The sequence below is a fragment of the Pandoraea nosoerga genome (genome assembly GCF_902459585.1).
In the GTDB taxonomy this organism is placed as follows: domain Bacteria; phylum Pseudomonadota; class Gammaproteobacteria; order Burkholderiales; family Burkholderiaceae; genus Pandoraea; species Pandoraea nosoerga.
The window spans coordinates 1-165,021 of sequence record NZ_CABPSC010000014.1 but is presented as its reverse complement, the minus strand read 5'-3'; the positions used below and the strand labels follow the sequence as shown (position 1 = coordinate 165,021).

Below are 165,021 nucleotides of genomic sequence, written 5' to 3'. Positions count from 1 at the left end.
CGCGCAGCGTGCGCTCGGCGTCGACGCGGCGCTGGCCGCGCGGCGAACGCGGCGCCGGTGTCCGGGTCTCATCGATATGCGCGCCCCCGCAGTCGCCATAGACGCCGCTGGTGCTGGCATACACGAGGATTCGACGGACCGCACGGGGCAGGCGTGACAGGGCTTGGCGCCCCCCCTCGGGTACAATCACGGGTTCGGGCGCTCGCCCCAGCGCGGCGCGCAAGCGGCGCGTGCGCAGATCCCGCGAACCGTTGCCGGCGACTGCGGCGGGCGGCGCGAGATGCAGCACGCGAGGGGCCAGACGGCCGATGCGGCGCAGGCTGGCGGCATCATCGAGATTGGCGATGACCGGAATCGCGCCGGCCGCGCGCAAGGCCGCGTGCCGGGCGTCGCTCGACGTCACGGCAAAGACGCGAAAGCGCGGGATGAGGGCCGGCAACGCACGCATGCCGACGTCGCCACAGCCCACGACCAGCAGGCGCGGACGACCGAAGGATTTCGACGAATTTTTCATTTTTCGGATTGTAGTATGGCTTACAACGTTACCCTCGTGCCGAGCGGGCGCGAGTTTCAGGTCGAAGACGGCGAGGCCGTGCTTTCTGCCGCGTTGCGTCAGGGCATCGGCCTGCCTTACGGGTGCAAGAACGGCGGCTGCGGCTCGTGCAAGGCCAGGCTCGTCGAGGGCAGCGTCGAGCACGGCGCGCATTCCAGTTCCGCGCTCACCAAGGACGAGCAAACGCGAGGCTTTGCGCTGCTGTGCTGCGCGCACGCGAGCGGCGATCTCGTCGTGGAATCGCGCGAGGTCAAGGGCATCGGCGACATTCCGGTCAAGCGCCTGCCCTGTCGCGTGAACGCGCTCGAGCGCCGCGCGGACGACGTGATCGTGATGCGTCTGCAGTTGCCCGCCAACGAACGCTTCCAGTACCTCGCCGGCCAGTACATCGAATTCATCCTGAAGGACGGCAAGCGCCGCAGCTATTCGATGGCGACCGCGCCGCACGAGGAAGGCTTCCTGGAGCTGCATCTGCGGCACATGCCCGGCGGCGCGTTCACCGACCACGTCTTCCTCAACATGAAGGAGCGCGAGATCCTGCGCTTCGAAGGCCCGCTGGGCACGTTTTTCCTGCGCGAGGACTCCGACCGGCCGATCGTGCTGCTCGCCTCGGGCACGGGCTTCGCGCCGATCAAGGCCATCGTCGAGCATGCCGTACACAAGGGACTGGCACGCCCGATGACGCTGTACTGGGGCGCACGCCAGCTCAAGGACATCTACATGCGCGAACTGGCCGAACAGTGGGCGCGCGACATTCCGGGCTTCACGTTCGTGCCGGTGCTCTCCGAGGCCGCGCCCGAAGACCGGTGGCAGGGCCGCACGGGCTTCGTTCACCGGGCCGTGGTGGAAGACCTGCCCGACCTGTCGGGCCACGAAGTCTACGCGTGCGGTGCGCCGGTGATGGTCGAGTCGGCGCGGCGCGACTTCACCACGCACCACGGCCTGCCGGAGGATGCGTTCTTCGCCGACGCGTTCACCACCGAGGCCGACAACCCCGGCGGCGGCCACTGACGGGCGGACCGTGCGCCGCGCGCCGGGCGGCGATCCTGAACCTCGCAAAGATGCGCGCACGCCACAGTGCGCGCTTACCCTTTGACAAGCGCCGCGTCACCCCCTTATGCTTGCCGACATGAACCTGATTGCCATCGCCTCGATCCGACGTCGCCGCACGCTGCCCCAACCGGGATGCCGCGCGGCACGCTATCGACTGCGATAACACGCAAGTTCTCAAGCACAGCGAAGCCACGGGCAGTCCCCGTGGCTTTTTTTATTCCCTCGTCTCTTTCACCCTTGTCCTTCGGAGACCGTCATGTCGCTTGCCAACTCGCCCGCCGTTCCGCCCTCCAATGCGCCCGGAGCCGCGCGTAACGCCAGGTTCGCCGAGTTCCCCACCGGGGCGCTGTTGCCTATCACCACGCGCCCCGAGCTCGTCTTCACGCACGGCAAGGGCGGCTGGCTGTACGACCACGAGGGCAAGCGATATCTCGACTTCATCCAGGGCTGGGCGGTCAACAGCCTCGGCCACTGCCATCCGGTGATGCGCGACGCGCTCGCCACGCAAGGCGCGCTGCTGCTCAATCCGAGCCCCGCGTTCTACAACGGCCCGATGATCGAGCTGGCCGACCTGCTCGCGACGCTCTCCGGCCTCGGCAAGGTCTTCTTCGCGAACAGCGGCGCGGAGGCCAACGAGAGCGCCATCAAACTCGCCCGCAAGTGGGGGCAGTTGCACCCGAACGCCTCGGGCGGTGCGCGCTACGAGATCATCACGTTCCGGAACGGCTTCCATGGCCGTACTCTCGCAACGATGTCCGCGAGCGGCAAGCCGGGTTGGGACACGATCTTCGCCCCGCAGGTGCCGGGCTTTCCGAAGGCGGAGCTCAACGACCTGGCATCGGTCGAAGCGCTGATCGGCCCCGACACGGTGGCCGTGATGCTCGAGCCGATTCAGGGCGAGGCCGGCGTCGTGCCGGCGACGACGACCTTCCTCAAGGAACTGCGCGCGCTCACGCAGGCGCGCGGGCTGCTGCTGATCGTCGACGAGGTGCAGACCGGTTGCGGACGCACCGGCACGCTCTTCGCGCATCAGCAGGCCGGCATCGTGCCCGACATCATGACGCTCGGCAAAGGCATCGGCGGCGGCGTGCCGCTCGCGGCGATGTTGTGCGCCGACGAGCTCGCCGTGTTCCAGCCCGGCGATCAGGGCGGCACGTACAACGGCAATCCGCTCATGTGCGCCGTGGGTCTCGCGGTCATGCGCACGGTGAGCGCGCCCGGTTTTCTCGAATTCGTGCGTGCGCAGGCCGATTATCTGAGCGCCGGGCTGCAGCATCTGTCGTCGAAGTACGGCGGCGAGGGCGAGCGCGGCGCGGGCCTGCTGCGCGCGCTGCTGCTCGGGCGCGACATCGGCCCGCAACTGGTCGAAGCGGCGCGCGACATGGCGCCGGACGGCTTGCTGCTCAATTCGGCGCGTCCGAACCTGCTGCGCTTCATGCCCGCACTGAACGTGAGCCGCGAGGAAATCGACCAGATGCTCTCGATGCTCGACACGCTGCTCGCCAAGCACGTCTGAAAACCTTGCGGGGTCAGCCCGCCCGTCCGGCCCTCGCGCCGGGCGCGGCGCGCGCCCTGTCCACTCCTGGGAGCACCCGTCAATGAACGACATGAGTCATGCCCATGCGACGCCGCCCGCGGACGCCATCGTCGAGATTTCGTCCGATCCGGCCCGGCTCGACATCGGCTTCATTCACCACGCGCTGTCCACGCAGACGCACTGGGCGAAGGACATTCCGCGCGAGACGCTCATGCGCGCCATTTCGCACTCGCTGTGTTTCGGCGCGTATGCCACCGAGGTCGAAGGGGGCCCCGTGCGCCAGGTGGGGTTCGCGCGTGTGATCACCGATCGTGCGACGTTCGCCTATCTGGCCGACGTATTCGTCGATCCCCCGATGCGCGGGCTGGGCATCGGCAAGCGTCTGTGCGAGAACGTGCTGGCGCACCCGGCGCTGCAGGGACTGCGGCGCTTCCTGCTGGCGACGACCGATGCGGCGGGTTTGTACGCGCGCTACGGTTTCGAGCCGCTCGGCCCGGTCAACAAGATGATGCAGATTCATCGGCCCGACGTGTACACCGGCAAGCGGGAGGCGCCATGACGAGCGCGCCGGTGGATATTCGCATTCGCCCGTTCGACGAGGCGGACACGGAGGCGGTGCTCGCGTTGTGGCGCGACGCGTTTCCCGAGTACAACGCGCCGGACAAGCCGCATCGCGAACCGCGCCGGTCGATCGCGAACAAGGCGGCGATGCGTGACGGCCTGTTCTTCGTTGCGGTCCGCGAGCGCAAGATTGCGGGCACGGTGATGGCGGGCTATGACGGGCATCGCGGGTGGGTGTACTCGCTGGCGGTGGCGCGCGCGCTGCGGCGCCGCGGCGTGGCGAGCGCCCTGCTGCGCCACGCGGAAAGCGCGCTCGCGCAGCGCGGATGTCTCAAGCTGAATCTGCAGGTGCTGACCGGCTCGCGCGAAGCGCTGGCGTTCTACAGCGCCCACGGCTACGCCGCCGACGACGTCGTGAGCCTCGGCAAGCGGCTGCCGGCGGCCCCGGGAAGCGGGATGGGCGCCTGGTGACGGGCTCGCCGGAGAAAACGAAGAAGGGCGCCGGATGCGGACCACCGGGCGCCCTTCCTGTTTCGTCAGCCGGACTTGCCGGCTGACGTTTCCCGCCCCTACTCGCCGAGATACGCCGCGCGCACCTTCGGGTCGTCGAGCATGTCTTTCGCATCGCCGGTCATCGTGACGAGGCCGCTGTCCATCACGTAGCCGCGGTGCGCCGCCTGCAGCGCAAGACGCGCGTTCTGCTCCACGAGCAGCACCGTCACGCCCTCGGCCGAAACCGTGCGCACCACTTCGAAGATCTTCTCCACCATGATCGGCGAGAGTCCCATCGACGGCTCGTCGAGCAGCAACAGTTTCGGCTGGCTCATGAGCGCGCGCGCCATTGCCAGCATCTGCTGTTCCCCTCCCGAGAGCGTGCCCGCGAGTTGGTCCTTGCGCTCCTTCAGGCGCGGGAAGATGCCGAACATCCGATCGACGTCCTGCTTGATGCCCGCGGTGTCGTTGCGCAGGTACGCCCCCATCTGCATGTTCTCGAGGATGGTCATGCGCGTGAAGATGCCGCGACCCTCCGGGACCATCGCCAGCCCCTGCTTGAGCAAATCGAACGCCTTCACCCCGCGAATCGACTTGCCCAGATACTCGATGTCGCCCTCGGCCCATGGCAACAGGCCGGTGATCGCCTTCATCGTGGTCGTCTTGCCCGCCCCGTTCGCACCGATGAGCGTGACCAGCTCGCCCGGCTGGATATTCAGGTCGATGCCCTTGACCGCCTTGATACCGCCGTAAGCGACTTTCAGGCCCTTGATCGTCAACATTGCGCTCATCAATGGCCTCCTGCACCGAGATACGCTTCAATCACCGCAGGATTGTTCTGCACGTCCTGCGGCAAACCTTCGGCAATCACCTTGCCGTAATCGAGCACCGTCATGCGGTTGCACAGCCCCATCACCAGCTTCACGTCGTGCTCGATGAGCAGGATCGTCTTGCCGTCGCTGCGGATCTTGTCGAGCAGGCCGCGCAGCTCGACCTTCTCGGTCGCGTTCATGCCGGCTGCGGGCTCGTCCAGCGCGAGCAGCTTCGGATCGGTCGCCAGCGCGCGCGCGATCTCCAGACGGCGCTGGTGGCCGTAAGAGAGATTCGCCGCCGTGTAGTTGGCGTACTTGGCCACGCCCACGTATTCGAGCAGTTCCATCGCACGATCGCGAATGGCGCGCTCCTCGGCCTTGGCCCCCGGGTGGCGCAGGATTGCGCCGACCACGCCCATCTTCGTGCGCACGTGGCGCCCGACCATCACGTTCTCGATCACCGTCATGCCGCCGAACAGGCGAATGTTCTGGAACGTGCGCGCAATGCCGGCCTTCGCCACCTCGTGCACGGCACTCGGCTTGTACGACTCGCCGGCCAGACGGAATTCGCCCGAATCGGGCGTGTACAGGCCCGTGATCACGTTGAAGAACGTGGTCTTGCCCGCGCCGTTGGGGCCGATCAGGCCATAGATCTGCCCCGGCCTGATCTCCAGCCCCACGTCGGTGAGAGCCTGCAGACCGCCGAAGCGCTTGTTCACGCCCTTGACGGACAGAAGAATTTGTTCGCTCATCTTGAATTCGTCTCCCTCGGCTTACAGAGTCCGCTCTTCCGGACGCGGCGACGGCCACAGGCCGGCCGGACGGTAGAGCATGATCAGGATCATGGCCAGACCGTACAGCAACTGCCGGATCACTTCGGGATCGACGATGACGCTGCCGAACAACTTCATCTGCAACGGGCCCATGGTCGAGCGCAGAATCTCGGGGAACGCCGAGAGCAGCACGCCGCCCAGAATCACGCCCGGAATGTGGCCCATGCCGCCGAGCACCACCATCGAGAGCACGACGATCGACTCCCAGAAAGTGAACGACTCCGGCGAGACGAAGCCCTGGAACGCCGAGAACATGCCGCCGGCCACGCCGCCGAACGACGCCCCCATGGCAAACGCGAGCAACTTGATGTTGCGCGTGTTGATACCCATCGCCTTCGCGGCGATTTCGTCTTCACGAATCGCCACCCAGGCGCGCCCGATGCGCGAGTGCTGCAAGCGCACGCAAATGAACGCAATGAGCAGCGCGAGGAACACGAACAGGTAGTAGTACATGTACACCGAGCTCACCTGGAACCCGAAGAAGTTGTGCGCCTTCGAGAAATCGAAGCCGAACAGCGACGCGGGCTGGATGCCGGTGATCCCCTTCGGGCCGTTGGTGATGTTCACCGGCCGGTCGAGGTTGTTCATGAAGATGCGGATGATCTCGCCGAAGCCCAGCGTCACGATGGCCAGGTAGTCGCCGCGCAGGCGCAGGGTCGGGGCACCGAGCAGAATGCCGAACACCGCCGCGACCGCCGCCCCGATCGGGATCGTGAACCACACCGGCACGTGCAGCCCGGCGGGGAACATGTGCGCGATCCACTCGAATTGCGTGGTCAGGTGAGGCGAGCTGAGGAATGCCGTGACATACGCGCCGACCGCATAGAACGCGATGTAGCCCAGGTCGAGCAGGCCGGCGAAGCCCACGACGATGTTCAGGCCCAGCGCGAGCATGATGTAGAGCAGCGCGAAGTCGAGCACGCGCACCCAGTAGTTGCCGCCGGCATAACCGACGAGCACGGGCGCGAAGATTGCCGCCACGAGAAACAGCGCGAGGCCGCGGTAGGCCTTGCGCGTGGCCGCCGCCGCAGAGATCTGCGTGGCCGGCCCGGAGGACGTTTGCACGGGTTGATTCATGATGTCGGTCCTCCCCGCTTATGCACGATCGGCCACGCGTTCGCCAAGCAGACCGCTCGGACGGAACACCAGCACGACGATCAGGACGATGAACGCGAACACGTCCTGATAGTTACTTCCGAATACCCCACCGGTGAGATCACCGATGTAGCCTGCCCCGAGCGCTTCGATCAGGCCGAGCAGCACGCCGCCGACCATCGCCCCCTGCAGGTTGCCGATACCGCCGAGCACCGCCGCGGTGAACGCCTTCATGCCGGGGATGAAGCCCATGTAAAAGTGGGCGTTGCCGTAGTTCGACGCCATCATCACGCCCGCGAGCGCCGCCAGGGCGCCGCCCAGCGCGAACGTCGCGGAGATCACGAAGTTGGGGTTCACGCCCATGAGACCAGCCACGTTGCGGTTTTCCGCCGTCGCACGCATGGCGCGTCCGAGCTTGGTCCGGTTCACGAGCTGCGTCAGGCCGAACATCACCAGGAACGCGACGACGACGATCACGATACCGGTGCCGTTGGTCACCGCGCCCGGATGATCGCCGCGCTGCGGGATGATCGTGAGCGCATCGGTCGGCAGCAGTTGCGGAAACGAGAGCGGGTTGCGCGACCAGATCAGCATGGCGATGGTCTGCAACAGCAGCGACACGCCAATGGCCGTGATCAGCGGCGCAAGACGCGGCGCGTTGCGCAACGGCCGGTAGGCCACGCGCTCGATCACGAAGTTGGTCAGGGCACACACGGGCATACACACGAGCGTGGCAATGGCCAGCATGAGCGCCGGGTTCATGTCCGGCGCGACCTTCAACAACAGGTTGATGGTGGACAGCGCGACCATGGCGCCGATCATCATCACGTCGGCGTGGGCGAAGTTGATGATGCCCAGAATGCCGTAGACCATCGTATAGCCGAGTGCAATGATCGCGTAGACGCTGCCAAGCACGAGGCCGTTCAAGATTTGTTGGATAAGAATATCCATGAAGCTAACTCCTTGTCCCCGAAAACGGGCTCCCGGCACGCTTGCCCGATAGGACGTGCGACGAAACCGGGAGAACTGCGGGTAATGAGGCGTAATCCTGTGTGAGGAGGAGGGCCGCGCCCGTCATGCAGGCACGGCATCGATCCGCAGATGAGGAAACGGCACCGAACGGGTAGGCGACGGTGCCGTTTCATGGCGCGAGCGCCCGGGAGTTACATCTTCACCACGTCGAGCACGCTCTTCTTCTTGTCCTTGTAGTTGTAGAGCGTGATCACCGGCTCCTTCATGTCGCCCTTGCTGTCGAAAGCGATGTGACCGATGACACCCTTGTAGTCCGTGGCCGGCATGGCGGCCAGGATCTTCGCCGGATCGGCCGAGTTGGCGCGCTTCATGGCGTCGACGATCACGTTGATGGCGTCATACGTGAACGGGGCGTAGATCTGGATCGGCTGCTTGAAGCGCTCTTCGTAACGCTTCGAGAAGTCTGCACCGCCCTCCATCTTCGACAGCGCCATGCCCGCTTCCGAGCACACGATGTTGTCGATGGCGTCGCCGGCCAGTTCGGCCACCTTGTCGGTACACACGCCGTCGCCGGCGAGCACCTTGGCGCCGATGCCGAGCTCCTTCGACTGCTTGGCGAACGGGCCGCCGGTGGCGTCCATGCCGCCGTACATGATGATGTCCGGACGCTCACCCTTGATCTTCGTCAGAATCGCGCGGAAGTCCGTGGCCTTGTCGTTGGTCGCGTCGTGCGAGAGCACCTTCAGGCCGTTGGCCTTGGCGGTTTTCTCGAACTCGTCGGCCAGCCCCTTGCCGTAAGCCGTTGCGTCATCGACGATGGCCACCGACTTGGCGCCAAGCGACTTGCTCGCGTAGTTGGCGAGTGCCGGACCCTGCTGGGCGTCCGTGGCGACGACGCGATAGGTCGTCTTGAAACCCTGCTGCGTATAGGCCGGGTTGGTTGCCGACGGGGAGATCTGAACGATGCCGGCGTCGCTGTAGATCTTCGAGGCCGGGATCGTCGTGCCCGAATTCAGGTGCCCCACGACGGCGACCACCTTCTCGTCGACGAGCTTCTGGGCAACCTGCGTTGCGGTCTTCGGATCGGCGGCGTCGTCTTCGGCCACGAGTTCGAGCTTGACCGGCTTGCCGTCGAGCGTCAGGCCGGCCTTGTTGGCTTCCTCGATGGCGAGGCGTGCACCGTTTTCGTTATCTTTGCCCAAGTGGGCAATCTGGCCCGTCAATGGTGCAACGTGACCAATTTTGACTACAACCGCATCGCCGCCCCCGCTAGCGGCAGTCGTCGCGGCAGGTGCAGAAGCGGCACCCGAATCGGCCTGCTTTTCTTCCTTCTGACCGCATGCCGCCAACAGCGTCACTGCGGCGACTACGGGCAGTACCTTCGCGAACTTGAGTTGCATGTGATTATCTCCTGATTGTCGGCGCTTTAATAACGCCAATGACGCCAATTCAATGTTTCGTATGCGAAACGCGCGCATTGTAACTCCATTCTTTGCGGCTGCGACGCTCGCCGTCACAGGGTTTTCCATAATGGAGGCCTAAGGTTTATACCAGCTTGTGCAACCCTAATTTTTCAAAAGCGCAACCCCGGAATCGTTAAACGTTTTATTCACCCGCGTGCTCGCACCCGGGCGGCTTCATGGTGCATGCACTGCACCATCTATGGGCCTGTACAGCGCACCAATCTAATAAGCAATTCCCGTGCCCGTGCGATTTTGAGGGTTTCGTCTAATTAAGGAAGTGTATAAATAACCGGATTTACCAAAACCGAATATCAGTTACGGGTTTGAATTCTGTAATTGTTGAATAAATAATTAGGGCGCCCAGTTTCACCAGACAACACACGGAAATGCACGGATTCGGACATGCGGCGACCTCGCAAATCACGGGAGCCGCATGCGTGAATTGCGCAGCGAGGTTTTGCGGAGGTTTTGCGGGTTTTGTGAGGTTTCGCGGGGCATCAGGCGGGTTCGCCTGCGCCCCTGCCTGTTCGCTTCCCATCCCGTTCCCCCGATTGGGTTGGAAAAGCGGCGCGCCAGCACAGGCGGCGCAGGCGGCACAGGCGGCACAGGCGGCACAGGTAGCACGGCGACACACGCGACACGACGCGCCCCAAGCAAGCGCGGGCGGCGGAACGCGAAGGGCAATAAAAAAACCGGAGGTCGCCCGATGCGACGCTCCGGTTTGCTGGCGATGCGGCGTGTGCGCTGCGCCTGTGCGGCGTTACCGCGAACGGCCGCCGCTTTTCACGAGGTCGGCGCTCAGTCGGCGGCCACCTGCGTGAGGCCCTTGGGCAGCGGAAACGCGATGTTCTCTTCAACGCCCTCGAGCACCTTGACCTGGTTCACGCCCAGCTCACGCAGACGCGACACGATCGACTGCGCCAGCACTTCGGGCGCCGACGCACCTGCCGTCACGCCAATGCGACGCTTGCCGTCGAACCACTCGGGCTTGAGCTGGTCGGGCGAATCGACCATGTAGGCCGGCACGCCCATCTTCTCGGCCACTTCGCGCAGGCGGTTCGAGTTCGAACTGTTCGGGCTGCCCACGACCACCACGACGTCGCATTGCGGCGCCATGAATTTCACGGCGTCCTGACGATTCTGCGTGGCATAGCAGATGTCCTGCTTCTTCGGCTCGACGATCGCCGGGAAACGCTTCTTGAGCGCATTGATGACTTCGGCGGCGTCGTCCACGGAGAGCGTCGTCTGCGTGACGTAGGCCAGCTTGCTCTCGTCGGCCACCTGCAGATTCAGCACGTCTTCGATCGTCTCGACGAGGAACATGCCCTCGCCCGACTGCCCCATCGTGCCCTCAACTTCGGGGTGGCCCTTGTGGCCGATCATGATGATCTCGAGCCCCTGGCCGCGCATCTTCGCGACCTCGACGTGGACCTTCGTGACGAGGGGGCACGTGGCGTCGAAAATGCGGAGCCCGCGCGCCTGCGCTTCAGCACGGACGGCTTGCGATACGCCGTGGGCGCTGAAGATCAGCGTGTTGCCCGGCGGCACGTCGGCGAGTTCCTCGACGAAGATCGCGCCCTTCTTGCGCAGATTCTCGACGACGTAAGCGTTGTGCACGATCTCGTGGCGCACGTAGATCGGCGCGCCGTACATGGCCAGCGCGCGCTCGACGATCTCGATCGCACGATCGACGCCGGCGCAAAAGCCGCGCGGCTGGGCCAGCAGGATTTCCGCATCCGACAGCGTCGGTGCTACGAATTGGGTGGCGCTCATCTCGATTCCTACAGAATGCCGATAATCTGGGCTTCGAACACGATCGGCTGTCCGGCCAGCGGGTGGTTGAAGTCGAACAATGCCCAGCCGTCGCCCAGCTCGCGCAGGATGCCCGCGTAGCGGCCACCGCTCGGCGCGTTGAACTCGACCAGATCGCCGACGCTATATTCTTCGCCGAAGTTGCTGTTCTCCTGCAACGTCTTCATCGAAACGCGCTGCAGCAGCTCGGGATTGCGTGGGCCGAATGCCTGCTCGGGCGCCAGTTCGATGCGGCGCCGCTCCCCCACCGTCATTCCCAGCAACGCCTGCTCCAGCGTGGGCACCATCTGGCCGCCGCCGAGCTGCAGCGTCGCAGGGGTGCCTTCGAAAGTGTTGACGATGTCCGCACCATCGGGCGCGGCAATCCGGTAGTGGAGCGTCAGATAGGAATCGTCTTGAACCACGGGGGTTGCGACAGAACTCATGGGGGTCTCACAGCAGGGTCAAGCTATTATTGTAAACGACGACGCGTTGCGCGTCCGGCTCCCCATCAACGCTGTTCCCGATTTTTTCCATCGGCGGCAGCCTCGTTCGTCAGAGACGCCCCGGCATCATGCGGCCGGGCGCATCCGCCTCCGGAGTCGTCATGTCCATCGCCCAATGGCCGCTCACCGAGCGCCCTCGTGAAAAAATGCTCTCCCGCGGCCCCGGCGCCCTCTCCGACGCCGAGTTGCTCGCCATCTTGCTGCGCACCGGCTCGCACGGGCGCAACGCCGTCGATCTCGCCCGGGACCTGCTCGCCCGCAGCGGCTCGCTCGCCCGGCTTCTGGCCATGCCGTTCGAGACGCTGCGGCAGGTGCCCGGGCTCGGCCAGACCAAATGTCTTCAGTTCCAGGCCGCGCTCGAAGTCGCGCGCCGCATGCTCGGCGAAGGCATGCAGGCCGGCAGCCTGCTCGATTCGCCCGAGCGCGTTCGCGATTACCTGCGGCTAACGCTGCAGGACCCCTCCCGCGAACGCTTCGCCTGCCTGTTTCTGGACGCCGCTCACCGGCTCGTGAGCACGCGGGTGATGTTCGAAGGCACGCTCACCCAGACTTGCGCCTACCCGCGCGAGATCGTCCGGGCGGCCCTCGAGACCCATGCTGCGGCGGTCATCGTCGCCCATAATCATCCGTCCGGCGTTGCGCGCCCGAGCACGGCCGACCTGGCGCTCACCCGCCAGCTGGGCGAAGCACTGGCGCTGCTGGAGATCCGCCTGCTCGATCATTTCATCGTGGCAGGCAGCAGTGTGTACTCGCTCGCGGAGCACGGCGAGGTGTGATTTCCCGCAACATTTGCACAAGAATTCGGCAGGCATGTCGCGCTCGGGGGCGGCTTGCGCTATAATCCGTCCCTTCCCCGAATCTCCGACAGACGTTTCCCGCCAGGGACTCGCATCCTACATCGACTAAAGCGATTGATTTGTCTGGGATTTTTGTGGTATCATCGCGGTCTGTCTTTTCGACTCACCATTTTTTTACACAGAATTCTGGGTTAGGAGTGCTTCATGGCACGCGTATGTCAAGTGACCGGGAAAGCGCCGATGGTCGGCAACAACGTTTCCCACGCCAACAACAAAACCAAGCGCCGTTTTCTCCCGAACTTGCAAAATCGCCGGTTCTGGGTTGAGAGCGAAAACCGTTGGGTGCGCCTGCGCATTTCGAATGCCGGCCTGCGCCTGATCGACAAGAACGGCATCGACGCCGTTCTGGCCGACCTGCGTTCGCGCAACGCCATCTAAGTTTTAGGAGCTCATCATGGCAAAAGGCGCTCGCGACAAGATCAAGCTGGAATCGACCGCTGGCACGGGTCATTTCTACACGACCACCAAGAACAAGCGTACCCATCCGGAAAAGATGGAAATCAGCAAGTTCGATCCGGTGGCTCGTAAGCACGTGCCCTACAAGGAAACCAAGATCAAATAAGATCAACAGGTTTTCTCGCAACGGTTCGCCGTTGCGTTCGATACCCCGCCCCCGGCGGGGTTTTTCGTTCTATCCCGCCCCTGGCGGGGTTTTTCGTTTCCGGGCGTCCCGAAATTCGCTGCGCTACGCGCTGCGTAGTCGCGCGCGACACTATTTCGCCAAGGTGCGCATAGTGGCTCGTGCCACACGCGTATTGACTCGCTATACTGGCTCATTTTCCATCACGAGGCGCGCACCACCGCCGTGGCGACGACTCCGGAGACAGCCCGTATCATGAATTTCGATGTCGTCATCGTCGGCAGTGGACTCGCCGGCCAGTCCGTCGCCCTGCATCTGGCCGACACCTGCCGCGTCGCGCTGGTCGCCAAGCGCCCGATGCCCGAAGGGGCCAGCGACTGGGCGCAAGGCGGCATCGCCGCGGTGCTCGATTCGACCGACAGCGTCGACGAGCATGTGGCCGATACCCTGGTCGCCGGCGCCGGACTCTGTGACGAAGGCGCCACGCGCTTCATCGTCGAGCACAGCCGCGAGGCGATCGAGTGGCTCATCGCCCAGGGCGTGCCCTTCACCCGCGACGAGGCCGCCGAACTCGGCTTCCACCTCACGCGCGAGGGCGGCCACAGCCATCGCCGCATCATCCATGCGGCCGACGCCACCGGGCACGCAGTGATCGCCACGCTCACGGAGCGCGTGCGGCGCCATCCGAACATCACGCTTTTCGAGAACCACTTCGCAATCGACCTGATCACGTCGGACCGCCTCGACGCTGCACCGACCGCCGGACGCCACTGCCAGGGTCTGTACGTGCAGGATCTGGGCACCGGCGAAGTGCTCGCCATGACGGCGCGCCACACGGTGCTGGCGACCGGCGGTGCAGGCAAGGTCTATCTCTATACGACGAACCCGGACACCGCGACCGGCGATGGCATCGCAATGGCCTGGCGCGCCGGCTGCCGGATCGCGAACATGGAGTTCATCCAGTTCCATCCGACGTGCCTCTATCACCCTTACGCCAAGTCGTTTCTGATCACCGAAGCGGTGCGCGGCGAAGGCGGACGACTGGTGCTGCCCGACGGCACCCGCTTCATGCCTCAGCACGACCCGCGCGCCGAGTTGGCGCCGCGCGACATCGTGGCGCGCGCCATCGACTTCGAGATGAAGAAGCACGGGCTCGACTGCGTCTATCTCGACATCAGCCATCAGAGTCCGGAATTCCTTCGCGAGCATTTTCCGACGATTCTCGCGCGCTGCGCCCAACTCGGCATCGACATCACCACGCAACCGATTCCTGTCGTGCCCGCCGCGCATTACACGTGCGGCGGCATCGTCACCGACATGCACGGCCGCACGGATTTGCCGGGACTGCACGCGGTCGGAGAAGCCACCTACACGGGGCTGCATGGCGCCAACCGGCTGGCGAGCAACTCGCTGCTCGAATGCATCGTGCTTGGCAAGGCCGCGGCGGAGGACATTCAACGCGGCGAGTTCACACATCCGGCCGTGGCCGACGTGCCGCCCTGGGACGAGAGCCGCGTCTCGGATGCCGATGAGGAGGTCGTCGTCGCCCATAACTGGGACGAGCTGCGCCGCATGATGTGGAACTACGTCGGCATCGTGCGCACGACCAAGCGTCTGGAGCGCGCGCAGCATCGCATCGCCCTGCTACGCGAGGAAATCACCGAGTATTACGCCAATTTCCGTGTGAGCCGGGATCTGCTCGAGCTACGCAACCTGGTGGACGTCGCGTCGCTCATCGTGGACAGCGCGCTATCGCGCCACGAGAGCCGCGGCCTGCACTTCTCGCGCGACTTCCCCGATACGCTGCCCAAGGCGCTGCCGACCGTCCTGTCGCCCAACCTGGCGCGCCGCAAGCACTGACGTGGCGTTTTTCCATCCATCAAAAAAAGCCGCAGAATCGACGCTGCGGCTTTCTTGATTCGATGCGGCGTGATCGGCGTCGGTGATGCCGCCCTGACGTGCGTCTGGCGCGGCCTGGCGCCAGACGATGGGAATCGCCCGAGGGCTTAACCGACCGTCTCCAGAATTCGCATCGAGAAGTCTGCGGCGCGCACGTCCTTGGTCAGCCCCCCGACCGAAATCCGGTCGACGCCCGTCTCGGCAATCGCGCGCAACGTCTCGAGGTTGATGCCGCCCGAGGCTTCGAGTACCGCACGTCCATCCGTCACGCGCGCGGCCTCGCGCATCATTTCCAGCGAGAAATTGTCGAGCAGGATCGACTTGGCGCCACACTCGAGCGCCGTTTCGAGCTCTTCGAGCGACTCCACTTCGATCTGCACCGGCACCCCGTCGGCCAGACGATCGGCGTTGGCGAGCACCTGCCGAATACCGCCTGCGGCCGCGATGTGATTCTCCTTGATGAGAATGCCGTCGTAGAGCGCGAGACGTTGATTGGCGCCGCCGCCGACACGCACGGCAAACTTCTGCGCGAGGCGCAGGCCCGGCAGCGTCTTGCGCGTGTCGAGCACCCGGGCTTTCGTACCCTCGACGATATCGGCGTATCGGCGCACCGCAGTCGCAACACCGGAGAGCATCTGCAGGAAGTTCATCGACGTGCGCTCACCGGTGAGCAACGCGCGCGCGGGGCCGTAGATGTCACAAACCGACGAATCGGGCGTCATGCGATCGCCTTCGCGGTAATGCCATTGCACACGCACGGAGGCGTCCACGCCCTTCATGCAGCGCTCGAACCAGCGCACGCCGCACAGCACCGCCGACTCGCGCACGATGATGCGCGCGTGCGCCATTTCGTCGGCGGGTACGAGCAGACCGGTCAGATCGCCGGCGCCGATGTCTTCTTCGAGCGCGTCGCGAACATTGCGCGACAGGGCAGCTTCGAGCGGTTCGCCGAAGCTGGCGAATTCGGGAGAGAGCGCCTCGTCGGTGCTCAGGAGTCGGGATTGCGTCGTCATGCGGGGCCTACACCGGCAAACAGCGCGCCGTCGCGCGCGAAATCGCCGCTGGCGCGCACATTCTGCTTACGCGCCTCGGCGAACGTCAACATGCGGTCGATACAGGTATGGGCGCGCTGCCCGATGTCCGGATCGACGTGGATCTCGTTTCGTCCCGACTCCAGCACGTCAGCCAGATTCTGCAGACTGTTCATGGCCATCCACGGGCAGTGCGCACAGCTCTTGCACGTGGCGCTGTTGCCCGCCGTCGGCGCTTCGATGAAACGTTTGCCCGGCGCCGCGGCCCGCATCTTGTGCAGGATGCCGTTGTCGGTCGCGACGATGAACTCGGTCGCGTCCATGGTCTGCGCGGCGGCAATCATCTGCGAGGTGGAGCCGACCACGTCGGCCTGCTCGACGACCGACGCCGGCGACTCCGGATGCACCAGCACCTTGGCGTTCGGAAATTCGCGGCGCAGCAGCTCCAGCTCCGTCCCCTTGAATTCGTCGTGCACGAGACACGCGCCCTGCCACAGCAACATGTCGGCGCCCGTCTGCTTCTGGACGTAGCTGCCCAGGTGGCGGTCCGGCGCCCACAGGATCTTCTTGCCCTGCGCGTGCAGATGCGCAACGATCTCCAGCCCGATGGAGGAGGTCACCATCCAGTCGGCCCGCGCCTTCACCGCCGCACTGGTATTCGCGTACACCACGACCGTGCGGTCGGGGTGCGCATCGCAGAAAGCGGCGAACTCGTCGGCGGGGCAGCCCAGATCGAGCGAGCAGGTCGCCTCCAGATCCGGCATCAGAATGCGTTTTTCGGGACTGAGAATCTTGGAGGTTTCGCCCATGAAGCGGACGCCGGCCACCACGAGCGTCTTGGCGGGATGGTTGCGGCCGAAACGCGCCATTTCGAGCGAATCGGCCACGCAGCCGCCGGTCTCCTCGGCGAGATCCTGCAAGTCCGAATCGACGTAGTAGTGGGCCACCAGCACGGCATCGCGCTCGACGAGCAGGCGCTTGATACGGGCCTTGAGCGCGGTGCGCTCCTCCTGCGACGGTGTCTCCGGGACGCGCGCCCACGCCTGGGCAACGCACGTGGCGCCGCTCGGTGCGGGGCGCTCGAATTCTACGGATTTGAGTGAGGCGTTCATGTTCACGTGGTCCGTGGGGACCGGGAATGACAAAAACCCCGCCGTAGCGGGGTTTCGATTATGCGTCAAAAACGCAATTCTGGCTGAGACCGTTCACGCGTAGCGGCGCAGGCGCGAAGCAAATTCCTGCAGCGCGTGAATACCACTTTGCTCCGCGCGATGGCACCAGTTCTGCAACTGGCTCAGCAGTTGCTCGCGCGAGGCGTTGGAACGCTCCCAGATGCCGGCCAGCTCGCGGCGCAGTTCGTAGTATGTCTTCACCGCATTGCTGTGCGCGAAGATCTCGCCCAGTTGCTGCTTCTGCGGCTCCTGCAGCGACGCTTCGTCGTGATGCAGCCACTTGCGCGCACCGCGCAGCAGCTGATACTCGCCATGCAGACGCTTTTCCTTGAAGCGCGCCAGTTCCTCGCCATAGGCGCGCTTGAAGGTCTTGGCATAGCGCGCCATCACTTCGTAGCGGTTCGAGAGCACGGCCTGCAGCGTATCGTCGTCGCAGGCAGCCTTGTTCTTCGCGAGCTTGGGCGTCGGCGCGATCTTCTTCACCTTGGCGAGTCCCACGGCCGAGAGCATGCGGATGTACATCCAGCCGATATCGAACTCGTACCACTTGTTCGACAGCTTGGCCGACGTGGCATACGTGTGATGGTTGTTGTGCAATTCTTCGCCGCCGATGATGATGCCCCACGGCAGCAGGTTCGTCGACGCGTCCGCGCAGTTGAAATTGCGGTAGCCCCAGTAGTGGCCCAGACCGTTGACCACCCCGGCCGCCCAGAACGGAATCCACACCATCTGCACGGCCCACACGGTCAGACCGATGGCGCCGAACAGCGCGATGTCGATGATCATCATGAGACTCACGCCGAGGATCGGATAGCGCTTGTAGACATGATTTTCGATCCAGTCATTCGGCGTGCCGTGGCTGAACTTGCGCAGCGTCTCTTCGTTCTTCGCCTCGGCGCGATAGAGCTCGGCCCCTTCGGCGAGCACCTTCCACAGCCCGCGCGTCTGCGGGCTGTGCGGGTCTTCCGGCGTTTCGCACTTGGCGTGGTGCTTGCGATGGATGGCGGCCCATTCGCTGGTGACCATGCCGGTCGTCATCCACAGCCAGAAACGGAAGAAGTGCGAGACGATCGGATGCACGTCCAGCGCGCGGTGCGCCTGGCAGCGGTGCAGATAGATCGTGACGGCCGCGATGGTCACATGGGTGAGCCCCAGCGTGAACAACGTGATCTTCCAGCCGCTCCAGTGGAGCAGGCCGGTCGAGAGAAATCCAAGGAGACTGTCCAGCAAAATATCACTCCAAACTAATCAATACAGTAACAATCACGGCAAGCCGCCGTGCCTTGTCTTGTCGGGTCCGGGCGGCTTGCACCGCCACCGCGTCAGGTCTCGTTCTTACGCTCGCTTGACGCTTGGATTCGCTGGAGGTCGGCAAGTTGCTGAAGCCGGGGCGAGATGGGCGGAAAACGTGCCGGTGAACGTCGGTTGTTATGGTTTGGGGGCATTTTACCCGACGGACTGTTGCCCGTGTGTAGCCTGCCCGCCACGCATTTTGTCGCAGGTCAACCCGCCGCCGTAGGCGAGTGCGTCTACGGCGCCGTCTTTACGCCGTCATCCGCCTGCGGGGGCGTCTGCGCGGCGCCGGGCAGCGCTTGCGGGTTTGCCGCCCCCGAGGCCGGCGGTAAACCCGCCTGAGCGGCGAACGCGCCCGGCACGCCCTCTGCCCAGTCATTCAGAATGCGTATTTCGCGCTGTGCATACGGAATTTCAATGCCATGCTCGCGAAATGTGCGCCAAATCCGCATATTGATCTCGGAGCGGATAGCTCCGCTGCCCTGTGCCGGGTCCTGTATCCAAAACCCCATTTCAAGATCCATCCCATCGGCGCCGAAGTTGAGCAGCAATGCCAAAGGGGGCGGATCGCTCAGCACGCGGGGGATCCCCTCGGCGGCCTTGAGCATCAGTTGCATCGCCAGTTCGACATCGGCGCTGTACGCGACCTGCACGTTCACCTTGGCGCGGCCGCGCGTCTCGGTAAAAGAGTGGTTCTGCACGACGTTCGTCACGAGTTGCTCGTTGGGCACGAGCGCTTCCACGCCGTCGAGCCCGCGCACCACCGTGTAACGCGTATTGATCTGCGAGACCGTGCCGTGGTACGGGCTGATCGTGATGAGATCGCCGATGCGCACCGACCGGTCGAGCAGGATGATGAAGCCCGACACGAGGTTCGACGCGATCTTCTGCAGGCCGAAACCGAGCCCCACGCCGAGCGCGCCGCCGAACACGCCGAGCACCGTGATGTCGATGCCGACGAACGACAGCGTGGCGAGCACGGCGATGAGGGTGAGTACCCCCTTCACCAGCCGTGAGAGCACCACTTTGAGGTTGCCGTCGAGCGTGCTGGTGCGCACGATCCGGTCTTCGATCAGTGAGCCGACCCACATGGCCAGCACCAGCGTCACGCCGATCCAGAGCAGTCCCGACAGGATGGAGAGGAGCGTCAGATGGCTCGCGCCGACGGCGAATCGCACGCTGCCCAGCCATGTGAGGATGTCGTCGTGCACGCCCAGCACGTAGGCAAGCATCGACAGCCAGGCGAACAGCGTGAATACGCGCTCGAAGATCTTGAGCAGCCCGTAAGCGTGCGGCGACGAGGCGAACAGGCGCCGCGCGAAGTAGAACGCCAGGTAGATGAGTGCCGTGCCGAACAGCGGCACCTCCGCGAGCCGCAGCAGCGACACGCGCATATATTCCTGCAGCACCACGCGTGTGAGCGCCACGCACATCCAGCCGAACATCGGGAAGAACGAGCGGCGCAGGCTCGACGAACCCGCCCGCCGCGCGGGCGCCACGCGCTCGAAATGGCGTTCGAGCCGACCGATCATCCAGCGTCGCACCATGAACGCGACGGTGAGCGCCCCGACGAGCGCCACGATCTGCCAGACGATCTGCGGGTCGCCGAAATCACGAACGACGTCCCGCACCAATTTCGCGAAAGCCGGACTTTCCTGCATTGCGATCTCTCTTGTTATAGGCCGGCGGCCGCCGCCTCCGGCCTCAGGCCGGACGGCGCTCGAACACGGCGGCAAAGAAGCCGTCGGTCGCGTGGCGGTGCGGCAGCAGTTCGAGATACTTGCCCGTGTCCAGACCGCGATCGGCCCCGCTACCCGCCCCGCTACCGCCCCCGCTACCGAGGCCGATCTTCTGCGAGGCGAGCAGCTCGTTGGCCGGCACCAGCACGAACTCCGGATGCGCCGCGGCAAACGCCTCGGCAATCTCGCCATTTTCCTCCGTCAGCAAACTGCACGTAGCGTACACGAGACGGCCGCCCGGTTTGACCAGACGCGCGGCGCTCGCGAGGATAGACGCCTGCTTGTGCGTGAGCTCCTCGACCGACTGCGGCGACTGGCGCCATTTCAGATCGGGATTGCGACGCAGCGTGCCGAGCCCGCTGCACGGCGCGTCGACGAGCACGCGATCGATCTTGCCCGCCAGACGCTTGATCTTGCTGTCGTTCTCGCTGTCGATCATGACCGGATAGACGTTCGACAACCCGCTGCGCGCCAGACGCGGCTTGAGCTTGGCGAGGCGCTTTTCCGACACGTCGAACGCATACAGACGGCCCGTCGAGCGCATCTGCGCGCCAATGGCGAGCGTCTTGCCCCCCGCGCCGGCGCAGAAATCGACGATCATCTCGCCGCGACGCGGCGCCACGAGCTGGCACAACAACTGGCTGCCCTCGTCCTGCACTTCGATCGCCCCCGACATGAAAAGCGGATGCTTCTGCAGCGCCGGCTTGCCCGCCAGACGAATGCCGTTCGGCGCGAAAGGCGTCGGCTCGGCAGAGAAACCGTCGGCGCGCAGCTGGGCGAGCACGTCGTCGCGGCTCGCCTTGACCACGTTCACGCGGCAGTCGAGCGGCGCGGGCTGGTTGAGCGCGGCGGCCAGCGCTTCGAGTTCCTGCGCGTCGAAGCGCCTGGCCAGACGTTCGTAGAGCCACTCCGGCAGGTTGGTGCGCACCCGCGCGGCGAGGCTCGCCGGATCGATCTGACCGACGTGCTCGAGCCACGCGGCCTCCTCCGGCGTGGCCACGAGTTCCACCGAGGCGATGCCGCGCGTGAACGCCAGTCCGAGCAGCGCCAGACGGCGCTCCAGCGGCCCCGTGCCGCTCGTGGCGTGCTGGCCGAACTCGAGCTTGCGGCGCAGGATGGCGAAGACCGTCTCGGCAAGCACGCCGCGCTCGCGGTGGCCCAGCTTGGCGTTCGCGCGGAAGTACGTGCTCACGAGGGTGTCGGCCGGACCGGTGAACTTGAGCACGCTGCCGAGCAGCATCTGCGTGTGCTCGAACAGCGCCGGCGAGAGTCGCTCGCCGCGCATGCGCGCGCTCTCGGCCGGCGGCGCTTCGGGCGCCCCGTGGCGACGTTCGGCGCCGGGACGGCCGCCCCGGCTGCCCTTGGCCGCGTTGCGCGAATCGAATGACTTGCCGCCGTGGCGGCTGCCGGTGTGTGCGCCATCGCGGCGCTGGGTCGGGCGTGTGCTCATGCGTCCTCACCAAAGAGCCATTGCGGTTCAGGCGTGCCGTCGGCGGCGGGTTTGACCGTCACGCGGCCATCGGCCACGATCAGACGATCTTCCACGAACCAGCGCACGGCGCGCGGATAAATGATGTGTTCGAGCGGCAGGATGCGCGCCGCGAGCGTCTGCGGCGTGTCGCCGGCGCGCACGGGCACCGCCGCCTGCAGCACGAAGGGGCCGTGATCGAGATCGGCCGTGACGAAATGCACGGTCGCGCCGACGATCTTGCAGCCGGCCTCGAGCGCGCGGGCGTGCGTCTGCAGGCCCGTGAACGCGGGCAGCAAAGACGGATGGATGTTGACGAGCCGGCCCGCGTAGCGCTCGGTGAATTCCGGTGTGAGAATGCGCATGAAACCGGCGAGCACGACCAGATCCGGCCGATGGCGGTCGATTTCGGCGGCCAGTTCGGCGTCGAACGCCTCGCGGGTCTTGCCGCGGCTCGGCACGACAGCCGTGGCGATGCCGTGTTGCTGCGCGAACGCCAGGCCTTCGGCCTCGGCGCGATTGGCGATGACGGCGGCCACGCGGGCCGGCCAGCCTTCGGCGGTACAGGCGCGGACGATGGCCTGCATATTGCTGCCTCGTCCGGAAATCAGGATCACAATGTTCTTCATCGGCGGATTTTATCATTGGCGCGTCGCACCAGACAGCCGATCCGCGCCGCGAAGGCCCCGAAGCGTTTATAATTCAACGTTCTGCGGCGCCGCAATGTCGGATCGGCCGTCCTGCGCCACCGGGCCCGTCCCGCCGCCGCAGGCCGCCGGCCCCTCGCTGCCCGCCGCCCGGTTCCACCAACGCTCACTCAACGTCCTGTACTGACGCTTCCTTTATCGTGCGAGTCTTCCGGGGTCTACCCAACGCGCAAAGCAAAGCGCCCTGCGTGCTGACGATCGGCAATTTCGACGGCGTGCACCTGGGCCATCAGGCGCTGCTCGCGCGCGTGCGCGCCGCAGGGGCCGCGCGCGGCCTGCCGGTGTGCGTGATGACGTTCGAGCCGCATCCGCGCGAGTACTTCACGCCCGACAAGGCACCCGCGCGCATCTCGAACCTGCGTGACAAATTCGAGGCGCTGCGCGCGCACGGCGTCGACCGGCTGGTAGTGGAGCACTTCAACGCCCATTTCGCCGGCCAATCGCCCGAAGACTTCGTGCGCAACATCATCGTCGACGGCCTGCACACGCGCTGGCTGCTCGTGGGCGACGACTTCCGCTTCGGCGCCAAGCGCGCAGGCGACATCGAGTACCTGCGCGACGCGGGCCGGCGCTTCGACTTCGTCGTCGAGCAGATGCCGACCATCGCGCACGACGGCGTGCGCATCTCCAGCTCGGAAGTGCGCGCGGCGCTGGCCGACGGCAACTTCGAGCGCGCCCACGCGCTGCTGGGCCGCCCTTACGCCATCACGGGCCACGTGGTGCACGGCATGAAGCTGGGCCGCAAGCTCGGCTTCCCCACGCTGAACCTGCGCATCGCGCACAAGCACCCGGCCCTCTCGGGCATTTTCGTGGTGCAGGTGCACGGCCTGGCCGAGCGGGCGCTGCCGGCCGTGGCCAGCATGGGACTGCGCCCCACCGTGGACGACTCCGGGCGCGTGCTGCTCGAAGTGCATCTGCTCGATTTCGTCGGCGATTGCTACGGCAAGCTGGTGCGCGTGGAATTCCTGCAGAAACTGCGCGACGAAGCGAAATTCGACGGCCTGGCCGAACTCGAAGCCGCCATCGCGCAGGACACGCGCGAGGCGCGCGCCTACTTCGCCCATGCGCTCGACGCCAACGGTCCGAGCGCACGACGCGACTTCGCCACCTCGGCCACCGACCGAATTAGTTGATCTTCGCCCGCGTGCGCCGGCGCCCCGCGCCACGCGCGCGACCCGCCGCCTTCGGCCCTGGCCGCGGGCGCCGCACAAGAGCGCACGGCGAGACGGCCGGCGCGAGCGCCCCACACCCGATATTCCAAAATTCGTAGCGAAGCACCATGAGCGAAAAGAAAGCACCGAGCAAATATCCCGTCAACTTGCTGGACACGCCGTTCCCGATGCGCGGCGACCTGCCCAAGCGCGAGCCGCTGTGGGTCAAGCAATGGCAGGAAAAAAAGATCTACGACAAGATCCGCCGCGCGAGCAAGGGCCGCCCGAAGTTCATCCTGCACGACGGCCCGCCGTATGCGAACGGTGACATCCACATCGGCCACGCGGTCAACAAGATCCTCAAGGACATGATCGTCAAGGCGCGCAGCCTCGCGGGGTTCGACGCCGCTTACGTGCCGGGCTGGGACTGCCACGGCATGCCCATCGAAATCCAGATCGAGAAGCAGTTCGGCAAGCACCTGCCTGTGCGTGAAGTGCAGGAGAAGGCGCGCGCCTACGCGGCCGTGCAGATCGAGCGGCAGAAGGCGGACTTCCAGCGTCTGGGCGTGCTCGGTGACTGGGACAATCCGTACAAGACCATGAACTTCTCGAACGAAGCCGACGAGCTTCGTGCGCTCGCCAGGATCATGGAGAACGGCTATGTGTACCGCGGCCTGAAGCCGGTGAACTGGTGTTTCGACTGTGGCTCGGCACTGGCCGAAGCAGAGGTCGAATACAAGGACAAGACCGATCTGGCGATCGACGTGGGCTTCGCCTTCGCCGAGCCGGAGAAAGTGGCCGCGGCATTCGGTCTGTCCAGGCTCCCGCGCGAAGACGGCTACATCGTCATCTGGACGACCACGCCGTGGACCATCCCGTCCAACCAGGCGCTCAACGTCCATCCGGAAGTCGAATACGCGCTGGTCTCGACCGAGCGCGGCTTGCTGATCCTCGCGACCGAGCGTGTCGAAGCGTGCCTGAAGACCTACGGCCTGCATGGCGAGATCATCGCGCGCACGAAGGGCGAAGCACTCTCGCTCATCCGCTTTCGTCATCCGCTCGCCAAGGCCGACGCCGGCTACGATCGCACCTCGCCGATCTATCTGGGCGACTACGTGACAACCGATACCGGCACGGGCATCGTCCACTCGGCGCCGGCCTACGGCGTGGAAGACTTCCTGTCATGCAAGGCGCACGACATGCCTGACTCGGAGATCCGCATGCCCGTGCTCGGCGACGGCCGCTACCAGGACAGCCTGCCGCTGTTCGGCGGCCAGTCGATCTGGGACGCCAATCCGCACATCGTCGAAGCGCTGCGCGAAGCCGGCTCGCTGTTCCACTCGTTCAAGTACACGCACAGTTACATGCACTGCTGGCGCCACAAGACGCCGATCATCTATCGCGCGACGAACCAGTGGTTCGCGGGCATGGACGTGGCGCCGGCCGCCGGTGCGCCGGGTGGCGGCAAGACGCTGCGCGAGATCGCGCTGGCCGCCATCGAGGCGACCGAGTTCTTCCCGTCCTGGGGCAAGCAGCGCCTGCACAACATGATCGCGCACCGCCCGGACTGGACGCTCTCCCGCCAGCGCCAGTGGGGCGTGCCGATGGCGTTGTTCGTGCACAAGGAAACCGGCGCGCTGCATCCGCGCACGCCGGAGCTGCTCGAAGCCGTGGCCAAGCGCGTGGAAACCGAAGGCATCGAGGCCTGGCAGACGCTCGATCCGGTCGAACTGCTGGGCGATGAGGCCAGGGACTACGTGAAGAACCGCGACACGCTCGATGTTTGGTTCGACTCGGGCACGACGCACTGGCACGTGCTGCGCGGCTCGCACGCGCACGAGCTGGGCTTTCCCGCCGACCTGTACCTGGAAGGCTCGGACCAGCACCGCGGCTGGTTCCACTCGTCGCTGCTCACCGCCTCGATGCTCGACGGCCGCGCGCCGTACAAGGCGCTGCTCACGCACGGCTTTACCGTCGACGGCCAGGGCCGCAAGATGTCGAAGTCGGTCGGCAACACGATCGTGCCGCAGGAAGTCGCGGGCAAGCTCGGCGCCGAGATCATTCGCCTGTGGGTGGCATCGACCGACTACTCGGGCGAGCTGTCGATCTCCGACGAAATTCTCAAGCGCGTGGTCGAGAGCTATCGCCGCATCCGCAACACGCTGCGCTTTTTGCTCGCGAACCTGGCCGACTACGACCACGCGAAGCACGCGCTGGCGCAGGACCAATGGCTGGAAATCGATCGCTACGCGGTGGCGCTGGCGCAGTCGCTGCAGACTGAAGTGCTGAGCCACTACGACCGCTACGAATTCCACCCGGTCGTGGCCAAGCTGCAGACATTCTGCTCGGAGGATCTCGGCGGCTTCTATCTCGACATCCTCAAGGACCGGCTGTACACGAGCGCACCAGACGCGCCGGCACGCCGCGCCGCACAGAACGCGCTGTATCACATCACGCACGGGCTGCTCAAGCTGATGTCGCCGTTCCTGTCGTTCACGGCGGAAGAAGCGTGGCAGGTGTTCCAGCCGGGCAACGACACGATCTTCACCGAGACGTTCTACACCTATCCGGAAGTCGCCGAAGGCACGCGTCTGCTCGAGAAGTGGCACCTGCTGCGCACGGTGCGCGGCGACGTGACCAAGGCGTTGGAAGAAGCGCGCGCCGCCGAGCAGATCGGCTCGTCGCTGCAGGCCGAGGTGGAGGTGCGCGTATCGGGTCGCAAGTTCGACGTGCTCGCCAGCCTCGGAGATGACCTGCGCTTCGTGCTGATCACGTCGGCCGCTTCGGTCACGCAGGTCGCGACCGAAGCCGACGAAGGCGTGGTGGTCACGCCGTCGTCGCACCAGAAGTGCGAGCGCTGCTGGCACTACCGTGAAGACGTGGGCGCAGACGCCGCGCATCCGACCCTGTGCGGGCGCTGCGTGTCGAACCTGTTCGGCAGCGGCGAACACCGGAGCGCGGCATAATGGCGGGCAAAGCAGGCGCTCGTGCGGGCGCAAGGCGTAACGGCGGAAATGGCAGCGGGGCCCGCGGCAGCGCAGGCTTCGGTCTGGCGCCGTGGCTTGGCATTGCGGTCATTGCGATTCTGCTCGACCAGGTCACCAAGCTCACCATCCTGAAAACGTTTCAGTACGGCGAATTCCGTCCGCTGACGTCGTTCTTCAATCTGGTGCTGGTGTACAACAAGGGCGCGGCCTTCAGCTTCCTGGCCGCGGCCGGCGGCTGGCAGCGCTGGTTCTTCACGCTGCTGGGCGTGGTGGCGGCCGCGGTGATCATCTGGCTGCTCAAGCGTCACCATGGTCAGAAAATGTTCTGCCTGTCGCTCTCGCTGATTCTCGGCGGCGCGCTGGGCAACGTGATCGATCGCGTGATCTACGGACATGTGGTCGACTTTCTCGACTTTCACGTCGGCGGCTGGCACTGGCCGGCGTTCAACGTGGCCGACTCGGCCATTTGCGTGGGCGCGGTGCTGCTGGTGATCGACGAGTTGCGACGCGTGCGGCGCGGCAAATAGCGCCGCCGCGGCAGGACTTGCGGCGCGCCGCGTGCGCGGTGCCACGGCACCGCACACGCGGCGATGCGCACACCGTCGCGGCGCCCCGGAGGCGCCGCGCGGCACTTTGGAGGAGCATTTTCCTATGGATCGCGGTGAACTTGCGGGCAAGACCATCGTTCTCGGCCTGACGGGCGGCATCGCCTGCTACAAGTCGGCAGAACTCACGCGTTTGCTCATCAAGGCCGGCGCGGCGGTACAGGTCGTCATGACCGATGCCGCCACGCAATTCATCACGCCGCTCACGATGCAGGCGCTCTCGGGCCGGCCCGTCTTCACCAGCCAGTGGGACAGCCGCATCGACAACAACATGGCGCACATCGATCTCTCGCGCGAGGCCGACGCCATCCTCATCGCCCCCGCCTCGACCGACTTTCTCGCCAAGCTCGCGCACGGCATGGCCGACGATCTGCTCTGCACGCTGTGCGTGGCGCGCGATTGCCCCTTGCTCGTCGCCCCGGCGATGAACCGTCAGATGTGGGCCAATCCGGCAACGCAACGCAACGCGGCCACGCTGCGCGGCGACGGCGTCACCCTCCTGGGCCCGGACAGCGGCGATCAGGCGTGCGGCGAAGTCGGCGACGGGCGCATGCTCGAACCCGAAGCGCTCTGCGAGGCGATGATCAGCTTCTTCCAGCCCAAGCGGCTGGCCGGCCGCCGCGTACTGATCACTGCCGGCCCGACGTTCGAGCCGATCGACCCGGTGCGCGGCCTGACCAACCTTTCGAGCGGCAAGATGGGCTTCGCCCTCGCGCGCGCGGCCGCACAGGCCGGCGCCGACGTGCATCTGGTGGCCGGGCCGACGTCGCTCGCCACGCCGTGGGGTGTGACGCGCAGCAACGTGCAGACCGCCCGGCAGATGTACGACGCCGTGATGGCCGACGCCGCACGCAACGACATCTTCATTGCCGTGGCCGCCGTTGCCGACTGGCGCGTGCGCGACGTGGCGCGCGAGAAGATCAAGAAGACCGGCGAGACCGACGTGCCGACCCTCGAGTTCGTGCAGAACCCCGATATCCTCGCGGCCGTGGCGCGGTTGCCAAAGCCGCCGTATTGCGTGGGTTTTGCGGCCGAATCGGGCGATCTGGAGAAGCACGGCGCGCAAAAGCGCGCCCGCAAGCAAATCCCGCTGCTCGTCGGCAACCTCGGACCGGCCACGTTCGGCCAGGACGACAACGAGGTCATCCTGTTCGACGACGCCGGCCAGAAACGCCTGCCGCGCGCCGACAAGCATGCGCTCGCGCGAAGCCTGATCATCGAGATCGCCGCCCGTCTTCCCTCGCGTGCGCCCCGCTGATCGACGCCTTCGGGCCGTCGCACACGATAACCATCACAACATGACGCAACCCTCCTCGCCCGTGCGGCCCGCCGTCAGTGTCTACGGGACACTGAGCATGCTCGCCGCGATCATGTTCTTCGGCTTCATGACGATCGGCATGCCCCTGCCCGTGCTGCCGGTGTACGTTCACGAGACGCTCGGCTACGGCTCGTTCGTGGTCGGCGTCACCATCGGTATCCAGTCGGTCGTCACGCTCGTCCTGCGCTCCTACGCCGGGCGTACCGTGGACACGCGCGGCCCGCGTCGCGCGGTGCTCACCGGCCTGTGCGGCTGCGGCGCGGCCGGTGTGCTCTATCTCGTGGCGTCGATCGTGCCGCAACCTGCGCTCGCGCTCAGCGTGCTCATCGCCGGGCGCGTGGTGCTCGGTTTCGGCGAAAGCCTCATCCTCACCGGCGGGATGTCCTGGGGCATTGGCCTCTTGGGCGCCGCGCACGCAAGCAAGGCGATTTCGTGGCAAGGCGTATCGATGTACACCGCGCTGGCCACCGGCGCGCCGTTGGGCGCGTATCTGCTGCAAGCGGCGGGCTTCACCGTGGTGTCGCTCGTCAACATCGTCCTGCCCGCCATTGCGTTCGCCATCGCGCTGCGCCTGCCGGCCGCGGCCCCCGTGGGCGGCAATCGCCTGCCGTTTTTCCGGGTGGTGGGCCTCGTATGGCGCCCGGGACTGGCGATGACGCTCGGGAGCATCGGCTACGCGGTCATTGCCGCGTTCATCACGCTGTACTACGCGAGCCATGGCTGGTCGGGCGCGGCATACGCACTCACGCTCTACAGCGCCTGCTTCATCGGCATGCGCATCCTGCTCGCCCATGCGGTCGATCGCTTCGGCGGGCGCCGCGTCGCCATGTTCTCGCTCGTCTTCAGTGCGATCGGCCAGTTCCTGCTGTGGGGCGCCGTCAACCCGCACATGGCGCTCGCCGGCGCCGGCCTGACCGGCATCGGCTTCTCGCTGGTGTTCCCGGCGCTTGGCGTGGAGGCGCTGCGCTCGGTGCCGCCGCAGAACCGCGGGGCCGCACTGGCCGCCTATTCGGCGTTTTTCGATCTCGCGCTGGGCTTGATCGGCCCGATGGCCGGGCTGGTGGCAAATTACTTCGGCTACGCCTCGATCTTCCTGTGTGGTGCGCTCGGCGGCATCGTGGCGATCCTGATGATTGCGCGCCTGCCGCACGCAGCCCCCGGCAGCGGCCACTGACATTGACGCAACCCTGGGCCCGCGCCAACGCCGGCCGCCCGGAACCGACCTCATGGACCATCCCCGCGCCCCCATCAAGCTCTCGATCCTCGATCAGACGCCGGTAATCCACGGCCACAGCGTGGCCGACGCCATCGCCGCGACCGTCGAGCTCGCCCAGGCCGCCGACGACCTCGGCTATACGCGCTACTGGTGCGCCGAGCACCACGGGCTGCGCGGCGTGGCCAACCCGGCGCCCGAAGTGATGATCGCGCGTCTGGCGAGCGCGACGAAACGGCTGCGCGTGGGCTCGGGCGGCGTCATGCTGCCGTACTACAGCCCCTTCAAACTGGCCGAGCAGTTCCTGATGCTCGAGGCGCTGTTTCCGAACCGGATCGACCTCGGCGTGGGTCGCGCGCCCGGCGGCGACATGCGCACCGCACGCGCGGTCGCCAAGGGCCCTTACGACGCCGGCGAGCATTTCCCCCAGCAGGTCGCCGAGCTGGCCGGCCTCTTTGGCGATACGCTCGCCGACGATCATCCCTATCGGGGCGTACTGCTGCAACCTGCCGTCGACACGCGCCCCGAGCTGTGGGTGCTCGGCTCGAGCGAGTTCGGCGGCCTGCTCGCCGCGCAACTCGGACTGCGCTACTGCTTCGCGCACTTCATCAACGCCCATTACGGCCATCGCGTCGCGCAGGCCTATCGCGAACGCTTCGTGCCGGGTCAACTCGCCCGGCCCTATTGCGCCGTTGCGCTCTTCGTCATTTGCGCCGACACCGAGGCCGAAGCCGAGGCGCTCGAAGCCGGCGTCGACCTGCGTCGCGTGCAGATGGCATACGGCATGAACGAGCCGATTCCGAGCCTGGCCCAGGCAGCGCAGGCCAGGTCGCAGTACGGCGAGCGCGAGCGGTCCGTCATTGCCCGCGAGAAAGCCCGTAGTATCATCGGCACCCCGGAACGCGTGACCGAGCGCGTGCTGGAATTGCAGGCGCAGTTCGAGGCGGACGAGATCGTCGTGCTGACGGTGGCGGGCAGCTACCGTGCGCGCCTGCGTTCGCATGAACTGCTCGCGCAGGCGTTCTCGCTGCGCGCCGCCGACTGACCTTTTGATTGCATCGACCCAAGCCAACGCCATGAAACTCGACGTCAAGATTCTCGACGAACGCCTGCGCTCGCAGTTGCCCGCTTACGCCACGCCGGGCAGTGCCGGGCTGGACCTGCGCGCTTGCCTCGACGCCCCGCTGACCATCGAGGCGGGCCAGACCGTGCTCGTACCCACGGGGCTGGCCATTCACCTGGCCGACCCGGGCTACGCCGCGCTGATCCTGCCGCGCTCGGGCCTCGGGCACAAGCATGGCATCGTGCTGGGCAACCTCGTCGGGCTCATCGACTCGGACTACCAGGGGCAGCTGATGGTCTCGACATGGAACCGCGGCAACGAGCCGTTCGTGCTCAATCCGTTCGAGCGCCTCGCGCAACTCGTGATCGTGCCGGTCGTGCAGGCGACACTGAACATCGTCGACGAATTCCCCGAGAGCGATCGGGGCGCGGGCGGCTTCGGCAGCACGGGCAAGCACTGACGGCTGCTCCATGCGGCGGCGCCGGCTGTCGCGAGCGTGCAAAAGAAAAGCGCCGCATGAAGCGGCGCTTTTTTCTTTCCGGCCCGACCCGGACGACTACTCGACTTCGGCGGCTTCCGGTTCGGCACGGGTATTGCCGTCCTCGGGGAAGGACAACTGCACCTGGTCGTGCTCGTCGAGATCGACCGTCACGCGACCGCCCGTGGTCAGCCGGCCAAACAGCAACTCGTCGGCCAGGGCGCGACGAATCGTGTCCTGGATGAGACGCTGCATCGGACGCGCGCCCATCAGCGGATCGAAGCCCTTCTTCGCGAGGAACGCGCGCAGCTTGTCGCTGAACACGACTTCGACCTTCTTCTCATGGAGCTGGTCTTCGAGCTGGATGAGGAACTTGTCGACCACGCGCAGGATGATCTGCTCGTCGAGCGGCTTGAAGCTGATGATCGCGTCCAGGCGGTTGCGGAACTCCGGCGTGAACATGCGCTTGATGTCGGCCATTTCGTCGCCGGCCTGGCGCTCGTTCGTGAACCCGATGCTCGCACGGTTGATCGTCTCGGCGCCCGCGTTCGTCGTCATGATGATGATGACGTTGCGGAAGTCCGCCTTGCGACCGTTGTTGTCCGTGAGCGTGCCGTGGTCCATGACCTGCAGCAGCACGTTGAAGATATCCGGGTGCGCCTTCTCGATTTCGTCGAGCAGCAGCACGCAGTGCGGCTTCTTCGTGATGGCTTCGGTGAGCAGGCCGCCCTGGTCGAAACCGACATATCCCGGCGGCGCGCCGATCAACCGGCTTACCGCGTGACGCTCCATGTACTCCGACATGTCGAAGCGGATCAGCTCGATGCCGAGCGTGAACGCGAGCTGCTTGGCAACCTCGGTCTTGCCCACGCCCGTCGGGCCCGAGAACAGGAACGCGCCGATCGGCTTGTCCGTCTTGCCCAGTCCCGCGCGCGACATCTTGATCGCGGCGGCCAGCGCGTCGATGGCAGGGTCCTGCCCGAACACCACGCTCTTGAGGTCGCGATCGAGTGTCTGCAGCTTGCCGCGGTCGTCCGCCGACACGCTCTGCGCCGGAATGCGCGCGATCTTCGAGACGATCTCCTCGATCTCGCCCTTGCCGATCGTCTTCTTCTGCTTGGACTTCGGCAGGATTCGCTGCGCCGCGCCCGCCTCGTCGATCACGTCGATGGCCTTGTCAGGCAGATGGCGATCGGTGATGAACTTGGCGGACAGCTCGGCCGCGGCAGAGAGCGCGCTCGACGAGTACTTCACGCCGTGGTGCTCTTCGAAACGCGACTTCAGGCCGCGCAGGATCTGCACCGTCTGCTCGACGCTGGGCTCGTTCACGTCGATCTTCTGGAAGCGCCGCGACAGGGCTGCGTCCTTCTCGAAGATGCCGCGATACTCGGTAAAGGTCGTCGCGCCGATGCACTTGAGCTGGCCCGAGGAGAGCGCCGGCTTGAGCAGGTTCGAGGCGTCGAGCGTGCCGCCCGATGCGGCGCCCGCGCCGATCAGCGTATGAATCTCGTCGATGAACAGGATTGCGTTGCTGCGCTCCTTGAGCTCCTTGAGCACCGCCTTGAGGCGCTGCTCGAAATCGCCGCGATATTTGGTGCCGGCCAGCAGCGCGCCCATGTCCAGCGAGTAGACGGTGGCGTCCTGCAGGATCTCCGGCACTTCGCCGCGCGTCACGCGCCAGGCCAGGCCCTCGGCGATGGCCGTCTTGCCCACGCCGGCCTCGCCGACGAGCAGCGGGTTGTTCTTGCGGCGGCGGCACAGCACCTGCACCACGCGCTCGACCTCCGCCTCACGCCCGATGAGCGGATCGATCTTGCCGTCGCGCGCCATCTGATTGAGGTTCTGGGTGTACTGCGCGAGCGGGCTTTCCTTGGTGTTGGCGCCCTCTTCGCCCTCGGCGCTGCCCTCGCCGGCCTTGGCCGACTCGCCGGACGCACCGGTCTTGGTAATGCCGTGGGAGATGAAGTTGACGACGTCCAGCCGCGTCACGCCCTGCTGCTGCAGGTAGTAGACGGCGTGCGAATCCTTCTCGCCGAAGATGGCGACGAGCACGTTGGCGCCGGTCACTTCCTTCTTGCCGTTGGACGTGGACTGGACGTGCATGATCGCGCGCTGGATCACGCGCTGGAAGCCGAGCGTGGGCTGGGTGTCGACTTCGTCGCTGCCCGGCACGGTCGGCGTATTGTCCGCGATGAAGTTGCGCAGGTTCTGCCGCAAATCGTCGAGATTGGCCGCGCAGGCGCGCAGCACTTCCGCTGCAGTGGGGTTATCCAAGAGGGCGAGCAACAGGTGCTCGACCGTAATGAATTCATGTCGGGCCTGGCGCGCTTCCATAAACGCCATATGCAGGCTGACTTCCAATTCCTGGGCAATCATGCTTCCTCCATCACGCACTGCAGCGGGTGCCCGGACTGCCTTGCATGGCTAACAACTTGCTCAACTTTGGTCGCCGCGACGTCGCGCGTAAAGACCCCACAAACTCCCCTGCCCTCGCGGTGGACCTTGAGCATGATCTGCGTGGCAGATTCCCGGTCCTTATTGAAATATTCCTGAATGATCATCACCACGAATTCCATCGGGGTGAAATCGTCGTTCAACAGTACCACCTTGTACATCGATGGCGGCTTGAGCTGCTGCTCCTGCCGCTCCTGTACGGTGTCGTCATGCGTTGTCGGTAAGGTTGCCATACGTGGATTCTAAACAACTCCCCGGGTGCAGGAAGCAATCGGAGCTTCATTGCCGCCTGCCGGCCGGTTCTCCACCGGTCAAGCCAACACTCGTCGATCTCCGCACAATATTGCCAGCATGGCGCTGCAGCCCCGGGCGCCGGGGTGCCACACCCATATGAGTCAGCTTAACCCAAATTTCAAGGGCGTGTCGCGGCACGCCTTATGCCTTCCGACATATAAGGGTAATACCTGATCGAACGCCACTTCTATCGTTCAAAAAGGGCTTGACACTATTGGCAGTTAGCGAAAACAATCATCGTGGCGCTTTTCCTCTATAAGCGTTTTAAAAGAAAAGATGCCTGGGTGAGCCTAAGAAGCCGCCGCCAGCCGGCGGGTTTTTCAGATGTGCTCGTTGTTGCGGTGATATGTAGTAGTCGTAATTGTTTAGGGGAAGTTTGTATGGCAACCGGTACGGTCAAATGGTTTAACGATGCCAAGGGTTTTGGTTTCATCACGCCGGATGAGGGTGGCGAGGATCTGTTCGCTCACTTCTCGGCGATCCAGATGAACGGCTTCAAGACCCTGAAGGAAGGTCAGAAGGTGACGTTCGACGTCGTCCAGGGCCCGAAGGGCAAGCAGGCGTCGAATATTCAGTCGCCGAGCTGACGTGACACGCTTCTGACGCATTGGAGACCCGGCCTCGGCCGGGTTTTTTATTGCATCGCAACAAACGTCTCGGCGGCGAGGATTTTTTGGATCCGGTTTTGAATGCAAAAATGGCGCAACTTTCCGCTCTGGACCGGAAAATTTTCCGAATTCAATTGCATTAAATCCCTTATAAAATTCGATTCAACGCAATATTCCACTCCGTTATTAAAATAACGGTGTTCAATCCCGTGTTGCGGAAATCAATTACGCAATTACCCGAACCGCCTCGGTATTTCTACGCAGCGGGTCGACCGGTCGACACCAATACCTTCGCGCGTTAAACCCCGGAAAAGGAAAGACTTTTTATTGGTCCGGCGCGCCGCCGGCGCCCGCCCGCTCGCGGGTCGGAAGAATCGCATGATTCATTCTCGCAGCAAATGAACCGAATGATTCATCGCACAACGGGAGCCGGCGCGGCGAGCGGCGCCGGCGCATCGTGTCGTACAAATGCGACGGGCCGCCCTGCCTCTCACGCCAGGTCCACGTACACCTTGCCGCCCTCGATGCGGATCGGGTAAGCCCGCACCGGCTCCGTCAACGGCGCGCACAGGGCTGCCCCCGTGCGCACGTCGAACTTGCCCTGATGCAGCGGGCACTCGATCTCGTGCCCGTCGAGAAAGCCGTCGCACAGCCGGGCATTGCCGTGCGTACAGACGTTGTCGGTCGCAAAAATCTCGCCTTGCACGCCATACAGGGCGATGTCCCGGCCGCCCACGCTCACGCCGATCACGTCGTCCTCGGGGATGGCGTCGCGCGACGCCGCCTCAATCCAGTTGCCGCTCATGGTGTCCTCTCGTCGAATCGATCGGGGGCCGATCAGATGGGGTAGATCAGCGAGTTGGGGATCATCTCGCTGTCGAAGATGCACAGGCGCGAGGCGAACTTCAGCCCGTCGCCGGTGCGCTTGACGACGTCCAGGTAGCGCCCCACGGACAGAATGTCGGTGAGTTGATCGGGCTTCGTGCGAAATACGGCATAGTTCGCCTCTACATCCAGCGTGTCGCCGTCGACTTCCCGAACGGCGGGCAGCCCGATCACATGGCGCTGATAGTACGGGTCGTGAAACAGCGTGTCCCGGATCCCGCAGATGCGATCGCGCAGCATGCCCTTGCTCTCGAAAGACAGCGTGGCGAGCGGCAGGCCCATCTCGTGGTTCTCGCGCGGCTGAATACGGTAGACGCACTCGTCGAGGAAGAACTCGGGCCAGGCATCCCACTGTTGTGCGTCGAGCGCCGCCGCATAGGCGGCATTGAGTTCGACCACGGCCTGAAACGTTGCAAAATCGACCATCTCGCGAGCCTCCTCAAACACCCATGACGCGGCGCCAGTAGGCGTACATGCCGCGAATCAGGGTTTCCGTGACCATGTGGTCCGTGTTCTCCACGCCCGTGCCGCCCAGCTCCGCAATCACGCGATGCCAGGGCTTTTGCTCGAAACCTTCCTGGGAGCATTCGATCGCCTCGCCGTCGTCGGCCGAAACGAAGCCCGCGGGGCCGAACAGGTTCGCCTGACGGAGGCGGCGCCGGGTCATTTCGTCGGTGTCGTCCTCGAATCCGAAATGCGTCCACACGAAGTCGAACGAGTCGTGGCCGCGTGGTTGAATGTGACGCGTGGACACGGAGTTGACCTGCTGCTGGAGGATCACACTGGGGAAAAGCGTCATGAGCACGGCCGTCGGTCCCTGCCACCAGTCTTCCTGCACGATGTCGAGAAAGCGCGTGTCGTTGAGCGACATCGACGCCCTGAAGCTCGACACGCCCGAGGTCACTTCGCCGCCGCCCCCCTGGCCGCGCGTGGAGATCATGGCGGCGTGGCGGCCATGCTCGTCCATCACGAGCCGAGACTTGTTGTCGGCGCGCCAGAGCCCGAAGGTGACGAACCAGGTGTGCAGCAGCCCCGGATGGTACGGGTCCTTGATGTTCTCCTGCATCAGCTTCCAGTTACCGGGAATGCGCTGCTTGTTGTAGCCGAGCAGCCGCAGCTTGCGGCCATTGAACAGCCGGTCGAAGTAGCCGCAGATCTCCGGGCCGAGGAACGCTTCGAGAGACTCCACGTCGTGATCGAAGGAGGCGAAGATCACGCCGCCGCGCGTGGCCACCTTCAGCTTCGTGAGCCCGTGATCTTCCGGGCGGAAGTCCTTGGGCATGCCGCCGTTGACCTTGCCGTCCTGCTTGACGCCGCGCCGGAACGGCACGCCCTGCAGGTTGCCCTTGAGGTCGTAGTTCCATTGGTGATACGGGCAGTGAAAGTCGGTGCGATTGCCGCGCTTCTCGCGACAGAACTTCATGCCGCGATGCGCGCAGACGTTCTCGATCACGTTGATCTCGCCGCTCGCATCGCGGGTGACGATCACCGAGCGCTCGCCGATCACCGTGCGCTTGAAGTCGCCGGGATTCGGCACTTCGGCCTCCAGCCCCACGTAGTTCCAGTGCTTGCGATAGAAGCACCGTTCCAGCTCGCGGCGGTACAGCTGCTCGTCGGTGTAGACGCGAAACGGAATGCGGCTCGAGCCGTCGGACGGCCAGATCGGCGGGGTCGGCTCGCCTCCGCCGTGCGACGGATCGACCGCGGCGTGCGGTGTAGTGCTCATGGTTGTCTCCTGAGGGAAATGCTGGGGGACGCGGGCGGCGTCACGCGGCTTTCGCGTAAAACGCGTCGGCGTATATGTGCGACGCTCCGATGCCGCGCGCGCGCAGCAGCCGGGCGGCGGCATCGACCATGGGCGGCGCGCCGCACAGGTAGGCGCGCCAGCCGCGCAGCGCATCGGCATGGGAAAAGTCGGTGGCGAGCACGTCGGTGACGTGGCCGATGCGCGAGCCGGCGAGCGCGGCCTCCCGCGCACCCGGCGCACCCGGCGCACCCGTCGCATCGGGCACACCCGGCGCCCCCATCGTCGTCACGACGTGCAAACGAATGCCCTCGTGGCGCGATGCGAGTTCACGCAGCCACCCAAGCCCGTAGACGTCGGCCGGCGAGCGTGCCCCAACGTAGACTTCGATGGGATTGGTCATGCCCCGCGCGAGCGCGCCGCGCACGATCGACAGCACGGGCGCGAGACCCGTGCCGCCCGCCACGCAGAGCATCGGACCGTCGTGACGCGTGCGCAGATACGACGTCCCGAGCGGCCCCGACACCCGCACGACGTCGCCAACCTTGAGCCGTTCGTCGACATACCCGGTGACGGCGCCGCCCGCTACACGGCGGATATGGAACTCCAGCGTATCGTCGTCGGCGAGCCCGGCCATCGAGTACGGACGGATGTGCTCGGGTGTGAATTGCAGCGTGGCGTACTGACCGGGCGAGAAGCTGAGCGGCTTGGCCGGCTTGAGGACGAGGCGCTTGATATCGTGCGTGAGCGGCTCGATGGCAAGCACCGTCGCCTTCAGGATCTTCGCGGGGTGGACCACGACCTCGTCGAGTTCCGGCAGCTCGATTTCGCAGTCGCCATGCACGCTCGACTGACACGCGAGGACGTGGCGCTCGCCGCGTGCGGCATCGGCTTCGTGATGGCGGTATTCGACATGCTCGGCCTGCCGGACGTCGCCCGATACGACGCGGCACCGACAGGTGCCGCAGCGTCCGGCAAGACAGCTATGGGAGATGGGAATCTGCCGGTCCGTCAGGACCTTCAGGAGGTTGTCGCCGGCGGCGACTTCGATGCGCTCGCCGAGCGGTCGCACGTGAACTTGCATGGGGATTCGTCTCCGTTCTCGCGGCGCCCGCGGGGCGCCGTCGGTGGCGTTCCGACGCCGTTTGCAAGTAGCATCGCGCAACACGTTATATAAACCAATAGAATCTCGTTTATATAATTCATAAATTTCAGTGATTTCACTGAGCCATCGCCGAGGGGCCTGGCGCCCACGGGGCAAACTCCATGGACCTGCATTCCGTCGACCTGAATCTGCTGGTGGTCTTCCAGCATCTGTACAACGCGCGACGCGTCTCACGCGTGGCCGAAGCGCTCGGTGTCACGCAGCCGGCCGTGAGCAACTCGCTCGCGCGCCTGCGCAAGCTGTTCAACGACGAACTGTTCATCCGGACGTCGCGCGGCATGCTGCCCACGCCGCTCGCCATCGAGCTGGCCGAGCCCGTGGCCGCCGCGCTCGACGCGCTGCACGGCGTGTTCAACCGGCAGCTCGCGTTCGATCCGGCCACCAGCCAGCGAGCGTTTCGGATCGCCATGACGGACATCGGTGAAGTCCATTTCCTGCCGAAGCTCATGCATGCACTGGGCGCGCGGGCGCCCGGGATTACGGTCAGCACGGTGCGCAACACGGCGATCAACCTGCACGAGGAGATGGCGGCCGGTCAGGTGGATCTCGCGGTGGGGCACTTGCCGGACCTCACGGCGGCGTTCTTTCAGCGCCGGCTCTTTCGCCAGCGATATGTGTGCATGTTCCGGCCCGGACACCCGCTCGACCGGCCCGGACGCCGCCGCATGACGCGCGAGGATTTCGAGCGGGCCGAACAGGTGATGGTGGTCGCGGCGGGCACCGGCCACGGGCAGGTCGACGACCTGATGGCACGCGCGCACGTGCAGCGCAATATCCGGCTGCGTGTGCCGCACTTTGTGGCGCTGGCCGACATCCTGCACGCCACTGACCTTATCGCCACGGTGACGGAGAAGTTCGCGCAACGCAGCGCACAGCACTTCGGCCTGCGCTACGTCGACCATCCGCTCGAACTGCCCGACGTGCAGATCAACCTCTTCTGGCATGCGCGCTACCACCGCGAGCCGGCCAGCCAGTGGATGCGCGCGCTGCTGTTCGATCTGTTCTCGGAGTGAGACGCCCGGCCGCCCGCGGCCGCCCTGCACCACGCGTCACACCGGGGCGAATCACGCGCTGTAGCCGCCGTCGATGGTGAGGCTCGCTCCGGTCACAAAGCCGGCTTCTTCGCTGGCGACGTATGCGACCATTGCTGCGATCTCTTCCGGCCGGGCATGGCGCTTGAGCGCCATGAGCTCGTGCATGCCGCCGGCGAACTCGCCTGTCGCCGGATTCATGTCGGTGTTGGTCGGCCCCGGCTGCACGTTGTTGACGGTGATGCCCCGCGGACCAAGGTCGCGCGCCATGCCCTTCACGAGCCCCACGAGCGCCGCCTTGCTCATCGAATACGTGGCACCGCCCACGAAGGCCATGCGATCCGCATTGCACGAACCGATGTTGATGATGCGGCCGCCCTCGCCCATGTGCGCGAGCGCCGCCTTCGACGCGACGAACACCGAGCGCACGTTCACATCCACCATCCGGTCGAATTCCTCGAGCGCGAGATCGGCGATCGGCGCCATGGAAAACACGCCGGCGTTATTGACCAGAATGTCGATGCGCCCGAACCGATGCGCGGCGTCGTCGACCGCACGAGCGAGCGCTGCGGCGTCGGCAGCGTCGGCCGGCAAAGCGAGCGCGCGGCCGCCCGCTTGCTCGATGCGCGCGGCCAGGGTCTCGGCCGCGGCCTTCGAGCCCTTGTACGTGAAGGCGACGGCAGCGCCCTCGTGCGCGAAACGCTGAACGATCGCAGCGCCGATGCCGCGCGAACCGCCCGTCACGAAAACCACCTTGTCCCGGAAATTCGTTGCCATGGTTGACTCCATTTCGGTTGAAAGTAGCGTCAGTATGGTCGCCCGATTACATCGCAACTAGGCGATAATAAAGATCATCAGTTTCAACCATCAGGAATAGATAAACGATGGATGCCATGCACCTGATCGAATCGTTCGTGCTGAGCGCGCGTGCCGGAAGTTTCTCCGCGGCCGCACGTCGGCTGGGCATGACGCCCGCGGCGGTGAGCAAGAACGTGGCACGACTCGAGGCGAGGCTGGGCTTGCGGCTGTTTCATCGCAGCACGCGCAGTCTTACGTTGACGGCCGGCGGGGAGCGTTTCCTGCTCGACGTGGACGCACCGTTCGCCGCGCTCGCCGACGCCTTCTCGCGTGCGGCCGAGCGCGAGAGCGCGCCGTCCGGCGTGCTCAAGGTGAGCGTTGCGCACTCGTTCGGCCGGCAGTACCTGGTGCCGCTGCTTGGGGATTTCCTTGCGCGCTATCCCGACATCGTGCCCGACTGGCGCTTCGAGAACCGTAGCGTGGATGTGGTCGCCGAAGGATTTGACGCGGCCATCGGCGGCGGCATCGAACTGACGCCCGGTGTGATCGCCCGTCGTCTCGCACCGACTTATGCCGTGATCTGTGCCGCGCCGGCGTACATGGCGGGCCGTGCGGCGCCCACGCATCCGTCGGAGCTCGTCGCGTTCGACGCCATCCTCCGCCGCTCGGGCACCAGCGGACGGCTGCGTGCGTGGGAGTTGAGAAACGCCATCGGCGAGCGCGCAAACGTCGAGGCGCGCACGCGCATGATCTTCGACGACCCCGAAGCGATGGCCCATGCCGTGGCGCTCGGCTACGGTGTGGCGCTGCTGCCGATGCCGCACGCAGCCCCCCTGCTGGCCGACGGCCGCCTCCGGCGTCTGCTGCCCGGCTGGTACGAAGAGTACGGTGGTGTGTTCATCTACTACTCGAACAAGAAGCAATTGCCGCTTCGCACGCGAGTATTCGTGGACCACGTGGCGCAGGCGTTCGAGCAACAGCGGCTTGCGGCCTGTTTCGATGGACGTTGATGAACGGCCGCCGGCGCGGCACGACGCCCGCGTGCGATGTCGCCTTGCCATGCACGCGCTCGTGCACTGTAATGAAAGCGTCTGACCGACGCGTTGCCTGGACGCGAGAACGCCGCAGCGTCGGCCTTAAAGGGGGGGGGGCGGGAGATCCGTCATGGACGCCATACGAACGGTGTTGCGCGTCATGGTTGTCGTCGCCTGCATGTCAGGCGCGTGTGCGGTGCGGGCGCAGTCGGCGTATCCGCCGCGGACCCTCGAAGTGAGCGTGGCCGTTGGCCAGAAGGTCGCGATCTGGGTGCAGTCGAATTACAGTGTGCTGTGCCGCTCGCTCGGGCAGCCGACCTTCGAGCTGGACTCGACACCGGCGCTCGGCGAGGTCATGGCCGAATGGATCGAGTACACGGTGCCGGACGGCCAGCGCTGCGAGACGATGCGCTTTCCCGGCATGGTCGTCTGGTATCAGGCCGGACAGGTTGCGGGCACCGACGTGGTGGTGTGGACGGTCGGCTTCCCGCGGGAGTTCACCAGCCGCGTTCCCGGCAGCGGCGAGCATCGGGTCACCACCACCGTCGTCGTGCAATAGCGCCCCCCATGCAGCGCCCGTGACGAGCGCCTTCCCGCTTTTCCGAAACCTGTCGCGGCACGCCGATGACGCTTACATGTTCTCGATCATCACGTCGCCGAAGCCGGAGCACGACACTTGCGTCGCACCTTCCATCAGACGCGCGAAATCGTAGGTCACCTTCTTCGAGAGAATCGACTTTTCCATCGACGCGATGATGAGATCGGCGGCCTGCGTCCACCCCAGATGACGCAGCATCATCTCGGCCGAAAGAATTTCCGAACCCGGATTCACGTAGTCCTTGCCCGCGTACTTCGGTGCCGTGCCATGCGTCGCTTCGAACATCGCCACGGAATCGGACAGGTTCGCGCCCGGGGCGATACCGATGCCGCCGACTTGCGCCGCGAGCGCGTCCGAGATGTAGTCGCCGTTCAGGTTCAGCGTGGCGATCACGTCGTATTCGGCCGGGCGAAGCAGGATTTGCTGCAGGAAGGCGTCGGCAATCGAGTCCTTGATCACGATGTCCTTGCCCGTCTTCGGATTCTTCACCTTGCACCACGGACCGCCGTCGATCTCCGTGGCGCCGAACTCCTTCCTGGCGAGCGCGTAGCCCCAATCGCGGAACGCCCCCTCGGTGAATTTCATGATGTTGCCCTTGTGGACCAGCGTGACCGAATCGCGATCGTTGTCGATGGCGTACTGAATCGCCTTGCGCACCAGCCGGTCCGTGCCCTCGCGCGACACCGGCTTTACGCCGATGCCCGAGGTCTGCGGGAAGCGGATCTTGCTCACGCCCATTTCGTCGCGCAGGAAGGCGATGAGCTTCTTCGCGCCCGCCGACTCGGCCTCCCATTCGATGCCTGCGTAGATGTCCTCCGAGTTCTCGCGGAAGATCACCATGTTGATCTTCTCCGGCTGGCGCACCGGCGAGGGCACGCCCTTGAAGTACTGCACCGGACGCAGACACACGTACAGATCGAGTTGCTGGCGCAGCGCGACGTTCAGCGAACGAATGCCGCCGCCGACGGGCGTCGTGAGCGGCCCCTTGATCGAGACGACGTAATCGCGCACGACTTCGAGCGTCTCGTCGGGCAACCACACGTCCGGCCCATACACGCGCGTCGACTTCTCGCCCGCGTAGATCTCCATCCAGCTGATCCTGCGCTTGCCGCCATAGGCTTTGTGCACGGCGGCATCGACCACCTTGAGCATCACCGGCGTAATATCCACGCCCGTGCCGTCGCCTTCGATGTACGGGATGATCGGATTGTCCGGCACGTTGAGGGAAAAATCCTTGTTGACGGTAATCTTCTCGCCGGCCGGTACCTTGATGTGCTGATACGACATGGTGGGGCTCCAATGAAAGATCGAACTGAGTGCCCGGCACGAGCGACATGGGGGGACTCGCCGGCACATTTCCGTCCTATTGTAGTCACTGCGCTCATCCGCGCGTATGACAAGACCTGAGTCTTATATAAGACATAAGACTCAGGTCACCGATTATGCATTAACATGGCCAGGCTGACCAGAGGCCAGCCCTGGCATTGGCAGCTCCGACTCTCGTTTCACCGTATGACACTTCTCGCGCTCAACAAACCGTTCGGCACCATCTGTCAGTTCTCGCCGCACCCGACGCGACCCACGCTCGCCGAGTGGGTGCAACGTCCCGGCGTGTATCCCGCAGGCCGACTCGACGCCGACAGCGAAGGCCTGCTGCTGCTCACCGACGACGGTCGGCTGCAGGCGCGCATTGCCGAGCCCGAACGCAAGCTGCCCAAGACCTATTGGGCGCAGGTCGAAGGCGCCTGCGACGAGGCCGCGCTCGAGCGCCTGCGTAGGGGGCTGGACCTGGGCGACTTCGTCACGTTGCCCTGCGAGGCCCGGCAAATCGCCGAGCCGGACGGTCTCTGGCTGCGCGACCCGCCTATCCGCTACCGGGCCAGTATCCCAACGCACTGGCTCGAAATCAAACTCGTCGAAGGCAAGAACCGGCAGGTGCGCCGCATGACCGCCGCCGTGGGCAAGCCGACCCTGCGCCTGGTGCGCGTGGCGATCGGGCCGGTCGACGTGTTCTCCCTGAAACTCGCACCGGGTCAATGGTGCGAGCTGCCGCAACAAATACTTACACTTTCCGGTCAACGCGGCACACGCGCCTCTCGTTGAGGGAGCAGGTGCGCAACATACGCACCACCAACCGAAACGAGGAAACCCAGTCATGAACAAACTGCTGCTCGCATTGACCGCCGGCCTGATGGTGTCCGGCGCCGCGATGGCCCAACAATCGGCGCCGGCCACGGCGCCTGTCGCACCGGCTGCGCCTGCAGCAGCAGGTCCGGCAGCGCAGGCGCCGGCCTCGGCCGATCACGCTGCGCCGGCGAAGAAGACTGCCAAGCACAAGAAGCATCACCACAACAAGTCTGGCAAGAAGGGTCCGGCGACCCAGCCGGCCACCGGTAACAAGCCGTAATACTTGCCGCGCGAAAAATCCGCGAACCGGTTGTCAACCGATGTCCTGAACGGACGTTATAGGAGATGACTCACTTCGCGGGTCAACGAGTACATCACCCAAACATCGAGCTCCAAAGAGGAATCTCATGAAAAAACTGATCGCTGCCCTGGTCGCTGGCCTGTTCGCAACTGGCGTGTTCGCCCAAGCTTCGGCTCCGGCCGCTGACGCGGGTGCTGCTCCGGCCGCCGCAAGCAAGCCGGCCGCAAAGAAGAAGTCGTCGCACAAGAAGTCGCACAAGAAGTCGGCCAAGAAGGCCTCGGCTGCCGAAGCTCCGGCCGCTGCCAGCAAGTAAGTACCACGTCGCGCAGCCCGGCTGCGCAACGGACGGTAATCAGCAGGTTGCTCGTGCAACCTGCTTTTTTTTCGTCCGGCGGCTACAATGACCCGCCACTCATCTGACGTTCCCCCGATCTTCCCAGGAGTCGTTGTGATCCGGATTTCACGTCAGCTGGCCGCGCTCGCCGCCAGCGCCACGTTCAGCACCGTCGCCGCCGTCATGGCGCTCGTCCCGGCCGCCGCCGACGCCCAGATCAAGCAGCCCGGACAGTTCCCCACGGTCCAGCTCTCCGCCGGCATGTTCCTCATCAAGGCCGAAGTGGCCGCCAATGAAGCCGATCGCGAGCAGGGTCTGATGTACCGCACGAGCATGCCCGCCAACGCCGGCATGCTGTTCGTCTTCGAGCAGCGCGCCGGACACTGCTTCTGGATGAAGAACACGAACCTGCCGCTGTCGATCGCGTTTCTCGCTGACGACGGGACCATCGTCAACATCGAGGACATGGCTCCGCAGACCGAAGACAACCACTGCCCGCGTGCTGCCGTGCGCTATGCGCTCGAGATGAATCAGGGCTGGTTCAAGAGCAAGGGCATCGGCCCCGGCGCGAAGATCTCCGGGCTGCCGCGCTGATCCCTTCGCGTTTCGTCCGGGCGCCTCATTCGCCGCCGGCGGGGCTGCGCGCTATCGGTGCGTCGTTAGCGCGCGCCGCTCGAGATTTGCAGGGCCGCGCCCAGTGAGCGCTCCAGAAAACGATCGAGCAACCACGGGTCGAAGTGTCGACCGCGCTCGGCGAGCATGGCGCCGACGATCTTCGCCGGACTCCATGCGGTGCGATACGGACGGTGGCTCGCGAGGGCGTCGAACACGTCCACCAGGGCAACGATGCGCCCGGCCAGCGGAATCCGGTTGCCCGACAGTCCATAGGGGTACCCCCTGCCGTCGTAGCGCTCGTGATGCGAGCGCGCCACCGTTGACGCCAACTCGCACGCCGCACCGCCGATCGCGCTGAGGACATCGGCGCCCAGTTGCGGATGCGCGCGCATCACGCGCATTTCTTCCGCGGTGAGTCTGCCCGGCTTCTCGAGGATGGCGTTCGGGATGCAAAGCTTGCCCGTATCGTGCAATGCGGCGGCCAGTCCGAGCGCCTGCGCCCTGATCGCCGGCATGCCGAGCGACTGCGCGAAGCGCCACGTGAGCGCACCGACGCGCCACATGTGGGCGGCCGTGCCGCCGCGCTTGTACTCGGCAAGGCGAAAGAGTGTCCAGGCCGCGGGCGGCAGGCTTCGCATGAGGCTCGCGTCGGCGAGCCAGTATCGCGGCGCGTCGTCGTGCCGCGGGCCGCCGCGGGCGAGGTCGTCAGGCGTGAAGGAGAAGCGCGTGGATGTTGCGGAATGCGCGCCGTTCGCTGGCGCAGGGTCTTCTGGCATATGTCCCGCCGTCGAGTTTGAAGCTCACACTCTAGCGACGCGAGCTTGCATGAGCGTTGATCGCGATCAACGTCGCTGCGGATGACACGGCCCCGGCAACCGCTGAAAACAAAAAAGCCCACTGCATGCAGTGGGCTTCTTGCTTCGCCGCGAACGCCGGACGCTCGGGTCGGGCGCCAGACGCTTTACCGGCGAAATCCGGGCATTCGCGATTATGCGAAGTTCTTCGCGGCGAAGTCCCAGTTGACGAGATTCCAGAATGCCTCGACGAACTTCGGACGGGCATTGCGGTAATCGATGTAGTAAGCGTGCTCCCACACGTCGATCGTGATCAGCGGCTTGTCCGAGCCGGTGATCGGCGTCGCGGCGTTGCTGGTGTTGACGATGTCGACCGAACCGTCGGTCTTTTTCACGAGCCACGTCCAGCCCGAACCGAAGTTGCCCACAGCCGACTTGGTGAAGGCTTCCTTGAAGGCGTCGAACGAGCCGAACTTCGCGTCGATGGCCTTGGCCAGATCGCCGCTCGGCGCACCGCCGCCCTTAGGCGACAGCGTGTTCCAGAAGAAGGTGTGGTTCCACACCTGTGCAGCGTTGTTGAACACGCCGCCCGACGACTTCTTGATGATGTCCTCGAGGCTGGCGTTTTCGAATTCGGTGCCCTTGATCAGGTTGTTCAAGTTGGTCACATAGGCTTGGTGATGCTTGCCGTAGTGATACTCCATCGTTTCCTTGGAGATGGTCGGCGCCAGCGCATCGATGGCGTACGGCAGTTCAGGGAGCTTGTGTTCCATGGCGATTGTCCTTTGTGCTCTGAGGGGAACCCGATTTGCATTATCCGGAGCCATCGATTCTAGGGCAGATGCAAAAACCCCGCAAACCGCACGGTTACCGGCTTTACCGCACAGTGCGCCGCGCATGTGACGATTGTTTGTCGATCCCCGCCGATCGATGCACGATGCGTGCAGTTTGCCGGGATAGCCGAAGCGGGCCGCGCTAAAAAGTATCGTCTAGCCTGACCTGGACGTCACCAATGCCCACGTCGGCGGCGCCCTCGGCCAGATGCATCGTCACCGATTGGCCGCGCTGCAGCCTGCGCGGGTCGCGCACCGGGTGGCCGCGGCTGTCGAGCACGGCGGCATAGCCCCGTTGCAGCGTGCGACGCGGATTGAGCAGCTCGAGCTGCGCCGCGGCATCGGCGAGCCGTTGCGCGGAACGCTCCGCGCGGCGCGACATGGCGCTCGAGAGCCGCTGCGAGAGCAGTGCCACGCGCTCATGCTGCGACGCGACATCGGGCACCGCACGTGCCAGGCGCAGACGCAGCATGTCGAACCGGTTGCGCCGCTGTGCGAGCGGGCGTTCGAGCGCGTGACGCATGCGGTCGCCCAGATGCGCCAGTTCCCCGCGCTGCCGGGCCAGACGCTCGCGCGGCGAGACGAGACCGCGCGAGAGGCTGTCGAGCTGCTGCGCGCGCTGTTCGAGCATGCGCCACATGGCCCGCGTGAGGCGCTGGCGTTGCCGGTCGACCTCACGCAGACACTCGTCGCGCGCGGCGCTGATCAGCTCGGCGGCGGCGGTGGGCGTCGGCGCTCTCACATCCGCGACGAAATCCGCAATGGTGAAGTCGGTCTCATGCCCCACGCCCGAAACCACAGGCAGTTCGCTGCGCGCGATCGCGTGGGCCAGCACTTCCTCGTTGAACGCCCACAGGTCCTCGATGGAGCCGCCGCCGCGGCACAGCAGGATCGCGTCCACTTCCCGACGGGCGTTGGCCATGTCGAGGGCGGCCGCCAGGCGCGACGCCGCATCGGCGCCCTGCACCGGCGCCGGGTAGATCACCACGCTCACATGCGGGGCGCGCCGCGCCAGTGTCGTGAGGACGTCGCGCAATGCCGCGGCCTGCAACGACGTGACGACGCCCACCCGGCGGGCATATCGGGGCAACGCGCGCTTGCGTTGCGCGTCGAACAACCCGGCTGCGGCGAGCTTCTCCTTGAGCCGCAGGAACGCTTCGTACAGATTGCCCTGCCCCGCGCGGCGGATCGCCTCGACGTTGAGTTGCACCTCGCCGCGCGGCACGTACATCGAGAGCTGCGCGCGCACCTCCACGCGATCGCCCTCCTTCGGCGAGAAATCGGCGTACTGCGCGCGACCGCGGAACATCACGCAGCGCATCTGCGCCTGCGCGTCCTTGATCGAGAAATACCAGTGGCCGCTGGCCGCGCGCGTGAAGTTCGAGATTTCGCCGCCGACCCACGCCAGCGGGAAAGTCCGCTCCAGCATGCCGGCGACAGCCTTGTTCAGATCTGAAACGCTCAGCACGCGGTCTGCACCACGATCGTGCCGAATGTCGTCCAAAGATGAGTTCATGCGTGTGCGCTGACGAATAACTGTCCACAGGCCCGCTAATTTACGGGTTTTCTCGGCCGGGCGCCGCATATTTCCTTGGCGCCGGCGCCAAGCCCTTGATTTATCGGGCTCTACGCTTCGATTCGCAGCCAACGGGCGAAGCGAATTCGAGCGCGGCGGGAAGATATATTATCCACAGCCGACATGTACACACAGTTATCCACAGGCTGTGCGCGGAGCATTGGGAAAGCTGAGCTTGCGGCGGTGTTCATTTCTGAAACGATGCGCTGCCCATTTTTTCATCACGAAGTGAAAAGTCCCGCCGCGTCAACGGGTTGTCTGACGTATCCAAAGGTTGTCCACATCCTTGTGCTCGTCCGGTGTGGAAAACGGTGCTTGCCCATCCCCCCCCTGCACGCTACAGTGCGGACTCGTTTGCCTATCCCCGCCACAAGCAAGAGGTCGTCTTTGTTCGCCGTCATCCAGGCCGCCGGCTGGCCCATCTGGCCACTTCTCATCGCCTCCGTCATCGCACTCGCCCTGATCGTCGAGCGCGCCCTTTCGTTGCGCCGCGCCCGCGTGCTGCCGGGCGGCGTGCTCGAGAACGCCATCACGCTGGCCCGTCGCGGCAATGCGAAGCAGGAGGCCACCGACGCGCTCGCGCAAGGCTCGATGCTCGGCCGTGTGCTCGCCACGGGCGTGCGTTACGTCTCGCGCAATCCGCACGGTGCGCGAGACGGCGCGAAGGAAGCGCTGGAGGAAACCGGGCGCGCAGTCGCGCACGAGCTCGAGCGGTTTCTGCCCGCGCTGGGCACCATCGCGTCGGTGGCACCGCTCATGGGGCTGTTCGGCACCGTCATCGGCATGATCGAGATCTTTGGCTCGCAGGACGCAACCGGCACCGATCCGGCGCAACTCGCGCACGGCATCTCGGTAGCGCTCTACAACACGGGCTTCGGCCTGATGATCGCAATTCCCGCGATGATCTTCTATCGCTATTACCGAACGCGCGTCGATGCCTTCCTCGTGGAACTCGAGACGCAGGCGGTTCACTTCCTCGATGCCACGCTGCCGCGGCACTGAGGCGAGAGACGCGCGATGAATTTCCGTCGAGGCCTCTCCACGCGCGACGAGCCGGAGATCAATCTGATTCCGCTCATCGACGTGCTGCTCGTGATCCTGATCTTCCTGATGGTGACGACGACCTACACACGCTATACCGCGCTCAAGGTGAACCTGCCGACCGCCGACGCCGAAAAGGCGCTCGTGCCGCCGCGGCAGATCGTGGTGTCGGTCGGCGCGGACGGCAGCTACGCCATCGACCGCCACGCCCTCGCACAGCGCGATGTCGCGAGCCTGGCCGCCGCACTGCGCCAGGCCGCCGGTGCGGCGAACGACGGCGCCGAAGCGCCGGTCGTCATCGTCAACGCCGACGCCAAGAGCGCCCATCAGTCAGTCATCAACGTCATGGAAGCGGCGCGCGAAGCCGGGTTGACGCGGCTGACGTTCTCGGCCCGTTCGACAGCGGCACAAGGCGCCGCGAAGTCCCCGTCCCGATGACCACGCCAGGCACGCCGGACGCTCCCCATGCCCACCACGCCCCACGTGCGCGCTCGCGCGCCGTGGTGCCGCGCCTGTCCGGCGCGCTCGCGCATTGGGTGACGGCGCAGTGGCAGCGCCGCGGGCTCCTCGCCTGGCTGCTGTGGCCGCTGTCCTGGATCTTCGGGGCCGTCGCGGCATGGCGCCGCGTGTGTTTCCGCCGGGGCTGGAAGACGTCCACCCGTCTGCCGGTGCCGGTCGTCGTCGTGGGCAATCTCACCGTCGGCGGCACGGGCAAGACGCCAACGGTCATCGCGCTCGTCGCCGCGCTGCGCGCCCAGGGCTATACGCCTGGCGTGCTCTCACGCGGTTACGGGGCCGCGCTATCCCGGCCGACGGAAGTCGGCGCCGACGCAACGCCTGAAGCGGTGGGCGACGAGCCGTTGCTGATCGCGCGGCGCACCGGTGCTCCTGTGTGGGTATGGCCTTCACGCGTCGAAGGTGGGCGGGCGCTGCTCGCGGCGCGGCCCGAGTGCGACGTCATCGTGTGCGACGACGGCCTTCAGCACTACGCGCTCGAGCGCGACGTCGAGATCGCCGTGTTCGACCATCGCCTGGGCGGCAACGGCTTCCTGCTGCCGGCCGGTCCCCTGCGCGAGCCGCTGTCGCGCCGGCGTGATGCCAGTCTCATCAACGATCCCTACGGCAAGACGCTTCCGGCATGGCCGAACACCTGGCGACTGTCGCTCACGCTCGGCCACGCGTGGTGTGTGAGCCAGCCGTCGCTCACGCGAGCCCTCGCCCACTTCGCCGGACGACGCGTGCTGGCCGCGGCCGGCATCGGTGCGCCGGAACGGTTCTTCGCGGCGCTGCGCGGCGCGGGACTGCAGATCGAGACGCTGGCGCTGCCCGATCACTACGACTTCGCGGCAAATCCGTTTGACGGCGTGGCGGCCGAGGCCATCCTGATTACCGAAAAGGATGCAGTAAAATGCCTGACCTGGTCGGACCCGCGTGTGTGGGCCGTGCCTGCCGAGGCGGCGCTCGACGCGCGCCTCGTATCACTGGTAGTGGAGAAATTGCGTGGATACCCGACTGTTTGAGATTCTCGTCTGCCCGCTGTGCAAGGGGCCCCTGGAATACGACAAGAAAGCCCAGGAACTGATTTGCCACGCCGACAAGCTCGCGTATCCGATCCGTGACGGCATTCCCGTCATGCTCGCCGACGAAGCGCGCCAGTCTGTCGAAGGCACGCCGGTCCCGCTCGACGACGACAAGTGAGCATCGTGAGCGAGCCAGTCCACACCGTCGATTTCGTCGCCGTCGTGCCTGCGCGTCTGGCGTCGACGCGTCTGCCGAACAAGCCGCTCGCCGACATCGGCGGCAAGCCGATGGTGGTTCGCGTAGCGGAACGCGCGCGCGAGTCGGGGGCCCGCCAGGTCGTGGTCGCCACGGACGCGCAGGGCGTCGTGGACGCCGTCTGCGCGCACGGGTTCGACGTCGCGCTCACACGGGCCGACCACCCCACCGGCACCGACCGCCTGGCCGAAGTGGCCGTGCAGCAAGGCTGGCCCGACGACACCATCGTGGTCAACGTTCAGGGCGACGAGCCGCTCATCGATCCGCGTCTGGTGCGCGCCGTGGCGGCGCATCTGGCCGAGCATCCGGAATGCGCCCTGTCGACGGCCGCGCACCCGATCACCGACCACGCCGAGATCTTCTCGCCGAACGTCGTGAAGGTCGTGCTCGACGCCCACAGCCGCGCCCTGTATTTTTCGCGCGCGCCCATCCCCTGGTCGCGCGATGCCTGGTCCGCCGGCCTGGCCAGCATGGCGACGCTGCCCGCGAGCGCAGCGCCCATCTTCCGGCATATCGGGCTTTACGCGTACCGCGCCAAATTCCTGCGTCACTACCCGTCCCTGCCGCAGGCGCCGATCGAGACGGCCGAGTCGCTCGAGCAACTGCGCGCCATGTGGCACGGCGAGCGCATCGCCGTGCTCGTGACCGACGACGCCCCGTTGCCCGGCGTCGACACGGCCGAAGACCTCGAGCGCGTGCGGGCGCTGCTACGCGGCTGAGTCCGCAGCGCCCCCACGCCATATCGCCATATCGTCATATCGCCGCGAGTCCTCCCTTTCCATGCGTCCCGGAAATCGTGCCGGGTGAACGGGACGGCGTCGGCAAAACGCCGTCGGGCCGGTGCGTCGTGGCATAATCGCTCTGATTCTCGCGAGCAGACCCCGGTCGCGCGCGATGCGCCCCTGCCGAGCGCGTCGTGCGCGCGAAGCGTGGTTGGGCCGGCCACGCAGGCCGAAACCGCTGCCGACATCCGGAGACGCACCTGCCTGCCGCACGCACAGCATTCACAAATCACAAACTTTCAGGAGTCATCGATGCGTCTGATTTTGTTGGGGGCACCCGGGGCCGGCAAGGGCACCCAAGCCACTTTCATCAAAGAAAAATTCGGCATCCCGCAAATCTCGACCGGCGATATGCTGCGCGCCGCGATCAAGGAAGGCACCCAGCTCGGCCTCGAAGCCAAGCGCTTCATGGACGCGGGCGACCTCGTTCCGGACGAAGTGATCATCGGCATGGTGCGTGAGCGCCTGAGCGCCGACGACTGCAAGAACGGCTACCTCTTCGACGGCTTCCCGCGCACCATCGCGCAGGCCGAAGCCATGAAGGACGCCGGCGTCGCCATCGACTTCGTGCTCGAGATCGACGTGCCGTTCGACGAAATCATCACGCGCATGAGCGGGCGTCGCACCCACCCGGCGTCGGGCCGCACCTACCACATCAAGTTCAACCCGCCCAAAGTGGAAGGCAAGGACGATGTGACGGGCGAGCCGCTCGTGCAGCGCGACGACGACAAGGAGGAGACGGTCAAGAAGCGTCTGGCCGTGTACGAATCGCAGACCAAGCCGCTCGTCGCCTACTATTCGGATTGGGCCAAGCACGGCAGCGAAGGCGCGATCGTCGCAGCACCGAAGTACCGCAAGATTTCGGGCCAGGGCAGCGTGGAAGACATCCGCGCGCGCGTGTTCGAAGCGCTGAAGTAAGCCGTTGCCGCGGCCCGTGCCCTGGCGCTGTACACAACGCCAGTGGTTCGGCCGACGTCGATGACGCCATGAAGAAGGCGGCCAGTTCCCACTGCGCCGCCTTTTTTGCCAGAGGAGGATGACGCATGGAAATTCAGGGCAATGTGTTTCTGATCACCGGTGGCGCCTCGGGGCTCGGCGCTGCGGCCGCGCGCTGGCTTGCCGGACTGGGCGCGCATGTCGTGCTCGCCGACGTCAACGTCGCCGAAGGTGAAGCGCTCGCCGAAAAGCTCGGCGGGAAATTCGTCAGATGCGACGTCACGCGTGAAGACGACGGCAACGCCGCCGTGGCCGCCGCCCAATCGCTGGGCGCGCTGCGCGGGCTCGTCAACTGTGCCGGCATCGCCATCGGCAGCAAGACCGTCGGCCGCGACGGCCCGCACCCTCTGGATGCATTCGCGCGCGTCATCCAGATCAACCTCATCGGCACGTTCAACATGATCCGGCTCGCCGCTGCCGCGATGAGCCGGGAGGAGCCCAACGGCGAAGGCGAGCGCGGCGTGATCGTCAACACGGCTTCGGTCGCGGCATATGACGGGCAGATGGGCCAGGCCGCCTACGCGGCGTCCAAAGGCGGTGTGGCCAGCCTGACGCTGCCCGTCGCGCGCGACCTGTCACGCAGCGGCATCCGCGTCATGACAGTCGCGCCCGGCATTTTCGAGACGCCGATGATGCTCGCCATGCCCGCCGAAGTGCAGGCTTCGCTCGGCCAGATGGTGCCGTTTCCACCGCGGCTGGGCAAACCTTCGGAATATGCCATGCTCGTCGAGCAGATCGTGCGCAATCCCATGCTCAACGGCGAAGTCATCCGGCTCGACGGCGCCATCCGCATGCAACCCAAATAGACTTCGTGCGCGGGCTCCCCTGCAAGGCTTGCCCGCTTTCCGCCGGGCTCGCGTCACGTTGACGCACCGCAACAAAATGTCGTCGGATCTGTGACTACAATGGAATGCCGGTCGTGTCGCGCGACCGGACGGCCGCCGGCGTCGACGCCGGCATCCCCCCATACTCTGCGCCCCTGCGGCAGGAGGCTGGCATGAAATCTCTGGCGCAACAGATGTCGTTCTACCAGCGCTATCACCGCAGCCCCAAGAATCGTCTGACCCATTTTTTCGGCGTTCCCATGATCATCCTGGCGGTGATGCAGGCGTTCTCCTGGGTGCCGCTCGGCCCCAGCGGCCTGAATGCCACGCATGTGATCGTGCTGGTCCTGCTGATGTATTACTTCCTGCTCGACGTCCCGCTCGCACTGGCCATGACCGCCTTCTTTGCGGTGCTGCTCGCGGTGACGCAACATCTCGCGAAGCTGCCGTGGCCCTGGGCGCTGACGGTCTTCGGCGTGCTCTTCGTCGGCGGCTGGATCATCCAGTTGGTCGGCCATCATTTCGAGGGACGCAAGCCCGCGCTGCTCGACAACTTCTTCCAGATCTTCATTGCGCCGATGTTCCTGATGGCGGAGATCTTCTTTCACTTCGGCTACAAGCCCGGCCTGCAACGCCGCGTGCAGGAGCTGGCCGCGCAGTCGGCCTGACGAGCCGACCGGCAGGCGCGCCGGCGAACGCGCGGCGTTGGCGGCGCCGACAGCATCCCGATTGCCGACGTCCGGCGTCAGCCGTGGCTGCCGGGACGACGGCTCAGGTCGTCGAGCACCTGCCGGATCGCATCCGCGTCTTCGGCCTCGGGCCGCTTGCTCAGGTACAGCTCGAGATCGTCCTGCGCCGGACGCACCAGTCCGAGCCGCGCATACGCGAGCCCGCGGTCCCGCCTCTCGATCGGTTGATCGGGCAGCACGAGCACCATGCGCTCCTGCACGGCGAGCAGCCGTTCCCAGCGCTCGCTTTGGGTATAGATGGCGCGCAGGTTGCGCAGCATCCGCGCAAGAATCTCGCGCGGCGTCGCAGGCTCCAGGAACGGATGCAGCAGCGCCCACAGCGCCAGCTCCTGGATCGGCTCGGCGCTCTCGTCGCGGTAGTGCTTCAGGTACGGCTCGACCATCTCGAGAAGCCGTTGCGGCGAGAGCGAATGCCCGGAGATCGGGTCGATGACGACGTCGCCTGCCGGCACGGCAAGACGCAGCAGAAAGTGCCCCGGAAACGACAGACCGCGCAACGGCAGGCCGATCTGGTGACCGATTTCCATGCATAGCACGGCCAGCGAGATCGGAATGCCGCGGCGCCGGTCCAGCACCACGTGCAGGTGGCTGTTGTCCGGGTCGTAGTAGTCGTTCTGGTTGACGGTGAAGCCGAGCTCGCGGAAGAAGAAGTGATCGAGCAGTTGCAGCTTCTGCAGCGGCCCGGCATCGGGCGGCAGACGTCTGGCCAGTCGCGCCGCCAGCATGTCGATCTGGGTGAGCGTGTCCTGTACGTCGAGGTCGGGATAGACGTCCTGCGCGATGGCTATCGCGGCTTCGGTGAGCGGCAGCCCCTCGTCGGAGGCCACCAGCGCGGCAAAGTACTCGAGAATTCGGTTCGCCATGCGGTATCCGTGGTGTATTCCGTGGGTGTATTCCGCGGCGTGCTTCGCCTTGGCGGCTTACGAATGCGTGCGCCGGCGGAAGAACGAGAAGTTGAAACCCATAAGGAATAATGCCCCGAAATACACTACCGCGCATAGGACCAGACTCGCGCCGAGCAGTGCGATGCGCGAGAGCGGTCGGGCGCCGAGCGCCACCCAGTCGAAGCTCTGCGTGAACCACAGCAGCACGCCGGCCAGGATCAGGCAGGCCGCGAGCAGTTGCACGAAGAACAGCCCCCAGCCCGGCGCCGGGCGGTAAATCCCGCGCCGGTACAGTCCCGCGAAGAGCAACGCCGCGTTCATGCAGGCGCCCACGCCGATCGACAGCGAGAGTCCCGCATGCGCGAACCAGCGCACGAACAGCAGGTTGGAGAGCTGCGTGGCGACGAGCACGACCACGGCAATCTTCACCGGCGTCTTGATGTCCTGCTTGGCATAGAAGCCCGGCGCCAGAATCTTGATGAGGATGAGGCCAACGAGTCCTACGCCGTAGGCTGTCAGTGCGTGCGCCGTCATTGCCACGTCGGTCGCGTCGAAGCGTCCGTACTGATAAAGCGTGGCCGTGAGCGGCTCGGCGTAGACGAACAGGCCCACGGCACTCGGCATGGCCAGCAAGAACGTGAGGCGCAGCCCCCAGTCCAGCAGTGCCGAGTACTCGGCGGCGTCGCCATCGGCATGTGCCCGCGACAGGCTCGGCAGCAAAATGGTGCCCAGTGCCACGCCCAGCAATGCCGTCGGAAACTCCATCAGACGGTCGGCGTAGGCGAGCCACGACACGCTGCCCTGCGCCAGACGGGACGCAATGTTGGTATTGATGATCAAGCTGACCTGCGCGACCGAGACGGCCAGCGTGGCGGGTACCATCTTCGCAAGCACGCGCTTGACCCCGGCGTTGCGCAGGGCGGCAAGCACGTTCAGGCGGATACGCGGCAGCATGCCGATGCGCGCCAGCGCCGGGAGCTGAATGACGAGCTGCAGCACGCCACCGACGATCACGGCATACGCGAGCGCGTACACCGGCGTGGTGTCCAGGTGCGGCGCGACCCACAGCGACGCGACGATCGAACTGACGTTGAGCAGCACGGGCGCGAACGCCGGCATCGAGAACTGGCGCCAGGTATTGAGCACGCCGGCAGCGAGCGTCGTGATCGAGATCAGGGTAATGTAGGGAAACATCACCCGCGTCATGAAGACGGCCGCGTCGAACGTACCGTTCTCGCGCGAGAGCCCCGTCGCCACGGCATAGACCACCGCCGACGCGCCCAGCACCCCGGCGACGGTAATCGAGAGCAACGTCCAGAACAACACGGTCGTCACGGAATCGACCAGAGTCCTGGTCTCCTCCGGGCTGCGCTGGGACTTGAATTCGGCCAGAATCGGAACGAATGCCTGCGAAAACGCCCCTTCGGCGGACAGGCGGCGCAGCAGGTTGGGAATGCGGAACGCGACGTTGTAGGCGTCGGTCATGGGACCCGCGCCAAACATGCGCGCGATGAGGATTTCACGGACCAGACCGGTGATGCGCGAAAGCATCGTGAAACCGCTGACCGTAGCGAGGGCTTTGAGCAAATTCATGTTGCGCGTATTATACGCACAGCCCTGCAGCAAAGAAGTTGCAAATTCCGTTGGTCTTCGGCTATAATCGTCGGTTTCGAAGTCAATGGATTGCTTCCTGGCCACCGTGTCTCCCAGGGAGCCGAGCCAAACTGCATAGAAGCCGCATCAGGCGGAGCAATTCAAGGAATTCACCGAACATGGCAAATACCGCACAAGCACGCAAGCGCGCGCGTCAAACCGTCAAGATCAACGCCCACAATTCGGCGCTGCGTTCGCGCCTGCGCACGGCTGTGAAGGCCGTTCGCAAGGCCATCGCCGCTGGCGATCAGGCTGCCGCCAAGGAAGTGCTGCGCGCTTCGGCCAAGACGATCGACATCATCGCTGACAAGAAGATCGTCCACAAGAACACCGCGGCTCGCCAGAAGAGCCGTCTGTCGGCCGCCATCAAGGCGATGTCGGCGGCTGCCTGAGACAGCGTCAGCTGCAAAGCAGAATCAGTTGCTTGCCGGTTCCGACTCCGGTCGGAACACTAAAAAGCCCGCTCCCACGCGGGCTTTTTTCTTTTCCGCGATCTCTTTTTACCCCTTCCCCGCCCGGCCGGCGCGGCGCGAATCGATGGCAAAACGAAAAAGCGGAGAAAGATCGGGACGGCAGGAGAGCGACGAACGACGAACGGGGGAACGGGGGAACGGGGGAACGGGGGAACGGGGCAGACGACGGTGAGCCGGGGCCGGAGGCCCGGTACTCACGTCTGGCCGGAAGCCGGCCGGGAGGATCTACTTGATGTCGGGGACGATACAGGCTTCGGTCAATTGCAGATCGTTGTCACGCGCAAAGTTCATCACGAAATCGAAGGCCCTCGGCTCGATCTCGCGCAGCCGCTCGTCGACCACGACACACTTGACGTCACCCACCATAATCGGGCGCACATAGGGGGAATACTGCATGTATGCGTTCGGACCGATATTGCTTCGGCCACAGAACGACACAGCGCCGCACAGGCGTTCCGCCCAGTCACTCGGCCGGAACTTCTTGCCACCCCGGGTGATGCCCTGGATGAAATACTCGCGCGCGGAAACCTGGTCGGTCATATCGCTCAATCACCTAAAAAAACATCTGGCCGACCATACGCGGGTAACGTTGCCGGCAGAGACAGTATTATATCTTATATAAGACTCGAACCTGTCCCCCACCCATGCTGCAGATGTTTTTTTCGGACTTGCCAGCGCTTTTCGGCTGTGCAGCAACGGCCTCGATCATACGCTTTTCGTGTGACGACAAAACGATTTGGTAGACTAGGGGCTGTTCCCCTGACGCCAGCAACCGGTAGAACACCTTCACGAGCCTGACCGGGGGACAGGCCTCAAGGCTTGTTCGTCGTGCCGCGGGCGGATGAGTTCCCGTCGGGCTCCCGCCACCGGCCTCCAGCAGAACATCCAAATGACCACCGCCAAACCCATCAAGCATTACCTTCAGTTTTCGGACCTGACGCTCGACGAGTATGACTACGTGCTCGAGCGCACCCGCATTCTCAAGAAGAAGTTCAAGAACTACGAGACCTATCACCCGCTGCACGACCGCACGCTCGCGATGATTTTCGAGAAAAGCTCGACCCGCACGCGCCTGTCGTTCGAAGCCGGCATTCACCAACTGGGCGGCCACGCGGTGTTCCTGAACACGCGCGACACGCAACTCGGCCGTGGCGAGCCGATCGAAGATGCCGCGCAGGTCATCTCGCGCATGACCGACATCATCATGATCCGCACCTTTGGTCAGGAAATCATCGAACGCTTCGCACTGCACTCGCGCGTGCCGGTCATCAATGGCCTGACCAACGAGTACCACCCTTGCCAGGTGCTCGCGGACATCTTCACGTACTACGAGCACCGCGGTCCCATCAAGGGCAAGACGGTCACGTGGATCGGCGACGCGAACAACATGTCGTACACGTGGATCCAGGCCGCCGAAATTTTCGGCTTTCAGTTCAACATCTCCACGCCGCCGGGCTATCGCCTCGATCAGGCGATGGTGGCCGAGTCGAGCCGCCCGTTCGTGCGCGAGTTCGACGACCCGCGCGAGGCCTGCGAGGGCGCGGACCTCGTGTCGACCGACGTATGGACCAGCATGGGCTTCGAAGCGGAGAACGAGGCACGCAAGGCCGCCTTCGCGCAATGGTGCGTGAATGCCGATCTCATGAAGCGCGCCAAACCCGATGCGCTCTTCATGCATTGCCTGCCCGCCCACCGCGGCGAGGAGGTCTCGGCCGATGTAATCGACGGCCCGCAGAGCGTGGTCTGGGATGAAGCCGAGAACCGTCTGCACGTGCAGAAGGCTCTCATGGAATTCCTGATGCTCGGCCGCGTATAACTCGCCCGTCGACGTCCATCGAGACGCGAATCGTCAGCCCGGACCGGTGCGAGCCGTCCGGGCTCTTGTTTTCCTGCATCGCCGCCCCCGCCTGCGTCCCTCAGGCGCCTTTCTCAAGTCCCCGCCGCGACCTGCGTTCCGCTATCATCGCTGACGCGCTGCCGTCACGCATCGGCACGCGCTTCATGTCGGCGCGCCACAGTCGGACGCCGCCGTCAGAACATTTCGCAATTTGCACCATCACAGTGCAAATTCGTTGTGCATCGCACAAATGCCTGGCGAGTCGACGTTCGAAACGTGCTAGCATGAATTCACGCCGGCCCACGCCAGGGCCGGCTTACCGAGCCATTCGCACGGCTCCTCATCGCGATTTCCCTCGCACTCGACACCGCAATCGGTCATGACGCAAAACGCTACACAGTTCGACAACGTTTCCGTAATCAAGCGCGCCAACACCTATTTCGACGGCAAGTGTGTCTCGCACACCGTGCTGTTCCCGGACGGCACGCGCAAGACGCTGGGCGTGATCTTCCCCGCCACGCTCCAGTTCGGTACCGATGCCCCTGAAATCATGGAAGTCACGGGCGGCCGCTGCCGCATTCGCCTGGCCGGCCAGACCGAGTGGCAGGAGTACGCCGCCGGTCAGCAGTTCTCCGTGCCCGGCAACAGCAAGTTCGATATCGAGGTCGTCGAGACGCTCGATTACGTCTGCCACTACGGCTAACCGACGGCCACAGCCATCGCGCGGGATCGACGTCTCGCGCGTTGCCCTCTCGGCCGGTTCAGCGCGGCCCGGCGCCGCTACTCACTATGTCGCGTCTGCCCCCGGAATCCGCCGACGATGCTGCCGGCGACCTGACCTCCCCGACACCGGCTCCGGCGACTGCGCCATCCGCCGGCACTTCCTACACTGCCGACACTTCCGACGCCTCCCGCGCCGCTGACGACGCCCGCGCAGAACGCGCACCATCCCACGGTGCGGGCGCCGATCTCGAGCCGAGCGACGTCCCGCTGCTTCCGCCGGACGGCCGCACCCGGTCGGGCAAGACGCCCGCGCCGCGCGCCCGCAAGCGCCCCGCCCCGGCGGATGGCGACGGCGACGGCGGCAACCCCCAAGCTAGGGGCGGCACCGACGCGCCGGCCGGCACCGGCGGCAACGCGCGCGCGCGCAGCCCCAGCACGAACCCGGCCAAACCGTCCCGCGGCCGACGCGTCAGCCCCCGACGCAAAGGCATCGATCTGGGCCTGCAAGGCGGCGGCGCGCACGGCGCGTATGCATGGGGCGTGCTCGACAAGTTGCTCGAAGACGGGCGTCTCGAATTCGAAGGCATCAGCGGCGCGTCGGCCGGCACGATGAACGCCGTGGTGCTCGCGCACGGCCTGCTCGACCGTCCCGGTGTGGATCCACGGGAGAAAGCACGCGAGGCGCTGCACAGCTTCTGGCTTGGCGTGTCGCAAGCGGGATCGTCGGCGACGGCGTGGGCGCAGACCGTCTTCAGTTGGCTCAACGGGCGACCCACCGAATATCCGGTCTGGCATGACTGGATGCAGAGCATGCAGCAGTGGATGATGCCGTTCTCGCAGCCCACGACCGAAATCAATCCGCTGCGCACGGTGCTCGAAGCGCAGGTCGACTTCGAGCGGCTTCGCGAGAGTACGGCAACGCATCTGTTCGTGTCGGCAACCAACATCCGCACGGGCAACATCCGCATCTTCCGCACGCACGAGATCACGCTGGACGTGGCGATGGCATCGGCGTGCCTGCCGTGGCTGTTCAAGCCGGTGAAGATCGACGAGGACTATTACTGGGATGGCGGTTACCTGGGCAATCCGGCGCTTTACCCGTTCTATTACGAGACCGTCACGAGCGATATCCTGATCGTTCACATCAACCCGATCGAGCGCAAGGAAAAGCCGGTATTGCCGGGACAGATCATGAACCGCGTGAACGAGATCACGTTCAATGCCTCGCTGCAGCGCGAATTCCGCGCTATCTCGTTCGTCCACAAGCTGATCGACGAAGGCTGGCTGAAGCCGGAATTCCGCAAACGCCTGAAATACCCGCTGATTCACTCGATCCGCGCCGACAAGGCGCTCTACGACCTGTCGTCGTCGACGAAATTCGTGACCGACTGGCACTTCCTGACGACCCTGCGCGACCGCGGCCGCGAAGCCGCGAGCCGCTGGCTCGATGCGCACTACGCCGACGTGGGCGTGCGCTCGTCGGTCGATCTGCGGCGCGACTACCTGCAGCGCCTGCCCGACGCCACGGCGATCAAGGCGTGAGGGATCGAGCCTCCCGCGCGCCGCCCGGCAGCGTCAGAGCACGAGCGGCTCGGGTTCGAGCGTAATGCCGAAGCGCTCGTGCACGCTGGCCTGTATGGCGCGTGCGAGCGCGACGATATCCGCGCCGCTCGCACCGCCCCGGTTGACGAGTACCAGCGCCTGACGCTCATGCACGCCGGCCTTGCCGAGCGACTTGCCGCGCCAGCCGCACTGGTCGATGAGCCAGCCGGCGGCCACCTTGGAAGTGCCATCCGGCTGTGCGTAGCCCACGGCTTGCGGAAAACGCTCACGCAGCGCGGCGAATGTGGCTGCGTCGACGACAGGGTTCTTGAAGAAGCTGCCCGCATTGCCAAGTTCCATCGGATCGGGCAATTTGCGGCGGCGAATGTCGGCGACCGCGTTGAAGATCTGACGCGCGTGCGGCGCATCGATGCCCGCCTCGGCGAGCGTGCGCGAGACGTCGGCGTAACCCGTGACCGCCTGCCACGGCTGCGGCAGCCGCAGCGTGACGGCGACAATGATGTAGCGGCCCGGCTCGCGCTTGAACAACGAGTCGCGATAGCCGAACGCACACGTCTCGCGCGTGAGCGTGACGAATTCGCCGGTCGTCGTATCGAGCGCGCGCAGCTCGGCGAAACGTTCGGCCAACTCAAGCCCGTAGGCGCCGATGTTCTGGATGGGTGCCGCGCCCAGCGTGCCCGGAATCAGCGCGAGGTTCTCGAGACCCGGGCAGTCCTGCGAGAGCGTCCAGTCGACGAAGTCGTGCCAGACTTCCCCCGCGCCGCCGCGCACGTAGCGGGCGTGGGCATCATCGGCGAGGCGTTCGCGAGCGCGAATGGCCATGCGCAGCACCACGCCGTCGAAGTCGCGCGTGAGCACCACGTTGCTGCCGCCGCCGAGCACCAGCCGGGGCAGGCCGCGCAGCTCGGGCATGGCAAGGGCCTCCAGCAGCGCCGCCTCGCTGTCGATCGTCGCGACATAGCGGGCGGTGGCGGGCAAACCGAAGGTGTTGAATTCGCGCAGACTGACGTCGCGTTGCAACTGGAGCATGAAGTAAGAAGACACCATTGGGCGCGGGCCGCGCCGGCCATCGCCGGTCATCGCCGGAAGGGGACGCGGAACCGACGGCTGAATTACAATGTCGGGCGAGAAGCATTTGCGCGCGGGCTTGCACACGAATTTCCGCACGAACCCGTGCACGGGCGTGCACGGGTTTTCGCATTATACCGGCGCCGTCGCCGCCGTTCGGAACGCCGCACCGGCATGCGACGCGTGCCGATACTGTTGCCGGGCGCGGCCGCCATTTCACGAACCCTTTGTATTTCAGGAGAGCCAGATGCCGTCGTTTGACGTGGTTAGCGAAGCCAACATGGTGGAGGTCAAGAACGCCGTCGAGCAGGCCAACAAGGAGATCTCGACGCGATTCGACTTCAAGGGATCGGACTCGCGCATCGAGCACAAGGAGCTGGAGCTCACGCTGTACGCGGACGACAACTTCAAGCTCGATCAGGTCACGCAGGTGCTCGTGAGCAAGATGGCCAAGCGCAACGTGGACGTGCGCTTCCTCGACTACGGCAAGATCGAGAAGATCAGCGGCGACAAGGTCAAGCAGGTGGTCAAGGTCAAGAAGGGCGTCGAAGGTGACCTGGCCAAGAAGATCGTGCGCCTGATCAAGGACAGCAAGATGAAGGTGCAGGCGAGCATCCAGGGCGACACGGTGCGCGTCTCGGGCGCCAAGCGCGACGATCTGCAAAGCGCCATCGCGCTGCTGCGCAAGGACGTGACCGACACGCCGCTCGACTTCAACAACTTCCGCGACTGAGCACGGGCGCGCATCGTGCGCTTGCGGCGCTCTCGGGCGCCGTCAGGCACAAAAAAAACCCGCAGCGCCTGCGGGTTTTTTCATTGCGGAAAAGCCCCCCGGTGTCACTTCTTCTGACCGATGCGGCTTTCCTTGCCGGCGATGAGCTTGCCGATGTTCGAGCGATGCCGGTAGACGAGCAGGATCGCCATCACGATCACCGCCGGCGCATACGGGCCGAGCCCGAACATGAACACGTAGTAGAGCGGCGCGAACACGGCCGCCACGAGCGCGGCCAGCGAGGAATAGCGGAAGAACACCGCAATGATCAGCCAGGTGGCAATGACCGCCAGACCGAGGATCGGATCGATGGCGAGCAGCACACCGGCGGCCGTCGCCACGCCCTTGCCGCCCGCGAAGCGCAGGAACACCGGGTACAGATGGCCGATGAATACCGCCAGCGCCACGGCAGCCAGCCCGAACTCGCCCACGCCCCACTCACCGGCGAAGCGCTCGGCGAGATATACCGCGAGCCAGCCCTTGAAGGCGTCGCCGATGAGCGTGAGCACGGCCGCTTTCTTGTTGCCCGAGCGCAGCACGTTCGTGGCGCCGGGGTTGCCCGAGCCGTAGCTGCGCGGGTCGGCCAGCCCCATGGTGCGGCTGACGATCACCGCAAACGGCACCGAGCCGATCAGATACGCGAGAACGATAAAAACCAGTGTGGCCATGAACTTCGTGCGTGATGAGTTTTTGTGATGGGCGCCATTCTACTTGAGCCGCCCCGCCGCCCCATTCTGGCAAACACGGGGTTGCGCCGCGCGGCCGTCCCGCGCGTGGACGGCGGCGCGCGGCGCCTCACTCGTCGAGCGCGCAGGCGACCGGCTTGGCAGCCAGCGTGTTGAGAAGCACTTGCGGGGCGATGCCGACGAGATAGCCGCGGCGCCCGCCGTTGATATAGATCTGCGGAAGATCGAGAATCGACGACTCCACGTAGACGACCATGGCCTTCTTGGTGCCGAACGGCGACGTGCCCCCCACCATGTAGCCCGAATGCCGTTGCGCGACTTCGGGCTTGCACGGCTCCACGCGCTTGGCGCCGATCTGGCGCGCCAGATTCTTCGTCGACACGGTGCGATCGCCGTGCATGAGCACGATCAGCGGACGCGCCTTTTCGTCTTCCATGACGAGCGTCTTGACGACGCAATGTTCATCCACGCCCAACTGGCGCGCCGACTCGCCGGTGCCGCCATGATCGACGTACTCGTAGACGTGTTCCGTAAAGGCCACCTTCTTCTGCTTCAGAAACTGCGTGGCCGGCGTTTCCGAGACGTGTCTGGTCTTGCTCATGGGCGCCTATTGTAATGAAACAGGGGGCGCCGCGCCTGTTCTGCCGCGTGCCGGCGCCCGCATTACAATGCCAGCCATGTCCGCGCCCCCCGATACCTCGCGAGAAGACGCGTTCGCCGCCTCGCTGCTGGCGAACCTGCCGGCACGCATCGATACCCTGCCTGCGCGCATTGCCGCGCACGCGCCTGCTCGCACCGCCCTGATCGACGACTTCGGTCGCGTGACCTATGGCGAACTCGCGCGCGCCGTCTCGGCCTGCGCCACACGCCTTCGCGGGCACGGCGTGCGCGGCGGCGATCGCGTGATGATCGTCGGAGAGAACAGCATCGCCTACGTGGTGCTGCTGCTCGCCGCCGCGTCGCTCGACGCATGGCCGCTGCTGTGCAACGCACGGCTCAGCGCGACGGAGCTGCGTGCGATCCGCGAGCACGCGCGCGCGCGTTGCGCCGCCTACACCGTCGACGCCTCGCCCGACGCCGCCGTGCATGCGCGCGCCGACGCGGCCACCGTGGCCTGGCCCGAACTCGCGCCGGGCGCCATCGCCGTGTCCGACACCGACCCCGCCAGCGAAGCGGAGGCGGTGCAAGCCGATCCTGCCAGACAGTGCGCCGCGCTCATCTACACGACGGGCACGACCGGCACGCCGAAAGGCGTGTGCCTGTCGCACCGCAACCTGATGTTCGTCGCGGCGGTGTCGAGCACGCTGCGTCGCGTGTGCGTCGAGGACGTCGCCTACGGCGTGCTGCCCATCTCCCACGTGTACGGCCTCACCTCGGTGTGCCTGGGCACGCTTTACGCAGGCGCGACACTGCGGCTCGCCGCGCGCTTCACGCCCGAAGCGGTGCTCGACGCCCTCGCGCACGACGGCCTGACGATCCTGCAGGGCGTGCCCGCCATGCACGCGCGGCTGATGGCCTACGTGGCAAGTCGTAACGCGCCGCTCGTTGCGCCGCGCCTGCGCTTCGTCTACTCGGGCGGCTCGCCGCTCGACGCCGCCCTCAAGGCGCGCGTCGAGGCCTTCTATGGCCTGCCCGTCCATAACGGCTACGGGCTCACGGAGAGCAGCCCGACCGTCTCCCAGACCCGTCTCGACGCGCCTCGCAAGGACTGCGCCGTGGGGCCCGCGATTCCCGGCGTCGCGGTGCGCATCGTCGCGCCCGACGGCCGCGACTTGCCGGACGGCGAAGTCGGCGAGCTCCGGGTGCGTGGACCGAACGTGATGCTCGGCTACTACCGCGCGCCCGAACTGACCGCGGCGGCCATCGATGCCGACGGGTGGCTGCGCACCGGGGATCTCGCACACCGCGAGGCCGACGGCGCGCTGTTTGTCGCGGGGCGCGCCAAGGAGCTCATCATCCATTCCGGCTTCAACGTCTACCCGGCCGAGGTCGAGCAGGCGCTTGCGAGTCATCCGGACGTGCTGCAGGCCGCCGTGCTCGGCCGCGCGCGGGACGGCAACGAGGAGGTCGTCGCGTTCGTGCAAGCGCGCCCCGGCCATGACATCGACGTGAGCGCGCTCGCAGCGTGGGCAGCCGGGCGCCTGGCCCCCTACAAGCGCCCCGCGCAGATTCTCGTGCTCGACGCCCTGCCCGCCGCGTCGACGGGCAAGGTGCTCAGGCACAAGCTCAGGGCATTGTTGTGAGCGAAGGCCCGCACCGGCCTAGCCGCGCGGATGGTGTTGGGCGTGCAGCGCCTTGAGGCGCTCGCGCGCCACGTGCGTGTAGATCTGCGTCGTGGAGATGTCCGCGTGGCCGAGCAGCAACTGCACCACGCGCAGATCCGCACCATGATTGATCAGATGCGTGGCAAACGCGTGACGCAGCGTATGCGGCGAGAGCGGCGCGCGAATGTCGGCCTGCAGCGCATAGCGTTTGATCAAATACCAGAACGCCTGACGTGTCATGCCCTCCCCGCGCTGGGTGACGAACAGCGTGTCGCACACACGGCCCGCGAGCAGCACGCCGCGGCTCTCGGCGAGATAGCGCGCGAGCCAGCCGTTGGCTTCCTCGCCGAACGGCACCAGCCGTTCCTTCGCCCCCTTGCCGAAAATGCGCAGCACGCCCTCGTTCAGCCCCACTTCGATGGTCTTGAGCGCGACGAGCTCGGACACGCGCAGTCCGCTCGCATACATCAGCTCCAGCATGGCGCGATCGCGCAGTCCGAGCGGCTGCGACACGTCGGGCGCCGCGAGCAGGGCTTCGACCTGCGCCTCGGACAGCGTCGAAGGCAAACGCTGCGCCCGCTTGGCCGACGCGATGCGCAGGCACGGGTCGCGCTGCACGACGTGCTCGCGCAGCGCCCACTGGTAAAAGCGCTTGAAGACGGACAGGCGACGGTTGATGCTGCTCGCCAGGCTGTCGCGACGCCACGCCAGATAGGCCGAGAGCGCCGCCTCGTCCACGCCGTCGAGCGGTGTGTCGCGCTTGGCGCCCAGCCATTCCGCGAAAAGCCGCAAGTCGCGGCGGTAGGCGTCGAGCGTGTTGCGCGAGAGGCCGTCTTCGAGCCATAGGGTGTCGCAAAACTGGTCGATGAGCGCGAGGCTGCGGCGGAACGCCTTGCCGTCGGAGTCGAACGAAGGGGGGTCCGCTTCGGCGGCTGCTCCATCGGCTCCATCGGCGCCATCGGCGCCATCGTGCGCCCCGCTGCGCGCCGCCTGCTCGAACGGCTCGTCGGCGTCGCCCAGGGCATTGCCGGCATCGATGGCGTCGGCGCGATCGCCGGCATCGACGGCATGAGCCGTCTCAATGGCATCAGCCAAGTTGCGGGAGCGCGGACTCAAACCGTGGCTCCTTCCTGGGCTAGCGCCCATTCGACATGTTCGCGCACGAGCGCGGAAGGGTGATCGCGGCGGGCGAGCAGCGCGTTGCGCAGTTGGACCCGCGCGGCGGCGTCCGAGGTCCCGCGCAGGGCATTGCCGAGGCCGACGGCCAGATTGCGCAGCCAGCGCTCGTGCCCGATGCGGCGAATCGGACTGCCGGCAAGCCGTTCCATGAACGCCGTCTCCGTCCACGCGAACAGCTCGACCAGCGACGCACGCTCGAGTCCGTTGCGCGGCGCGAAGTCCGCCAGCGGCGAAGGCTGTGCGAACTTGTTCCAGGGGCAGAAGAGCTGGCAATCGTCGCAACCATAGATGCGGTTGCCCATCTTCGCGCGCAGCGGTTCGGGAATCGCGCCCTTGTGCTCGATGGTGAGGTACGAAATGCACAGCCGCGCGTCGACGCGAAACGCCTCGGTGATCGCGCCCGTCGGACACACGTCGCGGCACTTCCGGCATTGCCCGCAGTGCTCGCCGGGCCGCATCGCGCCCCTCTCGCCGGTCCTGCCGGCGCCATCGCCGCCACCATCGCCATCGGCGTTGATGTGCGCATCGACCGGCAGCGGCACGTCGACGAAGATTTCGCCGAGGAAAAAGAGCGAACCGGCGTCGCGCGAGAGCAGCAGCGTATGCTTGCCGCGCCAGCCAAGGCCGGCCTTTTGCGCCAGTTCGACCTCCAGCACCGGCGCGGAGTCGGTAAACACGCGATACCCGAACGGGCCGATGGCCTGCGCAATTCGCTCTGACAACTGCTGGAGCCGGTGGCGCATGACCTTGTGATAGTCGCGTCCGCGCGCGTAGATCGACACGATCGCCTCGCCGGGCTGCTTCGCCCGTTCGGCCTCGTGACGGCGCCAGCCGGCCATGTCGGTGTCGCCCGGCAGGTAATTCATGCGCGCGCTGATCACACGCACGGTGCCCGGCACCAGTTCCGCGGGCCGCGCGCGCTTCATGCCGTGCGCGGCCATGTAGTCCATCTCGCCGTGGCAGCCGTCGTCGAGCCACCGCTGCAGGCCCGCTTCGGCGTGCGAGAGGTCCGTGTCCGTGATGCCCACCGCACCGAAACCGAGCTCGTGCGCCCACTCGCGAATGCGCAAGGCGAGCGCACGCAGCCCCGCGGCATCGAGTGGCGCGGGGCTCGCGTTGTCGCGCGATGGCGACACTTCCGAGGCGCTCGGAAGCGTCGACGGCTCGACTTGTGCGGCGGTAGCGGGGAAAATCACGGAAGCTTTCATCCCCTCCATTTTACGCAATGCCCGCCATGCCCGATTCCTCGGCGCCGCCCCCGCTGGGCGAGCGCATCTTCGCGCTGCCGGACGAAGCCGCCACCGAGGCCTTCGCCGCGGCGCTCGCACGCGTCATCGTGGCGCGCATGGCGCATACCGATGCCGCGCACGCCGGACTGCACGTGCAGCTCTCGGGCGACCTCGGCGCGGGGAAAACCACGCTCGTGCGGGCGCTGCTGCGCGCGCTCGGCCACACGGGGCGCGTGAAGAGCCCTACCTACGCGCTGTGTGAACCGTACAACATCGACACACCGCACGGCGTGTTGCCGGTCTATCATTTCGACCTGTACCGCTTCGACGATCCGGCCGAATGGCACGACACGGGCTTTCGCGAGCATTTCGCGGGCGACGCCCTGTGCCTGGTCGAATGGCCCGAAAAGGCGGAAGACCTGCTGGGCACGCCCGATTTGCGCCTTTGCCTGGAACCTGTCGGCAACAGCCGCCGTCTGACGACGAGCGCCTACACGCCGGCCGGTCTTGCTTGCCTGAACTCATGCTGATCAAACGCTTCGCCCGAACCGACGACGCCTCATCGCCCAATGCCGGCCGACGCCGCGCGCTGCGTGCCGGGGCCTCCACCCTCGTGCTCGCCCTCACCGGCCCTCGCCTCGCCCGCGCCAATGCCATCGTCGCCGTGCGCGTGTGGCCGGCGCGCGACTACACGCGGGTCACCCTCGAGACCGACAACCCGGTCAAGTTTCAGCAGCAGTTGATGGAGAGCCCGAACCGCTTCGTGATCGATCTCGACGAAGTGGATCTGAGCCCTGCGCTGCGCGACCTCGTCTCCAAGATCCAGCCGAACGACCCGCAGATCATCCAGGTGCGCGTGGGCCAGTTCAAGCCCGGCGTGGTACGCATGGTGTTCGACCTGAAGGCCGGCGTGAAGCCGCAGTCGTTCACGCTGCCCCCCGTTGCGGGCTACAAGTACCGCACGGTGTTCGATCTCTACCCGGCCGTCGAACCCGATCCGCTCATGGAGCTGCTCGCCAAGTCGGGACACAAGGCCGAGGCGCTGGCGCAGAACCCGCCGCCGTCTTCTGGCGCCGGCACGCCGAGCACCGACGAGAGCGAGGCATTCTTCCAGCGCTACGCGCAGCGCGAGCCCGGTTCGCGTCCGTCGCGCCCTGGTCCGTCGGCCGGCGCTTCCACGCAGGACAAGGCGCCGCCTCTCGCGCAGCGCAAGGACGATGACGACGGCCTGCCTGCGCCGGCGCCCGCTCGCGGGCCGAAGACTGCGCGCCTGCTCACCATCGCCATCGACCCCGGCCACGGCGGGGAAGATCCGGGCGCGATCGGCAGCGCGGGCACATACGAGAAAGTGGTCGTGCTGCAAATCGCCAAGCGCCTGCGCGAGAAGATCGATGCGCAGCCCAACATGCGCGCAATGATGACCCGCGACGCGGACTTCTTCGTGCCGCTCGGCGTGCGCGTGCAGAAGGCGCGCCGCGTGGACGCCGATCTGTTCATGTCGATTCACGCCGATGCGTTCACGTCGCCGTCGGCCAACGGCGCGTCCGTGTTCGCGCTGTCCGAGCGCGGTGCCACGAGCGCCACGGCGCGCCTGCTCGAAAAGACGCAGAACGCTTCCGACCTGATCGGCGGGGTCAACATCAAGACCAATGACCGTGCCGTCGCACACGCGCTGCTCGACATGTCGACGACCGCGCAGATCCGCGACAGCAAGGTTTTTGGCACCGCGCTGCTCGCCGAGATCGGCACGGTGGCGGACCGGCTGCACAGCAAGAACGTGGAACAGGCCGCGTTCGCCGTGCTCAAGGCGCCCGACATTCCATCGGTGCTCGTGGAGACGGCGTTCATCAGCAACCCGAAGGAAGAGAGCTATCTGAACGATCCCGCCTATCAGGACCGGCTCGCCAACGCGTTGCTCAGGGGCATCAAGGCGTACTTCGCCAAGAACCCGCCCATTGCGAAAAACCGAACGGCGTGAGAAGGGCGTGAGAACGGCGCGGGAGGGCGGCGCGGTGCGCGCCGATGCCGGCGCCGCTCGCAAGAAAATGGCGCGCCCGGCCATGAACTGCCTCCCGGGCATTGGCGTCATGGCCAGCTTTTGGGAAGCGCTTCAGACGGAACGCGCCATGTTTGCTGCAGGAGTCTTTCGGAAGCGACGGCTTCGCGTCGCGCCGATCCGCAGCGGACTTACTCGCCCTGGCCTTGCGGCACGCGCCGGCGGCCGCGCGTGAGCACCTTCCACAGTGCGCCGAGGGCGATGGGCACCACCGCGGCCGAGATGCCGACCAGCACGATGATGTTCAGGTACTGCTTGACGACCGGCAGGTTGCCGAACAGATAGCCGCCGCCCACGAGCAGCACCACCCAGATCGCGGCGCCAAGCACGTTGTAGAGCTGAAAGCGCGCCCACGACATGGCCGATACACCCGCCACGAACGGCGCGAAGGTGCGCACCACCGGCACGAAGCGCGCCATCACGATCGTCTTGCCGCCGTGGTGCTCGTAGAAGTCATGGGTCTTGCGCAGCGCGTCGCGATCGAGAAAGCGCCAGTTCTTCTCGTACACGCGCGGCCCGATCTTCGAGCCGATCCAGTAATTGAGGGTGTTGCCGGTCACGGCCGCGACAAAGAGCAGCACGCCCAGCAGCCACGGGTCCATGGCGCCGGTGGCGGCAAAGGCGCCGCCGATGAACAGCAGGGAATCGCCCGGAAGGAACGGAAAGAGCACCAGCCCCGTTTCCACGAACACGATCATGAAAAGGAACAGATACACCCAGTTTCCGTACTGATCGATAAACACGCCCAGATGTTTATCGATGTGGAGCACCATCTCCAGCAACTGCACCAAAGTATCCAAGACGATTCCTCAAGATAAAGGACGCCGGCCCGTCCCCACGGGCTCGCGACGACTCGCATCATACCAGCGCGCACATCGGGCGTCGTTAAGTCCCCATGACAGTCGGCTAGCGTCGGACATGGGGAATCGAGCGCGGCAGCATTTCGCCCCCGAATGCCCTCGGATGCCCTCGGATGCCCGGAATGCCCGAACGCTCCCATGACAGGAATGCGTCGGATTCTAACGGTATTACAGGTTAAAACGTCGGTCGGCTTATGTGTTTGAGGGCAGCCTTTATAATGGTTCCCATGTCCGCGACCCCCACCTCCGCCTCCGCCTCGCCAGCCCGGGCCACCGCGCCCGCTGACGCCGCTTCGGCCGCCGCCCCTGGCGCGGCCGCCGACCTTTCTGCCGACCTTTCTGCCGACGTTCCCGAGCGCCGTCCCGGCCCCATGCCGGCGGGCCTGGCGCCGGCGCGCCCGATCCGCGTTCTCCCCGATCAGCTCATCAGCCAGATCGCCGCCGGCGAGGTGGTCGAACGTCCCGCGTCGGTAGTCAAGGAATTGCTCGAGAACGCGCTGGACGCCGGCGCGCGGGCGCTCCAGATCAAGCTGGAAGAAGGCGGCGTGCGCCGCATTGCGATCACGGACGACGGCGGCGGCATGTCCGCCGACCAGTTGCCGCTCGCGCTTACCCGGCACGCCACGAGCAAGATCCGCACGCTCGACGAACTCGAGTCGGTGCTGACACTCGGATTTCGCGGTGAAGCACTTGCCTCCATCGCCTCGGTGGCGCAGCTCACGCTCTCGAGCCGTCAGGCGGATGCCCCGCATGCCACCGCCATCGACGGCAACACCGGCGCGCTCACGCCTGCAGCCGGCCCCGTGGGCACGACCGTCGACGTGCGCGACCTGTACTTCAACACCCCGGCGCGCCGCAAATTCCTGAAGACCGAGCAAACGGAATTCGGGCACTGCATGGACGTCATTCGCCGCAGCGCGCTCGCGCGTCCGGACGTCGGCTTCTCGATCCTGCACAACAACCGCGCGGTCGAACACTGGAACGCCTCGGACGCCGCCACGCGCGTCAAGCGCGTGCTCGGCAGCGACTTCGCCGACGCGCACCTCGCGCTCGACGAAGGCGCCGGCGACCTGCGTCTGTCGGGCTTCGTTGGCCTGCCCACGGCGAGCCGCGGCCGCGCCGACCAGCAGTTCTTCTTCGTGAACGGCCGCTTCGTGCGCGACAAACTGCTCACGCACGCCGTTCGCGCCGCCTACGAGGACGTGCTTCACGGCGACCGCTATCCTGCCTACGTGCTGTACTTCGAGCTGCCGCCGCAGTTGGTGGACGTGAACGTCCATCCGTCGAAGATCGAAGTGCGCTTTCGCGACGCCCGCAGCGTTCATCAGTTCGTGTTCCACGCGGTGCAGCGTGCGCTCGCGCGTGCGGCCGGCAGCGGCGGGGCATCGCATGCCGCGCATCTGACCGATGCTGGCGGACTCGCCGCCGGGCCGGGCGCTGCGAGCCCCATGTTCGGCAGCGCGCGGTCGGCCGGCAGCGCCGGCATGCCGGGCGGCGCCAGTTGGACACCGCGCATGCAGCAAGGCACGCTGCCGGTCGCGCAGCCGCTGTCCGTCTACGACAACCTGTTCGGCCGGGCCGCACCGCCCGCGCCGCGCCCGTATGGCCAGCCGGGCGTCACGGACGTACCCGCGCCGACCTATAGCAGCGCCACTGCGCGCGACGGTTCACTGCCGGCCGACGGCATCGGCCTCGCCGGCGCAGCGGGCAGCACCGCGGCGCCGGCCGGCAGCGCCGAGGCCATGGCGCTCGATCAGCCGCTCGGCTTCGCGCTGGGGCAGTTGCACGGCATCTACATCCTTGCGCAGAACGCCCACGGCCTCGTGCTCGTCGACATGCACGCCGCACACGAGCGCATCCTCTACGAGCGCTTCAAGCAGGCCCTCGTGGCGCGCAGCGTGCCGGTGCAGCCGTTGCTCATTCCGGTGACGTTCTTCGCCGACCCGATTGAGATCGGCACCGCCGAGGAGCACCGGGAGACGCTCACCGCGCTCGGCTTCGACCTGGCCGCCATGTCGCCGACCACGCTCGCCGTGCGCGCCATTCCGGCCCTGCTCGACGGTGCGGACGTTCAGGCGCTCGCGCGCGCGGTGCTCGCCGATCTGCGCCAGTACGGCGGCTCGCGCGTGCTCACGGAACGCCAGCACGAACTGCTCGGCACGCTCGCCTGCCACACGGCCGTGCGCGCGAATCGCCGCCTCACGCACGAGGAGATGAACGCGCTGCTGCGCCAGATGGAAGCCACCGAGCGCGCCGACCAGTGCAATCACGGCCGCCCCACCTGGTACCAGCTCACGCTCGGCGACCTCGACAAGCTGTTCATGCGCGGACGTTGAGCGGTTCATGAAGGCATCTCCCCCGATCGTCTGTCTGCTGGGTCCGACGGCCTCCGGCAAGACCGCCGCGGCCCTCGCGCTCGCGCGGGACACCCCGCTCGAGATCATCAGCGTGGACTCCGCGCTCGTCTATCGCGAGATGGACATCGGCACGGCCAAGCCAAGCGCCGCCGAACTCGCCGCGGTCCCGCATCACCTGATCGACATCATCGATCCGCGCGACGCCTATTGCGCCGCGCAGTTCCGCGAGGACGCGCTGCGACTCGTCGGCGAGATCGCCGCACGCGGACGGCGCCCGCTGCTCGTCGGCGGCACGATGCTCTACTACAAGGCGCTCACGCAAGGCCTCTCGCCGCTGCCCCGCGCCGATGCGGCCGTGCGCACGCAGCTCAACGAAGATGCCGCGCGCGTAGGCTGGCCTGCCATGCACGCGCGCCTCGCGTCGGTCGATCCGGTGACGGCCGCGCGCCTCGCGCCGAACGACTCGCAACGCATCCAGCGCGCGCTGGAGATCTTCGCGCTGACGGGCAAAGCGATGTCGCAGTGGCTGGCGGAACAGGCGCCGACGCCGCAGGACGGCAATGCGCCCGCCGGAGTGGCCGCCCGAGCGCCTGCTCTAGCGCCCACTTTCGTGCCCGTCGCGCTCGAGCCGGGCGACCGCTCGGTTCTGCACGCACGCATCGCCGAGCGCTTTCGCGCCATGCTCGCGGCCGGCTTCGTCGAGGAAGTGGCGCGCCTGCGCGCGCGCGGCGATCTCGATCCCGGCTTGCCCTCCATGCGCTGCGTCGGCTATCGCCAGGTGTGGGAATACCTCGACGGCCAGACCGACTACGACACCATGCGCGACAAGGGCATCTTCGCCACGCGCCAGTTGTGCAAGCGCCAGCTCACGTGGCTGCGCTCGATGCCCGAGCGCCACGTCGTCGACTGCACCGCCCCCGACGCCCTACCACGCGCGCTCGCGACCGTGCGCGCCCTCTGGCAAGACTGAACGCCTCGCGGCCCGCCCTCCGCGGCTTCGCGGCTTCGCGGCTTCGCGGCTTCGCGGCTTCACGGCTTCGCGGGTTCGGTCGTAAGCAGGCGTTGCACCGCCCTCGCAGCCGTTCCATGCGCGGCGCGCCTGCTGCGCGCACCGAACGGCCCTCTCGCACCTTGTGCGAGGCATCGCGACGTACTGACCGGCGCCCCCGTCTCCGTTGAAACCCTGACAGCTTTCCGGTTTGCATGTCGATTTTGATATGCTAATTTGCATATCAACGTTTCGTGCAATGCAAATTTGCATCGAATCCACGATGCCGGAAGGACGCCAATGACGCAGACTTCGATGGAGCCAGGTGGGGTGGCGGGCAGCACGCTCGCGTTGCCGGCGGGTGGACCGCGCCGCGCATCCGTGGCCCGATGGGCTGTGCGCGCCGGCATCACGCTCATCTACCTGTTCATGCTCAGCCCGCTGATCTTCGTGGTGTGGCTGAGCTTCTTCAAGGACGCGATCATCACCTTCCCGCCCAGCGGCTACACGGTGTCGTGGTATCTCAACGCGTGGCGCAACGCCGCGTTCGCGGACGGTTTTCTGCTCTCGCTCAAACTCGCGGCCTTTGCCGCCATCGGCGGCGTGATCCTCGGCGTGGCGGCCTCGCTCGCGCTCGCGCGCTATCGCTTCCCGGGCCGTCGCACGCTCGGCAACGTGTTGCTGCTGCCGCTCGTCGTGCCGGGCATCGTGGCGGGCATTGCCACTTATCTCTTTTATCTGCGCGCCGAGAACTTTCTGGACGCGGACATCGTCGGCACCTTCGGCGGCCTCGTGGTCGCACATGTTTGCCTGACCATTCCGTGGACGATGCGGCTCGTCGGCGCCAGCCTGGCGCAGATCGACGGCACCATCGAGGAGGCCGCGCGCAACCTCGGCGCGGGGCCGTGGCGCACGCTATGGCGCGTAACGCTGCCAATGCTGCGTCCGGCCATCGTCGCGGCGGTGCTGTTCAGCTTCATCGTATCGTTCGAGAACCTCGAGCTCACGCTGCCGCTGGTCGGCCCGGGCAAGACCACGCTGCCCATCGCGATCATGCAGTACCTCGAATTCAATCTCGATCCCACGATCGCGGCCGTCTCCGCCGCGCAGATCGTGCTGCTCGGCATCGTCATGCTGATCACCGATCGCTTCGTCAAACTCAGCCAGGTGATCTGACATGGCCAACGTTTCGCTTCGCGGGCTGCGCAAGCAGTACGGCAATGCCGCCGCCGTCGCCGACTTCTCGCTGGAGATCGCCGAAGGCGAGCTCGTCGCCTTTCTCGGCCCGAGCGGCTGCGGCAAGACCACGACGCTGCGCATGGTGGCGGGCTTCGTCGAGCCCACGGCGGGCGAGATCTGGATCGGCGGCAGGGAAGTCTCGCGCCTGCCGCCGCATCGCCGCAACACCGGCATGGTGTTCCAGCGCTACGCGTTGTTTCCGCACATGACCGTGGCCGAGAACGTGGCGTTCGGGCTCGAGATGCGGCGCCTATCGGGCGCCGAGCGCGACACGCGCATTCGCGAAGCGCTCGACATGGTGCGCCTGTCCGCACTCGCCGGGCGCTACCCGCGCCAGCTCTCGGGCGGCCAGCAGCAACGCGTGGCGATCGCGCGCGCGCTCGCCATCCGGCCCGATGTGTTTCTGCTCGACGAACCGCTCTCGAATCTCGACGCCAAGCTGCGCACCGAAGTGCGCGAGGAAATCCGCGCGCTGCAGCGCCGGCTCGGCCTGACCACGATCTTCGTCACGCACGATCAGGAGGAAGCGCTCGCCATCGCCGACCGGCTCGCCGTGATGCACGACGGCCGTGTGCAGCAGATCGGCACCGCAGACGCGCTCTACGAACGTCCGGCCAATCCGTTTGTCGCGAACTTCCTCGGCAAGATGAATTTCCTCGCCGGTCAGGTGCATGACGGCCATTTCATCACCGCGAAAGGCGAGCGCCTGGCCCTGGCCGGCGCGGGCGCGGACGCGACCACGCTCGGCATTCGTCCCGAACGCCTGCGGCTGGCCGATGCGCCCGCCGGCAATGAAACCGCCTTGCCCGTGACGGTGGATCAGACGATCTATCTCGGCGCCACGCTCGAGCTTCGGCTCAAGAGCGCACACGGTGAGACGCTCGTCGCGCACGTCCCGAACATCGCGCGCGACGACACGAGCCGCTACGCCCCCGGGCGCGCGCTCAAGGCCTGCTTCGCGAGCAGCGACTGCCTGTTCTTCAACGCCTGACGATCACTCGCAACCCGTATCACCCGCACACGATTCCGCCCACGTTTCGAAGGATGACGACATGACGCACGCCCTGAACCGCCGCACGTTCCTGAAGACCGCCTCCGGGCTGGTGATCGCCCCCGCGCTCGGCCTCGACGCGCTTAGCGCACACGCTGGCGCGGCGTGTCCGAACGTGGTCGTCGGCACCTGGGGCGGCGACTATCTGAATCTGCTCGAGCAGAACATCGGCAAGCCGATCATCGAAGCCGCCGGCGGCAAGGTGACATACGATTCGGCCGGACAGGTCGATCGCATGACCAAGCTGCGCGCCGAAAAGACGTCGCGGCGCGGCTCGATGGACGTGGCGTGCCTGGCCGATCTGGACATGTACGACATCAACCGCTCCGGCATACTCGAGCCGGTCGACACCAAGCTCGTACCGAATCTCGCCAACACGCTCGAAGCGCTGCGCCGGCCGTATTCGATACCGCACATCTTCAGCGCCATGGTGATCGTCTACAACCCCGAAAAACTCGGCACGAAGCCCGATTCGTTCACGGCTGCGCTCGACCCCAGGCTCAAGGGCAAGGTTGGCTTCTCCGACATCCTCTACAACTTCAACGTGGTGAGCAGCTCGCTCGCCGCCGGCCACAAGGACGGCAATACGGCCGGCGGCGTGCAGTTCCTGCGCGAGTTGCGCAAGACGCAGCAGCCCAAGGTGTATCCGTCGAACGAGGCGGTCGCCTCGGCGCTCAAGAGCGGCGACATCTGGTTCACCTGCATGTGGAAAGCGCGCGCCCTGCAATGGAAGAAGGCCGGTGTGCCGATCGACTACGTGGTGCCCAAGGAAGGCGCGGTGCCCGTCACGTTCGAAGCGGCGGTGCCGAAGAACTCGCAATCGAAGACCTGCGGCTTCAATTACCTCGACGCGATGCTCGACCCGCGCGCGCAAATCGGTTTCGCCGAGACGATGGGCTACGCGCCGACGGTGAAAAACGCCAACCTGCCGCCGTCGCTGCAGCAGAGCGTGGGATTTACCGGCGCCGAACTCGATCGCATGGTCAAGCTCGATTACGCACGCTTCACCGCGGACAAGCCCGCGCTGCTCGACTTCTGGAACAAGGAATTCAAGGTGGGCCTGTGAGCGCCGCCCCGCCCGATTCGGGCGCCCCCCTCGGAGGGTCCCACGAAGCGCCCCACGAAGCGCCCCACGAAGCGCGACTCGACAGCCCGCTCGTGAACTCGTCGCCCACGGCCACCCGCGCCACAGGGCTCGCGCGGACGGTGCGCGGCGCGTTCACAGGCGGCTCTCTCGTTGCACCGGCCACCCTCGTCGTGCTGCTCGTGATCGTCCTGCCCGGCCTGCAACTGATTCGCTACAGCTTCAATCGCTTCGATCCCGTCGAGATGATGAGCGCGGCGACCACTGGCGCGAACTACGTCAAGTTCTTCACCGATCCCTATTACCTGACGGTGCTCTGGACGACGATCAAGGTCGCCTCGCTGTGCACGGCGCTCGCGCTCGTGTTCGGCTTTCCCGTCGCCTACGTGCTCGCGCGCACGCAAAGCCGCTTCAAGAGCCTGCTTGTGATGCTGCTGGTGTTTCCGCTGCTCGTGGGCAACGTCGTGCGCGCGGCGGGCTGGATGGTCATGCTCGGCAACGCGGGCTTCGTCAATTCGCTGCTCGTCTCGCTGGGGATCGTGGCCGAGCCGGTACGCCTGCTGTACACGCCGTTTGCCGTGGTCGTCGGCACCACCGCGGTGGTACTGCCGTACATGATCCTCACGCTGCAAAGCGTGCTCGAGGGCATGGATTTCTCGGTCGAGGAAGCGGCGCGCAACCTCGGCGCGACGTTCCGGCAAACGCTCACGCGCGTGATCCTGCCGATGGCCGCCCCCGGCATCGCCGCGGGCACCATGCTCGTCTTCATCCTGTGCATGAACGCCTACGCCACGCCCGTGCTGCTCGGCGGCACCGGCATCACGATGATGACGCCCGCGATCTACGACCAGATCGCCAAGGCGAACAACTGGCCGTTCGGCGCGGTGCTCTCCATCGTGTCGATGGTCGTGACGTTCGCCCTCGCCATCGCCTCGCACTGGCTCATCCAGCGCCGTTACGCGAAGACCATGATGACCTGATCGCCCCGATCGACCCGCCCGGTCACAGCGATCCGGCCGCAGTGGTCCGATCGCCCCGACACCGCCGACATCTCGCACAAAGGACTCCGCCATGCCGACCCTCTCTCACGCCACCCGTCAATACCGGCAACGCCTGATGCACGACCTGATGGACCGGGCGCGCGTCGATGCGCTCGTGTTTACCGCCGCCGATTTCTTCCAGTGGGCGACCAACTTCCACGTCGACGTGCAGACCTGGGAGCGCCCCATCGCCGTTTGCGTGCCGCGCAACGGCGAGCCTTTCGCGGTGATGAACGAGCTGTCCACGCACCATCTGATGATGGCGCGCGAGCGCGGCCACCTCTGGCTCGAGCTCGATCGCGTCGCGCTCTATGCCGAGCACCCGCGCGTGACCGAACGCCTGCCGCTGCTCGCCGAAGTCCCGGCGCTCATCGCCGAGCGCCTGCGGGCGGCGGGGCTTGGCGCCTCGCGCATCGGCGTCGACGCCGCGGGCGGGCCGCTCGCGCGCGCCGCCGCGTCGATGCCCGACGCGAAGCTCGTCCCGATGCTCGCCGACATGCGCGCGCTGCGCTGGGTCAAGCACGAGGAAGAGATCGCCATCATGCAGGCGGCCTCGGCGCTCGCCGACTGGGTGCAGGAGCGTTATCGCGAGAACATCCGTCCGGGACGTCTGGTGCAGGAGCTCGACTACTCGATGGCCGCGCTGATGGTCACCGAAGGCGCCAAACGCTTTCCCGGCGAGAACCTGGAAGTCATGCGCTGCTGGACGCTCTCGGGCCCCGCCTCGGCTTCGCCGCACGGCGACGGCGCGTCGTGCGGCGCGCGCATCAACGCCGGCGACGGTCTCGTCAACATCGTGATCCCGCGCCTGAACGGCCTCGTGATCGAAAACGAGCGCACATGGTTCTGCGGCAAGCCCTCGAGCGAGCAGGCGCGCTTCTATGAAGTCGCGCGCGCCGCCAACGAGGCCGCCGTGGGCGCCGCCATCACCGGCCGGCCGGTCTCGGGCATCGACGCCGCCGCGCAGGCCGTGATCGAGAAGGCCGGCTGCGGCGCGTACATCCGTCACCGGACCGGGCACGGCATGGGCATCATCGGCCACGAGTACCCCGACGACATGGCGTTCAGCCATCGTCCGCTGCTCGCCAACGAAGTCTATTCGGCCGAGCCGGGCATCTACGTCTACGGACTGGGCGGCTTCCGTCTCGACGACTCGGTCGTCACGGGCGACACGCCGCGCGTGCTCACCCGCACGCCGCGCACGCTCGCGCACGCCACCATCGACTGAGCGCGCCGCGCAACGAAAAAAATCATCACCACTCGGGAGGAAAAGTCATGGAGTCGATCCTGCTGTCGAATTGCGCGCTGCTCGACCCGATCGAGGGCGTGCTGCGCGAAGACCACGCCGTGCTGATCGAAAACGGTCGCATCAAGGAAGTCTCGGACAGGCCGATCCGCACCGCGTCGGCCCGCGAGATCGACGCGCGCGGGCGCACCGTCATGCCCGGTCTCATCGATCTGCACGTGCACGTGCATGCCACGCAGCTCAACCTGTCGGCGCAGGCGCATCTGCCGAACGTGCTCGTCACGCTCAAATCGGTGCCGATCCTGCAGGGCATGCTGCGACGCGGCTTCACCACGGTGCGCGACGCCGGCGGCGCGGGGCATGCCATCAAGCAGGCCGTCGAGAGCGGCCTTGCACAAGGTCCGCGCCTGTTCGTGTCGGGCCGCGCCATCAGCCAGACCGGCGGACACGGCGACGGCCGCGCGCGCACCGACTACATCGGCACCGACGGGCCGTGCCCGTGCTGCGTGCGCGTCGGCGCCCTCTCGCGCGTGGCGGACGGCGTTGACGAAGTGCGCCGCGCCGTGCGCGAGGAACTGCAAATGGGCGCCGATCAGATCAAGATCATGGCCTCTGGCGGCGTGGCCTCGCCGACCGATCCCGTGGGCGCGTGGGGCTATTCGGAAGACGAGATCCGCGCGATCGTCGCCGAGGCGCGCGCGCGCGGCACCTACGTGCTCGCGCATGCCTATACGGCGCCGGCCATCGAGCGCGCGGTGCGCTGCGGCGTGCGCACCATCGAGCACGGCAACCTCGTCGACGCGCCGACCGCGCGCTACATGGCCGAACAAGGCGCTTACGCCGTGCCGACGCTCGTGACCTACGACGCCCTCGCGAGCGAAGGCAAGTCGCTCGGCCTGCCCGAGGATAGCGTCGCGAAGATTGCCGACGTGCATGCGGCCGGCCTGCGCTCGCTCGAGATCTTCCGCGAGGCCGGCGTGAAGATGGGGTACGGCTCGGACCTGCTGGGCGAGTCGCAGCGGCTGCAGAGCGACGAATTCCGGCTGCGCGCCGAAGTGCTGACGCCCGCCGAGATCCTGCGCAGTGCAACGGTCATCGGCGCGGAGGTGCTCGGCCAGGCAGGGCAGCTCGGCCAGATCGTGCCCGGCGCGCATGCCGACGTGCTCGTCGTCGACGGCAATCCGCTGAAGTCGCTCGACTGCCTGCTCGGCCAGGGAGAGCGCATTCCCGTGGTCATGAAGGGCGGTAAAATCCACGCTTTCGCGCTGTAAGGCAGGCGCGGCAGGCGGCCTGCCTCGCAAGCCGCCCGCGAGACTTTCGCGGCGCATCGAACCCGCCAACCCTTCCGTGGAGAACCGATGGATTTCCGGCACATCGACGCCTTTCGGGCGCTGATGCTCACGCGCACGACCACCAAGGCGGCCCAGGTGCTCGGCACGTCGCAGTCGGCGGTGAGTCGCCTCATCGCCGATCTCGAACGCTCGACGCGCCTCACGCTGTTCGATCGCGCGCGCGGCCGTCTGGAGCCGACGGCCGAGGCGTTTGCGCTCTTCGAGGAAGTGGAGCGCCGCTACGCCGGGCTCGACAACATCCGCGAGTTCGCGCTCAACCTGCGCAATCCCGATAAGGCCGTCATCCGCGTGGGCTCGGTGGTGTCGTTCGGGCTGGGCTTCTTCGCGCGTGTGATGGCCGGCTACCGCGCGTTGCATCCGAGCGTGCAGCTCGCGCTGACGACCGGCGCGTCGGACCTGATCCGCGATCAGGTGGTCACGCATCAACTGGCGCTGGGACTCGTGACCGACACCATCGACGTGGCGGCCACCGACGCCGTCTCGTTCGCCAAGCTCGACGCCATCTGCGCGCTGCCGGCCGGCCATCCGCTCGCGCGCAAGAAGGTCGTGCGCCTGGCCGACCTGCAGGATCAGCCGATCCTGTCATACGAGCCGACCGACATGGTGCGCTGGGGCATGGACCGCCTGTTCGCCGAAGGCAATCTGCATCGACAGGTGGTGGCCACCGCGCGCTACTCGATCAACATCGGCACGATGGTCAAGGAGAACGTGGGCATCGGCCTGCTGCACCCGGTCTCGGCTTACGACTTTCTCGACTCGAATCTCGTGCTGCGACGGTTCGAGCCGTCCATGCCCTTTCACACGCTGCGCGTGACGCCTCGCGCGGCGGCGCCCAGCGCACAGCTCGACGATCTCGTGCGTGTCATGGAAGCCACGCTCGACGACGTCATGCGGGCCGTGCAGGCGCGGATGAAGCGGGCGTGAGGCGCGGGTGGTGGGTGGTGCGGGTGTGGTGGTGTGGCGCCGCCTGCGGCCTGGTCGGCATGCGCGCTCGGGAGGCCGTGGCTCGCTCCGATAAAAGCGCAAGCCCGTCAGGGGGGCCCTGACGGGCTTCGGTCGCGCGCACCCGGCGGCGCGCATGTTGCAAATGCTGCAAATGTTGCAGAGGCCGCCCAGCCGGCCGGTGCCTCGATGTCGCGTTACGTCAGGAGACGATCGTCTGCGCTTCGCCTTCCTTGCGCTCGCGGATCGTGCCCAGGCGGTAGACCGTCTCGCCCGAGGCTTCGAGGTGCCTGAGCGCCGCGTCGGCGTCCGCCGCCGAGACGATCACCGCCATGCCGATACCGCAGTTGAACACGCGGTGCATTTCGGCGTCGGCCACCTTGCCGTGCTCCTGAAGCCATTGGAACAGCGGCGGCAACGTCCAGGCGTCCTTCTTGATGTCGGCCGTCAGATGGTCCTGCAGCACGCGCGGGATGTTCTCGACGATACCGCCGCCGGTAATGTGCGCCATGCCCTTGACGGTGAGCGTCTGCATCAACGCCAGCAGCGGCTTGACATAGATGCGCGTGGGCGCCATGAGCACGTCGCGCAGCGGCCGGCCGTGAAAGTCGGCGTCCAGGTCCGGTCGGGCCACTTCGATGATCTTGCGAACGAGCGAGTAGCCGTTCGAGTGCGCGCCCGACGAAGCCAGGCCCAGCACCACGTCGCCCGGCACGATGGTCGTGCCGTCGATGATCTTGCTCTTTTCGACCGCGCCGACCGCGAAGCCGGCCAGATCGTACTCGCCGTCCGGATACATGCTCGGCATTTCGGCCGTCTCGCCGCCGATCAGCGCGCAGCCGGCCAGCTCGCAGCCGTGCGCGATGCCCTTGACCACGGTCGCCGCGGTGGCCACGTCGAGCTTGCCGCAGGCGAAGTAATCCAGGAAGAACAGCGGCTCGGCGCCCTGCACCAGAATGTCGTTCACGCTCATGGCGACCAGATCCTGGCCGACCGTGTCGTGCTTGTTCAGCGTGAAGGCGAGCTTGAGCTTGGTGCCCACGCCGTCGGTCCCCGAAACGAGCACCGGCTCCTTGTAGCGCTTGGGCACTTCGAACAGTGCGCCAAAGCCGCCGATGCCCCCCAGCACGCCGTCGCGCAGGGTTTTCTTGGCAAACGGCTTGATCGCTTCGACCAGCGCGTCGCCCGCTTCGATGTCGACGCCAGCGTCGCGATAGGAAAGGCCGGAGGTTTCGTTAGGGTGTGACATGACGGGAATGCATCAAGGTTCGGTAAAATGCGATTTTACCCGATGCGCGTGCCCTTTCGGCGCGCAACCCGGATATCGGACGCCAACCACGGCTGGCGTGCCCTGCAAACCGTACTGTGCCGGCGTCTGCGCCGGCTTTCTTCGTTCGTGATCCAGCAACTGTATCTCGACCTCGGCACCCCGCCGCCCGCCACGTTCGACAATTTCATTGTCGGGCCGAATCGCGAGGCGGCGCAGACGCTCGCCGGCCTTCCCGCCGATCTGTCGGCAGGCACGGCGCGCGACCGCGGCATCTACCTGTGGGGTGCCGTGGGGTCCGGGCGCACCCATCTGATGGAAGCCCTGTGCCATGCCGTCGGCCCGAGCGCGCGCTACCTGAGGGCGCGCAGCCCGCTGGCCGCCTTCACGTTCGACGACGCGAGTACGGTCTATTGCGTGGACGACTGCGACGATCTCTCGCCCACGCAGCAGATCGCCGCCTTCAACCTGTTCAACGAAACCCGCGCCCGTCCTCATTGCGCCTTCGTGGCCGCAGGCTCGCAGCCGCCGGTGGATATGCCGCTGCGCGAAGACCTGCGCACCCGCCTCGGTTGGGGGCTCGTTTTTCACATCGTGGGACTCGACGACGCGGGCAAGAAGCAGGCGCTGCAGAACGCGGCGCGCGAGCGCGGCCTGCAGCTCGCCGCGGACGTGCCCGCCTATCTGCTTACGCATTTCCAGCGCGACATGTCGAGCCTCATGGCGTTGCTCGACCGCCTGGACCGCTTTTCCATGGAGCAGAAGCGCGCGGTGACCCTGCCGTTGCTGCGCCAGATGCTCACCCACACCGATTCCGCCTCCCCCGACGGCAAGCACTGACTGTTGTTCGCTTCAGGTAAAATTCGCGCAATGACCAATTTAGCTCTCTTCGATCTCGACCACACCCTGCTGCCGACCGACAGCGACAAGGAGTGGGGCCGTTTCCTCGTGCGCCAGGGCGCGGTCGAGCGTGACTCGTACGCGCAGGCCAACGAGGCCTTCTACCAGGACTACCGTGCAGGCCGGCTCGACATGCCGGCCTATCTGCGTTTCTGCCTGGCGCCGCTTGCGCGTTACCCGCGCGACCAGCTCGACGCCTGGCATGCGCAGTACATGGAGGAGTCGATCCTGCCGCACGTGCGCCCCGAAGCGCTCGAGCTGATCGACATGCATCGCAAGGCGGGCGACCTGTGCGCCATCGTGACGGCGACCAATACGTTCGTGACGCGCCCGATCGCCAAGGCCTTCGGCATCGAGCACCTGATCGGCACTGAGCCGGCGACGGCCGGCGAAGGCCCGAACGCCCGCTACACCGGCGAATACGTTGGCACGCCGAGCTTTCGCGAGGGCAAGATCACTCGCACCGAAGCCTGGCTCGCGAGCCTCGGCAAGACGTGGAGCGACTTCAACCACGCATTTTTCTACAGCGACTCCGCCAACGACGTCCCCCTGATGGAGAAGGTCAACCATCCGGTGGCCACCAATCCCGATGAGACGCTGCGGGCAATCGCGCTGGCGCGTCGCTGGCCCATTCTCGAGTTGTTCCAGTGATCCGCAAACTCATCAAGAAGCTGCTGGGCAAGGACGGCCAGACCGATAACGGCGGCGCGGGCAGCCCACCCCCGAGCGGCATGCCGGTCGTGATTCCCGCCTCCGTGCACGGCATCGACCCGACGCTGCTCTCGAAGAACGCCGTGCGCGTGACCGACACGCTGCAGCAAGCCGGCTTCAAGGCCTTCATCGTCGGCGGCGCCGTGCGCGATCTGCTGCTGGGCATCGCCCCGAAGGATTTCGACGTCGCCACCAGCGCCACGCCCGAGCAGGTCCAGCGGCTGTTCCGCCGCGCGCGCATCATCGGCCGGCGCTTTCAGATCGTGCATGTGCAGTTCGGGCAGGAGATCATCGAGACCTCCACGTTCCGGGCGTTGGTCGACGCCGTGGACAGCGAGCAGATCGGTGCGCGTCGTCCGAAAAAGGGCGAGCTCGACCGCAAGACGCACGTGACCGACGAATCGGGCCGCGTGCTGCGCGACAACGTCTGGGGCGAGCAGAACGAAGACGCCGCGCGGCGCGACTTCACCGTCAACGCCATGTATTACGACCCGGCCACGCAGACGGTGCACGACTATCACCACGGCTGGGAAGACATTCAGAAACGCGTGCTGCGCATGATCGGTGACCCGGCCACGCGCTATCGCGAAGATCCCGTGCGCATGCTGCGCGTGGTGCGTTTCGCGGCCAAGCTCGGGTTCAAGATCGACGAGGCCACGGCCGCGCCGATCCCGCAGCTCGCGCCGCTCATCGACAACGTGCCCGCGGCGCGTCTGTTCGACGAAATGCTCAAGCTGCTGCTCTCGGGCCATGCCTGGGCGTGCGTGCAGCAACTGCGCGCGCAAGGCCTGCACCATGGGCTGCTGCCGCTGCTCGACGTCGTGCTCGAGCAGCCGCTGGGCGAGAAGTTCGTCACGCTCGCGCTCGCCAACACCGACGCCCGCATTCGTGCGGGCAAGCCGGTCTCGCCCGGCTTCCTGTTTGCCGCACTGCTCTGGCATCTCGTGCTCGAGAAGTGGCAGGCCTACCAGAGCGCGGGCGAATACCCGATTCCGGCGCTGCACCTCGCCATGGACGACGTGCTCGACGCGCAGACCGGCAAGCTCGCGATCCAGCGTCGCTTCGTTGCCGACATGAAGGAAATCTGGGGACTGCAGGTGCGCCTCGACAAACGCGCGGGCCGCACGCCGCTGCGTTTGCTCGAACATCCGCGCCTGCGCGCCGGCTACGACTTCCTGCTGCTGCGCTGCGAGTCGGGCGAAGTGCCGGCCGAAGCGGGCCAGTGGTGGACCGACTTCCTCGAAGGCGATGCGGCCGCGCGCGACGCCCTGCTCGCGCAGGGCAGCGGTGCCGGCGGCGGTACGCCGGCGGCGAAGCGCCGCCGGCGTCGCCGCAAGCCATCGGGCGGGGGCGGCGGCCAGGGTGGCGCGGGCGGCGCGGGCGGCGCGGGTGAGAACGGTGTCAGCGAGAATCATGGCAAGCGGGTATCATCGCCACAGCATGGTTCCGAAGGTGCTTCATGACTGTTGCCTATATCGGGCTCGGCGCCAACCTCGGCGACGCCCGCCAAGCGATCAAGGACGCCATCGTCTGTCTGGCGCAGCAAATCGGCGTCACCATCATTGGCAAGTCCGACCTTTATCGCACCGCACCCATCGACTCGAGCGGTGACGACTATCTCAACTGCGCCGTCGCCGTCGAGACGAGTCTCACCGCGCGTCAGTTGCTCACGCTGTGCCTGAAGATCGAGCTGCATTTCGGGCGCGAGCGGCCGTACAAGAACGCGCCGCGCACGCTCGACCTCGACCTGCTGCTCTACGGCGACGAGCGCATCGCCGAACCTGACCTGATCGTGCCGCATCCGCGCATGGCCTCACGCGCCTTCGTGCTGCGCCCGCTGGCCGATCTCGCCCCCGAACTCGACATCCCCGGTGTTGGCCGCGTGAGCGCGCTGCTGCCGCAAGTCGCGGATCAGCGCATCGAACGCGTCGCGCAGTGCTGCTGCCCGACCAAGCGCGCCTACGTCTCATGAGGTCGCCCGTCCTGGGGCGTTTCCGTTATCTGGCCGTCGAAGGCCCGATCGGCGTGGGCAAGACGTCGCTCGCCCGCCGGCTGGCCGAAGCCGCCGGCGCCGACGTGATGCTCGAGCAGCCCGCGCTCAACCCCTTCCTCGAACGCTTCTATCGAGACAGTGCGCGCTATGCACTCGCAGCACAACTGACGTTCTGCCTGGAGCGCGTGGACGAAGCGCTCGAGATCGCGCGACGCGAGATCGACGGCAAACCGGTCTTCACCGATTTTCTGCCCGAGAAGGACGGTCTGTTCGCACGGCTCACGTTGGCCGACGACGAGCTCGAGCTGTATCGCAAGCTCGTCGCACACATCGAGCGGCCCAATCGCGCCCCCGATCTCGTGATTCATCTTCAGGCGAGCCCCGAGACGCTGTTCTCGCGCATCCAGAAGCGCGCGATCCCGATGGAGCAGCAGATTTCCGACACGTATCTGCGTGCGCTGTGCGACATCTACGGTGAATTCTTCTATCATTACGCCGCTGCGCCGGTATTGACCGTCGACACGGAACAATTCGATCCGGCGCACAACGACAGCGACTTCGCCCTGCTGGTCGAGCGCATCGACCAGATGCGCGGGCGCAAGGAAGTCTTCGTCAAGGGCGCACGCCCCTGATCGTCTCCGGGCCCGCCCCAGCACGCGGGTGAAACCTCCTGAACCGAGGCTGACATGAGTTATCTGCAGGAATCCAACCGCAAGGCCGTGACCGTTCCCGGTCTTGCCCAGATGCGCGAGCGCGGCGAGAAGATCGTCATGCTCACCGCCTATGACGCGAGCTTCGCCGCACTGCTCGACCGCGTGGGCGTCGATGCCATTCTCATCGGCGACTCGCTCGGCAACGTGATTCAGGGCCAGGGCACGACGCTGCCCGTCACGCTGCGCGATATCTGCTATCACACCGAATGCGTCGCGCGCGCGACCAGCAAGGCGCTGGTGCTCGCCGATCTGCCGTTCGGCACGTATGGCACGAAGGAGCAGGCGTATCAGAGCGCGGTGGCCGTGATGCAGGCCGGCGCGCAGATGGTCAAGATCGAAGGCGGCGCATGGCTTGCCGAGACGGTGCGTTTTCTCGTCGAGCGCAGCATTCCGGTGTGCGCGCACCTGGGCCTCACGCCGCAATCCGTGCACGCGTTCGGCGGCTTCAAGGTGCAGGCGCGTGAAGACGCGGCGCAGGTGCAATTGCTCGACGATGCGCGCGCCTTGCAGGCGGCCGGTGCGCAGCTCGTAGTGCTCGAAGCGATTCCGGCGGCCCTCGCCTCGCGCGTGACGCCCGAGCTGCCGACGATGCCGACCATCGGCATCGGCGCCGGCCCGGACTGCGACGGCCAGGTGCTCGTGCTGCACGACATGCTCGGCGTGTTCCCCGGCAAGTCGCCGAAGTTCTCGAAGAACTTCATGGAAGGCCAGCCCAGCATCGCGGCCGCGATCGAAGCCTACGTGCAAGCGGTCAAGCACGGCACGTTCCCGTCGCCGGAGCACTGCTTCTGAGCGCGCGTCGGCAGCGCGCCGACGATGAACGGAAGCGGCTCACGCACGAGCCGCTTTTTTTTTATGATTCGCCCGGCGCCACAGGCAGCGTCAGCACAACGGCGAAGCCTTCGCCTTCGGCGCGCTCGAAGGCCATCTGGGCGCCGTGCGCCTGCATCACCTCCGCCACCATGGCGAGCCCGAGACTCGCGCCTTCCCGGCCATCGGCGCGCGGCGCGAACGGCGTGCGCACGCGCTGCCATTCCGACGCCGGAATGCCCGGACCGTCGTCGAAGAAGCGCACGCGCCATTGCCCGTCCACGCGCGTCACGTCGACGTGCAGGCGGTGCGGCGCGCCATACGCCAGCGCATTGACCAGCACGTTCTTGACCGCTTCACGCAGGCTCAGCGCGTCGCCGACGACCCGGCAGGGCCCGTCCGGCACATGCAGCGCAACGTCGATGTCGCGCCTCGCATACGAGAACGTTTCGCGCATGGCCTCGGACAGCAGTTCGCCCAGGTCGACCGGCACGCGCGCCACGCTGTCCGCGCGGTGCTGCACCATCGCGTGATTGATCAGTTGATGGATCAACCCACCGAGCCCGCGCGCCTGCTTCTGGATGCGCGCGATATGCTGCTGGCGCTGCGCCTCGTCCTGCGTTTGCGTGAGCATCTCGGCCTGCGCCGTAAGCGCCGTCACCGGCGTGCGCAACTGATGCGCGGCGTCGCCGATCACGCGCCGCATGAGCGCGCGCGACATGGCGAGCCGCCGCATGAAGTCGTTGATCGCGCCGACGAGCGCCAGTGTCTCCGCGGGTGCCGTCACCGCGAGCGGTACGAGGTCGCTGGAGTCGCGCGTCCGGATCGCCGCCTCGATCTGCTTGAGCGGCGCAAGCGCCTGGCGCAGCGTCCACAGCGCGGCGAGCAGGGTCAGGACGCCCGTCGCGATGGTGATGAGCAGCGTGTTGTCCGCCAGCCCGCGCGTGAAACGCACCCGCGCGTTCTGGGTATGCGCCAGCGCCACCACGGCCCACGGATGCGGGGCGCTCACCGGCATGCGGCGCCCGACGATCGCGATGCGGATCGGCATCTCCTGATACGTGCCATCGACGACGATGGGCCCGTCGTCGAGCTTGTCCCACGGAATCGGCGGACGGAACTCGGAATCTCCCGCCACGGAGCGGCCATTCGGATCGAGCACCGTGTAGAAAATCTGATCGCCCGGCGCGAGCGCGGAGAACGCGGCGAGCGGCACGTCGACGTTGACTTCGCCGTTCTGGTACCACGTGTTCTCGGCGACCTGCAGCGCGCTGCCGAGCAGCCAGCGGTCGTAGGCGCGGTCGACGGCCGCGCGCGTGGAAAACCAGATGCCCAGCATCACCGCCACCGCCGCAAACGCCAGCACGGCGCCCATGCGGATGACGAGCCGCAAATAGAGCGAGCGGCCCGGAACGATCATGACAGCACGAGCTGATAGCCCAGTCCGCGCAGCGTGCGAATCTGGAACTGCGCCGCAGCGAGCTTCCTGCGCAGACGCGCGACGTATTGCTCGATGGCGTTCGCGTTGGGTGCGGGCTCGTCGCCGTACAGGCGGTCCATGAGTTCGTCCTTGCCGAAGATGCGTCCCGGGCGCGCCGCGAGGATTTCGAGCAGCGTCACTTCGCGGCGCGTGAGCTCGACCGGCCGACCGTCGACTTCGACGCCGCGGCTCTTGCGATCGAGCGTGAGGTTCGCGCACGCGAGCCGGTTCGTCGCGTCCTGCCCCGTGCGACGCATGAGGGCGCGCACGCGCGCTTCGAGTTCGCGAAAGTCGAACGGCTTGGTGAGGTAGTCGTCGGCGCCGAGATCGAGCGCGCGCACCCGCTCTTCGATTTCGGCACACGCGGTGAGCATGAGCACGCGCGTGGACAGGCCGCGCTCGCGCACGCGTCGCAACAGCTCGAAGCCGTCGACATGCGGCAGCATCACGTCGAGGATCAACAGGTCGTAGTCGTCGCCGATGCGCGACGCCGCCACCGCGCCGTCGGTCTCGCAATCGAGCGCATGGCCGAGCTTGCGCAACTGCGTGGCAATCGCTTCGGCGACATCGGCGGTGTCCTCCACCAGCATGATGCGCATGGTCCTGTGTCTCCTTCTGTGCAAGCTGGCGCGCCGGCCGCTGCGTTGCCGTGCGCTCTCGCGCGCGTTGCGATTTCCTGCGCCGTGGCCCGCGAGGCGGCCGGTCCCTTGCGCGGGCCCGCCGGCGTTCTGCGGGCATTGTCTGGGAAATCCCCGGCGGCGGCCTCGGTGTTTGCCCTGAATCGGGCAGCCGCGGGCCCGCGATGTCAGCTTCGCTACAGCTTGGCTGCTTAGTATCGGAGCCGATTATAAGAGTATCCCTCAGGAGACAAACCATGCAGATCGCCCCCCCGACGGGCGCGCCCGGCCCCGCGGCGGCCGCCGTGCCCCCGCTGCTGGAAATCGACCGCGTCACGCTGCAGTACAAGACCGACGACTACCTCGTCACCGCCGCCCAGCAAGTCAGTTTCAATGTCTATCCGGGCGATCGCTTCGTGCTGCTCGGGCCCTCCGGCTGCGGCAAGTCCACCCTGCTCAAGGCCATCGGCGGCTATCTGCCGCCGGTGCACGGCGAAATTCGCCTCAAGGGCCGCACCATCACCGAGCCCGGCCCCGATCGCATGATGGTGTTCCAGGAATTCGACCAACTGCTGCCTTGGAAGACGGTGCGCCAGAACGTGGAGTTCGCGCTTACCGCGAGCGGCCGCCTGAAAGGGCGTGACGCCGCCGAGCGCGCCGCGCATTACATCGAGAAGGTCGGCCTCGCGAAGTTCATCGACAGCTATCCGCACACGTTGTCGGGCGGCATGAAGCAGCGCGTGTCGATCGCGCGCGGCATGGCGATGGAGCCGGACGTCCTGCTCATGGACGAGCCGTTCGCCGCGCTCGACGCCCTCACGCGCCGCAAGATGCAGGACGAACTGCTGCGCCTGTGGGACGACACGCGCTTCACGGTGCTGTTCGTCACGCACGGCATCGACGAGGCCATTCGCATCGGCACCCGCATCTTGCTGCTCTCACCGCATCCGGGTCAGGTCAAGGCCGAGCTCAATAGCATCGCCCCCGACCAATTGGGCACGGCGCACCAGAGCGCGCTCGAGTCGCGCATCGATCAACTGCTGTTCACCGCGCATTGAGGACACGACCATGAACGCCATTGCCCCGGAATATCCCGCGCCGGCCGAACAAACGCCGCGCATCGAACCGGTCCATCGTCCGGAATTCGTGCTCGAGCCCGTGCCGGCGGAGCTCTCCTCGGTCCAGCGCCCGCTCTCCGCCTTCGAAACGCTCTATCGCCTGAGCTGGCTGCGCAAGACCGTCATCCTGTGCGTGCTGGCCGTCATCTGGGAAATCTACGGCCGCTGGCTCGACAACGCCCTGCTCTTTCCCAGTTTCTCCGATACGGTCGCCGCATTCGCGAGCGGCCTGACGAGCGGCGTGCTGCTGCTGCGCGCCGCGATCTCGCTCAAGACGCTGCTCGTCGGCTACGGCACGGGGATCGCGCTCGCCGCGGTGCTCACCACCGTGGCCATCAGCTCGAAGATCGGCAACGACCTGCTCGAGACGCTCACCGCCATGTTCAACCCGCTGCCGGCCATCGCGCTCTTGCCGCTCGCGCTGATCTGGTTCGGGCTGGGCAACGGCAGCGTGATCTTCGTGCTCGTGCACTCGGTGCTGTGGGCGGTGGCGCTCAACACCCACAGCGGCTTTCGCGGCGTATCGAAGACGCTGCGCATGGTCGGGCAGAACTATGGCCTCAAGCGCTTCGCGCTCGTGCGGCACGTGCTCGTCCCGGCCGCGTTCCCGAGCATTCTCACCGGTCTGAAGGTCGGCTGGGCCTTCGCCTGGCGCACGCTGATCGCGGCCGAGCTCGTGTTCGGCGTGTCGTCCGGCTCGGGCGGGCTGGGCTGGTACATCTTCGAGAACCGCAACTCGCTGGAGACGGCCAACGTGTTCGCCGGGCTGTTCTTCGTGATTCTGATCGGGCTGGCGGTGGAGAACCTGCTGTTTGCGCGCATCGAGAGGCGCACGCTGCACCGCTGGGGCATGCAGCACTGACGGCACCGCGATCGGCGCGGGGCTGCGATGCGATGCCGCGACGCAGTGCCGCGAGATTGACGCCCCTTCGGGGCCATGAATAATTCCAACTATCCGGAGACGACAACCTCATGAATCGACGCCATTTCACCCGTTGGGCGAGCACCCTCGCGCTGGCCGCGGCCACCACGCTATCGACGCTCGGCAGCGTAGCACACGCCGAAGCGAGCACCGTGCGCCTGTCGCACGGCTACGGCATCCTGTACCTGCCGCTGATGGTCATGCGCGACCAGCATCTCGTCGAGAAGCATGCGAAGGCGTTAGGGCTGGGCGACGTGAAGACGACGTGGACCATTCTCGACGGCGGCAACGTCATCAACGACGCCATGCTCGCCGGCAACCTCGATGTCGCCGGCACCGGCGCGCCCGGCTTCGTCACGCTGTGGTCGAAGGCGCACGGCATTCCGCGCTCGGAAGTCATCGGCCTGTCGGCGCTCTCGACCGGCCCGCTGTGGCTCAACACGAACAACCCGAACATCAGGTCGCTCAAGGACTTCACGCCGAAGGACAAGATCGCGATTCCGGGCATCAAGACGTCGCTGTCGGCCGTACTGCTGCAAATGGCCGTGGCGAAGACCTTCGGCATTGAAAACTACGCGAAACTCGATCCGCAGACGGTCAGCCTGAGCCATCCGGAAGCGGTGAGCGCCCTGCTCTCGGGCAAGACCGAGATCACGGCGCACTTCACGTCGCCGCCGTTCTCGTATCAGGAACTCAAGGATCCGCGCATCAGGCGCGTGCTCAATTCGACCGACGTGCTGGGCAACATCACCATCGACGTGGTGTTCGCGCCAAAGCAGTTCACTGTGCAGAACCCCAAACTCGTGCAGGCGATCCTGGACGCGCAGGAGGAAGCGGCCGCCTACATCGCGAAGGACAAGGTCGGCGCGGCGAAAACCTTCCTGCGCGTGTCGAAGATGAACCTGCCGCAAGCCGAGATCGAGCAGATGCTCGCCGACCCGGGCCTGCAGTTCACCACGACGCCCAACGGGCTGATGCAGTACGTGGAGTTCATGGGACGCGCGGGCACGATCAAGACGCGCCCGGCCAGGTGGAGCGAGCTGTTCGTGCCGCAGATGGCAGCGCGTCAGGGCAGTTGACGTATCGGCGCGAGGCCGGCGCGCGGGGATGGGCATCCGCGACGGGGGTACGGTGGTGGGCGACGACTGGCGACGACTGGCGACGACTGGCGACGACTGGCGGCGAGGGCGACGGCGGGCGACGGGGCGACCGCACCTCGCGTTGGCCGCGTCACACGGCTGAGGCCGTCACCAGTCTTGCAGGCAGTGCGCCGCGCAGCGCGTTGCACACGACGATCGCCGTCGCGGCGAGCAGGTCCTCGCGCGTAATCACGCCTTCGGTGGCCGCCCACGTCGGATCGTCGAGCATCACGCCGCGCATCACACCCGGCAGCACGCCGCACGAGAGCGGTGGCGTCACCCACCGGCCGTCGCGCTTGACGAACACATTCGAGCGCCCGCCTTCGGTCAACTCTCCCCGCTCGTTGAAGAACAGCGTGTCGAACGCACCGTGCGCTTCGGCGGCGCGCCACGCCGCGTCGTAACGCGAGCGCACGGTCGTCTTGTGACGCACAAAAAGATCGTTCGCGCGCGTGGCGGCGGAGGCGTCGGCGAGCCGCACCTTCACCGGACCGGCCGGCAGTGGCGTGAGCGGTGCGTGCGTGATCGCCACCGTGCCGCCGTGCGAGAGCGCGAGACGCACGCGATGCGGCATGTCGCCGGTGGTCAACGTCGCGACGACGGCATCGAGCTGCGCGCGCAACGCCGCCGCATCGAAGCGGAAGCCGAAATACGCGGCCGATGCGCCCAGCCGCGCCAGATGTCGCTCGATGTACGCGACGCCGCCCTCGCGCGACGCCCGCATCGTCTCGAACAGTTCGAAGCCCGGATCGAGTGCGCTCAAAAAGCGCGCCTTGAGGCGACACTCCTCGCGCTCCTCGTCCGCCTTGCTGTCGAGTACGATGCCCGCGCCCACGCCGAGCCTGCCGCGGCGTATGCCATCGGCGGCCGGTGCGTCGAGCTCGAGCGTGCGGATCGCGACCGACAGACAAAAATCGCCGAGCGCGTGCGGATCGTCGCCACGCGCGTCGAACCAGCCGATGGCGCCGGTGTAGAGCCCGCGCGGCGACGACTCCAGCTCGCCGATCAACTGCATCGTGCGGTGCTTCGGCGCGCCGGTGATGGAGCCGCAGGGGAACAACGCGCGCAGCACGTCGGCAAACGTCACCGTGGACGGCAGCGTGGCCGTCACGGTCGAGGTCATCTGCAAAACACTGGCGAATCGCGTGACCTCGAAGCGCTTCGGCACGCTGACGGTGCCCGGTGTCGCAAGACGGCCGAGATCGTTGCGCAGCAGATCGACGATCATCAGGTTCTCGGCGCGGTTCTTCTCGTCGGCCGCGAGCGCGGCGCTGCGTTCGGCGTCCACGGCCGCGTCGCCACTGGCCGGGGCCGTGCCCTTCATCGGCCGCGCTTCGATGTGCCCGGCCGAGTGGCGCAGGAACAGTTCTGGCGACAGCGAGACAATCGCGCGGCCCGCGCCGCCCTGCGCGCCCGGTAGCACGACGAGCGCGCCATACGGTACCGGCTGGCGTGCGCGCAGGCGGCGATACAGCGCCACGGGCGAGCCGAAGGCGTCGAAATGCAGGCGGTAGGTGTAGTTGACTTGATAGCACTCGCCTTGCGAGAGCCATGCATGGATGCGGGCGATCGCGTCGTCGAACGCCTCGTCGCTCACGTCGCTGCGCAGCGCGGCCACGCCCGCAACGCCGGGAGGGGTAGTGGGGGGGCCGGCGGGGGTGGCGGGGGTGGCAAGAAAGCCGTCGATGGCGGCCTGACCGGCCGGGACGGCCGGCACGGGCGCGCAGGCGGCGTCCCCGTCCGGCTGCGCGGCCTCCTGGGCCGCCAGCCACGCTTGCGTTTGCATCGCATCGAGACGCTGCAAGTCACGAAAGAGCAAGGCGCGGAACTCGCCCGGCGCGCGGCGCGTCGCCATCGTGTGCACGCCACCCAGGCGAACGCCGAATTCATAGTCGGCCAGCAGCACGGCATACAGGCCGCGGCGCGTGGCGTCTTCCATCTCGCGAAGCGCGTCCGAAAGCACAGCGGGCTCGGCGCAAGTCACCTCGCGCACGAGCCCGGTATACAGACGCGCCCCGCCGGCCGGGTCGGCACTGTCGTCCAACAGCGCGAACGCGGCCACGGGCGCTTCACTTGGCATGACTTACTCGAAGAACTGCTTCACACGGTCGAACCAGCCCTTCGTCTGCGGGCTGTGGCGCGCGCCGCCCGCCTTGAGCGAGGCGTCGAAGTCGCGCAGCATCTGCTTTTGCTTGTCGTCGAGCTTGACCGGCGTCTCCACCTGCACGTGCACGTACAGATCGCCCGGATAACTCGAGCGCAGTCCCTTGATGCCCTTGCCGCGCAGGCGGAACGTCTTGCCCGTCTGCGTGCCTTCGGGCACTTCGAAGGTCGCCTTGCCATGCAGCGTCGGTGCGTCGATGTCGCCGCCCAGGGCCGCCGTGGCGAACGAGATCGGCATCTGGCAATGCAGGTCGTCGCCGTCGCGCTCGAACACGTTGTGCGGCTTGATGTGGATTTCCACATACAGGTCGCCCGCCGGCCCGCCGTTCACGCCCGGTTCGCCGTTGCCGGACGAACGGATGCGCATGCCGTCTTCGATACCCGCCGGGATCTTGATCTCCAGCGTCTTGGTCTTCTTGATCTTGCCCGAGCCGTGGCAGTTGGTGCAGGGCTCGGGAATGTACGAACCGGTGCCGTGGCACTTCGGGCAAGTCTGCTGGATGCTGAAGAAGCCCTGCGACATGCGCACCGAGCCCGAACCGTTACAGGTCGGGCAGGTCTCGGGCTTGGTGCCCGGCTTCGCGCCGTTGCCGTGGCAGACTTCGCACTCTTCCCAGCTCGGCACGCGAATCTGCGTGTCGAAGCCGTTCGCGGCCTGCTCGAGCGTGATCTCCATGTTGTAGCGCAGATCCGCGCCGCGATACACCTGCGGGCCGCCGCGCGCACCACGTCCACCCGGGCCGCCCTGACCGAAGATGTCGCCGAAGATGTCGCCGAATGCGTCGGCAAAGCCGCCAAAGCCCTGAGCGCCCGCCCCCCCGAAGCCGCCCATGTTCGGATCGACGCCGGCGTGGCCGTACTGGTCGTAGGCCGCGCGCTTCTCCGGCTCGGAGAGCATCTCATAGGCCTCTTTGACTTCCTTGAACTTCTCTTCGGCGCTCTTGCTGTCCGGATTGCGGTCCGGATGGTACTTCATCGCCAGCTTGCGATACGCCTTCTTGATTTCGTCGTCGGTGGCGTTCTTGGCGACGCCAAGGACTTCGTAGTAATCACGTTTGGCCATAAGTCTTTCCAATGTTGGCGCATGTCGCCATCAGGCAAAAAGCCGGGTCGAGATTCCCTTCGCAGAGAACTTCGATACCCGGCCCACACGCGGGACGCATGGGTGCGCCCCGCGCGCCACGCACGCTTTACTTCTTGTCGGTGACGTCCTTCACCTCGGCGTCGACGACGTTGTCGTCATGCGGCTTGGCCTGTTCGGCGCCCGCGGCGCCGGCACCCGCCTGTGCCTGCATGTCGGCATACATCTTCTCGCCGAGCTTCTGGCTTGCCGTACCCAGCGCTTCGACCTTGGCGTCGATGTCCGCCTTGTCCGAGCCGCGCAGGGCGCCTTCGAGCGCCGTGATGGCCGATTCGATGGCTTCCTTCTCCGAGGCCTCGATCTTGTCGCCGTACTCGGTCAGCGCCTTGCGGGTGCTGTGCACGAGTGCGTCGCCCTGGTTGCGGGCGTCGGCCAGCTCGCGTGCCTTCTTGTCTTCCTCGGCGTTGAGTTCGGCGTCCTTCACCATCTTCTCGATCTCGGCGTCCGACAGGCCCGAGTTCGCCTTGATGGTGATCTTGTTTTCCTTGCCCGTCGCCTTGTCCTTCGCGCCCACGTGCAGGATGCCGTTGGCGTCGATGTCGAAGGTCACTTCGATCTGCGGCGTGCCGCGAGCTGCCGGCGGAATGCCCTCGAGGTTGAACTCGCCGAGCAGCTTGTTGCCGGCGGCCATCTCGCGCTCACCCTGATACACCTTGATCGTCACGGCCGGCTGGTTGTCGTCGGCCGTCGAGAACACTTGCGAGTGCTTCGTCGGGATCGTGGTGTTCTTCGTGATCATCTTCGTCATCACGCCGCCCAGCGTTTCGATACCGAGCGAGAGCGGGGTCACGTCGAGCAGCAGCACGTCCTTGCGGTCGCCCGAGAGCACCGAGCCCTGAATCGAGGCACCGGCAGCCACGGCTTCGTCCGGATTCACGTCCTTGCGCGGATCCTTGCCAAAGAACTCCTTGACCTTGTCCTGCACCTTCGGCATGCGCGTCATGCCGCCGACGAGAATCACGTCGTCGATGTCGCTCACCTTCACGCCGGCGTCCTTGATGGCCAGACGGCAGGGCTCGATCGTGCGCTCGATCAGGTCCTCGACCAGTGCTTCGAGCTTCGCGCGCGTGATCTTCAGGTTCAGGTGCTTCGGACCCGAGGCATCGGCCGTGATGTACGGCAGGTTGATTTCGGTCTGCTGGCTCGACGACAGCTCGATCTTCGCCTTTTCGGCAGCTTCCTTCAGGCGCTGCAGCGCGAGCACGTCCTTCGACAGGTCGACGCCCTGTTCCTTCTTGAACTCGGCGATGATGTAGTCGATGATGCGCTGGTCGAAGTCTTCCCCGCCCAGGAACGTGTCGCCGTTGGTCGAGAGCACTTCGAACTGGTGTTCGCCGTCCACATCCGCGATTTCGATGATCGAGATGTCGAACGTGCCGCCACCCAGGTCATACACCGCGATCTTGCGGTCGCCGCCTTCCTTCTTGTCCAGACCGAAGGCCAGTGCGGCGGCGGTCGGCTCGTTGATGATGCGCTTGACTTCCAGACCGGCGATGCGGCCGGCGTCCTTCGTGGCCTGGCGCTGGCTGTCGTTGAAGTAGGCCGGCACCGTGATCACGGCTTCCGTGACCGGCTCGCCCAGGTAGTCCTCGGCGGTCTTCTTCATCTTGCGCAGCACTTCGGCGGAAATCTGCGGCGGGGCCAGCTTCTGGTCGCGCGCTTCCACCCAGGCGTCGCCGTTGTCGGCCTTGATGATCTTGTACGGCATCAGGCCGATGTCCTTCTGCACTTCCTTCTCGTCGAAACGACGACCGATCAGGCGCTTGACGGCGTACAGCGTGTTTTTCGGATTGGTCACCGCCTGACGCTTGGCCGGCGCGCCGACGAGAATCTCGCCGTCGTCCATGTAGGCGATGATCGAGGGGGTGGTGCGGGCCCCTTCCGCGTTTTCGATGATCTTGACCTGGTTGCCTTCCATCACGGCAACGCACGAGTTGGTGGTGCCCAAGTCAATACCGATGATTTTGCCCATATGAATTTCTCCTAGCGTCCTTTGCGTCTTTCTGTCGGGCCCGAAGCCCGGTCAATTCGTTGATCTGCACGACATATGGGTGCAGCGCGGTGCATTTCAAGACCCTTTCTGCAACCCGGTTTTCGCTTGTGCCGCCGCGATCTTCTCACGGGCGGCGGCCACCGCCAGCCGGAACTGGGGCAGGCCGTGCCAGCCGGTCGCCCGGCCCAGCGTCTTCCCCCTGTGGAAAAAGACGAAGGTGGGCACGCCATGCAGGCCGAAGCGCTTGCCCAGCGCCATGTCGGCGTACACGTTGGCATGGAACCAACGCAGGTCGAGCGACTGGATGGCTTCGCGCTGCGCGAGCATGGTCTTCTTGGCGACTTCGCAGTTGAAGCAGTCGACGCCCCAGAAAAACACGACGGCGAGCGCGTCGCCCGCCTCGCGCAGCCGCTCGTCGAACGTGGCCAGCGTGAGCTCGCGCATCGAAAACGCCTCGAATGCCGTGCCGTCCACGCCCGCCATTCCCGGAAGACCGGCTGCCATCGTTCGCTCCTGTGTTGGGTCCTGCACTTGCCGCAAACCTTCCCATCATGTCATGCCGTGACCTGCGGCCTTCGCCGCCGCTGGCACCCGGCTTACTTGGCGGCGGCGACGGTCACGAGCGCCGGGCGCAGCACGCGATCGGCAATCAGATAACCCTTTTGCAGTACGGTAACGACGGTGTTCGGCTCCTGGTCGGCCGGCACCATCGAAATGGCCTGATGTTGATGCGGGTCGAACTTCGCGCCGGCCGGGTCGATGACCTTGACCTTGCCGCGCTCGAGCGCCTGCACCAGTTGGCGCAGCGTGAGCTCCACGCCTTCCTGGAGCTTGGCGACGTCGCCGCTCTTGTCGGCCGCGGCCGCCTCCAGGCTGTCCATCACCGGCAGCAGGCCTTCGGCGAAGCTCTCGACGGCGAACTTGCGCGCCTTGGCCACATCTTCTTCCGCCCGGCGGCGAACGTTTTCCACTTCGGCACGTGCACGCAGCAACTGGTCGCGGAAATCCGCCGCTTCGGCCTGTGCCGCCAGCAGTTGAGCCTCGACCGAGGGCAGCGCGTCGTTCGCGCCCGCAGCATCGTTCGGGGCCGTGTCGGCCTGGGACGGAATCGGCTGATCGGGGGTGTTTTGCTGTTCAGTCATGAGCTTGAGTCGTCAAAAGGTTCTTGCGGCGCACCAAGACGATGCGCCACCGGTTCAAATCCCTTTGGATAGTAGGGGCGTCCACACCGATTTCAAGAGCTGGCGGGCATTTCGTGCGCCAGACCGGTGCGCGCGGCAGACCGGCAAATATCCGGTTACACGCGTTACGAGTCCTCTATTGTATCGGCCGTTGCTGCGACCTAACATGAATTACGGTCCGGTCGATGGTGTGCCGCGCCGGACCCGGCCGCTGCGCCGAACGTCGCCCTGTCCGACGCAGCGTTTTTCAGGAGCGCATCATGAAGCTGCCATTGGCTGTTGTCTTCATCCTTGCGTTGGTGACGACGGTGACGATTACGATCTGCCTGTCTGGCGCAGTCACCCGGCGCGACACCGAATATGGTGGCGTGCGCGCGGTGCTGCATCATTTCGTCGAAATGCCGGGCATGCCGTCGCACTCGTCCAATTCCGGAATTCCCTCGCACTGATCGCCCCGGGACTACGCCGCTTGCCACCCCGTGCAGGCGTCCCGGCCGCCTCGTCTTCGCGAGGCGTGTTGTTTGCGCGCCCTCATACGCCCGCCGCCGCGCCTCGGCCCGGCGGCGGCGTCCATTTTGGCCACGAAAAACTGGAGAAAACAAAAAAGGCAGGAAAGGACAGGAAAGGGCAGGACAAGGTAAAAAAGTAGGAAAAAGCAGAAAAAGGCGGAAGAAGGCCGAAGAAAACCGGAGAAGGGTGCGGGCGGCTATTCGCCGAGACCGCCCAGCCGGCGGCGATCCCGTTTGGTCGGGCGGCCGTGCATCTGCGCGGCCGGTTCCTGGAAGAGGCGCCGGCGCTCGCTTTCCTCGGCGCGCGCGCGAACGCTCGCCTGCGTCTCCTCATAGAGCGACTGCGCGACCGACGCCGGGCCTCGCACCTCCGCAATGGCCTTCACGCGCACTTCCCACCGTGTGCTGCCGTTGTCCACTAACAGGAGATCGCCCGGATGCACGTCGCGCGCGGGCTTGATGCGTGCATCGTTGCACAGCACGCGGCCACGGTCGATGGCCTGCGTGGCGAGCGAGCGCGTCTTGAAAAAGCGCGCCGCCCACAGCCATTTGTCGATGCGCGTGGCGGCCTGCGGCGAATCGTCTATCTTGATCGTCATGCGCCGGCTCCTGGGTGGGCCTGGGCCGCCGAGGCCGCGGCGGCGGCCGCTTCGTCGAAGGCAGCCACGGCCGCCGCCTGACGCTGACGTGTCGAGGCAGCCGCAGCGGCCGCGGCTTCGGCCGTCCCTTCGGGCGAGAGCACCGGCCAGCCCTGCAGGTGGCGCGCCGCGATCTCGCCGAGCGCGGTGATCCAGGCGCTCGCGCCGTTCAGGCAGGCAATGAAGTGGAACGCCTTGCCGCCCGCGGACAGATAGGCGTGACGGCCTTCCATGTTGATTTCCTCGAGGGTCTCGAGGCAGTCCGACGTGAAGCCCGGGCAGAACACGTCCACGCGCGGTGTGCCGCCCCGGCCCAATTCTTCGAGCGTGGGCGCGGTGTACGGCTGAAGCCATTCGGCCTTGCCAAAGCGCGACTGGAAGGTGAGCCGGCAAGTCGTCTCGTCCAGCCCGAGCGCGGCGCCCAGCAAACGCGCCGTGCGCACGCACTGGTCGTGATAGGGGTCGCCCAGGTCCAGTGTGCGGCGCGGCACGCCGTGAAAGCTCAGCAACAGACGCTCGCCCGCCGCGAAGTCGGGCCGGCCGTGCTGCTGCCAATAGCCCTCGACTTGCTGGCGCAGCGCCTCGATATAAGCGGGATGGTCGTGGTAGTCGCGCACCGTGCGCACGTCCGGCTGGTTGCGCAGTCGGCCGAGCACGCGGAAAACGGTGTCACAGGCGGTGGCCGTCGTACTGCTCGAGTACTGCGGATAAAGCGGCAAGACGAGGATTCGCTCCACGCCGCTCTGACGCAGCGCGCGGATCCGGTCGGGAATCGACGGGTTGCCGTAGCGCATGGCGTAGTCCACCACGACGTCGTAGTCGTTCGCGTGCAGCAGTGCGCGCAGCGCGTTCGTCTGGTATTCGGTGTTGACCTTGAGCGGCGAGCCTTCGCGCGTCCACACCGTCGCATACTTCTGTGCGGACTGGCGCGAGCGCAACGGCAGGATCACCAGACGCAGCAGCGGTTGCCACACCCATGGCGGGATCTCCACGACGCGCGGATCCGACAGGAATTCGCGCAGGTAGCGGCGCACCGCCGCGGGGCGTGGCTCATCGGGCGTGCCGAGGTTGATCAGCAGAACGGCAGTCTTGCCGGTCTGGCCATGCGAAATGGGTTCGGGATCGAAGCGCATGAAACGTACTTTACCGCAAACCCGGCGCGCTTCCGGAGGCGCAGCGACGGCACGGTGGCACGGTGGCGCGAATGTTCGCGCCACGGCGGGCCCCCTCGCTCGCACGCCCACCCGCGACGCGAGGCGGCGGGGCAGCGGCGCAGCGAGGCAGTGAGGCCGCAGGGAGGCCGGCCTTCGCGGCGGGGTGTCAGCCGCGTGGGGGAACGCCTTCGTGCGACGGGCGATGGGCGACGGACGAGCGCTCGTCGTGCGCCGGTGCCCGCGAGCCCTCAGTATGGTTCTGACGGTTCTCGCGCGGCGCCGGCTGGGGATGCGGGCGTTCCTGCGGCTGGGGATGCGGTGCAGCCTGCGGACGTTCGGGCTGTGGCTGCGGACGCGCTTGCGGCGCGGGCTGCGGTTCCGGATGAGGTTGCGGACGTGCTTGCGGCGCAGCCGGCAACGCCGGGCGCGACTGCGCGCGCTCGGTCTGCGGCTGCGGCTGCGGACTTGGCATGGGCTGGGTTTCCGGACGACGCTCGGGACGAGACTGCGGACCGGACTCCGGGTGTACTGGCGCTCGCTCGTACTGCGGTCGCGGGCGTACCGGCGCCGCCGACTGCCCCTGTGGCACGGACGGCTCGGGGCGAGTCTGCCACTGCTGCGCCCGGCGCGCCGGCTCGCCTTCGTTCGGCGTGTTGGGGGCGTTCGGCACCTGACGCGCCGAAGGCGCGGCGCCCGGAGACTGCGTCGATTGCGGTGGTTCCGGAGATTGCGGCGCCCGGCGGCGCATCTGCATGTCGCGCTGCGCGGCGTCGTGGCCCGGTTGCATCAGGCCTTGCGGCGCCTCGCCTCGTGCCGGAGGCTGCATCGTCGACGAGGGCTGCCCCGGCGTCGCGGCGGCCGGCGGATGCGGCACGCTACGTCCCGGCTGGGGCGCCTGCGGCACGCCGTGCGCGGACGGCGCCGCGCCCGTTGGCGGCAGACCGCCTTGCGCCGGCGCTGCCCCCGCCGCCCCTCGGGCAGCCCGGGCGGGTTCCGTGGCGCGGTTCTCACCATCACCGCTGATCGGCGCGCCCACCGGCGTGCGAGTACTGACGACCATCACGCGAGGTTGCACGCGGGCTGGCACGGTGCCGTTCGCGGCATTGGCCCGACCGGCCGGATTGTCCCGTCCCTGCCGCCCGTTCGCGCCGAATGCCAGCGGCGTCCCGCCGGCGTTGGGCACGGGATGCAGGTTGCTCGTCAATTCGCGCGACGTCATCGCGCGAACGGCCGGCGCGCGCGTGGCGAGCACCTGGCGGTTGAACACCCCGGCCGGCGGCGCGCCCGCCGCGGGACGACTGCTGCCGACGAGGCTCTGCTGCACAGGCGCCACGCCCGGCGTGTTGCCCACGCGCCAGCCCTGTCCCTGGCGCGGTGCGGCCAACGCCGCGGGCGCCCCCACCGGACGCCCCTGCACGAACGCCTGCGCCGGCAGCGTCGACACGGCGCCGCGAACGTTCCGGTTCACGTACACGTTATTGACGTTGATGTTGGTAATGTTGGTCGTCTTGACGATCGTGGAGCGATTGACGTTGGTGATGTACGCCGAGCTCGCGTGATAGGCCGGACGATACGGGTCGTGCGGACCCAGCGCGAACCAGGCGAGGCCCACGCCGCCCGCCGCAAACGCCACGCCCCACGCATTGCCGCCGCTGCTGCCGCCAACCCAGCCGACCAGCGCCGGCGCGTACACGGGTCGCACGGCGGCCGGCCCCGGCACCCAGCACCAGCGCGCGTCGACATATGCCCAGCGGCCGTAGTGATACGGCGCGAAGCCCCAGGGTGCGTCGTCGATCCACGTCCAGCCCCACGGGTCGACCCAGACCCAGTGTCCCGTCCGATACGGCGCCCAGCCCGAGGGTACGTTGGAAGGCACCCACACGGCGCCGTAGGTCGGCGTCTCCTGCCATTGGCCGTAGTCGTCCAGGCTTTCGAAGCCCGTCATGTCCCGCGGCACGTAGCGCGCGGACACGGATGCGTCCTCCCGGGCATCGCGCTCGCGCATCCACTGATCGAACGTGTCGGCAACGAGCGGCCCGCTCGGTTGCTGCGTGAGGTTCTGCCCGACGAAGGCCACGCGCTGCCCCTGCTGCAGCGGCACCGACGCGCCCTGCCCATACGCCGTGCCCGCCCCGCGCCAGACGCTGACCGTGGTCACGCCGTTCGGGTCGACGTCCACGCGGTATTCCCCGGCCTGCTGCGGCACGAACGCCAGATTCGGCGTATCGATCTCGTAGGGCTGGTTCGGGTCATAGCTGCGCAGGCGAACGCCAAGGGTGCCCTGCGTTACGTTCAGTTGCACATTCTCGTCGGTGACGGCCGAGAGCGCGACGCTGGTGGCGGGCCCCATGCGAACGGCCGTGCCGCCCACGTGCATTTCCGCGCGGCTGTTGCGCTCGACCCACACGGCGTCGCCCGTGGTGAGCGGCCGGTTGCGATCGGCATAACGCCAGTCGTTGGTGCCGGCCGGGGCGTAGGTCACGGTGCCGGCAAACTCGTTCAGACGCGCGACCCGGCTCGGCGGGTCCGCGCTCTGTGCCTGTGCGAGCGCCGGAACGCCGGCCGCGCCCAGGGCTCCCAACGCGAGCCCGACGCCGAGATAGCGAACCACCGTCCGCCAGGAAATGAGGGGTTTCATAAAGACTCCGGGCCACTCCGGGCCATCACATCGATCGCACCCATGACGCCGAACGCGGCATGCGTTGGCGGGCGCGCCATCTCGTCGCTCTGTCCGAATCTTTCGGCGGCCGCCATCGCGTCGGCCGCCGTCGGGGTGCCGCCAGGAACGCCGGTCCCGGAACACCGCTTCGGCTCACCACGAGTGACACTTCGAGCCTAAGCCCGCCGTATGTGACAGCGTGTAAAGGAATGCTACTGGGATGTAACCGGAAGGGAGCCGCCGGGCGCGGCTGCACCGCGCTCGGCGCGGCGTCTCAATGCTGGCTGAGCGCGTTCGACAGCAGCTTGGCGGTGATGTCGACGATGGGAATCACGCGCTCGTAAGCCATGCGCGTCGGACCGATCACGCCGAGCGTGCCGACGACTTCGCCGTCGACTTCGTAGGGCGCGGTGATGACCGTCATCTCCTCGATCGGCACCAGGCTCGATTCGCCGCCAATGAAGATCTGCACGCCTTGCGCACGGCTCGAGACGTCGAGCAACTGCAACAGGCTCGTTTTGGACTCGAAGACGTCGAAAAGCTTGCGCAGCCGCTCCATGTTCGACGACAGGTCCTCCACGCCGAGCAGGTTGCGCTCGCCCGAGATGAGCACGCTCTCGCGCGTGGTGTCGGCCATGGCGTCGGAGCCTGCCTCGACGGCGGCCTGCATGAGCGCGCTCATGTCGGAGCGCAAGGCGTCGAGCTCGCCGCGCAAGTAAGCGCGCACATCGTCGAAACTGTGGCCGCCGAAGTGGGCGTTCAGGTAGTTCGCCGCCTCGACCAGTTGTGCCGGCGAATAGTCCTTCTCGGTCAGGATGATGCGGTTCTGCACGTCGCCTTCGGGCGTGACGATGATCAGCAGCACCCGCTTGTCGGACAGGCGCAGGAATTCGATTTGCCGGAAGGTCTGGCTGCGGCGCGGCGTAAGCACCACGCCCGCGAACTGGGACAGGTTCGAGAGCACCTGCGCGGCCGAAGCGACCAGTTGCTGGGGGCCGGCCGGCTGCAGGCGGTTCTGCACCTGCGACGCGAGCTGATGCACGGCTTCCTCGAGCGGGCGCACCGTGAGCATGGTGTCGACGAACAGCCGGTAGGCTCGCGGCGTGGGCACGCGCCCGGCCGATGTATGGGGGCTCGACACGAAACCAAGCGCCTCCAGGTCGACCATCACGTTGCGGATCGTGGCCGGCGACAGGTCGAGTCCAGAGTAGCGAGAAAGCGTGCGCGAGCCGACCGGTTGGCCATCTTCGATGTACCGTTCGATCAGGGTCTTGAGGAGGGTTTGCGCACGTTGATCTAGCATGGCAAAAATTGTAACGCGAAATATGCATACGCGGCGTGCGTCACCCCCGGAACCGGGCCCTCGGTGTGGCGCGCTTGCCAATGGTTGCTGTCATCGACTTATGGTGTAATGGCGGCATGAAAACAGGGAGCCCTTTCAAGACCGTAGCGCTCGTCGGGAAATACCATGCCGACGGTGTTGCCGAGCCATTGCTCACGCTGGCGGCATGCATTGCCCAGCGCGGGCACCACGTGGTGTTCGAGCGCGATACCGCGCGCAACATCGGCACTGCCGCCGACCGGTACGGCACGCTCGACATCCTCGAGATCGGCACGAGCGCCGATGTGGCCGTGGTGGTGGGCGGCGACGGCACGATGCTCGGCGTCGGCCGCCAGCTTGCCGCGTCGAAGGTGCCGCTCATCGGCGTGAACCACGGGCGCGTCGGCTTCATCACCGATATTCCGCTCGACGACATGCGTCAGGTCGTGCCGGCCATGCTCGAAGGGCATTTCGAAGCGGAGCAGCGCACGCTGCTCGCCGCGCGCATCGAGCGCGACGGCAAGACGCTCTACGACACCCTCGCCTTCAACGACGTGGTCGTGAACCGTTCCGGCATCTCGGGCATGGTCGAGCTGCGCGTGGACGTCGACGGCCGCTTCATGTACAAGCAGCGCTCGGACGGCCTGATCGTCGCCACCCCGACCGGCTCGACCGCCTATGCACTCTCGGCCACCGGCCCGATCCTGCATCCGCGCCTGGGCGGCGTGGTGCTCGTGCCGATCGCGCCGCACGCGCTGTCGAACCGCCCGATCGTGCTGCCCGACTCCAGCGACATCGTCATCACGATCACGGGCGGGCGCGAGGTCGGCGCCAATTTCGATATGCAGTCGTTTGCCGAATTGCGTCAGGGCGACAAGATCCTGGTGAGCCGCTCCGAGCATCAGGTAACGTTCCTGCATCCGGTCGGCTACAACTACTACGCCACGCTGCGCCGCAAGCTGCACTGGAACGAGCATATCTCCGACGAAGATACGCCGCAGAACTGACCCACGCCTTCTTCGACACCTCATGCTACGCAGTCTCTCGATTCGCGATTTCGTGATCGTCGATCGTCTCGACCTGGAGTTCTCCGCCGGCTTCACCGTGTTTTCCGGCGAGACCGGCGCGGGCAAGTCGATCCTGATCGACGCGCTCGCGCTGGCCCTGGGTGAGCGCGGCGACGCCAGCATGGTGCGCACGGGGCAGCCCCGTGCCGACATCACCGCCGAATTCGCCGCCGACGCCACCGCCCGTCCCGATCTCGAAGCCTGGTTGCAGGCGCAAGCCCTCTCGCTCGAGGAGCACGGCGGCGTGCTGCTGCGCCGCGTGCTCGACGCCAGCGGCCGCTCGCGCGCCTTCATCAACGGTACCCCGGCCACGCTCGCGCAGCTGCGCGAGCTCGGCGACATGCTGGTCGACATTCACGGCCAGCACGCTCACCAGCAGTTGCTACGCCCCGACGCGCAGCGCCGCCTGCTCGACTCGCATGCCGGCGCGGCCACACTGGCGGCCGACACGGCCGCGGCGCACAAGGAATGGCGCCGGCTGGTCAAGCGTTGCGAGCAGGCGCACGGGCGCGACCGCGAGCTACAGTTGGAGCGCGAGCGCCTCGAATGGCAGACGGCCGAACTCGACAAGCTCGCGCCGCAGGAGGGCGAGTGGGACGAGGTGAGCGCCGAGCACCGCCGCCTGTCCCACGCCGCGAGCCTCATCAACGGCGTTCAGGGCGCGCTCGACGCGCTCGCCGAGGCCGATGGCGCCATCGTGCCGTCGCTCGGCCACGTCGTGCATCAGATTCGCGAGCTGGCGGAGATCGACGCCGGACTCGCCGACGCGCTGGCCGCGCTCGAACCCGCCGAAATTCAGTTGCGCGAGGCCGTGCATTCGCTCACGCACTATGCGCAACGCATCGACCTCGACCCGGAGCGTCTGGCCGTGGTCGAGCAGCGGCTCGATGCGCTGCACTCGGCCGCGCGCAAGTTCCGGGTGACGCCCGAGCAATTGCCCGCCGAACTGGCTGAGCGGCGCGCGCAGCTCGAAGAACTTACGGCGTCACAGGACACGGCGGCAATGCAGGCCGCCGCCGACGCCGCGCACACCGCCTACCTCGAGCTCGCCGGGGCGCTCTCGAAGGCGCGCGCACAGGCCGCGGCGTCGCTCTCGCGCGAAGTCACGCGCGCGATGCAGGACCTCTCGATGCCGGGCGGCCGCTTCGAAGTGGCCCTCCATCCGGCCGGCGAGGCGCAGTCTTTCGGCCTGGAGACGGTCGAGTTTCTCGTCGCCGGCCACCCCGGCGTGCCGACGCGGCCACTGGCGAAGGTGGCCTCCGGCGGCGAACTCGCGCGCATCAGTCTGGCGCTGCAGGTGATCGCGAGCAGCGCCAGCCTCACGCCGACGCTGATTTTCGACGAAGTCGATTCCGGCATCGGCGGCGCGGTTGCCGAGGTCGTGGGCCGCCTGCTGCGCGAGTTGGGGCAGGGGCGGCAGGTCCTGTGCGTGACCCACCTGCCGCAAGTGGCGGCCCTGGGCCATCAGCACCTGCGCGTGAAGAAGCGCAGCGACGGCGATACGACCATGAGCGAGATCGAGCCGCTGGGTCGCACGGAACGCGTCGAGGAGATCGCGCGCATGCTCGGCGGCGTCGAAATCACGGCGACCACGCGCAAGCACGCGCGCGAGATGCTCGCGCTCTGAACCGCGGCCGCCGTTACACCGGCCCGGCGTCCGCGAACACGGAATCCCATAGCGCGACGACCGCGTCGCGTTCGGCGGCGACCTGATCGGCCGGCACGCGCGCCGCCTCCACCCCGTCGAGCCGCAGCTTGTGCTGACGCTTGCGGTACGTGCGATATGCGGCCGCGGCGTCCTCGGCGAGCTTCGCGTCGATGAGCCCCAGCTGCGCCGCTTCGCGCAACAGCGCGATATTGCCCGCATTGCGCAGCAGCGCCGGGTGCGCGCCCGAATGCAGCAGCACCAGATACTGCACCGTGAATTCGATGTCGACCATGCCGCCGCGATCGTGCTTGAGGTCGAACAGCGCCGTCGGATTCGGATGCCCCTCGAGCACCTTGCGACGCATCGCCACGATTTCCTGCGCGAGCGGCCCCGCTTCGCGCGGCGTGGCGAGCACCTGCGCGCGAATGCTCTCGAACGCCGCCCCGATGGCCTCGTCCCCCGCGCAGAAACGCGCGCGCGTGAGCGCCTGATGCTCCCACACCCACGCGGTGTTGGCATTGCCCTCGCGGAACTGATACTGACGGAAACTCTGGATGTTCGTCACCAGCAGGCCCGACAGGCCGTTGGGTCGCAAGCGAAGGTCGACGTCGAACAACATGCCGGCGCCCGTGTGCGTCGTGAGCCACGTCACGAAGCGGCGGGCGAGTGCGGCGTAGGCGTCCGGCGCGCGCTCGTCGTCATCGTCGTACAGGAAGATCAGATCCAGATCGGACGCGTAGCCGAGCTCCTTGCCGCCAAGCTTGCCGTAAGCGATGACGGAAAAGCGCGGCACTTCACGGTGGCGCGTCGCCACGTGCGGCCACACCGTCGAGATGGTCACGTCGACGATGATGTCGGCCAGCTCCGAGAGCCGGTCGCCGATCGCTTCGACCGACAGCGCGCCCTGCAGATCGAGCAGCAGAATCCGGAACACTTCGGCGTGGTGAGCGCGACGCAGGATGTCCATCTGCACTTCCACGTTGCCGGCCGCGCCGGCGGCGTTCAGGCTCAGCAGCAGTTGCGTCTTGAACGCCGGCCAGTCGAACGGCGCGGCGAGCGCTTCGTCGTCGAGCAATTCGTCGAGCAGTTGCGGGTGGCTGATCAGGTAGCCCGCCGCCCAGCGCGAGCCGGCCAGTACCTTGACCACGCGCTCGAGCGCGCGCGGATATTCGGTGAGCAGCGCGAGGTACGAGCTGCGACGGCTGATGCTCGAGAGCAGACCGAGCATGCGCGCGAGCACGGCGTCCGCTTCGCCCGTGCCCGCCGCGCCCTCCACGGCGCGCTGCACGAGCTGATCGAAACGCCGCCGGCTCTGCTCGCCGAGCGCCTTGTAGCGCGAGGACGTCCACACGGCGCGCAGCCGCTCGAGCGCACCCTCGGCATCGGTGAAGCCCAGGCGCGTGAGCTGGTTGCCCAGATCGCCGGTCTGCGCCTCGTCGGCGAGGCATTCGCTCCACAATTCGGGCGGGCACTCGCAATCGCCCGCGCCGGTCGACGCCCGGCCGCCCTTCTGTCCGTTGCCGTTCGCCTTGTCGGCGAAGATCTCATCGAACTGCGCGGCCACGAACTCGCGGTGCTCATCGAGCACGGTCATGAACGTCGCCTCGTCCGCAAAGCCCATGGCACGCGCCACGGCGAGACGGTCGTCGCCGGGCGCGGGCAGGATGTGCGTCTGCGCGTCGTCGAGATACTGGATACGGTGCTCCAGTTTGCGCAAAAAGACGTAGGCGTGGCTTAACTGATCCGCCACGTGCTGCGCGAGCCAGCCGCGCCGGGCCGCTACGCCGAGCACGGCGAGCGTCGGCCGCACACGCAGCTCGGGCTCCTGCCCGCCCCGGATCAGCTGAAACACCTGCGCGGAGAACTCGACTTCGCGAATGCCTCCGCGGCCTAGCTTGATGTCGTTGATGCGCGCCGGCTTGGCACGCGCCCGCCGTTCGGCCTCATGGCGAATCTGCTCGTGCAGCGCGCGAATTGCTCCGATCACGCCGTAATCGAGATAGCGACGGAAGACGAACGGCTGCACCAGCGAAGCCAGCAATCGCTCGATGCGCTTGCCCGGCTCGCTCGCCACCTCCGAGACCAGCCGTCCCTTGATCCACGCATAGCGCTCCCACTCGCGCCCCTGCACATAGAAGTACTCTTCGAGCATGGGCAGGCTGCACACGAGCGGGCCGGAATCGCCGTTCGGGCGCAGACGCATGTCCACCCGAAACACATAGCCGTCGGGCGTGAGCTCCGAAATCAGGCCAATCAGCTTGCGACCGAGCTTCGTGAAGAATTCGTGATTGGAGAGCGGGCGAATCCGGCTCGCCTTGGCCGCATCGGCGCCGTCCGGCGCGCAGGTGTCGCCGTCGTCTTCATAAAGGAAGATCAGATCGATGTCCGAAGAGACGTTCAGTTCGCGCCCGCCGAGCTTGCCCATGCCCACCACACCCAGCGTCTGCCGCTCGCCTTCGGCATTGCGCGGCACGCCGTGAATCGCCTCGAGTTCGCGCGAGAGCACCGCGATGCCCGCCTGCACGGCAAACTCGGCGAGCGCCGTCATCGCCTCGGTGACTTCGGAGAGTTCGGCGCGTCCGTCCAGATCGCGCTGCATGACGGTGCAGATCGCCTCGGCACGCAACACGCGCAGCGCGCGTGCCAGCCCGGCCTCGTCCAGGCCCGGCACGCCCGGGGGCTGTTCAGGTGACGTGGGCGGCGTGGGCGGCATGAGCGCCGTGAGCGTGGCGCCGGTGATGGCCTCGAAGCGACGGGCGAGCCAGCAGGCGTCCACCGGATGCTCGGCCAGTGTCGGCAGCGCTTCGGCCAGCGCGGGGCGACTCGCCAGCATGCGCGCGGCGTAACGCGAGTAGGACGTGATGTCGATGGGGTCTTCGGGTGAACTCACGGGCGGGCTTCCGGTCAGCACAGGGAATGAGGAGACGCGATGTCTGTCGGCAAGACCGAAACCCAAGCCGGAACGCGCCTGCGGCACCAGGGCCTGCGGCGCCAGACGGTGCGAACGACGGTGCGAACGACGGTGCGAACGACGGCGCGAACGACGGCGGTCCGGCATGCCATGCAAGCGCGGCGTGCGAGGAGGTTCGTTCGCGCCGGCGTTGGCCGCCGTCGTCCACGCTCCCCCCTCATCCGCCCTCGCCCCTTCGGTGGCCCGGCGGCTTTCGCGAGCTTTCACAGGCTTACCTGCGCGCGATCAGACACCCGATCCCCCGTCTGTTTGCGCGACGGCCGGCCGCTCGGGCGGCACTGGGCTTGTGTTACAGTCTTTGCCACAGAAACTACCACATTCCCTCGTAGACGCGCAGCATGACCGACCGTAAGCCGCCCGCCTCGCCCACTGCGACCCGGTCCTGGTTCTCGTCACTGCCGCGTGGCCTGCGCCTGGCCCTGGAATGGCTGCTGGCGCTCGTCGTCATCGTCTATTTCGGACTTGGTGCCGTCGTCCTCGCGACCCGGTACGTGATCCTCCCCCGTGTTGCCGACTACCGCCCGCAAATCGAAGCGGCGGCCACGCGCGCCATCGGCCTGCCCGTGACCATCGGCCGCGTCGACGCCGTCTGGCGTGGCTGGCATCCGTATCTGACGCTCGAAGACGTGCGCGTGGCGCGCGCCGCGCCGGCCCCGAAGCCCAAGGCGCACCCGCTCGCGCGCGTGGCGGTGCCCGTGCCCGCGAGCCGTGCCGATGCGTCGGCGTCCGCTGCGGGCAACGCGCGCCATTCCGGGGATACGGCGAACGCCGCCGTCGCCTATGCTCCGCCGGGCGCCCCGCCGCCGGCCGATCCGGGACTCACGCTGCACCGGCTCGACGCCGTGCTCTCGTGGACAAGCCTGCTCCATCTGGATCTGCGCCTGTCCGACCTCACGCTGTATCAGCCGGACCTGACGGTCGAGCGTCTGGCCGACGGCTCGGTGCTCGTGGCGGGATTGCCCATCAGCGGCAACACCGGCGCGTCGAACACGCAGGCCGCCGACTGGCTGATGCGTCAGGCGCGCGTCGTCGTTCGCGGCGGCACGGTGCGCTGGCGCGACGCCACGCGCGACGTGCCCGAGCTCGTCGTCACGCAAGTAAACGCCATGCTGCGCAATCGCGGCTTCGAGCATCGATTTGGCTTGCAGGCCACGCCGCCGGCCGGCATGGTCGCGCCGCTCGACATCCGGGCGCGCTTTACGAGCCCGCTGTTCACGCGCCCCGGCGAAGTCGAGCGCTGGCGCGGACAGGTCTACGCCGAGCTCGGCACGCTCGATCTGAGCGCGCTGGCGCGCTACGTCGATCTGCCGGGCAAGGATTCGCGCGGGCGTGTCGCCGCTCGCGCCTGGGTCGATTTCGACAGCGGCGCGCTCATCGGCGCCACGCTGCGCGCGGCCGGCGAGAACACGTCGGTGCAATTGGCGGACGATCTGCCGCCGCTCACGTTCGACGCCACCGGCGGGCGCATCGATCTCACGCGCGCCGGCGCCCAGGCCGACGCGGGCTGGAACCTGCGCGCGCGCGACCTGACGCTGCAGGCCGCCGGCCGTCCCACGCTCGACGTGCCGGACCTCCGGGGCAGCTATGCCCCCGGCTCGCAGGAGCATGGCCAGCGCATGACGCTCGCCGGCCAGCGCTTCGACATCGGCGCGGCGATGGCGCTCGTGCCGTCGCTGCCGATCGACGCCCAGACCCGCGAGACGCTCGCCAGCTTCCGCCCGCGCGGCCGCCTCGCCAACTTCGATCTCAGCTACCAGGCGCCCAAGCCGCATGGATCGGGCAACTGGCGCGACCTGCCGGGGCTCAAGCAGTTGCCGCCCGAGCGCGACCGGTACCGCGTGGTGGCCGACTTCGAGGGCCTCGGCATCGACAGCCAGGCCAGTCAGCGCCCGCCGGCGCAACCCGGCGCGCCAAACGCCGGGCGCCCCGGCTTCTCGAACCTGAGCGGCCACGTGGATGCCGACCAGACGCGCGGCGCTCTGACGCTCGACGCAAGGAATGCCACGCTGGACTTTCCCGGCCGCTTCGACCAGCCGCGCATCGATCTCGACACGCTGAGCGCGCGCACGTCGTGGCGCGTGTCGCGTTCCGCGGCCCGGCGCGATGCGCCGGCCAACGTGCAGGTGCGTATCGATGCGCTGCATGTGCAGAACGCCGAACTCGCGGGCGACGTGAGCGGCACCTGGCACAACGGCGGCAAGGGCAACGGCATCGTCGACCTGAAGGGCAACATCGCGCGCGCGAATGCCAACGCGGTGCCGCGCTATCTGCCGACCGACATCGGCGCCGGCGTGCGCGACTATCTGCAGCGCGCACTGCTCGCCGGCACGGTGCAAAACGCGCCGTTCGCCGTGCAGGGCGACCTCGAGGACTTCCCCTACGGCAAGGGCGGCGGCAGGTTCAACGTCGACATTCCGCTCGTCGACGTGACGTTCAACCCCTCGCCGCTGCGTCCCGGCCATACGGAAGTCTGGCCCTCGTTCGAGAAGGTGCGCGGCAACCTGCGCTTCGACGCGGACAAGCTGCACATCGCCATCGACTCCGGCACGGTCTTCGGCGTGACGCTCACGCAGGTGCTCGGCGATATCAGCAACATCGGTCAGAACGATTCGACGCTCACGCTCAAGGGCGACGCCAAGGGGCCCGCGGCCGATTTCGTGAAGTACCTCAACAGCAGCCCGGTAGGCCACTGGATCGGCGACTTCACCGACGAGACGCGGGCGAGCGGCACCACACAGCTCGCCATGCAGTTGTCCATGCCGCTCGAGCACACCGACCGCTCGAAGGTCACCGGACGCGCGCGCTTCCTGCGCAACGACGTGACGCTGCTCGGCGGCCTGCCCACGTTCGGCGCCGTGGACGGCGAACTCGCGTTCACCGAGCGTGGCATCTCGCTCGACAACCTGCGCGGCACGTTCCTCGGCGGCGAGGTGCGCGCCTCGGGCGGCAGTCGCGACGACGGCACCATCGCGCTGAACATCAGCGGCACGATGAGCGCGCAAGGACTGCGCGAGAACCGCGAGAACGCCTCGCTCGCGCAGCTCGCCAAGCGCATGACGGGCAGCACGCCGTACACCGCGACGGTCGCGGTGCGCCAGGGCATGACGGAAGTGGCCGTGCAATCGACGCTCGCCGGCCTCGCCGTCAATCTGCCGGCGCCGCTCGGCAAGAGTGCGGAGACGTCCCTGCCCGCACGCTTCACGCTGCGGCCCCAGCCGAACCCCGGCGGGCGCCGCATCGATACGCTCGAATTCGCCATCGGCAGCGTGCAGGCCAACTACGTGCAGCAGCGCATCGGAACGCGCGTCGACGTGCTGCGCGGCGGCATCGGCGTCAATCAGCCGGTGCCGGCCCCGCGCGAAGGCGTGCAGGCGGCCGCACAGTTCGACACGCTCGACGTGGACGCCTGGCGCAGCGTGATTGCCTCGCTCGATAGCGCCGCCGTCACGCCCGGCACGCAAGGCACGCCGCCCGCACCGGCCGCCACCGCCGCGGCCGCGCGTGACGAATTCGGCGCGCTCACGCCTTACATTCCCACGCGCCTCGCGCTGCACGCGAGGCAGGTGCGCCTGATGTCGCGCCTGTGGCCGGAGTTCGTCGTCGGCGCGCAGCGCAACGATCGCGACTGGCAGGTCAGCCTCGCGTCCGATCTGGTGTCCGGCTTCGCCGAGTGGCATGCGCCCGACGCGAAGAGTCCGTCGGGAGCGATTCGCGCGCGGCTCGCGAAGCTCGTCATCCCGCGCGAAGAGCACGGCGAGGACGTTCTCACGCAGGTGCTCGACGAGCCGAGCGATGAATTCCCCGCCATCGACCTCGTCGCGAACGATTTCGTGCTGCGCGACAAGCCGCTGGGCAAGCTCACGCTCAACGCGCACAACGACGTCGAGGACGGCGTGCCCGTCTGGCAGCTCACGAAACTGCAGCTGAGCAACAACGCCGCCACGCTGGACGTGAGCGGCAACTGGCGCACGTCGCGGCGGCGCGCGGCGGCCGCCGGCAGCAACGAGGACGTGCCGCGCCGTACAGTGCTCGACTTCAATCTCGACGTGAAGGACGCGGGCGGCCTGCTCGACCGGCTGGGGCTGCCCAAGACGCTCAAGGACGGCTCGGGCACGGTGTCGGGCCGCTTCGGCTGGCGCGGCGGGCCCGATGCCATCGACTATCCGACGCTCGGCGGGCGCGTGAAGGTCGATCTGCGGCGCGGACAGATCCTGAAAGCGGACCCGGGGCTCGCGAAGCTGCTGGGCGTGCTCTCGCTGCAGACGCTCACCAAGATCATCACGTTCGACTTCAACAGCGTGATCGGCAGCGGCCTGCCGTTCGACAGCATCGACGGCAACGCCACCATGCAGGCCGGCGTGGCCACGACGAACGACCTGACCATCAACGCCAACGCGGCCACCATCAAGATCGACGGCCACACCGACCTCGCACGCGAGACGCAGGATCTGAACGTGCTGGTGTTGCCGAAGATCAACGCGGCGTCGGCCTCGCTTGCGTGGGCAATCATCAACCCGGCGCTGGGCATCGGCTCCTTCTTTGCGCAACTGGCGCTGGGCGATCAGCTCTCGCGCACGCTCTCGAGCCGGTATCACGTGACCGGTTCCTGGGACAATCCGGTCATCGGACAGGGAAGCGACAATAAGAGTAAGATCGAAACAACGCCGGAGACCCGGCCGCAGACGCAAGACCGCGCGCGATCGCTCGGCATGCGCGGCAATTGAGCGCCTTTGCCGCGCCTGCCGCCGCCCGCTCCCGCCCGCCCATATCCGTCTCAAATCGAGCCCGATTCGCCCAGAAATGACGAGTACCGAAACACAGTCCGCCCAGTTCCCGGCCGCGCCCGTGCGCGTGGCTGCCGTGCAAATGGTGAGCGCGCCCGACGTTGGGCGCAATCTGGCCGAAGCCGCCCGTCTGGTCGCCGAGGCGGCTCACGCCGGCGCGCAACTGGTGCTGCTGCCCGAGTACTTCTGCTACATGGGGCAGCGCGACACGGACAAGCTTGCCTTGCGCGAAACGCCGGGCAGCGGGCCGATCCAGGACTTCCTGTCGCAAACGGCCCGCCGCCACGGCGTCTGGCTCATCGGCGGCACGCTGCCGCTGGCCGCGCCGGAACCGGAGCGCGTGCTCAACACCACGCTCGTGTTCGATCCGCACGGCGCACCGGCCGCGCGCTACGACAAGATCCACCTGTTCAACTTCGTCAAGGGCGACGAGGCCTACGACGAGGCGCGCACGATTCGCCCCGGCGAGGCGGTACGCACCTTCGAAGCGCCATTTGGCCGCGTGGGCCTGTCGGTGTGCTACGACCTGCGTTTTCCCGAGTTGTACCGCGCCATGGGCGACTGTACGCTCGTGGTGGTGCCGGCCGCCTTTACCTACACCACGGGCCGTGCGCACTGGGAATTGCTGCTGCGCGCGCGCGCCATCGAGAACCAGTGCTACGTGCTGGCGTCCGCGCAGGGCGGCCACCACGAGAACGGGCGGCGCACCTGGGGACACTCCATGCTGATCGACCCTTGGGGCGATATCGTCGCCCAGCGTGAAACGCAAGGCGCCGGCGTGGTCGTCGGCGACATCGATCCCGCACGGCTGGCGAGTGTGCGCGAGAGCCTGCCCGCGTGGCGGCACCGCGTGCTGCGAGGTTGATTTCCGGGCTTTCGCCCCCAACTGGCTCCCATATTCGCCCTCATCCACCGAATACCTTTCCTTGGCCTGACACCGCATGAAAATCATCGACACCGGCATCCAGAACCTGGCCACGGCGCGCGAGCTCCTGCTCACGCCGTATGGCCTCGACGAAAGCCACCTGCAACGCGCGCTCGGCGACATCTTCACGCACCGGGTCGACTATGCCGACCTGTACTTCCAGTACACGCGCAGCGAAGCGTGGAGCCTCGAGGAAGGCATCGTCAAATCGGGGTCGTTCTCGATCGATCAGGGCGTCGGGGTGCGCGCCATCGTGGGTGATCGCACCGCTTTCGCGTACTCGGACGACATCTCTGAGGTCGCGCTCAAGGACGCGGCTGCCGCCACGCGCAGCATTGCCTCGGCCGGACGCGGACGCGTAAAGGTCGGCAGCAAGCTCTCGAGCACCAGCGGCCACGGCCTGTACCTGCCTGCCGACCCGCTCGCCTCGCTCGACGCCAACGGCAAGGTCGCGCTGCTCGAGCGCGTGGAGAAGCTCGCCCGCGCGCGCGACGCGCGCGTCTCGCAGGTCATGGCGGGCCTCGCCGGCGAGTACGATGTCGTGCTCGTCGCGCGCAGCGACGGCGTGATCGCGGCCGACGTTCGTCCGCTCGTGCGCGTGTCGGTCACCGTCATCGTCGAGTCCAACGGACGCCGCGAGATCGGCAACAGCGGCGGCGGTGCGCGCCTCGATTACGGCTACTTCACGGACGAACTGCTCGAAAAGTACGTCAAGGAGGCGGTCGACGGCGCCATCGTCAAGCTCGACGCCCGCCCCGCCCCGGCCGGCGCCATGACCGTCGTGCTCGGCCCGGGCTGGCCCGGCGTGCTGCTGCACGAAGCGGTCGGCCACGGCCTGGAGGGCGACTTCAACCGCAAGGGCTCGTCCGCCTTCTCGGGACGCCTCGGCGAACGCGTGGCCGCCAAGGGCGTCACCGTGGTCGACGACGGCACGCTGTCGAACCGCCGCGGCTCGCTCAACATCGACGACGAAGGCAACCCGACGCAGTGCACCACACTGATCGAAGACGGGATCCTGAAGGGCTACATGCAGGACAGCATGAACGCGCGCCTGATGAAAATGCCGGTCACGGGCAACGGTCGCCGCGAGTCATACGCGGCGCTGCCGATGCCGCGCATGACGAACACATACATGCTCGGCGGCGACAAGGACCCCGAGGAAATCATCAAGTCGGTCAAGCGCGGCCTTTATGCCGTGAACTTCGGCGGCGGGCAGGTCGACATCACCAACGGCAAGTTCGTGTTCTCGATGTCCGAGGCGTACATGATCGAGGACGGCAAGATCACCTACCCGGTCAAGGGCGCGACGCTCATCGGCAACGGCCCCGAATCGCTCAAGGATGTGACCATGATCGGCAACGACATGTCGCTCGACTCCGGCGTGGGCGTGTGCGGCAAGGAAGGTCAGAGCGTGCCGGTCGGCGTGGGCCAGCCGACGCTGCGCATCGAGAACATGACCGTGGGCGGCACCGCCTGAGGCCGCGTTCGCGCCGCGTTTGGCGCAACGCAAAAAATGCGCAAAGCTTAGCAAGACGCCCGGCCCAAACCGGGCGTCTTCGCATGTTTTCCAGAGAACTCATTTTATCGACGCAAAATTGGCAACAGAATTGCGACATTTCCGCACGTTTTTCGCTGCTTTAGCTTGATGGTGCGGTTGCAGCGCCATACGATTCGGCGTATAAAGCTGTTTCTGTGCACGGCGCAAGTCCGCGGTGCAACACCCGAGACCCATTCATGATCGCCAGCAAGTTTTATTTTTACTTTTTTGCGAATCTCACACCGCTGGCGGATGGAGAGGGGTACTTGCAGCAGTAAGCAACGAAACGAATCCTGAAAAACCGCCAGCGAGTCTGGCGGTTTTTTTTTGACCCGTATCCCGAGAAACGAAACGCACTCAGCACTGCCCAGGAGAAAACGACCATGCCTCCCCACAACACCGATGACGTCCGCATTCGCGAGCTCAAGGAACTGACGCCGCCGGCGCATCTGATTCGCGAATACCCCTGCTCCGAACGGAGCGCGGATCTCATCCACCGCTCGCGCGGCGCCATTCACCGCGTGCTGCATGGCATGGAAGACCGTCTCGTGGTGATCATCGGCCCGTGCTCGATCCACGATCCGAAGGCTGCGCTGGAATACGCCTCGCGCCTGGTCGAACAGCGCGAACGCCTCAAGGGCGAGCTCGAAATCGTGATGCGCGTGTACTTCGAAAAGCCGCGCACGACGGTCGGCTGGAAGGGGCTCATCAACGACCCCCACATGGACAACAGCTTCAAGATCAACGACGGTCTTCGCCTCGCGCGCGATCTGCTCGCGCAGATCAACGAACTGGGCCTGCCCGCCGGCACCGAATATCTCGACATGATCAGCCCGCAGTACATCGCCGATCTCGTGTCGTGGGGCGCCATTGGCGCGCGCACCACCGAATCGCAGGTGCACCGCGAACTGGCCTCGGGGCTGTCGTGCCCGGTCGGCTTCAAGAACGGCACCGACGGCAACGTGAAGATCGCCGTGGACGCCATCAAGGCCGCCTCGCAGCCGCACCATTTCCTGTCAGTCACCAAAGGCGGGCATTCGGCCATCGTGTCGACCTCGGGCAATGAGGACTGCCACCTGATCCTGCGCGGCGGCAAGGCGCCCAACTACGACGCCGCAAGCGTGCAAAGCGCCTGCGAAGAGATCGCCAAGTCGGGACTGGCCGCGCGCGTGATGATCGACGCCTCGCACGCCAACAGCCAGAAAAAGCACGAAAACCAGATCCCGGTGTGCGAGGACATCGCGCGTCAGATCGCCGCCGGCGATGACCGCATCATTGGCGTGATGGTGGAATCGCATCTCGTGGCCGGCCGCCAGGACCACGTGCCCGGCCAGCCGCTCACCTACGGGCAGAGCATCACCGATGCCTGCATCAACTGGGAAGACAGCCTGAAGGTGCTCGACACGCTCGCCGACGCCGTGCGGGCGCGCCGTCTGGCACGCGGCGCCGGCAACTGAGCGGCGCTCATGCCGGTGCACCGCCGCCGGCAAACGACCCGAGCGGACCCGAGCGCGGGTGCGGCGCGAACGCCCGTGCGCGGTCAGCCCGCGGCGTTGCCGGCGCGAGCGCGCTGCCAGAGCACGTCAGCGCCGCCGCCCGCATGGTTGAGTACCCGGGCGAGCACGAACATCAGGTCGGACAGCCGATTGATGTACTGACGCGGGGCGGGCCCCACCGTCTCTTCGGCGCCAAGCGCCACCATCGCCCGCTCGGCCCGGCGCGTCACGGTACGCACCACATGGGCGAGCGCCGCGGCACGCGTGCCGCCGGGCAGGATGAACTCGCGCAGCGGCGGCAGATCGGCATTGAGCCGTGCGAGCCAATCGTCGAGCTTGGCCACCTGGGCCTCGCCAAGCAGCGTGTGACGCGGCATGCTCAGTTCGCCGCCGAGATCGAACAGATCGTGCTGGATGTCGAGCAGCAGCGCGCGGATGTCTTCCGGCAGCGCTTCGCACAGCAACACGCCGATATGCGAATTCGTTTCATCGATCTCGCCGATGGCGACGATGCGCGCACTGGATTTGTCCACCCGCGCGCCGTCCCCGAGGCCGGTCTTGCCGCCGTCGCCCGTGCGCGTGACGATCTTGCTCAAACGATTACCCATCTTCCGATACCTGCCCTTGCGACACATGCGGCACATGCGGCCCGTGCGGCCCGCCGGCGCCCGATGCCGGCCACCGGGACCGCTTGCCGTGCCTGGTTGACATTGACCGGCCGGCGCGCGGCTGCCCATTTTTCGGGCAATTCCGATGGCGCGCTGGCGCGGCAAGTCCGTATGATATGACGCAAAGGGTGGGGAAAAACGCCGTCACGGCGTAAAATCCCCGCTCATGAGGTGTCAGGGGCGCGCCATGGCGTGTCCGAGACCCCGCCCGATATGGAGCGCGCCACCGCCTGACGGCGCTGGCCCCGGAGACCCGAAGGAGAAAGCCGTGAATCACCCCCATCTGCCGTTCGCTGCAAGGCGTCCGTTCCCCGACGCGCTACTGAGCGAGTTGCAAGCCCTGCTGGGCGAGCGCATCAGCACCAAGGACGCGCTGCGCGAGCATCACGGCCGCGACGAATCTCCGTTCGATCCCATGCTTCCCGATGCGGTCGCGTTCGCGCACAGCACCGAAGAGGTCTCGCAGATCGTCAAACTGTGCGCCCGATACGACGTGCCCATCATTCCGTATGGCGCCGGCTCCTCGCTCGAGGGGCATCTGCTCGCCGTCGAGGGTGGGCTGTCGCTCGACCTCTCGGAGATGAACCAGATCGTCTCGATCAACGCCGAGGACCTGACGGTTACCGTGCAGCCCGGCATCTCGCGCAAGGCGCTCAACGAGGCCCTGCGCGACACCGGACTGTTCTTCCCGATCGATCCGGGCGCGGATGCGAGCATCGGCGGCATGTGCGCCACGCGCGCGTCCGGCACCAATGCCGTGCGCTACGGCACGATGCGCGAGAACGTCCTCGCACTGACGGTCGTCCTCGCCGACGGCCGCGTGATCCACACGGGCACGCGCGCCCGCAAGTCGTCGGCGGGCTACGACCTCACGCGTCTTTTCGTCGGCAGCGAAGGCACGCTGGGCGTCATCACCGAAGCCACGGTGCGCCTGTATCCGCAGCCCGAAGCCGTGTCGGCGGCGATCTGCTCGTTCCCGAGCATGACGGACGCCGTGAACTGCGTCATCCAGACGATTCAGCTCGGTGTGCCGGTGGCGCGCGTGGAGTTCGTGGACGCGCTGGCCGTGCGCGCCATCAACAAGCATTCGAAGCTCGAACTGCCCGAAACGCAAACGCTGTTCTTCGAATTCCACGGCAGCGACGCCGGCGTGAAGGAACAGGCGGAGACGGTGGAGATGCTCGCCAGGGAAAACGGTGGCACCGGCTTCGAATGGGCCACTCGCACCGAAGACCGCAATCGCCTCTGGAGCGCACGCCACAGCGCGTACTTCGCCATGCTGCAGCTCAAGCCGGGCTGCCGCGCCGTGACGACGGACGTGTGCGTGCCGATATCGCGTCTGGCCGAGTGCGTCGGCGAGACCGAGCAAGACCTGCGTGCGTCGAGCCTGCCCTGTCCGATCGTGGGCCATGTGGGCGACGGCAACTTCCACGTGGCGATCCTGATCGACCCGGACAAGCCCGAAGAAATCGCGGAGGCCGAACGGCTCAACCAGCGCATCGTCGAGCGCGCGATTCGCATGGGCGGCACGTGCACCGGCGAACACGGCGTAGGGCTGCACAAGATGGACTTTCTCGTGACCGAACACGGCGAGGACGCCATCGACGTGATGCGCGCGATCAAGACGTCGCTCGATCCGCACAACCTGCTCAATCCGGGCAAGATTTTCCGGTTGCGCCCGGCGGGCTGAGGGCCGCATGAACGCGCCCGTCACCTCGCAAGGACCCTCCAGCGCGCTTCAGGCGGGCACGGCCGCGGGCCACGCCGGCGCCGCACCCTCGGCGGCTGCGGCGGGCACGGCGGGCACAGCGAACGAAAGCGCCGACGCCACCCGCGTCCTGGAAGCACGGCAGCGGCAGTTGCTCGACGCGCTCGCACAAATCCTGCCGCCCCACTGCATCCTGCATCGCCGCGAGGACACCACGCCATACGAGTGCGATGGCCTGGCCGCGTATCGTCGCGTGCCGCTGGCAGTGGTGCTGCCCGAGACGGAGTCGCAGGTCCAGCGCATTTTGCAGGCCTGTCATCAACTCGGCATCCCCGTCGTGCCGCGCGGCGCCGGCACCAGCCTGTCGGGCGGTGCAATGCCGATGGCCGAGGGCCTGGTGCTCTCGCTCGCGAAGTTCAAGAAGATCATCGAGATCGATCCTTATGCGCGCACGGCAACGGTGCAGCCCGGCGTTCGCAATCTCGCGATCTCGGACGCCGCTGCGCCTTACGGCCTGTATTACGCACCGGACCCGTCCTCGCAAATCGCCTGCACCATCGGCGGCAACATCGCGGAAAACTCCGGCGGCGTGCACTGCCTGAAGTACGGCCTCACGGTGCATAACGTGCTGCGCGTGCGCGCGATCACCATGTCGGGCGAGGCCATCGAGTTCGGCTCGCTCGGGCCCGATGCACCGGGTCTCGATCTGCTCTCGGTGTTCATCGGCAGCGAGGGGATGTTCGGCGTAGTAACCGAAATCACCGTCAGGCTGGTGCCCAAAGCGCAGACGGCGCAAGTCATCATGGCGAGCTTCGACGATGTTGAGACGGGCGGCAACGCCGTGGCCGCGATTATCGCCGCCGGCATCATCCCCGCCGGACTGGAGATGATGGACAAGCCCGCCACGCAGGCCGTCGAGGAATTCGTGCATGCCGGCTACGATCTCGATGCCGCGGCCATCCTGCTGTGCGAGTCGGACGGCACGCCCGAAGAGGTGGCCGAAGAGATCATGCGCATCTCGCACGTGCTGCGCACGTCCGGGGCAACGCGTCTGCAGATCTCTCGCAGTGAAGAGGAACGACTGCGCTTCTGGTCGGGCCGAAAGAACGCGTTTCCTGCCGCCGGACGCATCTCGCCGGACTACTACTGCATGGACGGCACCATTCCACGCCGTGCGATTGGGACGTTACTCAAACGCATCGAAAGTATGGAACAACAGTACGGATTGCGCTGTATTAACGTCTTTCACGCGGGAGACGGCAACATGCATCCGCTCATTCTGTTCAATGGCAACGATCGCGACGAGTGGCGCCGGGCCGAAGCGTTCGGCAGCGACATTCTGGAAGCCTGCGTCGAGCTCGGCGGCACGATCACCGGCGAGCATGGCGTGGGCATCGAGAAGATCAACTCGATGTGCGTGCAGTTCTCGCCCGAGGAGCGCGACGCATTCTTCGGCGTGAAGCGCGCGTTCGATCCGGTCGGATTGCTCAATCCGGACAAGGGCATCCCGACGCGGGCGCGCTGCGCCGAGTACGGCAAGCTCCACGTGCGCGGCGGCCTGCTGCCCCACCCCGATCTGCCGAGGTTCTGACATGCGCGGGCTGTCGGAATGGCTGCCGCACGACTGGCGGCAGCGGCTTTACATCATCATCTTCGAGGCCGATACGCGCGAGGGGCGGCTGTTCGACATCGCCCTGCTGATCGCCATCATCCTGTCGGTGCTGACGGTGGTCGTCTCGAGCATCCCGTCCGTACAGAACACGGCGGCGTTGCCGATGGCCATTCTCGAATGGTTCTTCACGCTGCTGTTCACGGCCGAGTACATTGCCCGCCTGCTGTGCGCGCACCGGCCGGTGCGCTATGCGCTCTCGTTCTACGGCATCATCGATCTGCTCGCGATCCTGCCCACCTATCTCGCGATTCTCGTGCCCGAACTGCATGGGCTGATCGACGTGCGTCTGCTGCGGCTGATGCGCGCGTTCCGGATCCTAAAGCTCACAGCCTACGTGAACGAAGCCGGGATCCTGAGCATTGCGCTGTACAACGCGCGCCGCAAGATCCTCGTGTTTCTCGGCTTCATCTCGATCATCGTGGTGATCTTCGGCACGCTCATGCACATCATCGAAGGGCCGCAGCACGGCTTCACGAGCATACCGGTGGGCATCTACTGGGCCATCGTCACGCTCACGACGACCGGTTACGGCGACGTGGTGCCGGTCACCGGCCTGGGCAAGGCGATCACCGGCTTCGTGATGCTGCTCGGCTACAGCGTGATCGCCATTCCGACCGGCATCATGGGCGCCGAGATCCACTCGGTCATGCGCAAGAGAACGATTACCACGCGCACCTGCGCGCAATGCCACACCGAAGGTCACGATCCCGACGCGAGTTACTGCAAGCATTGCGGTAGCGAATTGGGGCCCTATCAATCCGACATGCCACCGCCGCCGGAACCGAGCTGATGACCGACACCACCCCACCCATCTCGCCGGGCGCCTCGCTCGCCCCGGACTCCCCCACACCGTCGTGCGCATCGGTCGCGGCCGCGCCCGCGGTTTCGCCAAAGGAGACGCTCGAGCGCTTTCGCACGATCATCGAGCAGGCCACCGCGCGCCGCACGCCACTGCAATTGCGCGGTGGCGGCACCAAGGCCTGGTACGGGCAGCAACGCGTGGGCGATGTGCTCGACACGCGCGCCTACCGCGGCATCGTCGCTTACGATCCGGCCGAACTCGTCATCACGGCGCGCTGCGGCACGCCGCTCGCCGACGTGGAGGCCGCGCTTGCCGAACGCAATCAGTTGCTGCCATTCGAGCCGCCCTATTTCGGCCCGGGCGCTACGATCGGTGGCGCCGTGGCCGCCGGCCTGGCGGGGCCACGGCGCAGCGCTGTCGGATCGGTACGCGACTTCGTGCTCGGCGCGAAGCTCATGGACGGGCGCGGGCACGTGCTGAACTTCGGCGGTCAGGTCATGAAAAACGTTGCCGGCTACGACGTCTCGCGCATGCTCGCGGGATCGCTGGGCACACTGGGTCTCATTCTCGAAGTCTCGCTCAAGGTGTTGCCGCAGCCGTTTGCCGAACTCACCCTGCAGTTCGAGATGAACGCCGTCGACGCCGTGCGCAAGCTCAACGAATGGGGCGGACAGCCGCTGCCGATCACGGGCAGCGCCTGGCGCAGCGATTTGCTGGTCATCCGGCTCGCCGGCGCATCGGCGGCGATCAAGGCGGCGCGCGTGAAGATGGGGGGCGAACTGGTCGATGCGATTCACGCCGCGAAGTTCTGGCACGCGATCCGCGAGCAGACCGACAACTTCTTCGCCGATGCGGGGCCGGGGCAAGCGCTATGGCGTTTGGCGGTGCCGTCGACGGCCGAACCGCATCGCCTGCCGGGCAAACAACTGATCGAATGGGGCGGCGCGCAACGCTGGTGGATCACCGACGCCGACGCACAAATCGTGCGCTCGGCCGCGAGGCAGGACGGCGGCCACGCCACGCTCTTTCGCTACGGCGAGCCCGGCGTGAGCGTGTTCACGCCGTTGCCGGCGCCTGTCATGCGCATTCACCGCAACCTGAAATCGGTCTTCGATCCGGCGGGCATCTTCAATCCGGGACGGATGTACCCGGAGTTCTGACTCACCGTTTGGCGTCGAGCAGACGCGCGACTTCGCTCGCGAGCGTGCGCACCGCGCGCTCGACCTCACGCGTGAACGGCTGGCCGCCGTTCACGCGCAAGAAGTGATCGTAGCGCGCCGAATTCGAGAAGAGGCTGCCCGGCGCCACGCGAATGCCTTTGGCCAACGCCGCGTCGAACAGCTGCTCCGAATTCACGCCACCAGGCATCTCGACCCACAGGCTCAGCCCGCCGGCAGGCAGCGTCAGCCGTGTACCGGTCGGGAAATACGTGGCGATGGCGTCGGCCATCGCGGCGCGGTGCTCCCGCAACTGCGCGCGCAGACGGCGCAGATGCCGGTCGTAGCGCGGCGAGTCCATGAATTCGCCCATGGCAATCTGCGCGAGCGCCTCATTGGGACGCGTCTGCGCATACTTGAGCATCTCCACGCGTCCTTGCCACTTGCCGGCCGCAATCCAGCCGAGCCGCATGCCGGGCGCCAGGGTCTTGTGCAGCGACGCGCAGTGGATCACATTGCCGCCGTTGTCCCACGAACGAATTGCCGCCGGAATGTTGTCGTCGTCGCCGAGCGCCGCGTAGGTGTCGTCTTCGATGATGGCGATGCCGCGCGACTCCGCCCACGCCACCAGACGGGCCTTGTGCGCGTCCGGCATCACCGACCCCAGGGGGTTCTGGAAGTGCGGCACGACAATGACGGCCTTGATGTTGTCGTAGGTCTGGCTCGCGAGGTCGAGCGCCTCGAGGGAGATGCCCGTCTGCGGACTCGTCGGGATCTCGAGCGCGCGTATGCCCATGCTCTCGAGCGTCTGCAGCAGCGCGTAGTAAGTGGGCGATTCGACGGCGACCACGTCGCCGGCGCCCGCGACGGCCCGCAGCGCGAGATTGATCGCCTCGATACAGCCGTGCGTGACGACGATCTCGTCGGGATTGATGCTCATGCGCGCTTCGAGGGCGCGCCTCGCGAGCACCGCACGAAAACGCGGTTCGCCGCCGCCGGGCGGCGGCTCGCCATAGAGCGTCGGATGATCGCGCAACGCGCGAATCGTCGCTTGCCGCAATTCGGCGACGGGGTAGAGAGACGCCGAGCCGTGCGCCACCGCCAGATTGACCTTGATGTTCGCCTGCAGACCGCGTGCAAGAATCGACGAGACCCGCTGGTTGATGCCCACGTATTGCGCCAGATCGGGCACCCACTCGCGCGGCTCGGCGACGAGCGCGACGCTCGCACGCGCCGGGGTACGCACGAAGTACCCGGAGCGCGGCCGCGCTTCGAGCACGCCCTGCGCTTCGAGGTGACGACATGTCTGCAGCGCCGTCGACAGGCTCACCTGATGCCGATCCATCAGCACGCGCACGCTCGGCATGCGATCGCCGGGCGCCAGCGTGCCGGCTTCGATGGCGCGGCGGTAATGGTCGGCGAGTTGGCGGTAGAGCGGCGTGCGCTCGCCGGGCGCCGCCTGGGCGGCGGATCCAGCGGCGCGGCTGAGCGCCGCCGACGCCTGCGGCAGCGCGACGGCGGGGGTGGTGGGGGGGGTGGCGGCTTCCATGCGCGGATCATCTGACATTGCACTCGACCATAACAGATACAGATTCAGTGAATCGGCATCGTAACAGATCGCCGGACGCCCCTCTGTTACGGGCGCAGGCCATGATCCGTGTGCCTACCGGCGCGCTGGTGCGGTCGATACGCTGTACTCACCTGTTCAACGCCCGGAGAGCCTCATGTCAAAGCGCCCCATCCCCTTCGTTTCCCACGATTTTGGTCTGTCCCGGAGCGTCCGGAGCATCTGGACGGCCGGCGCCTGCCGGCGCGCCCCGGGTCCGGCCGACGACGCCCTGCCCCAGCGCCTCACGCTCGCACGCGGCGCGGCGTTTCACGTGTATGCCCGCGAAGGCGCGATCTTCCACGTGCGCAGGGGCCGCGCGCGGCTCACGCCCGCGCCGCGATGGCTGGCCGCCACGGTGTGGGCCGCGCCGATGTCCCTGGGCGCCGGTGCGGCCTACGTGAACGAAACGACCGGCTGGCTGCTGATCGAGAGCGAAGATGGCGCGGAACTCGCATGTCACGACACCGCACCCGAGGTGCGAACGACGACGTGGCTCGCGAGCGTGTGGCGCGGCTTGCTCGCATGGCGGAGATCGGCCGCACGCTAAGCGTCGCGGTCCTTGCCACATCGAGCGCCTTGCCCGGTGGCGCGGCTGCCGCATTCCGGCGGTCCGGCGTCCGCCGCCGCGCTCACGGCACGGCGACCAGGTTCGCGCCCTACCCGCGCCGGCCTCAGGCCGGCAACAGCCGCGCGATGTCGGCCCGGATGGCTTCCGGTTTGACCGTCGGCGCATAGCGCGCAACCACATTGCCCGACGCGTCGACGAGAAACTTCGTGAAGTTCCACTTGATTGCCTTCGTACCCAGCACGCCGCGCTTTTTGCGCGTCAGATACCGGTATAGCGGCGCGGCGTCCGGCCCTTTGACGTCGATCTTGGCGAACATCGGAAACGTCACGTGAAAGCGCAGGTCGCAGAAACTGCGAATCGCCTGCGCATCGCCCGGCTCTTGCTTGCCGAACTGGTTGCAAGGAAACGCGAGCACCTCGAACCCGCGCGGGCCCAGTTGTTCGTACAACGTCTGCAAGCCGGCGTACTGCGGCGTGAAGCCGCACTCGCTCGCCGTATTGACAATGAGCAGCACCTTGCCGCGATAGTGCGACAGGCTGACGGTCTCGCCCGCGAGCGTATTGACCGAAAAATCGTAGAGCTGCTGTGAATCCGCGCTCATTTCTGGCTCCGTGTGGATGTCGGCATGGCGAGTCTGCCACAACCCGCGGGCTCCGGCGCGCGGCCTGCGCCATCCTCCCCCGGGTAGCACCTCGTTTTTTCCGGGGTAGCACCTGCGCATGCGCCACGGCTATAATCGTTGACCGACAACGTCTGCCCGACGCGCCCCCTCAGCATCAGCGACACGCTTAGCGCCACCTGAACCGCCTCATGTCGACCATCGCCGCACACCTCGACGACGTCCTTTCCCGGATTGCCAACGCCACCGCCCAAGCCGGCCGGCCGACCGGCAGCGTGCATCTGCTTGCCGTGTCGAAGACGTTCGGCCCCGACGCGGTGCGCGAGGCGGCCGCGGCGGGCCAACGCGCGTTCGGCGAGAACTACGTGCAGGAGTCGCTCGAAAAGATGGCGGTGCTGGCGCGCGAGACGGTGGATGGCGAGCCGCTCGAGTGGCACTTCATCGGCCCGCTGCAAAGCAACAAGACCCGCCCGGTGGCCGAGCACTTCGCGTGGGTGCATTCCGTCGACCGGCTGAAGATCGCCGAGCGTCTGAGCGCGCAGCGCCCGGCCGGCATGCCCGCGCTGCAGGTCTGCCTGCAGGTCAACATCAGCGGTGAGGCAAGCAAGAGCGGCGTGCCGCCCGAAGACGTGCCGGCCGTCGCACGCGCCATCGCTGCCCTGCCCAACCTGCGGCTGCGCGGGTTGATGGCGATCCCCGAGCCGCAGACCGACCCGGCGCGTCAGCGCGCGCCGTTTCGCGCGGTGCGCGAGCTGTTCGACGCGCTGCGCGCCGACGGTCTTGCACTCGACACGCTGTCGATGGGCATGTCCGGCGATCTCGAAGCGGCGATCGCCGAAGGTGCGACAATGGTCCGCATCGGTACCGCGATTTTCGGCGCACGCGACTACGGCCCCCGGGCGTAATCGGCGTGTGGCCCCTGCGGCTTCCGGGATCGACGCGTCGACAGACGCCTCGCGACGGTTCGCCGCGGCAACAGGTAGTGACGGTTACGACATACGCAACGCAAAGGACGGTTATGAGAATTGCATTCATCGGCGGCGGCAACATGGCCAACGCCCTGATCGGCGGACTCGTCAAGCGCGGCACGGCCCCGCGCGACATTCTCGCGATCGACGTCAACGAATCGACCCGCGAGGGCCTCGCCGGGCAGTACGGCGTGGACACCGCCGGCGCCCCGAACGATCGCCTGCGCGATTACGACACGCTCGTGCTGGCCGTCAAGCCCCAGGTGCTCAAGGATGTCGCGCAGGCGCTCCCGCCGCATCTGAACGGCCAGTTGGTCATCAGCATTGCCGCCGGCATTCGCGCGTCCGACCTGGCGCGCTGGCTCGGCGGGCACAACCAGATCGTGCGCTGCATGCCCAATACGCCGGCGCTCATCGGCATGGGCATTACCGGTCTGGCCGCCCTTTCGGGCGTGGATTCGGACCAACGCAAGCGCGCGGAGACCGTGTTGAGCGCCGCCGGCCAGATCGTCTGGGTGGAAAAGGAGAGCCAGCTCGACGCCGTGACTGCCATCTCGGGCAGCGGTCCGGCTTACGTGTTCTATTTCATCGAAGCGCTCGAGCAAGCCGCCGAGGAACTGGGTTTCACGCCCGAGCAGGGCCGTCAGCTCGCCATCGCCACGTTTGCAGGCGCCTCGCAACTGGCCGCGCAGTCGAGCGAGCCGGCGAGCGTGCTGCGCGAACGCGTGACGTCCAAGGGCGGTACGACGTTTGCCGCCCTGAGTTCGTTCGATCGCGACGCCATCAAGGCTGCAATCGTGCGCGGCGTGCATGCCGCCAACACGCGCGCCAAGGAACTGGGCGACGAGCTGGGCGACGCCTGACGCCCATCATGCCGGGCGCGCCGGACTTCAGCCTCGGGCGCTCAGCAGATAGTGCCCGGCAATGCCCGCGAAGACCGCGGCGCCAAGCCAGTTGTTGTGCCGGAACGCGGCGAAGCAAGGCATGCGCTCGCGGCCGCGAATGAGGAAGTAGTGGTAGACGGCGAAGCTCGCCGCGACCGCCATGCCGAGCCAGAACGGCCAGCCGAAACCGAGCCACACGCCGACGCCCGCCTGAATGCCGAGCGCTGCGGCATAGCAGATCATGATGGCTGTCACGTCGAAGCGGCCGAACGTGATGGCCGATGTCTTGATGCCGATCTTCAGGTCGTCGTCGCGATCGACCATCGCGTACTCGGTGTCGTATGCGACCGACCAGAACACGTTCGAGAGCAACAACAGCCACGCGAGCATCGGCACCTGATCCTGCACGGCGGCGAAGGCCATCGGAATCCCGAAGCCGAAAGCCACCCCCAGATACGCCTGCGGAATGGCGAGAAAGCGCTTGGTGAAAGGATAGGTGCCCGCCACGAACAGCGCGGGGATCGACAACCCCTTGGTGAGTGCGTTGAGCGGCAGGATCAGCAGGAAGCTCACGAGCGCGAGCGTTGCGGCCACGGCGAGCGCTTCCCATGCGCGGATGCGTCCCGAGGTGATCGGACGTTCCTTGGTGCGCTTGACGAACTTGTCGAAATCGCGGTCCGCATAGTCGTTGATGGCGCAACCGGCCGAGCGCATCAGGAAGGTGCCGAGCGTGAAGATCACCACCATCCAGGGCTCGGGACGCCCGTCCGAGGCGATCCACAGCGCCGAGAGCGTCGGCCAGAGCAGCAGCACGGTGCCGATCGGCTTGTCGAGGCGAACGAGGCGGAAATACAGCGGAAGGCGTTGAGCGAGCAACATGGGCGTCACACGGGAAGACTACACAGAAAGACTTGTGACGACATTGTAGGCCACCGGCGGGGGCCCGCCAACGGCACGGCTGCCGTCCGGCGGCCGGACGTCACGTCACTTCACGTCACGCCAGGCTCACCAGATCCAGAACATCAGCAGCCAGAGCCAGTTCACGAGCGCCAGCGCGGCCGCCACGCCGGCCATCCCGGCCAGACGCCGCCCCGGCGAGCGCGTGTGCCGCCCGGTCACGCGCCAGCCCAGCCAGAGGCTCCACAGCGTGGTGGCGGCCAGAATCGCGGCGCGCACGTCGTTGGCCCAGTACACCGGCAGATGCTCGGCACGCAGCAGACTGATCGTGGTCGCCGACAGGCCAATGAACACGCCGGCGCCGGCAATCGGAATGATCGACTGCACCAGATGGTTGAAGCGCGAGGTCTGCCACGGCCCCATCGCACGATTGGCGAGCGCGAAGATGATCGTGAACGCCAGGCCGAGAATCAGCCCGTTGCCCAGGATGTAAGTGACGACCATGCCGCCATCGAGCCACGTGAACACGTCGCTCTGGTCGGGATAGTTGGTGAACACGAACCAAGGCGCGTTGGTTTCGAACGGCCACATGATGTTGCGATCGATGAGCCATGTGGCAATCGCGGTCTTGGTCGCGACGAACCACGGATTGACCGTCCAGTGGAAGGCGCCGATGGCCACGCCGAGCAGTCCGTACATGACCAGCACGCTGTCCCACAGGCTGTTGTTTTCCGTGGCGCCGAAGGTCACGATCTCTTCGCTGGGCGAGCGGCTCACGAGCGAGATGGCGTCGCGATGGCCCGCGCAGCGGCCGCACATATGGCACTGCGCGCCGCCCTTCATGTTGCGCAGCGGCACGAGCGGCGCGCAATTGACCGGAATGATCTTGTGACCGTTGGTGTGATACGACTGTCGCCAGGCGTCCTCGTTGACCTTGAAGTGAAACGGCGAGAGGCGCGCGAGCAGCGAGAACACGCCGTTGACCGGGCACAGGTACTTGCACCACACGCGCTTGTCGCGGCCGTAGAAGTAACCGATCACCATGGCACCCACGGTCGAGCCGCCGAGCACCAGCAGCACGGCCTTCGGGTACTGATACACACTGACCATCTGCCCGTAGAGCGTGGTGCCCGCGAAAGCCACGAAGGGCCAGCCGCCCCAACGCATCCAGCGCGGAATGGCGCGGCCGCGCCCGTGGCGGCTCGCAAATTCGGACAGCGTGCCCTCCGGGCACAGCACGCCGCACCAGACGCGCCCCATCAGCACCATGCTGAGCAGCACGAACGGCCACCAGATGCCCCAGAACGTGAATTGCGCGAAGACGGTGAGATTGTCGAGGATGTGTGCCGTTTCGTCGGGAAGCGGCAGCAGGACCGGCACGCAGATGAGAAACGCATAAACCAGCACGATGACCCACTGCACGCCACGTATCAGCTTGCCGTGGCGTTGCATCCACAGGCCCAATCGGGCCAGTCGGTTCGGGACAGGTATGGCGATGCTCATGCTCAACTCTTACGTCGGGGGATTGCCTTGGCCGGGCTGCCGGATCTGGCGATTACCGCGAAATCCACGTGCGGCGTGTCCGTTCAGCCCGTGGGGCGCACCGCGCGGCAATCCCGCCGGTGCGCGCTGCCCGCTCAGGCGGGCTTGACCTGCTTTGCCGGTGCGCCCGCTCGCCTGAGCAGCGCCCAGATGCACAGCCAATACACGACATAGACCAACAGGTTCATGCCGGCCGGATGCGCGCGGTAGCCGGTGAGCGTTGCCACCAGGCTGCCGAACGGGCTGGCGTCGTCAAGAATCGCGGAAGTATCCCACAGTTGGTCGACCAGCGTGGGCACGAGCTCGAGCGAAATCAGGCGATCCAGTCCCGATTCGAGCAGGCCGGCGGCAAGGAACAGCAGCATGATTTCGGTCACGCGGAAGAACAGCCGCCACGAGAAGACCTTGCCGCCGAGTTGCAGCAGCCAGAACGTGACGAGCGCGAGCGCGAAACCGATCAGCACGGCCAGCCACATCGAGAGCGGCACGCTGCCCTGCTGACCGAAGCCGATGCCGTACAGGAAGATGGCCGTCTCGCTGCCTTCGCGGGCGATGGCCAGCGCGACGAGCACGAGCACGCCCCACCAGGTGCCCTGGTCGTGACTCTTCTTCAGCGACGATTCCATGTCGCGCTTGAGGGTGCGCCCGTGGCGCTTCATCCAGAACACCATCTGCACGATGAGCACGCAGGCGATGAGCACCATCGCCGTCTGGAAGTAATCCTGCGCGTCGCCCGAGAGCACTTCGGTGAAGCCGACAAGTGCGGCGCCCAGTGCCACGGCCGCGGCGATGCCCAGCGCGACGCCGGCCCACAGATAGGGCAGGCCGCGCCTCGCCCCATGATCGGGGTTGGCCAGCCAGGCATGGAGAATGCCTACGACCAGCAATGCCTCGACGCTTTCGCGCCAGACGATGAACATGACCTGACCCATCGTGCGATTCCTCTTGTGTGACTTGTCTTACCGTGTGACCAACACGACTCCCGCGCGCTTACTTGGCGACGATCACGCCCTGCGCCTGCTGATGGAAATCGTCGAAAAACTTGTACTCGCCCGGCTGCAGCGGCGCGATCACGACAAACGACTGCGCGCCTGGCGCCAGCACCTTTTCCTTGCGCAGTTGCAGACTTTCGAATTCCACGGCGTTCGATCCGGTGTTGTGCACCTCGATCTTGATGCGCTTGCCCGCCGGGACTTCGATGCGCGCCGGATTGAGCTTGCCGTTGTTCATTTCCAGCTTGAACGTAGGCAGGTCGTCCGCGCGGGTAAGCGCCGGGCCGCCCAACGTGAACAAGGTGAGCGCGACGGCCGCCATCGTGGGCCCCAGGCGCGCGATGCGTTGATTCATCCCTGTGCTCCAAACGAAAACAGCGCTGACCCGCAGGCCAACGCTGCATCAAAGTTGTCCGGGCTTAATAGCCGCCCTTCTTGCCGACACCGGCGAACGTGAATTCGACCGTCTTCGTGATCGGCTTGAACCACGGGCCCACGCCCGTTTCCTTGTCGACGTGGCGGCCGAAGCACCACGGCCCCATGCCCCCGTGCGCCGCGTGCGCGCCTGCGGCCGGCGCGGCTGCGCCCATCTTGCAACCGAACTCGGCGAGCGTGCCCGGAGCGTTCACGACCATCGTCAGCGTGTACTTGCCCGGGCCGTCGAGCTTGACATTGTCACCGTAGTGCGGGCCGTCGCTCGCGACCATCGGCATCATCAGGCCTTCGATGACCTTCGTGCTGCCGGCCTTCTGCAGCTTGTAAGTGATTTCCAGACCCGGAATCCAGTCGCCCTCGGCGTAGCCGTTCGGGTTCTTCGCAATGGCGTGAATGTCGGCCTCGAGGTGGATGTCCGACGCCTTGGCGTCGCGCATCATGCCGGCCGGCTCCATCGTGATCGGCTGGAGATAGACGGTGTTGATTTCCATGCCCGCCACATTCAGCGGTTTGCCGATCGGGAACTCGGCGGCCTGAGCCATGGTGGCCGCACCGGCCAGCAGCACCGCTGCCACGAGGGATTTCACGCGCATACACACTCCGGAAGGTGAAGAAGTTAATGCAAACAATTCTCAATAAGTTTAGCACTATCGCCATGGCCAGACAAACGCCGCCCACTGGGAACGCACGGGGCGGGACAGGTGAAGTGGCGGCCGAACGCCGCCGGACGGGCCGGCCGGCGATTCTTAGGGCGCGGGTTACGGAAAATTACCGTGGCGCGCGGCCTCAGGGCAGCACACCGCCCCGGTCGATCTTTCGCGCGAGGACGACCGAGGTGGTCGTGCGCGTCACGCCATCGATTTCGCCGATGGCGTCGAGTAGCGCGTCGAGCTGATCGGCCGACGCCGCATGCAGCCAGGCGACGTAATCGAATTCACCGCTCACGGAGCAGAGCAAATGGACTTCCGGCATCTTGTTCAACCGTCGCAAGACGTCGCGCCCGGAGCGCGGCTGCACGCTGATGCCCACACACGCCTGCAGGCCGCCGCCAGCGGCGTCCTGCCCGAGCCTTACGGTGTAGCCGGCGATGACGCCCGTGCGCTCGAGTCGACTCAGGCGCGCGAGCACCGTGGTGCGCGCCACGCCCAGACGGCGCGCCAGATTCGCCGCGCTCTCGCGGGCGTTCACGCGCAGTAGCGCCAGCAGATTGCGATCAAGCTCGTCGAGCGACGTGGAGGACAGCGTCACACCGCCTCCCCTGTCCGCGGCGGCTCACCGGAGGGCCCCATGCCGTTGTCGGCACACAGAGTCGGCACCGTCTCGCTCGCGCCACGGGCGCACGCGGGCCCGCCGTACCGGGGCCCATGACGGCGGCAGCGGGGCGGGGCAAGGCATGTGCGTGCGGTCGTGGTCGTCATGTTGGTCTGTGTGTCATCACGGCGGCTGATCGCCGGGGCGCCCCGGACACCTGAGGCCCGGCGGCAATGCGCGATTATAGAGCTTACATGTCCGGTTCCCTCCGTTGAGGCTGACTCAACAAAGAGATACGACGACAAATTGCCGCACGCCGCACCTCAATCCGGTGTTGAACCGGCCTCACCCGCGCACCGCCAGATCACCGTCGCATGGGTCATTCCGTCCAAAATCCCGCACTAATCCCGCACTAGTCCTGCACTAATCATCGCAGTACCCAAGGGTATCCCCGCAACCCGCCGCTATTGACAGCGTCGTTTCGCGCTGCGCAAAATCACATCACTTATATGACGACGTACAAGAAAGGCCGATCACGCAATCGCGGATGCCCCGAGCCTGGCAGTATGGCGCGGTGCATCGGCCCGAACGTCACCGGAGACAGGCGTTTGCCATGCACTTCACATTCAATTTCGCTCCGCTGCTGCCCTACTGGCCGGTTTTCCTCGAAGGGGCGTGGCTCACGTTGAAGATGACCGTGCTGGCCGTGGTCATCGGCACGGCGGTAGGCACGCTCGTGGCCTTCGCCAGGCGCAGCCGCCGTGGCTGGCTCTCTCGCCTGTGCGGCGTCTACATCGAATCGGTGCGCAACACGCCGTTCCTCGTGCAGATCTTTCTGCTGTATTTCGGGCTGGCCAGCGTCGGCGTGCACATGCCGACGTTCGCGGCTGCCGTCATCGCCATGGTGATCAACATCGGCGCATACGCGGCCGAGATCATCCGTGCCGGCCTGGAAGCGGTGCCGCGCGGACAGATCGAGGCCGCCGAGTGTCTTGGCCTGTCGAAGTGGCGTATTGCGTGGCACGTCATGCTCCAACCCTCCATCGAGAAGGTCTATCCGGCCCTCACCACGCAATTCATCCTGATGATGCAGGCCTCGGCGATGGCTTCGCAAATCTCCGCCGAAGAGCTCACGGCGGTGGCCAATACGGTGCAATCGGACACCTTCCGGTCGCTCGAGACCTACATCGTGGTCGCGGCGCTATACCTCGCGCTGTCGCTGCTCGTGAAGCTTGTGGCGTGGGCGGCGGGCGAGTACTTCTTCAAGCGCCGCCGCACCGTGCGCCGCGCCGCGGCGCAAACCGCGCTGGCGGCGCGCCGGCGTGCGGCCATGTCGCGCACCGCCGGCCAGGGTGCGCCAGGCGCCAACACTGCGCAACGGAGCGCGCCATGATCGCCAACTTTTCGTGGACCTATTTCGGTTATCTGGTGCAGTCCACCGGCTGGACGCTCGTGCTCTCGGCCCTCGCATTCGTGCTCGGCAGCGCCGGCGGTTTTCTGGTGATGCTCGCGCGCATTTCGCCGCGCCGCTGGCTGCGTCTGCCGGCGCAGGTCTTCATCGAAGCGATTCAGGGCATCCCGTTGCTGATCCTGCTCTTCATCGTCTACTTCGGCTTGTCGGTGTACGGCTTCGAACTGCCCGCCATCGTGGCCGCCGCGCTCGCGCTGATGGTCTACACGAGCGCCTACCTCGGCGATATCTGGCGCGGCTGCGTACAAGCCATGCCGCGTGCGCAATGGGAGGCGGCGGAGTGTCTGTCGTTCTCGCGCTGGCAAACGCTGCGGCTCGTGATCATTCCGCAGGCGGTGCGCCTGTCGCTGCCGCCCACCATCGGCTTTCTCGTGCAGATCATCAAGGTGACCTCGCTCGCGTCGGTGATCGGCTTCGTGGAGCTTACCCGTGCGGGACAGATCATCAACAACTCGATTTTCCAGCCCTTTCTCGTGTTTTCGCTGGTCGGGGTGTTCTATTTCCTGCTGTGCTATCCGCTCTCGCGCTGGAGCTCGCTACTCGAGGACAGGCTCAATGTCGGCAATCGTTAAGGTCAACCAGATTCACAAGCGTTTCGGCGACAACCCCGTGCTCAAGGGCGTGTCGTTCGAAGTGGAGCGCGGCAAGATGGTGGCGATCATCGGCGCGAGCGGCTCGGGCAAGAGCACGGCGCTGCGCTGCATCGACCGCCTGGAGACCATTGACGACGGCTCCATCGAAGTGTGCGGCATTCGCGTGGACGATCCGCACGTCGATCTGCATCGATTGCGCCGCGAAGTCGGCATCGTCTTCCAGAGCTACAACCTGTTTGCGCACCTGAGCGTGCGCGAGAACATCATGCTCGCGCTTCGCCACGTCAAGCGCATGCCGCGCGGCGAGGCCGAGGACGTCACGAAGCGCGTGCTCGCGCAGGTGGGCCTGTCCGACAAGGCCGGGAGCTACCCCGAGCAACTCTCGGGCGGCCAGCAACAGCGCGTGGCGATCGCGCGCTCGCTCGCCATGTCGCCGAAGGTCATGCTGTTCGACGAAGTGACGTCCGCGCTCGATCCGCAACTCACCGGCGAGGTGCTGCGCGTGATGGAAGACCTCGCCGCCGACGGCATGACGATGCTGCTCGTCACGCACGAAATGGCGTTCGCCAAGCGGGTGGCCGACCAGATCATCTACATGCATCAGGGCAAGGTGTGGGAAGTCGGTCCGGGCGAGATGCTCGACGCCCCGCAAACGCCAGAGCTGCGCGCCTTCCTCGCGAACGGGCTGTAAATCCCCTGCCTCACCAGACATCACAAGGAGACTCCAGCATGAAACTCAAGACGCGCTTCGTCCAGGCCTGTGCCGCCGTCCTGCTCGGTGCGATGGCGCACGCCGCGCTGGCCGATCAGCTCGACGACATCAGGAAGGCCGGCAAGATTCGTGTGGCGATCGCCATGGGCACGCCGCTGTACTCATACGCCGACGCCAATCTCAAGCCGGTGGGCTCGGACGTGGAGACGGCCGAACTGCTGGCAAAGGACCTGGGCGTGAAACTCGACATCGTATCGGTCACGAACGCGGCGCGCGTGCCGACGCTGCAAGCCAATCGTGCCGACATCGTGGTGGCCGACCTGTCGATCACGCCCGAACGGGCGCAGGTGGTCGACTTCTCGGTGCCGTATGCCGTCATCTCGATCATCGTGGGCGGCCCCAAGAACATTCCGATCAAGGGTTACGAGGATCTGAACGGCAAACGCATCGGGCTCACGCGTGCGACCGTCAACGACACGCTGACCACGCAGAACGCCAAGGGCGCGCAGATCGTGCGCTACGAAGACGACGCTACGCTGATCACGTCGATGGTGACCGGTCAGGTCGACATCTTCTCGAGCACGCCGTCGAATCTGGGCGAAATGCAAAAGCGCGCGCCGGACAAGCACCTCGAGCTGAAGTTTGCGCAAAAGGAGTTCGATCTGGGCATCGCGCTGAACAAGAATCAGCCGGCGCTCAAGGAGTGGATCAACAACTGGGTGAAGACCAATCTCAGGAACGGCAAGCTCAACGCGATCTACAAGAAATATCATGGCCGTGACCTGCCTGACAGCGTGACCAAGATCGCAGCGTCCTGAGTTTCGGCCCACCGACGGACCGGCTGAACCGGCTCGCGTGCGCTTGAGGGCGCGAGCCGGGCCGCGACACGATGTCGCATGCCGTCGCATCGGAAACGCTGGCCTGGCGCGACGGAAACGGGTAAGTTAGCGGCTCGTTGCCGAAGGCCCCGGAAGGCCCCGGAAGGGCCCGGAAGGGCCCGGAAAGCCCCGGCAAGCCCCAGAAAGCCCCCCTGTCGCATCACGCCATCCGATGACTTTCCCGCCCCGCGCCGATTCGGCCCTGCCGCCCGCTCCGTTTGCCCGCACCGCGCGAGGCCGCGGCGCTCGCGCACCCCGCCGCTCCAGCAGCTTCCGTCGCATTGCTCGCGCCGCCTGTGCCGCGTCCGGCGCCCTGGCGCTCGCGCTGACGGCATTCGCCACGCCGGCACGCGCGGCCGGCGACATCGAAGCGGGCAAGGCGTTGTTCGCGTCGCGCTGCGCGTCTTGCCATTCGGTCGGGCCGATGGCCGCATCGGGCTTCGGCCCCCAACTCAACGGTCTGGCCAAACGCCGCGCGGCAAGCCTGTCCGACTACGAATATTCGAAAGCGATGAAGCAGTCCGGCATCGTATGGGACGACAAGACGCTCGCCGCGTTCATCGCGAATCCGGGCAAGACCGTGCCTGGCACCAAGATGCGCTTCTGGGGCATCGGCAACGAACGCAAGGTCGCGGATCTCATCGCGTATCTGCATACGTTCAGGTGATACGGGCCGAGCGGTCGAGCCAGCCCGCGCGAGGGTCTGCGGCCGGCGCTCGGGCTATCGGAACGGCGAGTCCATCGTTGGCGCGAAACGTGCTCGGCGCACCGCTCGCCAATGTGCCGTTGCGCGCGGGCCGCGCCCGTTACCGGCTCTGAGGCAGACGCGCCAGCGCTGCCGGCGCGGGGACCGTCTTCCACGCCATCAGATCCTTCTCCACTTGCGCTCCGTTGGCGTTTAACCAGTCGCTCATTGCAGGGCCAGCCGGCTTGCCGTAGACGCGGTGCGAATACACCGCGACGACGCCTTTGCCGTCGAGCAGCAGGAAGCGCGCAAAGGCCACCTCGAGGAAGTCCGGCGCGCCCAGCACCGCCACGATGAGGTGCTCGGCGGCACGCTCGGCGGTGCGCGCCTTCGAGTCGGTGCGCAACACCTTGCCGTTGCGCTGGTAGTTGCTCAGCACCTTGTTGGCCATATCGGCCAACTGCTCGCCGCTCGAAACGCCGTCGTGGACGTTGACGGTGACCATATCGGTCCATGAGGCGAGATCCGCCTGTCCCTTCGGCGTGAATTCGTTCTGCCCGTCCTTGGACCATCGATGCTCGTAGGACACGCCACGCAACGTCACCACCGACGCTGCCCCCGAGGCCCCCGCCGCCTGTGCCCACGCGCTTGCCGCCCAAGTCGGCAGCACCACGCAAGCGGCCATCAGCATGGCACGGCCCATTCCACGATTGAACATCATTCCCGCTCCCTGACGATGGCCGCGCCGACGGCCCGCGCACGGCTCGAGCCCACGCCGTCACCCGTGACGGCCGGCAAGGCTTCGAATGGCGCCGAACGGCGATACGACGCGTGCGTTCGCACGGCGTCTGGTTCGCATACTAGCCGAAATTCCCCCGGCGGCATCGGTGGGACGCGGCCGCCCCCGGGGCGCGCGAGAGCGCGTAAGGACGAGCGAGAGCGCGTGAGAAGCGCGTCGCATGCCCGTAGGGCATGCCGAGCCCGACCGGGCGAAATGTGCAACGCGATGCAAATTCCGCCCGACGCCCCCGGCGGCCTCGCGCGGCATCCGGACGTCCGGCAACGTCGCGTAGTGGCACACAATATGCGGCGGTGTGGAGCGCGTGGCGAAGTCCCTTCGCTCAGCGCCTTTTCATCCGGTCCCGCCGCTCGCGAGCGGGGCCCCTTTCGGAGGAATCCACCATGCAAACACACCAGTCGCAACAGTCGCGTTCGCCGTCCGGTCAATTCCTGCGCGACGTGATGACTCGCGATCCCGCATTCGTGCGCCGTGAGGACACGATCCAGCATGCCGCAAAACTGATGGCGGACCTGAACATCGGTGCGCTGCCGGTGTGCGCCGACGGCCATCTGGAAGGCATGATCACCGACCGGGACATTTCGGTGCGATGCGTCGCCTCCGGCAAGAGCGCCGACTCCAAGGTGGGCGACGCCATGTCGGAAGGCACCACGTGGTGCCGCGAGGGCGACACCGTCGAGCAGGCCTGCGACACCATGTGCCGCGAACAGATTCGCCGCATGCCGGTCGTGGATGACAACCAGAAGCTCGTCGGCATGGTCTCGATGGGCGACATCGCGACCAAGGCCGCGGACGAAGCCACCTGCGGCAAGATGGTCGCCGAGGTGTCGTCGCCGTCGGAGCCGAACCGCTGAACCGGGAGCCTCCTGCCATGTCCGCCAAAGCCGGCGAAAAAGCCGAACAGACGGGAGACTTCCGGTGCGCCCACTGCCATCGCACGACGCACGTGACAAAGGGGCACACGATTCCCCGCTGCCCGCACTGCGGCCACGCCACGTTCGATACGCGACGTAACGAGCCTTAGATCGCGCACCGCCCGGCTCGCGCGCAACGCCGCGCGCAGGGGCGGGTCCGCCGCCCCAAGGGGGCCCGCCGCAGCCCGCGCGGCGTGCGCGGCTCGCGCCTTTCGTTCGGATGCCTTAGAATGGCCGCTCTGTCGAAAGAACCGTCATGGCCGCAGCCGTGAAAGGCTTTCATTCTTGCAACCCCGTGTGGCGAAGATGAGCGAGCCTTTCATTTCTCTTTGCCCGGAGATCACCCGGGCCAACGCGCGAAATCTGATGGACTGGCTGGAAGACGAAAATGTCGTCCGCTATCTGAGCGATTCGCGTCACGTCTGCCGTTTCATCGAGCAAGTCGTGGATCGCGTCCAGTTGCCGATCCTCACGCATCTGTTCAACCAGGGCGGCCGATTCTTCATGGCGTGCGACCGGCACGACCAGCCGGTGGGATTCGTGCGCCTCGTGAAGACCGGTTCGGACTGCGAGATCGTCCTGGTGATCGGAAATCGCGACAACTGGGGCCGCAGGCTCGGCGCGAGCGCCCTGCGCGAAGGCATGAAGCTCGCGTTTTTCGATATGCGCGCCCAGAAGGTCATCGCGAAGATTCACCCGGACAACACGCGCTCGCTCAAGGCCTTTCTGCGCTGCGGCTTCGTGCTCGACACCGAGACGCCAACGCTCAAGTCATACGTCATGCGCTCGGAGCGTTATCTCCAACGCCTGCGCGAAGGCGCGCTCGGCGGGCCGTCGGATATTTACGTCACGGAAATCGATCAGACGCGGCTCAGGCGTCTGGTGGCGCGGGAGCCGGGCCCCGAAGTGGTCGAACTCGAGCACGAAATCGAACGAGCCGTCATCGTCGGCGCGCGGGAAGTCGCCGGCGACGTGATCACGATGAACTCGCGGGCGGTGCTGCATCTGGACGACGAGAAAATGGAGGTGGACCTGGTCTACCCGCAGGACGCCGACGGCAGCGCCAGGAAACTGTCGGTCCGCTCAGAGGTGGGCTCCGCGATTCTCGGCTACCGGGAGGGCGATGTCATCGACTGGCGGGTGCGCGAGCGCACGCGTTGCATCCGGATCGAGAAGGTGCTGTATCAGCCTGAAGCGGCGGGCGATTTTCATCGATAGGCACGCCGTTGCAAGCGCGCCCTTGCGTCGCACCGCACCACAGCACGCCAGCGCCTCAGAACCGCTGCTGCAACCGCAGGCTACCCGTTTGGGAAACGAACCGCGCGCCCACCTGAAGTTCATAGCGAGCGGTGAGTGAGAGATTGTTCCGACGCATCAGCGTCGCCCCTAGCGTGATGTCAGCCAGATCACGAACCGGTGACGGACCGACTGCGGTGAAGGCGGTCTCGCCGGTGAAGTCACCGGCATAGCTCGCACCGGTGAGCGCACGCGAGTTCACGAACTCATGAATCCACTGCACCTGCACGAACGGCATGATGTCGCCATAACGTGTCGCATACGCCTTCTCCAGTCGTGCGCCCAATGCACTGCGAAGCGAACTGGTGTGTGCCGTGCCAACGGAGAGTGCCGCACCGTTGCCTCCGGTCTCCGTATAGCTGCCTTGATGCAGATAGCTATAGGTCAGGCTCGCGAGCGGCGTGAGCGTGCCGCTGCCCAGCGCAAGTGGATACCCGAACTCGGTGCGCGCGACGTACTGCTGTCCGGAAAACGCACCCTTCGCGACACCGGAGAATCCCGTGAAATCCATCACGCGCGTGGTGTTGTAACGCTGCTGCACGACGCCGCCGGACAGGTTCACATACCACGGCGAACCAAAATAGCTGGCGTAAGCGAGCAGGCCATAGCCGTTGACCTGCGTTGAAGTGCCCGAGTTGTCGTCCGAACCGTTGATTTTCGTGTGGCTGAACGAGAATACGCCGCCCGCCAGCCATTTGTCGCCGAGCGCCCGGTCGACGCCGAGCATCAGACCGCCGTAGTTCGCGCTGTAGCCTGCGATGTCGTCAACCATGCCCTGACTCGCATGACCGCCAAAGCCCTGCCCCCATAGACCGAACACCGGTGCGCCATCGCCCGTGGCGATACCGCGACTCCCGGACTGCGCCAGACGCAACGAGTCGGCGCGGGCGCCCACAAGGCTCAACGTGTTGAACGTCGGCGCGGCGGCCGCCCGTGAGGCGGCAAGTTGGTGCGCAGGCGATAGCTGTGCCCCCGCATGATTGGCTTCGCTCACGCTGCCAATAGCAAGCGACGCATTGTAAAGATTGAGCAGCGCAAGATTGCCGACCCCAGTGTAGCTTTGCAGGCCGCCAAGCGAGGCGATAGCAGCGGGCGTGGTTGGCCGGATCGGTGACGGGATCGACGGGGTGGCACCCGCATCGGAAGGAATTGTCGGCTCAGCGGGCTGAGCGCCTACGGTGACGACCAGGTTCCTCGCCCCCGACGCAGCGTCCGTCACGTCGGCGCCCGTAAGCGCATAACGTGCATCGCTCACGCCGTAGTTCAGCAAACCGGCGTTGTAGCTCACGGTAGCACCAGTCCTCGCCTGGATCACCACGAAGCGCTGCGCGAGGGCAAAACCGTAAGCGGCGCCGGTACCACTCAGGCTGATGCTGGCGCCGGGACTGAGGGTGACGTTGCCGGTAACGACCAATCGGCTGTAGCCGGTGTCGCTTGTCTGCCCCTTCGTGGTCGGGGCATTCGATACGTCGACGAGCAATGTCGCGTTGGCATTTTGGACGTAATTGCCATCGATGGTCAGCGTACCGATGGAAGCACCCGGGCGCACGATGCCATTGTTTGTGACATTGCCAACAATCGTGCCACGACCGCGCAGCGTACCAGCACTGTCGACCTGTACATCACCGTTGAGTAGGGTGTTCGGGCTGGCATCGCTGCCAACTTGCAGCGTCCCCGCTTCAACGCTCCATGGTGTGATCGACGCGCCGGTTCCGGTCAACGTCCAGAGACTCGTGCCGGTTTTCCTGAAAACGCGGAAGCCGCGATACTGCGCGGTGAGACCGATCTGCGAGAGGTCAAAACTCGAATCCGTGGCGCCCCCGAGGATGAGGGCATTGTTCGTGCCCGCCGTCGCATCAACGTTTCCGGAAATAGCGGACCCTGCCCAAAGCTCCAGCGAATTATTGCTACCTGCAAAGAGAATCGCCGGGGCGCGGGTCACGCCATCACCGCTCATACCACCGGCAATTGTGCCTGCGTTAATGATCGAGTTGCCACCGTCCGCGAGCACGCCAACGCCACCTGCGCCTGAGGCCCCGTAGCTTTCGATACTGTTGTACGCATAATACCGATACCCTCCAAGTCCGCCGGTGCCACCAACAATGCTTCCCTTGTTATGGAGGGCGGAAACACCCAGGAGGTGAACACCAACGCCACCGTCACCGCCTGCACCAGCGCCACCCCCGTAGGTGCTGCTGTCTCCGCCGTCTCCTCCCGCACCACCGTTGATAGTGGCGCCTGGGAGAAGCGTGGCAAGTCCCGAGAGAACGTCTGCCCCATCACCGCCCGCGCCACCACCACCTCCTCCGGATGAACCTTCAGTGGCGCCGACATTTGGCTTGTAAGCAGCGCTGGCTCCGCCATGACCGCCGTGTCCGCCAACGAACGTGCTATGGCTGTCCAGGAACAGGTCGGCGCCTGAAAGCGCTGCAGCACCGCCGCCACCGCCCGCTCCATACCCGCTCCAAATCCAATTCCCTGATATGAATGCGCCTGACCCGTCGCCGCCAGCGTTTCCGGTAATGACTCCGGTGGGTCCTATGAACGTCCCGCGCCCCCCGGCTCCTCCCATTGAATTCAGTACGCCAGATACACTCTCGCCGTCGACACCCTGCGCTCCGCCATCGCCCCCGGCGATATTCCCATCGGCGCCGTTGGGAGCGTTGGGGTTGATGTAACCGCCCAAGCCACCGGAACTTTGCGCCTGTGCCGGTCCAGAGTTCGCAACGAAACCTAGCGCAGCGACGACAATCGAGACACGCAGACGAGTGAGTGCAAGATCACATGTGTGCGGTGAGCGTGCCGATGCCGTGACTTGAGTGGCCTTTGCACTCGCCCCCGACGTGCGCGGATGGATGCTGTTCATTCCCCAGGTCCCCTCTTGTTCTTTTCGGATGGGGAGAATGTGCCTCAATGCGGCGCAGGGCGCATCGGACTAAAGTCCTACGCAGATGCCCAATCACATCGACGGACCGCTTCCGGCCGACTTCAGCCGTTCATAGGAGTCCCTTTGAACTGCATCAAATGGAGGAGGCGTGTCGGGAACAGGAAACCTATAGCCAATTGGATCAATAACCGCCCGCAATCGGTGCACGTTTGGTGCACCAATGCGAAAGTTTTCACCGAGGGAAATGGATCGTCGCGGAGGGCCGATTCCGACGCATTGCAGACCTTCCCAAACTGTCATGAGCAGAACGAGGCTTCCTGCCCAAGCGGTCAGTTGTGGCTACGAGGCCGTGTCCTAGCGCCCCCCCAAACTTCCGCCTCCGTCTACGCCAATTACCTGACCCGTAACGAAGGATGCGCCGTCTGAGATGAGGTATGAGATCAAGGACGCCACCTCTTCCGGCTTGCCCAAGCGCCCCATGGGAATGGTAGCGAGAATCTTTTTTTCCTCGTCTCCGCCAACCGGGCGCGTCAAACGAAAAAGCTCCGTTTCAACGGGGCCGGGAGCCACGGCGTTGACGGTAATGCCTAGCGGCGCCAGTTCGAGCGCCCAAGTACGCGTGACCCCGACCAATGCGCTCTTTGCGGCAGCATATGAAGTCCTGTCACGCGCACCGTGAATCGCGCGACTGCATACATTCACGATGCGCCCCGCCGACGACTGTTTCAGTGAGGGAAGGCAGGCCTGAGTAACTTGGACCGCAGCCCGGACGTTCAAGTCAAATACGGCCTCAAGAGATGGCAGATCCAGAGATTCGAGTTTTTGCGGAAGGGCAATACCGGCATTATTGATCACCGCATCAATTCTTGATGCCGCCAGGATTTGCGCCATTACCTCGCCCGTCTGCCGAACATCGGCCAAATCCGCCGTAAAAAGCCGCCCGGGGAAGCCCTCCGCCGCATGGCGCGCCACGCCGATGACGCTCCATCCGGTCTCCTGCAAATGCTTGCTCAGGGCTAGACCAATCCCCTTCGTTGCGCCAGTTACAAGTGCGGTTCGCTGCTCTGCCACTTTCCCCCCAATCGAATCAGTCGGTAATGGTACGAGGATCCCCATTTTCGCTGAAAAGGCACGCGGCGTCCCGCACTTCGTGTGGCGGCGTGAACGAACTTGATCTCGCCGCCTGATCAACCGCGGCTGGCCGAATGCGGACAAGGAGAGAAGCCCAAGCCCTCGAGATATGGCGGGCTAGGCGTGCCGGGGACCAGAATCCAATAAGCAGTAATATCAATAACCTATGGTCAATCGGCGCACGTTTGGTGCACCGATGCTGGAGTTCTCGCCGAGGAAAATTTTTCGTCATGACTGGCGGATTCCGACCCGAAGCGGTCTTTCACATTTTCCAAAAGCAGTCATTGCGGCAGTGTCTTCCACTCAGTGCCGATCCGTCGGTACAAGCGAGTATGCAGCCGATGGTCACAATCCCGAGACCGTTTTATGTCACCCACTACCAGCAGTATCCAGACTCACGTTTATAAGTCGGCACAGCGACACGAGCTCCGGAGGAAAGCTGTTGCGATAGGTGGAGAGAACACCTCTTCATGTCAAAGGAGTATTCAGCGACGTACTCGGCACCCTTCTCAGGAATGAACGAATACGTGAAGCCGCAGGACACGCCGTACGCAAGCCCAGTGGTGTCAATCCCTTGCCGAATCCAGACCTGTCGACCTGCAGGGAGAATTTGGTTCTGCCAGTTTTCCCCTCTGGCCTGGGGTACCGCACTGCAAGATCTCCCTGCGTGTGAAGCGGTATCGATGTACGCGTACCTGGCGCCGCCGGTAAAAGCGATTGTTGCGGTATCTCCGTCCTTAGGCGGCTCGTACGTCGCACAGCCCACTAGAACACCGCAAAGTAAGGCAACCCCAACAGCTCTTATTCGCGCCCCTCTCAAAAATGCGCTCATTGTTCCCCGCTTCTTTTATGAATTGTTATCGAAACCGATGCTGAGACGTGCAATAAAAATTGTCCCGGCCCAGGCTTGTCTGAATGATTTAACCAATTTAAACGGCGCAACTTAGTGATCTTGCTCCCGATTCACTGAAGCGGAATCGACACCGGGAATCGAAGCGTAGCAATGATATACCAAGAGCATCCGGGTTTGGATGTGGATTCAACCGGTGACGGTCAGTTCATATTGCGTATGATTGGCAATGTTACGAGCGCGTGCTTCCAGTTAGCGAGGTGCTGTTGGACGGTATTCATTGTGGCTCACAGGGCATGGAGCACGATTGTTCGTTGCTAGCTATAGTCGCGGCCTTCGAGCGGTCGGCTTGTTGTACTGTCCAGTGACCGGTTTTGGTCGACTACCGACAGATGCGTGGCTATAGCCGCCCGCTTGTTGTGCGTCGAACGAATGAAGGCGATGACGTTCAGGCAGCTACAGGGGAACTACAGGCCGAGAATCGTGACACAGTCATGCCCGAACTGATTGCCACTGGTCCACGCCTCAATCTGCGAAATCATCGAGCCGAGGGCGACACAATTTGTGCCTAGGTTCTCAATAAATCTTGTTTTTGAATCGGCGAAGAGGAAGCCGATCCGCTCGAGCATGGCCGGTCTGAATGTCTCGCCTTCCAGCCCACTTCGGATGTCCGTGAGGGCTTTGAGAATCTTCTCCCAGTCGGGCATGCTGATTTGCGTAAAAGCGTAGTGATCGAAACTTGACTTGTACTTCGCGATCGTCGGTTCGATATACCCAAATACCTCTTCCTCAAAGAACAGTGAACCGTCGTTCCAGCATCGACCTGTATAGGCGCCTGCCATGACTTCTACATAGGCGGTACCTTCCAACAATGAGCGATCTGTAATCGCCCGGAACGGGCAAGTCGAACTCATTAATCGAAAGCCTTGCAAAATGTGGAGACGCTGGATTGTCAGCGATCCAGCCAGCGATGTCGAACGACCGCTTCTGGCCGACTTCAGCCTTTCAAAAAAGGCCCTTCAAACTGCATCAAAATTGGAGTAGGCGTGCCGGGGACCGGACTTGAACCGGCAAGCCCGAAGGCGGCGGATTTTAAGTCCGCTATGTTTACCAATTTCATCACCCCGGCAAGGGCACGCATTCTAACATCCCCCACCGGGATACGTCAGTTGGGTATCATGGGCGTATGCACGCTCCGTGCGCGTCAATGGAGATCGATCCCATGCTGGAGAATCTCGACCGCATCGCCCTGTCGCTCGACGCCATCGAAACCGCCGCGCGCGATGTCGCCCAGCAATCCCCGCAAAACGCGCAGGCCCTCTACGTCGCGCTCATGGAAATCCGGAACGCCATTGCGCTCGTCGCTCAGGAAGTCGTGCGTCTCGAACACGAAATTCATGGCTCGATCGGCAACGGACAATCGTGACGCAACTCGCCACATCAGACACCTCTGACAACAACGCCACCGCACATCGCCCGTCCTGCTGGGAACTGGCCGTAGCCTTCGGCTCGGTCGGAGCCACCGGCTTCGGCGGCGTCCTCCCAAGGGCCCGGCGCATGGTCGTCGACCAGCGCCGCTGGCTCAGCGACCGCGAATTCGCCGAACTCCTCCCGCTCGCGCAACTCCTGCCCGGCCCCAACGTCGCCAATATCGCCACCGTCCTCGGCCGGCGCTTTCGCGGCCCGCGCGGCGCCGCGGCTGCTGTCGCAGGACTGTACTTCTGCCCGACCATCGTCATCATTCTGATCGGCTTCGCCTACGCGCAATGGGGACAAACGCCGCTGGTCCAGCACCTGCTCTCGGGGCTGATGCCCGCCGCCACCGGCCTCGTGATCGCCACGGCCGTGCGCTTGCTCGCAGGATTGCAGCGGCATTGGAGCACGCTGACCTTCGCGGCGGCCACCTTCATCGCCAGTTTCCTGCTCGGTTTGCCGCTGCTGCTCGTGCTGGCCGTGCTCGGCCCGTGTGCCGTCGTGACCGCGTACCGGTCGCAGCGCCGCGACGCCGCCACACCGCCCTGCTGAGAGCGTCCATCCGCCCCCCCATCCGACACCGCCAACCCGGCCGCGCCAATCCGACATCGCCGGACCGCCATCGCCCACACCGCGTCTCATGAACACACTCATCGACCTGTTCCTGCACGGCTCGCTCTGGTCGCTGCTGGCCGTCGGCGGCACCAACGTCACGCTTGCCGATATCCACCGCTATGCAGTGGAAACGCGCCACTGGATCACCGATGCCCAGTTCGTCACGTTCTTCTCGCTCGCACAGGCCGCTCCCGGCCCGAACGGCATGGCCGTCACGCTGATCGGCCTGCAGGCGGCGGGACTGCCCGGCGCGCTTAGCGCCACGCTCGCCAAATGCGCGCCGAGCTCACTGCTCGCCTATCTCGTCGGGGGCTGGGTCGACCGGCACGAGCGCTCGCGATGGGTGCGCGCCGTGCGCGCGGGCCTCGCCCCCATCACCGTCGGTTTGCTGGCCGCGAGCAGCGCCGTGCTCGCGCGCGAAGTCGACGTCAACGTCGCGCGCGGACTCGTCACAATCGCGGCCATCGTCATCACGTTGCGCACGCGCTGGAATCCGCTGTGGCTCGTCGCAGGCGGCAGTCTGCTCGGCCTGACGGGCTGGCTGATGTAAGGCGCGATGCATCGATGCGCCGGCCTGCCGGCCGGCGTCAACGCCTCCCCGACCGCTCGCCGGCCGCCCGTGGCCGCCCTTGGCCGCCCGCACGTGGCTGGCAAGTCTCGTTACGAACCGTCACACACCCGCGGAGCAACGGGTCTACAATAGGCAGCACGTTTCACAACACGGTGTGTCCCATGACCCTCCCCTGTTGTACGTCGCAAGCCGAGGCGCCCTCCGGCACCTCCCTCAATGATTCCCTTGCACGCGCCGCGCTCGGCATGCCCCGCGTCGCGCCACACGGCGACACGAGCCGCACGGGGACGCTAGCCGAGCGCTACGACGCCGTGCGCGCCGCGTCGGTCGCCTTTGCCCAGGGTCTCTCGGACGCCGACGCCACCGTGCAGTCGATGCCCGACGCCAGTCCCGTCAAGTGGCATCTCGCTCACACGACGTGGTTCTTCGAGACGTTCCTGCTCAGCGAGTCGGCTGCGCGCTTCGGCAAGCGCTACCGCCCCTACGACGCGCGCTTCGCCTACCTCTTCAACTCCTACTACGAAGCCGCCGGCCCGCGCCACCCGCGTCCGCAACGCGGCCTGCTCACGCGCCCGACGCTCGACGAAGTGCTGCGCTATCGCAATCACGTCGACGCGGCCATGCACGAGAGGTTCCTGCACGCGGACCTGCCGCGCGAGGTCGCCGCGCTCGTCACGCTTGGCCTCCATCACGAGGAGCAGCATCAGGAGCTCATGCACACCGACCTGCTGCACCTGTTCGCGCAGAACCCGCTGCGTCCCGCCCATCGCCCGCCCTCCGTTCCGGTGCACGACGCCGGCCCGTTGCAGTGGATCGCTCACGACGGGGGGCAGCATCGCATCGGGCATTCGGGGGACACTTTCGCGTTCGACTGCGAGACACCCGCGCACGACGTGCTGCTGCGGCCGTTTGCGATCGCGTCGCGCGTGGTGACCAACGGCGAATGGCGCGCATTCATCGAAGACGGCGGCTACCGCATGGCGGGCCTCTGGCTCTCGGACGGGTGGGCGACAGTGCAACGTGAAGGTTGGGCACATCCGCTCTACTGGGAACTGCACGACGGCCAATGGCAATCGATGACGCTCGCCGGCATGCAGCCCGTTGACGACAACGCGCCGGTGCAGCACGTGAGCTATTTCGAGGCCGACGCGTTCGCGCGCTGGGCGGGCAAGCGGCTGCCGACAGAGCAGGAGTGGGAAGTCGCGGCGAGATCGGCGATGGCTGCGGCAATCGCCGTGGATGACGCGTCGGCATCGTCGCCGGCGTCGCCCACCTCACGGATGCAGCAGTGCTTCGGCCCGGTATGGCAATGGACGGCGAGTCCATATGTCGCCTATCCGGGGTTTCGGACGGCAGCGGGGGCCGTCGGCGAATACAACGGCAAATTCATGTGCGGCCAGTTCGTGCTGCGCGGCGGCTCGCTCGCCACGCCGCCCGGTCACGCGCGCGCCACGTATCGCAATTTCTTCTACCCGCATCAGCGCTGGCAATTCTGCGGCCTGAGGCTCGCGGAGGATCGCTGATGTCGCAAGCTACCCAAGCTACCGCGTTCGTTTGCCCGTCACTGCCTGAGAACGCCTTCGCCACGGACGTGCTCGCCGGTCTGGGCCACACGCCCAAGTCGCTGCCGAGTGTCTGGCTCTACGACCGGCGCGGCAGCGAACTGTTCGAAGCCATCACGGAACTCGACGAGTACTACCAGACGCGCACCGAAACCGCCCTGCTCGCTCAGTGCGCCGCCGCCATTGCGGACGTGGTCGGGCCGGACGCCGTCGTCGTCGAATTCGGCAGCGGGTCGAGCCGCAAGACGCCGCTGCTGCTCGACGCCCTCATCACGCCGCGCGCCTACGTGCCGGTGGATATCGCCGGCGATTTTCTCGACGACGCCGTCGCCACGCTGGCCCGCCGCTGCCCTGGCATTCCGATCCTGCCCGTGCGCGCCGACTTCACGCGACCGTTCCGGCTGCCGCCCCAACTGCAGGATGAAGCCACCGCACATGGCCCGCGCCTGGGCTTCTTCCCCGGCTCGACGATCGGCAACTTCGCGCCGGCGCAAGCGGCCGCCTTCCTCGCGCACGTGGCCAAGATGCTCGGTGCGCGCCGTCGAATGGTGGTAGGCGTCGACGCCTGCAAGGATCCGGCCGTGCTGCTGCCCGCCTATGACGATGCTCGGGGCGTGACCGCCGAGTTCGACCTGAACGTGCTCGCCCGCATCAACCGCGAGCTCGACGGCAATCTGCCGCTCGACGCCTTCCGGCACGAAGCGCGCTTCAATGCCAAGGCGAGCCGCATCGAGATGCATCTGGTCGCGCAGCGCCCGTGCGAGGCGAGCGTGCTGGGCCGCCGCTTCGCGTTCGCCGCCGGCGAATCCATCCACACCGAGAACTCCTACAAGTACGGGCAGGCCGAGTTCCGGGCGCTGGCCAGCGCCGCGGGCTGGGACATCGAACGCGTCTGGCTCGACACCCGCGAGCGGTTCGCCGTCTATCTGCTGCGTCCCGCGGCAAGCGTCGAGGCCCCCTGAGAGCGCGCTCCATTGGGGCGGCGCCGGGTTCCCGCGTCGCCTTGTCGGGCACGACCAGTGCGTTGACGAAAAATAACGACAGAATCGCTAAAGTTCTGCGCCGATATGCCGTTAAGCAGGCAGGCCATGCCGTATGCCTTGCGGAAACGCGAATTGTGAATTCCGCGCACGCACGGCCGGCATGCGGTGACTCGCTGGCGGCGCATACGCTAGAATCGCCGCCAATAGCGCCAGATGGGGCCACGCATGCCGCGACGCTGCGCGGTACATCGGAGGCTGTCTTCACAGCGCGCGGCCACGACCGCGACGCACCGACTACACGTATCGCTGCACATGACTTCACGCGCAATGGGGATGCACGTGGCACGGGCTTCGGCGACAGCGCCTCTCGCCCGCTGCACTCAGGCAGACGCCCGACGGGCCGACGCAGGCTCGCGCATGCGCGGGCCTCGCGCCATCGCTGCAGTGGCCGGGAGCCCGTTACGATGAGCCGCATTGCCCTCACCCTGTCCGATAGTGCCCTCGCCGACCTCAAGAAGGATTTCGACGCCTTCGTGCGCATCTCCGCCGCCGTCGACCGTCACTTCACGCCGCCGCCCTTCGACGACTTCCTGCGCGCCCGGCTGCTCGACAGCACCGTGCCGCTTACCGAAGCCGCCGTGGCGCAATTGCTCGCGGGCGGTCACTACGCGTGGGCCAAACGCACCTTCGACAAGCAGTTTCCGGACGTCGTCTCGATCATTCTCAATCAGGCGCGCCAGCACGGTTTCTATTTCGTCTCCCGCCCCGAATGGACGCGCGAGGACATGTCGCGTCAGGCGAGCCGCTGGGCCGAGGGCATCGTGCGCGAGGCAAAGGGAGAGGAGCGCATCGTCGAATCGCTCGCCGGGCAGATCGTGAGCTCCGCACAGGACCTGCGCACGCTCGAAGCCACGCTGCAGACGCCCGCGTGGCGCACCGCTTCGGTGCTGCGCGAGCGCGTATTCGAGGCCAAGCGCGCCGTGGAGACTGCCCGCTCGCTGCAGGCGCGGGAGAAACTCGGCGAACTGCGCGCGCTGCTCGATCTCGCCGTGATCTATGGCTCGGTCGGTAGTCAGGAAGCCGAACAGATTCTCGATTACCTGCGCGTGCTGCGCCCCGAACTGTTCAACGACGATCCGGGCGTGCTGGAACGCCTGGCCGCCTGGCTGCGTCGCCTGCTCACGCCGGCGCGCCCGCGCACGGACGCGCCGCCGGCCCCACCCGCGATGGCCGCAGTGACCGCGCCCGATATCGCACGTCAAAACTCCGATCCGCTGCAATCGCCGCTCACGCGTTGAGCGCGTCAGCGCGCAGGAGCGCGCGGGTCGGCCAGCTCACCGGTTGAAGATCAGCGCCACGCCGGCGCTCGCGATCAGCGCGCCCCACCAGGCGCCGGGCGCCGGGCGCTGACGCGTCCGCATCCACAGCAGTGGCAGGACCATGACCGGCGTCGTGGCCGAGAGCGTCGCAATCACGCCCGTGTTGCCGTGCCCCATGCCGTAGAGCAACAGCGTCATGCCCAGCGCCACGCCCACGAAGCCCGACGCCGCCGTCAATGCCAGCGTGCCCGGCGTGAACGCCGAGAACACGGCGCGCCCGCGCCGCGCCGCCACGATCGTCAGCCCCAGCGCCGACACGCCCACGCGCACTGCCGACGCACCGACCGGGTCAACGCCCGCCGCCATCACCGGCTTCGCGATCAACGTGCCGATCGAATGGCACAGCGCCGCCGTCAGGCCGATGGCGACGCCCACACGCACGTCGCCTCGCACCGACTCCCAGTGATGCGCGTCCTCGCGGCGGCCGCCGAACGCGATCGCCATCGCGACGCCGGCCGTCACCAGCGCCACCCCCGCCACGGCCTGCCAGCCCAGCGCCTCGCCGAGCCAGCAGTAACCGAGCACCGCCGTCATCGGGGCATTCGTCGCAAAGATGATGGAGTTGCGTCGCGGCCCGAGCCGGCCGAGTGACGTGTAAAGGATCGTGTCGCCCACCAGAATGCCAATCAGCCCTGACGCCGTCAGCCGCAGCCACTGCTCCAGCGTCAGCGAAGGCCAGCCGCTCAGTACCGCGAGCGCCGCGAGGAGCATCGCGAAGACCAGCAGCATGCGAGCGTAGTTGAACGCGAAGGAGCCGGCCTGGCGCACGGGCGTGATGGCGATCATGCCGCTGCAGGCCCAGCAGAGCGCGGCACCGAGCGCGGCGAGGTAGGCGAGATGGGTTGTCATGGTCAGGGGGCAGACGACGCGAAGCCGCAACCGCCCCCGCCGTTGGAGCGCCATTATACGAGTCGCGCGCCCCGTTCGGGGACATGATGGGTTGCCCGAATCGAATATTGCCCGGCGCCCCGCTCAGACGTCTTCGTCGAGCCGGTGCAGCGCTTCGAACATCGTCCGGTAGGCGGCCGCAACGCCATGGGCGCCGCGCAGCCAACGCAGTCGCGCCGCGGTGTCGGGCACGCCTGCCTCCTCGACCCATTGCGCGAGCAGCGGCGCGCCGCCGCACACGCTCGCATCGTGCCGCGCGTGCGCGCACACCGCCGCGAAGCCCTCGGCGGCAAATGGATAGCGTTGCGCGAGCTCGTCGAATTGCGCTTCGATTTCGCTCGCCGCGCGCAGCGTGGCCGGAGCCTGACATAGCGAGCAGCATCCGACGTAGGTCGGCATGTCGCCTGCCGCGTCGATGATGAAATCGATCAGCGCATGCGTGGCGTCGAAGGCACCGCTGTCGAGAAACGTGCGCGCCGCGGGTCCGCAGCGCAGCAGCCCGGCGGCGAGCATCGTCGCCTGCCCGCGCTGCTCTCGATACTGGCGCAGGAGCATTGGCCGCAGCACGGCGTCGGTGCATCGCTCGACCGCGATCCGATAATGGACGTCCGCGCCCGCCGCGCGGTGATAGAGCTGCGCGAGAAACGCGAGCACCTGGATCTCGCTCGACTCGCCCGCGAGGAACCGCGCCCAGAACGGCACGGCGAAAACGCCGCGCACCCACGCGTCGCAGATGCGCCCGAAGGCCGGAATCACATCGGGGTGCGTGGCGGGCAGCAAATGCACGAGATCTTCGTCGACGAGCGCCGCCAGCCACGTACCCGGCGCGGGCGCTTCGGCGAGCAGCACGCCGTGCCGCATGCGCTCGAGCCAGAGCATGGCGTCGTCGGCGGCCCCATGCACCGAGCAGGAGACCTCGGAGCTCGACACCGTGACGGTGTTCGCGTCGCTCGCCCACCGCGCGTGCGGCGAGACCATCGCCCATACCGCGTTGCCCGACGCCGTGGCAATGCGCGGGGCGCCGCCGGCGTCCGGCACGGCGGACGTGGCGGGCATGGCTGACGTATCGGGCGTCGGACTCATCGAACGATCGCGCCGAGCAACGTCACTTCATCGCGGGCGATACGGCGCACGATCTCCACGCGCACTCCGCCATCGATGCCCGGTGCGGGCGGCGCCAACGCCACGCCCGCGCGTTGGCTCGTGCGCGGCCTGGCGTTGGCGACAGCACGCGAGGCGTCGGCCGCCTCGGCTTTCGGTGAACGAGTCGTGGGTGGACGATTCGTGCGCACCGTCGCGTCAGATGACGACGACGCACGCGTGCGCGCGGCCGGGGGCGACGTCAGCACGACGGGAAGGAAAGGGAACGGCGGGGACGAAGGACGGGCGGGCATGGCGGCTCCTGGCGAATGCAGCGTTTGCAGCATGGCAAGTGACGCAGGCGACGGTGCCCCGGGAGACAGCCGCTCGCGCCAGGCACCTCGTCGGCGCGATGACAAAAGCGTCTACCTCAAATAAGCCTGCGGCGCCTGCGGAAGACTTCGGGACGCTAGGATTATTCACAACGATGCAGAGCGCGCACTCTCGTTCCCCCTTGGGAAACGACGTGCCGATCGAGCCCACGCCCCGTGCGGCGTCGGTTCCGGACCGGTTCCGCTAGCCTTTGCTCCCGCACAAAATTCAGACGTTTCCCAAGCCATCGATGCAGAAGACGTCGGCAAGGCCGCCGGCATCCCGTCACACGGCGCGGGCCACCGTCACGCCCGCCAAGCCGCGAGTACAATCGACGGCACGCCATACGTCGCCACGCGAGGAGTATCCGTCATGCATCTTTATCAGCGTTTGCCGATCTTCGTCTTCGAGATCGAAGCCTGCGAGAACCTGAAGTTCATCACGATGGCGATTCGCTTCAATCTGGATCGGAACGGCCAGCACCTGTCGCTGACGGACTGGCAGTCACTGCCGCAGCAAGCGCGCGAGACGCTCGCGTCGTGCCCGCCTGGCGACGACGACTTCGCCGCGCGCCTCGACGAGATCGCACGGCGGCATCTGGGCAAGGCGATCGAGCGCAGCGTCGACCCCGCGCCCGAAGCGTGGCGCGACACGAACGCCCTGCCCCCGGGGTTGCTCAGGCAATGCGAGATGGCCGACCTGCTGCCGCCCGAGGTCAGCGACTGGGCGACGCTCACGCCATTTCGACGCTACGTGCTCACGAAGCTCTCGCGCCGCGACACGCTCAATCACTGCTTCGTGCCGGCCATGCTCGAGTTCGGGCTCGCGAGGACGCAAGCGGACCTCTGAGCCTCGCGCGCCGCGCCTGCATGTGGCGTCGCGCGTCACCCCCTCGCCTCAGGTCACCGGCGCGGGGTTGAACAGCGTGAGCGCGTTGTGCAGCCCCCATCGTTCGGCCCAGGTCTTCTCGCCGCTGGCCACGGCGAGCATCAGGTGAAAGAGCTGCCAGCCCACGTCCTCGATGGTGGCCTCGCCTGTCGCGATGCGTCCCGCGTCGACGTCCATCAGATCGTGCCAGCGGCGCGCAAGATCCGAGCGCGTCGCCACCTTGATGACAGGCACTTCCGCCAGCCCGTAGGGGGTGCCGCGCCCGGTTGTGAAGACGTGCAGATTGATGCCCGCCGCCAGTTGCAGCGTGCCGCAAATGAAATCGCTCGCGGGCGTGGCCGCGTAAATGAGGCCGCGCTGGCGCGTGCGATCGAGCTTGTCGCCGGGCGAGACCACGCCATGAATCGGCCCGGTGCCCGACTTCACGATCGAGCCCATCGCTTTTTCCACGATGTTCGACAGGCCGCCGCGCTTATTGCCGGGCGTGGTGTTCGCGCTGCGGTCCACGCGACCGCGCTCGAGATACGCGTCGTACCAGGCCATCTCGCGAATCATCGCTTCGGCCACTTCGGGGGTCGCGGCGCGCGAGGTCAATTGGTCGATTCCGTCGCGCACTTCGGTGACCTCCGAGAACATGACCGTCGCCCCGGCGCGCACGAGCAGATCGGTGGCGAAGCCCACGGCGGGATTGGCGGTGACGCCAGAGAACGCGTCGCTGCCGCCGCACTGCACGCCGACCACGAGCTCGGACGCCGGCACCGTCTCGCGACGCCGCGCATTGAGCCGCTCGAGATGCACGCGCGCGGTCGCGAGGATCGAATCGATCATCGAGAGGAAGCCGACGTGCGCCTCGTCCTGCAGACACACGGTGTCGGGCCGACCCTGGCCGTCCGTGCTTTCGATAGGAATGCTGCCCGCCGGCAGCAGACGCTCGGGCTGCAGCTTCTCGCACCCCAGGCTCACCACCATCACTTCGCCGCCGAAGTTCGGATTGGTGGAGATATTGCGCAGCGTGCGGATCGGCACCACCGCATCCGGCGCGTCGATGGCCACACCGCAGCCGTAGGTGTGCTCCAGCGCCACCACGTCGTCGACGTTCGGATACTGCGGCAGCAGCGTCTCCTTGATGCGTTTGACGGCGAACTCCACCACCCCCGCCACGCATTGCACGGTCGTCGTGATCGCGAGAATGTTGCGCGTGCCGACCGAGCCGTCGGCATTGCGATACCCCTCGAACGTGAACCCTTCGAGCGGCGGCAGCGCGGCCGGCACTCGGTTCGCGATGGGCAGACGGTCGAGCGACGGCGCCTCGGGCATCGTCAGATTGCGCTCGTTCACCCAACTGCCGGCGGGCAGCGCGCGCGCCGCGTAGCCGATCACCACGCCGTAACGAATCACCGGCGCGCCCTGCGCCAGATCGGTCAGCGCTACCTTGTGCCCCTGCGGCACCGCGTCCACGAGCGTGAGCCCGTCCGGGAAACGGCTGCCTGCGGGCAGACCGCCGTCGTTCACGACAATGGCGACGTTGTCCTCCGACTGCATGCGGATGTAGCGCGGCGCGTCCGCCCGCGCAGCGCCAGCCGCGCCGGCCACGTCCTTGCCGCCCGACTGCCCTGAGTCGCCCTTCGGCGTCGTTGCTGCCATGTTGCTCGCTCCTCTGCACTTTCCTTGACGATAAACGACGCGCGCACCTGCCAGAAGGCGCGACACGTCGCAATGACCGCGGGCGTCGTTGATGCCGCTTCAACCACCCGTCACTTATGCGTCATCATACATCTAGAATTCTCCCGACGCTCGGCCTTTCATGGCCTTCGACGCCCCGGGAGAATCCCTCGATCGCGCTTTTCGATAGCTTTTGCGGGTTTATACCACTGTCCCCGACGGCACTCACCTCTTGTTCGCTCGAATGACATGTTATACGATGACATATAACTCAGCGCCAAGCGCGGGTTCGAGCGCCTTCTCAATCACCGAATCCGGCCCCGCGGGCCGACAGGAACTCTGGAAATGACCGCACCTCAAGAACTCAAGCAGATCGTCTCCGACGGCTTGTTGTCTTTCCCCGTGACCGACTTTCACGCCAATGGCGACTTCAACGCGCGCGGCTATGCGGCGCGTCTGGAGTGGCTGGCGCCGTTCGGCGCGACGGCGCTCTTCGCGGCGGGTGGCACGGGCGAATTCTTCTCGCTCACACCGCAGGACTACAGTGCCGTGATCAAGACCGCGGTCGACACCTGCGCGGGCAAGGTGCCGATTCTCGCGGGAGCGGGCGGCCCGACCCGCCTGGCCATCGAATACGCACAGGAAGCCGAGCGCCTGGGCGCCAAGGGCGTGCTGCTGATGCCGCACTACCTCACCGAAGCCAGCCTCGACGGGATCGCCGCGCACGTCGAACAGGTATGCCGTTCGGTGAAGATCGGCGTGATCGTCTACAACCGTGCGAATTCGAAACTCGGCGCCGACGAACTCGAGCGCCTCGCCGAGAAATGCCCGAATCTGATCGGCTTCAAGGATGGCGTGGGCGACATCGAACGCATGGTGCAGATTCGTCGCCGCATGGGCGATCGGTTCTCGTATCTGGGCGGGCTGCCGACGGCCGAAGTCTATGCCGCGGCGTATCGCGCGCTGGGCGTGCCGGTCTATTCGTCGGCCGTGTTCAACTTCATCCCGAAAACGGCAATGAAGTTCTACCGGGCCGTGTGCGAAAACGATCAGGACACGATCGGCCATCTGCTCGACACGTTCTTCCTGCCCTACCTCGAAATCCGCAACCGCCGCGCCGGCTATGCCGTGAGCATCGTGAAGGCAGGCGCGAAGCTCGTGGGACACGACGCCGGTCCGGTGCGCGCGCCGCTGACCGACCTGCTGCCGGCCGAGCTCGAAGCGCTCGACGCCCTCATCCAGAAAGTCGAAGGCTAAGGGGCGCCCATGCAGATCACCGGTGAGATGTTGATCGGCCGCGCCGACGTGCGCGGCAGTGCCGGAACGCTCGAAGCGTTCGACCCGGCGCGTGGCGAAACGCTCGCGCCGACGTTCGGCGCGGGCACGGCGCAAGATGTCGAGCGCGCCTGCGAACTCGCCCGCGCGGCCTTCGATCCGTTCCGCTCGCTGCCGCTCGCCAAGCGAGCGGCTTTCCTCGAAGCTGTCGCGCAAGCCATTCTCGATCTGGGCGACTCGCTGCTCGAACGCGCGCATGCCGAGAGCGGGCTGCCGCTCGCGCGCCTGCAAGGCGAGCGCGCCCGCACCGTCGGTCAGTTGCGCATGTTCGCGCGCGTCGTTCGCGACGGCCACTTCCTGCGCGCCACCATCGACCCGGCGCAACCCGCGCGTGAGCCGCTGCCGCGCAGCGATCTGCGTCTCGCGAAGATCGGGCTCGGCCCTGTCGCGGTGTTCGGGGCGAGCAACTTCCCGCTTGCGTTCTCGGTCGCGGGCGGCGATACGGCATCGGCGTTCGCCGCCGGCTGCCCCGTCATCGTCAAGGCGCATCCGGCGCATCTCGGCACGTCCGAGCTCGTAGCGCGCGCCGTGCGCTCGGCCGTGCAACAGCAAGATCTGCCCGAAGGGGTGTTTTCGCTGCTCGTGGGCGAGCGCGCCGTGGGCGAAGCGCTCGTCGCGCATCCGGCAATCGCGGCGGTCGGCTTCACCGGTTCGCGCGCGGGCGGCCTGGCGCTGCAACGCATCGCGCAGGCGCGCGCGGTGCCCATTCCCGTCTATGCCGAGATGAGCAGCATCAATCCGGTATACGTGCTGCCCGAGGCGCTTGCCGCGCGAGGAGACGCCATCGCACGCGCGTTCGTCGACTCCCTCACGCTGGGCGTGGGCCAGTTCTGCACGAATCCGGGACTGGTCCTGGGACTTGCCGGCGACGCCCTCGAGCGCTTCTGCCGCACGGCCGCCGAAGCGCTCGCGGCCAAGGCGGCGGGCACGATGCTCACACCCGGCATTCACCAGGCCTACGACAAGGGCATTGCGCGACTGGCGAGCGAACCGAACGTGACGCTGCTCGGCCGTGGTCAGGCAGGCGCGGGATACCAGGGACAGGCAGCGCTCTTTCGCACGACGGCGGCCCGGTTTCTCGCCACCCCGACGTTGCACGAGGAAGTCTTCGGCCCGGCGTCGATCGTGATCGCGTGCGACACCCTCGACGAGATGATCGCCGTCACCGAACGGCTCGAAGGTCAGCTCACCGCCACGTTGCAGCTCGACGCGGGCGACACCGACGCCGCACGGCGCCTGCTGCCAAGCCTGGAGCGGCGCGCCGGACGCATTCTCGCCAACGGTTTGCCCACCGGCGTCGAGGTGTGCCACGCCATGGTGCACGGCGGCCCGTTCCCCGCGACGTCGAACGCCATGTTCACGTCGGTCGGCGCGACGGCCATCGACCGGTTCCTGCGCCCGGTGTGCTACCAGGACCTGCCCGACGCCCTGTTGCCCGAAGCCCTGCGCGATGGCAACCCGCTGGGTCTGTGGCGTCTGCGCGACGGCGAGCTCTCACAGGCCTGATCGCGAACACCGCGCCGCAAAGGACGAACGTCTTCTCGATGTCGAAGGCGTTTCGTCCTGGCGCTGCGAGGGCTCACGACGCCCGTCCGCCCTCCCGATCGCGCTCCATCAGCGAGCCGTAGAGCGGCGCGACGGGCCCATTAGCGAGCGCGTCGGCCACGGCCTTGAGGTCGACCGATCCCGGCGCACCGATCAGCGCGTAGCCAATCTGCGCCTTGCGCCACGTGAGCACGCCCATGCGCTCGATCCGCTGCTCGGCCACGCCCTGATCGGCGCGCGCGTCGGGCACCAGACACAGCGCCACGGGATCGCCGTGCTCGGGCAAATAGACGATCTGCACCAGCGCGCGGTCCTGCCAGCGCAGGCGCTGCACGCGCTTGAACGTCAGGCCCTGCGCACGCAGGTCGGGCACCCGCACGTCGAGCCTGTCGTCGCGGCGGATGTCGCTCACGGTGCGCGCGGTCTCGCTTTCGTCCACACGCAGCGATGCGATCGTCTCGCGCACGTACATCTGCTGGTATTCGGCGGCGGCTCGCACCCACGTCACCCCCTGGGGCGACTTCGGCGGGGCGGCCGACGCAGTCGTGACACTCGCTTCGCCCGGGCCACCCTTGTGCGCGCCCCCTGGCAGCGAGGACAGCAGCGGCAAGGCCACGGCGCCTGCCGCCACGCCGGCCGCGAACGCCGCCGCGAGCCACCAGGCGCGCAGGCGGCGGCCGCCCGGCCCG

152 protein-coding genes, 1 tRNA gene and 1 pseudogene are annotated in these 165,021 nt (G+C 66.4%); 88 read left to right on the top strand and 66 right to left on the bottom strand.

The features are described 5' to 3' along the window. The coding region (locus tag PNO31109_RS17655; RefSeq protein ID WP_503124986.1) for a Rossmann-fold NAD(P)-binding domain-containing protein at positions 1-448 on the bottom strand (448 nt) is incomplete at its 3' end. Positions 449-529: 81 nt separating this feature from the next. Between PNO31109_RS17655 and PNO31109_RS17650 the strand changes: the two genes are divergently transcribed. The 4 genes from PNO31109_RS17650 to PNO31109_RS17635 all read left to right on the top strand — a co-directional run bounded on the left by PNO31109_RS17650 (position 530) and on the right by PNO31109_RS17635 (position 4,175). Continuing rightward, the gene (locus PNO31109_RS17650) at positions 530-1,564 is read left to right on the top strand and encodes a CDP-6-deoxy-delta-3,4-glucoseen reductase (protein ID WP_150556759.1); all 1,035 of its coding nucleotides are present in this window, start codon (positions 530-532) and stop codon (positions 1,562-1,564) included. 298 nt (positions 1,565-1,862) lie between these two features. Next, complete coding sequence (locus PNO31109_RS17645) at positions 1,863-3,122, top strand: acetylornithine transaminase (protein WP_150556758.1); 1,260 nt, start codon at positions 1,863-1,865, stop codon at positions 3,120-3,122. A gap of 82 nt (positions 3,123-3,204) precedes the next feature. Further along, complete coding sequence (locus PNO31109_RS17640) at positions 3,205-3,702, top strand: GNAT family N-acetyltransferase (RefSeq protein ID WP_150556757.1); 498 nt, start codon at positions 3,205-3,207, stop codon at positions 3,700-3,702. Further along, a complete protein-coding gene (locus tag PNO31109_RS17635) occupies positions 3,699-4,175 on the top strand; it encodes a GNAT family acetyltransferase (RefSeq protein WP_150556756.1) in 477 nt (158 codons plus the stop codon). Before PNO31109_RS17640 ends, PNO31109_RS17635 begins: the two co-directional genes overlap by 4 nt. Before the next feature lie 98 nt (positions 4,176-4,273). Here the strand turns inward: PNO31109_RS17635 and PNO31109_RS17630 are convergent, their stop codons facing one another. From PNO31109_RS17630 to PNO31109_RS17600, 7 genes are all read right to left on the bottom strand, one after another. Beyond that, on the bottom strand, positions 4,274-4,987 hold the full coding sequence (locus PNO31109_RS17630) for an ABC transporter ATP-binding protein (RefSeq protein ID WP_370750473.1): 714 nt from the start codon (positions 4,985-4,987) through the stop codon (positions 4,274-4,276). Continuing rightward, a complete protein-coding gene (locus PNO31109_RS17625; protein ID WP_150556754.1) occupies positions 4,987-5,760 on the bottom strand; it encodes an ABC transporter ATP-binding protein in 774 nt (257 codons plus the stop codon). Before PNO31109_RS17625 ends, PNO31109_RS17630 begins: the two co-directional genes overlap by 1 nt. A 21-nt stretch (positions 5,761-5,781) precedes the next feature. Continuing rightward, on the bottom strand, positions 5,782-6,918 hold the full coding sequence (locus PNO31109_RS17620; RefSeq protein ID WP_241014073.1) for an ABC transporter permease subunit: 1,137 nt from the start codon (positions 6,916-6,918) through the stop codon (positions 5,782-5,784). Between the two features lie 18 nt (positions 6,919-6,936). After that, the gene (locus PNO31109_RS17615) at positions 6,937-7,887 is read right to left on the bottom strand and encodes a branched-chain amino acid ABC transporter permease (RefSeq protein WP_150556753.1); all 951 of its coding nucleotides are present in this window, start codon (positions 7,885-7,887) and stop codon (positions 6,937-6,939) included. 212 nt (positions 7,888-8,099) lie between these two features. Then, positions 8,100-9,308 (bottom strand): branched-chain amino acid ABC transporter substrate-binding protein, encoded by a 1,209-nt coding sequence (locus tag PNO31109_RS17610; RefSeq protein WP_150556752.1) that lies wholly within the window; start codon positions 9,306-9,308, stop codon positions 8,100-8,102. An 861-nt stretch (positions 9,309-10,169) separates the two neighbouring features. Beyond that, positions 10,170-11,144 carry a 4-hydroxy-3-methylbut-2-enyl diphosphate reductase gene (ispH, locus tag PNO31109_RS17605; RefSeq protein ID WP_150556751.1) on the bottom strand — a complete coding sequence of 325 codons (975 nt, stop codon included), beginning with the start codon at positions 11,142-11,144 and terminating at the stop codon, positions 10,170-10,172. 8 nt (positions 11,145-11,152) lie between these two features. Beyond that, a complete protein-coding gene (locus tag PNO31109_RS17600; RefSeq protein WP_150556750.1) occupies positions 11,153-11,608 on the bottom strand; it encodes an FKBP-type peptidyl-prolyl cis-trans isomerase in 456 nt (151 codons plus the stop codon). Between the two features lie 161 nt (positions 11,609-11,769). On the opposite strand from PNO31109_RS17600, the gene radC reads away from it, so the two are divergent. The 4 genes from radC (at position 11,770) to nadB (ending at position 14,965) form a co-directional block, all read left to right on the top strand. Continuing rightward, positions 11,770-12,444, top strand: coding sequence for a RadC family protein (gene radC / locus PNO31109_RS17595; RefSeq protein ID WP_150556749.1), 675 nt, complete (start codon positions 11,770-11,772; stop codon positions 12,442-12,444). Positions 12,445-12,669: 225 nt separating this feature from the next. Further along, positions 12,670-12,903 carry a 50S ribosomal protein L28 gene (gene rpmB / locus PNO31109_RS17590; protein WP_039405121.1) on the top strand — a complete coding sequence of 78 codons (234 nt, stop codon included), beginning with the start codon at positions 12,670-12,672 and terminating at the stop codon, positions 12,901-12,903. Between the two features lie 16 nt (positions 12,904-12,919). Next, entirely contained in the window at positions 12,920-13,087 is a 168-nt protein-coding gene (rpmG, locus tag PNO31109_RS17585; protein ID WP_010807102.1) for a 50S ribosomal protein L33, read from the top strand. A 273-nt stretch (positions 13,088-13,360) separates the two neighbouring features. Further along, the gene (gene nadB, locus PNO31109_RS17580) at positions 13,361-14,965 is read left to right on the top strand and encodes an L-aspartate oxidase (protein WP_150556748.1); all 1,605 of its coding nucleotides are present in this window, start codon (positions 13,361-13,363) and stop codon (positions 14,963-14,965) included. Between the two features lie 146 nt (positions 14,966-15,111). Here the strand turns inward: nadB and nadC are convergent, their stop codons facing one another. The 6 genes from nadC to purN all read right to left on the bottom strand — a co-directional run bounded on the left by nadC (position 15,112) and on the right by purN (position 22,336). Beyond that, positions 15,112-16,017, bottom strand: coding sequence for a carboxylating nicotinate-nucleotide diphosphorylase (gene nadC / locus PNO31109_RS17575; protein ID WP_241014072.1), 906 nt, complete (start codon positions 16,015-16,017; stop codon positions 15,112-15,114). Beyond that, positions 16,014-17,147: a quinolinate synthase NadA gene (nadA, locus tag PNO31109_RS17570; RefSeq protein WP_150556747.1), complete on the bottom strand. Its 1,134-nt coding sequence runs from the start codon at positions 17,145-17,147 to the stop codon at positions 16,014-16,016. Before nadA ends, nadC begins: the two co-directional genes overlap by 4 nt. A gap of 93 nt (positions 17,148-17,240) precedes the next feature. Further along, positions 17,241-18,437 (bottom strand): DesA family fatty acid desaturase, encoded by a 1,197-nt coding sequence (locus PNO31109_RS17565; RefSeq protein WP_150556746.1) that lies wholly within the window; start codon positions 18,435-18,437, stop codon positions 17,241-17,243. Between the two features lie 299 nt (positions 18,438-18,736). Further along, positions 18,737-20,161: a mechanosensitive ion channel family protein gene (locus PNO31109_RS17560; protein ID WP_150556745.1), complete on the bottom strand. Its 1,425-nt coding sequence runs from the start codon at positions 20,159-20,161 to the stop codon at positions 18,737-18,739. Positions 20,162-20,204: 43 nt separating this feature from the next. Then, positions 20,205-21,524 (bottom strand): RsmB/NOP family class I SAM-dependent RNA methyltransferase, encoded by a 1,320-nt coding sequence (locus tag PNO31109_RS17555; protein WP_150556774.1) that lies wholly within the window; start codon positions 21,522-21,524, stop codon positions 20,205-20,207. 161 nt (positions 21,525-21,685) lie between these two features. Continuing rightward, complete coding sequence (gene purN, locus PNO31109_RS17550) at positions 21,686-22,336, bottom strand: phosphoribosylglycinamide formyltransferase (protein ID WP_150556744.1); 651 nt, start codon at positions 22,334-22,336, stop codon at positions 21,686-21,688. 218 nt (positions 22,337-22,554) lie between these two features. On the opposite strand from purN, the gene PNO31109_RS17540 reads away from it, so the two are divergent. The 7 genes from PNO31109_RS17540 (at position 22,555) to dut (ending at position 31,211) form a co-directional block, all read left to right on the top strand. Then, positions 22,555-23,547 carry a bifunctional riboflavin kinase/FAD synthetase gene (locus PNO31109_RS17540; protein WP_150556742.1) on the top strand — a complete coding sequence of 331 codons (993 nt, stop codon included), beginning with the start codon at positions 22,555-22,557 and terminating at the stop codon, positions 23,545-23,547. Positions 23,548-23,693: 146 nt separating this feature from the next. Further along, entirely contained in the window at positions 23,694-26,531 is a 2,838-nt protein-coding gene (ileS, locus tag PNO31109_RS17535) for an isoleucine--tRNA ligase (protein ID WP_150556741.1), read from the top strand. Next, entirely contained in the window at positions 26,531-27,079 is a 549-nt protein-coding gene (lspA, locus tag PNO31109_RS17530) for a signal peptidase II (protein WP_150556740.1), read from the top strand. The genes ileS and lspA overlap by 1 nt, the downstream gene beginning before the upstream one ends. A gap of 124 nt (positions 27,080-27,203) precedes the next feature. After that, complete coding sequence (gene coaBC / locus PNO31109_RS17525) at positions 27,204-28,415, top strand: bifunctional phosphopantothenoylcysteine decarboxylase/phosphopantothenate--cysteine ligase CoaBC (RefSeq protein WP_150556739.1); 1,212 nt, start codon at positions 27,204-27,206, stop codon at positions 28,413-28,415. A gap of 40 nt (positions 28,416-28,455) precedes the next feature. Then, positions 28,456-29,649 carry an MFS transporter gene (locus tag PNO31109_RS17520; RefSeq protein WP_150556738.1) on the top strand — a complete coding sequence of 398 codons (1,194 nt, stop codon included), beginning with the start codon at positions 28,456-28,458 and terminating at the stop codon, positions 29,647-29,649. A 52-nt stretch (positions 29,650-29,701) separates the two neighbouring features. After that, positions 29,702-30,733, top strand: a complete 1,032-nt coding sequence (locus PNO31109_RS17515; protein ID WP_150556737.1) for an LLM class flavin-dependent oxidoreductase — start codon at positions 29,702-29,704, stop codon at positions 30,731-30,733. A 31-nt stretch (positions 30,734-30,764) separates the two neighbouring features. Continuing rightward, positions 30,765-31,211, top strand: a complete 447-nt coding sequence (dut, locus tag PNO31109_RS17510; RefSeq protein WP_150556736.1) for a dUTP diphosphatase — start codon at positions 30,765-30,767, stop codon at positions 31,209-31,211. 96 nt (positions 31,212-31,307) lie between these two features. On the opposite strand, the gene clpA is transcribed toward dut, so the two are convergent. Continuing rightward, the gene (gene clpA, locus PNO31109_RS17505; protein ID WP_150556735.1) at positions 31,308-33,605 is read right to left on the bottom strand and encodes an ATP-dependent Clp protease ATP-binding subunit ClpA; all 2,298 of its coding nucleotides are present in this window, start codon (positions 33,603-33,605) and stop codon (positions 31,308-31,310) included. Continuing rightward, positions 33,602-33,916, bottom strand: coding sequence for an ATP-dependent Clp protease adapter ClpS (gene clpS, locus PNO31109_RS17500; RefSeq protein ID WP_150556734.1), 315 nt, complete (start codon positions 33,914-33,916; stop codon positions 33,602-33,604). The genes clpA and clpS overlap by 4 nt, the downstream gene beginning before the upstream one ends. Positions 33,917-34,357: 441 nt before the next feature. On the opposite strand from clpS, the gene PNO31109_RS17495 reads away from it, so the two are divergent. Continuing rightward, positions 34,358-34,564 carry a cold-shock protein gene (locus PNO31109_RS17495; RefSeq protein WP_150556733.1) on the top strand — a complete coding sequence of 69 codons (207 nt, stop codon included), beginning with the start codon at positions 34,358-34,360 and terminating at the stop codon, positions 34,562-34,564. Positions 34,565-35,075: 511 nt separating this feature from the next. On the opposite strand, the gene PNO31109_RS17490 is transcribed toward PNO31109_RS17495, so the two are convergent. Genes PNO31109_RS17490 through PNO31109_RS17475 form a run of 4 tightly spaced genes read right to left on the bottom strand, consistent with a single transcriptional unit; the run spans position 35,076 to position 38,298 of the window. Continuing rightward, positions 35,076-35,390 (bottom strand): non-heme iron oxygenase ferredoxin subunit, encoded by a 315-nt coding sequence (locus PNO31109_RS17490; RefSeq protein ID WP_150556732.1) that lies wholly within the window; start codon positions 35,388-35,390, stop codon positions 35,076-35,078. A gap of 32 nt (positions 35,391-35,422) precedes the next feature. Further along, entirely contained in the window at positions 35,423-35,896 is a 474-nt protein-coding gene (locus tag PNO31109_RS17485) for an aromatic-ring-hydroxylating dioxygenase subunit beta (RefSeq protein ID WP_150556731.1), read from the bottom strand. Between the two features lie 13 nt (positions 35,897-35,909). Beyond that, a complete protein-coding gene (locus PNO31109_RS17480) occupies positions 35,910-37,196 on the bottom strand; it encodes an aromatic ring-hydroxylating dioxygenase subunit alpha (protein ID WP_244958197.1) in 1,287 nt (428 codons plus the stop codon). A gap of 40 nt (positions 37,197-37,236) precedes the next feature. After that, entirely contained in the window at positions 37,237-38,298 is a 1,062-nt protein-coding gene (locus PNO31109_RS17475) for a 2Fe-2S iron-sulfur cluster-binding protein (protein ID WP_150556730.1), read from the bottom strand. 182 nt (positions 38,299-38,480) lie between these two features. Between PNO31109_RS17475 and PNO31109_RS17470 the strand changes: the two genes are divergently transcribed. Then, entirely contained in the window at positions 38,481-39,392 is a 912-nt protein-coding gene (locus tag PNO31109_RS17470; protein ID WP_150556729.1) for a LysR family transcriptional regulator, read from the top strand. Between the two features lie 51 nt (positions 39,393-39,443). Here PNO31109_RS17470 and PNO31109_RS17465 read toward each other — a convergent pair whose 3' ends face one another. Then, a complete protein-coding gene (locus tag PNO31109_RS17465; protein ID WP_150556728.1) occupies positions 39,444-40,187 on the bottom strand; it encodes an SDR family oxidoreductase in 744 nt (247 codons plus the stop codon). 107 nt (positions 40,188-40,294) lie between these two features. On the opposite strand from PNO31109_RS17465, the gene PNO31109_RS17460 reads away from it, so the two are divergent. Together PNO31109_RS17460 and PNO31109_RS17455 are read left to right on the top strand one after the other, a co-directional pair. Next, positions 40,295-41,218, top strand: coding sequence for a LysR family transcriptional regulator (locus tag PNO31109_RS17460; protein WP_150556727.1), 924 nt, complete (start codon positions 40,295-40,297; stop codon positions 41,216-41,218). A 154-nt stretch (positions 41,219-41,372) separates the two neighbouring features. Beyond that, positions 41,373-41,801, top strand: a complete 429-nt coding sequence (locus tag PNO31109_RS17455; RefSeq protein WP_150556726.1) for a hypothetical protein — start codon at positions 41,373-41,375, stop codon at positions 41,799-41,801. A gap of 72 nt (positions 41,802-41,873) precedes the next feature. On the opposite strand, the gene icd is transcribed toward PNO31109_RS17455, so the two are convergent. Beyond that, entirely contained in the window at positions 41,874-43,127 is a 1,254-nt protein-coding gene (gene icd, locus PNO31109_RS17450) for an NADP-dependent isocitrate dehydrogenase (protein ID WP_150556725.1), read from the bottom strand. 225 nt (positions 43,128-43,352) lie between these two features. On the opposite strand from icd, the gene PNO31109_RS17445 reads away from it, so the two are divergent. The 4 genes from PNO31109_RS17445 to PNO31109_RS17430 all read left to right on the top strand — a co-directional run bounded on the left by PNO31109_RS17445 (position 43,353) and on the right by PNO31109_RS17430 (position 45,196). Beyond that, positions 43,353-43,943, top strand: coding sequence for a pseudouridine synthase (locus PNO31109_RS17445; protein ID WP_150556724.1), 591 nt, complete (start codon positions 43,353-43,355; stop codon positions 43,941-43,943). Positions 43,944-43,995: 52 nt separating this feature from the next. After that, positions 43,996-44,247: a hypothetical protein gene (locus PNO31109_RS17440; RefSeq protein WP_150556723.1), complete on the top strand. Its 252-nt coding sequence runs from the start codon at positions 43,996-43,998 to the stop codon at positions 44,245-44,247. Positions 44,248-44,374: 127 nt separating this feature from the next. Further along, positions 44,375-44,581 (top strand): hypothetical protein, encoded by a 207-nt coding sequence (locus tag PNO31109_RS17435; RefSeq protein ID WP_039405187.1) that lies wholly within the window; start codon positions 44,375-44,377, stop codon positions 44,579-44,581. A gap of 204 nt (positions 44,582-44,785) precedes the next feature. Beyond that, entirely contained in the window at positions 44,786-45,196 is a 411-nt protein-coding gene (locus tag PNO31109_RS17430; protein WP_150556772.1) for a DUF192 domain-containing protein, read from the top strand. A gap of 65 nt (positions 45,197-45,261) precedes the next feature. Here the strand turns inward: PNO31109_RS17430 and PNO31109_RS17425 are convergent, their stop codons facing one another. The 3 genes from PNO31109_RS17425 to xseA all read right to left on the bottom strand — a co-directional run bounded on the left by PNO31109_RS17425 (position 45,262) and on the right by xseA (position 48,360). Next, the gene (locus PNO31109_RS17425; protein ID WP_150556722.1) at positions 45,262-45,993 is read right to left on the bottom strand and encodes an HD-GYP domain-containing protein; all 732 of its coding nucleotides are present in this window, start codon (positions 45,991-45,993) and stop codon (positions 45,262-45,264) included. Positions 45,994-46,205: 212 nt separating this feature from the next. Next, entirely contained in the window at positions 46,206-46,784 is a 579-nt protein-coding gene (gene sodB, locus PNO31109_RS17420; RefSeq protein WP_150556721.1) for a superoxide dismutase [Fe], read from the bottom strand. A 202-nt stretch (positions 46,785-46,986) separates the two neighbouring features. After that, on the bottom strand, positions 46,987-48,360 hold the full coding sequence (gene xseA, locus PNO31109_RS17415; protein ID WP_150556720.1) for an exodeoxyribonuclease VII large subunit: 1,374 nt from the start codon (positions 48,358-48,360) through the stop codon (positions 46,987-46,989). A 447-nt stretch (positions 48,361-48,807) separates the two neighbouring features. Between xseA and PNO31109_RS17410 the strand changes: the two genes are divergently transcribed. From PNO31109_RS17410 to PNO31109_RS17375, 8 genes are all read left to right on the top strand, one after another. Then, positions 48,808-49,422: a MotA/TolQ/ExbB proton channel family protein gene (locus PNO31109_RS17410; RefSeq protein WP_150556719.1), complete on the top strand. Its 615-nt coding sequence runs from the start codon at positions 48,808-48,810 to the stop codon at positions 49,420-49,422. 15 nt (positions 49,423-49,437) lie between these two features. Continuing rightward, entirely contained in the window at positions 49,438-49,899 is a 462-nt protein-coding gene (locus tag PNO31109_RS17405; RefSeq protein WP_150556718.1) for an ExbD/TolR family protein, read from the top strand. Then, positions 49,896-50,981 carry a tetraacyldisaccharide 4'-kinase gene (lpxK, locus tag PNO31109_RS17400; RefSeq protein WP_150556717.1) on the top strand — a complete coding sequence of 362 codons (1,086 nt, stop codon included), beginning with the start codon at positions 49,896-49,898 and terminating at the stop codon, positions 50,979-50,981. The genes PNO31109_RS17405 and lpxK overlap by 4 nt, the downstream gene beginning before the upstream one ends. Further along, complete coding sequence (locus PNO31109_RS17395) at positions 50,962-51,159, top strand: Trm112 family protein (protein ID WP_150556716.1); 198 nt, start codon at positions 50,962-50,964, stop codon at positions 51,157-51,159. The genes lpxK and PNO31109_RS17395 overlap by 20 nt, the downstream gene beginning before the upstream one ends. Before the next feature lie 5 nt (positions 51,160-51,164). Next, complete coding sequence (kdsB, locus tag PNO31109_RS17390) at positions 51,165-51,956, top strand: 3-deoxy-manno-octulosonate cytidylyltransferase (protein WP_150556715.1); 792 nt, start codon at positions 51,165-51,167, stop codon at positions 51,954-51,956. 315 nt (positions 51,957-52,271) lie between these two features. Further along, complete coding sequence (gene adk / locus PNO31109_RS17385; RefSeq protein ID WP_150556714.1) at positions 52,272-52,937, top strand: adenylate kinase; 666 nt, start codon at positions 52,272-52,274, stop codon at positions 52,935-52,937. A 125-nt stretch (positions 52,938-53,062) separates the two neighbouring features. Beyond that, positions 53,063-53,821, top strand: coding sequence for an SDR family NAD(P)-dependent oxidoreductase (locus PNO31109_RS17380; protein WP_150556713.1), 759 nt, complete (start codon positions 53,063-53,065; stop codon positions 53,819-53,821). Between the two features lie 191 nt (positions 53,822-54,012). Continuing rightward, the gene (locus tag PNO31109_RS17375; protein WP_174966449.1) at positions 54,013-54,507 is read left to right on the top strand and encodes an Mpo1 family 2-hydroxy fatty acid dioxygenase; all 495 of its coding nucleotides are present in this window, start codon (positions 54,013-54,015) and stop codon (positions 54,505-54,507) included. A 77-nt stretch (positions 54,508-54,584) separates the two neighbouring features. Here PNO31109_RS17375 and PNO31109_RS17370 read toward each other — a convergent pair whose 3' ends face one another. After that, positions 54,585-55,451, bottom strand: coding sequence for a SirB1 family protein (locus tag PNO31109_RS17370; RefSeq protein WP_150556711.1), 867 nt, complete (start codon positions 55,449-55,451; stop codon positions 54,585-54,587). Between the two features lie 57 nt (positions 55,452-55,508). Continuing rightward, positions 55,509-57,065, bottom strand: a complete 1,557-nt coding sequence (gene murJ, locus PNO31109_RS17365; protein ID WP_150556710.1) for a murein biosynthesis integral membrane protein MurJ — start codon at positions 57,063-57,065, stop codon at positions 55,509-55,511. 179 nt (positions 57,066-57,244) lie between these two features. On the opposite strand from murJ, the gene rpsT reads away from it, so the two are divergent. Further along, positions 57,245-57,517 (top strand): 30S ribosomal protein S20, encoded by a 273-nt coding sequence (gene rpsT, locus PNO31109_RS17360; protein ID WP_039405217.1) that lies wholly within the window; start codon positions 57,245-57,247, stop codon positions 57,515-57,517. Between the two features lie 306 nt (positions 57,518-57,823). Here the strand turns inward: rpsT and PNO31109_RS17355 are convergent, their stop codons facing one another. Beyond that, positions 57,824-58,138 carry a DUF3579 domain-containing protein gene (locus PNO31109_RS17355; RefSeq protein ID WP_150556709.1) on the bottom strand — a complete coding sequence of 105 codons (315 nt, stop codon included), beginning with the start codon at positions 58,136-58,138 and terminating at the stop codon, positions 57,824-57,826. Positions 58,139-58,487: 349 nt separating this feature from the next. Here PNO31109_RS17355 and argF point away from each other — a divergent pair, with 349 nt between their 5' ends. The 3 genes from argF (at position 58,488) to PNO31109_RS17340 (ending at position 61,700) form a co-directional block, all read left to right on the top strand. After that, positions 58,488-59,414: an ornithine carbamoyltransferase gene (gene argF / locus PNO31109_RS17350; RefSeq protein ID WP_150556708.1), complete on the top strand. Its 927-nt coding sequence runs from the start codon at positions 58,488-58,490 to the stop codon at positions 59,412-59,414. 400 nt (positions 59,415-59,814) lie between these two features. Continuing rightward, complete coding sequence (gene ppnP / locus PNO31109_RS17345; protein WP_150556707.1) at positions 59,815-60,138, top strand: pyrimidine/purine nucleoside phosphorylase; 324 nt, start codon at positions 59,815-59,817, stop codon at positions 60,136-60,138. An 86-nt stretch (positions 60,139-60,224) separates the two neighbouring features. After that, positions 60,225-61,700, top strand: coding sequence for a patatin-like phospholipase family protein (locus PNO31109_RS17340; protein ID WP_150556706.1), 1,476 nt, complete (start codon positions 60,225-60,227; stop codon positions 61,698-61,700). Between the two features lie 33 nt (positions 61,701-61,733). Here the strand turns inward: PNO31109_RS17340 and murB are convergent, their stop codons facing one another. Beyond that, entirely contained in the window at positions 61,734-62,768 is a 1,035-nt protein-coding gene (murB, locus tag PNO31109_RS17335; RefSeq protein ID WP_241014224.1) for a UDP-N-acetylmuramate dehydrogenase, read from the bottom strand. Between the two features lie 268 nt (positions 62,769-63,036). Between murB and PNO31109_RS17330 the strand changes: the two genes are divergently transcribed. Beyond that, positions 63,037-63,522, top strand: a complete 486-nt coding sequence (locus PNO31109_RS17330) for a YajQ family cyclic di-GMP-binding protein (RefSeq protein WP_150556705.1) — start codon at positions 63,037-63,039, stop codon at positions 63,520-63,522. A 104-nt stretch (positions 63,523-63,626) separates the two neighbouring features. Here the strand turns inward: PNO31109_RS17330 and plsY are convergent, their stop codons facing one another. Further along, the gene (plsY, locus tag PNO31109_RS17325) at positions 63,627-64,229 is read right to left on the bottom strand and encodes a glycerol-3-phosphate 1-O-acyltransferase PlsY (protein ID WP_150556704.1); all 603 of its coding nucleotides are present in this window, start codon (positions 64,227-64,229) and stop codon (positions 63,627-63,629) included. Between the two features lie 127 nt (positions 64,230-64,356). Further along, positions 64,357-64,848, bottom strand: coding sequence for a Cys-tRNA(Pro) deacylase (gene ybaK / locus PNO31109_RS17320; RefSeq protein ID WP_150556703.1), 492 nt, complete (start codon positions 64,846-64,848; stop codon positions 64,357-64,359). A gap of 76 nt (positions 64,849-64,924) precedes the next feature. Here ybaK and PNO31109_RS17315 point away from each other — a divergent pair, with 76 nt between their 5' ends. Continuing rightward, on the top strand, positions 64,925-66,490 hold the full coding sequence (locus PNO31109_RS17315; RefSeq protein WP_150556702.1) for a class I adenylate-forming enzyme family protein: 1,566 nt from the start codon (positions 64,925-64,927) through the stop codon (positions 66,488-66,490). A gap of 18 nt (positions 66,491-66,508) precedes the next feature. Here the strand turns inward: PNO31109_RS17315 and xerD are convergent, their stop codons facing one another. Both xerD and queG read right to left on the bottom strand, forming a co-directional pair. After that, complete coding sequence (gene xerD, locus PNO31109_RS17310; protein WP_150556770.1) at positions 66,509-67,531, bottom strand: site-specific tyrosine recombinase XerD; 1,023 nt, start codon at positions 67,529-67,531, stop codon at positions 66,509-66,511. Positions 67,532-67,623: 92 nt separating this feature from the next. Continuing rightward, a complete protein-coding gene (gene queG, locus PNO31109_RS17305; protein ID WP_241014220.1) occupies positions 67,624-68,898 on the bottom strand; it encodes a tRNA epoxyqueuosine(34) reductase QueG in 1,275 nt (424 codons plus the stop codon). A 17-nt stretch (positions 68,899-68,915) separates the two neighbouring features. Here queG and tsaE point away from each other — a divergent pair, with 17 nt between their 5' ends. Together tsaE and PNO31109_RS17295 are read left to right on the top strand one after the other, a co-directional pair. Next, entirely contained in the window at positions 68,916-69,449 is a 534-nt protein-coding gene (tsaE, locus tag PNO31109_RS17300; protein WP_150556700.1) for a tRNA (adenosine(37)-N6)-threonylcarbamoyltransferase complex ATPase subunit type 1 TsaE, read from the top strand. Next, on the top strand, positions 69,443-70,897 hold the full coding sequence (locus PNO31109_RS17295; RefSeq protein WP_174966448.1) for an N-acetylmuramoyl-L-alanine amidase: 1,455 nt from the start codon (positions 69,443-69,445) through the stop codon (positions 70,895-70,897). Before tsaE ends, PNO31109_RS17295 begins: the two co-directional genes overlap by 7 nt. A 209-nt stretch (positions 70,898-71,106) precedes the next feature. Here the strand turns inward: PNO31109_RS17295 and PNO31109_RS17290 are convergent, their stop codons facing one another. Further along, on the bottom strand, positions 71,107-71,775 hold the full coding sequence (locus PNO31109_RS17290; protein ID WP_150556698.1) for a VTT domain-containing protein: 669 nt from the start codon (positions 71,773-71,775) through the stop codon (positions 71,107-71,109). Positions 71,776-72,206: 431 nt separating this feature from the next. On the opposite strand from PNO31109_RS17290, the gene mutL reads away from it, so the two are divergent. The 9 genes from mutL to PNO31109_RS17245 all read left to right on the top strand — a co-directional run bounded on the left by mutL (position 72,207) and on the right by PNO31109_RS17245 (position 83,116). After that, on the top strand, positions 72,207-74,171 hold the full coding sequence (gene mutL / locus PNO31109_RS17285) for a DNA mismatch repair endonuclease MutL (RefSeq protein ID WP_244958198.1): 1,965 nt from the start codon (positions 72,207-72,209) through the stop codon (positions 74,169-74,171). 7 nt (positions 74,172-74,178) lie between these two features. Beyond that, positions 74,179-75,162 (top strand): tRNA (adenosine(37)-N6)-dimethylallyltransferase MiaA, encoded by a 984-nt coding sequence (gene miaA / locus PNO31109_RS17280; protein ID WP_150556696.1) that lies wholly within the window; start codon positions 74,179-74,181, stop codon positions 75,160-75,162. 318 nt (positions 75,163-75,480) lie between these two features. After that, entirely contained in the window at positions 75,481-76,356 is an 876-nt protein-coding gene (locus PNO31109_RS17275; RefSeq protein WP_241014218.1) for an ABC transporter permease, read from the top strand. Between the two features lies 1 nt (position 76,357). Continuing rightward, complete coding sequence (locus PNO31109_RS17270) at positions 76,358-77,410, top strand: ABC transporter ATP-binding protein (RefSeq protein WP_150556695.1); 1,053 nt, start codon at positions 76,358-76,360, stop codon at positions 77,408-77,410. Positions 77,411-77,471: 61 nt separating this feature from the next. Next, complete coding sequence (locus tag PNO31109_RS17265; RefSeq protein WP_150556694.1) at positions 77,472-78,536, top strand: extracellular solute-binding protein; 1,065 nt, start codon at positions 77,472-77,474, stop codon at positions 78,534-78,536. Between the two features lie 92 nt (positions 78,537-78,628). Next, positions 78,629-79,534, top strand: coding sequence for an ABC transporter permease (locus PNO31109_RS17260; RefSeq protein ID WP_244958196.1), 906 nt, complete (start codon positions 78,629-78,631; stop codon positions 79,532-79,534). Positions 79,535-79,625: 91 nt separating this feature from the next. Next, positions 79,626-80,822, top strand: coding sequence for a M24 family metallopeptidase (locus PNO31109_RS17255; protein WP_150556693.1), 1,197 nt, complete (start codon positions 79,626-79,628; stop codon positions 80,820-80,822). A gap of 47 nt (positions 80,823-80,869) precedes the next feature. After that, positions 80,870-82,111: a metal-dependent hydrolase family protein gene (locus PNO31109_RS17250; RefSeq protein ID WP_150556692.1), complete on the top strand. Its 1,242-nt coding sequence runs from the start codon at positions 80,870-80,872 to the stop codon at positions 82,109-82,111. A gap of 87 nt (positions 82,112-82,198) precedes the next feature. Beyond that, complete coding sequence (locus tag PNO31109_RS17245) at positions 82,199-83,116, top strand: LysR substrate-binding domain-containing protein (RefSeq protein WP_150556691.1); 918 nt, start codon at positions 82,199-82,201, stop codon at positions 83,114-83,116. Positions 83,117-83,336: 220 nt separating this feature from the next. On the opposite strand, the gene purM is transcribed toward PNO31109_RS17245, so the two are convergent. Then, complete coding sequence (gene purM, locus PNO31109_RS17240) at positions 83,337-84,383, bottom strand: phosphoribosylformylglycinamidine cyclo-ligase (RefSeq protein WP_150556690.1); 1,047 nt, start codon at positions 84,381-84,383, stop codon at positions 83,337-83,339. Between the two features lie 147 nt (positions 84,384-84,530). Here purM and hda point away from each other — a divergent pair, with 147 nt between their 5' ends. Genes hda through panB form a run of 6 tightly spaced genes read left to right on the top strand, consistent with a single transcriptional unit; the run spans position 84,531 to position 89,510 of the window. After that, on the top strand, positions 84,531-85,241 hold the full coding sequence (hda, locus tag PNO31109_RS17235) for a DnaA regulatory inactivator Hda (RefSeq protein WP_150556767.1): 711 nt from the start codon (positions 84,531-84,533) through the stop codon (positions 85,239-85,241). Between the two features lie 30 nt (positions 85,242-85,271). After that, positions 85,272-85,952, top strand: coding sequence for a histidinol-phosphatase (locus PNO31109_RS17230; RefSeq protein ID WP_150556689.1), 681 nt, complete (start codon positions 85,272-85,274; stop codon positions 85,950-85,952). Further along, positions 85,949-87,475, top strand: coding sequence for a polynucleotide adenylyltransferase PcnB (pcnB, locus tag PNO31109_RS17225; protein WP_150556688.1), 1,527 nt, complete (start codon positions 85,949-85,951; stop codon positions 87,473-87,475). The genes PNO31109_RS17230 and pcnB overlap by 4 nt, the downstream gene beginning before the upstream one ends. Beyond that, entirely contained in the window at positions 87,472-87,984 is a 513-nt protein-coding gene (gene folK / locus PNO31109_RS17220; protein WP_150556687.1) for a 2-amino-4-hydroxy-6-hydroxymethyldihydropteridine diphosphokinase, read from the top strand. Before pcnB ends, folK begins: the two co-directional genes overlap by 4 nt. After that, complete coding sequence (locus PNO31109_RS17215; RefSeq protein WP_150556686.1) at positions 87,981-88,637, top strand: deoxynucleoside kinase; 657 nt, start codon at positions 87,981-87,983, stop codon at positions 88,635-88,637. The genes folK and PNO31109_RS17215 overlap by 4 nt, the downstream gene beginning before the upstream one ends. A 54-nt stretch (positions 88,638-88,691) precedes the next feature. Then, on the top strand, positions 88,692-89,510 hold the full coding sequence (panB, locus tag PNO31109_RS17210; protein ID WP_150556685.1) for a 3-methyl-2-oxobutanoate hydroxymethyltransferase: 819 nt from the start codon (positions 88,692-88,694) through the stop codon (positions 89,508-89,510). Positions 89,511-89,571: 61 nt separating this feature from the next. Here panB and PNO31109_RS17205 read toward each other — a convergent pair whose 3' ends face one another. Beyond that, the gene (locus PNO31109_RS17205) at positions 89,572-90,948 is read right to left on the bottom strand and encodes a sensor histidine kinase (RefSeq protein ID WP_150556684.1); all 1,377 of its coding nucleotides are present in this window, start codon (positions 90,946-90,948) and stop codon (positions 89,572-89,574) included. After that, positions 90,945-91,607 (bottom strand): response regulator transcription factor, encoded by a 663-nt coding sequence (locus PNO31109_RS17200; protein ID WP_150556683.1) that lies wholly within the window; start codon positions 91,605-91,607, stop codon positions 90,945-90,947. The genes PNO31109_RS17205 and PNO31109_RS17200 overlap by 4 nt, the downstream gene beginning before the upstream one ends. Before the next feature lie 275 nt (positions 91,608-91,882). On the opposite strand from PNO31109_RS17200, the gene PNO31109_RS17195 reads away from it, so the two are divergent. The 3 genes from PNO31109_RS17195 to PNO31109_RS17185 all read left to right on the top strand — a co-directional run bounded on the left by PNO31109_RS17195 (position 91,883) and on the right by PNO31109_RS17185 (position 94,744). Continuing rightward, a complete protein-coding gene (locus tag PNO31109_RS17195; RefSeq protein ID WP_150556682.1) occupies positions 91,883-92,683 on the top strand; it encodes an ABC transporter ATP-binding protein in 801 nt (266 codons plus the stop codon). A gap of 10 nt (positions 92,684-92,693) precedes the next feature. Then, positions 92,694-93,605 carry an ABC transporter permease gene (locus PNO31109_RS17190; RefSeq protein ID WP_150556681.1) on the top strand — a complete coding sequence of 304 codons (912 nt, stop codon included), beginning with the start codon at positions 92,694-92,696 and terminating at the stop codon, positions 93,603-93,605. Between the two features lie 110 nt (positions 93,606-93,715). Next, entirely contained in the window at positions 93,716-94,744 is a 1,029-nt protein-coding gene (locus tag PNO31109_RS17185) for an ABC transporter substrate-binding protein (RefSeq protein ID WP_150556680.1), read from the top strand. A gap of 151 nt (positions 94,745-94,895) precedes the next feature. Here PNO31109_RS17185 and PNO31109_RS17180 read toward each other — a convergent pair whose 3' ends face one another. The 5 genes from PNO31109_RS17180 to grpE all read right to left on the bottom strand — a co-directional run bounded on the left by PNO31109_RS17180 (position 94,896) and on the right by grpE (position 101,243). After that, positions 94,896-96,884 carry a chorismate-binding protein gene (locus PNO31109_RS17180; RefSeq protein ID WP_150556679.1) on the bottom strand — a complete coding sequence of 663 codons (1,989 nt, stop codon included), beginning with the start codon at positions 96,882-96,884 and terminating at the stop codon, positions 94,896-94,898. 3 nt (positions 96,885-96,887) lie between these two features. Continuing rightward, positions 96,888-98,030, bottom strand: a complete 1,143-nt coding sequence (dnaJ, locus tag PNO31109_RS17175; protein WP_150556678.1) for a molecular chaperone DnaJ — start codon at positions 98,028-98,030, stop codon at positions 96,888-96,890. A 127-nt stretch (positions 98,031-98,157) separates the two neighbouring features. Next, positions 98,158-100,080, bottom strand: coding sequence for a molecular chaperone DnaK (gene dnaK, locus PNO31109_RS17170; RefSeq protein ID WP_150556677.1), 1,923 nt, complete (start codon positions 100,078-100,080; stop codon positions 98,158-98,160). A 96-nt stretch (positions 100,081-100,176) separates the two neighbouring features. Next, the gene (locus PNO31109_RS17165) at positions 100,177-100,605 is read right to left on the bottom strand and encodes a thioredoxin family protein (RefSeq protein ID WP_241013899.1); all 429 of its coding nucleotides are present in this window, start codon (positions 100,603-100,605) and stop codon (positions 100,177-100,179) included. Between the two features lie 92 nt (positions 100,606-100,697). Then, positions 100,698-101,243 carry a nucleotide exchange factor GrpE gene (grpE, locus tag PNO31109_RS17160; RefSeq protein WP_150556676.1) on the bottom strand — a complete coding sequence of 182 codons (546 nt, stop codon included), beginning with the start codon at positions 101,241-101,243 and terminating at the stop codon, positions 100,698-100,700. 299 nt (positions 101,244-101,542) lie between these two features. Here grpE and PNO31109_RS17155 point away from each other — a divergent pair, with 299 nt between their 5' ends. Beyond that, entirely contained in the window at positions 101,543-101,731 is a 189-nt protein-coding gene (locus tag PNO31109_RS17155; protein WP_241013900.1) for a hypothetical protein, read from the top strand. A gap of 257 nt (positions 101,732-101,988) precedes the next feature. On the opposite strand, the gene PNO31109_RS17150 is transcribed toward PNO31109_RS17155, so the two are convergent. The 4 genes from PNO31109_RS17150 to hrcA form a co-directional block, all read right to left on the bottom strand. Continuing rightward, positions 101,989-102,384 (bottom strand): RNA-binding S4 domain-containing protein, encoded by a 396-nt coding sequence (locus PNO31109_RS17150; RefSeq protein ID WP_370750477.1) that lies wholly within the window; start codon positions 102,382-102,384, stop codon positions 101,989-101,991. A 2-nt stretch (positions 102,385-102,386) separates the two neighbouring features. Continuing rightward, entirely contained in the window at positions 102,387-103,562 is a 1,176-nt protein-coding gene (hemH, locus tag PNO31109_RS17145) for a ferrochelatase (protein WP_150556674.1), read from the bottom strand. Positions 103,563-103,749: 187 nt separating this feature from the next. Continuing rightward, the gene (locus PNO31109_RS21995; RefSeq protein WP_174966447.1) at positions 103,750-106,221 is read right to left on the bottom strand and encodes a DUF6600 domain-containing protein; all 2,472 of its coding nucleotides are present in this window, start codon (positions 106,219-106,221) and stop codon (positions 103,750-103,752) included. Positions 106,222-106,516: 295 nt separating this feature from the next. Continuing rightward, entirely contained in the window at positions 106,517-107,545 is a 1,029-nt protein-coding gene (gene hrcA, locus PNO31109_RS17135; RefSeq protein ID WP_150556673.1) for a heat-inducible transcriptional repressor HrcA, read from the bottom strand. A gap of 116 nt (positions 107,546-107,661) precedes the next feature. Here hrcA and PNO31109_RS17130 point away from each other — a divergent pair, with 116 nt between their 5' ends. Both PNO31109_RS17130 and recN read left to right on the top strand, forming a co-directional pair. After that, positions 107,662-108,570: an NAD kinase gene (locus tag PNO31109_RS17130; protein ID WP_150556672.1), complete on the top strand. Its 909-nt coding sequence runs from the start codon at positions 107,662-107,664 to the stop codon at positions 108,568-108,570. 22 nt (positions 108,571-108,592) lie between these two features. Then, positions 108,593-110,257 (top strand): DNA repair protein RecN, encoded by a 1,665-nt coding sequence (gene recN, locus PNO31109_RS17125; RefSeq protein ID WP_150556671.1) that lies wholly within the window; start codon positions 108,593-108,595, stop codon positions 110,255-110,257. A gap of 13 nt (positions 110,258-110,270) precedes the next feature. Here recN and glnE read toward each other — a convergent pair whose 3' ends face one another. Then, positions 110,271-113,168: a bifunctional [glutamate--ammonia ligase]-adenylyl-L-tyrosine phosphorylase/[glutamate--ammonia-ligase] adenylyltransferase gene (gene glnE, locus PNO31109_RS17120; protein ID WP_150556670.1), complete on the bottom strand. Its 2,898-nt coding sequence runs from the start codon at positions 113,166-113,168 to the stop codon at positions 110,271-110,273. Between the two features lie 419 nt (positions 113,169-113,587). Here glnE and PNO31109_RS17115 point away from each other — a divergent pair, with 419 nt between their 5' ends. From PNO31109_RS17115 to aroG, 4 genes are all read left to right on the top strand, one after another. Further along, positions 113,588-117,973, top strand: a complete 4,386-nt coding sequence (locus PNO31109_RS17115) for a YhdP family protein (RefSeq protein ID WP_150556669.1) — start codon at positions 113,588-113,590, stop codon at positions 117,971-117,973. Between the two features lie 76 nt (positions 117,974-118,049). After that, positions 118,050-118,898 (top strand): carbon-nitrogen hydrolase family protein, encoded by an 849-nt coding sequence (locus tag PNO31109_RS17110; RefSeq protein ID WP_150556668.1) that lies wholly within the window; start codon positions 118,050-118,052, stop codon positions 118,896-118,898. A 76-nt stretch (positions 118,899-118,974) separates the two neighbouring features. Beyond that, a complete protein-coding gene (gene tldD, locus PNO31109_RS17105; RefSeq protein ID WP_150556667.1) occupies positions 118,975-120,435 on the top strand; it encodes a metalloprotease TldD in 1,461 nt (486 codons plus the stop codon). Between the two features lie 443 nt (positions 120,436-120,878). Then, a complete protein-coding gene (aroG, locus tag PNO31109_RS17100) occupies positions 120,879-121,952 on the top strand; it encodes a 3-deoxy-7-phosphoheptulonate synthase AroG (protein WP_150556666.1) in 1,074 nt (357 codons plus the stop codon). A gap of 83 nt (positions 121,953-122,035) precedes the next feature. Here the strand turns inward: aroG and PNO31109_RS17095 are convergent, their stop codons facing one another. Continuing rightward, entirely contained in the window at positions 122,036-122,599 is a 564-nt protein-coding gene (locus PNO31109_RS17095) for a cob(I)yrinic acid a,c-diamide adenosyltransferase (RefSeq protein WP_150556665.1), read from the bottom strand. A gap of 328 nt (positions 122,600-122,927) precedes the next feature. Here PNO31109_RS17095 and PNO31109_RS17090 point away from each other — a divergent pair, with 328 nt between their 5' ends. Genes PNO31109_RS17090 through glcE form a run of 4 tightly spaced genes read left to right on the top strand, consistent with a single transcriptional unit; the run spans position 122,928 to position 128,001 of the window. Further along, entirely contained in the window at positions 122,928-124,349 is a 1,422-nt protein-coding gene (locus tag PNO31109_RS17090; RefSeq protein WP_150556664.1) for an FAD-binding oxidoreductase, read from the top strand. Positions 124,350-124,356: 7 nt separating this feature from the next. Then, positions 124,357-125,958 carry an FAD-linked oxidase C-terminal domain-containing protein gene (locus PNO31109_RS17085; protein WP_241013902.1) on the top strand — a complete coding sequence of 534 codons (1,602 nt, stop codon included), beginning with the start codon at positions 124,357-124,359 and terminating at the stop codon, positions 125,956-125,958. A 1-nt stretch (position 125,959) separates the two neighbouring features. Then, positions 125,960-126,829: an ion transporter gene (locus PNO31109_RS17080; RefSeq protein ID WP_150556663.1), complete on the top strand. Its 870-nt coding sequence runs from the start codon at positions 125,960-125,962 to the stop codon at positions 126,827-126,829. Further along, the gene (glcE, locus tag PNO31109_RS17075) at positions 126,829-128,001 is read left to right on the top strand and encodes a glycolate oxidase subunit GlcE (protein ID WP_150556662.1); all 1,173 of its coding nucleotides are present in this window, start codon (positions 126,829-126,831) and stop codon (positions 127,999-128,001) included. Before PNO31109_RS17080 ends, glcE begins: the two co-directional genes overlap by 1 nt. A 1-nt stretch (position 128,002) precedes the next feature. On the opposite strand, the gene PNO31109_RS17070 is transcribed toward glcE, so the two are convergent. Next, complete coding sequence (locus PNO31109_RS17070; RefSeq protein WP_150556661.1) at positions 128,003-129,547, bottom strand: aminotransferase-like domain-containing protein; 1,545 nt, start codon at positions 129,545-129,547, stop codon at positions 128,003-128,005. Positions 129,548-129,722: 175 nt separating this feature from the next. Here PNO31109_RS17070 and PNO31109_RS17065 point away from each other — a divergent pair, with 175 nt between their 5' ends. Further along, on the top strand, positions 129,723-130,154 hold the full coding sequence (locus PNO31109_RS17065; protein WP_150556660.1) for a hypothetical protein: 432 nt from the start codon (positions 129,723-129,725) through the stop codon (positions 130,152-130,154). Between the two features lie 124 nt (positions 130,155-130,278). Here PNO31109_RS17065 and PNO31109_RS17060 read toward each other — a convergent pair whose 3' ends face one another. Then, entirely contained in the window at positions 130,279-130,776 is a 498-nt protein-coding gene (locus PNO31109_RS17060) for a glutathione peroxidase (protein ID WP_150556659.1), read from the bottom strand. A gap of 209 nt (positions 130,777-130,985) precedes the next feature. Here PNO31109_RS17060 and PNO31109_RS17055 point away from each other — a divergent pair, with 209 nt between their 5' ends. After that, positions 130,986-131,699 carry a YggS family pyridoxal phosphate-dependent enzyme gene (locus PNO31109_RS17055; protein ID WP_150556658.1) on the top strand — a complete coding sequence of 238 codons (714 nt, stop codon included), beginning with the start codon at positions 130,986-130,988 and terminating at the stop codon, positions 131,697-131,699. A 113-nt stretch (positions 131,700-131,812) separates the two neighbouring features. Next, positions 131,813-132,625 carry a pyrroline-5-carboxylate reductase gene (proC, locus tag PNO31109_RS17050; protein WP_150556657.1) on the top strand — a complete coding sequence of 271 codons (813 nt, stop codon included), beginning with the start codon at positions 131,813-131,815 and terminating at the stop codon, positions 132,623-132,625. Between the two features lie 27 nt (positions 132,626-132,652). On the opposite strand, the gene ubiA is transcribed toward proC, so the two are convergent. The 6 genes from ubiA to PNO31109_RS17020 form a co-directional block, all read right to left on the bottom strand. Further along, positions 132,653-133,525 (bottom strand): 4-hydroxybenzoate octaprenyltransferase, encoded by an 873-nt coding sequence (gene ubiA / locus PNO31109_RS17045; RefSeq protein WP_150556656.1) that lies wholly within the window; start codon positions 133,523-133,525, stop codon positions 132,653-132,655. 126 nt (positions 133,526-133,651) lie between these two features. Continuing rightward, positions 133,652-134,995, bottom strand: coding sequence for a 4Fe-4S binding protein (locus tag PNO31109_RS17040; protein ID WP_174966451.1), 1,344 nt, complete (start codon positions 134,993-134,995; stop codon positions 133,652-133,654). A gap of 185 nt (positions 134,996-135,180) precedes the next feature. Then, complete coding sequence (locus tag PNO31109_RS17035; RefSeq protein WP_150556654.1) at positions 135,181-136,017, bottom strand: FTR1 family iron permease; 837 nt, start codon at positions 136,015-136,017, stop codon at positions 135,181-135,183. A 58-nt stretch (positions 136,018-136,075) separates the two neighbouring features. Continuing rightward, positions 136,076-136,399, bottom strand: coding sequence for a cupredoxin domain-containing protein (locus tag PNO31109_RS17030; RefSeq protein WP_241013913.1), 324 nt, complete (start codon positions 136,397-136,399; stop codon positions 136,076-136,078). Between the two features lie 97 nt (positions 136,400-136,496). Then, positions 136,497-137,105, bottom strand: coding sequence for an iron transporter (locus tag PNO31109_RS17025; RefSeq protein ID WP_150556652.1), 609 nt, complete (start codon positions 137,103-137,105; stop codon positions 136,497-136,499). Between the two features lie 193 nt (positions 137,106-137,298). Then, a complete protein-coding gene (locus PNO31109_RS17020; protein ID WP_150556651.1) occupies positions 137,299-137,760 on the bottom strand; it encodes an Lrp/AsnC family transcriptional regulator in 462 nt (153 codons plus the stop codon). A 616-nt stretch (positions 137,761-138,376) separates the two neighbouring features. On the opposite strand from PNO31109_RS17020, the gene PNO31109_RS17015 reads away from it, so the two are divergent. The 5 genes from PNO31109_RS17015 (at position 138,377) to PNO31109_RS16995 (ending at position 142,084) form a co-directional block, all read left to right on the top strand. Then, positions 138,377-139,156 carry an amino acid ABC transporter permease gene (locus PNO31109_RS17015; protein ID WP_150556650.1) on the top strand — a complete coding sequence of 260 codons (780 nt, stop codon included), beginning with the start codon at positions 138,377-138,379 and terminating at the stop codon, positions 139,154-139,156. Then, positions 139,153-139,806, top strand: coding sequence for an amino acid ABC transporter permease (locus tag PNO31109_RS17010; protein ID WP_150556649.1), 654 nt, complete (start codon positions 139,153-139,155; stop codon positions 139,804-139,806). The genes PNO31109_RS17015 and PNO31109_RS17010 overlap by 4 nt, the downstream gene beginning before the upstream one ends. After that, positions 139,790-140,518, top strand: a complete 729-nt coding sequence (locus PNO31109_RS17005; protein WP_150556648.1) for an amino acid ABC transporter ATP-binding protein — start codon at positions 139,790-139,792, stop codon at positions 140,516-140,518. Before PNO31109_RS17010 ends, PNO31109_RS17005 begins: the two co-directional genes overlap by 17 nt. Before the next feature lie 38 nt (positions 140,519-140,556). After that, positions 140,557-141,357 carry a transporter substrate-binding domain-containing protein gene (locus PNO31109_RS17000; RefSeq protein WP_150556647.1) on the top strand — a complete coding sequence of 267 codons (801 nt, stop codon included), beginning with the start codon at positions 140,557-140,559 and terminating at the stop codon, positions 141,355-141,357. Between the two features lie 232 nt (positions 141,358-141,589). Then, positions 141,590-142,084, top strand: coding sequence for a c-type cytochrome (locus tag PNO31109_RS16995; RefSeq protein ID WP_150556646.1), 495 nt, complete (start codon positions 141,590-141,592; stop codon positions 142,082-142,084). A gap of 139 nt (positions 142,085-142,223) precedes the next feature. On the opposite strand, the gene PNO31109_RS16990 is transcribed toward PNO31109_RS16995, so the two are convergent. Further along, positions 142,224-142,823, bottom strand: coding sequence for a hypothetical protein (locus PNO31109_RS16990; protein ID WP_150556645.1), 600 nt, complete (start codon positions 142,821-142,823; stop codon positions 142,224-142,226). Between the two features lie 461 nt (positions 142,824-143,284). Between PNO31109_RS16990 and PNO31109_RS16985 the strand changes: the two genes are divergently transcribed. The 3 genes from PNO31109_RS16985 (at position 143,285) to PNO31109_RS16975 (ending at position 145,033) form a co-directional block, all read left to right on the top strand. Further along, positions 143,285-143,755 carry a CBS domain-containing protein gene (locus PNO31109_RS16985; RefSeq protein ID WP_150556644.1) on the top strand — a complete coding sequence of 157 codons (471 nt, stop codon included), beginning with the start codon at positions 143,285-143,287 and terminating at the stop codon, positions 143,753-143,755. 17 nt (positions 143,756-143,772) lie between these two features. After that, entirely contained in the window at positions 143,773-143,925 is a 153-nt protein-coding gene (locus tag PNO31109_RS16980) for a zinc ribbon-containing protein (RefSeq protein ID WP_150556643.1), read from the top strand. A gap of 196 nt (positions 143,926-144,121) precedes the next feature. Next, positions 144,122-145,033, top strand: a complete 912-nt coding sequence (locus PNO31109_RS16975) for a bifunctional GNAT family N-acetyltransferase/nucleoside diphosphate kinase regulator (RefSeq protein WP_150556642.1) — start codon at positions 144,122-144,124, stop codon at positions 145,031-145,033. Between the two features lie 55 nt (positions 145,034-145,088). Here the strand turns inward: PNO31109_RS16975 and PNO31109_RS16970 are convergent, their stop codons facing one another. The 4 genes from PNO31109_RS16970 to PNO31109_RS16955 all read right to left on the bottom strand — a co-directional run bounded on the left by PNO31109_RS16970 (position 145,089) and on the right by PNO31109_RS16955 (position 151,108). Next, positions 145,089-147,122 carry an autotransporter family protein gene (locus PNO31109_RS16970; protein ID WP_150556641.1) on the bottom strand — a complete coding sequence of 678 codons (2,034 nt, stop codon included), beginning with the start codon at positions 147,120-147,122 and terminating at the stop codon, positions 145,089-145,091. A gap of 1,230 nt (positions 147,123-148,352) precedes the next feature. Next, the gene (locus tag PNO31109_RS16965) at positions 148,353-149,114 is read right to left on the bottom strand and encodes an SDR family oxidoreductase (RefSeq protein WP_244958195.1); all 762 of its coding nucleotides are present in this window, start codon (positions 149,112-149,114) and stop codon (positions 148,353-148,355) included. Positions 149,115-150,446: 1,332 nt separating this feature from the next. Beyond that, on the bottom strand, positions 150,447-150,893 hold the full coding sequence (locus PNO31109_RS16960; RefSeq protein ID WP_241013903.1) for a hypothetical protein: 447 nt from the start codon (positions 150,891-150,893) through the stop codon (positions 150,447-150,449). A gap of 133 nt (positions 150,894-151,026) precedes the next feature. Next, a tRNA-Leu gene (locus PNO31109_RS16955) sits at positions 151,027-151,108 on the bottom strand. A 93-nt stretch (positions 151,109-151,201) separates the two neighbouring features. On the opposite strand from PNO31109_RS16955, the gene PNO31109_RS21990 reads away from it, so the two are divergent. The 6 genes from PNO31109_RS21990 (at position 151,202) to PNO31109_RS16930 (ending at position 156,481) form a co-directional block, all read left to right on the top strand. Further along, positions 151,202-151,405 (top strand): hypothetical protein, encoded by a 204-nt coding sequence (locus PNO31109_RS21990; RefSeq protein ID WP_174966446.1) that lies wholly within the window; start codon positions 151,202-151,204, stop codon positions 151,403-151,405. Further along, positions 151,402-152,004: a chromate transporter gene (locus PNO31109_RS16950; RefSeq protein ID WP_244958194.1), complete on the top strand. Its 603-nt coding sequence runs from the start codon at positions 151,402-151,404 to the stop codon at positions 152,002-152,004. Before PNO31109_RS21990 ends, PNO31109_RS16950 begins: the two co-directional genes overlap by 4 nt. 88 nt (positions 152,005-152,092) lie before the next feature. Beyond that, on the top strand, positions 152,093-152,617 hold the full coding sequence (locus PNO31109_RS16945) for a chromate transporter (protein ID WP_150556639.1): 525 nt from the start codon (positions 152,093-152,095) through the stop codon (positions 152,615-152,617). Between the two features lie 266 nt (positions 152,618-152,883). Further along, the gene (egtB, locus tag PNO31109_RS16940; protein WP_150556761.1) at positions 152,884-154,161 is read left to right on the top strand and encodes an ergothioneine biosynthesis protein EgtB; all 1,278 of its coding nucleotides are present in this window, start codon (positions 152,884-152,886) and stop codon (positions 154,159-154,161) included. After that, the gene (egtD, locus tag PNO31109_RS16935) at positions 154,161-155,162 is read left to right on the top strand and encodes an L-histidine N(alpha)-methyltransferase (RefSeq protein WP_150556638.1); all 1,002 of its coding nucleotides are present in this window, start codon (positions 154,161-154,163) and stop codon (positions 155,160-155,162) included. The genes egtB and egtD overlap by 1 nt, the downstream gene beginning before the upstream one ends. 485 nt (positions 155,163-155,647) lie before the next feature. Next, positions 155,648-156,481: a DUF4088 family protein gene (locus tag PNO31109_RS16930; RefSeq protein WP_150556637.1), complete on the top strand. Its 834-nt coding sequence runs from the start codon at positions 155,648-155,650 to the stop codon at positions 156,479-156,481. 36 nt (positions 156,482-156,517) lie between these two features. On the opposite strand, the gene PNO31109_RS16925 is transcribed toward PNO31109_RS16930, so the two are convergent. The 3 genes from PNO31109_RS16925 to PNO31109_RS16915 form a co-directional block, all read right to left on the bottom strand. Further along, on the bottom strand, positions 156,518-157,411 hold the full coding sequence (locus PNO31109_RS16925) for a DMT family transporter (protein ID WP_150556636.1): 894 nt from the start codon (positions 157,409-157,411) through the stop codon (positions 156,518-156,520). A 123-nt stretch (positions 157,412-157,534) separates the two neighbouring features. Beyond that, the gene (locus tag PNO31109_RS16920; protein WP_150556635.1) at positions 157,535-158,506 is read right to left on the bottom strand and encodes a hypothetical protein; all 972 of its coding nucleotides are present in this window, start codon (positions 158,504-158,506) and stop codon (positions 157,535-157,537) included. Between the two features lie 23 nt (positions 158,507-158,529). Beyond that, positions 158,530-158,844, bottom strand: a complete 315-nt coding sequence (locus PNO31109_RS16915; RefSeq protein WP_150556634.1) for a hypothetical protein — start codon at positions 158,842-158,844, stop codon at positions 158,530-158,532. 430 nt (positions 158,845-159,274) lie between these two features. On the opposite strand from PNO31109_RS16915, the gene PNO31109_RS16910 reads away from it, so the two are divergent. Beyond that, positions 159,275-159,751, top strand: coding sequence for a nitrate reductase associated protein (locus PNO31109_RS16910; protein ID WP_150556633.1), 477 nt, complete (start codon positions 159,275-159,277; stop codon positions 159,749-159,751). A gap of 48 nt (positions 159,752-159,799) precedes the next feature. Here the strand turns inward: PNO31109_RS16910 and garD are convergent, their stop codons facing one another. Next, positions 159,800-161,332, bottom strand: a complete 1,533-nt coding sequence (garD, locus tag PNO31109_RS16905; RefSeq protein WP_150556760.1) for a galactarate dehydratase — start codon at positions 161,330-161,332, stop codon at positions 159,800-159,802. Between the two features lie 465 nt (positions 161,333-161,797). Here garD and kdgD point away from each other — a divergent pair, with 465 nt between their 5' ends. Both kdgD and PNO31109_RS16895 read left to right on the top strand, forming a co-directional pair. Further along, positions 161,798-162,709: a 5-dehydro-4-deoxyglucarate dehydratase gene (gene kdgD, locus PNO31109_RS16900; RefSeq protein ID WP_150556632.1), complete on the top strand. Its 912-nt coding sequence runs from the start codon at positions 161,798-161,800 to the stop codon at positions 162,707-162,709. Between the two features lie 9 nt (positions 162,710-162,718). Next, positions 162,719-164,293: an aldehyde dehydrogenase (NADP(+)) gene (locus PNO31109_RS16895; protein ID WP_150556631.1), complete on the top strand. Its 1,575-nt coding sequence runs from the start codon at positions 162,719-162,721 to the stop codon at positions 164,291-164,293. Positions 164,294-164,366: 73 nt separating this feature from the next. Here PNO31109_RS16895 and PNO31109_RS21985 read toward each other — a convergent pair. After that, positions 164,367-165,021, bottom strand: a pseudogene (locus PNO31109_RS21985) (anti-sigma factor); the annotation flags it as partial.

What these genes read in the sequence shown, in the direction of transcription:
- PNO31109_RS17650 (WP_150556759.1), top strand. Translation starts at nt 530, where the DNA reads ATGGCTTACAACGTTACCCTCGTGCCGAGCGGGCGCGAGTTTCAGGTC.
- PNO31109_RS17645 (WP_150556758.1), top strand. Translation starts at nt 1,863, where the DNA reads ATGTCGCTTGCCAACTCGCCCGCCGTTCCGCCCTCCAATGCGCCCGGA.
- PNO31109_RS17640 (WP_150556757.1), top strand. Translation starts at nt 3,205, where the DNA reads ATGAACGACATGAGTCATGCCCATGCGACGCCGCCCGCGGACGCCATC.
- PNO31109_RS17635 (WP_150556756.1), top strand. Translation starts at nt 3,699, where the DNA reads ATGACGAGCGCGCCGGTGGATATTCGCATTCGCCCGTTCGACGAGGCG.
- PNO31109_RS17630 (WP_370750473.1), bottom strand. Translation starts at nt 4,987, where the DNA reads ATGAGCGCAATGTTGACGATCAAGGGCCTGAAAGTCGCTTACGGCGGT.
- PNO31109_RS17625 (WP_150556754.1), bottom strand. Translation starts at nt 5,760, where the DNA reads ATGAGCGAACAAATTCTTCTGTCCGTCAAGGGCGTGAACAAGCGCTTC.
- PNO31109_RS17620 (WP_241014073.1), bottom strand. Translation starts at nt 6,918, where the DNA reads ATGAATCAACCCGTGCAAACGTCCTCCGGGCCGGCCACGCAGATCTCT.
- PNO31109_RS17615 (WP_150556753.1), bottom strand. Translation starts at nt 7,887, where the DNA reads ATGGATATTCTTATCCAACAAATCTTGAACGGCCTCGTGCTTGGCAGC.
- PNO31109_RS17610 (WP_150556752.1), bottom strand. Translation starts at nt 9,308, where the DNA reads ATGCAACTCAAGTTCGCGAAGGTACTGCCCGTAGTCGCCGCAGTGACG.
- ispH (WP_150556751.1), bottom strand. Translation starts at nt 11,144, where the DNA reads ATGAGCGCCACCCAATTCGTAGCACCGACGCTGTCGGATGCGGAAATC.
- PNO31109_RS17600 (WP_150556750.1), bottom strand. Translation starts at nt 11,608, where the DNA reads ATGAGTTCTGTCGCAACCCCCGTGGTTCAAGACGATTCCTATCTGACG.
- radC (WP_150556749.1), top strand. Translation starts at nt 11,770, where the DNA reads ATGTCCATCGCCCAATGGCCGCTCACCGAGCGCCCTCGTGAAAAAATG.
- rpmB (WP_039405121.1), top strand. Translation starts at nt 12,670, where the DNA reads ATGGCACGCGTATGTCAAGTGACCGGGAAAGCGCCGATGGTCGGCAAC.
- rpmG (WP_010807102.1), top strand. Translation starts at nt 12,920, where the DNA reads ATGGCAAAAGGCGCTCGCGACAAGATCAAGCTGGAATCGACCGCTGGC.
- nadB (WP_150556748.1), top strand. Translation starts at nt 13,361, where the DNA reads ATGAATTTCGATGTCGTCATCGTCGGCAGTGGACTCGCCGGCCAGTCC.
- nadC (WP_241014072.1), bottom strand. Translation starts at nt 16,017, where the DNA reads ATGACGACGCAATCCCGACTCCTGAGCACCGACGAGGCGCTCTCTCCC.
- nadA (WP_150556747.1), bottom strand. Translation starts at nt 17,147, where the DNA reads ATGAACGCCTCACTCAAATCCGTAGAATTCGAGCGCCCCGCACCGAGC.
- PNO31109_RS17560 (WP_150556745.1), bottom strand. Translation starts at nt 20,161, where the DNA reads ATGCAGGAAAGTCCGGCTTTCGCGAAATTGGTGCGGGACGTCGTTCGT.
- PNO31109_RS17555 (WP_150556774.1), bottom strand. Translation starts at nt 21,524, where the DNA reads ATGCGCGGCGAGCGACTCTCGCCGGCGCTGTTCGAGCACACGCAGATG.
- purN (WP_150556744.1), bottom strand. Translation starts at nt 22,336, where the DNA reads ATGAAGAACATTGTGATCCTGATTTCCGGACGAGGCAGCAATATGCAG.
- ileS (WP_150556741.1), top strand. Translation starts at nt 23,694, where the DNA reads ATGAGCGAAAAGAAAGCACCGAGCAAATATCCCGTCAACTTGCTGGAC.
- lspA (WP_150556740.1), top strand. Translation starts at nt 26,531, where the DNA reads ATGGCGGGCAAAGCAGGCGCTCGTGCGGGCGCAAGGCGTAACGGCGGA.
- coaBC (WP_150556739.1), top strand. Translation starts at nt 27,204, where the DNA reads ATGGATCGCGGTGAACTTGCGGGCAAGACCATCGTTCTCGGCCTGACG.
- PNO31109_RS17520 (WP_150556738.1), top strand. Translation starts at nt 28,456, where the DNA reads ATGACGCAACCCTCCTCGCCCGTGCGGCCCGCCGTCAGTGTCTACGGG.
- PNO31109_RS17515 (WP_150556737.1), top strand. Translation starts at nt 29,702, where the DNA reads ATGGACCATCCCCGCGCCCCCATCAAGCTCTCGATCCTCGATCAGACG.
- dut (WP_150556736.1), top strand. Translation starts at nt 30,765, where the DNA reads ATGAAACTCGACGTCAAGATTCTCGACGAACGCCTGCGCTCGCAGTTG.
- clpA (WP_150556735.1), bottom strand. Translation starts at nt 33,605, where the DNA reads ATGATTGCCCAGGAATTGGAAGTCAGCCTGCATATGGCGTTTATGGAA.
- clpS (WP_150556734.1), bottom strand. Translation starts at nt 33,916, where the DNA reads ATGGCAACCTTACCGACAACGCATGACGACACCGTACAGGAGCGGCAG.
- PNO31109_RS17495 (WP_150556733.1), top strand. Translation starts at nt 34,358, where the DNA reads ATGGCAACCGGTACGGTCAAATGGTTTAACGATGCCAAGGGTTTTGGT.
- PNO31109_RS17490 (WP_150556732.1), bottom strand. Translation starts at nt 35,390, where the DNA reads ATGAGCGGCAACTGGATTGAGGCGGCGTCGCGCGACGCCATCCCCGAG.
- PNO31109_RS17485 (WP_150556731.1), bottom strand. Translation starts at nt 35,896, where the DNA reads ATGGTCGATTTTGCAACGTTTCAGGCCGTGGTCGAACTCAATGCCGCC.
- PNO31109_RS17480 (WP_244958197.1), bottom strand. Translation starts at nt 37,196, where the DNA reads ATGAGCACTACACCGCACGCCGCGGTCGATCCGTCGCACGGCGGAGGC.
- PNO31109_RS17475 (WP_150556730.1), bottom strand. Translation starts at nt 38,298, where the DNA reads ATGCAAGTTCACGTGCGACCGCTCGGCGAGCGCATCGAAGTCGCCGCC.
- PNO31109_RS17470 (WP_150556729.1), top strand. Translation starts at nt 38,481, where the DNA reads ATGGACCTGCATTCCGTCGACCTGAATCTGCTGGTGGTCTTCCAGCAT.
- PNO31109_RS17465 (WP_150556728.1), bottom strand. Translation starts at nt 40,187, where the DNA reads ATGGCAACGAATTTCCGGGACAAGGTGGTTTTCGTGACGGGCGGTTCG.
- PNO31109_RS17460 (WP_150556727.1), top strand. Translation starts at nt 40,295, where the DNA reads ATGGATGCCATGCACCTGATCGAATCGTTCGTGCTGAGCGCGCGTGCC.
- PNO31109_RS17455 (WP_150556726.1), top strand. Translation starts at nt 41,373, where the DNA reads ATGGACGCCATACGAACGGTGTTGCGCGTCATGGTTGTCGTCGCCTGC.
- icd (WP_150556725.1), bottom strand. Translation starts at nt 43,127, where the DNA reads ATGTCGTATCAGCACATCAAGGTACCGGCCGGCGAGAAGATTACCGTC.
- PNO31109_RS17445 (WP_150556724.1), top strand. Translation starts at nt 43,353, where the DNA reads ATGACACTTCTCGCGCTCAACAAACCGTTCGGCACCATCTGTCAGTTC.
- PNO31109_RS17440 (WP_150556723.1), top strand. Translation starts at nt 43,996, where the DNA reads ATGAACAAACTGCTGCTCGCATTGACCGCCGGCCTGATGGTGTCCGGC.
- PNO31109_RS17435 (WP_039405187.1), top strand. Translation starts at nt 44,375, where the DNA reads ATGAAAAAACTGATCGCTGCCCTGGTCGCTGGCCTGTTCGCAACTGGC.
- PNO31109_RS17430 (WP_150556772.1), top strand. Translation starts at nt 44,786, where the DNA reads ATGGCGCTCGTCCCGGCCGCCGCCGACGCCCAGATCAAGCAGCCCGGA.
- PNO31109_RS17425 (WP_150556722.1), bottom strand. Translation starts at nt 45,993, where the DNA reads ATGCCAGAAGACCCTGCGCCAGCGAACGGCGCGCATTCCGCAACATCC.
- sodB (WP_150556721.1), bottom strand. Translation starts at nt 46,784, where the DNA reads ATGGAACACAAGCTCCCTGAACTGCCGTACGCCATCGATGCGCTGGCG.
- xseA (WP_150556720.1), bottom strand. Translation starts at nt 48,360, where the DNA reads ATGAACTCATCTTTGGACGACATTCGGCACGATCGTGGTGCAGACCGC.
- PNO31109_RS17405 (WP_150556718.1), top strand. Translation starts at nt 49,438, where the DNA reads ATGAATTTCCGTCGAGGCCTCTCCACGCGCGACGAGCCGGAGATCAAT.
- lpxK (WP_150556717.1), top strand. Translation starts at nt 49,896, where the DNA reads ATGACCACGCCAGGCACGCCGGACGCTCCCCATGCCCACCACGCCCCA.
- adk (WP_150556714.1), top strand. Translation starts at nt 52,272, where the DNA reads ATGCGTCTGATTTTGTTGGGGGCACCCGGGGCCGGCAAGGGCACCCAA.
- PNO31109_RS17380 (WP_150556713.1), top strand. Translation starts at nt 53,063, where the DNA reads ATGGAAATTCAGGGCAATGTGTTTCTGATCACCGGTGGCGCCTCGGGG.
- PNO31109_RS17375 (WP_174966449.1), top strand. Translation starts at nt 54,013, where the DNA reads ATGAAATCTCTGGCGCAACAGATGTCGTTCTACCAGCGCTATCACCGC.
- PNO31109_RS17370 (WP_150556711.1), bottom strand. Translation starts at nt 55,451, where the DNA reads ATGGCGAACCGAATTCTCGAGTACTTTGCCGCGCTGGTGGCCTCCGAC.
- murJ (WP_150556710.1), bottom strand. Translation starts at nt 57,065, where the DNA reads ATGAATTTGCTCAAAGCCCTCGCTACGGTCAGCGGTTTCACGATGCTT.
- rpsT (WP_039405217.1), top strand. Translation starts at nt 57,245, where the DNA reads ATGGCAAATACCGCACAAGCACGCAAGCGCGCGCGTCAAACCGTCAAG.
- PNO31109_RS17355 (WP_150556709.1), bottom strand. Translation starts at nt 58,138, where the DNA reads ATGACCGACCAGGTTTCCGCGCGCGAGTATTTCATCCAGGGCATCACC.
- argF (WP_150556708.1), top strand. Translation starts at nt 58,488, where the DNA reads ATGACCACCGCCAAACCCATCAAGCATTACCTTCAGTTTTCGGACCTG.
- ppnP (WP_150556707.1), top strand. Translation starts at nt 59,815, where the DNA reads ATGACGCAAAACGCTACACAGTTCGACAACGTTTCCGTAATCAAGCGC.
- PNO31109_RS17340 (WP_150556706.1), top strand. Translation starts at nt 60,225, where the DNA reads ATGTCGCGTCTGCCCCCGGAATCCGCCGACGATGCTGCCGGCGACCTG.
- murB (WP_241014224.1), bottom strand. Translation starts at nt 62,768, where the DNA reads ATGGTGTCTTCTTACTTCATGCTCCAGTTGCAACGCGACGTCAGTCTG.
- PNO31109_RS17330 (WP_150556705.1), top strand. Translation starts at nt 63,037, where the DNA reads ATGCCGTCGTTTGACGTGGTTAGCGAAGCCAACATGGTGGAGGTCAAG.
- plsY (WP_150556704.1), bottom strand. Translation starts at nt 64,229, where the DNA reads ATGGCCACACTGGTTTTTATCGTTCTCGCGTATCTGATCGGCTCGGTG.
- ybaK (WP_150556703.1), bottom strand. Translation starts at nt 64,848, where the DNA reads ATGAGCAAGACCAGACACGTCTCGGAAACGCCGGCCACGCAGTTTCTG.
- PNO31109_RS17315 (WP_150556702.1), top strand. Translation starts at nt 64,925, where the DNA reads ATGTCCGCGCCCCCCGATACCTCGCGAGAAGACGCGTTCGCCGCCTCG.
- queG (WP_241014220.1), bottom strand. Translation starts at nt 68,898, where the DNA reads ATGAAAGCTTCCGTGATTTTCCCCGCTACCGCCGCACAAGTCGAGCCG.
- tsaE (WP_150556700.1), top strand. Translation starts at nt 68,916, where the DNA reads ATGCCCGCCATGCCCGATTCCTCGGCGCCGCCCCCGCTGGGCGAGCGC.
- PNO31109_RS17295 (WP_174966448.1), top strand. Translation starts at nt 69,443, where the DNA reads ATGCTGATCAAACGCTTCGCCCGAACCGACGACGCCTCATCGCCCAAT.
- mutL (WP_244958198.1), top strand. Translation starts at nt 72,207, where the DNA reads ATGCCGGCGGGCCTGGCGCCGGCGCGCCCGATCCGCGTTCTCCCCGAT.
- miaA (WP_150556696.1), top strand. Translation starts at nt 74,179, where the DNA reads ATGAAGGCATCTCCCCCGATCGTCTGTCTGCTGGGTCCGACGGCCTCC.
- PNO31109_RS17275 (WP_241014218.1), top strand. Translation starts at nt 75,481, where the DNA reads ATGACGCAGACTTCGATGGAGCCAGGTGGGGTGGCGGGCAGCACGCTC.
- PNO31109_RS17270 (WP_150556695.1), top strand. Translation starts at nt 76,358, where the DNA reads ATGGCCAACGTTTCGCTTCGCGGGCTGCGCAAGCAGTACGGCAATGCC.
- PNO31109_RS17265 (WP_150556694.1), top strand. Translation starts at nt 77,472, where the DNA reads ATGACGCACGCCCTGAACCGCCGCACGTTCCTGAAGACCGCCTCCGGG.
- PNO31109_RS17255 (WP_150556693.1), top strand. Translation starts at nt 79,626, where the DNA reads ATGCCGACCCTCTCTCACGCCACCCGTCAATACCGGCAACGCCTGATG.
- PNO31109_RS17250 (WP_150556692.1), top strand. Translation starts at nt 80,870, where the DNA reads ATGGAGTCGATCCTGCTGTCGAATTGCGCGCTGCTCGACCCGATCGAG.
- PNO31109_RS17245 (WP_150556691.1), top strand. Translation starts at nt 82,199, where the DNA reads ATGGATTTCCGGCACATCGACGCCTTTCGGGCGCTGATGCTCACGCGC.
- purM (WP_150556690.1), bottom strand. Translation starts at nt 84,383, where the DNA reads ATGTCACACCCTAACGAAACCTCCGGCCTTTCCTATCGCGACGCTGGC.
- PNO31109_RS17230 (WP_150556689.1), top strand. Translation starts at nt 85,272, where the DNA reads ATGACCAATTTAGCTCTCTTCGATCTCGACCACACCCTGCTGCCGACC.
- folK (WP_150556687.1), top strand. Translation starts at nt 87,472, where the DNA reads ATGACTGTTGCCTATATCGGGCTCGGCGCCAACCTCGGCGACGCCCGC.
- PNO31109_RS17215 (WP_150556686.1), top strand. Translation starts at nt 87,981, where the DNA reads ATGAGGTCGCCCGTCCTGGGGCGTTTCCGTTATCTGGCCGTCGAAGGC.
- panB (WP_150556685.1), top strand. Translation starts at nt 88,692, where the DNA reads ATGAGTTATCTGCAGGAATCCAACCGCAAGGCCGTGACCGTTCCCGGT.
- PNO31109_RS17205 (WP_150556684.1), bottom strand. Translation starts at nt 90,948, where the DNA reads ATGATCGTTCCGGGCCGCTCGCTCTATTTGCGGCTCGTCATCCGCATG.
- PNO31109_RS17200 (WP_150556683.1), bottom strand. Translation starts at nt 91,607, where the DNA reads ATGCGCATCATGCTGGTGGAGGACACCGCCGATGTCGCCGAAGCGATT.
- PNO31109_RS17195 (WP_150556682.1), top strand. Translation starts at nt 91,883, where the DNA reads ATGCAGATCGCCCCCCCGACGGGCGCGCCCGGCCCCGCGGCGGCCGCC.
- PNO31109_RS17190 (WP_150556681.1), top strand. Translation starts at nt 92,694, where the DNA reads ATGAACGCCATTGCCCCGGAATATCCCGCGCCGGCCGAACAAACGCCG.
- PNO31109_RS17185 (WP_150556680.1), top strand. Translation starts at nt 93,716, where the DNA reads ATGAATCGACGCCATTTCACCCGTTGGGCGAGCACCCTCGCGCTGGCC.
- PNO31109_RS17180 (WP_150556679.1), bottom strand. Translation starts at nt 96,884, where the DNA reads ATGCCAAGTGAAGCGCCCGTGGCCGCGTTCGCGCTGTTGGACGACAGT.
- dnaJ (WP_150556678.1), bottom strand. Translation starts at nt 98,030, where the DNA reads ATGGCCAAACGTGATTACTACGAAGTCCTTGGCGTCGCCAAGAACGCC.
- dnaK (WP_150556677.1), bottom strand. Translation starts at nt 100,080, where the DNA reads ATGGGCAAAATCATCGGTATTGACTTGGGCACCACCAACTCGTGCGTT.
- PNO31109_RS17165 (WP_241013899.1), bottom strand. Translation starts at nt 100,605, where the DNA reads ATGGCAGCCGGTCTTCCGGGAATGGCGGGCGTGGACGGCACGGCATTC.
- grpE (WP_150556676.1), bottom strand. Translation starts at nt 101,243, where the DNA reads ATGACTGAACAGCAAAACACCCCCGATCAGCCGATTCCGTCCCAGGCC.
- PNO31109_RS17155 (WP_241013900.1), top strand. Translation starts at nt 101,543, where the DNA reads ATGAAGCTGCCATTGGCTGTTGTCTTCATCCTTGCGTTGGTGACGACG.
- hemH (WP_150556674.1), bottom strand. Translation starts at nt 103,562, where the DNA reads ATGCGCTTCGATCCCGAACCCATTTCGCATGGCCAGACCGGCAAGACT.
- PNO31109_RS21995 (WP_174966447.1), bottom strand. Translation starts at nt 106,221, where the DNA reads ATGAAACCCCTCATTTCCTGGCGGACGGTGGTTCGCTATCTCGGCGTC.
- hrcA (WP_150556673.1), bottom strand. Translation starts at nt 107,545, where the DNA reads ATGCTAGATCAACGTGCGCAAACCCTCCTCAAGACCCTGATCGAACGG.
- PNO31109_RS17130 (WP_150556672.1), top strand. Translation starts at nt 107,662, where the DNA reads ATGAAAACAGGGAGCCCTTTCAAGACCGTAGCGCTCGTCGGGAAATAC.
- recN (WP_150556671.1), top strand. Translation starts at nt 108,593, where the DNA reads ATGCTACGCAGTCTCTCGATTCGCGATTTCGTGATCGTCGATCGTCTC.
- PNO31109_RS17115 (WP_150556669.1), top strand. Translation starts at nt 113,588, where the DNA reads ATGACCGACCGTAAGCCGCCCGCCTCGCCCACTGCGACCCGGTCCTGG.
- PNO31109_RS17110 (WP_150556668.1), top strand. Translation starts at nt 118,050, where the DNA reads ATGACGAGTACCGAAACACAGTCCGCCCAGTTCCCGGCCGCGCCCGTG.
- tldD (WP_150556667.1), top strand. Translation starts at nt 118,975, where the DNA reads ATGAAAATCATCGACACCGGCATCCAGAACCTGGCCACGGCGCGCGAG.
- aroG (WP_150556666.1), top strand. Translation starts at nt 120,879, where the DNA reads ATGCCTCCCCACAACACCGATGACGTCCGCATTCGCGAGCTCAAGGAA.
- PNO31109_RS17095 (WP_150556665.1), bottom strand. Translation starts at nt 122,599, where the DNA reads ATGGGTAATCGTTTGAGCAAGATCGTCACGCGCACGGGCGACGGCGGC.
- PNO31109_RS17085 (WP_241013902.1), top strand. Translation starts at nt 124,357, where the DNA reads ATGAACGCGCCCGTCACCTCGCAAGGACCCTCCAGCGCGCTTCAGGCG.
- PNO31109_RS17080 (WP_150556663.1), top strand. Translation starts at nt 125,960, where the DNA reads ATGCGCGGGCTGTCGGAATGGCTGCCGCACGACTGGCGGCAGCGGCTT.
- glcE (WP_150556662.1), top strand. Translation starts at nt 126,829, where the DNA reads ATGACCGACACCACCCCACCCATCTCGCCGGGCGCCTCGCTCGCCCCG.
- PNO31109_RS17070 (WP_150556661.1), bottom strand. Translation starts at nt 129,547, where the DNA reads ATGGAAGCCGCCACCCCCCCCACCACCCCCGCCGTCGCGCTGCCGCAG.
- PNO31109_RS17065 (WP_150556660.1), top strand. Translation starts at nt 129,723, where the DNA reads ATGTCAAAGCGCCCCATCCCCTTCGTTTCCCACGATTTTGGTCTGTCC.
- PNO31109_RS17060 (WP_150556659.1), bottom strand. Translation starts at nt 130,776, where the DNA reads ATGAGCGCGGATTCACAGCAGCTCTACGATTTTTCGGTCAATACGCTC.
- PNO31109_RS17055 (WP_150556658.1), top strand. Translation starts at nt 130,986, where the DNA reads ATGTCGACCATCGCCGCACACCTCGACGACGTCCTTTCCCGGATTGCC.
- proC (WP_150556657.1), top strand. Translation starts at nt 131,813, where the DNA reads ATGAGAATTGCATTCATCGGCGGCGGCAACATGGCCAACGCCCTGATC.
- ubiA (WP_150556656.1), bottom strand. Translation starts at nt 133,525, where the DNA reads ATGTTGCTCGCTCAACGCCTTCCGCTGTATTTCCGCCTCGTTCGCCTC.
- PNO31109_RS17040 (WP_174966451.1), bottom strand. Translation starts at nt 134,995, where the DNA reads ATGCAACGCCACGGCAAGCTGATACGTGGCGTGCAGTGGGTCATCGTG.
- PNO31109_RS17035 (WP_150556654.1), bottom strand. Translation starts at nt 136,017, where the DNA reads ATGGGTCAGGTCATGTTCATCGTCTGGCGCGAAAGCGTCGAGGCATTG.
- PNO31109_RS17030 (WP_241013913.1), bottom strand. Translation starts at nt 136,399, where the DNA reads ATGGCGGCCGTCGCGCTCACCTTGTTCACGTTGGGCGGCCCGGCGCTT.
- PNO31109_RS17025 (WP_150556652.1), bottom strand. Translation starts at nt 137,105, where the DNA reads ATGCGCGTGAAATCCCTCGTGGCAGCGGTGCTGCTGGCCGGTGCGGCC.
- PNO31109_RS17015 (WP_150556650.1), top strand. Translation starts at nt 138,377, where the DNA reads ATGCACTTCACATTCAATTTCGCTCCGCTGCTGCCCTACTGGCCGGTT.
- PNO31109_RS17010 (WP_150556649.1), top strand. Translation starts at nt 139,153, where the DNA reads ATGATCGCCAACTTTTCGTGGACCTATTTCGGTTATCTGGTGCAGTCC.
- PNO31109_RS17005 (WP_150556648.1), top strand. Translation starts at nt 139,790, where the DNA reads ATGTCGGCAATCGTTAAGGTCAACCAGATTCACAAGCGTTTCGGCGAC.
- PNO31109_RS17000 (WP_150556647.1), top strand. Translation starts at nt 140,557, where the DNA reads ATGAAACTCAAGACGCGCTTCGTCCAGGCCTGTGCCGCCGTCCTGCTC.
- PNO31109_RS16995 (WP_150556646.1), top strand. Translation starts at nt 141,590, where the DNA reads ATGACTTTCCCGCCCCGCGCCGATTCGGCCCTGCCGCCCGCTCCGTTT.
- PNO31109_RS16990 (WP_150556645.1), bottom strand. Translation starts at nt 142,823, where the DNA reads ATGATGTTCAATCGTGGAATGGGCCGTGCCATGCTGATGGCCGCTTGC.
- PNO31109_RS16985 (WP_150556644.1), top strand. Translation starts at nt 143,285, where the DNA reads ATGCAAACACACCAGTCGCAACAGTCGCGTTCGCCGTCCGGTCAATTC.
- PNO31109_RS16980 (WP_150556643.1), top strand. Translation starts at nt 143,773, where the DNA reads ATGTCCGCCAAAGCCGGCGAAAAAGCCGAACAGACGGGAGACTTCCGG.
- PNO31109_RS16975 (WP_150556642.1), top strand. Translation starts at nt 144,122, where the DNA reads ATGAGCGAGCCTTTCATTTCTCTTTGCCCGGAGATCACCCGGGCCAAC.
- PNO31109_RS16965 (WP_244958195.1), bottom strand. Translation starts at nt 149,114, where the DNA reads ATGGGGATCCTCGTACCATTACCGACTGATTCGATTGGGGGGAAAGTG.
- PNO31109_RS16960 (WP_241013903.1), bottom strand. Translation starts at nt 150,893, where the DNA reads ATGAGTTCGACTTGCCCGTTCCGGGCGATTACAGATCGCTCATTGTTG.
- PNO31109_RS21990 (WP_174966446.1), top strand. Translation starts at nt 151,202, where the DNA reads ATGCTGGAGAATCTCGACCGCATCGCCCTGTCGCTCGACGCCATCGAA.
- PNO31109_RS16945 (WP_150556639.1), top strand. Translation starts at nt 152,093, where the DNA reads ATGAACACACTCATCGACCTGTTCCTGCACGGCTCGCTCTGGTCGCTG.
- egtB (WP_150556761.1), top strand. Translation starts at nt 152,884, where the DNA reads ATGCCCCGCGTCGCGCCACACGGCGACACGAGCCGCACGGGGACGCTA.
- egtD (WP_150556638.1), top strand. Translation starts at nt 154,161, where the DNA reads ATGTCGCAAGCTACCCAAGCTACCGCGTTCGTTTGCCCGTCACTGCCT.
- PNO31109_RS16930 (WP_150556637.1), top strand. Translation starts at nt 155,648, where the DNA reads ATGAGCCGCATTGCCCTCACCCTGTCCGATAGTGCCCTCGCCGACCTC.
- PNO31109_RS16925 (WP_150556636.1), bottom strand. Translation starts at nt 157,411, where the DNA reads ATGACAACCCATCTCGCCTACCTCGCCGCGCTCGGTGCCGCGCTCTGC.
- PNO31109_RS16920 (WP_150556635.1), bottom strand. Translation starts at nt 158,506, where the DNA reads ATGCCCGCCACGTCCGCCGTGCCGGACGCCGGCGGCGCCCCGCGCATT.
- PNO31109_RS16915 (WP_150556634.1), bottom strand. Translation starts at nt 158,844, where the DNA reads ATGCCCGCCCGTCCTTCGTCCCCGCCGTTCCCTTTCCTTCCCGTCGTG.
- PNO31109_RS16910 (WP_150556633.1), top strand. Translation starts at nt 159,275, where the DNA reads ATGCATCTTTATCAGCGTTTGCCGATCTTCGTCTTCGAGATCGAAGCC.
- garD (WP_150556760.1), bottom strand. Translation starts at nt 161,332, where the DNA reads ATGCAGTCGGAGGACAACGTCGCCATTGTCGTGAACGACGGCGGTCTG.
- kdgD (WP_150556632.1), top strand. Translation starts at nt 161,798, where the DNA reads ATGACCGCACCTCAAGAACTCAAGCAGATCGTCTCCGACGGCTTGTTG.
- PNO31109_RS16895 (WP_150556631.1), top strand. Translation starts at nt 162,719, where the DNA reads ATGCAGATCACCGGTGAGATGTTGATCGGCCGCGCCGACGTGCGCGGC.